This window comes from Halomonas sp. DP4Y7-1 (assembly GCF_019800705.1).
In the GTDB taxonomy this organism is placed as follows: domain Bacteria; phylum Pseudomonadota; class Gammaproteobacteria; order Pseudomonadales; family Halomonadaceae; genus Halomonas; species Halomonas litopenaei_A.
The window spans coordinates 57672-287209 of record NZ_JAHVKS010000003.1; the positions used below are offsets into that span (position 1 = coordinate 57672).

Annotated in this window: 208 protein-coding genes, 1 tRNA gene, 1 other RNA gene and 1 pseudogene (2 of these 211 cut by a window edge); 98 read left to right on the plus strand and 113 right to left on the minus strand. The window is 61.9% G+C overall.

Translation table 11 applies throughout. The annotated features are described in order from the left end of the window. From KUV72_RS06640 to ahpF, 26 genes are all read left to right on the plus strand, one after another. A protein-coding gene (locus KUV72_RS06640) for a bifunctional diguanylate cyclase/phosphodiesterase (protein WP_222237851.1) crosses the window boundary here: on the plus strand, window positions 1–1282 show its end. Its footprint begins 2705 nt before the window's first position; the window shows 1282 of its 3987 coding nt (coding positions 2706–3987); its start codon lies beyond the left edge, outside the window; its stop codon occupies window positions 1280–1282. Window positions 1283–1386: 104 nt separating this feature from the next. After that, window positions 1387–3138 (plus strand): HD domain-containing phosphohydrolase, encoded by a 1752-nt coding sequence (locus KUV72_RS06645; RefSeq protein ID WP_222237852.1) that lies wholly within the window; start codon window positions 1387–1389, stop codon window positions 3136–3138. Between the two features lie 126 nt (window positions 3139–3264). Continuing rightward, a complete protein-coding gene (gene fliD / locus KUV72_RS06650) occupies window positions 3265–4668 on the plus strand; it encodes a flagellar filament capping protein FliD (RefSeq protein ID WP_222237853.1) in 1404 nt (467 codons plus the stop codon). A 53-nt stretch (window positions 4669–4721) separates the two neighbouring features. Further along, window positions 4722–5138 (plus strand): flagellar export chaperone FliS, encoded by a 417-nt coding sequence (gene fliS, locus KUV72_RS06655; RefSeq protein WP_206941896.1) that lies wholly within the window; start codon window positions 4722–4724, stop codon window positions 5136–5138. A 16-nt stretch (window positions 5139–5154) separates the two neighbouring features. Next, complete coding sequence (gene fliT / locus KUV72_RS06660) at window positions 5155–5553, plus strand: flagellar protein FliT (RefSeq protein ID WP_261317382.1); 399 nt, start codon at window positions 5155–5157, stop codon at window positions 5551–5553. After that, entirely contained in the window at window positions 5550–6839 is a 1290-nt protein-coding gene (locus KUV72_RS19960) for a flagellar hook-length control protein FliK (protein WP_222162338.1), read from the plus strand. Before fliT ends, KUV72_RS19960 begins: the two co-directional genes overlap by 4 nt. Next, window positions 6829–7113 carry an EscU/YscU/HrcU family type III secretion system export apparatus switch protein gene (locus KUV72_RS06670; RefSeq protein WP_222237854.1) on the plus strand — a complete coding sequence of 95 codons (285 nt, stop codon included), beginning with the start codon at window positions 6829–6831 and terminating at the stop codon, window positions 7111–7113. The genes KUV72_RS19960 and KUV72_RS06670 overlap by 11 nt, the downstream gene beginning before the upstream one ends. Window positions 7114–7406: 293 nt before the next feature. Next, on the plus strand, window positions 7407–7727 hold the full coding sequence (locus tag KUV72_RS06675) for a flagellar transcriptional regulator FlhD (RefSeq protein ID WP_206941902.1): 321 nt from the start codon (window positions 7407–7409) through the stop codon (window positions 7725–7727). Window positions 7728–7729: 2 nt separating this feature from the next. Next, window positions 7730–8308: a flagellar transcriptional regulator FlhC gene (gene flhC, locus KUV72_RS06680; protein ID WP_206941904.1), complete on the plus strand. Its 579-nt coding sequence runs from the start codon at window positions 7730–7732 to the stop codon at window positions 8306–8308. Between the two features lie 285 nt (window positions 8309–8593). Next, window positions 8594–9466: a flagellar motor stator protein MotA gene (gene motA / locus KUV72_RS06685; RefSeq protein ID WP_206941906.1), complete on the plus strand. Its 873-nt coding sequence runs from the start codon at window positions 8594–8596 to the stop codon at window positions 9464–9466. Beyond that, entirely contained in the window at window positions 9463–10434 is a 972-nt protein-coding gene (gene motB, locus KUV72_RS06690; protein WP_206941907.1) for a flagellar motor protein MotB, read from the plus strand. The genes motA and motB overlap by 4 nt, the downstream gene beginning before the upstream one ends. A gap of 17 nt (window positions 10435–10451) precedes the next feature. Beyond that, the gene (gene cheA / locus KUV72_RS06695) at window positions 10452–12611 is read left to right on the plus strand and encodes a chemotaxis protein CheA (RefSeq protein ID WP_222237855.1); all 2160 of its coding nucleotides are present in this window, start codon (window positions 10452–10454) and stop codon (window positions 12609–12611) included. Then, the gene (gene cheW, locus KUV72_RS06700) at window positions 12608–13111 is read left to right on the plus strand and encodes a chemotaxis protein CheW (RefSeq protein ID WP_206941909.1); all 504 of its coding nucleotides are present in this window, start codon (window positions 12608–12610) and stop codon (window positions 13109–13111) included. Before cheA ends, cheW begins: the two co-directional genes overlap by 4 nt. A 76-nt stretch (window positions 13112–13187) precedes the next feature. Continuing rightward, window positions 13188–14927, plus strand: a complete 1740-nt coding sequence (locus KUV72_RS06705) for a methyl-accepting chemotaxis protein (RefSeq protein ID WP_315857860.1) — start codon at window positions 13188–13190, stop codon at window positions 14925–14927. 92 nt (window positions 14928–15019) lie between these two features. Continuing rightward, window positions 15020–17170: a methyl-accepting chemotaxis protein gene (locus KUV72_RS06710; protein WP_222238045.1), complete on the plus strand. Its 2151-nt coding sequence runs from the start codon at window positions 15020–15022 to the stop codon at window positions 17168–17170. A 44-nt stretch (window positions 17171–17214) separates the two neighbouring features. After that, the gene (locus KUV72_RS06715) at window positions 17215–18051 is read left to right on the plus strand and encodes a CheR family methyltransferase (protein WP_222238046.1); all 837 of its coding nucleotides are present in this window, start codon (window positions 17215–17217) and stop codon (window positions 18049–18051) included. Window positions 18052–18106: 55 nt separating this feature from the next. Then, on the plus strand, window positions 18107–19165 hold the full coding sequence (locus KUV72_RS06720) for a chemotaxis response regulator protein-glutamate methylesterase (RefSeq protein ID WP_315857861.1): 1059 nt from the start codon (window positions 18107–18109) through the stop codon (window positions 19163–19165). A 42-nt stretch (window positions 19166–19207) separates the two neighbouring features. After that, window positions 19208–20899 (plus strand): methyl-accepting chemotaxis protein, encoded by a 1692-nt coding sequence (locus tag KUV72_RS19965; protein ID WP_222237857.1) that lies wholly within the window; start codon window positions 19208–19210, stop codon window positions 20897–20899. Window positions 20900–20938: 39 nt separating this feature from the next. Further along, window positions 20939–21328, plus strand: coding sequence for a chemotaxis response regulator CheY (gene cheY / locus KUV72_RS06730; RefSeq protein WP_206941913.1), 390 nt, complete (start codon window positions 20939–20941; stop codon window positions 21326–21328). Window positions 21329–21354: 26 nt separating this feature from the next. After that, the gene (cheZ, locus tag KUV72_RS06735) at window positions 21355–22011 is read left to right on the plus strand and encodes a protein phosphatase CheZ (protein WP_206941914.1); all 657 of its coding nucleotides are present in this window, start codon (window positions 21355–21357) and stop codon (window positions 22009–22011) included. Window positions 22012–22240: 229 nt separating this feature from the next. Continuing rightward, the gene (gene flhB / locus KUV72_RS06740) at window positions 22241–23419 is read left to right on the plus strand and encodes a flagellar biosynthesis protein FlhB (protein ID WP_206941916.1); all 1179 of its coding nucleotides are present in this window, start codon (window positions 22241–22243) and stop codon (window positions 23417–23419) included. 43 nt (window positions 23420–23462) lie between these two features. Continuing rightward, window positions 23463–25544, plus strand: coding sequence for a flagellar biosynthesis protein FlhA (gene flhA, locus KUV72_RS06745; protein ID WP_222237858.1), 2082 nt, complete (start codon window positions 23463–23465; stop codon window positions 25542–25544). Beyond that, entirely contained in the window at window positions 25541–25951 is a 411-nt protein-coding gene (locus KUV72_RS06750; RefSeq protein ID WP_206941920.1) for a flagellar protein FlhE, read from the plus strand. Before flhA ends, KUV72_RS06750 begins: the two co-directional genes overlap by 4 nt. A gap of 22 nt (window positions 25952–25973) precedes the next feature. Continuing rightward, on the plus strand, window positions 25974–26675 hold the full coding sequence (locus tag KUV72_RS06755) for an RNA polymerase sigma factor FliA (RefSeq protein ID WP_206941922.1): 702 nt from the start codon (window positions 25974–25976) through the stop codon (window positions 26673–26675). Between the two features lie 181 nt (window positions 26676–26856). After that, on the plus strand, window positions 26857–27420 hold the full coding sequence (ahpC, locus tag KUV72_RS06760; RefSeq protein WP_206941923.1) for an alkyl hydroperoxide reductase subunit C: 564 nt from the start codon (window positions 26857–26859) through the stop codon (window positions 27418–27420). Between the two features lie 265 nt (window positions 27421–27685). Continuing rightward, window positions 27686–29242, plus strand: a complete 1557-nt coding sequence (gene ahpF / locus KUV72_RS06765; RefSeq protein WP_222237859.1) for an alkyl hydroperoxide reductase subunit F — start codon at window positions 27686–27688, stop codon at window positions 29240–29242. A 236-nt stretch (window positions 29243–29478) separates the two neighbouring features. Here ahpF and KUV72_RS06770 read toward each other — a convergent pair whose 3' ends face one another. The 4 genes from KUV72_RS06770 to dctP all read right to left on the minus strand — a co-directional run bounded on the left by KUV72_RS06770 (window position 29479) and on the right by dctP (window position 33098). After that, window positions 29479–30141 (minus strand): RraA family protein, encoded by a 663-nt coding sequence (locus tag KUV72_RS06770; RefSeq protein WP_206941927.1) that lies wholly within the window; start codon window positions 30139–30141, stop codon window positions 29479–29481. A gap of 94 nt (window positions 30142–30235) precedes the next feature. After that, window positions 30236–31540: a TRAP transporter large permease subunit gene (locus tag KUV72_RS06775; protein ID WP_206942559.1), complete on the minus strand. Its 1305-nt coding sequence runs from the start codon at window positions 31538–31540 to the stop codon at window positions 30236–30238. A gap of 3 nt (window positions 31541–31543) precedes the next feature. Further along, window positions 31544–32071: a TRAP transporter small permease gene (locus KUV72_RS06780; RefSeq protein WP_222237860.1), complete on the minus strand. Its 528-nt coding sequence runs from the start codon at window positions 32069–32071 to the stop codon at window positions 31544–31546. Between the two features lie 13 nt (window positions 32072–32084). Then, a complete protein-coding gene (gene dctP, locus KUV72_RS06785) occupies window positions 32085–33098 on the minus strand; it encodes a TRAP transporter substrate-binding protein DctP (protein ID WP_222237861.1) in 1014 nt (337 codons plus the stop codon). A 388-nt stretch (window positions 33099–33486) separates the two neighbouring features. Here dctP and KUV72_RS06790 point away from each other — a divergent pair, with 388 nt between their 5' ends. Further along, window positions 33487–34494, plus strand: coding sequence for a LysR family transcriptional regulator (locus KUV72_RS06790; RefSeq protein ID WP_222162322.1), 1008 nt, complete (start codon window positions 33487–33489; stop codon window positions 34492–34494). A gap of 48 nt (window positions 34495–34542) precedes the next feature. On the opposite strand, the gene KUV72_RS06795 is transcribed toward KUV72_RS06790, so the two are convergent. The 5 genes from KUV72_RS06795 to KUV72_RS06815 form a co-directional block, all read right to left on the minus strand. Beyond that, the gene (locus tag KUV72_RS06795) at window positions 34543–36237 is read right to left on the minus strand and encodes a thiamine pyrophosphate-binding protein (RefSeq protein ID WP_315857862.1); all 1695 of its coding nucleotides are present in this window, start codon (window positions 36235–36237) and stop codon (window positions 34543–34545) included. A gap of 64 nt (window positions 36238–36301) precedes the next feature. Further along, window positions 36302–37045 carry an HpcH/HpaI aldolase/citrate lyase family protein gene (locus tag KUV72_RS06800; protein WP_222237863.1) on the minus strand — a complete coding sequence of 248 codons (744 nt, stop codon included), beginning with the start codon at window positions 37043–37045 and terminating at the stop codon, window positions 36302–36304. A 5-nt stretch (window positions 37046–37050) separates the two neighbouring features. Next, a complete protein-coding gene (locus KUV72_RS06805; RefSeq protein ID WP_206941939.1) occupies window positions 37051–38334 on the minus strand; it encodes a TRAP transporter large permease in 1284 nt (427 codons plus the stop codon). Next, entirely contained in the window at window positions 38331–38819 is a 489-nt protein-coding gene (locus tag KUV72_RS06810; RefSeq protein WP_206941941.1) for a TRAP transporter small permease, read from the minus strand. Before KUV72_RS06810 ends, KUV72_RS06805 begins: the two co-directional genes overlap by 4 nt. Before the next feature lie 5 nt (window positions 38820–38824). Next, entirely contained in the window at window positions 38825–39802 is a 978-nt protein-coding gene (locus KUV72_RS06815) for a DctP family TRAP transporter solute-binding subunit (RefSeq protein WP_206941943.1), read from the minus strand. 436 nt (window positions 39803–40238) lie between these two features. On the opposite strand from KUV72_RS06815, the gene KUV72_RS06820 reads away from it, so the two are divergent. Continuing rightward, window positions 40239–42221 (plus strand): nitrate- and nitrite sensing domain-containing protein, encoded by a 1983-nt coding sequence (locus KUV72_RS06820; protein WP_222237864.1) that lies wholly within the window; start codon window positions 40239–40241, stop codon window positions 42219–42221. A 209-nt stretch (window positions 42222–42430) separates the two neighbouring features. Here KUV72_RS06820 and KUV72_RS06825 read toward each other — a convergent pair. Next, a tRNA-Arg gene (locus KUV72_RS06825) sits at window positions 42431–42507 on the minus strand. 243 nt (window positions 42508–42750) lie between these two features. Here KUV72_RS06825 and KUV72_RS06830 point away from each other — a divergent pair. Beyond that, window positions 42751–43611, plus strand: coding sequence for a c-type cytochrome (locus KUV72_RS06830; RefSeq protein WP_315857863.1), 861 nt, complete (start codon window positions 42751–42753; stop codon window positions 43609–43611). Window positions 43612–43759: 148 nt separating this feature from the next. Here the strand turns inward: KUV72_RS06830 and rep are convergent, their stop codons facing one another. The 3 genes from rep to pyrE form a co-directional block, all read right to left on the minus strand. Continuing rightward, a complete protein-coding gene (rep, locus tag KUV72_RS06835; protein WP_206941947.1) occupies window positions 43760–45826 on the minus strand; it encodes a DNA helicase Rep in 2067 nt (688 codons plus the stop codon). Then, complete coding sequence (gene trmL, locus KUV72_RS06840; protein WP_222237865.1) at window positions 45823–46359, minus strand: tRNA (uridine(34)/cytosine(34)/5-carboxymethylaminomethyluridine(34)-2'-O)-methyltransferase TrmL; 537 nt, start codon at window positions 46357–46359, stop codon at window positions 45823–45825. The genes rep and trmL overlap by 4 nt, the downstream gene beginning before the upstream one ends. 95 nt (window positions 46360–46454) lie before the next feature. Then, window positions 46455–47153 carry an orotate phosphoribosyltransferase gene (gene pyrE, locus KUV72_RS06845; protein ID WP_206941950.1) on the minus strand — a complete coding sequence of 233 codons (699 nt, stop codon included), beginning with the start codon at window positions 47151–47153 and terminating at the stop codon, window positions 46455–46457. Between the two features lie 109 nt (window positions 47154–47262). Here pyrE and KUV72_RS06850 point away from each other — a divergent pair, with 109 nt between their 5' ends. Then, a complete protein-coding gene (locus KUV72_RS06850; RefSeq protein ID WP_206941952.1) occupies window positions 47263–48030 on the plus strand; it encodes an exodeoxyribonuclease III in 768 nt (255 codons plus the stop codon). A gap of 118 nt (window positions 48031–48148) precedes the next feature. On the opposite strand, the gene rph is transcribed toward KUV72_RS06850, so the two are convergent. Further along, window positions 48149–48886, minus strand: a complete 738-nt coding sequence (gene rph, locus KUV72_RS06855) for a ribonuclease PH (RefSeq protein ID WP_206941954.1) — start codon at window positions 48884–48886, stop codon at window positions 48149–48151. Window positions 48887–49126: 240 nt separating this feature from the next. Here rph and KUV72_RS06860 point away from each other — a divergent pair, with 240 nt between their 5' ends. The 3 genes from KUV72_RS06860 to KUV72_RS06870 all read left to right on the plus strand — a co-directional run bounded on the left by KUV72_RS06860 (window position 49127) and on the right by KUV72_RS06870 (window position 51832). Further along, window positions 49127–49990, plus strand: coding sequence for a YicC/YloC family endoribonuclease (locus KUV72_RS06860; RefSeq protein WP_222237866.1), 864 nt, complete (start codon window positions 49127–49129; stop codon window positions 49988–49990). A gap of 374 nt (window positions 49991–50364) precedes the next feature. Then, window positions 50365–51585, plus strand: coding sequence for a tyrosine-type recombinase/integrase (locus KUV72_RS06865; protein ID WP_035414229.1), 1221 nt, complete (start codon window positions 50365–50367; stop codon window positions 51583–51585). 61 nt (window positions 51586–51646) lie between these two features. After that, on the plus strand, window positions 51647–51832 hold the full coding sequence (locus KUV72_RS06870) for a helix-turn-helix transcriptional regulator (RefSeq protein ID WP_035414227.1): 186 nt from the start codon (window positions 51647–51649) through the stop codon (window positions 51830–51832). 213 nt (window positions 51833–52045) lie between these two features. On the opposite strand, the gene KUV72_RS06875 is transcribed toward KUV72_RS06870, so the two are convergent. From KUV72_RS06875 to KUV72_RS06895, 5 genes are all read right to left on the minus strand, one after another. After that, window positions 52046–52657, minus strand: coding sequence for a lambda exonuclease family protein (locus tag KUV72_RS06875; RefSeq protein ID WP_035470208.1), 612 nt, complete (start codon window positions 52655–52657; stop codon window positions 52046–52048). A 60-nt stretch (window positions 52658–52717) separates the two neighbouring features. After that, the gene (locus KUV72_RS06880; RefSeq protein ID WP_035470206.1) at window positions 52718–53455 is read right to left on the minus strand and encodes an ERF family protein; all 738 of its coding nucleotides are present in this window, start codon (window positions 53453–53455) and stop codon (window positions 52718–52720) included. 11 nt (window positions 53456–53466) lie between these two features. Beyond that, on the minus strand, window positions 53467–53652 hold the full coding sequence (locus tag KUV72_RS06885) for a hypothetical protein (RefSeq protein WP_035470203.1): 186 nt from the start codon (window positions 53650–53652) through the stop codon (window positions 53467–53469). Between the two features lie 96 nt (window positions 53653–53748). Then, a complete protein-coding gene (locus KUV72_RS06890; RefSeq protein WP_035470200.1) occupies window positions 53749–54717 on the minus strand; it encodes a DUF932 domain-containing protein in 969 nt (322 codons plus the stop codon). A 138-nt stretch (window positions 54718–54855) separates the two neighbouring features. Further along, window positions 54856–55188 (minus strand): hypothetical protein, encoded by a 333-nt coding sequence (locus KUV72_RS06895; protein ID WP_035470198.1) that lies wholly within the window; start codon window positions 55186–55188, stop codon window positions 54856–54858. 766 nt (window positions 55189–55954) lie between these two features. Between KUV72_RS06895 and KUV72_RS06900 the strand changes: the two genes are divergently transcribed. Then, window positions 55955–56650: an inovirus-type Gp2 protein gene (locus tag KUV72_RS06900; RefSeq protein ID WP_035470195.1), complete on the plus strand. Its 696-nt coding sequence runs from the start codon at window positions 55955–55957 to the stop codon at window positions 56648–56650. A 66-nt stretch (window positions 56651–56716) separates the two neighbouring features. Further along, complete coding sequence (locus KUV72_RS06905; RefSeq protein WP_231498571.1) at window positions 56717–57034, plus strand: helix-turn-helix domain-containing protein; 318 nt, start codon at window positions 56717–56719, stop codon at window positions 57032–57034. A gap of 122 nt (window positions 57035–57156) precedes the next feature. Here the strand turns inward: KUV72_RS06905 and KUV72_RS06910 are convergent, their stop codons facing one another. Next, window positions 57157–58974, minus strand: a complete 1818-nt coding sequence (locus KUV72_RS06910; protein WP_146164642.1) for a hypothetical protein — start codon at window positions 58972–58974, stop codon at window positions 57157–57159. A gap of 499 nt (window positions 58975–59473) precedes the next feature. Further along, window positions 59474–59734: pseudogene (locus tag KUV72_RS06915) on the minus strand (MerR family DNA-binding protein); the annotation flags it as partial. Here KUV72_RS06915 and KUV72_RS06920 point away from each other — a divergent pair. Further along, window positions 59721–60308, plus strand: coding sequence for a hypothetical protein (locus KUV72_RS06920; RefSeq protein ID WP_231498570.1), 588 nt, complete (start codon window positions 59721–59723; stop codon window positions 60306–60308). The pseudogene KUV72_RS06915 and the gene KUV72_RS06920 sit on opposite strands and share 14 nt — an antisense overlap. Window positions 60309–60481: 173 nt before the next feature. On the opposite strand, the gene KUV72_RS06925 is transcribed toward KUV72_RS06920, so the two are convergent. The 7 genes from KUV72_RS06925 to KUV72_RS06955 form a co-directional block, all read right to left on the minus strand. Beyond that, window positions 60482–61045 (minus strand): SCO family protein, encoded by a 564-nt coding sequence (locus tag KUV72_RS06925; protein ID WP_231498569.1) that lies wholly within the window; start codon window positions 61043–61045, stop codon window positions 60482–60484. A gap of 25 nt (window positions 61046–61070) precedes the next feature. Continuing rightward, window positions 61071–61535, minus strand: coding sequence for a copper chaperone PCu(A)C (locus KUV72_RS06930; RefSeq protein WP_035470183.1), 465 nt, complete (start codon window positions 61533–61535; stop codon window positions 61071–61073). Next, window positions 61513–62286, minus strand: coding sequence for a cytochrome c oxidase assembly protein (locus KUV72_RS06935; protein ID WP_071211138.1), 774 nt, complete (start codon window positions 62284–62286; stop codon window positions 61513–61515). Before KUV72_RS06935 ends, KUV72_RS06930 begins: the two co-directional genes overlap by 23 nt. 313 nt (window positions 62287–62599) lie before the next feature. Further along, on the minus strand, window positions 62600–63667 hold the full coding sequence (locus KUV72_RS06940) for a L,D-transpeptidase family protein (RefSeq protein ID WP_045993870.1): 1068 nt from the start codon (window positions 63665–63667) through the stop codon (window positions 62600–62602). Window positions 63668–63696: 29 nt separating this feature from the next. Continuing rightward, complete coding sequence (lnt, locus tag KUV72_RS06945) at window positions 63697–65199, minus strand: apolipoprotein N-acyltransferase (protein ID WP_035470174.1); 1503 nt, start codon at window positions 65197–65199, stop codon at window positions 63697–63699. Window positions 65200–65203: 4 nt separating this feature from the next. After that, window positions 65204–65707 (minus strand): signal peptidase II, encoded by a 504-nt coding sequence (gene lspA, locus KUV72_RS06950; protein ID WP_035470171.1) that lies wholly within the window; start codon window positions 65705–65707, stop codon window positions 65204–65206. Further along, window positions 65704–67902, minus strand: a complete 2199-nt coding sequence (locus KUV72_RS06955; RefSeq protein ID WP_035470168.1) for a heavy metal translocating P-type ATPase — start codon at window positions 67900–67902, stop codon at window positions 65704–65706. Before KUV72_RS06955 ends, lspA begins: the two co-directional genes overlap by 4 nt. 89 nt (window positions 67903–67991) lie before the next feature. Here KUV72_RS06955 and KUV72_RS06960 point away from each other — a divergent pair, with 89 nt between their 5' ends. Continuing rightward, window positions 67992–68450, plus strand: coding sequence for a MerR family transcriptional regulator (locus KUV72_RS06960; RefSeq protein WP_035470166.1), 459 nt, complete (start codon window positions 67992–67994; stop codon window positions 68448–68450). Window positions 68451–68756: 306 nt separating this feature from the next. Here the strand turns inward: KUV72_RS06960 and KUV72_RS06965 are convergent, their stop codons facing one another. From KUV72_RS06965 to KUV72_RS06975, 3 genes are all read right to left on the minus strand, one after another. After that, on the minus strand, window positions 68757–69980 hold the full coding sequence (locus tag KUV72_RS06965) for a M23 family metallopeptidase (RefSeq protein WP_197037084.1): 1224 nt from the start codon (window positions 69978–69980) through the stop codon (window positions 68757–68759). Then, window positions 69977–70654, minus strand: a complete 678-nt coding sequence (locus KUV72_RS06970) for a DsbA family protein (protein ID WP_035470163.1) — start codon at window positions 70652–70654, stop codon at window positions 69977–69979. The genes KUV72_RS06965 and KUV72_RS06970 overlap by 4 nt, the downstream gene beginning before the upstream one ends. Before the next feature lie 100 nt (window positions 70655–70754). Further along, window positions 70755–71669: a cation diffusion facilitator family transporter gene (locus KUV72_RS06975; RefSeq protein ID WP_035470160.1), complete on the minus strand. Its 915-nt coding sequence runs from the start codon at window positions 71667–71669 to the stop codon at window positions 70755–70757. 206 nt (window positions 71670–71875) lie between these two features. On the opposite strand from KUV72_RS06975, the gene KUV72_RS06980 reads away from it, so the two are divergent. After that, complete coding sequence (locus KUV72_RS06980; protein ID WP_222237867.1) at window positions 71876–73258, plus strand: DegQ family serine endoprotease; 1383 nt, start codon at window positions 71876–71878, stop codon at window positions 73256–73258. Between the two features lie 137 nt (window positions 73259–73395). On the opposite strand, the gene cadR is transcribed toward KUV72_RS06980, so the two are convergent. Next, a complete protein-coding gene (gene cadR / locus KUV72_RS06985; RefSeq protein ID WP_035414187.1) occupies window positions 73396–73803 on the minus strand; it encodes a Cd(II)/Pb(II)-responsive transcriptional regulator in 408 nt (135 codons plus the stop codon). Window positions 73804–73900: 97 nt separating this feature from the next. On the opposite strand from cadR, the gene KUV72_RS06990 reads away from it, so the two are divergent. Together KUV72_RS06990 and KUV72_RS06995 are read left to right on the plus strand one after the other, a co-directional pair. Further along, a complete protein-coding gene (locus tag KUV72_RS06990; RefSeq protein ID WP_035414185.1) occupies window positions 73901–74797 on the plus strand; it encodes a cation transporter in 897 nt (298 codons plus the stop codon). 193 nt (window positions 74798–74990) lie between these two features. Then, complete coding sequence (locus tag KUV72_RS06995) at window positions 74991–75212, plus strand: hypothetical protein (RefSeq protein ID WP_108131996.1); 222 nt, start codon at window positions 74991–74993, stop codon at window positions 75210–75212. Here the strand turns inward: KUV72_RS06995 and KUV72_RS07000 are convergent, their stop codons facing one another. The 3 genes from KUV72_RS07000 to KUV72_RS07010 form a co-directional block, all read right to left on the minus strand. Next, window positions 75213–75833: a class I SAM-dependent methyltransferase gene (locus KUV72_RS07000; RefSeq protein ID WP_035470151.1), complete on the minus strand. Its 621-nt coding sequence runs from the start codon at window positions 75831–75833 to the stop codon at window positions 75213–75215. It lies immediately after the preceding gene. 67 nt (window positions 75834–75900) lie between these two features. Next, window positions 75901–77553, minus strand: coding sequence for a multicopper oxidase family protein (locus KUV72_RS07005; protein ID WP_035470148.1), 1653 nt, complete (start codon window positions 77551–77553; stop codon window positions 75901–75903). A gap of 38 nt (window positions 77554–77591) precedes the next feature. Further along, complete coding sequence (locus tag KUV72_RS07010; RefSeq protein ID WP_222238070.1) at window positions 77592–77750, minus strand: hypothetical protein; 159 nt, start codon at window positions 77748–77750, stop codon at window positions 77592–77594. On the opposite strand from KUV72_RS07010, the gene KUV72_RS07015 reads away from it, so the two are divergent. From KUV72_RS07015 to KUV72_RS07030, 4 genes are all read left to right on the plus strand, one after another. Then, window positions 77734–77967: a cytochrome c biogenesis protein CcdA gene (locus KUV72_RS07015; protein WP_261317384.1), complete on the plus strand. Its 234-nt coding sequence runs from the start codon at window positions 77734–77736 to the stop codon at window positions 77965–77967. The genes KUV72_RS07010 and KUV72_RS07015 overlap by 17 nt on opposite strands. A gap of 77 nt (window positions 77968–78044) precedes the next feature. Beyond that, complete coding sequence (locus KUV72_RS07020; protein ID WP_242520795.1) at window positions 78045–78857, plus strand: WD40/YVTN/BNR-like repeat-containing protein; 813 nt, start codon at window positions 78045–78047, stop codon at window positions 78855–78857. Further along, complete coding sequence (locus tag KUV72_RS07025; protein ID WP_035414159.1) at window positions 78850–79308, plus strand: c-type cytochrome; 459 nt, start codon at window positions 78850–78852, stop codon at window positions 79306–79308. Before KUV72_RS07020 ends, KUV72_RS07025 begins: the two co-directional genes overlap by 8 nt. Window positions 79309–80025: 717 nt before the next feature. After that, complete coding sequence (locus KUV72_RS07030; RefSeq protein ID WP_222237868.1) at window positions 80026–80211, plus strand: hypothetical protein; 186 nt, start codon at window positions 80026–80028, stop codon at window positions 80209–80211. Window positions 80212–80382: 171 nt separating this feature from the next. On the opposite strand, the gene KUV72_RS07035 is transcribed toward KUV72_RS07030, so the two are convergent. Together KUV72_RS07035 and KUV72_RS07040 are read right to left on the minus strand one after the other, a co-directional pair. Further along, window positions 80383–81507, minus strand: coding sequence for an L-talarate/galactarate dehydratase (locus tag KUV72_RS07035; RefSeq protein WP_261317385.1), 1125 nt, complete (start codon window positions 81505–81507; stop codon window positions 80383–80385). 262 nt (window positions 81508–81769) lie between these two features. Beyond that, a complete protein-coding gene (locus KUV72_RS07040; RefSeq protein ID WP_261317386.1) occupies window positions 81770–83071 on the minus strand; it encodes an aminotransferase class V-fold PLP-dependent enzyme in 1302 nt (433 codons plus the stop codon). A 245-nt stretch (window positions 83072–83316) separates the two neighbouring features. On the opposite strand from KUV72_RS07040, the gene KUV72_RS07045 reads away from it, so the two are divergent. Then, window positions 83317–84267: a D-2-hydroxyacid dehydrogenase family protein gene (locus tag KUV72_RS07045; protein WP_222237871.1), complete on the plus strand. Its 951-nt coding sequence runs from the start codon at window positions 83317–83319 to the stop codon at window positions 84265–84267. A 243-nt stretch (window positions 84268–84510) separates the two neighbouring features. Continuing rightward, window positions 84511–85227 (plus strand): GntR family transcriptional regulator, encoded by a 717-nt coding sequence (locus KUV72_RS07050; protein WP_222237872.1) that lies wholly within the window; start codon window positions 84511–84513, stop codon window positions 85225–85227. Between the two features lie 94 nt (window positions 85228–85321). Here the strand turns inward: KUV72_RS07050 and KUV72_RS07055 are convergent, their stop codons facing one another. The 5 genes from KUV72_RS07055 to KUV72_RS07075 form a co-directional block, all read right to left on the minus strand. Next, complete coding sequence (locus tag KUV72_RS07055; protein ID WP_222237873.1) at window positions 85322–86566, minus strand: cysteine desulfurase-like protein; 1245 nt, start codon at window positions 86564–86566, stop codon at window positions 85322–85324. A gap of 93 nt (window positions 86567–86659) precedes the next feature. Beyond that, window positions 86660–87463, minus strand: coding sequence for an amino acid ABC transporter ATP-binding protein (locus tag KUV72_RS07060; RefSeq protein WP_222237874.1), 804 nt, complete (start codon window positions 87461–87463; stop codon window positions 86660–86662). Window positions 87464–87474: 11 nt separating this feature from the next. Further along, complete coding sequence (locus KUV72_RS07065; RefSeq protein WP_222162311.1) at window positions 87475–88146, minus strand: amino acid ABC transporter permease; 672 nt, start codon at window positions 88144–88146, stop codon at window positions 87475–87477. Window positions 88147–88208: 62 nt separating this feature from the next. After that, window positions 88209–89015, minus strand: a complete 807-nt coding sequence (locus KUV72_RS07070) for a transporter substrate-binding domain-containing protein (RefSeq protein ID WP_206941983.1) — start codon at window positions 89013–89015, stop codon at window positions 88209–88211. Window positions 89016–89178: 163 nt separating this feature from the next. After that, the gene (locus tag KUV72_RS07075; protein WP_206941985.1) at window positions 89179–90081 is read right to left on the minus strand and encodes an allantoinase PuuE; all 903 of its coding nucleotides are present in this window, start codon (window positions 90079–90081) and stop codon (window positions 89179–89181) included. A 291-nt stretch (window positions 90082–90372) separates the two neighbouring features. Here KUV72_RS07075 and KUV72_RS07080 point away from each other — a divergent pair, with 291 nt between their 5' ends. Next, window positions 90373–92004 carry a 5-guanidino-2-oxopentanoate decarboxylase gene (locus tag KUV72_RS07080; RefSeq protein WP_222237875.1) on the plus strand — a complete coding sequence of 544 codons (1632 nt, stop codon included), beginning with the start codon at window positions 90373–90375 and terminating at the stop codon, window positions 92002–92004. A 17-nt stretch (window positions 92005–92021) separates the two neighbouring features. On the opposite strand, the gene KUV72_RS07085 is transcribed toward KUV72_RS07080, so the two are convergent. Further along, window positions 92022–92930, minus strand: a complete 909-nt coding sequence (locus KUV72_RS07085; RefSeq protein WP_222237876.1) for a LysR substrate-binding domain-containing protein — start codon at window positions 92928–92930, stop codon at window positions 92022–92024. Between the two features lie 107 nt (window positions 92931–93037). Here KUV72_RS07085 and KUV72_RS07090 point away from each other — a divergent pair, with 107 nt between their 5' ends. The 5 genes from KUV72_RS07090 (at window position 93038) to KUV72_RS07110 (ending at window position 99897) form a co-directional block, all read left to right on the plus strand. Then, on the plus strand, window positions 93038–94429 hold the full coding sequence (locus tag KUV72_RS07090) for a YjiH family protein (RefSeq protein WP_206941990.1): 1392 nt from the start codon (window positions 93038–93040) through the stop codon (window positions 94427–94429). Window positions 94430–94554: 125 nt separating this feature from the next. Continuing rightward, window positions 94555–96288: an amidohydrolase gene (locus KUV72_RS07095; RefSeq protein WP_222237877.1), complete on the plus strand. Its 1734-nt coding sequence runs from the start codon at window positions 94555–94557 to the stop codon at window positions 96286–96288. Window positions 96289–96334: 46 nt separating this feature from the next. After that, window positions 96335–97468 carry a CobW family GTP-binding protein gene (locus KUV72_RS07100; protein ID WP_222237878.1) on the plus strand — a complete coding sequence of 378 codons (1134 nt, stop codon included), beginning with the start codon at window positions 96335–96337 and terminating at the stop codon, window positions 97466–97468. Then, complete coding sequence (locus KUV72_RS07105; protein WP_222237879.1) at window positions 97461–98573, plus strand: succinylglutamate desuccinylase/aspartoacylase family protein; 1113 nt, start codon at window positions 97461–97463, stop codon at window positions 98571–98573. Before KUV72_RS07100 ends, KUV72_RS07105 begins: the two co-directional genes overlap by 8 nt. Window positions 98574–98691: 118 nt before the next feature. After that, on the plus strand, window positions 98692–99897 hold the full coding sequence (locus KUV72_RS07110) for a pyridoxal phosphate-dependent aminotransferase (RefSeq protein WP_222237880.1): 1206 nt from the start codon (window positions 98692–98694) through the stop codon (window positions 99895–99897). A gap of 133 nt (window positions 99898–100030) precedes the next feature. On the opposite strand, the gene KUV72_RS07115 is transcribed toward KUV72_RS07110, so the two are convergent. Together KUV72_RS07115 and KUV72_RS07120 are read right to left on the minus strand one after the other, a co-directional pair. Further along, window positions 100031–101092, minus strand: a complete 1062-nt coding sequence (locus KUV72_RS07115) for an alcohol dehydrogenase family protein (RefSeq protein ID WP_206941999.1) — start codon at window positions 101090–101092, stop codon at window positions 100031–100033. After that, on the minus strand, window positions 101092–101607 hold the full coding sequence (locus KUV72_RS07120) for a TetR/AcrR family transcriptional regulator (RefSeq protein WP_222162301.1): 516 nt from the start codon (window positions 101605–101607) through the stop codon (window positions 101092–101094). Before KUV72_RS07120 ends, KUV72_RS07115 begins: the two co-directional genes overlap by 1 nt. 278 nt (window positions 101608–101885) lie before the next feature. Between KUV72_RS07120 and KUV72_RS07125 the strand changes: the two genes are divergently transcribed. The 3 genes from KUV72_RS07125 (at window position 101886) to hpaI (ending at window position 105690) form a co-directional block, all read left to right on the plus strand. Then, the gene (locus KUV72_RS07125; protein WP_222237881.1) at window positions 101886–103352 is read left to right on the plus strand and encodes a peptide MFS transporter; all 1467 of its coding nucleotides are present in this window, start codon (window positions 101886–101888) and stop codon (window positions 103350–103352) included. A gap of 107 nt (window positions 103353–103459) precedes the next feature. Further along, window positions 103460–104734 carry an alpha/beta fold hydrolase gene (locus KUV72_RS07130; protein ID WP_222237882.1) on the plus strand — a complete coding sequence of 425 codons (1275 nt, stop codon included), beginning with the start codon at window positions 103460–103462 and terminating at the stop codon, window positions 104732–104734. A 131-nt stretch (window positions 104735–104865) separates the two neighbouring features. Beyond that, a complete protein-coding gene (gene hpaI, locus KUV72_RS07135) occupies window positions 104866–105690 on the plus strand; it encodes a 4-hydroxy-2-oxoheptanedioate aldolase (protein WP_222237883.1) in 825 nt (274 codons plus the stop codon). A gap of 21 nt (window positions 105691–105711) precedes the next feature. Here hpaI and KUV72_RS07140 read toward each other — a convergent pair whose 3' ends face one another. The 4 genes from KUV72_RS07140 to KUV72_RS07155 all read right to left on the minus strand — a co-directional run bounded on the left by KUV72_RS07140 (window position 105712) and on the right by KUV72_RS07155 (window position 110352). Next, entirely contained in the window at window positions 105712–106653 is a 942-nt protein-coding gene (locus KUV72_RS07140) for a RimK family alpha-L-glutamate ligase (protein WP_222237884.1), read from the minus strand. 78 nt (window positions 106654–106731) lie between these two features. Further along, window positions 106732–108345, minus strand: coding sequence for a zinc metalloprotease (locus KUV72_RS07145; RefSeq protein ID WP_222237885.1), 1614 nt, complete (start codon window positions 108343–108345; stop codon window positions 106732–106734). A gap of 124 nt (window positions 108346–108469) precedes the next feature. Continuing rightward, complete coding sequence (locus KUV72_RS07150) at window positions 108470–108775, minus strand: hypothetical protein (protein ID WP_206942007.1); 306 nt, start codon at window positions 108773–108775, stop codon at window positions 108470–108472. Window positions 108776–108816: 41 nt separating this feature from the next. After that, window positions 108817–110352 carry a M28 family metallopeptidase gene (locus KUV72_RS07155; protein WP_222237886.1) on the minus strand — a complete coding sequence of 512 codons (1536 nt, stop codon included), beginning with the start codon at window positions 110350–110352 and terminating at the stop codon, window positions 108817–108819. 593 nt (window positions 110353–110945) lie between these two features. On the opposite strand from KUV72_RS07155, the gene KUV72_RS07160 reads away from it, so the two are divergent. Further along, a complete protein-coding gene (locus KUV72_RS07160; protein ID WP_222237887.1) occupies window positions 110946–112169 on the plus strand; it encodes an MFS transporter in 1224 nt (407 codons plus the stop codon). Between the two features lie 134 nt (window positions 112170–112303). On the opposite strand, the gene KUV72_RS07165 is transcribed toward KUV72_RS07160, so the two are convergent. Both KUV72_RS07165 and KUV72_RS07170 read right to left on the minus strand, forming a co-directional pair. After that, window positions 112304–113260, minus strand: a complete 957-nt coding sequence (locus tag KUV72_RS07165; RefSeq protein WP_222237888.1) for a phosphatidate cytidylyltransferase — start codon at window positions 113258–113260, stop codon at window positions 112304–112306. Then, entirely contained in the window at window positions 113253–113942 is a 690-nt protein-coding gene (locus KUV72_RS07170; RefSeq protein WP_222237889.1) for a lysophospholipid acyltransferase family protein, read from the minus strand. Before KUV72_RS07170 ends, KUV72_RS07165 begins: the two co-directional genes overlap by 8 nt. Before the next feature lie 150 nt (window positions 113943–114092). Here KUV72_RS07170 and gmk point away from each other — a divergent pair, with 150 nt between their 5' ends. From gmk to KUV72_RS07200, 6 genes are all read left to right on the plus strand, one after another. After that, entirely contained in the window at window positions 114093–114725 is a 633-nt protein-coding gene (gmk, locus tag KUV72_RS07175) for a guanylate kinase (protein ID WP_206942011.1), read from the plus strand. Window positions 114726–114940: 215 nt separating this feature from the next. Beyond that, window positions 114941–115201, plus strand: coding sequence for a DNA-directed RNA polymerase subunit omega (rpoZ, locus tag KUV72_RS07180; RefSeq protein WP_206942013.1), 261 nt, complete (start codon window positions 114941–114943; stop codon window positions 115199–115201). Between the two features lie 63 nt (window positions 115202–115264). After that, on the plus strand, window positions 115265–117397 hold the full coding sequence (locus KUV72_RS07185; RefSeq protein WP_206942015.1) for a RelA/SpoT family protein: 2133 nt from the start codon (window positions 115265–115267) through the stop codon (window positions 117395–117397). An 82-nt stretch (window positions 117398–117479) separates the two neighbouring features. After that, window positions 117480–117869 (plus strand): RidA family protein, encoded by a 390-nt coding sequence (locus tag KUV72_RS07190; RefSeq protein WP_206942017.1) that lies wholly within the window; start codon window positions 117480–117482, stop codon window positions 117867–117869. Between the two features lie 72 nt (window positions 117870–117941). Further along, window positions 117942–118454, plus strand: coding sequence for an RNA 2',3'-cyclic phosphodiesterase (gene thpR, locus KUV72_RS07195; RefSeq protein ID WP_222237890.1), 513 nt, complete (start codon window positions 117942–117944; stop codon window positions 118452–118454). Window positions 118455–118691: 237 nt separating this feature from the next. Beyond that, window positions 118692–119186, plus strand: a complete 495-nt coding sequence (locus tag KUV72_RS07200; RefSeq protein ID WP_222237891.1) for an acyloxyacyl hydrolase — start codon at window positions 118692–118694, stop codon at window positions 119184–119186. Between the two features lie 110 nt (window positions 119187–119296). On the opposite strand, the gene KUV72_RS07205 is transcribed toward KUV72_RS07200, so the two are convergent. Then, window positions 119297–120175 (minus strand): SDR family oxidoreductase, encoded by an 879-nt coding sequence (locus KUV72_RS07205; protein WP_222237892.1) that lies wholly within the window; start codon window positions 120173–120175, stop codon window positions 119297–119299. A 115-nt stretch (window positions 120176–120290) separates the two neighbouring features. Between KUV72_RS07205 and KUV72_RS07210 the strand changes: the two genes are divergently transcribed. Further along, window positions 120291–121208: a hydrogen peroxide-inducible genes activator gene (locus tag KUV72_RS07210; RefSeq protein WP_206942022.1), complete on the plus strand. Its 918-nt coding sequence runs from the start codon at window positions 120291–120293 to the stop codon at window positions 121206–121208. Continuing rightward, on the plus strand, window positions 121205–123286 hold the full coding sequence (gene recG / locus KUV72_RS07215; RefSeq protein ID WP_222237893.1) for an ATP-dependent DNA helicase RecG: 2082 nt from the start codon (window positions 121205–121207) through the stop codon (window positions 123284–123286). Before KUV72_RS07210 ends, recG begins: the two co-directional genes overlap by 4 nt. A 206-nt stretch (window positions 123287–123492) precedes the next feature. Here recG and KUV72_RS07220 read toward each other — a convergent pair whose 3' ends face one another. The 3 genes from KUV72_RS07220 to KUV72_RS07230 all read right to left on the minus strand — a co-directional run bounded on the left by KUV72_RS07220 (window position 123493) and on the right by KUV72_RS07230 (window position 125682). Next, entirely contained in the window at window positions 123493–123849 is a 357-nt protein-coding gene (locus KUV72_RS07220; protein ID WP_206942024.1) for a hypothetical protein, read from the minus strand. Between the two features lie 92 nt (window positions 123850–123941). Then, a complete protein-coding gene (locus KUV72_RS07225; protein ID WP_045991652.1) occupies window positions 123942–124217 on the minus strand; it encodes an HU family DNA-binding protein in 276 nt (91 codons plus the stop codon). Between the two features lie 292 nt (window positions 124218–124509). Beyond that, window positions 124510–125682, minus strand: a complete 1173-nt coding sequence (locus KUV72_RS07230; RefSeq protein WP_222162287.1) for an FAD-dependent oxidoreductase — start codon at window positions 125680–125682, stop codon at window positions 124510–124512. A 155-nt stretch (window positions 125683–125837) separates the two neighbouring features. Here KUV72_RS07230 and KUV72_RS07235 point away from each other — a divergent pair, with 155 nt between their 5' ends. The 4 genes from KUV72_RS07235 (at window position 125838) to phoR (ending at window position 129754) form a co-directional block, all read left to right on the plus strand. Then, entirely contained in the window at window positions 125838–126422 is a 585-nt protein-coding gene (locus KUV72_RS07235; protein WP_206942026.1) for a chorismate--pyruvate lyase family protein, read from the plus strand. Between the two features lie 234 nt (window positions 126423–126656). Next, window positions 126657–127550, plus strand: a complete 894-nt coding sequence (ubiA, locus tag KUV72_RS07240; protein WP_222237894.1) for a 4-hydroxybenzoate octaprenyltransferase — start codon at window positions 126657–126659, stop codon at window positions 127548–127550. Between the two features lie 111 nt (window positions 127551–127661). Continuing rightward, complete coding sequence (gene phoB / locus KUV72_RS07245; protein ID WP_206942029.1) at window positions 127662–128351, plus strand: phosphate regulon transcriptional regulator PhoB; 690 nt, start codon at window positions 127662–127664, stop codon at window positions 128349–128351. An 89-nt stretch (window positions 128352–128440) separates the two neighbouring features. After that, window positions 128441–129754, plus strand: a complete 1314-nt coding sequence (gene phoR, locus KUV72_RS07250; protein ID WP_206942032.1) for a phosphate regulon sensor histidine kinase PhoR — start codon at window positions 128441–128443, stop codon at window positions 129752–129754. A gap of 58 nt (window positions 129755–129812) precedes the next feature. On the opposite strand, the gene KUV72_RS07255 is transcribed toward phoR, so the two are convergent. The 7 genes from KUV72_RS07255 to KUV72_RS07285 form a co-directional block, all read right to left on the minus strand. After that, entirely contained in the window at window positions 129813–130148 is a 336-nt protein-coding gene (locus KUV72_RS07255; RefSeq protein ID WP_222237895.1) for a YnfA family protein, read from the minus strand. Window positions 130149–130176: 28 nt separating this feature from the next. Next, window positions 130177–130905, minus strand: a complete 729-nt coding sequence (gene cysZ, locus KUV72_RS07260; protein WP_206942036.1) for a sulfate transporter CysZ — start codon at window positions 130903–130905, stop codon at window positions 130177–130179. Window positions 130906–131040: 135 nt separating this feature from the next. Continuing rightward, window positions 131041–131775 (minus strand): phosphate signaling complex protein PhoU, encoded by a 735-nt coding sequence (gene phoU / locus KUV72_RS07265; RefSeq protein WP_206942038.1) that lies wholly within the window; start codon window positions 131773–131775, stop codon window positions 131041–131043. Window positions 131776–131807: 32 nt separating this feature from the next. Continuing rightward, window positions 131808–132581: a phosphate ABC transporter ATP-binding protein PstB gene (gene pstB / locus KUV72_RS07270; RefSeq protein WP_206942567.1), complete on the minus strand. Its 774-nt coding sequence runs from the start codon at window positions 132579–132581 to the stop codon at window positions 131808–131810. Between the two features lie 86 nt (window positions 132582–132667). Continuing rightward, entirely contained in the window at window positions 132668–134248 is a 1581-nt protein-coding gene (gene pstA, locus KUV72_RS07275) for a phosphate ABC transporter permease PstA (RefSeq protein WP_222237896.1), read from the minus strand. Then, window positions 134245–135453: an ABC transporter permease subunit gene (locus KUV72_RS07280; protein WP_222237897.1), complete on the minus strand. Its 1209-nt coding sequence runs from the start codon at window positions 135451–135453 to the stop codon at window positions 134245–134247. The genes pstA and KUV72_RS07280 overlap by 4 nt, the downstream gene beginning before the upstream one ends. 73 nt (window positions 135454–135526) lie before the next feature. After that, entirely contained in the window at window positions 135527–136498 is a 972-nt protein-coding gene (locus KUV72_RS07285; protein WP_261317388.1) for a phosphate ABC transporter substrate-binding protein, read from the minus strand. Window positions 136499–136808: 310 nt separating this feature from the next. Between KUV72_RS07285 and KUV72_RS07290 the strand changes: the two genes are divergently transcribed. Further along, entirely contained in the window at window positions 136809–137207 is a 399-nt protein-coding gene (locus tag KUV72_RS07290) for an acyl-CoA thioesterase (RefSeq protein ID WP_222238049.1), read from the plus strand. A 58-nt stretch (window positions 137208–137265) separates the two neighbouring features. Here KUV72_RS07290 and KUV72_RS07295 read toward each other — a convergent pair whose 3' ends face one another. From KUV72_RS07295 to hexR, 3 genes are all read right to left on the minus strand, one after another. Beyond that, entirely contained in the window at window positions 137266–138354 is a 1089-nt protein-coding gene (locus KUV72_RS07295) for a TRAP transporter substrate-binding protein (RefSeq protein WP_222162282.1), read from the minus strand. A 172-nt stretch (window positions 138355–138526) separates the two neighbouring features. Beyond that, entirely contained in the window at window positions 138527–140731 is a 2205-nt protein-coding gene (uvrD, locus tag KUV72_RS07300; RefSeq protein ID WP_206942571.1) for a DNA helicase II, read from the minus strand. 115 nt (window positions 140732–140846) lie between these two features. After that, window positions 140847–141707 (minus strand): transcriptional regulator HexR, encoded by an 861-nt coding sequence (gene hexR, locus KUV72_RS07305; protein WP_206942046.1) that lies wholly within the window; start codon window positions 141705–141707, stop codon window positions 140847–140849. Between the two features lie 336 nt (window positions 141708–142043). Here hexR and KUV72_RS07310 point away from each other — a divergent pair, with 336 nt between their 5' ends. Beyond that, the gene (locus tag KUV72_RS07310; protein ID WP_206942048.1) at window positions 142044–142256 is read left to right on the plus strand and encodes a PA3496 family putative envelope integrity protein; all 213 of its coding nucleotides are present in this window, start codon (window positions 142044–142046) and stop codon (window positions 142254–142256) included. 372 nt (window positions 142257–142628) lie between these two features. Here the strand turns inward: KUV72_RS07310 and KUV72_RS07315 are convergent, their stop codons facing one another. From KUV72_RS07315 to argC, 26 genes are all read right to left on the minus strand, one after another. Next, window positions 142629–143969, minus strand: a complete 1341-nt coding sequence (locus KUV72_RS07315) for a sodium-dependent transporter (protein WP_206942050.1) — start codon at window positions 143967–143969, stop codon at window positions 142629–142631. 304 nt (window positions 143970–144273) lie between these two features. Continuing rightward, window positions 144274–145104, minus strand: a complete 831-nt coding sequence (locus KUV72_RS07320) for a DUF72 domain-containing protein (protein WP_222238050.1) — start codon at window positions 145102–145104, stop codon at window positions 144274–144276. A 246-nt stretch (window positions 145105–145350) separates the two neighbouring features. Next, window positions 145351–146700 (minus strand): DcaP family trimeric outer membrane transporter, encoded by a 1350-nt coding sequence (locus tag KUV72_RS07325; RefSeq protein ID WP_206942052.1) that lies wholly within the window; start codon window positions 146698–146700, stop codon window positions 145351–145353. A 394-nt stretch (window positions 146701–147094) separates the two neighbouring features. Beyond that, window positions 147095–148933: a glutamine--fructose-6-phosphate transaminase (isomerizing) gene (gene glmS / locus KUV72_RS07330; protein WP_222237898.1), complete on the minus strand. Its 1839-nt coding sequence runs from the start codon at window positions 148931–148933 to the stop codon at window positions 147095–147097. Between the two features lie 62 nt (window positions 148934–148995). Then, on the minus strand, window positions 148996–150360 hold the full coding sequence (gene glmU / locus KUV72_RS07335; protein WP_222237899.1) for a bifunctional UDP-N-acetylglucosamine diphosphorylase/glucosamine-1-phosphate N-acetyltransferase GlmU: 1365 nt from the start codon (window positions 150358–150360) through the stop codon (window positions 148996–148998). A 138-nt stretch (window positions 150361–150498) separates the two neighbouring features. After that, a complete protein-coding gene (locus KUV72_RS07340) occupies window positions 150499–151596 on the minus strand; it encodes an FAD:protein FMN transferase (protein ID WP_206942056.1) in 1098 nt (365 codons plus the stop codon). 17 nt (window positions 151597–151613) lie between these two features. Continuing rightward, the gene (locus tag KUV72_RS07345; RefSeq protein ID WP_206942057.1) at window positions 151614–152411 is read right to left on the minus strand and encodes an undecaprenyl-diphosphate phosphatase; all 798 of its coding nucleotides are present in this window, start codon (window positions 152409–152411) and stop codon (window positions 151614–151616) included. 210 nt (window positions 152412–152621) lie between these two features. Further along, the gene (gene mgtE, locus KUV72_RS07350) at window positions 152622–153995 is read right to left on the minus strand and encodes a magnesium transporter (protein ID WP_222237900.1); all 1374 of its coding nucleotides are present in this window, start codon (window positions 153993–153995) and stop codon (window positions 152622–152624) included. A gap of 452 nt (window positions 153996–154447) precedes the next feature. Further along, window positions 154448–154873, minus strand: coding sequence for a F0F1 ATP synthase subunit epsilon (locus tag KUV72_RS07355; RefSeq protein WP_206942059.1), 426 nt, complete (start codon window positions 154871–154873; stop codon window positions 154448–154450). Between the two features lie 24 nt (window positions 154874–154897). After that, window positions 154898–156274, minus strand: a complete 1377-nt coding sequence (gene atpD / locus KUV72_RS07360; protein WP_206942060.1) for a F0F1 ATP synthase subunit beta — start codon at window positions 156272–156274, stop codon at window positions 154898–154900. Between the two features lie 42 nt (window positions 156275–156316). Continuing rightward, window positions 156317–157198: a F0F1 ATP synthase subunit gamma gene (gene atpG / locus KUV72_RS07365; RefSeq protein ID WP_206942061.1), complete on the minus strand. Its 882-nt coding sequence runs from the start codon at window positions 157196–157198 to the stop codon at window positions 156317–156319. 77 nt (window positions 157199–157275) lie between these two features. Next, entirely contained in the window at window positions 157276–158820 is a 1545-nt protein-coding gene (gene atpA / locus KUV72_RS07370; protein WP_206942062.1) for a F0F1 ATP synthase subunit alpha, read from the minus strand. A 16-nt stretch (window positions 158821–158836) separates the two neighbouring features. Then, window positions 158837–159376, minus strand: a complete 540-nt coding sequence (locus tag KUV72_RS07375) for a F0F1 ATP synthase subunit delta (protein ID WP_206942064.1) — start codon at window positions 159374–159376, stop codon at window positions 158837–158839. Between the two features lie 11 nt (window positions 159377–159387). After that, window positions 159388–159858 (minus strand): F0F1 ATP synthase subunit B, encoded by a 471-nt coding sequence (locus KUV72_RS07380; protein ID WP_045992711.1) that lies wholly within the window; start codon window positions 159856–159858, stop codon window positions 159388–159390. A gap of 66 nt (window positions 159859–159924) precedes the next feature. Then, window positions 159925–160173, minus strand: coding sequence for a F0F1 ATP synthase subunit C (gene atpE / locus KUV72_RS07385; RefSeq protein WP_045992712.1), 249 nt, complete (start codon window positions 160171–160173; stop codon window positions 159925–159927). 78 nt (window positions 160174–160251) lie between these two features. After that, window positions 160252–161115, minus strand: coding sequence for a F0F1 ATP synthase subunit A (atpB, locus tag KUV72_RS07390; protein WP_206942065.1), 864 nt, complete (start codon window positions 161113–161115; stop codon window positions 160252–160254). Window positions 161116–161128: 13 nt separating this feature from the next. Beyond that, a complete protein-coding gene (locus KUV72_RS07395) occupies window positions 161129–161515 on the minus strand; it encodes a F0F1 ATP synthase subunit I (protein WP_206942066.1) in 387 nt (128 codons plus the stop codon). 248 nt (window positions 161516–161763) lie between these two features. Continuing rightward, window positions 161764–162687 (minus strand): ParB/RepB/Spo0J family partition protein, encoded by a 924-nt coding sequence (locus tag KUV72_RS07400; RefSeq protein ID WP_206942067.1) that lies wholly within the window; start codon window positions 162685–162687, stop codon window positions 161764–161766. A 53-nt stretch (window positions 162688–162740) separates the two neighbouring features. Continuing rightward, window positions 162741–163511: a ParA family protein gene (locus tag KUV72_RS07405; protein ID WP_206942068.1), complete on the minus strand. Its 771-nt coding sequence runs from the start codon at window positions 163509–163511 to the stop codon at window positions 162741–162743. 76 nt (window positions 163512–163587) lie between these two features. Continuing rightward, window positions 163588–164256, minus strand: coding sequence for a 16S rRNA (guanine(527)-N(7))-methyltransferase RsmG (gene rsmG / locus KUV72_RS07410; protein WP_206942069.1), 669 nt, complete (start codon window positions 164254–164256; stop codon window positions 163588–163590). Next, entirely contained in the window at window positions 164253–166148 is a 1896-nt protein-coding gene (gene mnmG, locus KUV72_RS07415; RefSeq protein WP_222237901.1) for a tRNA uridine-5-carboxymethylaminomethyl(34) synthesis enzyme MnmG, read from the minus strand. Before mnmG ends, rsmG begins: the two co-directional genes overlap by 4 nt. Window positions 166149–166676: 528 nt before the next feature. Beyond that, complete coding sequence (locus tag KUV72_RS07420) at window positions 166677–167477, minus strand: amino acid ABC transporter ATP-binding protein (RefSeq protein ID WP_261317389.1); 801 nt, start codon at window positions 167475–167477, stop codon at window positions 166677–166679. Window positions 167478–167488: 11 nt separating this feature from the next. Next, window positions 167489–168160 carry an amino acid ABC transporter permease gene (locus KUV72_RS07425; RefSeq protein WP_206942071.1) on the minus strand — a complete coding sequence of 224 codons (672 nt, stop codon included), beginning with the start codon at window positions 168158–168160 and terminating at the stop codon, window positions 167489–167491. 224 nt (window positions 168161–168384) lie between these two features. Next, window positions 168385–169140 (minus strand): transporter substrate-binding domain-containing protein, encoded by a 756-nt coding sequence (locus KUV72_RS07430; RefSeq protein ID WP_222237902.1) that lies wholly within the window; start codon window positions 169138–169140, stop codon window positions 168385–168387. 242 nt (window positions 169141–169382) lie between these two features. Beyond that, window positions 169383–169736, minus strand: a complete 354-nt coding sequence (gene erpA / locus KUV72_RS07435) for an iron-sulfur cluster insertion protein ErpA (protein ID WP_206942076.1) — start codon at window positions 169734–169736, stop codon at window positions 169383–169385. A 260-nt stretch (window positions 169737–169996) separates the two neighbouring features. Next, the gene (gene argC, locus KUV72_RS07440; protein ID WP_222237903.1) at window positions 169997–171031 is read right to left on the minus strand and encodes an N-acetyl-gamma-glutamyl-phosphate reductase; all 1035 of its coding nucleotides are present in this window, start codon (window positions 171029–171031) and stop codon (window positions 169997–169999) included. Between the two features lie 256 nt (window positions 171032–171287). Here argC and KUV72_RS07445 point away from each other — a divergent pair, with 256 nt between their 5' ends. From KUV72_RS07445 to KUV72_RS07465, 5 genes are all read left to right on the plus strand, one after another. Next, window positions 171288–173189: a chloride channel protein gene (locus tag KUV72_RS07445; RefSeq protein ID WP_206942080.1), complete on the plus strand. Its 1902-nt coding sequence runs from the start codon at window positions 171288–171290 to the stop codon at window positions 173187–173189. 9 nt (window positions 173190–173198) lie between these two features. Beyond that, window positions 173199–173630 carry a protoporphyrinogen oxidase HemJ gene (gene hemJ / locus KUV72_RS07450; protein ID WP_206942082.1) on the plus strand — a complete coding sequence of 144 codons (432 nt, stop codon included), beginning with the start codon at window positions 173199–173201 and terminating at the stop codon, window positions 173628–173630. Continuing rightward, a complete protein-coding gene (locus KUV72_RS07455; RefSeq protein WP_224851922.1) occupies window positions 173627–174478 on the plus strand; it encodes a hydroxymethylpyrimidine/phosphomethylpyrimidine kinase in 852 nt (283 codons plus the stop codon). The genes hemJ and KUV72_RS07455 overlap by 4 nt, the downstream gene beginning before the upstream one ends. A gap of 165 nt (window positions 174479–174643) precedes the next feature. After that, on the plus strand, window positions 174644–175936 hold the full coding sequence (gene hemL, locus KUV72_RS07460) for a glutamate-1-semialdehyde 2,1-aminomutase (protein ID WP_222237904.1): 1293 nt from the start codon (window positions 174644–174646) through the stop codon (window positions 175934–175936). 12 nt (window positions 175937–175948) lie between these two features. Then, on the plus strand, window positions 175949–177190 hold the full coding sequence (locus KUV72_RS07465; RefSeq protein WP_206942086.1) for an AAA family ATPase: 1242 nt from the start codon (window positions 175949–175951) through the stop codon (window positions 177188–177190). Between the two features lie 189 nt (window positions 177191–177379). On the opposite strand, the gene KUV72_RS07470 is transcribed toward KUV72_RS07465, so the two are convergent. Continuing rightward, complete coding sequence (locus KUV72_RS07470; protein WP_222237905.1) at window positions 177380–178051, minus strand: LuxR C-terminal-related transcriptional regulator; 672 nt, start codon at window positions 178049–178051, stop codon at window positions 177380–177382. Between the two features lie 329 nt (window positions 178052–178380). On the opposite strand from KUV72_RS07470, the gene rdgB reads away from it, so the two are divergent. The 4 genes from rdgB to KUV72_RS07490 all read left to right on the plus strand — a co-directional run bounded on the left by rdgB (window position 178381) and on the right by KUV72_RS07490 (window position 181942). After that, window positions 178381–178989, plus strand: a complete 609-nt coding sequence (gene rdgB / locus KUV72_RS07475; protein WP_222162272.1) for an RdgB/HAM1 family non-canonical purine NTP pyrophosphatase — start codon at window positions 178381–178383, stop codon at window positions 178987–178989. A gap of 2 nt (window positions 178990–178991) precedes the next feature. Next, a complete protein-coding gene (gene hemW, locus KUV72_RS07480) occupies window positions 178992–180158 on the plus strand; it encodes a radical SAM family heme chaperone HemW (protein ID WP_222237906.1) in 1167 nt (388 codons plus the stop codon). A 38-nt stretch (window positions 180159–180196) separates the two neighbouring features. Next, complete coding sequence (locus tag KUV72_RS07485) at window positions 180197–180871, plus strand: OmpA family protein (RefSeq protein ID WP_206942090.1); 675 nt, start codon at window positions 180197–180199, stop codon at window positions 180869–180871. A 201-nt stretch (window positions 180872–181072) separates the two neighbouring features. Beyond that, window positions 181073–181942, plus strand: coding sequence for a 23S rRNA (adenine(2030)-N(6))-methyltransferase RlmJ (locus KUV72_RS07490; RefSeq protein ID WP_222237907.1), 870 nt, complete (start codon window positions 181073–181075; stop codon window positions 181940–181942). Between the two features lie 82 nt (window positions 181943–182024). Here the strand turns inward: KUV72_RS07490 and KUV72_RS07495 are convergent, their stop codons facing one another. From KUV72_RS07495 to rpmH, 5 genes are all read right to left on the minus strand, one after another. Beyond that, window positions 182025–182597, minus strand: coding sequence for a YceI family protein (locus tag KUV72_RS07495; RefSeq protein WP_222237908.1), 573 nt, complete (start codon window positions 182595–182597; stop codon window positions 182025–182027). A 128-nt stretch (window positions 182598–182725) separates the two neighbouring features. After that, window positions 182726–184096, minus strand: coding sequence for a tRNA uridine-5-carboxymethylaminomethyl(34) synthesis GTPase MnmE (gene mnmE / locus KUV72_RS07500; RefSeq protein WP_222162270.1), 1371 nt, complete (start codon window positions 184094–184096; stop codon window positions 182726–182728). Between the two features lie 142 nt (window positions 184097–184238). After that, entirely contained in the window at window positions 184239–185915 is a 1677-nt protein-coding gene (gene yidC, locus KUV72_RS07505; RefSeq protein WP_222237909.1) for a membrane protein insertase YidC, read from the minus strand. 200 nt (window positions 185916–186115) lie between these two features. After that, window positions 186116–186541 (minus strand): ribonuclease P protein component, encoded by a 426-nt coding sequence (gene rnpA, locus KUV72_RS07510; RefSeq protein WP_206942095.1) that lies wholly within the window; start codon window positions 186539–186541, stop codon window positions 186116–186118. Between the two features lie 11 nt (window positions 186542–186552). Beyond that, window positions 186553–186687, minus strand: a complete 135-nt coding sequence (rpmH, locus tag KUV72_RS07515; RefSeq protein ID WP_008959105.1) for a 50S ribosomal protein L34 — start codon at window positions 186685–186687, stop codon at window positions 186553–186555. A 547-nt stretch (window positions 186688–187234) separates the two neighbouring features. On the opposite strand from rpmH, the gene dnaA reads away from it, so the two are divergent. From dnaA to gyrB, 4 genes are all read left to right on the plus strand, one after another. Then, entirely contained in the window at window positions 187235–188707 is a 1473-nt protein-coding gene (gene dnaA / locus KUV72_RS07520; RefSeq protein WP_222237910.1) for a chromosomal replication initiator protein DnaA, read from the plus strand. Between the two features lie 194 nt (window positions 188708–188901). After that, window positions 188902–190005 carry a DNA polymerase III subunit beta gene (gene dnaN, locus KUV72_RS07525; protein WP_206942097.1) on the plus strand — a complete coding sequence of 368 codons (1104 nt, stop codon included), beginning with the start codon at window positions 188902–188904 and terminating at the stop codon, window positions 190003–190005. Between the two features lie 28 nt (window positions 190006–190033). Continuing rightward, on the plus strand, window positions 190034–191149 hold the full coding sequence (gene recF / locus KUV72_RS07530; protein WP_222237911.1) for a DNA replication/repair protein RecF: 1116 nt from the start codon (window positions 190034–190036) through the stop codon (window positions 191147–191149). Window positions 191150–191160: 11 nt separating this feature from the next. Beyond that, window positions 191161–193581: a DNA topoisomerase (ATP-hydrolyzing) subunit B gene (gyrB, locus tag KUV72_RS07535; RefSeq protein ID WP_206942100.1), complete on the plus strand. Its 2421-nt coding sequence runs from the start codon at window positions 191161–191163 to the stop codon at window positions 193579–193581. 829 nt (window positions 193582–194410) lie between these two features. Here the strand turns inward: gyrB and gmhB are convergent. Together gmhB and KUV72_RS07545 are read right to left on the minus strand one after the other, a co-directional pair. Next, complete coding sequence (gene gmhB, locus KUV72_RS07540; protein WP_222237912.1) at window positions 194411–194983, minus strand: D-glycero-beta-D-manno-heptose 1,7-bisphosphate 7-phosphatase; 573 nt, start codon at window positions 194981–194983, stop codon at window positions 194411–194413. Window positions 194984–195102: 119 nt separating this feature from the next. Then, window positions 195103–196029 (minus strand): LysR family transcriptional regulator, encoded by a 927-nt coding sequence (locus KUV72_RS07545; protein WP_222237913.1) that lies wholly within the window; start codon window positions 196027–196029, stop codon window positions 195103–195105. A 158-nt stretch (window positions 196030–196187) separates the two neighbouring features. Here KUV72_RS07545 and KUV72_RS07550 point away from each other — a divergent pair, with 158 nt between their 5' ends. Beyond that, window positions 196188–197279, plus strand: a complete 1092-nt coding sequence (locus KUV72_RS07550; protein ID WP_261317423.1) for a zinc-binding dehydrogenase — start codon at window positions 196188–196190, stop codon at window positions 197277–197279. 339 nt (window positions 197280–197618) lie between these two features. Here the strand turns inward: KUV72_RS07550 and glyS are convergent, their stop codons facing one another. Both glyS and glyQ read right to left on the minus strand, forming a co-directional pair. Next, window positions 197619–199685 carry a glycine--tRNA ligase subunit beta gene (glyS, locus tag KUV72_RS07555; RefSeq protein ID WP_222237915.1) on the minus strand — a complete coding sequence of 689 codons (2067 nt, stop codon included), beginning with the start codon at window positions 199683–199685 and terminating at the stop codon, window positions 197619–197621. A 2-nt stretch (window positions 199686–199687) separates the two neighbouring features. After that, on the minus strand, window positions 199688–200650 hold the full coding sequence (gene glyQ / locus KUV72_RS07560) for a glycine--tRNA ligase subunit alpha (RefSeq protein ID WP_206942105.1): 963 nt from the start codon (window positions 200648–200650) through the stop codon (window positions 199688–199690). A 92-nt stretch (window positions 200651–200742) separates the two neighbouring features. Between glyQ and rfaD the strand changes: the two genes are divergently transcribed. Further along, the gene (gene rfaD / locus KUV72_RS07565) at window positions 200743–201699 is read left to right on the plus strand and encodes an ADP-glyceromanno-heptose 6-epimerase (protein WP_222237916.1); all 957 of its coding nucleotides are present in this window, start codon (window positions 200743–200745) and stop codon (window positions 201697–201699) included. Beyond that, window positions 201692–202780 (plus strand): lipopolysaccharide heptosyltransferase II, encoded by a 1089-nt coding sequence (gene waaF, locus KUV72_RS07570; RefSeq protein WP_222237917.1) that lies wholly within the window; start codon window positions 201692–201694, stop codon window positions 202778–202780. Before rfaD ends, waaF begins: the two co-directional genes overlap by 8 nt. Before the next feature lie 20 nt (window positions 202781–202800). Here waaF and KUV72_RS07575 read toward each other — a convergent pair whose 3' ends face one another. From KUV72_RS07575 to KUV72_RS07585, 3 genes are all read right to left on the minus strand, one after another. Next, the gene (locus KUV72_RS07575; protein ID WP_206942109.1) at window positions 202801–204435 is read right to left on the minus strand and encodes a sulfatase-like hydrolase/transferase; all 1635 of its coding nucleotides are present in this window, start codon (window positions 204433–204435) and stop codon (window positions 202801–202803) included. 99 nt (window positions 204436–204534) lie between these two features. After that, window positions 204535–205347 carry a glycosyltransferase family 2 protein gene (locus KUV72_RS07580; protein WP_222237918.1) on the minus strand — a complete coding sequence of 271 codons (813 nt, stop codon included), beginning with the start codon at window positions 205345–205347 and terminating at the stop codon, window positions 204535–204537. A 228-nt stretch (window positions 205348–205575) separates the two neighbouring features. Next, window positions 205576–206673 carry a glycosyltransferase family 9 protein gene (locus tag KUV72_RS07585; RefSeq protein WP_222237919.1) on the minus strand — a complete coding sequence of 366 codons (1098 nt, stop codon included), beginning with the start codon at window positions 206671–206673 and terminating at the stop codon, window positions 205576–205578. Between the two features lie 37 nt (window positions 206674–206710). On the opposite strand from KUV72_RS07585, the gene KUV72_RS07590 reads away from it, so the two are divergent. After that, complete coding sequence (locus KUV72_RS07590; protein ID WP_261317390.1) at window positions 206711–207844, plus strand: glycosyltransferase family 4 protein; 1134 nt, start codon at window positions 206711–206713, stop codon at window positions 207842–207844. Here KUV72_RS07590 and KUV72_RS07595 read toward each other — a convergent pair. Then, entirely contained in the window at window positions 207841–208485 is a 645-nt protein-coding gene (locus tag KUV72_RS07595; RefSeq protein WP_315857865.1) for a 3-deoxy-D-manno-octulosonic acid kinase, read from the minus strand. The two genes, KUV72_RS07590 and KUV72_RS07595, sit on opposite strands and share 4 nt — an antisense overlap. Window positions 208486–208579: 94 nt before the next feature. Between KUV72_RS07595 and KUV72_RS07600 the strand changes: the two genes are divergently transcribed. From KUV72_RS07600 to waaA, 3 genes are read left to right on the plus strand one after another with little or no spacing between them, the layout of a single operon-like run. Beyond that, a complete protein-coding gene (locus KUV72_RS07600) occupies window positions 208580–209689 on the plus strand; it encodes a glycosyltransferase family 9 protein (RefSeq protein ID WP_222237921.1) in 1110 nt (369 codons plus the stop codon). Continuing rightward, window positions 209679–211109 (plus strand): bifunctional D-glycero-beta-D-manno-heptose-7-phosphate kinase/D-glycero-beta-D-manno-heptose 1-phosphate adenylyltransferase HldE, encoded by a 1431-nt coding sequence (gene hldE / locus KUV72_RS07605; protein ID WP_206942119.1) that lies wholly within the window; start codon window positions 209679–209681, stop codon window positions 211107–211109. The genes KUV72_RS07600 and hldE overlap by 11 nt, the downstream gene beginning before the upstream one ends. 2 nt (window positions 211110–211111) lie before the next feature. Next, window positions 211112–212443 carry a lipid IV(A) 3-deoxy-D-manno-octulosonic acid transferase gene (gene waaA / locus KUV72_RS07610; protein WP_222237922.1) on the plus strand — a complete coding sequence of 444 codons (1332 nt, stop codon included), beginning with the start codon at window positions 211112–211114 and terminating at the stop codon, window positions 212441–212443. Here waaA and rpiA read toward each other — a convergent pair. Further along, window positions 212421–213095 (minus strand): ribose-5-phosphate isomerase RpiA, encoded by a 675-nt coding sequence (rpiA, locus tag KUV72_RS07615; RefSeq protein WP_222162257.1) that lies wholly within the window; start codon window positions 213093–213095, stop codon window positions 212421–212423. The two genes, waaA and rpiA, sit on opposite strands and share 23 nt — an antisense overlap. Before the next feature lie 155 nt (window positions 213096–213250). Between rpiA and ilvA the strand changes: the two genes are divergently transcribed. Then, complete coding sequence (gene ilvA / locus KUV72_RS07620) at window positions 213251–214765, plus strand: threonine ammonia-lyase, biosynthetic (RefSeq protein ID WP_222237923.1); 1515 nt, start codon at window positions 213251–213253, stop codon at window positions 214763–214765. 743 nt (window positions 214766–215508) lie between these two features. On the opposite strand, the gene KUV72_RS07625 is transcribed toward ilvA, so the two are convergent. The 3 genes from KUV72_RS07625 to KUV72_RS07635 all read right to left on the minus strand — a co-directional run bounded on the left by KUV72_RS07625 (window position 215509) and on the right by KUV72_RS07635 (window position 216792). Further along, entirely contained in the window at window positions 215509–216162 is a 654-nt protein-coding gene (locus KUV72_RS07625) for a 5-formyltetrahydrofolate cyclo-ligase (protein ID WP_222237924.1), read from the minus strand. Between the two features lie 6 nt (window positions 216163–216168). Next, window positions 216169–216353: non-coding RNA, 6S RNA (ssrS, locus tag KUV72_RS07630), on the minus strand. A gap of 127 nt (window positions 216354–216480) precedes the next feature. Then, on the minus strand, window positions 216481–216792 hold the full coding sequence (locus KUV72_RS07635; protein WP_206942127.1) for a cell division protein ZapA: 312 nt from the start codon (window positions 216790–216792) through the stop codon (window positions 216481–216483). Window positions 216793–217013: 221 nt separating this feature from the next. Between KUV72_RS07635 and KUV72_RS07640 the strand changes: the two genes are divergently transcribed. From KUV72_RS07640 to KUV72_RS07650, 3 genes are all read left to right on the plus strand, one after another. Further along, complete coding sequence (locus KUV72_RS07640) at window positions 217014–217598, plus strand: UPF0149 family protein (RefSeq protein WP_222162254.1); 585 nt, start codon at window positions 217014–217016, stop codon at window positions 217596–217598. Window positions 217599–218500: 902 nt separating this feature from the next. Beyond that, window positions 218501–219757: a 2-octaprenyl-6-methoxyphenyl hydroxylase gene (gene ubiH / locus KUV72_RS07645; protein ID WP_222162511.1), complete on the plus strand. Its 1257-nt coding sequence runs from the start codon at window positions 218501–218503 to the stop codon at window positions 219755–219757. Window positions 219758–220055: 298 nt separating this feature from the next. Further along, on the plus strand, window positions 220056–221243 hold the full coding sequence (locus KUV72_RS07650; RefSeq protein WP_409995883.1) for a UbiH/UbiF/VisC/COQ6 family ubiquinone biosynthesis hydroxylase: 1188 nt from the start codon (window positions 220056–220058) through the stop codon (window positions 221241–221243). Between the two features lie 96 nt (window positions 221244–221339). On the opposite strand, the gene KUV72_RS07655 is transcribed toward KUV72_RS07650, so the two are convergent. From KUV72_RS07655 to gpmI, 3 genes are all read right to left on the minus strand, one after another. Continuing rightward, entirely contained in the window at window positions 221340–222650 is a 1311-nt protein-coding gene (locus KUV72_RS07655) for a S41 family peptidase (RefSeq protein ID WP_206942130.1), read from the minus strand. A gap of 70 nt (window positions 222651–222720) precedes the next feature. After that, entirely contained in the window at window positions 222721–223947 is a 1227-nt protein-coding gene (locus KUV72_RS07660; RefSeq protein ID WP_315857867.1) for a murein hydrolase activator EnvC family protein, read from the minus strand. A 56-nt stretch (window positions 223948–224003) separates the two neighbouring features. After that, window positions 224004–225575, minus strand: a complete 1572-nt coding sequence (gpmI, locus tag KUV72_RS07665) for a 2,3-bisphosphoglycerate-independent phosphoglycerate mutase (protein WP_206942131.1) — start codon at window positions 225573–225575, stop codon at window positions 224004–224006. A gap of 436 nt (window positions 225576–226011) precedes the next feature. On the opposite strand from gpmI, the gene KUV72_RS07670 reads away from it, so the two are divergent. From KUV72_RS07670 to KUV72_RS07680, 3 genes are read left to right on the plus strand one after another with little or no spacing between them, the layout of a single operon-like run. After that, entirely contained in the window at window positions 226012–226434 is a 423-nt protein-coding gene (locus tag KUV72_RS07670; RefSeq protein WP_206942132.1) for a rhodanese-like domain-containing protein, read from the plus strand. Between the two features lie 44 nt (window positions 226435–226478). Then, window positions 226479–227012, plus strand: a complete 534-nt coding sequence (gene secB, locus KUV72_RS07675) for a protein-export chaperone SecB (protein ID WP_206942134.1) — start codon at window positions 226479–226481, stop codon at window positions 227010–227012. After that, on the plus strand, window positions 227012–227752 hold the full coding sequence (locus KUV72_RS07680) for a 16S rRNA (uracil(1498)-N(3))-methyltransferase (RefSeq protein ID WP_222237926.1): 741 nt from the start codon (window positions 227012–227014) through the stop codon (window positions 227750–227752). The genes secB and KUV72_RS07680 overlap by 1 nt, the downstream gene beginning before the upstream one ends. Window positions 227753–227845: 93 nt before the next feature. Here the strand turns inward: KUV72_RS07680 and KUV72_RS07685 are convergent, their stop codons facing one another. Then, on the minus strand, window positions 227846–228580 hold the full coding sequence (locus tag KUV72_RS07685) for a FadR/GntR family transcriptional regulator (protein WP_222162249.1): 735 nt from the start codon (window positions 228578–228580) through the stop codon (window positions 227846–227848). 431 nt (window positions 228581–229011) lie between these two features. Between KUV72_RS07685 and KUV72_RS07690 the strand changes: the two genes are divergently transcribed. After that, a protein-coding gene (locus KUV72_RS07690; RefSeq protein WP_222237927.1) for a TRAP transporter substrate-binding protein crosses the window boundary here: on the plus strand, window positions 229012–229538 show its 5' portion. Its footprint extends 448 nt past the window's final position; 527 of the gene's 975 nt are visible here — the first part of the coding sequence; the start codon lies at window positions 229012–229014; the stop codon falls past the right edge of the window.

Here is a 229538-nt window from a genome sequence, read left to right on the forward strand (position 1 = left end):
GCGTCACGACTTTGCCCTGGCCAAGCGTCAGCACCATCACCTTGGCGTACTGTTCATCGACCTCGACGAATTCAAGCCGATCAACGACAGCCTTGGCCACGACGTCGGTGACAAGGTGCTGGTGCAGGTGGCCCAGCGCCTGACCGACGCGCTGCGTCCCGGTGACACGGTGGCACGCTTTGGCGGTGACGAGTTCGTGGTGCTGCTGCCGGACCTGGAACAGCCGGAACAAGCGGTCAGCCTGGCCGAACGCCTGCTGCCCACGGTGGCACGGGCCTACCGGGTCGGCGAGCACGAACTGCACATCACCGCCAGCATCGGCATCGCGGTCTCCGACGACTCGACTCTGGAGCCCATGCAACTGCTGCAACAATCCGACATGGCCATGTATCGGGCCAAGCACCAGGGCCGCAATGCCTTGCAGCATTTCAGCCAGGACATCCACTGGGGCATGTCGGAGCGGGTGGCCATGCGTCACGACCTGCAGGCCGCCATCGACAACGACCAGCTGCGCCTGCACTACCAGCCGGTATTCGACAGCCACAGGGCGATCATCGGCGTCGAGGCGCTGCTGCGCTGGGAGCATCCGGTGCGCGGTCAGGTGCCGCCCCAGGACTTCATTGCGCTGGCCGAGGAGACCGGACAGGTCATCGCCATCAACCACTGGGTCCTGACCCGGGCCTGCAGCGACCTGCAACTGCTCAATGAGTCAGGGCTACGCGGCCTGGCGGTGGCGATCAACCTGTCGCCCCTGCAGTTCCGACGGGCCAACTTCCTCGAGACCGTGCGCGACACGCTCAATCGCACCGGCATCGACGCCCAGCAGCTGGTCCTGGAACTGACCGAGGGCATCCTGATGCATGACACCAACAGTGCCATCGAGACCCTCCAGTCACTGCGCGACATGGGGGTGGAAGTCGCCATCGACGACTTTGGCACCGGCTTCTCGAGTCTTGGCTATCTCAAGCATCTGCCGGTCAGCACCGTGAAGATCGACCGCACCTTCGTCAAAGGCCTGCCTGACAACCACGAGGATGGCGCCATCCTTCAGGGCATCATCGCCATGGCCCATCACCTGGGCTTGATGGTGGTGGCAGAGGGCATCGAACACGAGGCACAGTGGCAGTTTCTTAAGCAGCATCACTGCGATGCCTTCCAGGGCTTCCACCTGGCACGCCCCATGCCCTTTGACCAGCTTGAACAGTTCCTGGGCGAGCACCCGCTGGCCACCCAGGGAGAGGTCATGGCCCGCTCACGCAAGCGCCAGTCACTGCCCGGCTGATACGCTCTCGCCCCCTCGCGAACGTCATATGCCGGCTAAAGATCCACCGCTCCCCGCCGATAACCTGTGCACAAGTGAACAGGCGTCGTCGAGGAGCCCCGCAGGTGGCAGACCAACAAGAATTCGAAACCATCCGTCACCCCCATGAAGTGGCCCAACTGCTGGACTGTCTGAGTGGACCGCAAGGCGCCGGACTGGTGTGGGAGAACAGTGCGGGAACTCCGGCGCCAGTGGTTCTGGTGGAGCTGCTGCCCGGCGAGTCGATCACCCTGGATATTACCGCCGCCGGCGATCTTGGCAGGCGCCTCAAGCAAGGGCAGCCCTTCCGGCTGATGGGCTACTGCGAAGGCATGATCACCCGCACCTCAGTCCTCGAAGCCAGTCAGGGCGAGGTCGTCACAGCACTCAGTGCAACGGCCCAGGCCGCGGAGGCCGCTCGCCCACGGGGCAGCGGAGTGCCACCGCGCCAGCTGTGGCGCTGTCCCTATCCGGAAACGCTGGAACGACTACAGCGCCGGCGCAGTTTCCGGGCCAGGCTGCGCCTGGGCATGGCCGCCGAAGCGATCCTGCACGACAGCGACGGACAGCGCTTTTCCGGTGATCTGATCGACCTGTCCATCGATGGCTGTCGCCTCGATCTGCCCCACACCGCCGCGGCACTGCTGGGCAACGGCGGCGCTGCCATACCCCTGGAGCTGGGCTTTCCTGACGGCTCGCGGCTGACGCTCAAGGCCTGCGTCCAGCATCACCGCTTCGATCCAGAGCGTCGGCTGGTCGAGGCGGGCTTTCACTTCACCGCCGTACGCGCCCACCAGGAGCGCACCCTATGGCAGCTGGTGAGAGAGATCGAGCGAGAGTCTGCGCGTATCGCCGAGGGGGTCGATTCGCGGCGACCGCCTTCAGCGCTGTTCCAGCCCAGCCAGGGGCGGCGCGGGCCTCGCCTTGGCCGGCGCGAGGCAGAAACCTATCCCACCGACATGACTCGCCGCCTGTCGCGCATCGCCGGCTACCTGCATGCCCAGGCCCTGGAGCTTGCCCAAGGCGGCTGCATCCATGGCCCGCGCCTGTCTCGCCAGACCGATCAGCTACTGGCGCTCTACGATGAAGACCGCAACGGCCTGATATTTGCGCTGCGCTTCCTGACCCGGGAATCCTGGCCGGTGCGCCATGGACTGTCGGTGGCCATCCTGCTGGTTGACCTGCTGGCCGACAGCCTGCCAGCGGAGCTGCGCAAGTCCATCACCGCCAGCGCCATGATCCATGACCTGGGCAAGGTACTGCTGCCGGCCCCCCTGCGGCTGACGCCGACCTTTGGTGACGCCGAGCGCAGCCGACTGATCCAGCACGTGGGCTGGTTGAAAGAGCGACTCAGTCACTGCGCCTGGATCAACGCCTCGGTGTTCGAAGCCGTGGCCTGTCAGATCAATGAACGCCTCGACGGCAGCGGATACCCCCTGGGCATTCAGGATGCCGATCTACGGGAACTGGCCCGGGCCAGCGCGGTGGTCGACGCCATCGATGCCATGCGCGCCCAGCGTCCGGATCGACCGCCCTGGCGTATCGCCGCGATCTACCGCTACCTGCTCGATCATCCTGAAAAGTTCGACAGCGTCTGGGTCAAGCGCTTCATCCAGCGCTTCGGCCTGTACCCAATCGGCGCCCTGGTGCGCTTCAGCGATGACTCCCTGGGCTGGATTCTGGCCCTGGACGACCAGGGCCGACCGGCCTGCGTGCAACGTACGACGGGCCAGCCCCCCAGCCAGGTGCCGCGCGCCCCGCTCGACGGGACCCGGGTCGAGGGCGAGGCCCTGACGGCGCTAGGCGCCATTCAGGGAGAAGTGATCATCGGCGCCTGATGCAGGCTGGCTCAAGTTGCCAATCACACCGCCGATAAGACGATATACCAAGCACAAGGACGCCTGTTCGAGCCACGGGCCCTCTGGCGTTCTGTCACACTGGTCACACTACACAGGAATCACGACATGGCCTCGATTTCATCGCTCGGCATAGGCTCCGGCCTCGACCTCAATGGGCTGCTCGACCAGCTCGAGGCGGCGGAACGCAAGCAGCTGGAACCCATCGTGGCCCAGCAGCAGAGCTATGAGGCCAAGATTTCCGCCTACGGCACCCTGGAAGGATCGCTCGAGAGCTTCAAGGAAGCGGTCGACAAGCTGGGAGACCCGACGCTCTACCAGAGCCTGTCGAGCAGTGTCTCCGGTGAAGGCATTACTGCCAGCGCCAGCCAGGCCGCAAGCCCCGGGCGCTACGACGTATCGGTGACCCAGCTGGCCCGGGCCCAGAGCCTGGCCAGTGACGGTTTCGCGACCAAGGATAGCGAGCTTGGCGCCGGCACCCTGTCACTGACCGTGGGTGGCGAAGACATCAGCATCACCTTGAGCCAGGAAGACAGCACCCTGGAAGGCCTGCGCGATGCCATCAATGACGCCGAGGCCGGCGTCAGCGCCTCGATCATCGATACCGGCGACGCCGACAATCCTTATCGCCTGGTACTGTCCACCAGTAAGACCGGCGTGGACGCCTCCATCAGCGCCATGAGCTTCACCCCTGATGCCGGGGTCACCAGCGATCTGGATACCAAGCTGGCCTTCGATATCGCCACCCCCGACCCCGACGACACCGGCGCTGGCATGCACCAGTCCGTGGCCGGCGCCAACGCCGAGCTCAGCGTCAACGGGATCGCCATCACCAGTGCCTCCAACACGGTCAAGGACGCCATCGAAGGGGTCGAGCTGTCGTTGACCGAGACCGGCGACACCACCGTCAAGGTCGAATACAACAACCTGGCCCTGCGCGAGGCGGTCAGCGGATTCGTCAAGAGCTACAACGAGCTCAAGGGCACCATGGGCACCCTGACCAGCTTCGATGCCGAGACTGGCGCCTCCGGCGAGCTGCTGGGCGATGCCACCCTGCGCAGCATCGAGTCGCGGCTACGCAGCACCCTGACGGGCGGCGTCGCCCAGGGCGAATTCCGCAGCCTGACCGATATCGGCATCACCCTGCAGCTGGACGGCACCCTGGAGCTGGATGAAGACCGCCTGAACGAGGTCATCACCACCCAGCGCAACGATCTTGCCAGCTTCTTCACCGGTGGTGAGGACGGTGTCGGCCTGGCCGACAGTCTCGATGACACCCTGGCCGCCATCCTGGATGACGGTGGCCTGCTCGACAATGCCACCAGCGGCCTCGAGACCCGCATGGAGAGCCTCGAGCGCCAGTACGAACGCACCGAGAAAAGCATCGATGCCACCGTCAGTCGCTACCGCACTCAGTTCGGCCAGCTGGACAGCATGATCGCCAGCATGAACCAGACCAGCAGCTATCTGACCCAGCAGTTCGATGCCCTCAATGCTCAGTTGAATCAATGACGTTGCGTCCACAACGATGATGTCGTCAGCCCCACGACAAGAGGAAGAGTGAGATGAACCAGGCACAGGCCACTTACGGCCGCGGCCGCGGCGCCGGCGCCTATGCGCGCATGGGAGTAGAAAGCGGCGTGATGTCGGCCAGTCCGCATCAATTGATCGTGATGCTGTTCGACGGCGCTCAGGCCTCGATTCGCGCCGCCAGGCTACACCTGGAAGACGGCAACATCGCGGCCAAGGGCGCCGCCATTTCCAAGGCTCTCGACATCATCAACAGCGGCCTGCGTGCTGTGCTGGATGGCGACAAGGGTGGGGAGGTGGCGATCCAGCTGGATAGCCTCTATGACTACATCGCCCGCCGCCTGCTCGATGCCAACCTGCGCAACGATGTCGCTGGCCTCGACGAAGCCGAACGCCTGATCGAGGAAGTCGCCTCGGCCTGGCGCGAGATCGGCACCCCTAATCACCCCTGAGCGCCCGAGGTTCTCCATGCCCCCGCTTGCCGAGTACCACAGTACCGACACCGCGACCCTGCTGCTGACTCGCTACGAAGCGCTGCTGGCGCTGACCGAGCAGATGCTGGCCATGGCCAGCGAGCATGACTGGGACGGTCTGGTGCGCCTGGAAACGGACTACGTGACCCAGGTCACGGCGCTTCAGGGCCCCTTGCCCGCAGACGGCATGAGCGATACCCAGCGCCAGCGTCTGGGTGAGCTGCTCGAGGCCATCCTGCACAATGACCTGGTATTGCGTGAACGTCTGGTCGAACGGCGAGACGAGCTGGGCGAACTGCTCAACGTCTCTCGTAACCAGCAGGATCTGCACCGTGCCTACACCGGCGGTCGCGTGGTGAACGCCGGCGCTCGCTTCCGTCGTGAGACGCCGTGAGCGGCATCACTCCGCTGATCGACACCCTGCTCCACCAGGTGCTGGGCAAGCGTGTCGATGTGCCTCCCGCCAAGGACCCCAACGCCCCGGTCAAGCCGATCGACCCAGGTCGCGGGCCGGGCGCCGTGCACAGCGACTCGCGGCTGGACGCTCGACGTACCGCTCACAGCAGTGTCACCACCTCCGCGCCTGCTTCAGCCGGTGGGGACACTGCACCAAGCGCTGACCGCCCCGCCTCGACCATCACCCAGCTCAGCGCTCCGGGAGCACGTATCGCTGAGCTGCTGGCGCGATTTCCAGCACCGCCTTCGGCGTTGTCGCCGTCACGTCCGCTGCTGGCAACACCACCAGGGCCTGCAGCGGCTGCCCAGCCATCCCCCGCAACGCTGTCGCCAGCCGCAAGCTCGCCACCTCCCCCGGCAGCAACCGCGGCCAGCTCTGCCGCCGCAGCCTCCCTTGCTAGCCGACCGCCTGCGAGTGCGCCTGTTGCTAGTGCGCCTGTGGCTGGCTCACCCGTTGCAGGCGCCCCTCTGGCTGGCCCTTCGACCCCAGCGGTGGCCCAGTTGGCCGAGCGCCTTGGCTCCAGCGTGCGTGACAGTGGCCTGTTCTACGAATCCCACCTGGGACGCTGGCTGGGTGGCGAGCTGGATCGCGCCCAACTCGCTCGGGAGCCACAGATGTGGCGCCCCCTGGTCTTCCGCCCCCTCAGCGATCCCAGCGTGGCGCCTTCGAGCCCATCGGCACTACAGGCGCCCTGGCGAACCACCCAACCCGCCGGCTTCCTGCCCAGCCTGGCACCGGTGGCCCATCCTCGGGGCGATGTCCTGGTCGAAGCGGGCGAGCGGTCCTCGGGACGCCAGGAGCCCGCGCAGCCGACCGGCGTTCACGAGAGCCTGGCACCGCTGGTTCGCCATCAGCTAGAGCTGCTCGCCGCCCCCGTCCTGCGCTGGGAAGGCGATGTCTGGAGCGGGCTGTTCATGGCCCTGGCCATCCATCCGCCTCAACGCGAACCCGATCGGCGCGAAGGGGGCCAGCAACGCGGAGAGGAGCCTGGCGACGAGGGTGCCTGGCGCACGGACATCCAGCTCACATTGCCCGACCACGGCACGCTCAGCGTCACTGCCGTGGTCGGACAACAGCACCTCAAACTGATTCTTGCCACCGCCAGCGAACCCCTCAGGCAGCAGCTGGAACAGGGCCGCGCGACTCTGATCCAACGCCTGAGCGGCCATGGCGTTGGCGAGGTGAGCATGACCATCCAGCGAGGCGCCGACAATGACGGATGACACGCCTTCACGGCGCCAGGCCGTTGCCCTGGCTTACGGCGAGGGAGACAGTGCGCCCAGGGTGATCGCCAAGGGCTATGGGGACATTGCTGCCCGGATCATCGACCAGGCGCGCCAGCAGGGCATCCACGTCCACGACGAACCCGCCCTGGTGGGTCTGCTGATGCAGTTGAATCTGGATGAACAGATCCCGCCTGCGCTTTACCAGGTCATTGCCGAGCTGCTGGTATGGATTGGCGAGCTGAATAATGTAAACAATGAAACAAAAAGGTAAACAAATGTACGTTGCTAAGTTTACTTGGCTTTTTATGGCGTCGTAAGCGTCGGTTTTCTATGAACATTCATTTTTCTTGATACATATCAGCCAACCAGCGTTGATGCGTTGGCGGCACTCTTGCCTTGCGCCACACTGTTACTGATCGACAATACCCCCGACGAAGGAGTGAAGACGAACACGTAAACGTCACACAGTGGCGATACTCTTCGTCCGCATCCCCAGGGGTGTAACAGTTTTATCTAAAGCTGGCGATGATCAGCAAAAAAGAAAACGATCAAGGCAGGGAACCTATGAGCAGTCACTCACTGATCGACGAGATTCAGGAATTGAATCTTGCCTATCTCTTGCTGGCGCAGCGCTTGCTGGCCGAAGACCGCACCACTGCCAGGCTACGCCTGAACATCAGTGAGGAACAGGCGGATCTTCTCGAGAGCTTCAACGCACGCCAATTGACCCGCCTGTCCCGCACCAACCAGCTGCTGTGCCAGCTTGGCATCGGTTCCACCGACCAGCTGCGCCAAGTCGTGGACAACCCGCGGGAGCAGGGACTTGCCCATCTTCATTCTTCCCTGCTGATGGCCTGCAACTCGGCTCGCGCCGGAGGGGCATGACCATGAGCACCAAGAGTCTGGTCGAGGAGATGCACCAGGTTCAGCTTGCGATCGATTTGATCGAGCTGGGCGCTCGTCTTCAGGTACTCGAGACGGAAACCGACCTGAGCCGGGCGCGCCTGATTCGCCTGTTCAAGGAAGTTCGCGGCATGTCTCCGCCCAAGGGCATGCTGCCGTTCTCCACGGACTGGTTCATCACCTGGCTGCCCAACATCCATTCCTCGCTGTTCTATGCCTACTACCAGCGTCTGCTGGAGCAGGACTGCGAGCGCATGGAGGCTTTCGTCAAGGCTTACCGGCTGTATACCGAGCAGGTCGATATCGACGCCGCCGAGCCGGTGCTGGGCCTGACCCGCGCATGGACCCTGATCCGCTTCTTCGAAAGCGACCTGCTGCAGCTGAACACCTGCACCCGGTGCCAGGGACATTTCGTGGCCCATGCCCACTCCCCCAGCCATGACTATGTGTGCGGCATCTGCCAACCCCCTTCCCGTGCCGGCAAGACCCGCCGTCGCCAGGCGCTGACACAGGACGGCGTCAGCGCCGAGCCGATCGCCCGACCGGTCAAGCACCAAGCCTGATCCAGCCCCGCGCCGAGGGCTTCGCAGCAAGCCCCGGCGTGGTGGTTCCTGCCTCTCTCGCTCCGATTCAGCTCACCTCAGCGGCCCGATCCTCGCCGCCCAGCCCAGCACCGCCGTTGGGATAGCTTGGCGCTCTTCGCGACCACGATGGAGCCGGTGCAAACCCCGACCCGCCGCGAACAGGCACTTTTTTTCCATGAACGCTGATTTCACGCTCAAGTCCTGCGTGATCAGGCCGATAACACCAGCAGAACGTCTTCCACGTCCCAGCAAAGGATAGTCGTCGTGCTGATACCCATCGGATTCGCGGTCGTGCTGCTGTCGGTGTTCGGAGGCTTCGTGCTTTCCGGCGGCAGCCTGGGCCCGCTGTTCCAGCCGACCGAACTGCTGATGATCGGTGGTGCCGGTCTCGGTGCCTTCATCGCCTCCAACCACGGCAAGGCGCTCAAGGCGACCTTCCGCATCTTCCCGCGCCTGAAACGCTCCAAGCGTTATGACAAGGCCATGTACATGGAGCTGATGGCGCTGCTCTACCGGATTCTGGCCAAGGTCCGGCGCGACGGCATGCTCGGAATCGAGCGGGATATCGACAACCCCGCCGAGAGCGCACTGTTCAGCGAGTATCCCAAGGTGCTCGCCGACCCCATGATCATGAACTTTCTGACCGACTACCTGCGCCTGATGGTCGCCGGCAGCATGGATCCCATGGAGATCGACGAACTGATGCTCCATGAGATCGAGATGTTCGAACAGGAAGCGCATATCCCCGCCGATGCCATCGCCAAGGTCGGCGACGCCATGCCGGCCTTCGGGATCGTGGCCGCGGTCATGGGCGTGGTGAAGGCGCTCAGCGCTTCCGCCGCCGACCCTTCCGAGATGGGCGTGATGATTGCCCACGCTCTGGTCGGCACCTTCCTCGGGATTCTGCTGGGATATGGCTTTATCAGCCCACTGGCCAGCCGCATCGAGCGCCAGACAGGCGAGTCGGTGAAGATGCTGCAATGCCTGCGTGTCACCATGCTGGCCAGCCTGCATGGCTACCCGCCGCAGCTGGCGGTGGAATTCGGCCGCAAGGCGTTGCACACCAGCGAGCGCCCCAGCTTCAAGGAGCTGGAAGATCACGTGCGTGACGCCAAGGCTGGCGCGGGGGCGGCATGAGCAGCGCCGACCAGCGTCGCCCCATCATCATCCGCCGCAAGAAAGTGGTGCATCGTCACCATGGTGGCAGTTGGAAGATCGCCCTGGCCGACTTCATGACCGCACTGATGGCGCTGTTTCTGGTGATGTGGATCCTGTCATCCTCCAGCCGCGAGACCCGCGAGGGGGTCGCCGACTATTTCAGCATGCCGCTGCTGGCGTCGATGACCAACGGTGACAGCGTCGCCATGAGCCCCCAGGTCATTCCTGGAGGCGGCCCCGACGTGACCAGCCAGCAGGGCGAGCGCATGCGCATCGACCTGAAGCGCCAGACCCGGCCCAGCGAGCAACAGCGCCGGGCCTTTCGCAACCTGCAGCAGCGTATCGAGCTGGCCATCCAGCAGGACCCCAAGCTACGCGGCCTGCGCGATCAACTGCGTTTTGACATGACCCAGGAAGGCCTGCGTATTCAGCTCCTGGACGATGAGCAGCGTCCGATGTTCGCGCTGGGAAGCGATCGGGTGGCGCCCTACCTGCGGGACCTGTTGCGTACCATGGCTCCCCTGCTCAATGACCTGCCCAACGACCTCAGCATCAGCGGCCACACCGATAGCCTGGCCTACCTCAACAGCAACGGTAGCTACAGCAACTGGGAGCTGTCCTCGGACCGCGCCAATGCGTCGCGCCGCGAGCTGATCGGCGGCGGCCTCGACAGTGGCAAGCTGTTGCGCGTGGCCGGTCTGGCCGACCAGGTCGTCATGCCCGACACCCAGGCCGACGACCCGATAAACCGCCGCATCGAGCTGGTGGTGCTGTTTCCCAGTGTGGCCGAGCTGATCCGTCATCCCGGCACGCTGGATCCGCGCTCCACGCCCCCCACCAGCAATGACAACAGGGCACTGATGGCAGGCCCCCTCGAGAACATCGAAGCGCGCTTCCAGGGCGCCCTGGCCAATGCCACGACAGCGCCGTCCGACGAGCCCCACTGACCCCGGGTGACACACGCATGGATATCACCGATTTCTACGACACCTTCTTCGAGGAAGCCGAAGAACTGTTGGCAGACATGGAGCGCCATCTGCTGGAGCTTGACCCGGCGGCGCCGGACACCGAGCAGCTCAACGCCATCTTTCGTGCCGCCCACTCCATCAAGGGCGGCGCCGGCACGTTCGGCTTCGACGTGTTGCAACGCACCACACACCTGTTCGAGAACCTGCTCGACCATACCCGCCGGGGGGAGCTGCGCCTGCGCCCCGACATCGTCGATATCTTTCTGGAAACCAAGGACATGCTCAACGACCAGCTGGACGCCTATCGCAACGAACAGGCGCCGGATCAAGAGGCCTACGAGCGCATCTGCCAGACCCTGAAGACGCTGGCCCTGGAAGAGATCGGCCAGTCTCTGGATGGCGGCCATGAGGCAGCACCAGCGCCAACGCCCGCCACGCCACCACAGCCTGAGACAGCCCCGGCCGAAGAATCGCCCACCCTCCCGAGCGCAGGAGACCGACTGTTAGTCGCGCTGATCGGCGTCGGCGACAAGGACCGGGAACTGCTGGTGGAAGAGCTGGCCCAGCTGGGCGAGGTGGTGGAACAGCGCGGCGATGCCGAGCGCTACGAAGTGGTGCTGTCCACCAGCGTCAGCGCTGAGGATATCGAGGCGGTGATGTGCTTTATCGCCGAGCCAGAGCAGGTAGCGATCAGCACCGCAGCCTCATCCAACGCGGCCGCTGACGTGCACGCGCAGGCAACAGGCAGCGAGCCGGAGGCTTCTTCACAGGGCCCTGCTTCCACCGACTCTCCGTCCACATCGCAGCCTGACTCGACGCCCTCTGCTACGACGCCCCCTGCTTCGACGCCTTCTGCCTCTGCGCCCCCTGCCAAGGCGGCGGCTGGTGCCGAGCGCAAGACCAGCGCGAAACCGGCCAAGGAAAACAGCTCCATCAGGGTGTCGGTGGACAAGGTCGACCAGATCATCAACCTCGTCGGTGAGCTGATCATCACCCAGTCCATGCTCGATCAGACGGTCAGCGAGCTGGACGGCGCCGCCGATCCGCGCCTGCTCAACGGGATGAACCTGCTGCAGCGCAATGCCCGGGACCTGCAGGAAGCCGTGATGTCGGTGCGCATGGTGCCCATGGACTATGTCTTCAGCCGCTACCCCAGACTGGTTCGGGACCTGGCCGGCAAGCTCGACAAGGAAGTGGAGCTGACCACCGAAGGCGAGTCCACTGAGCTCGACAAGAGCCTGACCGAACGCATCATCGACCCGCTGACGCACCTGGTTCGCAACAGCCTGGATCACGGTATCGAGTCTCCCCAGACCCGCCTGGCCGCCGGCAAGCCTGCCACCGGACGCCTGACCCTGTCGGCCCAGCACCAGGGCGGCAACATTCTGATCGAGGTGATCGACGACGGTGCCGGACTCGACCGTGAACGCATCCTGGCCAAGGCCAGAGACAGCGGCCTCAGCGTGTCCGACAGCATGAGCGATGACGAGGTCTGGCAGCTGATCTTCGCACCGGGATTCTCGACCGCCGCCCAGGTCAGCGACGTGTCTGGCCGCGGGGTCGGCATGGACGTGGTCAAACGCAACATCCAGGCCATGGGCGGTCACGTGGAAATTCTGTCGCGCCAGGGCCAGGGCACCACCACCCGCATCGTGCTGCCGCTGACCCTGGCCATCCTCGACGGCATGTCGATCAGAGTCGGCGATGAAACCTTCATCCTGCCCCTGTCGGCGGTGCTGGAGTCGCTGCAGCCGTCCAGGGAGCACCTCTATTCCATGGCCGGCGATGACCAGGTGCTACAGGTTCGCGATGAATACCTGCCGGTGGTGGCGGTACACGAAGCGCTGGATGTCGCCAATGCCCGTACCGAGATCACCGAGACCATCGCGGTCATCGTCCAGGGCGAGGGCCGCCGCTATGCCCTGCTGGTGGACGACCTGATCGGCCAGCAGCAGGTCGTGGTGAAGAATCTCGAGACCAACTACCGGCGAGTCCCCGGTGTTTCTGCCGCCACCATCCTCGGTGATGGCAGCGTGGCGCTGATCCTCGATATCGCCGATCTGCACCGGCTGCATCGGGAGAAGCGCCAGCGCAAGCCCCGCGAACTCGCTAGCCAGACCGCCTCTCACTCCCTGACGGAGGACCTTTCAGCATGAACCAGCACACCGATCTGGCGGCGCAGGCCGCCACCGACCTGAGCCATCGTGAATTTCTGGTGTTTTCCCTCGGTGACGAGGAATACGCCATCGACATCCTCAAGGTTCAGGAGATTCGTGGCTACGAGAACGTCACCCGCATCGCCAACGCACCGGCCTTCATCAAGGGTGTCACCAACTTGCGTGGCGTGATCGTTCCGATTGTCGACCTGCGCATCAAGTTCCACCTGGAGCGGGTGGAGTACGGCGGCCAGACCGTGGTCATCGTGGTCAACGTGGGCACACGGGTGGTCGGCATCGTGGTCGATGCGGTCTCCGACGTCATGACCCTGGCGCCGGACCAGATCAAGCCAGCGCCGGAATTCGGCGTGACCCTGTCGTCGGACTACCTGAGCGGTCTGGGCAGCCTCGATGACCGCATGCTGGTACTGGTGGACATCGACAAGCTGCTGACCAGCGATGAAATGGCCCTGGTCGAGCACGCCGGCGCCAGTGCCTGAACACGCCCCTGACGACACTCCGACGACTCCAACGCCCCACGGCTGACAAGAAAAGACGCCCCAATAGGAATGGCACGTGAAGCGACTCAACGACATGACGGTAAGACTGAGCTGGACCCTGGTACTCGGCACCTTCGCGCTGCTGGTACTGGTGCTCAGCGGCCTTGGCCTGTACATCACCTCGCTTAGTGAGAATTCGATCCAGCGACTCAATGAAGTCAATGTCGATCAGCAGTCGACGCTCAATCGGGTCAATTCCCAGCAGCTTTTCGTACAGGTGGAGCTGCGCGACATCCAAGCCGGACTGCTCGACGCCGTCTGGCCTGAGGAGCGGGAACCCCTGACCGCCGCCGCCGCCGCGCTGGACGTCCAGCTGGTCCAGCTCAAGCAGGTCTTTGACGAGTTCATGGCCTTGCCGGCACGGCCCGAACAAGCGGAGCGAATCGCTGCTGTCGAAGCCAGCTTTCATGCTCTGGTCGATGAAGGCCTGGCCCCGCAGCAGGCCGCGCTGGCAGCGGGCAATACCGATGCCTTCACCCAGGGTCGCGAGAACCTGATCGGTCTGAGCACAGCCTTCTATACCGCGGCGGTCGACTTCTTCGTCACGGCCGAGCACAACGGTCATGCCCTGTACGACACCTTTCTCGAGCGCATGAGCCTACTGCAATGGGCCATCATTGCGGTACTTGTGATCGCTGCCCTGACCATCGCTGGCGTGCTGTGGGGAGTGACCATCAACGTCATTCGCCCGCTCGGCAGGCTGGTTGGCTACTTCGAAGCCGTGGAGGGAGGACGCCTCGACCAGCAGATTCCTCAGCGCGGCAACAACGAGATCGGCCGTCTTTACGCCTCCCTGGCCAAGATGCAGGCCGGACTCGCCAGCACCGTCGGTGCCGTGCGCGACAGCGGCGACCTGATCTACCGTGGCGCCCAGCATATCGCCAGCGGCAACAACGACCTGTCAGCGCGCACCGAGCAGCAGGCGGCAGCCCTGGAGGAAACCGCCTCGAGCATGGAAGAGCTGTCCTCCACGGTCAGCCAGAACGCCGACAACGCACGCCAGGCCAGCCAGCTGGCCAATGAAGCCAGCAGTGCCGCTGGCCGTGGCGGCGACGTGATGGAATCGGTCGTCACCACCATGCATGACATCCGCTCTGGCTCCCACCGGGTAGCGGACATCGTCGGCACCATCGATGCCATCGCCTTCCAGACCAACATCCTGGCGCTGAATGCGTCGGTGGAAGCCGCCCGTGCCGGTGAACATGGCCGCGGCTTCGCCGTGGTCGCCGAGGAAGTGCGCAAGCTGGCCAGCCGCTCCTCCGAGGCGGCCCGCGAAATTCGCGAGCTGATCGACGCCTCCTTGAGCCAGGTCGGCTCCGGCTCCGAGCTGGTCGATGAAGCCGGCGGGGTCATGCGCGAGCTGGTGAAGGCGGTGACGCGGGTCAGCGACATCATGGACGAAATCGCCTCTGCCACCACCGAACAGAGCCACGGCATCGGCCAGGTCAACGACGCCATCACCCAGATGGAACAGGTCACTCAGCAGAACGCCCAGCTGGTGCAGCAGGCAGCATCGGCCTCCAATCAGCTTGAGGCCGAGGCCAGCCGCCTGACCGCCACCATGAGCCGCTTCCAGCTTGTCGAAAGCGGTGAGCGCCAGCGCCAGGACGACCTGACCCGCTGGATGCCGGCGCTGCGCTCGAGTCAGCGCGATGCCGACGCCAGCCGTCACGCGCAACAACGCAACGAACACGCCAGCAGTACCACCAGCCGCGCAGACGGCAATGCGAGTGAAGAGGAGTGGGAGTCGTTCTGACGCCCTGACCCGAACCGCGCTGGCGTGCCCCTAAACACCCAGCGCGGAGCCCAAAAAGAAACACATAAGAACACCGCCACGCAGGGGGCATGATGCGCAACAATCAACCCACGACACAACGAGAGTTCGTCCTCGACGACGAGCACTTCCTGATCTCCCGTACCGACCTTCAGGGCCGTATCACCTACGCCAACCCGGCGTTCGTCGAGGTCAGCGGCTTCAGCCGTGACGAGCTGGTCGGCGCCCATCACAACCTGGTGCGCCATCCGGACATGCCGCCAGCGGCCTTTGCCGATCTGTGGAAGACCCTGAAGGCTGGGCGCAACTGGCAAGGCCTGGTCAAGAACCGGCGCAAGAATGGCGACTTCTACTGGGTCAAGGCCAGCGTATCTCCGCTGGAAGAAGGCGGAGAGGTCGTGGGGTACGCCTCTGTCCGTACCAAGGCCTCTGCCGATGAAGTGGCGCTGGCCGAGCGCGCCTACGCGGACTACCACGCGGGCAAGCGTCGCCCTCGCTTCGTCCTGCGCCAGGGTGAGCTGAAGCGACGTGGCCTGCTGGGCGCCCTGGGCCGCCTGAATCTGACCAGCATGAAGGCCCGCCTGATTGGCCTGATCGGCGTCGCCGTCCTGCTGCTGGCCACCAGCGGCGCGGTGGGTCTGTACGCCGAGCGTCAGGCGGAAAGCCACCTGGCCGCCATTCACCAGGATGGTCTGCAGGACGTGGCCCGGCTGCAGCGCATGGATCAGCTGATCACCCAGGGCTACCAGTCGCTGGTCGGCAAGGAACGCATGGCGCTGATGGACAAGCGCGAAGAGCATGCCGCCAACCTGGCGGGCATTCAGGAAAGCCTGACGAAGCTATGGGACGGCTATCACGTCCGTGAGGTCAACCAGACCGCGCTGGCGGACGCCTTCGACACCCAGTTGAACGACTATCTGGAAGAAGGCCTCGGCGCCTCCATCGATATCCTGTCCGGTGATGACAGCTACGAAGTGTTTGTGGCCCTGCCCAATCATATCGGCGGTGTGGAGGCCCAGGGCAAGGCGCTGTCGAATCGCGTTACCAGTCTGATCCAGGACAAGCAGGCGTCCGCCAATGCCCTGGCCATGCAGGCCAATCAGATGCAGCAAAATATGCTGATGGTGCTCGCCGGCGTTCTCGGCGCAGGCCTGTTGCTGTTGGTCCTGATTGGCACCCTGACCCTGCGCGCCATGCTCAAGCCACTGCGCGATGTGCAGCGCTTCAGCCTGCAGATCGCCTCCGGCAATCTCGGTGCCCAGGTCCCGCGTGCCCGCCGCGATGAGTTTGGCCAGGTCGTCTCTGGCCTCGACGTCATGCGCAAGAGCCTCGGCAGCATCGTCGGCGACGTCAATCGCGCCATCGCCCAGGTCACGCCTGCGGTGGGTGAGATCGCGCGTGGCAACGAAGACCTGTCGGCACGTACCGAACAGCAGGCGTCGTCGTTGCAGCAGACCGCCGCCAGCATGGAAGAGATGACCACCACGGTGGCCCATAACAGCGACAACGCCCGTCAGGCCAGCGGCCTGGCCTCTGACAACGCTGAACGGACCCAGGCCACCGGCGAGCTGATGCAGCGCCTGGTCGGCAACATGGGGGAGATCACCGAAGGGTCACGCAAGATGGCCGAGATCATCTCGACCATCGATGCCATCGCCTTCCAGACCAACATCCTGGCACTGAACGCCTCGGTCGAAGCCGCCCGTGCCGGTGAGCAAGGCCGTGGCTTTGCGGTGGTGGCCGGAGAGGTGCGCACCCTGGCCGGGCGCTCCGCCGATGCCGCCAGCGAAATTCGGGCACTGATCGACGATGCCAACCAGCGCGTGGATGGCGGAGCCGCTCTGGTACGTCAAGCCGAGGCATCCATGACCGAGGTCATGGAAGCCACCACCCGGGTTAATGACATCATGGCGGAGATAACCGCAGCGTCCAACGAGCAGAGCAACGGCATCGTGCAAATCAATCAGGCCGTCGCCGAAATGGACCAGGTCACCCAGCAGAACGCCGCTCGGGTGCAGACGTCCGCCGCTGCCGCCATGCGCTTGCGGGATCACAGTGAGGCGCTGTCGTTCGCTATCCGCGCCTTCCGTCTCAAGGGCGCCGTGCGCGAAGAGGTCAGTGAACAGCCCGACACCACACGCCGCCCGGCTGCCAACGAGCCAGCGCCCTCCCGCGCAGCTCCTGCGGCCCCATCATCACACCACGAGGAGTGGGAAGCCTTTTGAACGACCCCCTGGCAGCCTCTATCAGCGGTCAACCGAGCGAGGCCATGGCCTCGCTCGAGCGCGACCTGCTGTTGACCGAACGAGACTTTTCTCGCATTCGTCAGCTGATCTACGAGCGGGCCGGTATCGTGCTGGCCGAGCACAAGCGCGAGATGGTCTACAGCCGTCTGGCCAAGCGCCTGCGCCATCACGGCCTGGTACGCTTCAGTGACTACCTGGAGCGGCTCGAACAGCGCCCGGACGCCAGGGAATGGGAAGCCTTCACCAACGCCCTGACCACCAACCTCACGGCCTTCTTCCGTGAGGCCCACCATTTTCCCTTGCTGGCAGAGCACGCTCGTCAGCGCTCCGGCGGCTACCGCGTCTGGAGCGCCGCCGCCTCTACCGGCGAGGAGCCCTACTCCATCGCCATGACCTTGAGCGATGCCCTTGGCGGCAACACCGCCAATCTTGAGGTCATCGCCACCGATATCGATACCGAGGCACTGGCCCGCGCCCGGGCCGGGGTCTACAGCATCGAGCAGCTGTCGCGGCTGGACCCGGCCCTGCTGAGGCGCCACTTCCTGCGGGGAAAGGGACGTCAGGAGGGTATGGCTCGGGTCCATCCCGAGCTTAGCCGTCGGGTCAGCTTCAACGCCCTCAACCTGCTCTCGCCCAGCTGGGGACTGGAGGGGCGTTTTGACGCCATCTTCTGTCGTAACGTCATGATTTATTTCGACAAGCCGACCCAAAAGCGCATCCTCGAGCGATTTGCCCCCCTGCTCAAGCCCGACGGTCTGCTGTTCGCCGGACATTCCGAGAACTTTTCCCAGATCACCGCCGCCTTCCGCCTGCGCGGGCAGACGGTCTACCAGTTGCCAGGCGCCCTGACAGACGCCTAAAGATCGGCGCGCGCCTGCCGATAATCCTGGCATGGACCACCCAGAGGAGAGCGGCTTGAGTGCCCCCAAGATCAAGGTGTTGTGCGTCGATGATTCGGCACTGATTCGCAACCTGCTCAAGGAAATCATCCAATCCCAGGCGGATATGGAAGTGGTGGCAGTGGCGCCGGATCCCCTGGTGGCGCGCGATTTGATCAAGCGCCACGACCCGGACGTGCTGACGCTGGACGTGGAAATGCCGCGCATGGACGGGCTCGACTTTCTCGAGCGACTGATGCGGCTGCGACCGATGCCCGTGCTGATGGTGTCGTCACTGACCCAGGCCGGCTCGGACATCACCCTGCGGGCGCTTGAGCTTGGCGCGCTGGATTTTGTGGCCAAGCCGACCCTTGGCATCCGCGACGGCATGCTCGACTACGCCAATGACATTGCCGACAAGATACGCGCTGCTGCGCGCTCTCGGCCGCGTCAGACCAAGCCTCGGGAAGCCCCACCACAGCGCCTTTCGGCACCCATCATCGGCAGCGAAAAGCTGGTCGCCATCGGGGCCTCCACCGGCGGCACCGAAGCCATTCGGCAGGTGCTCGAGCCACTGCCTGCCGCCAGCCCGGCGATCATCATCACTCAGCACATGCCTGGGGGCTTTACCCGCTCCTTCGCTGAACGCCTCGACCGGCTGTGCCAGATCGCCGTCAAGGAAGCCAGCGACGGCGAGCGCCTGTTGCCGGGCCATGCCTATATCGCCCCCGGCGATCATCACCTGGAACTCGCCCGCAGCGGTGCCAACTACATCGCGCGACTTCACGCAGGCCCACCGGTCAACCGTCACCGGCCCTCGGTGGACGTGATGTTCGACTCCGTGGCACGCCTGGCGGGTGCCAATGCCGTCGGCGTGCTGCTGACCGGCATGGGCAAGGACGGTGCGGCGGGCCTATTGCGCATGCGCGAAGCCGGCGCCAAGACCCTCGCCCAGGACGAAGCCAGCTGTGTGGTGTTCGGCATGCCGCGGGAAGCCATCGCCCTGGGCGGCGCCACGGAAGTGATTGCATTGCCCGACGTGGCGCCGCGCATCCTGGCCCTGGTGGCCGCAGCAGGGCGCGCCCAACGTGTTTGATCATCGCCCTGGGCAGGGCGCCGTCAGCTAGAGGACTCTACCGTGGCAAGACTTCATCATATTCGCCTGCACACCCTGATGGTGGCGATGCTCGCCAGCCTGCTCGTGGCGGCCATTGTCGGCCTCGGGATCGGCATGCTGAGCAGCCACAAGGCCGCCCAGACCCTGTCGCTGCTCAATCGTATCAACGTCGAGCAGCTCAACGCCGTCAGCCGCGGTGACGCGCTGCTCAATGAGGCCCTGCTGGAAGTGGAAGTGGCATCAGGCGGCGTCAATCAGGAACTGGTGTCCGGACTTGGCCATGCCAGGGAACTGGTCGAACGCGCCAGGACCCACTTTGAACGCTTTTCCGCCGTGCCACGCACCGCCCAGGGAGACGCCACGGGGCAGTTGATCGAGGACCGCTATCCCCAGGTCATCGAGGGCGCGATGACACTGATCGACGCGCTGGAAGCCGGCGACATGACGGGCTTCACCGCGGGCAGCCGTCAACTGGCACCGCAGCTTGACGCCCTCAACGACGTGCTCGACGACTTCAGTCACTACGCCGACCGCCGTGGCGATGTCATCAAGGCCGACTTCGAACGCCAGGTGGCCACGGATCGCCTGCTCGAGATCGCTGCCCTGGTGATGATCCTGCTGGCGGTGCTGGGCGCCTACCTGCTGCTGCGAAGTCTGGTGATCAAACCGCTCAAGCGCGCGGTGAATACCCTGGACGCGATCGCCCACGCCGACCTCTCCCAGCCCATCGAGGTGCGCGGCAACAACGAGATCAGCCAGCTGTTCACCGCCATGCACCAGATGCAGGCCAAGCTGGGCCAGACCGTCAGCGAGGTACGCCATGGAGGAGTTCGCATGGCCGACGCCAGTCGCGAGATCGCCGCTGGCAATGTCGACCTGTCGGCACGCACCGAACAACAGGCGGCATCGATCGAACAGACCGCCGCCAGCATGGACGAACTGACCACCACCGTTGCCCAGAATGCCGATAATGCAGGCCAGGCGCGACATCTGGCGAGCCAGGCCTCGACCACCGCCGAGCAGGGCGGAGACGTGGTCGGGCGGGTGGTCGAGACGATGGAGACCATCAGCCAGGATTCCCGTCAGATCAGCGATATCACCGGGATGATCGACGCCATTGCCTTCCAGACCAACATCCTGGCGCTGAATGCCTCGGTGGAAGCCGCCAGGGCCGGCGAGCAGGGCCGTGGCTTCGCGGTCGTCGCCGGCGAGGTGCGCAGCCTGGCCAGCCGCAGCGCCGAGGCGGCAGGACGTATCAAGACGCTGATCGAGACATCCACCCAGCGTATCGACGGGGGCACCCAGCTGGCACGCCAGGCCGGTGACACCATGGCCGAGGTGGTCAACGCCGTGCGCCGGGTCCACGACATTGTCGACGAGATCGCCGTGGCCTCCCGCGAGCAGAGCGAGGGTATCGGCCAGATCGGACAGGCCGTCACCCAACTCGACCAGACCACCCAGCAAAATGCAGCGCTGGTACAGCAGGTATCCCGCGCCGCCGAAGACCTGGCCATCCAGGCCCGCCAGCTGGCCACGACGGTCGCCATCTTCCAGCTGCCCGACGATAGCAACGCCGCGCTTTCCCAGCGCGCCCTGGAACCGGTCGCGGACGCGCCAACGCTTGCTGACGCAAGACTGCGCAACGACGAGTCGGCACCCCCCGCAACACGCACCGCACAACGACACGAAGAAATCGAATGGGAGGCCTTCTAGGCCCCCTCCTCCCCAAGCGAACGATGAGGAACCTGATTCATGGCCGACAAGAACATGCGCATTCTGGTGGTGGACGATTTTCCCACCATGCGACGTATCGTGCGCAGCCTGCTCAAGGAACTGGGCTTCACCAATGTAGAAGAAGCCGAGGACGGACAGGACGGGCTCAACAAGCTGCGTGAAGGCGGCTACGACTTTGTCGTCTCCGACTGGAACATGCCGAACCTGGACGGCCTCGAGATGCTCAAGACCATCCGCGGCGACGACAGTCTGAAGGCACTGCCGGTGTTGATGGTGACCGCCGAGGCCAAGAAGGAAAACATCATTGCCGCGGCCCAGGCTGGCGCCAACGGCTATGTGGTCAAGCCCTTCACCGCCGCCACCCTGGAAGAAAAGCTGAATAAGATCTTCGAAAAGCTCGGCATGTGACGCCAAGGCGTCACCAGGAGACAACGATGACACACCCGCAGATCGCCAGCGCCAACTCCGGTGCACAAGGCGACGACCTGGTCCAGCGCATTGGCCAGCTGACCCGCATGCTGCGTGAAAGCATGCGTGAGCTGGGCCTGGACAAGGAGATCGAAAAGGCCGCAGAGGCCATCCCCGACGCTCGTGATCGTCTCAGCTACGTGGCCAGCATGACGGAACAGGCCGCAGAACGTTCACTCAACGCCATCGATCGCGCCCAGCCTCTGCAGGATAGCCTGAGCGAGCATGCCCAGGCCCTGGACGAGCGCTGGCAGGCCTGGTTCGACGCTCCCAAGGAGCTGGACGACGCCCGCGACCTGGTCAGCGACACTCGCGCCTATCTGGCGATGGTGCCGGAAAACACCCAGGCCACCCAGAAGGAGCTGCTGGAAATCTTGATGGCACAGGATTTTCAGGACCTCACTGGCCAGGTGATCAAGCGCATGATGGACGTCATCCGTGAGATTGAGGACCAGCTGGTGCAGGTGCTCATCGACAATGTGCCTGATACGGATGCCCGCGACAGCCTGCGGCGGCGCAACGAGGACTCGCTGCTCAACGGCCCGCAGATCAAGCCGGAAAGCAGCGACGTGGTGGCCAGTCAGGACCAGGTCGACGATCTGCTGGACGAGCTTGGCTTCTAAGCTCACGCCGTTGTCCATACGCCTGGTGACAGGCCTGCCGTGCGCGTGATCGCCGACGACATCGTTCGGCTGCGGCGCTGATCCGGCGTCTGACCGTCCTTCCCAGGAATGTCTCTGGGCTTACCTCCATCCGGGGGTAAGCCTGCGTTCTCGTCATCTTTTCGAGCCTTTGATCTGGCTAACAGCGGCGACAATGGGTCATACCAGAATCTGTGCCCATTGACTGCCCATGGCCGATAGCGCGAGCGATCAGGAAAAGACCGAAGAGGCCACACCCCGACGCCTGGAGAAGGCCAGGGAGGAGGGCCAGGTAGCCCGTTCCCGCGAGCTGGCCACCTTTATGCTGCTGCTGGGCGGCGTGGTCGGGCTGTGGTCGATGGGTGCCATGCTTTACGGTCAGCTAGGTTCGGTCATGGAGCAGGCCTTCCTGTTCGAGCGGCGCGAGGCCATGGAAACCATGCCGATGCTGTCCCAGGCCCTCGACCTGGGTAGCCGCACCCTGATCAGCCTGATTCCCCTGTTCCTGCTGCTGACACTGATCGCGCTGGTGGCGCCGGCGCTGCTGGGAGGCTGGCTGGTGTCGGCCAAGTCGCTCAAGCCGCAGCTGTCCAAGCTCAACCCCGCCAAGGGGCTCAAGCGGATGTTCTCGACCCACGCCCTGGCAGAGCTGGCCAAGGCCATTGCCAAGTCGGTACTGGTCGGCGGCGTCGGCCTGGGCTACGTCTATCTGCATAAGGGCGATGCGCTGGGCCTGATGGAGATGCCGATCGCCGCCGCCCTGGCCGCAGCGATGCGCATGGCGGCCGAAGCCAGCGCCTTGATGGTGCTGACCCTGGTGGTGGTGATCCTGATCGACGTGCCGTATCAGCTCTGGAGCCACGCCAAGAAGCTGCGCATGAGCAAGGAAGAGATCAAACAGGAACACAAGGAATCCGAGGGCGACCCCCAGGTCAAGGGCCGCATTCGTCAGCAGCAGCAGGCCATGGCCCGCGGGCGCATGATGAGCAAGGTGCCCGAGGCCGATGTGGTCGTGACCAACCCCACCCACTTCGCCGTGGCCTTGAGTTACCGCGAGGGCAACATGGGGGCGCCGCGGGTGGTGGCCAAGGGAGCCGACGCGGTGGCCGCACGCATCCGCGACCTGGCCCAGGAGGCTGGAGTGCCGCTGCTGGAGGCGCCGCCGCTGGCAAGAACGCTCTACCGCCACGTGGATCTCGATCGCGAGATTCCCATGGCGCTGTATACCGCCGTGGCTGAGGTGCTGGCCTGGGCTTTCGGCCTCAAGCGAGCCGCCAGCGAGGGCGAGGCCCCGCCCCCTGCCCCCACGGCCATTGCCGTTCCCGACGAGCTGGCCGTGGCCGCCGATGCGCCCGAACAGGACGTGACTACCGATGAGAGACAGCCATGACCGCTGACACCAGCACCCGATCCAGGCTTGACGGAGCACGCGGATGAAGTCGTTTTCCCAGTATCTGACGCGCCGCGACTGGATGGCCGAGGTGCCAATGAAGGTGCTGGCCGGGCCGCTGCTGATCATCATGATCCTGTCGATGATGATTCTGCCGCTGCCGCCCTTCGCGCTGGATCTGTTCTTCACCTTCAACATCGCCCTGGCGGTGATGGTGCTGCTGGTCAGCATGTTCACCGAGAAGCCGCTGGACTTCGCTGCCTTCCCGGCGGTGCTGCTGTTCACCACCCTGCTCAGGCTGTCACTCAACGTCGCCTCGACCCGGGTCGTGCTGATGAACGGCCATGAAGGTGGCGACGCCGCGGGCAAGGTCATCGAGGCCTTCGGCCAGTTCCTGGTCGGCGGCAATTTCGCCGTGGGGCTGGTGGTCTTCCTGATCCTGGTGATCATCAACTTCATGGTTATCACCAAGGGTGCGGGGCGCATCGCCGAAGTGGGCGCTCGCTTCATGCTGGATGCCATGCCCGGCAAGCAGATGGCCATCGACGCCGACCTCAACGCCGGCTTGATCGGCGAGGAAGACGCCAAGCGTCGGCGTGCCGAAGTGGCCCAGGAAGCCGACTTCTACGGTTCCATGGATGGTGCCAGCAAGTTCGTGCGCGGCGACGCCATGGCGGGCCTGGTGATCATGGTGGTCAACGTCCTTGGTGGCCTGATGATCGGCCTGATGCAGTACGACATGGCCTTTTCCGACGCCGCTCGCACTTACATCCTGCTGACCATTGGCGACGGTCTGGTGGCTCAGATCCCGGCCCTGGTCATCTCCACCGCCGCCGGCGTCACGGTCTCTCGGGTCAACACCGACCAGGACGTGGGCCAGCAGATGATCAGCCAGCTGTTCGTCAATCCCAAGGTGCTGCTGCTGGCCGCTGGGGTGATGGGCCTGCTCGGTCTTGTGCCGGGCATGCCCAACCTGGTCTTCCTGCTGTTCACGGGTCTGCTGGCAGGACTTGCCTGGTGGCTATCGCGGCAGTCCGAGAAGCGCCTGGTGGAAGAGCAGGAAAGCGCAACGCCGGCGCCTCCCACCGAAGCCCCGGAGGCCAGCTGGGATGATGTGCAGCTGGTCGACACCCTGGGTCTTGAGGTGGGACATCGCTTGATTCCCCTGGTCGATGCCCGCCAGCAGGGTGAGCTGCTGGGGCGGATCAAGAGTGTGCGCAAGAAGTTTGCCCAGGAAGTCGGGTTTCTGCCGCCGGTGGTACATATTCGCGACAACCTGGAGCTCGACGCCTCGACCTATCGCGTCACCCTCAAGGGGGCAGAGATCGGCCGCGCCGAAGCCTGGCCAGGCCGCTGGCTGGCCATCGACCCCGGTCAGGTGTCCGGCGAACTGGAAGGCACGCCGACCCAGGACCCCGCCTTTGGCCTGCCTGCCATCTGGATCGATGCCAGCCAGCGTGAGCGCGCTCAGGTCTATGGCTACACCGTGGTAGACGCCAGCACCGTAGTGGCCACCCACCTCAATCACCTGCTGCATCGTCATGCGTCCGAGATGCTGGGTCGCCAGGAAGTACAGAAACTGCTCGACAAGCTGGGCAGTGAACAGAAGTCCCTGGTGGAAGAGGTGGTTCCCAAGGCGCTATCGCTGACCGCATTCACCCGGGTATTGCAGCAGCTGCTGGACGAGGATGTGTCGATCCGCGACCTGCGCACGATTCTCGACACCCTGGCAGAACACGCTCCTCATCAACAGGACCCCTCCGAGCTGACGGCGCTGGTGAGGATTGCCCTGGGCCGGGCCATCACCGAGCAGTGGTTTGCCGGCCAGGCGTCCCTCAACGTCATCGGCCTCGAACCTCAGCTGGAGCAGGTACTGAATCAGGCGATGAACGGCAACGGTGCGCTCGAACCGGGGCTGGCCCAGACCCTGATGGACCAGACCGAGGCCGCCCTGGCTCGTCACGAAGCGACCGGCGAGCCGCCGGTCCTGGTGGTATCGCCGAACATGCGTCCAGTGCTGGCGCGCTTCCTGCGTCGGCGCCTGCGTCACCTGGTGGTGATGTCCCAGGCCGAAATTCCAGACGACAGGCTACTGCGCGTCACTCATCAAGTGGGGGGCATGTGAACCGCTTCCTGCGTCGCACCGTTAGCGCTGCCGCTGTGGCCATCGCGGTCGTGCTGGCAAGTGCCACCGCCGTGGCCTTTCCGGGCGCCTGGACCGCCAGCGCTCCGCGCCTGTCCGTCGCCTCCAGCCAACTGGAGCGTGATTCAGCGGCGCTGGCACCGCCCGCCGGACACGCCGATGGTGTCGTCGAGCGAGTGGTCTGGCGCTATCGCCAGGCCCCTGGCGCAGGCCTGTTGGCACGCCTGTGCCATGGCCATCGCTGCGTACGCCTGAACGCCGCGCGTGGCAGCACCGAGGCCTTTGCCGGGCTCGCCGCCGCCGGCCCCTTCGTCTTTCGTTTTCGTCTGGCGGAGGGTGCGCCACCGCAGACGGTCGAGGGCATGACCGTGATCGTCAATCACCGTTGACGCTGTCGCCGAGGACAATGCCATGTACACCGCTCAAGGCAGAATGGAGCACCAATCCCAGCTTGAGGCCTACCTTCCCATGGTGCGCCGACAGGCTCTGGCGCTGCAGGTCAAACTCCCCGCCGGGGTGGACCTGGACGACCTGATTCAGGCTGGCATCGTCGGTCTGCTGGAAGCCCTGGGGCGCTTTGACGCCAGCCAGGGCGCCCAGTTCTCGACCTTTGCCAGCCAGCGCGTACGCGGGGCCATGCTGGACGAACTGCGCAGTCGCGACTGGCTGCCGCGCAGCGTGCGGCGCCAGGCGAGGGCTCTGGATCAAGCCACCCGGGAGCTGCAGCAACGCCTGGGCCGCGCCCCCGAAGAGCATGAGATAGCGGCCGCCCTTGATATGGACCTGGTCAGCTATCGGCGCTTGCTCGGCGACGTCAACAACGGTCAGCTGATGCCCTTCGAGGAACTGCTGGCCGAAGGCAACGAGCACCGTTTCAGCGACCAGATTGCTGCTGCGCCGCTGGCAGACCTGTTGGACGGAGAGCGCCGCGAGGCCCTGGTCGAAGCGATTGCTGCCCTGCCAGAGCGCGAGCAGCTGTTGATGGGGCTCTACTATCAGGAAGAGCTCAACCTGAAGGAGATCGGCGCCGTGCTGGGGGTCAGCGAATCGCGGGTGTGTCAGCTCCACAGCCAGGCCGTCAGCCGTCTGCGGGGCTATCTCGCCGACTACTGAGGCGCTGGTGCAAGGCCATCTGAGGTCATCCTGTGGGCAAGAGTGTCCCGCTTTCACCCGCGCTCAAACATAGCCAGTTCTTATCAGGATCATCAGGCCATTCAATTTATCCTATCGTCCGAATCTGCGTAAGGTATGCCCTGTCTTCAGACAACACACCCATCGCTCAAAGGAGACGGGAATGTCCCTGATCAACACCGAAGTCAAGCCGTTCAAGGCCACCGCTTACCACAATGGCGAGTTTGTCGACGTCACCAGCGACAACCTGAAGGGCCAGTGGAGCGTCGTCTTCTTCTATCCGGCCGACTTCACCTTCGTCTGCCCGACCGAGCTTGGTGATCTGGCGGACAACTACGAAGAGTTCAAGAAGCTGGGCGTGGAAATCTACAGCGTTTCCACCGACACCCACTTCACCCACAAGGCGTGGCACGACAGCTCCGAGACTATCGGCAAGCTGCAGTTCCCGATGATTGCTGACCCGACTCTGACCATTTCGCGCAACTTTGAAGTGCTGATCGAAGAAGACGGTCTGGCTGAGCGTGGCACCTTCGTCATCGATCCGGAAGGCAAGATCCAGATCGTCGAGATCAACGCTGGCAACATCGGCCGTAATGCCGAAGAGCTGCTGCGCAAGGTCAAGGCTGCTCAGTATGTCGCCGCTCACCCGAACGAAGTGTGCCCGGCGAAGTGGAAGGAAGGCGAAGAGACTCTCGCTCCGTCTCTGGACCTGGTCGGCAAGATCTAAACCTCGCCGATATGCAGTACGGCGCCTCCTGCGAGGCGCCTGTCATCCCGCTGGGATGATCTCCCTTTTCCCCACCGGGCTCCTCGTCCCGGTCATCCTACCAGTCGCGCAAGCGAGATCGGGTCCCTGCGGGTTTTAGAGGGGTTCGGTGGGGATTCTGCGGCCTGCTCAACGCCCACCCAGCTCGCGCTCGAGCACGTGACCGGGTGAAGCCACGTCCGCCGCAGAGTTTTACTTTCCCATAGATACCAGGATTGCCGCTGTCATGTTGGACGACTCTCTCAAGCAACAGCTGAAAGCCTATCTCGAACGCGTCACTCGCCCCTTCGAGCTTGTCGCCACTCTGGATGACGGCGACAAGTCCAAGGAACTCCACGGTCTGCTGAGCGATATTGCCGCACTCAGTGACCATATCAGCCTGTCCACCGACGGCCAGGACCAGCGCGCGCCCTCCTTTGCCCTGCATCGCGACGGAGCCCCTACCGGGGTGGTGTTTGCCGGTATCCCGATGGGCCACGAATTCACGTCGCTGGTGCTGGCACTGCTGCAGGTGGGTGGCCATCCGCCCAAGGCCAGCGAAGAAGTGATCGAACAGATCACGTCCCTCGATGCGGACATGCATTTCGAGACCTACTTCTCGCTGTCGTGCCAGAACTGCCCGGACGTGGTCCAGGCGCTGAACCTGATGGCTATCCTGAATCCGCGCATCTCCCACGATGCCATCGATGGCGCGCTGTTCCAGGACGAAGTGGCATCCCGCGAAATCATGTCGGTGCCCAGTGTCTATCTGAACGGGGAGCCCTTCGACCAGGGCCGCATGACACTCGAACAGATTCTGGCCAAGGTCGACACCGGCGCGGAACAACGCGAAGCCGAGAAGCTGTCCGCCAAGCAGGCCTTCGATGTGCTGACCATCGGTGGTGGCCCCGCCGGTGCCGCCGCCTCGATCTACGCGGCGCGCAAGGGCATTCGCACTGGTGTGGCGGCAGATCGCTTTGGCGGTCAGGTACTCGACACCATGGCCATCGAGAACTTCATCTCGGTGCAGGAGACCGAAGGTCCCAAGCTCGCCACGGCGCTGGAAGAACACGTAAAGCAGTACGATGTGGATATCATGAATCTGCAGCGGGCTGTGGAACTGGTACCGGCCAGCACCCCGGGCGGCGAGCATGAGGTCCGCTTTGCCTCAGGTGCCAGCCTGCGCTCCAAGACCCTGATCCTGGCCACCGGTGCCCGCTGGCGCGAAATGAACGTGCCCGGCGAGTCCGAGTACCGCAATCGCGGCGTCGCCTATTGCCCCCATTGCGATGGCCCCCTGTACAAGGGCAAGCGGGTTGCGGTCATCGGCGGTGGCAACTCCGGCGTCGAGGCTGCCATCGACCTGGCTGGCATCGTCTCCCACGTGACCTTGTTCGAGTTCATGGACGAGCTGCGTGCCGATGCCGTGCTGCAGAAGAAACTGCGCAGCCTGCCCAATGTCGAGATCATTTCCGGGGCTCGCACCACCGAGATCAACGGCGACGGCAATCGCGTCACCGGCCTCAGCTACGAAGAGCGCTCCAGCGGCGAACTCAAGAGGGTCGAGCTGGAAGGTGTCTTCGTGCAGATCGGCCTGGTACCCAACACCGAGTGGCTGAAGGATTCTCCGATCGAACTGTCTGAGCGCGGCGAGATCGTCACCGACGCCCACGCCATGACCTCAGTGCCGGGCATCTTTGCTGCTGGCGACGTCACTACCGTGCCGTACAAGCAGATCGTCATTGCCGTCGGTGAAGGCGCCACCGCTGCGCTCGGTGCCTTTGACTACCTGATCCGGCAGTAGCAAGCACTGAATACATGAGCCGAGCGATGCCTGGCGCCCGCCGTGCAGCGACTCGACCACGCAGGCATTTATGCAGCGTTCGAGTAAGGAAATCGCCGGCATCGAGACGTAACGACGTTCCCTGACGACATCGCAAGGCCCCCTTGCCCCTGCGATGTCCACGACCTGGAAGGTCGTGACTAGCCTGCCGCCCTCCGGGGCGGCTTTTTTATGCGCTCCAGAGCAATAGCCGCCCATCACACCGTGGCGGCGTTCACCAGGGCAGAAGCACCGCTGATATCTGGCAGGCACTCGCCAGCGGCCAGACGTTCCAGGATGATCTCTTCCTGCCGCTGTAACTCCAGGGTGTGATCGATCACTGCGTCGACCTCCGAGGGGGGGATGACCACCACGCCATTCTCGTCGGCCAAAACCACATCTCCCGCTGACACCACTACACCGCCGACGCTGACCGGCAGATTCATCGCGCCGCCCTGGTTGGCAAGCTTGGTGGTCAACGACGAGACACCGCGACTCCACACCGGAAAGCGCTTGGCCCTTATGGTCGCAAGGTCCGTGGCAGTGCCATCGATGATCACCCCGGCCAGTCCCAGACGAGAGCCAACCTCGGTCAGTACGCCACCCCAGCAGGCGTGATGTCGGTCGCCCTGACGGTCAATCACCAGGACGTCTCCCGGGCGCAGCAGACGCATCGCATGGTTGAGCAGGGTGCCATCCCCTGGTGGCAGTGACAGGGTGACGGCCACGCCGGCAACACGCACCTCATCGAGCTGACAGCGTATCTCGGGATCGATAAAGCCGCTCTCGCGGAAATGGCCGATGGTGGCGGTCTCGCACATCAGCAGGCGCTCGTGACGGGCGGCCTCCAATGGGGCAGGAAGATCAGCAATGGTGTACATGTAACTCCCGTAATGCCATTACGTAACTAGCACGATAACGGCTTGCAATGATGATTGAGGACCGCTGAGGCCGGTTGACTAGGTAACGCCAGGATCAGATCAAGCTGGGCAGCCAGGTGATCAACGCCGGCACCCAATAGAGCAGCAGCATGCCCAGCAGGAAGCACAGCACGATGGGCCAGGCAGCAGCATAGATGGTCGGCATCGACACCGACGGCGCCCCGCCCTTGACCGCAAACAGGTTGTAGCCAAAGGGAGGTGTCAGGCTGCCCACCGCCAGATTGATCAAGAACAGCGTCCAGAACCATACCGGATCGAAGCCATAGGCCTTGACCAGCGGTGCATAGATGGGAATCACCACCATCATGAAGGCGATCTGGTCGATGAACATGCAGGCGATCAACGGGATCAGCATCAACAGCAGCAGCATCAGACCGGCATTCAGGTCCATGGCGGTCGCCGCGGCGACAAGTCCCGAGGTTGCCCCGGTAAAGGACAAAAGCTGACTGAACAGCTTGGAGCAGGCCAGGATCGTGATGATCATGGCGCTGATGGACAACGACGACAGCAACGCCTGGCCTGCCATCTTGAGGCTGAACTTGCGATAGTAGATGGCCACCACAATGGCACCGAGCACCCCCGTGGCAGCGGACTCAGAAGGTGTCGCCACCCCCAGCATCATCAGCCCCAGCACCGAAAAGATGATGATCGAGAACGGCGCCATGTTAGCCAGGGCACGCCCTCGCTGTCGCCAGTTACCGCCACCGGAGTCATCCACCGCGGGGGCCCGCGACGGGTCCAGCAGCATGCGCACGACCACATAGGTGACGAACAGCCCGGCCAGCAGCATCCCCGGGATGATGCCGGCGATCAGCAGACGCGCGATGGACACATCGACCATGGAGCCAATGATGATGACCAGCAGGCTCGGCGGAATGATCGGTGCAAGGCCGGCCCCTCCTAGTATCAGGCCGATCGACAGGCGGTCGTCATAGCCGCGCTGCTGCATCGTCGGCAGCGCTGAACGGCTGAGCATGGCCGTCACCGCCAGGGCCGACCCCGACAGGGCACCAAACAAGGTGGACAGTGCCACGACAAAGAAATAGAGACGTCCCTTGATGCGCCCCATCAGGGTGTCCAGGGAGTCAAAGATGACGTCTATGGAGCCTGAACGAAACAGCAGCTCCCCCATCAGCACAAACAGTGCGATGGTCGTCAGCGTCTCCGAAGTGACGGTGTCGTAGACACTGTTGGCGAACATGCCGAAGCCGGCGCTGCCCATCAGCCAGAACGTGCCGGCCACATTGATCGCCAGAAACGCCACGAAGACCGGCACGCCCAAGGCAAACAATCCCATCAGCAGGGCGATGGCCACGCCCAGGGTCACATACCACTCCATCACCTAGCTCTCCTGCTGTGGGCTGTCGCCGGGGGTGTCGCTGGGCCACTCGACGGTGGCGGGAAACACCCCGCGTCGCAGAAAATGCAGCGCCGTGTTGGTGAAGCCGTAGCCGATAAAGCTCGATACCCAGACCTTGGGGATGTCGAGCCCCATGGCCGTGGTGGTGCCACTCGCCAGCTGGCGGGCGCTTTCGCTGATCAGCATCCACGCCGCCAGTCCACAGACCGCAGCGGTCAGCAGCGCCGTCACGCGCTCGAAGCCCTGCTGGCGCGCCGCCGGCAGGCTGTCCTGAACGACGCTGATCGCGATATGACCGCGAGTGCGAGCTAGCTCAGGCATGGCCAGGCTGGCGGAAAGACACAGGCAGTAGGCGACGATGGAACTCGACCACAGGGTCGGAGCATTGAAAAAGTAGCGGGCCACCACTTCGATCCAGAAGCACACGACGATGCCACACAAGGTGGCACCGCCGAGGTAAAAGCCGAATCGCGTGAGGCCATCGTGCCAACGGGCAAGGGTAGCCAGCATGGGTGCCATCCGCTTAGGGGGTCATGTCGTTGCTTTCAGCGATCTCACGCATCTTGGCGACCGCTTCGGGGGACTTGTCGAGTCCGAGCTGCCAGATGCCTTCGGTCACCAGGGCGTCGAGCCGCTCGGCGTCTTCCGGCGCAAACTCGGTCTCCTGCATGCCCAGCTCCTTCAGGCGCTCCCACTCTTCCACGGCCAGCTGGTCGAGGATTCCGGCGATCTCAGCCTCGAGCGCTTCGCCCTGGGCCAGCAGCACGCTTTGCTCAGCGTCGTCGAGTCCGTTGAAGGTATCGAGGTTCATCAGCAGGTAGGTGTAGGTCTGGCCGAAGGTCGGCTTGGAGAAATACCCCGCCACTTCATGCCAGCCCAGGTCCTCGACGCCGTTGAGACCCCAGGCAGCACCGTCGATGACGTTGCGGTCCAGGGAGGAATAGACGTCACCACTGGACATCAGTACCGGGGTGCCCCCCAGGCCCTGGGTCACGTTGGTGTAGGTGGGGCTGCCGCGCAGGCGTCGCCCTTCCAGGCCCGGCGTGCCATCGATGGGATCCTTGAGGATGTACTGGAAGCCACTGGAGCCCAGCGGGGGAATGGCCAGAAGCTTCAGGCCCAGCGCGTTGTATTCGCTGTCGATAAAGTCCCACAGCCCGGATTCACGAGTCTTGGCAGGGTCGACGAAGACACCGTCCATGGCGGCACCGACGCCAGTGGTGTTCGTGTGGTAGGCGCCATGGGTGTAGAGCAGGTCGAACACCCCTGCCGAGACCGGCTGCAGCTGTTCGAAGGGCGGCACCACATCGGGTCCATTGAGGGCAATGTTGACGTCGCCATCGCTGGCGCTCTGGACCTTGTCGATGTAGCGCTGGGCGACTTCACGGGTGTAGGCCGACGTCAGATCATAGCTCGACAGCATACGCAGGTCGGTCGCCTCGGCAGACGTCGAAACGGCGGACAGGGTCAGGCTTGAAAGCGACAGCGCTGACACGGTCAGCAGAGAGCGGGAGAGTCGGGACAGGGAGCGATTCATGGGTTTCCTCGCGATTATGGTTGTTATCATCCGTGGCCGAGGCGGGAGGTGCCTGGCAAAAGGTTCCTGGATACCTTTTCAATCTAGTCAGGGCACGACGCCAGGGTCAACGACTATCAGGCCACGGAGTTTTTCGATTTTTAATACTTAGAATTTATGTGATTTATGCAAAAAAATACACACATAAACTCGCTAGAAGTAACGGCGCATTTTAAGCTGAGCCACAGCGGAAAAATCACCAAAAAGGTGCAACCTATGCGCCAGGGCGTCATGCCACGCCTGGTGTCCGTGCCCTCGGCATCGCTCACAACAGCAACAACAGCGATGCCAGCAGCGATGAGAAGCCCAATATCAACAACAACGCCCACCATAGCGAAAGGAGCCAGCGATGCGGCCGATTCACGATACTCTGGACTGGAATCTGCTACGTACCTTCATCGTCATCGTGCAGGAAGAAAGCGTCAGCAAGGCCGCCGTGCGCCTGTATCTGTCGCAGCCGGCGGTCAGCCTGTCGCTGAAACGCCTGGAGGAGCGGCTCGGGCAAAAGCTGATCGAGCGCGACAGCCATCGCTTTCGGGTGACCCAGGCGGGCCAGCTGGTCTATCGCGAGGCGGTGGATATCTACGCCAACGTAGCGCGCCTGGCGGCCTCGGTGGGAGAGGCGGATCCCGAGGTCGCCGGCCACGTCTCACTGGCGTTTATCACCGGCATTCAATGTCGCTTTCTCGACAGCGTGCTGGCCGCCTTCCATCGTCGCTATCCGCAGATCACCTTCGAGATCGAGGACATGTCCAGTCAGGAGGTGCAGCATGTGCTGTCCCAGCGCCAGAGCGCCCTGGGCATCTGTCTGGCCCAGGGCTGCCCGGATAATCTCGACAGCCAGATTCTGGCCCGTCAGCGCTATCGCCTGTTCTGTGGCCGCAGCCATCGGCTGTTCGGCAGGGACAACCTGCCGATGGACGAACTCCAGCGTGAGGCCTACGTGTCCTTCGGTAGCGAACAGCTCGACGGAGTGCTGTCGCCGCTAGCCGTGTTTCGCGCCCAGCACGGTCTCAAGGGCCCGGTGGTAGGCCAGTCCAGTCGCCTGCAGGAAATCGAGCGCATGGTCATGGCGGGATGGGGCATCGGCTGTCTGCCGGAACACCTGGTCGCCCGAGAGGTCGCGGACGGCGACCTGTGGCCATTGCCGCCCTACGCCGGCGTGGCCGACATCGACCTGCACGTGATGTGGCATCGTGAAGGTCGCGCCAGTGTTGCCGAGACGACCTTCATCGAGTTCTTTCAGACCTGCATGGCCAAGGTGCCGATGGAAGCTCGGCTGACGACCGGTATCGACATGGCCGATGCCGCTTTGACTCCGCTCGCCGCCTCGCTCAGCCCCGACGACCCAGGCTAGCCATCTGCGCGATAAGCGGGGCGATAAACGGGGCTATAAGCAGGGCTATCACCGGCTCAGGGCCGCCTCGCGAATCGCGCTTAGACGTTTGCCGGGGGCGATGCCGTCGGTTTCGTAGCGCAGCTCGATCAGGGCTGGGCGCCGCTCACGCTCGGCGTAGGCCAAAGCACGCTCAAAGGCGCCGTCGAAGTCCTCGTCACGCTCAACGACATCGCCCAGGCCACCGTAGGACTCCACCAGGGTGGTAAACGCCGGGTTGGTAAAGGTCAGCGCAATCTCACGTCCCGGAAAGTCATTTTCCTGATGGGCGCGAATGGTGCCCCACATGCCGTTGTTGAACACCAACACCACGATACCCACGCCATACTGCAGTGCGACCCCCAGCTCCTGCAGGTTCATCTGGAAGCAGCCGTCCCCGGCGAAGCACACGGCAGGACGATCAGGGTATTCAAGCTTGTATGAGATCGCGGCCGGCAGCCCATAGCCCATTGACCCTACGGTCGGCGCCAGCGAACTGCCGAGGCCGGAAAAGCGCACGTAGCGGTGGGCATAAAGCGCGTAGTTGCCTGCCCCCACCGTGACGCAGCCCTGTCCCTGCAGCCGACGGTCCACGCTGCAAGCGACACGGTCGAGGCTCAGCGGTCCCGGCGCGGGCTGCGGCTCAAGGGTTGCCAGATAATCGGCACGGGCGGCACGGGTCTGCTCGGCCCAACGTGGCGGCGCATCAGGGGCCAGCGCGTCCAGGCCGCTGGCAAATCCGACCACGTCAGCGTTGATCGCGAGGTCAGCATGATAGACCCGGCCCAACTCCTCCGGGTCCGGATAGACATGTACCAGCGTCTGGCGAGGACTCGGCGACTGAATCCAGGAGTAGCCTTCGCTGGTCGCCTCCCCCATGCGAGTGCCGACAGCGATCAGCAGGTCGCTGTGTTTCAGGCGCTCGCGCAGGGCGTCGTCCATGGCAAAGCCGACATGTCCGGCGAACCGTTCATCGTGCTGGTCATAGCATTCCAGCCGGCGCCAGGCGACGCCCACCGGCAAGTCGAAGCGCTCGGCAAAGGCGACCATTTGCGCCTGGGCCTCGCTCGTCCAGCCGCTGCCGCCAATCAACAGGAAGGGACGCTCGGCCTCGGCCAGGCGCGCCTTCAGTTCAGCCAACTGATCGCGTGAGGGATAGCTATGCAAGGCTGCCATGGGCCGGGCATCAGCAACCTCCGCTTCGCCCCACAGGGTGTCTTCGGGCAGCGCCAGCACCACCGGCCCCGGACGACCGCTGGTGGCCACGCGGTAGGCTCGGGCAATGTACTCGGGGATGCGATCGGTGGCATCAATCTGCGCCACCCACTTGGCCATGGGGCCAAACATGCGACGGTAGTCGATCTCCTGGAAGGCCTCGCGCTCCACGAAATCGTTCCCCACCTGGCCAACGAACAGAATCATCGGCGTGGAGTCCTGGTAAGCGGTATGCACGCCGATGGACGCGTTGGTGGCCCCAGGTCCTCGTGTGACGAAGCAGATGCCGGGCTCGTTGGTCAGCTTGCCGTAGGCCTCGGCCATATAGGCCGCGCCGCTTTCCTGTCGACAGACGATGGGGTCGATGGCACCACGGTGCTCGTTCAAGGCATCAATGCACGGTAGATAGCTTTCACCAGGCACCAGAAAGACTCGGCGCGCGCCGTGTAACCGCAGTTGATCCATCAGGATCTGACCACCGTTGCGGCGTGGTTGAGAGGCAGAAGTCACGGCAGTTGTCGCTGGCTGGCTCATGTCAGAGTTCTCGATATCGTTGTTGGTATGAAAAGGCAATTCAGGCGTCACCGAGGACGCGATGAACGGTGGCCACCTGGTCTGGCAGCACCACACAGCGCGCGCGAATGCCACGGGACCTGGCCCAGGCCAGATCGTCGTCGATGCCCTGCGGATAGGGCCATGGGCCATCGATGGCCAGGCACTGGGCCTCGGCACAGGCGGCGAAGAAGCGCTCGCGCCAGGGGGCCAGCACCTGGACGCGGTGACTCACGTCGGCGTCGGCGGCCACCCCCAGATCCCGAGACAGGTCGCCGGTACCCAGCAGCGCCGCCGTGACTCTTGGGCTGGCCTTGAGGATGTGCTGGGCGGCTTGCACGCCAACGCGGCTCTCCAATGTCGGAATCAGCGCCGTCGACCCCTGCTCCAGGCGGCCGCGGCGCTCTTCCCGTGCCATGGCCATCGCCAGCAGCACGACGTCCATGGACGACTCGACCTGGGGCAGGAAGATGGCGGCCGGCAGCCCACGCATCAGCACCGCCAGTTCGCCATCACCGCCTTGCGCCAGCGGGTTGATGCGCGCCATGGGCAGGCGCCCCCGCTGACGGCAACGCTCGGCAAAGGACGCAAAGTCGATGCAGGCACGGGAACGCTGCGGCGCGGGGGTGAACTCCTCCAGGTCGACAATGATCGCCTCGGCGCCACTTGCCAGCGCCTCTTCCAGACGCTGCGGGTCATGTCCTGGCACGAACAGCCAGCTACGGCAGGCGCTGAGAGGAGCGCTGATCGACGTCGTGGCACTCATGACGGTCACTCCATCAAGTTGGGCAGGAACAGGACGATGTCCGGCACGAAGGTGATCAGCAGCAGCACCGCCACCATGGCCCCCAGCATCAGTCCCAGATAGCGCAGCGACTCCATGACGCTGATACCGGCAATACGGCAGGCTGCCATCAGGTCGACACCCAGCGGCGGAGTATTCGCACCAATCGCCAGATTCACCGTCAGCAGCACCCCGAAGTGGACCGGGTCAATGCCATACTGACCGAGCAGCGGCATCACGATAGGGGTGACAATGATGATGATCGCGATGCTCTCCATGAAGGAGCCGAGCACCAGCAACACGGCGGTCAGCAGCAGCAATACGCCGTAGCGGCTGTCGGTGATGTCACCAATCAGCGCGGCGATGGCCTGGGGCACCTGCTCGTAGGTCAAACCCCAGGCAAACATGCCGGCCGCCCCGATGATGATCAGGATCGCCCCGGAGGTCTCGGCGGTGGCGATGACACTGTCGACGATGTCCTTGAGACTCAGGCTGCGGTAGATCAGGGTGCCGACGATCAGCGCGTAGACGATGGCCGAGGCAGCCGCCTCGGTAGGCGTGAAGACGCCAAACCGAATGCCTCCGATAATCAGCACAGGTACCAGCAGGGCCGGCAAAGCGGCAATGAATGCCCGGCGACGCTCGCCTGGCTCGGGCCGGGTGCCGCCGCTCCAGCCGTTGCGCCGAGAGACGTAGATGGCCACGCCTACCAGGGCCAGGGTCAGCAGCAGTCCGGGGATCACGCCGCCCATGAACAGTTTGCCGACGGAGGTGTTGGAGGTCGTACCGTAGACAATCATGACGATGCTGGGCGGTATGACCGTACCGATGGAGCTGGCAGTACCGACCAGGGCACTGCTGAAGCCACGGTGATAGCCGCTGCGCTGCATCGCCGGCAGCAGCATGCTGCCGATGGCAATGACGTCAGCCACGCCGGAGCCAGACAGCGCACCGAACATCATGCACGCCAGCACCGCCACTACCGCCAGCCCGCCCTTGATGTCGCCCACCAGGGCCATGCACAGGCGCACCAGGCGCTGGGTCAGACCTGCATGGTTCATCAGCTGGGCGGCCAGCACGAACAGCGGAATGGCGAGCAGGGTGAAGCTTTCCATGCCGGCCACGAACTGCTGGGCCGATACCATCATTGGCGCGGCACCGAACATCAGCAGGTACGACAGCACCGCCAGGATCAGGCCGAAGGCAATCGGAATGTCGATCAGGATGGCCAGGGCGAAAACGCCCACCAGGGTCAGGGCTCCCAGGGTCATGATGCACGCTCCTCAGTCACCGGCGCTGGAGCCAGCACGTGGCCACACTGCATCAACGCCATCGCCCCACAGCAGACCGGGACCGACAGGTAGACCAGCCCGGCCGGCAGCTGCAGCGCGGTGGTGGTCTGGGACATGGTCAACCAGGCCAGGTCCCACCCGGCCTTGGCCAGTATCAGCAGCATGACCAACAGCAAAAGGTCGGTCATGCGCGTGATCACGCGGCGTAGTGAAGGGGCAGTGACCAACAGCGGCAGCAGACCGGCATTCAGATGGCTGCGCTTGTGGGTACAGGCGATTCCGGCCAGCAGAGCCGTCCAGACCAGTACCAGCTGGGGCAGCTCTTCTGCCCAGTGTGGCGGTGCCCCTACCACCCAGCGCATGAACACCGAGTAGGCCACCAGTGCCGCCAGCATGGCGGCACCGATACCGGCAAGCGCCAGGCTCAGGCGCGAGACGAAACGAGCGAGAGTCGCGAGTCCCATGGGGCTCACTGACCTTCACGATAGCGCTTGACCAGACCCATCAGCTCGCTGCCGAACACGTCTTCGTAGTCTGACCAGACACCCTGTACCGCCGCATTGAAGGGCGCGGTATCGACCTGGTTGACGCTCATGCCTTCTGCTTCGAGCTCGGCCACCAGGCGCGAGTCATCTTCCTGGGTCATGCGACGCTGCTCATCCCGCCACTGGTTCGCCAGCGTCTGGACGACCGTCTGATCCTCCTCGGACAGTCGCTGCCATACCGTATTGGCAACGGTCAGGCAGGCGGGCGCCCAGACATGTCCGGTCAACGAGACATAGTCCTGCACCTCGAAGAACGACGAGGAGTGGATGATGGACAGCGGATTCTCCTGAGCGTCGAACACGCCTTGCTGGAGTGCCGAGTAGAGCTCACCAAAGGACAGGGGAGCGGGGCTCGCGCCAAGGGCGGTGAAGGTGTCCAGGCGCATCTTGTCCGGAGTCACCCGAATCTTGAGGCCGGCCAGGTCCTCGGGCGTTTCCACCGGAGCGCGGTTGTTGGTGACGTGGCGGAAACCGTTTTCCCACCAGGACAGAATCTTCATGTTGTAACCCGCGGCGATCTCTTCCAGCGCGCTACCCAGGTCACCGTCGTAGGCGGCATAGGCGTCTTCGCGGTCCGCCCAGGAATAGGGCAGCTCGACGATGCCAAAGCGTGCATCAAGCGGCTGGAAGGAGCCGCACCCGATGACTCCCGCCGGAACGCTGCCAATCTGCATGCCTTCCACCATGGTCTTCTCGTTGCCGAGCTGGCCACTGGGAAAGACCTGGAAATTGACGCGCCCTTCGGTCGCCTCGCGCACGTCGTCGGCGAAGCCTTCCGCGGCGATATGCCAGCTATGGGTGGGTGCCAGCACGTGGCCCAGCTTGATATCGAGAGCGTGAGCGGAAGAAGACAGTCCGGCAAAGGCGCCAAGCGCCAGCACACCAAGTGTTCTTGAGTTCATGAGTCTGCCCGAGTGATGTTGTGATTGTGGGAAACGGGACCAGCAGGACGCAGGCCTACCGGCATCACAAGAGAGTCGGACAGGGGGATGTATAAGACAATTTTCGAGATTTTATTCTTTGAATAAGCATGGCTTATTCAAGACCGTCACTGCATGTCGGCCACCCGCTGCTCCACGGCCAGGACAACGCGCTGCGACACGGCGACGACTAACGCTACCGGTGAAGAAAACGCACTACCTCTTCGGTGTAAAAAGCCCGTTCCGGTGACTCAGATCATCCCCCCCAGCGGCAATGGCACAAGCTCCTCAACCTTGCTTCATCACAGGTCGATAACCCTCGCATCACCGCTACTCGCAGCCGTCATGGGGGAAGTGAGCACTCGCCCCTTCCTCCTTGCGGCAGGCGATAGCACTCTTTCATCGCGAGCCCGTACCCATGACACCACTTCTCAATCGCCTGAGCATGGGAGGTAAATTCCTCCTCGTGCTGTCTATCCCCTTGTTGGCCATCACATGGATCACCATCACGACGGTCATCGACCGCATGGCAGTCGTTGCCGAGATGGAGGATCTGCAGGAGATGGCCACTCTCAGCAGATATGCGGGCAACCTGGTGCATCAGCTTCAGCGTGAGCGGGGCATGACCGCTGCGTTTGTCAGCAGCCATGGCGTCAACTACCGCACGGAGCTGCCTGGACAGCGGCAGGCAACCAGCGCCGAAGCGGAAGCCTTTAACGACCATGTCGCTGCGATCGACTTTTCTCAGCACGACGCCAGGGTTGAGGCGCAGGTCAAGCATGCACTGGGCCTGCTCCAGGAGACGGACCAGCTGCGCCAGCGCGCCGACAACCTCGCGGCAAGTGCCGAGGACGTCACGGATGCTTACAGCGCGATCAACGAGGCGCTGATCGACATCGTCGCCAAGGAGACCTTCGGCATTGATCAGGGAGACGTCTCGCGGCAATTGACCGCCTACTACGATCTGCTGAACATCAAGGAGCTTGCCGGGATCGAGCGTGCGGTGCTGGCCGCTGCCTTCAGCGCCGACTCCCTGTCGACCAGCATGTTCAGAAAGCTCCTCGCGCTGATCGTGAAATCCGACGTCCACAGGAAGAACTTCCTTGAGCTGTCGCCACAGGACAGCCAGCTCGCGCTGCAGGAGTTGCTCGACAGTCCTCTGGGCACAGAGCTCGCCACCATGCGCGAGGTGGTCTTCGACAAGTCGACACGTGGTGGCTTCGGTATCGATCCCCACACCTGGTTCGACGCCCAGACAGCCTTTATCGATGGCTTGAAAGACGTTGCCATGAATACCGAGAAGACGCTCTACGAGACGACCGAACACCTTCAGCAACAAGCCCTCGAGCAACTGATCTACCAGGGGCTTGTCATGCTGGCGGTGGTGATCATCACCCTGACCTTCTCGCTCATCACGGCACGCAGCGTGGTGCGACCACTGTCGACCGCGGTGGCGGAGATCAGCAAGCAGAAAGAAGACCTGACCAAGCGCCTGGAGGTGGCTGGCGCCGATGAACTGTCGACACTCTATCGGGCCTTCAACGTCGCCTTGAGCAACATGGCGAGCCTGGTGATCAACCTGAAGCACGGCTCCAGTACCGTCGAGGCGGTGAGTGGCGAGATTGCCCGGGACAATCAGGACCTGGCCAGCAGAACGGAACAGCAGGCCGCCTCACTGGTCGAGACCGCTTCCAGCATGGAACAGATCACGGCGACCGTGAAACAGACCTCGGACTCCGCTCAGCAGGCCCAGGCAATGACCCGAGAGGTGGCCAGTCGAGCCAGCAACGTCAGCCACAATGCCGCCCAGACCCGTGAGGCCATGGCAGACATACGTGACGCCAATAAGGAGGTCACCAAGATCGTCGAAGCGATAGACGATATTGCCTTCCAGACCAATATCCTTGCCCTTAACGCCTCCGTAGAAGCGGCACGTGCCGGTGATCAAGGACGAGGGTTTTCCGTGGTGGCCTCGGAGGTCCGAAAGCTCGCCAGTCGTTGTGCGGAGGAGGCCACCCTCATCCGCCAGTTGATCAACACGAACACGCAGCGAGTCGATCGGGGGGAGCAGCTGGTGGTGTCTACCAGTGAGGCCCTGGACACCATTTCTGAGCATGCCCAACGCACGGCGACGCTGGTCTCCGAGATCTCTATCGCCGCTAGCGAGCAGTCTCTGGGCATTGAGCAGGTCAACCAGGCACTGGCACAGCTGGAAGACGTGACCCAGCAAAACGCCAACCTGGTGGTAAGGGTGGCGGCGGCAGGCCAGGCGCTGGATCAACGCGCCCGTGAGATGGCCGCATTAGTGGGGCGCTTCAAGGTTGACGACTCGGACAGCCACTTGAGGACGGACAGCGCTTCACCGCTGGCAGATGCGTCGTCTTCGTCACTACAAACATGACCTGGATCATCGAAAGCGCTGACTATCGACCGGGTCAAACATCGAGCAAAACGTGCTCTTTCGATCAGAAAACCCGCCGTTTCAAGCAGATGGGACGCGTATGAAAGCCTTGCTCTGCACAGCCCAGAAGGATCGCCAGCAAACCTGAAACGCCCCTTCTCCCGAAACGAAAAAAGGCTTACGAACGTGTCGTAAGCCTTTGAATTCTATGGCGCGCCCTAAAGGATTCGAACCTTTGACCTTTGCCTCCGGAGGGCAACGCTCTATCCAGCTGAGCTAAGGGCGCGCGATGCCGTGGACAGCTGCCACACGGCGAGCCATATCCTACATCGGGCGCCACTCAGTGTCCACCCGATGGCGCACGCTACGGGCTATTACGCGCCTTTGCGCCAGGGTGGGGCATTTTCCCGCTTTCGGCGTTGTCGCTATACTGCCGGCACAGCGTGACGCCCGGCGAGGGGGTATCAAGAGCTCGGCGCCACCGATACAAAAACTGTGATTCAGTAGACCGTCACTAGAGGTGGAGAGAGTGAAATCCAGCAAGCTGATCTTGGGGTGCCTGATCACCCTGGGCCTGGCCACAGGCCAGGCAATGGCGCAGGACGACGCCGCACGGGACGCCATGGCCGAGCGCCTGGCACCGGTGGGATCGCTCTGCCTCGAGGGCCAGGACTGCGGCAGCGCGGCCATGGCGGCAGCAGGGGGCGACGGCGGAGGTGCATCGGGTGGCGCCGACGGCGAAGCCGTCTATGGCAGCATCTGCATGGCCTGCCATGATACCGGCGTCGCCGGCGCGCCCAAGCGCGGCGACGAAGCCGCCTGGGCCGAGCGCACCACCAAAGGCTTCGACACGCTGTTGGATCATGCGCTGAATGGCTTCAATGCCATGCCTGCCCGCGGCGGCAACCCCAACCTGTCCGACGAGGAAGTCCATGCAGCGGTGGCCTACCTGGTGGAACCGGTGATGGACGTGCCGGCAGCCGACGCAGCCGCCACCGAAGATGCCTCGGCAGACGCTGCCGCGTCAGAAGAGACGGCGGCTGAGGACACGGCTGCCGCTGACACCGCCGCCAGCGATCCTGCAGCGGAAGACCAGGCAGCAAACGACGAAGCGGCAGCTGACGGCGCTGCGGTGGAGATGGATCCCGCTGTTGCCGCCATTGACGGCGCTGCGGTCTACGGTGGTATCTGCATGGCCTGCCATGAGGCGGGTATCGCTGGCGCCCCGGTGCGCGGTGATGCTGCCGCCTGGGAGCCGCGTCTGGCCCAGGGCTTCGAGACCCTGTACGACCACGCCATCAACGGCTTCAATGCCATGCCGCCCAAGGGAGGCAATCCGAGCCTGTCCGACGATGAGATCAAGGCCGCGGTTCACTACATGGTCCAGTAAGGGCTGACTCATCACTGGCTATCTCATCACGAGATGCTGCGGGGCGCCCAAGGGCGCCCCGCCGTCGTTGGCGCTACCCTTCACCCCCACCATTTCACCGCAACCCTTTATCCACACCGCCTACCACGAAAAAGGGGTGTGGATAACGTTAATCCAGTAGCGAGCGAAGCCCCGCAATCGCGCTCTTGCCACGCTCCTGCTTGCGATCCGGGTCCTCCCGGTCGGCGCGCCCTTCCCACTCCAGGTCATCCGGCGGCAGTTCATCCAGGAAGCGACTGGGCACACAGTCCATCAGCTCACCGTAGGCCTTGCGCTGGCGGGCCAGGGTCATGGTCAGGGTACGTCGGGCGCGGGTGATGCCCACATACGCAAGGCGGCGCTCTTCTTCCACCGTGCCGGCTTCGATGGAGTTTCGGTGGGGCAGCAGCTCCTCCTCCAACCCCATCAGGTAGACGTGGGGAAACTCGAGGCCTTTTGACGCGTGCATGGTCAACAGCTGCACCCTGTCCGAGTCATCCTCTTCGGCCTGCTGTTCGAGGATGTCACGCAGCACCAGGCGCGAAATGGCTGACTCCACGTCGTCCGTCTCGGTATCGGTGCTGGCGGTGTTTTCCTCAGGGTCCGACTGCATCGACTTTTCCAACTGGTCGATCAGGATCCACACGTTGGCCATGCGCCGCTCGGCAATAGTGGGAGCACTGGCGTTCTGATAGAGCCAGGCCTCGTAGTCCATCTCGCGCATCATCTCGCGGATCGCGGCGATGGCGTCGCCCTGGTCCATCCGCCGACGTACGCCGTCGATGAAGTGGGTAAAGCGTGTCAGGCGCTCCACCGCGCGGGCCGGCAACTGTTCGGCAAGCCCCAGCTCATGGCAGGCGGCAAACAGCGATACGCCCCGCTCGGTGGCGTAGTTGGCGAGCTTCTCAAGTGTCGTCGGGCCGATCTCGCGGCGCGGCACGTTGACGATTCGCAAGAACGCATTGTCGTCTGCTGGATTGATCAGCAGCCGCAGATAGGCCATGGCGTCCTTGATCTCGCCACGGGAGAAAAACGAGGTGCCGCCGGACAGCTTGTACGGAATCTGGTAGTGCTGCAGCTTCAACTCCAGCAGGCGCGCCTGGAAATTGCCGCGGTAAAGCACGGCGAAGTCCCGCCATTCGGCGCGCTCCTTGATTCGCCGGGTCAGGATCTCGCTAGCGACGCGCTCCGTCTCCGCCTCTTCATGGCGGGTTACCACCACACGAATGGGATCGCCCTGGCCCATGTCCGACCACAGGGTCTTGTCGTAGACGTGGGGGTTGTTGGCGATCAGCGTGTTGGCGGCGCGCAGGATGATGCCGGTGGAGCGATAGTTCTGCTCCAGCTTGATGACGTTAAGCCGCGGAAAATCCTCCCCCAGGGTGACCAGGTTTTCCGGCCTGGCGCCGCGCCAGGCGTAGATGGACTGGTCGTCATCGCCAACCACGGTAAAGGTCTGGCGCTCGGACATCAGCATGCGCACCAGCATGTACTGGCTGACGTTGGTGTCCTGATATTCATCTACCAGCATGTAGTGAATCTTGCGCCGCCAGCGCGCCAGCGCCTCAGGATCGTCACGCAGCAGCACCACCGGCAGCAGGATCAGGTCATCGAAGTCCACCGCGTTGTACGCCTTGAGGTGACGCACATAGGCCTCATAGACCCGCGCCGCATACTGTTCGTCTTCCGTGGCAGCATGGGACAGCGCCTGCCCCGGCAGCACCAGGTCATTCTTCCAGTTGGAGATCACTGCCTGGACCTGATTGATCTGGTCGGCGTCGACCTGGGCATCCTTGTTCATCAGGTCGCGCAGCAGCGCCTTGGCATCTTCCGGGTCGAACAGCGAAAAGCCCGGCTTGTAGCCCAGCGCCTTGAGCTCACCGCGGATGATATTGAGGCCAAGGGTATGAAAGGTGGAGACGGTAAGGCCGTGGCCCTCGCGGCCCTGCAGCATCGAGCTGACCCGCTCCTTCATTTCCCGGGCTGCCTTGTTGGTAAAGGTCACCGCGGCAATACGGCGGGCGCTCATGCCGCATTCCTGGATCAGGTAAGCGATCTTGGTGGTGATCACGCTGGTTTTACCGGAACCGGCCCCGGCCAAGACCAGACAAGGCCCATCGATGTAGTGGACGGCCTCACGCTGACGCGGGTTGAGGCCCCGGATACGTTCACGGATGGTCTTCACGGGAGCGTTCATGCGTCTTCCTGGGCGCCGCCATGGGCACCTGCATTGACCGCCTGCGGCGCTTCGGCTACCGGGTCCAGCTGCAGCGCACCGGCAAAGTCGAGCTGTCGCCAGGCTTCAAACACCAGCACCGCACAGGCATTGGACAGGTTCAGACTACGACTATCCTCGAGCATCGGGATGCGCAGGCGCTGAGACGCGGGCAGCGCATTGAGCATGGCCTGAGGCAGGCCGCGGGTCTCGGGGCCGAATACCAGGGCGTCACCAGCGCGATAGTCGGGCTCGTGGTAGCCGCGACGTCCACGGGTGGAGACGGCAAAGATGCGCTCTGGCGCCACCTCACCGACGAAGGCATCCCAGTCGGCGTGCACCCTGACCCTGGCCCATTCATGGTAGTCCAGGCCCGCGCGCTTGAGCCGCTTATCGTCTAGGGTGAAACCTAGCGGCTCAATAAGGTGCAGACGAAATCCGGTATTGGCGCACAGCCGAATCAGATTGCCGGTATTCGGCGGAATTTCGGGTTGATACAGCACCACGTCGAGCATGAGACATCACCAGGATGGCGGAGGACGATGTGAGGCAGGGAGATCACCGAGGCCCTCGGTGGACACAGGCCTCGGCGCAGGGATGCGAACAAGCGTCAGGCGCTGACCCCATAGCGTTCGCGATAGGCGCGAATGGCGTCGGCGTGAACCTGGAGAGTATCGCCCCCGGTTTCTTCGAGGTAAGCCAATACCTGGTCGAGCCCCACGATGCTGACCACCGGGATGCCAAACTCGGCCTTGACCTGCTGGATAGCGCTCTTGTCGGTGTCGTCGCTGGCGCGCTCCTGACGATCCAGCGCGACCACCACGCCCGCCGCCTGAGCACCGGCGCCGTCGATCAGGCCCATTACCTCGCGAATCGCGGTACCCGCGGTGATCACATCATCGATGATCATGATGCGGCCAGACAGCGCGGCCCCCACGATGTTACCGCCCTCACCATGATCCTTGGCCTCCTTGCGATTGAACGCAAAGGGCATGTCGCGGTCATGATGATCGGCCAATGCCACTGCCGTGGTGGCAGCCAGGGAGATGCCTTTGTAAGCGGGGCCAAACAGAACGTCGGCGTCGATACCGCTGTGCTCGATGGCCTTGGCATAGAAGCGGCCGAGACTGGCCAGAGCACGCCCGGTCTTGAACAGGCCGGCATTGAAGAAGTACGGGCTCACCCGCCCGGACTTCAGGGTGAACTCGCCAAAGCTGAGTACGCCCTCGCCGATGGCGAATTCGATGAATTCCCGCTGGTAGGGGTGAAGGCGCGCCGCGCCTGGCTGTTGTGGTGCCTTGTCAGCCACGAGGCCTCCTGTCCAATTGCCTGGCCTTATCACGTTTTTCTCGAACGGCCATTTACCCAAACGTCGAAACGTCGGGTATCATACACGCGCGACGCAAAAGGGACCACGTATGAAAATCGCCACTATCAATGTGAACGGCATCCGCGAGGCCGTCGGTCGAGGCTTTCTCGACTGGCTTGCCAACCAGGACGCCGACGTTGTCTGCGTCCAGAACATCAAGGCCAAAAGCTTCGAGCTGGACGACAGCATTCTTTACCCTGAGGGCTACGAGGGCTACTTCCTCGACGCCGAGCAGGACGGTTTTGCAGGGGTCGGCCTTTACTGCCGCAAAATCCCCAAGGCCATCATGTACGGCCTGGGCTTTCCCCAGTGCGACCACGAAGGCCGCTTCTTGCAGGCCGACTACGATCGCTTCTCGATCGCCAGTTTCCTGATGCCTGATGGCAGCGACCCCGCCGCCAAGCAGGCATTCATGGCGCAGTACCAGGAGTATCTGTCCAAGATGGCTCGCAAACGTCGCGAGTACATCATCTGCGGCACCTGGCACATCGCCCACAAGACCATCGATCTGGCCAACTGGTCCGACAACCAGACGACGCCAGGCTTCAAGGCCGAAGAGCGCGCCTGGATGGACCAGGTGTTCGGCCCCACCGGCTTCATCGATACCTTCCGCGAGATCAACCGCGATGGTGATGAATACACCTGGTGGCCGGCGCTGGATCAGGATCAGCCGCGCTCCCGCCAGGAGGGCTGGCGCCTGGACTACCAGATCGTCGGGCCGAACTTCCGCCGGCATATCACCGATGCCTGGATCGACTACGATGCAACCTTCTCTGAATTCGCACCGTTGATCGTCGAGTACGACCTGCAGCTGTAAGCCTCCCTACGTCGCCGTCAGGCCCTGGTCCGGGGCCTGGCACGAAAACGCCGGCCCCCTGTGAAGATGGGGGGCCGGCGTCATCGTTTGGGTGGCGCCACCGCTGGATGGTCGGCACTCAGCTACGGTTGCCCAGTGCCTCGCGCTGATGCTCGAACAGCTCATGACCGGCTTTCTCGGCCAGGTCGAGCATGGCGTTGAGCTGAGCGCGGGAGAAGGTGCCTGACTCGGCCGTGCCCTGTACTTCGATCAGCTCACCCGCTTCGCTCAGTACCACGTTCATGTCGGTATCGGCACTGGAGTCTTCCGGGTAGTCGAGATCCACCACCGGCTGACCGCGGTAGAGCCCCACCGACACCGAGCTGACCAGCTGCTCGAAGGGATCAGTCTTGATCAGCTTTTCTCGCTGCAGGTAGCGAACCGCATCGATCAGTGCCACACAGCCACCGGTGATGGAAGCGGTGCGGGTGCCGCCATCGGCCTGGATCACGTCGCAGTCCACGGTAATGGTGAACTCGCCAAGCTTCTTGAGATTGACCGAGGCGCGCAACGAGCGTCCGATCAGGCGCTGGATTTCCAGGGTGCGACCGCCCTGCTTGCCGCGTGACGCCTCGCGTCCGCTGCGTGAGTGGGTGGCCCGGGGCAGCATGCCGTATTCGGCCGTCACCCAGCCCTGCTTCTTGCCTCGCAGCCAACGGGGCACACCGGCCTCGACGCTGGCGTTGCACAGCACCTTGGTATCGCCGAATTCCACCAATACCGAGCCCTCGGCATGACGGGTATAGTCACGGGTCAGGCGAATCTCGCGGGTCTGATCAAAAGCGCGTCCGCTGGGACGACGAATGTCGGAGGACATGGCACCTCTCTTGGTCGACATCACGCCTGGGCCAGGTAGACAACGCGACCTGACCGGGGCGACGACACCGATCATGGAATGAAAACAGGGCCGACCATTCTACACGCCTTGGCCGACGAATCGGGTACACTGCCGAGAACCACCAGACAACCGCCATCAGCCAAAGGCATGAGCCGCACCCTGTCCTGGTGTCCGTCCCCGTTGCCACCACTGCCGCAGCCGCCCAATCAGGAGATCACCATGGTTCACAGCATGACCGCCTTCTCGCGCCAGGACCTGGAAGCCGACTGGGGTAGCCTGCAGCTCGAGTTGCGCAGCGTGAACCAGCGCTACCTGGAACCGCACTTTCGCCTGCCGGAAGCCCTGCGCGACCTGGAACCCGGCTTTCGCGACGCCCTGCGCAAGCGCCTGGCCCGAGGCAAGATCGAATGCACGCTGCGCTTCGAGGCAAGCGAGTCCGGGGCGAGTCTGAGCGTCAACCGCGAACGCCTGGGAGCACTGTCATCCGCGCTGGGCGAAGTGCGTGCCGTCATTCCTGAAGTGCATATGCCTGATGCACTGGCCATGCTCGGCCATCCGGGGGTGCTGGAAAGCAGCGGCCTGGATATCGAGGCGGTCAAGTCCGCCGCCCAGCAGATGTTCCAGCAGGCGCTGAATGACCTGGTGGAAGGTCGCGCCCGTGAAGGCGAGCAGCTCAAGACCCTGATCGAGGAGCGGCTGAGCGCCATCCACGACCTGGTGGCGGAAGTCCGGGAAAAAATGCCCGACATACTCGAACGTCAGCGCACCCAGCTGGAAGACAAGCTCGTCAGCCTGCAGGTCGAGCTGGACCCCCAGCGACTGGAAGCCGAAGTGGTGCTGATGGCACAGAAGGCCGACGTCGCCGAAGAGCTGGACCGGCTCGACACCCACGTCACCGAGGTAGGCCGCCAGCTCCGCCAGAAAGGCCCCATCGGCCGCCGCCTGGACTTCCTGATGCAGGAACTGAACCGCGAAGCCAACACCCTGTCATCCAAGTCCGTAGTCGCCGACACCACCCGCTGCGCGGTGGAATTGAAGGTGTTGATCGAGCAGATGCGCGAGCAGATTCAGAACATCGAGTAGAATCCACCAAAGGCCATCAAAAACCATTAAACCAATGTTTTTAAATGGAAAAAAGGTGCAAGAAGTCCACCAAGTTCCACCAACCTCCCCGGAAATCCAGATCATATAGGGGAGTAAAACGGGGAGAAAAAGTATTGCCTCTCCTCCCTCCGACACATACCCTTACAGATACTCCCCAGCTATGTCGATCCGAGTGCATGACCGGGAGCAAGTGGGGGGGTGCCCGCTGGCACTCTAAATGCCGTTGGAAAAAGGCCCACTAGGCGCCAGTGACGAGCTCATATGACATTAAGCCGACTATCTAGCCCAAGCCTAGCCCGAGTAGTTATCAAACGGTCGTTTGTTTTATTTTCCGCGGGGGACGAGAGGAAATAATGGGAAGCCTTACCGCCAAGAAGAGCCAGTCGCTTGTCAAGGAGGGTAAAGCAGGGCGCTACAGCGACGGCAACGGCCTATACCTGATGATACCGAGGAAAGGAACTCCTTACTGGATGTTGCGATACACGCTGTTTGGCAAGCGGCGTGAGATGACGCTGGGCAAACATGCCCACCTCTCTCTCGCCGAGGCTCGGACGAAAGCGGTTGAAAACCAGAAGTCTATACGCGAAGGCCTTGACCCCATCGAGGAACGCAAACGCGATAGCCAAGCCTTGATCAGGACAGTGGAGGACCTGTTTGCTGACTGGTACCCAGAGCTAGAGAGAAGACTCAAGCACCCAGCTATCCCAAAGCGGATATACAAAAAAGAAGTGGCGCCCCTCATCGGGGGTAGATCGCTGGATGCTGTCACCCCAATTGATATCCGTGAAATAATTAGAAGAGTAACAAATAGCGGTAGGCCGACAATAGCTAATGACACACTGATGTATCTTAAACAGATGTTCAACCACGCCATAAAACTGGGAATTTTAACTTACAACCCAGCATCCGCTTTCAACGTCAACGACGCAGGCGGTATTGAGAAAAGCCGCGATAGGGTTTTGAGCCTCGATGAGATTCGCAACGTTTTCCAAGCCTTCAGAGACAATAGCGACAGCTTCAGCCGCGACAACTACCTCGCCTGCGCGCTACTGCTCGTCCTGGGGGTACGTAAGACCGAACTTACCGAAGCCCAGTGGTCAGAATTCGACCTTAAGAACGGCCGGTGGAACCTGAGCGGTGAGCGCAGTAAGACAGGCGCCGGGATCGTCATTCCCCTCCCACCGCAAACCATCGGCTGGCTGGAAGAGCTCAAGATCCGTGCCTGCGGCTCGGACTATGTCTTTCCTAATCGCCGCAGCAGTAAGCGGGCCCACATGGGCAAAGACACGCTGAATCGTGCCATTGCCAAGCTATTTGGCAAGGAGCCTGGCAAGAAGCCGCAACCAGAGAACCGGATGGGCGATATCACCGAGTTTACTGTGCATGATCTACGCCGCACCTGCCGCAGCTTGCTCGCTGCCGTTGGTGTACCGGGGCATGTCGCGGAGCGTTGCTTGAATCACAAGCTCAAGGGCGTCGAAGGCATCTACGACCGTTACGACTACTTCGACGAGCGAAAAGAAGCGATTATCAAGGTCGCAAATCTTCTTGGCCCTGCAATAAATCTTCCCTAACTCACAACGTAAATTTCTACATACCAACAACATCTCATGAGCCAATTCTGGAGAAAGCGCCATGAGACTAATCAAGCTTAAAGATGTCACCAGCCTTACAGGTCTTGCACGCTCCACCATTTACAAATACATTTCCGAAGAAAGATTCCCAAAACCAGTATCCTTGGGAGAAAGAAATGTCGCCTGGGTAGAGGAAGAAATTCAGGACTGGATCCTAGAAAAAATAGCCGAAAGAGACCTTGCATAAATAGGGTAAAAAAACACGCTCGTCATTCCACCTAGCCGCAACATTCCCGCCGACTAAAAAAATACCGCTCCACCAGCCGACACAGCTTCCTAAGCAGGAAGCTGTGTCGGCATTATCATGTTATTTTTTCAAAGGCATCCCCTCTCAGCGAAGGACACCACCTCCTCACTGCCAACCACTAGGCGTGTAAATCCACCAGGTTTTCATCAGGCATCAGGCCGCCATGACCATGGCCATGCGACGATCAAGCTCCTCGTAGAAGGCCTCGACCCGCTCGGCGATGGTGCGAATCATCACCTCGTCCCGGTAGGCCCGCTTCACGAACAGCGGCATCCCCGGCCAGTAGCTAACGAAGTCGATCCATTCCCGCTCGCTGACCCACAGGCCGCCCTGGCACTGAGCGACGTGCTCTTGAGGTAGCTCGTCGGCCAGCAGCAGCTCGATCTGGTACTTGGGCAGCTTGGTCTTGATCTCCACCAAGCCATTGGTATCCACCAGGCAGTCCGGCGAATAGCCCACACCGTGGTTGAGGATGATGCCGACCTGCGCCAGGCGGGGCAGACCGGTGGCCTCGTGATAGAGCTCCCGGGCCACGGGCTCCAGCTCATGGCCGCGCTGGGTGTGGGCATTGCCCTGAAAGGCATCGGACGGCTCGCCGGTGATGCGCTCTCCGATCAGTTGATGCATGTAGCTGAGGGCCCCGGCACCGAAGCCGCCCGGTCCCTTGCCCTTGACCAGCAGAGTCTTCAGCTCGGACATGGTGACGATACCCAGACGGGCGGCATGCCACTCGGGCGTGCCCTGGTCCAGCGCCAGTATCTGCATGACGTTCTCCTTCTCGATGACACGGCATAGGCCGCGAGGGGAGGTCCCTTCGCCGCCCGATCAGTGATGTTGATGGTTGGGCTGCGCCCGCTTCTGCAGGGAGGCACGCAATCTGTCGAAGTCGCCGCGCGGCACCTGCTCAGCGTCGCCGTACTTGCCGACGAACCACTCCTGGGTCGCAGGAGGACAGGCGGCGATCAGCTGCCGGATCTGCCCGGCCTGGAAAGGGGTGACGAGTTTGACCGGGGCGGCGGCCTGACCGTTGTCGTCCTGGCCGCGGGTGGTGATGTTGAGCAGTGCGCAGAGCACGTAGCGCTTGCCGTAGCTGGTAGAGGAGCCGAAGGCCTGAACGGCGTTCTTGCTGCCGCTGGTATCGGCCGGCAACAGCATGCTGGTCTCTTCCCGATGGCCGTCCTGGTGCATCAGCACGCCGGTGACCTGGATGCCGCGTTCCTGGGTCTGAATGCGGAAGCTCACCGCGAAGCCGTACTTTTTCATGATCGGGCGCACGGTATCGACGATGTCCTCCAAGGTGGCGTAGTGACCGTTGTTGGTCTTGCCACGCTCGGCGATGCTCGGCAGTTCGGTCTGCATGGCCGCCATCGCGGCGCTGTAGGCCATCAGCGCCTGGCGGTCGAGCACACGCTCCTGCATCTGGAGCAGACGCTCCATCTTGTCGATGTCGACCTCGGGATTGAGTGCGGCCCGCTCGATCACCTGGATGATCGCGGTGCTGTCCTGGGTGGCCTGTGCGACCGGTGCCTGGTTGGCGGTCTTGGGATGAATAGGGGTTGCCATGATGGCCTCCGTTATCGATAGCGTTGGATGACGTCAGGGAGCTGCTCGATCGGGACCGGCTCCAGGGACACGGCCACGCGATAGACCTGCCCCTTGGCCAGAACGTGGGTTTCGGTTGCCTGTTCGCCGGCCTCCAGCAGCTGACGGGTCAGCTGGGTCAGGGCCCGGCATATCTCGAACGTCATGGGCGATTGCATTGGTATCTCCTGAAACAGTAGCGCCCGGCCTTTGAAGGGGCCGGGCGCTCTGCCGCGATGAGGGAAAGGCTGGGTGGATGTTTTGCTGAGTGATGATCAGCCCACCAGCGCAAGGGCAGACTCCAGCGCCTTGTCCTTGAGGCCGGCGCCCTGGCCGAACCAGGCGGAGTCCATGCGGTAGTCGTTGCTGCGGGCGCGCTTCTCGTGATCCACGTACTCGGTGACCGCATTGAGTAAGCCCCAGGCGGTGCCTTGCGCCGTGCACAGCTGAGAGCCGCGCCCCTCACCCTGATAGAGCTTCTGGACGCGATTGAGGGCGCGAACGTTGGGCAGCTTGGACGGATCGTCCATCGGCGCCTCGGCGTTGCAGACCACCGACTGGAAGTAGGTTCTCGCTTCCTCCTGGCTGACCTTGCGCTCAGCCAGGGTCTTCAAGCGGTACATGAAGTCGTCCCACTGGGACACGGAGATCCCCAGCTGCTGCTTGACCAGCTGAGGGCGAAACTCGGTGCTATGTGGCACTTTCACGCCCTGGGAGGTGCCATCCACCGCGATGGTCAGGGTGTTGTTGCAGACCACCCGCACGGACGTCGGGGTGGCGACGGTGGCCAACGAGCCGTCGCAGGAAGTGGCCAGCAGCAGGTAGTCGTTGACCTGATCCTGGCCCTTCAATGCCCCGCCCAGGCCGCTGCGCGCCAGGGCCCAGAACTTGCGGCCACCCTTGAGCACCCCGGCCGTCTCCAATTCGTATCCCGCGTATTCCGTGAGATCACGGTAGAACTCCAACACCTCCTCCGGTTGCACCACCTTGTAACGCTGGGAGACCACCGACAGTGGATCCTTGGTATCGGAGCGGTAGAGCACTTTCTGCTCGGGGAAGGAATGGATGCTGCCCAGGTGGCCAGCGCCGTCGGCAATGAAGCGCACCAGGGATTCCTCGATGTGCCAGTCCATGCCGGCCTGCTGTCGCCAGACTTCCAGCGGCTGATGACGAGACAGCTGCTGGCCCAGGCCATGCCAGGGGGTATCGCCAACGTAGGCCATTTGTTCGATCAGGTGTGCCATGGGGAAAGCTCCTTGAGAGTCGAGCACTGCATAACAGCCCGCTCCCCAAGGAAGCAGGCCGACCGTGAGCATGTTGATAAAGGGAGTCGCGGGATCATCGCTGAGCAGCGATGGACTCGTGAGACGGATCTTTAGGGGTCAATCGATATGGGGACGAAAGGTGTGGCCGCAGGCACGGCACTCGAGATTGTCGAGCACCTGATCATCCAGCTGACTACCCAGCCGTGCCCCAGCGACACCGCCTGCCGTGCCACCGACCAATCCACCAAAGACGGCTCCGGCGATACTGCCGACAGCGATCCCGACCGGACCGCCTACTGCGCCCACCAGGGCTCCGGCCTCGGCGCCACTCCAGGCGCCGGCCGCCCCACTGGCGGTACCGGCCACCGCCCCCGTGGAGCCTCCTACCTTCCGCCCGCGATGGCGCGACACGACCCGCAACGCGCCACAGCTGGGACAAGACATGGACATGACATTACCTCTTCCATCGAAAAAGACATGAGAACGAAGCCACCCGTCTGGGGCTTCAAGGAGGTAGTACAGGTTTGAAATTCGATTGAATCGACAACGGGCAAGATCCTGGGCGACACACCCGCAACATCATCGAGGTATACGTCAGCTACGGGAAAAAGCCGGGTTTTCCGGCCTCCGTCGGCTTCCTGAGCATGTTTCAGAACATCCGTCCGATGTTTCCCAGGATGACAAGCCAGGACGACGTAATATTTTACAGCGCTGTGAGATGGGATGCAGCGAAACCGTGACGTCATCGCGTCGCGGTGTCTTGTACGGATCGATAACGGAATTTCCCGAGAAAGTTAGTGACACCTCATTCGCCAGAAAACTGGGGCGATTGGCATGTCCAGGGATAGCGTTTCCCTGGGGTTCCGACATGCGTCACTGACGGGTAAGTATTATAGGGAGATTCACTAGACTCCTAACAGGGTCTACAGGGATAGGTCACTAGGTCATGATGGGCTCACTTGTGAAAGCCCATCCAGGATCATGAAGGATCATCCGAGGAGTGGTCCCATACAGACCACTCCCAATGAAACCATCACCCAACATGACCTTCTAGGGATTGACCTCACAGGCGACTGGAAAACGCCTGATGATGAAGTTCAAGTGAGCGACAGCATCACATCAAGGTCAGTACATACCGCTTCCTATTATCCTCCTATCGATCGACAAGACCATCGCTGCGGAATCTTTCACCATTCCCACAGCGAGGTATCTCCTCATGTTTCAACATCACCCCCTCTGCCATCCGCTTAACGACAAGCTGCGCCTTCACTACGAAGACATCTATCGAGGCTTTGACGTCCAGCATTGGACAGATGGCCCACTGGTCGTGAACTACCTGGAACGGTCCTTGCAGACCCTTGACGCCGTGACACGGATCAACCATTCCACCTTCATCTTTCGCGTGGATCTCCACTTCCCGGATGAGATGCCGCGTCTGCCGATGCATGAGACCAACGCCGTGCTGGCACGGTTCTTCTACTTCTTCCGCTACGAGCTCAAGCGGAGGCAAACCAAGTACCCGACCCAGCTGCACTACCTGTGGGCACGCGAGCAGGTCAACAGCGACAAGCCGCACTACCACCTGATGATCATGCTCAACAGGAACGCCTACGACAGCCTGGGGGCGTTCGGTCCAGATTGGTTCGGGGTCTACTCATTCAACAACCTCTACCACCGCATGATGCGTTCCTGGTTGAAGGCAATGGGGTTCGATCATGACGATCCACGCTTCCATCAGCTGATCCATGTCTGCAAAGACCCGGTCACAAAAGAGCCCTGGTCCTGCGCCCTGCATCGGGATGACTGGATAGCCATGAATGAGGCGGTATTCATGGCCAGCTATCTGTGCAAGGCCTTCAGTAAACCGTTCGGCCAGAGGGCGCATGTCTTCGATGGCAGTCGTCTTTGGTGATTGAGTGACATGGTATGGGTCCGTCCTAGGCGGACCCGTCCTACCTCTCTCAACATGGTGCCTGCAATGTTTCCGACTTCGATGTTTCCCTCCCTCTCGTTCCCTCACAACACCCGTGGCAGCCAAGAAGAATCGTCATCCCACGATCCCTGGGGAGATCGTCGCCTCGCCAGGATGGAACGCAAGGAACCGACCCGTCGACTGCTACGTGACGTCATGGCCCTACGCCGGATTCGTGGCATGAGCCAGACAGCGCTGGCGGCCGATCTGGGAGTCAGCGTGCGAACCTTGCAGGAGTGGGAGCAGGGGCGACGACTGCCCTCGGGGGTTGGCCATGCCCTGCTCAGACAGTGGGTAGAGACCCACCAAAGCGATGGAGATTGAGACATTGCGATGGATTATCGTACAACATGAGCGCCGCAGGATGTCGATTTTCATGTTTTTTTAGATTTATAAGTCACAATGTCTAACCCAATACCAGTTTGCACGCTCTAGGCAGCCCATCGCTACTTCTGGCGAGAGGCATCGCATGAGGCACGCCAGCGCCCATAGGGGCCACGTTTCTCGAGAGGGACAAGCTGAACCCCGAACGTCGCAAGCAAGGCCCTGCTCTGCTTGAACTTGGCCGCCAACCCTCGGGACGTGACAGGCCAGGAACCTGAAGGATCAGGCTCAGGGCGATACCCATCGAGCAGCACAAGCCAATCCTTGACCGTGGCCTCTATCCGTCCATCTTCCGACGCATCGATGAGACGCTTCACGGCCATCGCGACAGGATTTTCCTCCAGCTCATAATCGCGACGACTTTGCTGGTTGGCATCAAGTTGTTGCCAGAATTCGGCAGTATCTCGACCCAAAGCATCAGCCACCAGTACACCTATCCGGCATAGGTCTCGCAAACCACCATAGCGGTCGCATTGTCGATCATTTTCAACATGGCTCCAGAACTGGTTAACATAGCCAAATATTTGGAGAAGGCCATGAATGATGGTTCTCTCCGCCATGCTGCGATCCTCCACAGCATTTTGAGATTTGCCCCCTCCTGCATCATCCAGCTCTATGCTCAAGGTAGCGTCGGATAGCGGTGCATAGGTCACTACACTCTCGCTGCTATTCAGCATGACCGCACAACGGACGGAAAGATCTACCCCAGAACGCTTCGTTTTCGTGCGCCACTCCATTGCCTTTCCCTGCATGATCGAAAGCAAGCCTTTCTGCTGTGTTTTGGACAGCGAATCCACTCGATGGAAACTCATCAGGTAATGGCACTGCGCCCGAATATCCACTTGCTTTATCGACTTGGGAACCTCGATCTCAAACAGACTACTCGCCGGGTCTATGACCGTCTTCAGCATCTTCTGTGAATCGATCAGCTCAGGAGTAGGCTCACCTAACAACTCAAGCAACACGGGCGCACTATCTGAGCGCCAGGCCATGACCATCCAGGCAATCACCAACAGGTCACTATCTTTCGGCAGCGAAGTGACATCGAATAAAGTAGATATCGATTGAGGAAGCACATTCCCAACGTTATCAGGAACACACACCGGCAAGCTTTCTCGAGGCATGACATGGGGAATCCCAGTCCGTATCTCATAGCTCGATAAGCCCGGTGAAAAAATCAAGCATTGATTCCCCAAGATCAGCGCACGTCGACCACTGTTCAAGTCAACGCCTGCACGACCGTAAACCGGTAGAACAGCCTCGGGGATAGCACCATAAACAAAATTGCTGATGGCAGACCTGATGACACCATAGGAGACATCCTGCTGCCTTCCTATGGAGGTTCTCCAATACTCTCCCTTCAGCCTCTCAAGGATCTTTGGGTCGAAATGTGGCAAAGTCTCGCCCGTAAACTTATCAGTCAGCAGTGGGCTTCTCGACTCATTAGTAGTGAGATAAAACTGTCCTTGAAGCATGGACATGACATCGGCTACTTGTCTATCGTGACGAGATTGCTTTGGCGCTTGGCGCGCTCCAAATAACCCCATGCCCCCAGCACCAGATTCACTGCTCAAATCAGGCGCTGCCGGCCAGGAAGGCCAAGGAGCATTGAGCGCAGCTTGGAGATCGGGGTCACTAAAGAGGGACTTTAAAGTGGCCGGTGGCTCATCATCGTGTGATGCATTGGGAAATGAGGAAGAGGGTCCTGTATCGGGCGTAGGCGAAGTCTCTGCGGCATCATCAAGCTCACCAGAAGCCACCTTCCGAGCTTGCTCACGCCAATGCTCACTCAGGCCAAACCTCTGCCGCCGGTGCTTGGTATTGGCTACCTCGTGTCCCACTGGATGAGACTCGTGGTTATCCTGACCATGATCCGTCATTCCCTACCTCGTGCCTTTTCGCCATCGAATATCTCGCAAAGCCTATCACACGGACCTCTGACATCCGCTCTTCCCGATCCCCCTCGTTAGCTGTGATACCTCAGGCTTCTTAAGCCAGGCGGCTACATGGCCGAGACAGTAGAGGCGACTTGTCGTCTCGATCACCACCCCCTGCCTTACAAATGGCGCACAGCGGCCCCGGGCCGCTTTTATACCGTGAGATACGAAATCATCAGGTAGCGGCATAAACGCCGCACAGAGCGGCATGGCGCGATAACGTCGCCGTCTCTACCCACAGCCCACTGACCACGGCGGCCACGCATGAAATTTCCACCCAACAGCCGTATCAACTCCATCATGGACGACCGGCTGGCCGCCAACAGCTGTCAAGGTCTTCGCTGCACCGCATGTCGGAGTTCTTCGAGACTGTCAGTTTCAACAGATGGCTGCATGGAATGCCAGAAGCTGGCAGCACCACATTGACGAGCCCCGTCATGACCTACCAGTCATGCAGGGCAGCGATCAACGGGCACGACACCTTTCTTTGATGCACATGGCATTCATCGACCAGCCGGGATAAGGCCGCCTCGATGCGGGTCAGATCAGCCAGCCTGGCGCGCACGTCGTCAAGTCGCTGTGACGCTAGTTCCGCCGCCTCGCTGCAATGAGCACCATCCTCCAGAGCCAGTAGCTGCCCGATCTCGTCCAGGCTGAATCCCAGCCGCTGCACCGCTTTCACGAATTTCATGCGCGCCACGTCGGCGCTGTTGCTCGTGCAGTTGCTGGCTTTACCGGTCTATCTCTGGCTCTTTCTGGGCGCGGAGTGGTTCCAGGCAGCGATCAGCACCCACCTCCTCAGCGCCTTCGCGGGATTGATTCTCACCCCCTTGGCCCTGGCCTGGGTGACCGAGCGGCTGGCCGAGCGTCACCTCAATGCCAGACGGTGGGTTCATGGCCTGGGCCTACTGCCCGTACCCCTGCTGGCACTGGTGGTCTTTGTCATCGCGGCCTCCCAGGTGACGACCGTGGCCGGCCTCGGCGGGGTCTTGCTGCAAGTGCTGCCGATCTTCGTCGCCTACCTGGCCTTTGCCGCCATCCTGGGCAAGACCCTCGGCAGGCTCTTCCGGCTCTCCGCGCCATCAGCCAGGACTCTGACCTTCAGCTTCGGCACACGCAACTCCTTCGTGGTGCTACCCATCGCCCTGACGCTGCCCGATGCCTGGCAAGCCGCCGTGGTGGTCATCGTCTTCCAGTCGCTGGTCGAGCTGTTCGGCATGGTGGTGTACCTGAGATGGGTGCCAGGCAAGTTGATCCCGGAGCCCTCTCACACATAGCCCTTGCAGCTCCCCATCCAATTTCCAGGAGTAAAATGTGATCGAACGTCGTGTTCGGCTGCCTCAAGGCGCAACGACGAACCTTGCACCGTACTCCTAGCCAAGCCCCCCTCGGCAGCCCCCTGAACCGTACCGATCCTCTACGGAAGATAGGGGCGATGGACAGTGACTACTCAGGCACCGCTGGCAAGCCTTTCGAGGTCGGCAACCACGGCCTCCATAGGATCGCTGTCGCGGATCAGCAGGCGCGCCTCTCCCTGATCATTGAAGGCGAAAACAGCGCTGGAGTGCGACACATCATAGTTGCCTTCGCTGTCCTCTTCGCCATACCCGTAGGTCACCCGATAGCGGCGTGTCAGTTCATCGAGGGCCGCTTTATCCCCCGTGAGGCCGATGAACTGGGGGCCGAAGGCATCCGTGTACTCTCGCAACGTCTCGGCGTCATCGCGACGAGGGTCGACCGAGACGAAGAGCACCTGAATGTCGTCGCGCGCCGCCTCACCCATGCGTTGGGTGGCGGCGTCGAGGCGCGCGAGGGTGGTGGGACAGACATCGGGGCAGTGAGTGAAGCCGAAGAACAGCAGTGTGCTCTTGCCGAGGAACTGATCGGCGTTGACGTCTTTGCCGTTCTCGTCGACAAGCTCGAACGCCAGGGGAGGCATGAGCCCCGAGATATCCTTGGTCTGCCAAGGCGGCTCGCTGCAGCCCGCAAGCCATAGGGTCACGAATAGTGCCATGATCCATCGGTGCATCCTGCTCCCCCTACTGTGCTGTCGGCGCCACGGCGCGGAAGGTGACACGCTGTCGCTGCTCGCCGGCGAAATGAAGGTTCACCTCGATGTCGTCACTAACAACGAGGGGGCGAGTCCGTTTCATGAGCATGAGATGATAGCCCCCCGGTGCGAACTCGATCTGCTCCCCCGCTGCCAGTTCTAATTGGGCGACGGGTTGCATACTGGTGATGCCATCCTGATTGACAGTGCGATGCATGGTGACATTGCCGAAAGCGGGGCTATCCGCTCCTGTCAGGGTGACGCCCTTCTCACTGGTATTCGTGAGGGTGAAATAGCCTGCCGCGGGCAGGTCCCCGGGCAGAAGCCGAAGACGCGCCTCGCTGACCTGCAGTTCGGCAGCAGCCACCGTGCCGGGCGTCGCGATCAGCAGCAGGAAGGCCCAGCACCAGCGTTTCGCCAGGCGCGGCAGACTAGCGTGTGGCGTGAGAGACATCAGCGGCATCCTCCTTGCGGGCGTCACGGAACAGAAAGCTGAGAATGATCAGAACCCCAATGGCACTCATCATCGAGGCGGGAATCCAGGTCAGCAGGCCGCCGAGGAGTTGGTCAGTCAGAGGATCCAGCGGCCAGGCGCGACCGCAAACCTCGTAGACATCGAAGATCACGTCGCGACTGAAGGTGATATAGGCGCCCAGGAGAATTTGCGGGGGGATCACCGCCAACAGGATGGCGACACGCTTGCCATAGCCGAGACCGCCTTGTTGCGGCGAGCGGCGATCCAGGATCAGCCACCAGAACAGCAACCCATCCAGCGCCATGCTCCAGTTCATCACCTGATAGAGATCAGCGCTGAGCATGGCGTCGAAGTGGATCTCGGGAATCAGCCAGAAATAGATCAGCCCGACGAACAGTAGGGGGGCGATCAGTGGATGCTGCAGAGTCCGATAAACAGGACGCAGCAGGCGCGCGGCCAGGCTCCACCCGGGGAAGGGTCTGATTCGAGTCGGCAAGCCGTCTGCCAGTACCGGCAAGGGGGCGGCCAGGGCGATCAGGAGGGGGCCGGCGTGATGCAGCACCAGGTGCTGGGCCCGATGGGTAAAGAACATGTACTGGGCGAGGTAGTCGTAATGAGTCTGGGTGACGCCATAGATGGTGGCGACACCCAGCAGGTAGGCCAGGATTCGGCCCGCGCCGGTGGCCTCGCCGCGCCGTCTGCGCTGCCGCAGGCCTCGCAGGTAGAGCACGATGGCCAGCAGGCAGCTCGCCGACCAGGTCAGTGAGAACTCCCACGGCAGCAGGTAGCCCAGAGCGACGTCGAGCTCGATAGCCCTTCCCTCCCCAGAATCGGCACGCCAATGGTGAGCTTAGGAGCCCGCCGCACCATGCGGCAAGGTGGGCCTATAAACGCAGGCAAAGCCAGAGCCCGCAGCTCGGTGCCTGGTAGGCGAGGAAGGCCGAGCCCCAACGCACCGCCAGTGGCCATGCAGAGGGCGATAGACCTTGGATAAGCCACGACCGAGTCAGCTCACGAGACTGACAAGACTCGCCATGTCGTCGTCATGGCCTACGCAGCGCGATTTCTGCGTAGATACCCTTGTAGCCAGTGTCGTGCTTTCTATCCGGTTCCGGCGCCGGCTTGGGGTTCAGGGACACCATGCGACCGCTGGGGTCATCCAATAGGCCGCGAAGCTGTCCATCATCGAAGCTCAAGCCCTCGACACCGCGTTGGTTGAGGCGTGTGACGGTGTCTTCCAACGCGGACATGCTGTGCCCTTCTTCTTCCAGCGGCGGGAATGCCTGAACCAGCGGCTGCTCTTCCTCCCAGCCGATCTTGATGGGTTGGTTGACGATTTGGACCTGGGTGTTCGGTGGCACGCGGTCGAAAATCGACTCGATGTCCTCAGGGAACATGCGAATACAGCCACGGCTGGCACGCATGCCGATACCATCCGGCTGGTTGGTGCCATGAATCAAGTAACCGTCGAAACCCAGGATAATGGCATGATCCCCCAGTGGATTATCCGGACCCGGAGGCACCACGCTGGGCGCCTTCTCACCGCGTGCCCTGGCTTCACGCTGGACCGACTCGGGTGGGTACCAGGCAGGGTTCTCGATATTCATGGTGGTTTCGGTGACACCGAGGGGGGTACCGAAGCCTTCACGACCGATGCCGATGGGATAGGTCTCAACGCGTGGCGTTTCACCATCGTCAACCTCCGGATAGTAGTAGAGGCGCAGCTCGGCGATGTTGATGACGATCCCGGTGCGCTCAGCATCGGGCAGGATGAAGCGCCCGGGTATGGTCACCTCGGTACCCTCGCCGGGAATCCAGAGACTCACATCCGGATTGGCTCGCACGATCTCCCTGTACCCCAGGTTGTGTCGCCTGGCGATATCGAGCAGGGTATCTCCTCGATCATCCACCGTTATGCGGTAGGTGTCGCCGATCACATTGCCTTCCTCAGGCAGCGGATAGTGGCCGCGGGGCCACTCGTTCTCCTCTTCGGCCTGAGCAACGCTAATGAGTGCCAGCCAACCGACCAGCACCCCCACCACTGAGCGTGCTCGGAGCTGCCACCATGGACCTTTCCTCGCTGTACTAGAGTGACGTTCCGATAAAGCCATTATTCTCTCCCTTTTCGACTGGACTATTATCATCCAGACCGACGTGTGTTGAGTTTCCATCCAAGCAGCACCAGTAAGGCGGCCAACACCCAGGTCGGCCAGCTACCGGTACGTGTGAACGGTGTGTTCCCCACCATGGGCAGCGCCTCGCCGCGGAGGCTCGTCGCCAGGAACTGTGGTGCGCGGGCCGTGACACGGCCCTGAGTATCGACGATGGCGGTCACCCCGTTGCTGGTGGCGCGGATCAGATAGCGGCCGTTCTCCAGGGCGCGCAGGCGGGCCATCTGCAGATGCTGCAGGGGGCCGATGGAGCGTCCGAACCAGGTGTCGTTGGAGACCGTCAGCAGCAGCTCGGCGTCGCGCGCCTGCTCGGCCACCCGGTCGGCATAGATGATCTCGTAGCAGATGGCGTTACCGATGGTGGTTCCGGCGGCGCGCAGCGGTTCCTGATCGTCGGTGCCAGGCGTCATGGTGGGCATGGGCAGGTCGAAGAAGGCGATGGTGCCGGCGAGCAGGCTCTCCAACGGCAGGTACTCGCCGAAGGGCACCAGGCGCGCCTTACGGTACTTTCCCTCGGCGTTACCCAGGCCGATCACGCCGTTGTAGTAGTCGCCGCCGTCGCGCTGCAGGATGCCGGTGAGCAAGGCGGTGTCGGGGGCGAGGTTGGACTGCACCCGCTCCAGTATTGGCCGGGCCTCCTCCTCGAGCATCGGCAGGGCCGCCTCGGGCCAGACAACCAGGTCGAAGTCGTTGGACTGTGCAAGGGTCAACGCCGTATAGATACTGGCCGCCTCGCGCTGCCCCTCGGGAGTCCACTTGATCGCCTGATCCAGGTTGCCCTGCAGCAGGGCGACCCGCAGCGGCTCGCCGGCCGGGAAGGTCCACTGGGTCGGCAAGGCCATCGGGGCTAGCCAGAGAACAGCGATGGGCGCCGCGGCCCACCAGCGTCGTCTCAGCAGTTCCACGCCCAGGGTGCCGGTCAGGGCGGTGATCAGCGACAGCAGATAGACCCCGCCCACCGGGGCCCAGGCCGCCAGCGGCGAGTCTACCTGGGACGTGCCCAGCAGCAGCCAGGGAAACCCGGTAAACAGCCAGGTGCGCAGCCACTCGCTGAGTACCCAGATGCCGGCGAAGCTGAGGAAGGCCAGGCGTGGGCCCGTGACGCGGCGATAGAGCCAGAAGGGGACGGCGAAGAACAGCGCCAGGCTGGCCACGAACAGGCCGGTGAGGAAGAGCGCCAGGGGCGCCCCCGTATAGCCGTAGTCGTGGATCGCGACGAAGACCCAGGAGGCACCGGAGCCGAACAGGCCCACCCCATAGCACCAGCCGCGGAGGCCGGCCTGAGCGGGTGTCAGGACATGGATGCCGGAATAGACCAGTGCCACCGCCACCGGGCCCAGCCACCACAGCGCAAAGGGCGCGGCGCTGAGAGTGGTCAGTCCCCCGGCGGTCAGGGCCAGGAAACAGCCGAGGGCCGGAGAGATCCGGCCGGCAAGCGTCATGTACCGGACTGGCAGGTTCTCTGCATCCATGCCGTTACTCAGACGCTCTGGGGGAGGGACGCTCACGTAAGGCCGCAATCGCAAAGGCGATGACACCCAGGAACAGGGCGATATCCGCCAGGTTGAAGGCGGGCCAGTGCCACTCATGCCAGTAGACGTCCAGGTAGTCTACGACATACCCTCGTACCAGGCGGTCGATGCCATTGCCCAGCGCGCCACCCAGCATCAAGCTGTACCCCAGCGCCTCCAGACGGGGCCTGGGCCTGCACAGCAGGATCGTCAGGACAATAGTCACCATCCCTGTCAGGCCCAAGAAGAGATAGCGCTGCCAGCCGCCTGCATCGGCGAGGAAGCTGAAGGCCGCTCCCGTGTTCCACCAGTGGCCCCAATTGAAGAACGGGGCTAGCGGGATGGTCTGGCCATACGGCATCAGCGCCTGCACCAGCCCCTTGATGGCCTGGTCGGCCAGGCCGACCATAACGGCCAATGCCAACCAGTACCAGCGGCGCGGCACTGTCGGTATCCGCTCTGTCCTCATGACGTGGCTTCCTGGTAGCGCGGGCTTGCCGAGCCAGTCGTGGCATTATTGCCTGGCGAGAAGCGATAGCCCAGCAGCCGCATGGCGTTCAGGGTCACCAGCACGGTGGCGCCGGTATCCGCCATCACCGCGATCCACATGCCGGTGATGCCCAGCGCCGTGGTCACCAGGAAGATGGCCTTCAGGCCCAGCGCCAGGGCGACGTTGGTCTTGACGTTGCGCAGCGTGGCCCGGGACAGGGCGATCAGCTCGGCGATGCCGCCGACGCGGTTCTTGAGCAGCGCCGCATCCGCGGTTTCCAGTGCCACATCCGTGCCGCCGCCCATGGCGATGCCCACCTCTGCCGCGGCCAGCGCCGGCGCATCGTTGATACCGTCGCCCACCTTGCCGACTGGGCCTCGGCCGGCGGCCTGCCAGTCACGAACGCGCTGGGCCTTTTCCTCGGGCATCAGCTCGCCATGTGCCTCGATGCCCAGGCTGTCACCGATGGCCGCGACGGTACGCGCATTGTCACCGCTGAGCATCACCGCCTGCACGCCCAGGCGCGACAGCGCCGTCAGCCCCTCCCGGGCATCGTCGCGAGGTTCATCGCGCACGGCGATCAGGCCCAGCGGGCGCTCGCCTTCGACCAGCACGGCGAGAGTCTTGCCGGCGTGTTCCAGCTCGGCGATCCGAGCGGTCAGATCGTGATCGAGGGCGGCCTGCTCTGCCAGGTGGCGGGGGGTGATCAGGCTCAACTCACGCCCCTCGACCCGACCGGAGACCCCTCGGCCCGACAGGGCGCGGCTCTCACTCGCCAGTGGAAGGGAAAGGCCCAACTGCTCAGCGTGGGCGAGGATGGCCGTGGCGATGGGGTGGCTGGAGTCACGTTCCATCCCAGCCGCCAGCCTCAGGATCTCTTGCGTGCCCTGGCCAGTGGCCCAGTCCTCCACGTCGGTGACCTTGGGGGTGCCGGCGGTGAGGGTGCCGGTCTTGTCCAGCGCCACCGTCCGCAGCTTACCCAGCTGTTCGAGCACCGCGCCGCCCTTGATCAGCAGGCCCCGCCGGGCGCCCGCCGAGAGGCCGGCAGCGATCGCCGCGGGGGTTGAGATCACCAGAGCACAGGGACAGGCGATCAACAGCAGGGCCAGGGCGCGATAGATCGATTCCGACCAGGCCATGGTCGAGACCAGCGGCGGCACCACCGCCATCAGCAGGGCGAGCCCCACCACCGCCGGCATGTAGTAGCGAGCGAAGCGGTCGATGAAACGTGCCACCGGCGCCTTGGCGGCCTGGGCCTCCTCCACCAGGCGGATGACCCGTGCGATGGTGTTGTCCTCGGCGCCGCGGGTTACCTCCACCTCCAGGGCGGCATCGAGGTTGACCGTGCCGGCAAAGACGTCGTCCCCCGGCGCCCGCGTGCGGGGCACCGACTCCCCGTTGATCGGTGACTCATCCAGGTCGGATTCGCCGGTCAGAATACGTCCATCGCAGGGCACGCGGTCGCCCGGTCGCACCAGGACTCGCTGCCCAGGCGTGAGCGAGGCGGCCGAGACCTCACGGGTATCCCCATCCTCCATCAGCCTCGCCGTGGACGGCGTCAGGTCCGCCAGGGCCGAGATGCTGCGTCGCGCCCTCGACGCGGCCACCCCCTCCAGCAACTCGCCTACGGCGAACAGGAAGACCACCACCGCCGCTTCGGCGGCGGCATTGATGGCCAGGGCCCCCAAGGCGGCGATGCTCATCAGCATCTCGATGGTGAAGGGGTTGCGCATCTTCAGCGCACCCCAGGCGCCTTGTGCAATGGGCACCAACCCCACCAGGGTGGCCGCGACGAAGGGCCAGTTGCCTAGGCTAGGCCAGACCAGGCGGAGAACGAAGGCCAGAGCCAGCAGCCCCCCCGTGACGAGCACCAAGCGTCCCTTGGCGGTCTGCCACCAAGAGGCCGGAGCGGCATCCGCCTCATCTCCCTCATCATCGGTGGCAAGCTGGTAGCCGAGCTCGTTAAGGATCCGCTCGATCGCCTCATGAGAAGGCGTCGTATCCTGTTGAGGGTGAATCCTCACCGATCCGGTGACCGAACTGGCCGACACCTCCCCGATGCCCTCCAGGCGGCCCAGAGCGGCCTCTACCTTGCGCTCGCAGCCGCCGCAGTCCATGCCTTCCACCTGCAGTGTCAGCGTCGACGGGATGGTGCCTTGCGTTGGTTCGGTCATGGCGCTGCCTCTCCGAATGTCTTAATCTTGTCCGGAAGCATAATCCCTGTAGCAACTACAGGTTCAAGTCATGCAAGAGGAGCATCAGGATGCCGGAGATTAGCCATGCCATCGGTATCGGGGAGTTGGCTCGCCGTACCGGCTGCCAGCCTGAAACGGTGCGTTACTATGAGCGCATCGAGCTGCTGGAAAACACCTTACGGACTGAAGGGGGTCAGCGTCGCTACGACGAGCGCGCCGTCAGACGGCTGACCTTCATTCGCCATGCCCGGGACTTCGGCTTCTCGGTGGATGCGGTACGTGAGCTACTGGCGATGTCCGACCAGCCCGACATGTCCTGTCAGGAGGTCGATGCCGTTGCCAAGCATCACCTGGAGGAAGTGGAGTCACGTCTGCAGCGGCTCTCGGCACTGCGTGACGAGCTCAGGCGGATGGTGAGCCAGTGTGATGGGGGGAAAGTCGAAAGCTGCCGGATCATCGAGGTGCTGAGTGATCACCAGCTGTGTATCAGTGAGACAGCCCACAAAGGCGCTCACGACTTTGGGTAACCTCCTGCGCGTCCCAGCGTGCCCTAGTTGAGACATTCAGGAGCAGCATGATCACCATGCTCCATTGAGACTCCCAGGGTCGCCTTGTTCTGGTGACCGCTGCGATGGTCTCGGGAGTGATCTCATGGCCAATGACATACACCATCACGCCGGCGGTGAGGCTGCCTAAAAACCCAGCGTGACTGTCGAGATACCTTCCATAACCCCTTCCCGGGTGAAGCGATTGCCGCTGAGGCGGTAGGGTCTCATGACGATAGGCAGATCGTGCCCACCGAGGCGGGTTGCATCGCAAGCCCGCCTGGTGGCTTATCGATTGTCCAATGCGGCCAGATCGGGAGCAGCGGACGTTCCAATGTTTTTTTGCAGACGTGTCCGAGCCTCGAAAAGTGCGCTGCGATACTCCTGGCGTGTGGGTGACTCACTCAGAAGGATGAGTTGCCCTTCCTCGAGAGGATCCACGGGGCGGTCATCCACTCTCACCTCGTAGTGCAGGTTGGGCCCCGTGGCGAGTCCGGAGGCCCCTACCTCACCCAGTTTTTCGCCGGCCTTGATGGAGTCCCCGACCGCCAGCCTGGCGACGAACCGGCTGAGGTGCGTATAGCGACTGATGGTGCCCGTCTCGTGCTCTATCTCGACGACACGACCATAACCTCCCCGGCGACCGATGAAGGAAATGCGCCCCCGTGCGGTGGCCATGACCGGGGTGCCGCGAGGCGCGGCAAGATCGATACCGTCATGACGTCGGACCTCTCCGGATACGGGATGGCGCCGGTTGCCGAAGGGAGATGTCAGGCGTGCGCCGAGAACCGGAATCTGCAAGGAGTCCAAGAGGCTACCATTTTTAAATAGCATCACGGTGGTTCTCTGGTCCGCCGGCCACAGCACCTCCAGCCGCTCCCCCTGGTCAACCAACCTCATATAGGTCAGACGGGGAGGCCCGACTCGAGTGCCATCCTCACGGCGATCTTCTTCCCACAGTAATTGCAGGCGCTCGCCCCCCGCGATATCACGGCGTGTGTCCATGAGTCCGCCCAGCAGCATGTCAAGCTCTGCTGCGAAACGCCTGGGTATCTCCTCAGCCTCCAAGGCGGCATAGAGTGACGTCTTGACATCTACTTCACGACCCAAGGTCAGGGTGTCGAGGCGAGGCTGGACAATGCGCGTCGACGGACGCTCACCCAGGGTGACGACGTACTGAATACCCGAGTCACGCTCGATGGCCACCGACACCGGCTGTCCCGTCGCCATAGAGGTGAAAGTGATACGATCTCCGGGCAGCAATCGTCTCGGGTCGAACCTGTTCGCCAGCGAGGTCGCCGCTTGGGTGCGCATCTCGGCATCCACGCCAAGCTGCTGCAGCAGTGCGTCCAGGGTATCCCCTGGTGCCACAGTGAGCTCTTGGGCGACGCGACCTTGTGCCCTGGCCGATACCGGCTTGGCCGGTGATAATCCGGCACGCTCTTGCCAACGGGCTTCAGCCAACACGGGGCTCAGGACCATCAGTCCCGCTAGCAACCAGCGTCGTGTCATGATGCATCCCCTTCGCCGGAGACCTCGGCTACCTCACGGTTAACGGCGTCGACCAGCTCCTGCATGCCGAAGGGGTCCAACAGCTCGCCATTGACGAAGAAGGTCGGCGTCTTGCTGATCTGGTTGGCCTCGACGTCAGCCTTGTCCTGGTCGAAGACCGCCTGTACCTCTGGTGAATTGAGCTGCTCTTCGGCTGTGGCTCTGTTCAGTCCGGCCTCGCTGGCGATCTCCATGATCGCTTCCTCATCGACACTGCCATGAGCCGCCCACTGGCTCTGCCGAGCCAGCAGCGCCTCCAGCACCGGTTGGAAGGCATCCTGGCGCCTGGCCACTTCGAGCACGCGAATGGCGGTTTCGGATACGTCTCCGTGGAAGGGGGTGTAGCGCACCACCAGCCGCACCTTCTCGGGGTAGGCTTCCAGGATGCGTTTGGTCAGCGGATAGAAGGCACGGCAGGCCTCACAGGCCGGGTCGAAGAACTCCACGACCGTCACCGGTGCCTCTTCCGATCCTAGGACCGGCGAGTGCGCGCGCACCAGCGAATTCTCGGCCTGTGCACCCTCTCGGCTCGCCGTCTCGGCGCCCATGCCCAACAACGAGGGCCTCGACACGATCACGATGATGGCCGTCAGCATCAACGCTCCGGCCAGGATAAACGTCGCCTTTTTGTACATTTTTCTCTCAATTTCAAAGAGTTAGGTTTAAAAAAGCTCAGGATACTGCTGAGTGGAGCTCAGCCGCTGTTGGGTGCCTAAGTCGGCGAATAGTGGCGTGTTATCCATGCCCATAAAGGTTGGCATCCTGATGTGCATAATCAATATGCTCGAATTCCAAGCTGGAGTGGCCAATGCCAAAGCGCGCTTTCAGCTGAGCTTTGATATCCGCCTTGATCGCCTCGAGCTGCTGCCAGCCGGCTTCCGTCGTCACCACGTGGCAGTCAAGCGCGGCGGTATTCTCCTGCATTTGCCATAGGTGAACATGATGCACATCCTCAACCCCTTCGACGCTGCGCAGGAGATCAATGACGGATTGACCATCGACATCGGGTGGCGAGCCCAGCATCAGTGTCCGGATAGGGGTACCTATCTCCGTAAAGGCAAGATAGAGAATATAGAGTGCAATACCGATCGTAATCGCGGGGTCTACCCAACGCATGTCATACAGCAGAATCAGTGAGCCCCCGATGATCACGGCGATGGACGCAAAGGCATCAGACAGGTTGTGCAGGAAGAGGGCGCGGATATTGACGCTATGTTTTTGCATCGACCAGGTGAGCAAGGCCGTTAGCGCATCGACAAGAAGAGCGACAATGCCAATGATAACGACTATCCAGCCCTGAATCTCTGGCGGGTTGATCATGCGCATGAAGCCTTCGTAAATTAGATAAATGCCAACGATAATGAGGGTGGTGTAGTTGATCAGCGCTGCGACAACCTCGATTCGGCCATAGCCAAACGTCATCTGTGAGTCGGGCGGTCGTCTCGCGATCTTGCGGGCAGCAAACGCAATGACAAGCGCAGCCATGTCGGAAAAATTGTGCAGCGCATCCGCGATCAGCGAGAGGCTTCCCGCCAGAATGCCCCCAACGATCTGGGCAAGGGTCAATATCCCGTTGGCCCAGATGGCGATACTCACCCGACGGTCACCAGAGGTGGGGGCAAGATGGGGATGATCGTGATGATGTCCCATGCGTCATCCTTGTGGTGTCACCTGATGACCCAGCAGTATAAAACCTATAGCAACTCAAGCTTCAAGCCCGAACTCTGTTGAAGGCCGAGCCGGGGTTAGGAGTACGGAACTTTGCATAGTGGGCACTGTACCAAGTTGGCTACCATGTTCCATGCCCCCGGAAGGAGCCCATTGTGATACCCAAGCCTTACTCGCACGCCTGGCTGATGAGCTTAGCTTTACTGCTGATGGTGGCAACGCCAGCCCTCGCCGAGCCACAGCTGCCGGACTTCACGGAACTGGTCGACGAGGCCGCGCCGGCCGTGGTCAACATCTCCACCTCCCGCAAGGTCGAGAGGTCCATGACGTCCTCACGGCAATTTGGGGGGCAGGAGGTGCCGGAGATCCTCCGTGACTTCTTCGACGACCGCTTCCCGATGCCACCTGGCGGTGCGCCCAATCGCAATGAAGAGCCGCGTCGGTCACTGGGGTCGGGCTTCATCTTCGATCAAGACGGCTACATCATGACCAACGCGCACGTGGTCAAGGAGGCCGACAAGATTCTGGTGCGCCTCAACGACCGTCGCGAACTCTCGGCCGAGCTGGTGGGGGCCGACGAGAAGACCGATGTGGCGGTCCTCAAGGTCGAGGCGGATAACCTACCCACCCTGCAACTGGGCAACTCCGACAACCTCCAGGTCGGCCAGTGGGTCGCCGCCATAGGCTCACCCTTCGGCTTCGACCACTCGGTGACGTCCGGGATCATCAGTGCCATCAACCGCACCCTGCCCCAAGACGTCTACGTTCCCTTCATCCAGACCGATGTGGCGATCAACCCGGGCAACTCGGGCGGACCACTGTTTAACCTCGACGGTGAGGTCGTGGGCATTAATTCCCAGATCCTGACCCGTAGTGGAGGCTACATGGGCCTCTCCTTCGCCATTCCCATTGATGTGGCACTGGATGTGGCCAACCAGCTCCGTGAAGAGGGGTACGTGAGCCGCGGCTGGCTGGGCGTCAGCATCCAGCCGGTATCCAAGGACCTGGCGGAGTCCTTCGGCATGGAGCAGGCCGAGGGTGCCTTGATTGCCCAGGTCGAGCCCGGCAGCCCTGGGACACAAGGCGGCCTCAAGGCCGGTGATGTCATCCTTGAGGTGAACGGCCAGGAAGTGGACCACTCCACCACGCTGCCGCGCCTGATCGGTGAGACGGCCCCCGGCGAAGACGTTGATCTCTCCGTGTTGCGCGATGGTCAGCAGGAGACCATCACGGTGGAAGTTGGCGAGTGGCCGGATGCCGGCCCCGGTCAATCCGATGGCGACCCGGTTCGACTGGGCATCGCGGTTCAGCCGTTGAACGACATGGAGAAGCGTCGGCTTGGCATCGATCACGGGGTGCGCATCGTCAAGGTGGCCCCCGCCGGACATGCCGCTGCCGTCGGCATTCGCCCCGGCGATGTGCTGGTCAGACTGGGCCAGCAGCCGGTAGAGAGTCCGGAACAGCTGAAGGAGATGCTGACCCGCCTGCCAGATGATCAAGCGGTGCCTGTTCTGCTCAACCGCGAAGGCCGCACCTACTTCGTGGCCCTGCGAGTGGGCAATGGTGACTAACCGCGACTGAGTAGCGTTCAATACATCAGCACAGCGGCGCCCTGGCGAACAGGATCGCTGGGGCGTTTCTTCAGACTCTCGTACATTCTAATGCACGGCTGGGGAGGGTATCCGGATTTAATGGTTGATGCGTCAACCTACTGTTGGTGCATGCTTCCCTCGCTAATTCCAGCAAGAACCCCACACGCCTCAACTTCCCGGCCATCGTTGCAACTCGCTCTCAGTGAAACGAGTTGTTTCTCAAGCGCCTGTAGAGCGGTTATCTGCGAGCGCACGTGAGAGATGTGATCATCGAGCAAAGCGTTCACGGCGGCACAAGGTTGGTGAGGGTCGTCCTGATACCTCTGTAGCTCGTGAATCTCTGCTAGCGACAGGTCCAGGATTCTGCAGCGACAAATGAAAGCCAGCCGCTCACCATGTTCCTCGGTATAGACACGGTAACCGTTCTCCTGCCGATCAGGCGACGGTAACAGGCCCTGTCGTTCATAGAAGCGGATCGTCTGTGTATCGACCCCTACCAACTCTGCCAACTGACCAATACGCACCAAGCTCCTCCTCAACGGATTCTCTCCGCTCTGTTGACCTTATAGTGACTATATGGTTTTAAATGATAGCCCGATAATATTCAAGTGGAGTCGTATCATGAGCAAAACCTGTGGAGCCCCCTGTGGCGGCGATGCGACGCCCATAGCGGATACCGATATGCGTCGCTCCTCCGAAGCATCGGGGAAATGGGTCAGCGTTTATGCCGTGCCGAAGATGGACTGTCCATCGGAAGAGCGAATGATTCGCCTTGCCCTGAACGGCTTTGAGGAGATTCGGGTGCTGTCCTTCGACTTGTCGAACCGCCGATTAGAGGTCGTGCATGACGGCGAGGTCGAGCCCATCACCGCAAAACTGACAACCTTGGGGCTAGGAGCCTCGCTTCAGGAAACGGCCGCTGCCGATCCTGAGTCGATCAAGGCGGTCGGTGACACGTCGGCCTCTGCCGCGCAGGAGTCCGGCACCCTGCGTTGGTTGCTCGGTATCAATGCGGTCCTGTTCGTGGTGGAAATGACGGCCGGCCTGATCGCGCACTCCACCGGCCTGATTGGAGAATCCCTGGACAATTTTGCCGATGCGGCCGTGTACGGGCTCGCCCTGTATGCGGTTGGGCATAGCGTAAAAATGCAGGTGCGTGCCGCGCATCTTGCAGGTGTGCTCCAACTGATTCTGGCGGTTGGCGTACTCGCAGAGGTGGTCAGGCGCTTTGTATTCGGTAGCGAGCCTGAATCGCTGATGATGATGGCGATTGCATTCGTCGCATTGATTGCCAATACCAGTTGTCTGCTGCTGATATCCAAACATCGAGAGGGCGGGGCGCACATGAAGGCAAGCTGGATATTCTCGGCCAATGACGTGGTGATCAACCTGGGGGTCATCACCGCCGGCGCCTTGGTCGCGTGGACCGGAACCAATTATCCGGATCTGATTATCGGCACCATCGCGGGGGTCATTGTGCTCAACGGTGCCAGGCGCATTCTGGCGCTCAAGGGTTAAATAATGTCTATTAATAGCTATTCAGTGGCCTGCTGAGCCAGTTCACCTAGCAAAGTCACCTCAAGCACGACGCCAGTGTTGCGAAGACACTCTGGAGCCTGGTGGCCTCCCTCGCCACGGGCAATGGCGCGCGTCCGATCTGGACGCCTTTCGTCAGGATCCGGTCACGGCGAAGCTGCTGGGCATCGAGACCGTGCCGGCGAGAGGCCGCCTCGGCAAATACCTGGTACGCATGGGGACGGTCCACCTCGACGCGCTCCAGAGCATCGCTCGCTACTGGGCAAGGCACTTGGCGCCGCCGATCCTGGACTATCAGGTCAAGACCCTGAGCTATGTGCCAGTGTTCGTGGATGGCACCGCCATCGAAGTGGATGGCCAGTTGTTCGGGGAATCGCCTCATTACACGCGAGCTTGATCAGCGGGGAACAGCACCCCCCCAGAAATTGAAGCCAGCGAACCTCGGGACCTTCGAAAGATAGCCCGTCTCCATCCGCTGGATACCGAAGCCTGCGTGCCCGATAAGCTCGGGTATGTCGCGGTTGAGATGGCAGCCCCCCGCCACTCTGCGCCACAGGGGATTGATACGGCGCTGCCACTGGCGTACGGCTTCGTCGGGCGCCGTGCCGTGTTCGCAGAACAGCAGTTGGCCACCCGGCTTGAGCACGCGACGCATCTGCTCCAACGCCCGGTGCCAGTCCGGAATCGTGCACAGGGTGTAGGTGAGCACCACGGTATCGACACTGTTGTCGTCGAGAGGGACCTCCTCGCCCGGCAGGTCCAGCCAGCGCACCTCGAACTGTGCGCTGGCGACGTTGTGGCGGGCCTTGCGTCGCATGCCTTCGGAAGGCTCGAGCCCCCAGACCAGCTCGACCCGGTCCGGATCGTAGTGGGGAATATTGAGCCCGGACCCCATACCCACCTCCAGAACACGGCCCCGGGCTTGCGGCACCACGGCCGCCCGCTGACGATCGACCACCGTGTTGCCACACGCCAGGTGGAGGAAATGCGGCAGAACACGATTCTCGTAGAAGGACATCTGTATCGTCATCCCGTGTGGTTGCCAGGTGATCGAAATACGGTGTGATCGAAACCAGACCGGTTCGTTATGCCACCACCTTGAAGTAGCGCATCATACCGGCATCCTCATGCTCCATGGTGTGGCAGTGGTACATGTAGAACCCCTCGAAGTCCTTGAAGGTCAGAGCGATGCGCACCCGTTCCTCCGGGAACACCAGCACCGTGTCATGCAATCCCGCGTCGATGATCCCATCGTGCAGGTCCGTCTTGCCGCCCGCCGATATCCGCTCCTGAACCAGGAATTGCAGTCCATGAACGTGCATGGGGTGCGGCATCATGGTGTTGTTGACGAACTCCCAGATCTCCGTCTGCGCCAGCCGGACGATCTCGTCATCTGCCACCGTCGCGCCCTCCATCTGCCGGCCGTTGATCGTGAACCCCTGCATCATGCGCATGCCCAGCTCGAAGCGGCGTACTGGCGTATCGGCCTGAACCGGGGAGGCCGGCAGGTCTTGAGCCAAGCGTTCCGGCAGGGTTTCCGCATCGTTCGCCCGTGCGACGACGGCGAAGGTAACTAGCGAGAGCCGCTCGCTTCCCATCATGTCGCGCATCATGCCTCGATCCATCATCTCGCCCATTCGATCACCCATCATCCCTCGATCCATCATGCCGCCCATTCGATCGCCCATCATGCCCCGGTCCATCATGTCGCCCATTCGCTCGCCCATCATGCCGAGTTGGTACTCCTCGCTCACCAGCTGTACGGACTCTCCCGGCTCGGTGTCGCCAAAATCGACCCACAGATCGATCCGTTGGGCCGGCGCCAGTGTGACCGAGCGGCGCCGCTCGGGCTTGGCGAGCAGGCCACCGTCGGTGCCGATGACGGTCACCGCCCGGCCATCGCTCCAGGCCAGCTTGTAGATGCGCGAGTTGGAGCCGTTGAGCAGGCGCAATCGATATGGCTGCGTGGACACCTCGCGTCGCGCGTCCGGGTGGCCGTTCACCAGTACCCGCTCCCCGCGAAAGCCCTGCATGCGGGTCATCATCGCCCCCATGCCACCATCGTCGATGTACTGAAGCTCATTGCCATTGCTAAAGGTGCGATCCTGCAGGATGAGGACCAGTTCCCGCTCTCCGTCGGGGAGCTCCAAGGCACGCTCGGCGTCGTCGTTGATGATCAGTGGACCGGCAAGGCCGGCGTAACTCTGAAAGCCAACCCGGCCACCATCGGGGCCGTGAGGATGGGGGTGGTACCAGTACAGACCGGCACGATCCACGACATCGAAGGCGACCGCCATGCTCGTCGCTGGCGCGATCGGCAGGCGCGGTTGACCATCCACGTCCGGTGGTACGTGCAGACCATGCCAATGCACGGTGGTGTCTTCGGGGAGATCGTTGTCGATGCGTACCCGCAAGCGCTGACCACGACGCAGGCGAATCAATGGCCCCGTATAACTCTCACCCACGGGCGTCAGGGTATCTTCAGGCCCGACGATTCGCTCGGCCGTGTAGCGCCAGACGTCGCTCGGCGCACCGGGCAGGATAGCCACCTTGTCGGGACGGGCTCGCACACGCAGGTCGACGTCGAAGGGCCCCTCCATGGCCGTTGACGCGGACGCCGCCCGCAGAGCGGGGCGATATCTCCCGGTCCATACCCCGGCCCCCACCAGGGTCGACAACGCCGCCACACCGCCGATGCGGCGCAATACGCTACGTCGCTGCAGGTCGACATAAGCCATGATGCTCCCCCTCCTCTATGGTTGTCGGCGGCCCCGGCTCATAGCTTGGCGGCGCGTAGCCGCAGTGCGTTGGCGATGACCGAGACCGAGCTCAGGCTCATCGCGGCGGCGGCGTAGATGGGACTGAGCAGCCAGCCGGTGAACGGAAACAGCGCCTCGACGGCCAATGCCTCGAGCGGAATGGCGTTGCTCGGCATCTATTCGCTGGGCCTGGGGGTGCCCTTTCTGTTGACGGCGGTGTCGCTCGATCGCTTCCTGCACCACCAGCCATTCCTGCGCCGCTGGGGCCGAGTCATGCATCTGGCGGCCGGGCTGATCATGATCCTGATGGGCATCTTGATGATCACCGGCAAACTGACCGAGCTGTCCTATTGGTTATTGCGCACCTTTCCGGCGCTAGGCAGCATCGGCTAGCCATTATTCGAGGAAATATTGCAATGAACAAAATCACGGGTCGCTTCTGGCGTGCCCTGTCACTGACGAGCTGGGTCATGGCCAGTCTGAGCTTCGTCAGTATGGCCGGGGCCGCCGAGGAGGCATTGCCGTCGCTGAGTTATGACCAAACAGGCGAACGGCTGCTCAAAGTACAGGCCAACCAGCTTTTCGAAAGCACGGATGGCGGGGCGGCCTGGACGATGATTCCCTTGCCCGACGAAGTAGCGGAGGGACGGTTGGTAACGGTATCGGAACCGGCAACAGCCGAACAGGCCCTCTATATCGCCGGCCCCTCGATCGGGGTGCAGCGCAGCACCGATCATGGAGAAACCTGGCAGGAACTCAACGATGGCTTGCCTAACCAGGACGTTACCGCCTTGGACGTGCACCGCCATCAGCCCGAGACACTCTATGTGGTGATTGCCGACGACGGCCTCTACCAGAGTGAGGATGCCGGCACGACCTGGAAGAAGATGGATAGCGGTCCTGCCCAACCCGTTCGCCGGCTCATCCACTCCGATATGGAGGGGAGCATGCAGACTGGCTGGCTCTATGCGGTGTCCGACGATGCGGTTCGCCTGTCGATGGATTGCTTCTGCGGCTGGCGACCGACCGGGGAGCTCGATGCCGGCAGAGTCTATGATCTGGCCTACAAGCTCGACGATCCCGAACACGTCTATGTGGCCACGGAGCAAGGCCTGTGGCGCAGCGACAATGGCGGCCAGGAGTGGCAGCAAGTAAAGGGTGATGGCCCGACGTTCGTCACGCTTACGCTTGCGCCGCAGGGAACGCTCTATGCCCTGGATCGCGAGGGGGAGCTCATGCGCAGCGAAGATCAGGGCCAAACCTGGACACCCCCCGATGCGTAAGCTCTGGATCCTCGTCACAACGTGGCTGCTGATGAGTGCCGCCGGGCAGGCCATGGCGGGGGGTGGCCCCTCTTCGCGCGATACCTCTCGGCTGGAAGAGGGAGAAAGGATCTACCAGCAGTACTGTGCCAGCTGCCACGGCAGCGAGGGCGAGGGCCAGCCGAACTGGGAGCACCAGAATGCCCAGGGCGAATTGCCCGCTCCCCCTCACGGGCCGGAGGGGCATACCTGGAAACACTCCGATGCGATGCTCTACCGGATCATCGCCGAGGGATGGCGCGACCCCTGGAACAAGACCGAGCGACTGACGATGCCGGCCTTCGAGAATGTCCTGACCCCCGCCGAGATCCGCTCCGTGGTGAACTATCTCAAGACGTTATGGACGCCGGAGCAACGACGTCATCAGGCGGAAGAAAGCGAGGGAGCCCCATTTCCGTCGCAGAGTGAGTAGCTGTGGGGCTAGGGAAGCGCTGCGTAAACACCTCCGCAGCTGACGGAGAGTCAACCGCAGGGTAAAACCTGGCTTTCTTGCCACTGTCTGACCAAAGCCAACCGATGAAGCAGATTTCTGTCGCTCAGGCTCAGCAACAGAACAAGAAGAAGGTTCCCCGCAGCGAACGGTGTCTGGGAAGCCTTGAACAGGACATCATGCACGCCCCCAAGGTCAGTAGCGGCATTTTCACCACTACGCTGCTGACATTACTCTCAATACCAGCCCAGAGGTGGTGGACATTTCATCGCACGCACGAAGCCCCCTGCGAGAGCGTCACCTTGAGCTGATTGTGGTAGGTTTGCATTTGCTCTCAGCTAGGACTGTCTCTCTCCTACCAGATGGGGAGTAAGATGGGTAGGAACAAATAAAAAACTATGCATAAAATAAAACTAACCAACTGTTTTATAAATAAAAAATACATCAAATTACATCTTCAGATCCAGAATATTGAGTGATGGGCAGAGGCGCCTGAGAAAGGCGCTTCCATATCCCGGTGAAGGACATTCAGCGTCGATTCCCGCGTAGTCTGCTGACACTTTATGCTCCAAACGTTACTCGAGCGCGCTGCTTTATGAACGCAGGGGGAACGCCTGAGCCGGTGTTCGAACAGGCCGGCTCACAGCGCCATATTCTCGATAACCGCCACTTCCACGCCCTCATCAAGGAGGCACGACCATGACTCAGCCGACGCCGGATACCCAAACTATGCTCGAAAGCCTCCGCGACGCAGTCGCCGAAACCTTGGAGCGCAAGCGGCGACTGGGTCAGTACGCGGTGATCTGGCAGGATGGCAAACCCGTGCTGATAGGCGATGATGCGCCGCCTTACCAGGTGGATGACCAAGCTCAGGACTCGAACTGATGGGAAGGGAGGCGCTCTAAGTGAGACCCGGCAGCTCAGAGCCAAGAGGCAGTCTCAATGAACCACTGCAATATCTGCTGGATCAGGCACACTATGGCGATGACTCGCCGCCTTTGACACGGTCGTGGACCGAGACCATCTCAGCAAAGGCACCTACCTTCCAGCCGACTACTATGCACCGAAACGCTCTCTAGCCACGGTCCAGTGGCGCGTCTGCTCGCTGATGGTCAGGCCAAATCCCGGCCCCTTGGGCAGCTGCATGCTGCCGTCACGGATCTCGATGCGCTCGTCGAACAGCGGTTCGAACCATTCGAAGTGCTCGACCCAGGTATCACCGCGATACGCCGCCGCCAGCGGCAGGTGGATTTCCATCACGAAGTGCGGCGCCAACTTGAGATTGGCCTGGGCAGCAGCACTTGCCACGTTCAAGAACGGCGAGACTCCGCCAAAACGGGGCGCATCCGGCTGCAGGTAGGTTACTGACTCACGCTCGATCAGTCGCCTCAGCGACTCCTCGCTGGTCAGCATTTCGCCGGTGGCGATGGGGGTGTCGAGCCGGGCATTGAGCCAGGCATGCCCCTCATAGTCATGGGCGTGCAGAGGCTCCTCGATCCACACCAACCCCAACTCATCGACGGCACGTCCGAAGCGCAGAGCGGTGGTTCTATCCCACTGCTGGTTGGCATCGATCATAATCGGCACGCCGTCGCCCAAATGCTTGCGCAGCGCGACGACCCGCCGAATATCCTCGGCCACGTCGGGTTGGCCGACCTTCATCTTCACCCCGCCGATCCCGTTGGCCAGGGCGCGGTCGGCGTTTGCACAGACCTCCTCTATCTGGGTACCAAAGTATCCCCCCGAGGTGTTGTAGGTGGGCACGGCCTCGCGCTGAGCACCGAGCAGCTTGGCCAAGGGTAGTCCCGCACGCTTGGCCTTCACGTCCCATAGCGCCGTATCGAAGGCCCCGATGGCCTGCACCGCCACCCCACAGCGACCTACCGACGCTCCCTGCCACGCCAGCTTATGCCACAACCGGGCGATATCGTTTGGGTCCTCGCCGATCAGAAAGGGGGCCAGTTCCTGAGCATGGGCAAACTGAGCCTTGCCGCCGGCTCGCAGCACATAGCCAAAGCCCAGGCCGGTGTGCCCGTCCCGCGTGGTGATCTCGGCGAAGGTCAGGGACACTTCCGTCAATGGCTTCTGTACCCCGGTCATCACCTTGGCGTCACTGATGGGGCGCTTCAACGGCAACAGCACATGGGACAACGTAATCTGGGCAATGACATCATGAGGCATGGCGGGTTCTCTCCTTCGCGCGCGGGCAGGCAGGCAACAAAGACGACAATACGTCATACATACTATCTTAAGTAAAGATAGACGGTCGTGAATGCACCTGCATCGCTCGGCGCCAGAGCCCTTAGTAAGAGGCCCCCTTAGTTAGAAGCCCTCTCGTTAGAAGCCCCTTAGTCGGAAGTCCCGAGCCAGCTGCTCTGTATGAAAAAACACTCGATCAAAAAGAGCTAGCACCTGCGGTTCTTCCGCCCTTGCCGACCCAATGTCACCGGCACTTTACCACCTCTGCCAGCGCGCTCAGGCAAGCATCGACCTCCTCAGGCGTGTTGTAGTGGGCCAGCGAGACTCGGGTAACTGAGGGCAGGCCCAAGGGACGCAGGATATTGCCCGAATAGGCGTCGTCCTTGCGGGCGTGGACGCGGATACCGCGCTCGCCAAGCTCGGCGACGATGTACAGGGCGTCACGCCCTTCCACGCAGAACGACACCGCGCCCTCGCGCCAGGGGCTATCGACCTCGCCGATCAAGGTCACGCCGGGCAGCTCCTTGAGCCCGGTGATGGCGCCGGAGCCACGGATCAGCCGCTGTATCAGCGCCGCCTCCTGGTCATGCATGGCCTGGCCGGCCGCCAGCAAGCGCGCTCGACGATCCTTCGCCGTGGTGAACTTCCCGCCCAGCCACTCGAGATACGCCACCATCTCGCTGGCACCCGCCCAGGCAGCAGGGTCGCGGCTACCCAGTTCCCAGGCGTCGTCCGGCTTGCCCGCTAAACGGTCATGGTCCACGACGCTCAGGCGCGGAGAGACCCAGGCGTAGCCATCGTTGAAGGGACAGAACACCTTGTACAGCGACACCGCGTAGGCATCGACGCCATAGGCCGATACCGACAGGGCTCCGTGGGGGGCATGCTGGATACCATCGACGATGATGTAGCAGTCCGGCGCGATGGACCGGATCGCTGCGGCGATGGCCGCCACGTCCTGGGTCATGCCGGTGACCGGACTGGTGTGCAGAATCGTAGCGACGCGGGTGTCAGGCTGAACAACGCGGGCATACTCCTCGGCCGTCACTCTGCCTGTATGAGGGTCAAAGGGCACCGTCAGGCGCTGTCTGTCGGTGCGCTTGGCCCACACAGCGGTGGCGTCAAAGGTCGCGGGGTGTTCCAGTTCGCAGGCGACCATACTGCCACCTGGTGGCGCGGCAGTGGCGGCAGCGCGAATCACCCGAAACAGACACTCGGTGCCGGTCTCACCGCCGAACACGACGCCATCCTCGACGCCCAGCAGGCAGCCCATGGCCTGGCGCCCGTCGACGATCATGGCCGAGATAGCTCGAGACGCCTCATTGTCGCGATGGTCGTTGTCCGGCAAGGCGGCCACTTCCGCCATGCGCGTGACCACCGCCTTGAGGGTCAACGAGCCACCGGCATTCTCGAAAAAGACCCGGGGGCCGGTGTAGGGACAGTGATCCACGTGATGAAAGCGAGCGCGAACCTGCTCCATCAGCGCGTCGTCGAAGCCACTGACGGCGGTTGTGTGGATGGTGCGGGAATCCTGAGTATGGGTCATGGGCTGGTCCTGAATGCAGAGCGCCATCTTCGAAGGTCAACAATCTTCGAGGGTCAACACCCGCTGGAGCGAACAGGCGAGAGGCCCGCTCCACCAAGGCTTCCCAAGATCCCACTGGCCCTAGTGGATAGCAATGCCCATTGCCGCCTAGCCGCCAGCAATGCAGCCCCCAGTAGGGCGCGACTCACCTCCTGTGGCATGCTTGTCACTCCCTCGTCTCACTGCGCCTCACCCCGGAGCCCGCCATGAACATCGTGATTCCCGATGACTACCAGGATGTCGTTCGCCATCTGTCGGCCTTTGACCGTCTGTCCGGCCACCAGGTCACGCTGTTCAACGACACGTTGACGTCGCTGGATGCCCAGGTTGAGCGCTTTCACCACGCGGAGGCACTCGTGTTGATCCGCGAGCGAACCCGGATCACCCGCGCACTGCTCGAACGGCTGCCGAAGCTCCGGGTCATCAGCCAGACCGGAGGTGGCGTGGCCCATATCGATCTCGAGGCCTGTCGCGAGCATGGTGTAACGGTGCTGGCAGGCCGCGGCTCGCCCACCGCCGCGGCGGAACTGACCTGGGCGCTGGTGCTGGCCGCCATGCGGCATATTCCCGAGGAAGTCGCCAACCTCAAGGCGGGTCGCTGGCAGCGTACGCTGGGCACCGCCCTGGAAGGCAGAACCCTCGGTATCCTGGGCTACGGCAAGATCGGTGCCCGTGTCGCTCGCTACGGCCAAGCCTTCGACATGAAAGTGCTGGCATGGGGGCGAGAGGGCTCCCGTGAGCGTGCCCGCCAGGCCGGCATCGAGGTCGTCGCCAGCCAACGCGAGCTGTTCGAGCGCAGCGACGTGCTTAGCCTGCACCTGCGCCTGAACGAGGCGACTCGCGGTATCGTCGGTAACGCTGACCTGGCGGCGATGAAATCCTGTGCGCTGCTGGTCAATACCAGTCGCGCTGAGCTGATCGCCTCTGGCGCCCTGGAGGCGGCGCTGCGCGCCGGACGCCCCGGCATGGCGGCGGTGGATGTGTTCGAGCAGGAACCGGTGGTCGAAGACCCTCTTCTGCACCTGCCAAATGTGCTGGCAACGCCCCACCTTGGCTACGTGGAAAAAGATGGCTATGAGCTGTACTTTGGCGATGCCTTCAGCAACCTTATCGCCTTTATTGAGGGGCAGAAAATCGACGATCTCGCCGCCCAATAGCCAATCGTTATTTGCCTCGCTATTGAGGACTCTAGGCTGTCACACAGCAGGTGATGACAGGGAGACATTCTTTGGTAGAAGCGGTATGACGTGGCGGCCATGGTCATGGTAGTCTCTGGAAAGAAATAGACCAGCGTCATATGCTGGTTTGTCTTTTTCTTATTCCACTTTTCACCTTGCCTAGACAGGCTTTCTCGCATCTGGGAGCCAGCACCAAGGAGAAAGGGATGGCGAGACGCAGCCATGTCGACAGACGCACCTTCATCCCCACATGAAAAGCCCGAAGCGCTGGCTGAAGAGCTTGTCTATGACCGCATCGTTGATGCGCTGATCGACAAGCGCCTTCGTCCCGGCGAGCGACTCAATGAGGCGAAGCTTGCCACGGCGTTCAACACGCCAAGAAGCCGCGTTCGGCGTGCGCTGAACCGACTGACGGCGGAGCGGCTGGTACGCTTCGAGATGCATCGGGGCGCCTTTGTCTCACTGCCGTCCGTCAAGGAAGCCTACGATATCTTCGAGACGAGGCTGCACATCGAAGCGGCGGTGGCACGCATCGCCTGCGAGCGCATCGATGCCAGCGGCATTGCCACCCTGCGTCAGCATCTGGCCCTGGAGCATCAGGTGTTCGAGGAACGCAAGCCCAGCGTCAACCGCATCTCCGGCGACTTTCACCTGCTGTTGGCGGAGCTGACCGGCAATGAAGAGCTGATCGCCATCGTGCGCCCCATCATCCGTCGCTTCTGTATTATCCAGTCACTCTACGAACGCCCCAGCGGGGTGCTATGCCTGACCCATGAGCACCAGTCCCTGGTCGATATGATCGAGGCCGGCGACGCCGAGGGCGCCGCCCAGTCGATGATGGAACACTGCCGGCATATCTTTTACAGCCTGGAACTGTCCGAGCAGCGACGCGCCGAGGCCAACATCTACGATATCGCCACCGACACCCGCCATCACTGACCAGGCCTGACTAGCCTTGTCAGCGATGGTGGGCGTTTTCGTCGGCGATAGGCCCCTGTCACCAGGCCTCGCTTCTGTCTATTGCGACCGTCTACTACAGCACCGCCTCCAGGGCCTGGATCAACCGGTCCACCTCGTCTTCGGTGTTGTAGTGCACCATCGAGACCCGCACGACACCCTGGATCTCCATCAGTCCGAGGTCCTCGGCCAGCTGACGCGCATAGAAGTCTCCGTAGCGAATACCGACCTTCGCGTCATCGATGCGCCTGACGATATCGTCAGACTGGCTTCCTTCCACAATAAAACTGATCGTCGCGACACGTTTGTCGATGTCAGCATCCGCTCTTCCGATGATACGGACGCGCTCTTTCTGATTGAGATAGTCGATCAGTTTCTTGCCGATTTTCGCCTCATGTGTCGCGATCCTGTCGAAGGAATCTTCCAGCCTATTGCGCAAGGATACGCCGTCGTCTTTAGGCGAAAACGATGTCAGATATTCGAGGATTCCTGTAGCGCTGTAGGTCAGCTCATAGTTGGGATTTCCCGGCTCCACTTTTCCCGGTATCTGGTCCTTGGTAAAGAAATGGTGATAGATGCTGTCCAGCTCCAGCAGGCACTCTTTCTTGACGTAAAGCACCGCGTGATGCGGCCCAAAGACCTTGTAGAGACTGAAACCGTAGTAGTCGACATCCCAGTCCTGGACATCGATGGCACGGTGGGGCGCGAAGGCCACGCCATCGACGCAGATGCGAGCACCGGCGTCGTGAGCCATGGCGGCGATCTTTTTGATCGGATTGATGGTGCCGAGCAGGTTGGAGACATGGGTCACGCAGACCAGCTTGGTTCGCTCGTTGAGCAGTTCGGCCAGGCTGTCGAGCTCCAGTTCCAGGGTCTCGGGATGGCAGTTCCAGAAGCGCAGCTTGACGCCTCGCGCTTGCAGACGTCGCCAGGGACCGATGTGACTTTCATGGTCGGTATTGGTCACGATGATTTCATCGCCCGGGGCGAACTGGCTCGCCATGGCGTCCGCCAGCAGCCGGAACTGAATGGTGGAGCTCGGCCCGAACACCAGCTCTTCCACATGCTGCGCATTGACCAGCGTCGCCACCGCTCGGCGACCGGCGTCGACCTTGGCCTTGGAGTGCTGGCTGGGGGCGTAGCTGGCCCCTAGCTGAACATTGTCGCCCAGCAGATAGTCGCTGATGCGATCCACCACGACACGCGGCACCTGAGCACCACCGGCGTTATCCATGAACACCCAGTCACTGGCAAGGGAGGGGAACTGGGCTCTGACGCTTTCCAGATCAAGCGGGGGGGCGGAATGTGATTCGAAAGCCATGGGGAATCCTTGAAGCTGGGTCGAGAGAAACTGGGTTAAGAGAAACTGGGTCGAGAGAAGCTGGGTTCAGAGAAACAGGGTCGAGGCCACGCCTCAGTGCGCCAGCACCGATTGGAAAAAGGCGCGGGTTCGATCTTCCTGCGGCGCCGAGAAGATCTGTTCGGGAGCGCCTTCCTCGACGATCTGTCCGGCCTCCATAAAGATCACCCGGTCCGCCACATGGCGGGCGAAGCCCATCTCGTGGGTCACCAGCAGCATGGTCACACCGGTACCGGCCAGGGTCTTGATGACGTCTAGCACCTCGCCGACCATCTCGGGGTCCAGCGCCGACGTCGGCTCATCGAACAGCAGCACCCGCGGCTCATTGGCCAGCGCCCGGGCGATGCCGACCCGCTGCTGCTGGCCGCCGGACAGGGCGCTCGGGTACTTGTACATCTGCTCGGCGATGCCAACCTTCTCCAGCAATTCCTTGGCTCTGGCCTGGGCAGCCCCTGGGCTCATGCCACGTACCCGAATCGGCCCGAGGGTGACGTTCTCCAGCACCGTCATGTTGGGAAACAGGTTGAAGCTCTGGAACACCATGCCCACGCCCTTGCGCACCTCGATCAGCTCAGGGCCAGGCTGCACTCGGGTGCCATCGACGTAGATGTCGCCGGCGCTGTAGGCCTCCAGATGATTGATGCAGCGAATCAGGGTCGACTTGCCTGATCCGGAAGGGCCGAGAATCGCCACCACCTCGCCTTCCGCCACCTCCAGGTCGATATTCTTCAACGCATGGAAATCACCGTAGTGCTTGTTCACGCCCTTGAGCGAGATGAGGGTTCTGCGGGCGGCGGCGGCTTGGCGGTCAAACGCAGCGGAAGGGGCCTGCGACACCGGTTGGGTCGGATCAATCATGACAATCTCCTTCAGGCTCGGCCTTGGGCGAAGCGTTTTTCGAGCAAGCCGACCAGCCTCACCAGCGGCAACAGCACCACCAGATACAGCAGCGCCGCACCAATCAGCGGGGTGGGATTGGCCGCCAGGGCCTGAGCCTGGGTCGCCTGCTTGAGTAGGTCGGGCATCGCCACCACCGAGGCCAGGGCGGTGTCCTTCATCACGTTGATGCAGTTGCTGGTCAGCGGCGGAATGATCAGGCGGATCGCCTGGGGCAGGACCACGTCGCACATCACCCGATACTGACTCAGGCCGATCGACTGGGCGGCCTCGAACTGGCCCCGAGGCACCGCCTCGATGCCGGCGCGATAGATCTCCGCGGCGTAGGCGCTGGAGATCATGGTCAGGGCGGTACAGGCTGCAGCAAACGGTGACAGGGTGATGCCGACGAACGGCAGTGCGTAGTAGACGATGACCAGCCACACCAGCACCGGCAGCGAGCGAAACACATCGATGTAGGCAATGGTCAGAAAGCGCAGTGGCTTGGGGCCGTAGAGGCGCAACAGCGCCAGCCCCAGCCCGCCGATCAGCCCCAGCAGGATGCTCAAGAAGCCCAGCGCGATGGTCATGCCGAGCCCTTGGACGAGCATCGGGAAGGTGCGTACTAGCACCTCCCAGTTAAAGAATGTCTGGACCAGGTCCATTCAACCAGCCTCCACGGCCGAGGGTGGGTGGGCCGTGGCGCGCGGGCGCCACGGCCCCGACATCACTTGGCGCTTGGCATATCACGCACGTCGACGGTGCTGGTGCCGGCATCCGGCGCGGCGCCGAACCAGGTCTCGTGCAGTTCGGCGATAAAGCCTTCCTGCTTGAGCTCGGTGATCACCTCACTGGCCTTGGCGGCAAGCTCGGCATCCTTGGCAAACATCATCGAGTACTGCTCACCGCTGGGAATGCGGCTGACCACTTCCAAGTTGGGCTTGTCGCGCACGTAGTACTGCACCGCCGGAATGTCGGAAATGTAGGCGTCGAGGCGGCCGCTGGACAGGTCAAGCATAGCCGGCTGCAGGCCCTCGTAGCGGCGGATCTCCTTGATGCCGTATTGCTCCTGATTCTCGCTGGTCCAGATGTCGCCGGTGGAACCGGTGTCTACGCCAACCACCTTGCCGTCCAGGTCCTCGAGCCCAGTGATGCCCTTGCTGGTGTGAGTCGCCAGAGACTGGTCACTGTCGTAGTAGGGCTGGGCAAAGGACACCGACTCGAGACGCTCATCGGTGATGGTGATGGAGGACACCGCCACGTCGATACGCCCGGACTGTACCGCCGAGAACAGGCCGTTGAAGGGAATGTTGCTGATCTCGACCTCGTCGTAGCCCAGGCGGCTGCCGACCTCGTTGACCAGGTCAATCTCGAAGCCGACGTAGTCACCGCTGTCGTCCTGGAATTCCCAGGGCAGGTTGCCGATGTTGGCGCCGACCTTGAGGGTCTCGGCCATGGCGCTGCCAGCGGCAAGGCTCAGGCCCAGGGCGGCGGCCAGGGTCACTACGCGTGGCGTCTTGGAAAAAAGGGTCATGGGACGTTCCTCTGCTTGTTGTCATTGTTGCGGAAGTGGCTATTTCTTGTGCGCCCCCAAGCGGCGGAAGCGCGGTTGTCTCTGTGCCGGTCCTGGGACCGGGTGCCGAGACCAGGCACTGTCGTAGCGATGCTGCTGTTCAGGCCAGCGATTGGATCAAGCGTCACGCGCCTGATTCACGCTCCAGCCAGGCTCTGGCGATCTCTTCCCGGGTCGCGAACCAGACCCCCTCGTGAGCCTGGGCGTAGGCGATAAAATCCTTGAGCGCGCGGATCTTTCCGGGCCGCCCGACCATCCGCGGATGCAGCCCCACGGACATCATTCGCGGCCCCCTCGCTGACTCTTCGAACAGCACGTCGAAGCCTTCCTTGAGGTTGTCGAGAAATTCGCGACCGGAGGTCAGTCCTGGCGAGAGCCAGAAGCGGAAGTCGTTCATGTCCGTGGTATAGGGCACCACCAACTGACGCTTGCCCTCCAACTCGGTGAAGTAGGGCACGTCGTCGTTGTAGGCGTCGGCGTCATACAGGAAACCGCCTTCTTCCAACAGCAGGCGCCGAGTATGCACGCTGGGTCCGTAGCGGCAGTACCAGCCAACAGGACGCTTGCCGGTGGTGGCGGTGATGGAGTCGATGGCCAGTCGAATATGCTCACGCTCTTCGTCTTCGCTCAAGCGAAAGACCTCTTCCCAGCGATAGCCGTGGCTGCAGAATTCATGGCCATCGGCACTCGCCACCCGAGCGACGCGGGGGTTTTGCTCAAGGGCCACGGCACAGGCAAAGAAGGTCGAGCGCACCCCGGCCTCGCGCAGGATATCGAGAATTCGCCAGATGCCGACTCGGGAGCCGTACTCGTACATCGATTCCATGGCCAGGTTACGGGTGCCGGCGGGGGTCACGTAGCTGCCCCACTCGGTCATCGATTCCTGGTCATCATCGCCCATGGCGAAGGAGCGCTCGGAGCCCTCCTCGTAGTTGACGACGACGTTGATCGCCAGACGGGCGCCGTTGGGCCAACGCCCGCCGGGGGGAGTATCGGCATAGCCGATGAGGTCGCGCTGCGGCAACATCCTGTCTCTCCTGAGGCCTCGCCACGCTGCACGAAGGCCGTGATTGTTAGTGTTGTTATGTGACCAATATAGGCCGGATCAGGATTGCACGCAATTTTGCGTGCGATAGGGTCAATAAAGCATATTGCTGAAAAATGAACAATGCATTTTCCCATTCACTGAACGATATCTCTACTGTGCTTCGCCATTCAGCGCGCCCCTTTCTTTTCAAAACGCGGGTTTTTTTGTAGCGCAAACCTGTCACCAGGCGCTAATCTCCGGTGCCCGACTCCAACAAGAAGGAAAGGCGACATGTTGACCTGTGGCGAAGCATTGGTTCAGCTACTTGAGGCTTATGGTGTTGATACCGTCTTCGGCATTCCCGGCGTCCACACGGTAGAACTTTACCGAGGGCTGCCTGCCACCCGGATCACTCATGTGACACCACGTCACGAGCAGGGTGCTGGCTTTATGGCCGATGGTTATGCACGTGTAACAGGAAAACCAGGCACCTGTTTCATCATTTCTGGTCCAGGAATGACGAATATACTGACCGCCATGGGCCAGGCTTACGCGGATTCCGTGCCCATGCTGGTGATTTCAAGCGTCAACCGACGCGAGCAGCTTGGCCTTGGCGAGGGCCGTCTGCACGAGCTGCCTTCCCAGCGCAACATGGTCGCTGGGGTCAGTGCTTTCAGCCATACCCTGCAGCAGCCCGACGAGCTGCCACGGGTACTGGCCAGAGCCTTTGCGGTGTTCCGCGGGGCTCGCCCAAGACCCGTGCATATCGAAATTCCGATTGATGTCATCACCGCCCCCGCCGATCACCTGGAGCTGGAGGCTGCCGCACTGCCAGCCCCTCCTGCACCGGATACGGCGCTGGTGGACGCCGCCGCCGAGCTGCTGGCAACAGCCAAGCAGCCGGTCGTTCTGCTTGGGGGTGGCGCGGCCGACCATGGTGAGGCTGCCCGCGCGCTGGTCGAGGCACTGGATGCCCCCACCACCTGCACCGTCAATGCCAAGGGTCTGCTGCCGAAGGGTCATCCACTGGCGCTGGGCTCCACCCAGTCCCTGGACCCTGTGCGCAAGCTGGTACGAGAGGCGGACGTGGTACTGGCCATCGGCACAGAGCTTGGCGAGACCGACTATGACGCGGTCTTCGACGGTAACTTCAGGATCGACGGTCGTTTGATTCGCGTCGACATCGATGCCGAGCAGCTGCAACGTAACCACCTTGCGCACCTTGCCATCGTCAGCGACGCCGGGCGTTTCATGCAGGCGCTGCTCGAGCGTATTTCTATCCCATCGGCCACCCCATCAGCCACCCCAGCGGCCGCCGCGACGCCGACGCCAGGACAGCAGCGGGTGGCGGACATCCAGCGTCAGCTCGCCCCCGAGTGGCCGCCTGCCTGGCGCACCCAGCAACGCGTGCTCGAGCTGGTCCAGCGCACGCTGCCAGGCGCTATCGTCGTGGGAGATTCGACCCAGCCGGTCTACTCGGGCAACTTCCTCTACGAGGCCGAGTCGCCGCGCAGCTGGTTCAATTCATCAACCGGCTACGGCACCTTGGGCTACGGCCTTCCCGCCGCCATCGGCGCCAAGCTGGCCGCTCCCAACCGCCCCGTCGTATCGCTGATCGGTGATGGGGGCATCCAGTTCACCCTGCCGGAACTGGCCTCGGCGGTGGAAACCAAGACGCCCATCGTCATCCTGCTGTGGAACAACCAGGGCTACGGCGAGATCAAGCGTTATATGCAGGAGCGGGAAATTCCCACAATAGGGGTGGATATCTATACGCCTGACCTGGTGGCCATCGCGCGGGGCTACGGCTGCGAGGCCCATACCGCGACCGGCCTCGACCACCTTGAGCGTCTGCTGCAACAGGCCAAAGAGGCCGACGGCCCGTGGTTGATCGAGGTGCGTGAAGAGGGCGACTTTGCCTGATCATCCGCTCTTGCAGGCTAACCATCAGCCTGTTGGATGGAAGACAGCAGCCAGTGGCTAAAGGCCTCGATGCGATGATCGGGATGCCGTCCGCGTGGCGTCACCACGTAGTAGTTGCCGATCATCAGAGGTGTCGTGGACGCCGCCACCAACCGCCCATCGGCCAGCTCCTGGTCCACGAAGTAGTCAGGTAGCACGGTGGCTCCCACCCCGTGCAACGCGGCATCCAGCACAAAGCGAAAGTGCTCGAAGCGCTGCCCCGGCAGCGCTTCGATCTGCTCCCCACTGAGCCCAGCCGCCTCCAGCCAGAGAAAGGTCGAGGATAGCCGTGCCGAGCTGACGCAGGTGTGGTGAATCAGCGGGTAGCGGAGCAGTTCTTCGGTGTGATCGATCACGCCATAGCGGTCGCGCAGCGTGGGCGTACATACCGCCACCAGCGAGCACGGCATCAGCAGTCGGCACTCCAGATCGGGCCACTGCCCATCCCCATAGAGAATCGCCACGTCGAAGCCATCTCGGCGTTCATAGAGCCGCCTCAAGTCATTCATGATTTCGATCTGAATGTCCGGATGGCGCTGCTGAAACGCCGGCAACCGTGGCAACAGCCAGCGCATGGCGAAGGAGGGCTCTGCTCCCACATGGCACTGCCCCGACCAGCGCGCCAGCAACTTTGCTGTAGCGGCTTCGATCTGCTCCATGGAAGGGGAAATTTCACGCAAGTAATCGGCACCTTCACTGGTCAGCTCTAGCCGTTGACGCACCCGCCGAAACAGCTCGCAACCGAGCATCTCTTCGAGATTTCGGATCTGACGACTGACCGCGCTTTGGGTCAGACTCATCTCTTCCGCCGCCCGGGTCATGCTGAGATGACGTGCGGTTGCCTCGAAGCAGGCGAGAGACACCATGGTGGGCAGTTGACGGGCCACGAAAGTTCATTCCATTTGCGCATGACATGTGAAGAATAAATCGTTATTCGGTTCCCGCCAAGCTTCCTAGACTGATACTCGACAACAACGAATAAACTGGTAACCACATGCACGATATCCCCGAAATAAAAGCGCATTCCGGTGGACTTTTTCAGATATTACGTCAGTATCGTCGCTCCCAACTGCTAAAGTTCCTCCTGCCGACCCTCCTCGGTATTCTGCTGTTTCTGACTCCCGTCTTTGTCGATGGCCGCATCACGGTGATGATTGCCTTCATCGTCGACATCATCAACGCCGTGATCAAACCCATCATGGTGGAAGGTACGGTACTGGTCACCGTCATCCCCACCATCGCCACCGTGGTGGTCAGCCTGACGACGCTGAAGCACAACCAGAACAGGTTCATCCAGCTGTTCAATCCTGGCCCGGTGTGGACGCTGGTACGCGTTACCGGCGCCATTCTGATGGTCATGGTGTACTTCCAGTGGGGCCCTGAGTGGATCTGGCACCGCGACACCGGAGGCGTGCTGCTGTACGACGTGGGCCCCGTGGTGGTGGCGATCTGCCTGCTGTCTTCGGTGCTGTTGCCGCTGCTGACCGACTACGGGCTGATGGAGTTCGTCGGCAGCCTGCTGAGCCGTGCGTTCGAGCGCCTGTTCGGCCTTCCCGGCCGCTCCGCGGTGGATAGCCTGGCGTCCTGGCTGTCATCATCGAGTGTCGGCATCATTCTGACGACGCAACAGTACCGCAACGGCTTCTACTCCATGCGTGAAGCCTGCATCATCTCGACCAACTTCTCGATCGTCTCCCTGGCCTACGCGTACCTGCTGATCAAGCTGATCGGTCTCGAGCAGCATTTCCTGATCTGGTACGCCAGCGTTGCCGTCACGGGCTTCGTCTGCGCCCTGATCATTCCGCGCCTGCCTCCCTTGTCACGCAAGCCTCACTCCTACTTTCCACCAGAAGGCCAGCAACAGGTGCAAGACCGCCAGACAGGAGAAAGCCTGTTGGCCCTGGGCGTGCGTCGCGCGGTGGAGCGCGCCGAGCACGCTGCTTCCCCGCTGGAGCTGGTCAAGCGTGGCCTGCATGTCGGCGGCGACATCATCATCACGATATACCCGGCGATGATGGTCATCGGCTGTACGGGGCTTGCACTGGTGCAGTTCACCGATATCGTCCACATCCTCTCGCTGCCGCTGGTACCGCTGCTCGACCTACTGGCACTGCCGGAAGCTGAACAGGCAGCGCCCGCGCTGCTGGCGGGCCTGATCGACAGCATCATGCCGTCACTGCTGGGGGCTGGCATCGAAAGTGAAGTCACCCGCTTTGTCCTGGCCGGTGTCGCTGTCAATCAGATCGTGTTCTTCACCGAAGTGGCCATCGTGCTCGTCAGAGCCAACATCGGCCTGAGCCTTCTGGACCTGGTGTGGATCTATCTGCTGCGGGTGCTGGTGTCCTTGCCGGTGCTGTCACTGCTCGGCCACCTGCTGCTCGGTTGACGAAAACGGCACGGTGGCCCCCAGCACCGTGCCCATCCCCACGCTGTCACTACACGCGTCGGTACTTGTGAACGTCAGGGGCCTCACGGCCCCTTGTCGATGATTACCTTCAGGAAATCGATGTCATGGCGAATGCCGCACCACTTTCCGCCCCTCACATGGGCAGCGAGCTTCCACAGGCTGACCTGGTCCTTACCAACGGCCGTATCTATACCGTCAATGAGGCCCAGCCCTGGGCCCAGGCAGTCGCCATTGCCAATGGGCGTTTCCTCGTGGTGGGTGATGACACCGACGTTGCCGCAACCATCGGCCCCCACACCCGGGTGGTGGACCTGAAAGGTCGCTTTGCCATGCCTGGTCTGTATGACATGCATACCCATCCGGATCTTGCGCTGGCCCCTGACTATGCCGGCTATCTGGATGTGGGCATCGAGGACCCGACGCCCGCCCAGGTCCGGCAGGCGATCCTCGACTATGCCGAGCAGACGCCCGAAGGCTGGATCTACGGCGCCTATTTCGTCCGCTACACCTTCAAGCAGGCCGGGCTGACGGCGGACCGCCACTGGCTCGACAGCGTCATTGCCGACAGGCCGGTGGCCATTCTCGATCGCTCATGGGGTTGCATGCTGGCCAACTCCAAGGCGCTGGAACTGGCGGGCATCACGGCAGACACCAGCGACCCCCGCCATGGCTACATCGAGCGCGACAGCATCAGCGGAGAACCCACCGGTATTCTGGTCGACGGCGCCTACGCCATGATCCATGCCGCCATGCCGCCGACACCGGCCCAGGCGCTCTACCGCGCCTACCGCGATGGGGTGCATTTCCAAAGCTCACGCGGGGTGGTCGGCACCAAGTACGTGCACGTCTGCGAGCATCGGCTGGATGCGCTCAAGCGTCTGGATCAGGAAGGCCGCCTGACCGCACGGGTCGAAGCCGCCATCAGCTGGCAGGATGACATCTTCCCGGTCAAGCGTCGCTGGGAGCTGCTGGCCGGTGAGCGCCACTTCTATCGCAGCGCCAGACTCAACGCCAACGCGGTCAAGTTTCACTTCGACGGCACCCATGAATCCCGTTCGTCCTATCTGTCGAGCCCTTGGCCCGGCGAGAAGGACTGGCAAGGGCATCTGAACCTGACCCCCGAGCACGTCTGCGACATGATCGCCGACATGGATCGCCGAGGCATTCGAGTCATCGCCCACTGCACCGGCGATGGCGCCTCAGATATTTTTCTCAACGCCATCGCCGAAGCCAAGCGTCGTAATGGCGGCCTGCGCATGCGCCACCAGTGCGCCCACAGCACCACCCTGCTCGACGCCAATCTGCCGCGCTTCGCCGAGCTGGATGCGATTGCCGAATTCTCGCCGGTGGGCTGGTTCCCCTCATCGTTCGCCTACGCACGTGCCGTGTTCGGTGAGCAGCGCATGCAGCGCGCCTACAACTTTGCCGGCGTGTTGCAGGCAGGCGGTGTCGCGGTGATGGGCACCGATTGGCCGGTCTCGAACCCGGACCCCTGGATCGGGCTGGAAGCCATGGTCACTCGCGCCAATCCCTGGTCACAGGACAACGAGACCTTCCACGGCACCCCCATCAGCCTGGAGCAGGCCATCCGCGTGGCGACCCTCAATGGCGCCTACGCCATGGGCATGGAGCACCAGGCCGGCTCCATCGAGGTTGGCAAGTCCGCCGACCTGATCGTGCTGGACCGTAATCTGTTCGAGGTGCCCGCCCGTGGCGGCATTCATGCCACCCAGGTGGAGTGGACGCTGCTGGAAGGTCGCCCGACCTGGGACGCCGCAGGTGACTTCCAGCAGAGCGAGCTCGAAGCCGTGTGGACTCAGCCGCCGCCGGCGTTCTGAGACACCACGTTGCGATGACTAAAGCCTAACGCCCAGGAGACGACCCATGGCATCTTCACTCCCTGTCGTTCCCGTTACCTTGATCACCGGGTTTCTCGGGGCGGGAAAGACGACCCTGCTCAACCACCTGCTGCATGCCACCAGCGGTCGGCGCGTCGCGGTGATGGTCAATGACTTTGGCGCCATCAATATCGACAAGGACTTGATCATCAGCGAAACCCAGACCACCGTCAGCCTGGCCAACGGCTGCATCTGCTGCACGGTGGAGGGCGATCTTATCGATCAGCTGACGGGACTGCTGAACATGCAGGCAGGCCGCCCGGAGCACATCGTGATCGAGGCCAGCGGTGTCTCCAATCCGACCAAGATCGCCAATACGCTGCGCTACCCGATCTTTCGTGACAGGGTCACCATCGACAGTATTCTCACGGTGGTCGACGCCGAACAGTTCGATCGCCTGGATGGCGATATGGCGAGACTGGCCACGGAGCAGCTGGATGTGGCCGATATGGTGATACTGAACAAGACCGATCTGGCCAGCGATGCGCAGATCGACGCCTTCGAGCGCCGTTGGCTCTACCCGGGAGTTCGTCTATACAAGACCCAGCGGGGACAGGTGCCGCTCTCGATGGTACTGGGCGTCGATGTGGGTCAGCGCCCCATATCGCTGCGGGCGATGCCATCATCCCCCGGTGGCCTGGTCGCTCCACGCCAGGGCGCCGGCGAGGACCATGCCGCCCGTTTCACCAGCACCCATTGGACCAGCCATTATCCCGTCCGGCTGCAGGCGCTGCGAGAAGCGCTGCGCGCACTGCCTACGTCCATCTACCGGGCCAAGGGGATCTGCTATCCAGAGGAGATGAACGGTCGCGCGGTAGCGGTGCACCTGGTCGGCAGCCGTATCGATATAGCGCCCCTTGGAGACAGTGGTTTGGCAGATACCTCCATGGCAGAAAGTACCTTGGCAGATACCTCCATGGCAGACGCCTGCAGCCGCCTGATCATGATCGCCCCGCTAGGAGGCATCGACCCGCTGACGCTGCAGGAAACGCTGGATGCTTGCGTGGTGTGGCCAACCTACATAGAAAAGGCCCACCACGATGCGCGTCCACAAGCGTCCGTGACACAGGACATGGCCCCACCAACGACCTATCAGGACGGGAATACCGAGTATGCGTGAACAGCGCTGCCCGCTGCTGCCAGCGGTGCATGGAGTGGAACGAACCCTGACCAGCTTTCATTTCGGTGAAGGAGCTCGCAAGGCCTACCTGCAGGCCAGCCTGCATGGCGATGAAATTCCCGGCATGCTGGTGCTCCACCACCTGCGCCAGCTGATCGCCGACGCCGAAGACAGCCACCTGCTGCGCGGGGAGATCGTCCTGGTCCCGGTGGCCAACCCCATCGCCCTGGGCCAACGCCTGATGCACGATGCCATGGGCCGCTTCGACTTCACCACCGGCCTCAACTTCAATCGTGACTATCCGGATCTGGCCACCCCCCTGATGGCGGCGCTGAAAGGGCAGCTCGGCCCTTCCCCCCAGGACAACCGCCGGATCATCCGCCAGGCCCTGGCAGGGGCCATCGACAGGCTGCCCTGTGACAGCGAAATCCGGTCACTCAAGCAGGCCCAACTGCGTCTGGCCCATGACGCCGATCTGGTGCTGGACCTGCACTGCGATGCCCAGGCGATTGTTCATCTGTATCTGGAAGCCCCCTACTGGCCACAGCTCGAGCCGTTGGCCCGCTATCTGGGCGCCGAGGCCATGTTGCTGGGGACAGGCACAGGATCCTTTTCCTTCGACGAGGCCTGCGGCCAGCCCTGGTGGCGGCTGGCCAACCACTTTGAGGATCGCTTCCCTGTTCCCGCGGCCTGCGTAACCGCCACCGTGGAACTGCGCGGAGAGCAGGACGTAGACCACGACACCGCACGGGCCGATGCCATTGCCCTGTATCGCTACCTGGTCCAGCAAGGCTTCATCGCTGACGAGATTCCCCCGGCGCCCGCCTTGAAGGCCGAGCCCACCCCCTTCCAGGGCGTGCTGACCGTCAAGGCGCCGGTGGCGGGAGTGGTGGCCTTTCATGTGGCCCCCGGGGATCGCGTTGACGTCGGCCAGCGATTGGCGGATCTGGTCGACCCACTCACGGCGGAAGTGACGCCGGTGGTCAGCGCCAGTCAGGGCGTCGTCTACATGCGCACATCCAGTCGCTATCTGCCCCCCGGAGCAGAACTGTGCAAGATCGCCGGAAAAACCCCGCTGGACCAGGGGGGGCAGGTATCCGCCTGACGCGCTCAGGACACCCGATGGGTCCCATGACCTCACAGCATTTACGCCAGACCATTGACACCAGATCGTCTACGCCAGGCACTCGCCAAAGCCTGGCTCAATAGCTCAGGAGCTTTGCATGAAATATTCCTCATTGGTGGGCCGTATCGCCGGCGAGACCGTTACCGCCTGGGACATCCACTTCGCGGCCTGTGACGCCGCCGAACGGGGTGAAGACGTCATCGTGCTGAGTATCGGCGACCCCGACTTCACCACCGACCCCCGCATCATCGAAGCCGCCGTGGAGGCGCTGGCGGCTGGCGATACCCACTACACCCCAGTGACCGGACGAGAAGAGGTGCGCCGTGCCATCGCCGCCAAACAGCGCCGCCTCCAGGGCACGCCGGTCTCCGCCGATGAGGTGACGCTGGTGGCGGGGGCACAAAATGGGCTGTTCGCCACCGCCCTGTGTCTGTTTGAACACGGCGACGACGTGCTCGTCCCCGAACCCATGTACCTGACCTATGCCGCCAGCCTGCAGGCGTCCGGGGCACGCATGGTGCCCATCGCCCAGCATGCCGATGACGACTTCCGGCTGACCCGAGAGGCGATAGAAGCGGCGCTGACGCCCAACACTCGCGGCATCGCCTTTGCCACGCCCAACAATCCCACCGGCAACGTCTACCGCCCGGAAGAGCTCGAGGCAATCGCCGAGGTCGCGCGGCGCCATGACCTGTGGGTGATCTCCGACGAGGTCTACGGTCAGCTGACCTACGACTGCGACCATCAAAGCATTGCCAGCCTGCCGGGTATGCAGGAGCGGACCATTGTCATCAACAGCCTGTCGAAATCCCATGCCATGACCGGTTGGCGTACCGGCTGGGTGGTGGGACCGAAGACGCTGATCGGGCATCTGGATAACCTGCTGCTGAGCATGCTGTATGGCCTGCCAGGTTTCGTTCAGCAGGCCACTCTGCGCGCCCTGGAGCTGGACGACGACATTGTCGACCAGGCGCGCGAGGTCTATCGGCGCCGCCGGGCGATTGTGATGGAGGGTCTGGGACAGTGCTCGCGGCTTGGCATCAAGGCGCCCGAGGCGGGTATGTTCATGCTGGTGGACATCCGCGAGACGGGGCTTTCGAGCATCGACTTCGCCTGGCAGCTGTTCCGCAGCACCGGAGTCTCGGTACTGGATGCGGAAGCCTTCGGCAGCAGCGCCAAAGGCTTCGTGCGGCTATCCTTCGCCGTGTCCGAGGCGCAGCTTGAAGACGCCTGCCAGCGCATTGCACGCTTCGTGGATGGACTGCCGACGAGCGCAAACCAAGCTAACGCAATGCAGCTGTAGCGTCGCATTACCTGCCTTTCCGGCATGACGGCAAGCTCTGGAGGCCATTGCAGGATCAGCATGATCTCGACGGCGGCCTCCAGAGACCTTCATGGTTTTATCTGGACTCCCTCGCTAGCGCGGAATCACCCCATCAACGCTGGCTGCCGACGTCCAGCACCAGCTTCCCCACGTGATGCTTTTCCTGAAAGCGCTGCTGCGCCGTAGCGATGTCATCAAGCGTAAAGGTTGCTGCCACCAGGGGGGCAACCTGCCCCTGCTCGATACGCTCGACCAGGTTGCCGAAGACCTCCTCAGCCAACACGGTACAGCCCAACAGGCTGAGGTCCTTGAGGTAGAGCGTGCGAACGTCCAGCTCCACTAGAGGGCCCGCGATGGCGCCCGCAACAGCGTAACGTCCCCCCGGGCGCAGCACGTTCAAATACTCAGGCCATTGCTCACCCGCTACCAGATCGATCACTACGTCGACGCTATTCGCAGCGACATGCTCAGACAACGGCTGATCCCTCAGTACGATCTGGTTGGCACCCAGCTCACGCAGGATCTGCGCCTTGCCCTTCCCGGTCATGGCGATTACATCAGCTCCTCGGGCCTTGGCCAGCTGGACCACTGCAGACCCCACACCTCCGGAAGCCCCTGTCACCAGGACCTTGTCGCCTTCCACTACCTGGGCCCGGGTCAACATGTTTTCCGCGGTGGAGTAGGAACAAGGGAAGGACGCCAGCTCAACGTCGGAGAGCGCACTCTCGATACGGTAGGCATGTCGAGACGCCACCTTGGTGAACTCTGCAAAACCGCCATCACATTCCGAACCGAAGTACCAAGGAGCCGCCAGTTCCTGTCCAGCACTCTCGCGGACACAAGGTTCAATCAACACTCTCTCGCCCACCCGCGAGTCGTCGACACCACGACCTACCGCGACGATCCGGCCACACACATCAGCGCCCTGAATACGCGGGAACCGCAGAGGCTGACCAGACCAGCTGGCATCTTCGCTGTCACCGTCACCCTTGGAGTACCAGGCAAGGCGCGTATTAATATCGGTGTTGTTGACCCCGGCAGCCGCTACCTTGATCAGCACCTCTCCAGGGCCAGGCTGAGGCACCTGAAGGTCTTCACGGTATACCAGCATCTCAGGGCCGCCATGGCCCAGCAGCTGAACGCCTTTCATCATGTGGCATGGAACATCGTTCATCAGACATCTCCCAACAGTCGTCGAGCGGCTCGCTGGGCCGCGTGGATGGCAGCATCACCCTGAGTGGGCCAGGCACTGGAGGCACCTTCGTGGAGCAAAAACAGTTCTGCCGCCAGGTCAGGCCTGCCGCTGGCACTGCCCATCAGTTCACGCACCTCTCGCTTGTGGCGCATGACCGAGTCGGTGATGTGGACGTTGCCGGGAAACGCCGCAAAGGCACTCATCGACATACAGCCGTGGGGAGCATTGTCGGCCATCCACCTCCCTAGCCGATCAAACAGCACACAGACTGCTTCCGCCCCCGGAGCGGGCAGCGACTGTGACAGCAGCGCCAGATACCGCGCGTGTCGGTGATCCAGCGCGCCGATGACCATGGCCTCCTTGGAAGGGAAGTGCCGATACAAGGTCCTCAAGCTGACGCCCGAGGCAATCTTGAGCTCCGGCACGCTGGGCTCGGCGAAGCCACGCTGACTAAAGGCGGTTTCCAGCCCTTCGGCAATCTGTTCTCGATTCATGCACTGTCCTGGAGAAGGTGGTAGCGGCGCTACCTACTCTTCGTGGTAGAAAGAATGTTCTACCTTTAAGAGTAGAACATTCTTTCTACCCAAGGCAACCCATCGCGTTAGCGCCTGACGTCCAGCGGTGTAGCGGCGTCGGCAGCATTTGCGACCTTGCGGCGAAGCTTTGCCGTCTAGGGACACGAACTTTGCGCTGACGCGTGACAAACCTTAGGGTTTTCACCACGTCATTGCGCATTATCCGTTCGATATTGCTAACCATCGGGAGTTACTCCATGGAAACCTCCAATCCTGCCGGGAATTCCGGCAAAGAGCGCCGTTTTTTCGGCCATCCCTGGCCACTGGCCACCCTGTTCGGCATGGAGGTGTGGGAGCGCTTCTCTTTCTATGGCATGCAGGCGATCCTGCTGATCTACCTGTACTACGAGGCCAGCCGTGGTGGCCTAGCGATGGATCAATCGGTGGCCATCGGCATCGTCGGCGCTTACGGAAGCTCGGTGTATCTGGCAACCATTCTTGGTGGCTGGTTAGCCGACCGGGTCTTTGGGGCTGAGCGCACCCTGTTCTACTCCGGCATCGTGGTCATGCTCGGCCATATTGCCCTGGCGATCCTGCCAGGGGTCTACGGCGTCACAGCAGGCCTGATGCTGGTCGCTTTGGGCAGCGGTGGGGTCAAGGCCACCTGCTCGGCGCTGGTGGGCGCGCTCTACGAAGCGGGCAGTCCCAAGCGAGACGCAGGGTTCTCGATCTTCTATCTGGGCATCAATATCGGTGGCTTCGTCGGCCCTCTGCTGACCGGGCTGCTACAGCAAAAGGCCGGTTTTCATGTCGGCTTCGGTATCGCAGCGGTCGGTATGGCCATCGGTCTGGCCCAGTACACCGCGGGTCGCAAGGGCCTGCCGGATGACCAGAAGGTCGCCCCGAACCCTGTCGCGCCCACGACCCTCAAACGCTATCTGGTCATGGCGGTGATCGCGATCACCGTTCTGGTCGTAGCCACCCTGGGCGGGCTGGTACGCGCCAACAACCTGTCCGAAGTGATGCTGGCCATCATTGCCGTCGCCACTGTCGCCTACTTCGCCACCATCCTGCGCTCGTCACAGGTCACCCGCGAAGAGCGCAGCCGAGTCTTGGCCTTTATCCCGCTGTTTCTGACCAGTGCCGCCTACTGGGCGCTCTACAGCCAGTCCTATACCGTGATCACTGCCTTCTTCGACCAGCGCGTGGATCGCGTCGTGTTCGGTTGGGAGATTCCCGTTGGCTGGCTGGTATCGGTACAGGCGCTGACCATCATTCTGTTCTCCGGTGTCTTTGCCTGGCTGTGGACGACGCTAGGCAAACGCCAACCCTCGTCTGCCGGCAAGTTCGTCATTGCCATGGCCATCATCGGTGCGACCTTCCTGGGGTACCTGCCGTTTCTCGGTGAGGACGGTTCGAGCATGCCCCTGATCATGCTGGTGCTGTTGCTGCTGGGCTTCACCGCCTCTGAACTGTGCCTGTCCCCCATTGGCCTCTCGGTGACCACGAAACTGGCGCCGCGCTCCTTCCAGACTCAGATGATGGCGCTGTTCTTCCTGTCGTTGTCACTTGGCTTCGCTGCCGGCGGCAAGCTGGGCGCTTTCTATACCGAGGACAGCGAAGTCGGCTACTTTATCGCCATGGCGGCGATTGGCGGGGGTAGCGCCCTGCTGCTGGCTCTTTGCCTGCCCTTCATCCGCCGGGCGGTGCGCGGCGCCGACTGAGTCTGCCCTCGCCCCGCCCCTGCCACAGGGGACACACTCCGCACACGACGTACCAGGCGGCCATCGCCGCCTGGTTGTTGCATCGATTCACGACGCAGGAAACCAACATGCCGACCGACCACGCCATCCAGGGCCTGCATATCACCGACCATAGACTGACCGTGCCCGTTGACTGGTCCCACCCGGACAACGGCGACACCCTCAGCCTGTTCTATCGCGAGGTCTCTGCCGCACAGCGTCAGGATGAGGATCTGCCACTGCTGGTGTTTCTCCAGGGGGGGCCGGGGGGCAAGTCTCCCCGCCCCACAGCCCATGGGCCTGGCTGGCTGCACGAGGCGCTGAAGCACTACCGGGTGATCCTGCCGGATCAGCGGGGTACGGGGCGTAGCTCGCGTATCACCGGCGACATCATGGCCGCCTTCCACGATGCCGAAGCCGCTGCAGACTATCTGGCCTGCTTCGATGCCCACGCGGTCGTGGCGGATCTCGAGCACCTGCGCAAGACTCGCTATCAAGGGGCGCGCTGGGCGACGCTGGGCCAGAGCTACGGCGGTTTCCTTACACTGACCTACCTGTCCTATGCGCCTCAGGGACTCGAGAGGTGCTATATCACCGGCGGGCTCCCTGCCATCGAAGCCGACCCCGACGAGGTCTATCGACGTACCCATCGGCGGGTGGCGGCCAAGCTGGACGCTTATCTGGCGCGCTTTCCGGCTGACAAGGACCAGCTCGATGCCATCGCCGATCACCTGCTCGACCACGATGTGCGCCTGCCCAATGGTGATCCGTTCAGCGTCCGCCGCTTGCAGAGCCTGGGCCTGATGCTCGGCATGGGTGACGGTGCCGAGCGCCTGCACTGGTTGCTGGAAGAAGCCTTCAGCGATGATGACCGTCGCCACCTCAATCATCACTTCCTGGTGGAGGTGATGACGCTGACCGGGTTTGACGAGAACCCGCTGTTTGCCGCCATTCACGAGAATATCTACGCCCGCCCCGAGGGCTCCTGCGACTGGTCCGCCGAACGCCAGCGAGGCGATATCTTCGACGAAACGCGGCGTCCGCTCAGCTTGACCGGCGAGATGATCTACCCCTGGATGTTCGACGACATCCAGGCCCTCAGGCCGTTTCGCGACGCCGTACACCGGTTGGCACAGCGCCGCCTGTCCCATCCCTTCTACGATCGCCACCAACTGGCCGCCAACCAGGTCCCGGTGATGGCATTGATTTACTTCGACGACATGTACGTGGACGCCGAACTGTCGTTGGCCACCGCCAAGGCCATTCCCCACCTGCGCTACTGGATCACCAACGAGTACGAACACGATGGCCTGCGCCAGGATCCGACGGTGCTGCGCCGCCTGATGTCGATGGCTGAGGGATGAGGGATGAGGGATGACTGCGCTAGACCGTGTGCTGGCGATGAGGTGGCAATTCGCGTAAGAGTATCGGCACACAGAGACAGATAAATGACCATCGCGTCAGCGCTGCTCACACGCTCGAAAGGACACCGACAATGACAACGACTCCACGGCACGCCCCCTCGGCGGGTAATCCCTTCAAGGTCGCGATGGCCGAGGGTCATCATCGCATCGGCCTGTGGCTATCGCTGGGCGATCCGTATTGCGCTGAAATGTGCGCCAGTGCAGGCTTTGACTGGCTGCTGATAGATGGCGAGCACGGCCCCAATGACCTGCGTTCACTGCTTTTCCAACTGCAGGCGGTGACGGCCGCCGGTGGCCACCCGGTAGTAAGAGTGGTGCAGGGCGAAACGGCATTGATCAAGCAAGTACTGGATATCGGTGCACAGACCTTGCTGGTGCCCATGGTCGACACGGCGGAGCAAGCCCGCGCCATCGTGGCGGCCACCCGCTACCCTCCACAGGGCATCCGCGGAGAAGCCTCACCCATCGTTCGCGCATCCCGCTGGGGCGCCCGTACGGACTATCTTCAGCACGCCAATGACGAGGTTTGCCTGCTGGTTCAGGCGGAAAGCGTAACAGCGCTGGATAACCTCGAAGCCATCTGTGCCGTGGATGGTGTCGATGGCGTATTCATCGGTCCCGCTGATCTGGCTGCCTCCATGGGGCATCTCGGCAATGCGTCCCACCCCGAGGTGCAAGCAGCCATCGACACCGCCATCACGCGGGTCAAGCACAGCGGCAAAGCTGCCGGTGTGCTGACCGGTGACCCGGATCAGGCCAGGCACTACCTGGCCCTTGGTGCCCAGTTTGTAGCGGTCGGGCTGGACGTCAGCCTGCTGATGCAAGCGGTACGACAGCGGGCGGCTGATTTTTCGCTCGGCCCCGCTTCCCCCTCTTCCGCCGATGGTCCCTACTGACGTTCGCAGGAGTCCTGACGGCTACCATTCGCCGCCGCCACGCTCCAGGGCGGCGGCGATGGCCTGGGGAATGGGCTGGCCGGTGCGCTCGCTGGCGAACAGGTACTCGCCGGCAGGGTTGACCTCGAGAAAGACGTGACGTCCCTCGGGTGTGACCCTTAGGTCGATGGCGCCGTAGGCCAGGCCGAAGGCCTTCATCAGCGCCCTGAGGCCTGTCTCCACCTCGGCGGGCAGGGTATAGGCAAACACCCTGGCGCTGCCCACCCCGCTGCGGTAGTCGACCTCATACTGAGGTTCGCTTTCAAAGGCGGTGGCGAACATCTCGCCGGCCACGGCGGTGACCCGAATATCCAGCGCCAGCGGGATATATTCCTGGAAGATCACCGGGGCCAGGCGCACAGCATCGAGCTGGGCGAACTCGGCCTCACCGACCTTCAAGGTCTCTCGCGGGGCCTCGACGATATTGCGAAAGGCCTTGCGCACCACGCCACCCTCCAGGTGTCGGCCGACAAATTCCGCGGCGGCCTCCGGACGGTTGGTAATCAGGGTATCGGGTATCTCCAGCCCCAGCCGGTGGGCCAGTCGATGTTGAGCAAGCTTGCGCTGGGCACGCTCGTCGGCCAGAGGATCATTCATCCAGAAGCCCTCCATGGCGTACCACAGGCCCTGAACCGCTTCCTGAGTTTCAGACCAGGCGAACAGGCGCTCGGTGCCATCGCCCAACGCCGGGTCCAGGTCGAAGGGGCGCAGACGTCGATTCCACACCGAGCGCACCTCATCCAGTGCCACACGCCGACCATCAGGCAGCGTCAACCACAGGCTGTCGCCGCTGGCACCGGCGTAGGCGAGAATGCCAAGCCGTTGGGGAAAGTCGGCGACGTCGATGACGTCCACCGGTGAATGCAGATGTTCCAGCACACGCTCGACGTGGGTGTTGTCGGCAAAGGACAGGATCAGAATCATGGAAAGCTCCCATGGACAATGAGGCCGCTACGTGAAACATGGCGGGCGCCAGGGTGACGCTCGCCATGTGAACGGGAGCTACTGGCCGCCAAGTTGGAGGTAGGCTTCCCAGGCCTGCTGCCAGGCCATCATCCCCTGCTGATCGAGCATGCCCATCTGGTGAAGCTGAGCGTAGTACGCCAGCATTTGCGCGTACTCAGCGAGCAGCGCCTGACCATTGTCTGCACCGTCACTGGTGGGCGGCTTCAATGACGCTCCGGCAGGAGGCTGGCCGGTCGCCAGCACGAAGGGCTGCAGCGGCGTGCCAAGCTGCACCGGCATGGCGGGTTGCACCGGTACACTGCCCCAGCCGCCGGGCTGCGGATTCTCGAAGGACTGCTTGCCGCCCTCGAGCAGGGCCTTGCCAGGGGCTTCGTAGACCTGCTTGGGGGGATCCAGCGGCTTGATCTTGCCAGGGTCGACGCCTGGATCCTTGGCCAGGTCCTTGGGCTTGTCCTTGGCCAGGTCCTTTGGCAACTCCTTGGGTTTTTCCTTGCTGAGCTCCTTCGGCGGCTCCTTGATACCGTCCTTCAACAGATCCTTGCCACCATCCTTCGGTCCCTCCTTGGGAAAATCCTTGATCACCTCCTTCGGGCGATCCTTGGGCAGCTCCTTGCCGGTTTCCTTGGCCGGGTCCTTGATCGGGTCCTTGGCCAGCTCCTTGACGATCTCCTTGGTCAGCTCCTTGGGGCTGTCCTTGGGCGGGAACTTGGGCAATACCGGCGTACAGGACACCGTCTCGCCGATGGCGCTGCGGGGTCCGTCCAGGCAGGCCTGCATCCGTGCCACCTGGCCTTCGGTGAACATCACCATGGTGTCGTCATCGACGTAGTCCATGTAGTTCATGAACATGTCGCCGTTGGGACCGTTGTCGCAGGACACCTTGGGGAAGGTGGGCTTGCCCACGTTGGCGCCGCCTTGGTTGGGCGTATCGTCGACGAAGTCGGAGCCGGAACAGCCGGTGCCATCATCCCCCCAGATATGGAACAGATTGAGCCAGTGGCCGATTTCATGGGTGGCCGTACGCCCCAGATTGAACGGCGCCTGGGCGGTGCCCATGTTGCCGAAGGCGGTGTAGGTCACGACCACGCCGTCGGTGGCGGCGGGGCCTCCCGGGAACTGGGCATAGCCGAGCAGACCTCCGCTCAGCGGGCAGACCCAGATATTGAGGTACTCATCAGAGGGCCAGCCATCCTTGCCGCCGGTGGCGTCGGCCTTGACCTTGTCATCCCCCGAGAACCCGCTGACCTCGGTCTGGGTACGGGTGATGCCGTCGGTGGCGTTGCCGTCTGGATCGGTGGTGGCCAGGGCAAACAGCAGTCTGGCATCCGCCGCCAACGGGGCGAACGGCGTCGGTACGCTGGAGATATCGGCGTTGGTCTTGCGGAAATCCTGGTTGAGGATCTCGATCTGGCTGTCGATCTGCTCTCTGGAAATGTTCTGGGTATCGGTCTTGTAGACCACGTGCACCACCACCGGTATGCGCGTGCATCCCGGACGCTGTACCATGGTGCCACGCATGGCGCGAAAGGCGTGCTCCTCGATGCGCGCCCGGCGACGGGCGTACCCTGGGTCTTCGTCAAGCAGGCGCCGGTGCAGCGCCATGGTGCCACAGCAGCGACATCCTCTTGGATGGTTCATTTCTTCAGACATGACTTGCTCCCCGCCAGCCAGGAGGCCAGCGTTGTGAGTACGGACTCATTGGCCAGCGGCAGGCTGGCCTCCTGCGGCCCCACAACGCTCTTCCCATTCGCCTCGGGCGGGTTGCGCCAGGAGCCTATCGCTTGGTGATGATCAGAATGTCCTCTTCCACTGCATCAATGTCGTAATCGCCTTCCCATCCGGGCAACGTCAGCTGCAGCTTTTGTCCTTGCTGCTGCCAATGTCCCGTGGCATCACGACAGGGCCGGTCGGATGCGCTGCCGCCGTAGCACTCGGCAGAGCCATCAGGGTGGAGGCAAAGCCGCCGACGAGGCATGCGCGACGGGGCGATCGCCGGTGAATCGGGATGACGCAGAATCATGCAGCCGTTCACTCCCTCCTCCTTCACTTCCACCCAGTCTCCGCACAGCGGCATCGTCATGGCTGCCTCCTTATGAAGTGTTGTTCTACGCTCCAGCGCGGTCATGCAGAGACCTTCGTCCCCAAGGCCCATTGCCACCCGGCGTCGAGGGACGGATGCCATTGTGCCGACGCCTGCAGACGACGGTACTGCGCCAGCAGCGCCTGCCGGTGGGCCTCGAAGTGACGCCACGGGTCCCCCCGATGATGGCGCTCGTCGCCGCGGCAAACACATAGCGGCAGCGGCGCGGGGGGCTGCATCGACGACCGTAGCCCGGCGCGTTCGGCCACAAAGGCCAGGTTCATGCTGATGATCTTCATCGCATAGTCGATATCGACCGTGGCCAGCACGTCACCAGGCCCATGGATATTGGCGTTGGCTCCATCGGCACCTTCAATGGTCAATACCGCCGGAATGCCCGCATCAATAAAGGGCACATGGTCACTCGCGAAGGGATTCAGCGAGACCTGCAGCTCAAGATCGGTAAACTGCGCTCCCGCGGCGCTGAGTCCATCGATCATGTCCTGGCTGAGCGGCGCGCCTTCCAGCAGGACGGCTTGAGGCGTCGCATTGACCGAACCAATCATGTCCATATTGAGCACGCCCGCGATCCGTTGCCGCTCGCCACTCGACAGTCCCGCGACCCACTGACGGCTACCATGCAGCCCCTGCTCTTCCCCACCGAACAGGACAAAGCTGATGTCATCGTCGAACTGGCGCTGAGCCAGCACCTCGGCCATCAGCACTACCGCCGCCGATCCGCTGGCGTTGTCGTCGGCGCCCGGAGCTGGCGCCGACGGTCCTCCCTGATGATTGACGCTGTCCAGGTGCGCCACGACCAGCCAATGCCGAGGATGGGCGCCAACCCCTGCCAGCGCGGCTGCCACATTGCTACTGGTGCCCCCTGTCGGGATCGATACGGTCTGACGCGAACAGGACAAACCCGCAGCAGCAAATTGGCCTTCCGCCCAATCCGCGGCCTCGCCATAGCTGGCGCTGGTAGAATGCCGAGTGGGCCAGGACACCAGCTGTCTGATCAACTGGTCATAGCGTGAACGTGAGGCCGAACTCACCAGGGCAGTCAGCGACGTGGCGCGAGTCTCAGGGACCGCGGTGGGCTTGGCCTGATGGAACAGAACAGTGTCCTTGTTCAGCGGAAACAGGCGAAAACACGGCTCCTGATGGTCATCGAGCCCAGCGTTGATCTGACGCGCCGTGGCTCGGTCCAGGTCGACCACCAGATAGCGGCCCGCATTCAGCAGTACCGGCACGTCAGGATACTGCTGCTGAAACAGCCGGCCCTTCTGGCAGACACCGTGCAGGCTCCCTCGGGCGACATCCACCGCCTGCACGTCGGCGCTATTGCCAGTACTATCGCCAGTACTATCTCCAGTACTATCTCCAGTACTATCTCCAGTACTATCTCCAGTACTATCGCCAGTACTGTCATCAAGCGTCGCACGCAGCGCCGGCCAGCGCGCATTGGGCGCGACCAACAACTGCTGACCTCCCGCCTGCACCCGCCAGACTCCCGCTACTATCAGCGGTTTGGCGCGAGCGGAAGAAGACGTTATCGTTTGCCTCAGTATCACCTTCATGGAGTCACCCTTTGCTGCCATCAGCAGCAGGGACGATGCGCCAGAACGAGACGGTCCCGCTCACCGGCAGAACCCTCTTCAGCGGAATTAGCCGCAGCGTAATGGATTATCAAGGTAGTTGTTTCACGGCCAACCGTCTGTGGCTGCCCTGGCTCCAGCAACCTCAGGCACCTATCCGTAACTCTTTGATCATCATCGAATCATCTGAGTGAACGGATCATCCACACCGGGTGGTGTCAGTTCCCTGAGAAAAAAGTGCACAGAAAATCAGTGGGCTGGCGAGAGATGAAACTTTTTCACCTAAGGACACACCAAGCTGAGTGAAGGTCTCGTCCAGGCCAGGTCGTGCCGTTCATGTAGTAAAGCTCCGAATCTGATCAGCGATGAAATCGCCAGCCGTGCGCTCTGCGCAGGTCTTCTACCACCGGAGTACTGGCGACAAAAGGTCGGCATATTCGAGAATATTGTCATCATTGTCGCCGAGAAAGGACCCTACAGACGGTAGAACACGCCTGTTACTTGCTTTATACTTTCGTCGTAAATTTACGATCTCGACATCCCGTCGGGATCGTTTTCGTTTGTCGGGAGGTCCCATGGCAATCTCCATCACCAATCTTCGTGCACGGCATCCTCGCCTGGCGGAGCTCGCCCTTGCCCTTGGTGGCTTCGGCATCGGTACCAGCGAATTCGTGATCATGGGGTTGATGGAGCGGGTCGCTCAGGACCTGTCGGTCAGTTCCGCTGACGTGGGCTACGCGATTTCCGCCTATGCCCTCGGCGTGGTTGTCGGCGCTCCATTGATCTCGGCGCTGGCGGCACGGGTGCCCAGGCGTACACTGCTGATCTGCCTGATGCTGGTCTTCGCCATCGGCAATATCGCCAGCGCCCTGGCCACCAGCTTCTGGCCCTTCGTCGGGCTGCGCTTCATTGCGGGCTTGCCCCACGGCGCCTATTTCGGCGTCGCCGCTCTGGTCGCCGCCGCCGCGGTCCCGGTCGAGGAGCGGGCGCGGGCCATCAGTCGTGTCATGCTGGGTCTGACCAGTGCCATCGTGATCGGCGCCCCCCTGGCGACCTGGGCCGGTCAGTGGATGGGCTGGCAATTTGCCTTTCATGCGGTTGGTGTCATCGCCTTCCTTACCATGGGCATGATCCGGCTGTTCGTGCCGCGCCAGCCCCATGACGTCAAGGCCAGCCCCAAGCGCGAGCTGACAGCCCTGGTGAAACAGCGCGTGCTTTACACTCTGGGCGTTGCCAGCATCGGCTTTGGCGGCATGTTCTCGGTCTTTAGCTACGTGGTCCCCACCTTGCGCGCCCAGGCCGACATGCCCGAGTCCATCGGACCCTGGGTCCTGGCGATCTTCGGCATCGGTGGCATCATCGGCAACCTGGTGGGTGCACGCGCCGCCGATCGCAACTTGATGAAAGCGGTGCCCAGAATCCTGCTGTGGTGTCTGGTCGTCCAGGCCGCCTTCTACTTTGCCGCCAACAACCTATACACCGGCATACTGTTTGTCGGCCTGGTCGGCACCAGCATGGCGCTGGGGCCTGCCCTGCAGACCCGCCTGATGGACGTCGCCGGCGACGCTCAGACCATGGCGGCCTCGATGAACCACGCTGCGTTCAACTGTGCCAATGCCTTGGGTGCCTATCTCGGTGGTGTGGCCATCAAGGCGGGCGCTCCCTGGTCATCCAGTGGCCTGGTGGGTGCAGGGCTGGCGTTTGGCGGCCTGGTGGTGTTCATGCTGGGGCTGCGGGCAGAAAAACGCAGCGACGCCCGTCGTGCCGCACGGGCGCAGGCGGCCGACAACAACGCCTGAGGCGGCGACCGACCGACGATCTCGGCCGGGCACACTCCCGACCCGCTCCGCCGGGTGGTTCATACGACAGCGCCGGTCCCCTGAGGACCGGCGCTGTCGTCATGACGCCCACAAGGCAGAGGTAGCGAGTCAGCTCAGGCGACAGACCAGAAGTAGCGCACCACATGAAAGAAGATGGGCGCGGAAAAGATCACTGAATCCAGGCGATCGATAAAGCCACCATGCCCCTCGATCAGGTGTCCCCAATCCTTGATCCCGCGATCACGCTTGATCGCTGACATCACCAGCCCTCCAACGAAGCCCAGCAACGCGATCATCAGTGCCAGCAAGGCCGCCTGGAGCAAGGTAAACGGGGTCATCCAGGCAAGTCCTGCACCGACCAGGGTGGCACTCGCCACCCCACCGATAAACCCTTCAAGCGTCTTCGATGGGGACAAGCGTGGCGCGATCTTGCGCCGACCTATCAGCTTGCCCCACACGTACTGCAGCACGTCACTGAGCTGGACGACGACGATAAGAAAGGCAATCAGCAGGACATTGCGCCCTTCAAAACCGGGAATATCCAGCGTCAGCAATGCGGGCACGTGCGATACGCAGAACACGCACACCATCAAGGCCCACTGCACCTCGCTGACTCGGTCGAGAAAGCCATGGCTATCGCCCCTGATCGCGGCGACAACCGGCAGCAGCAAGAAGGCATACACCGGAATGAAGATCGAATACATGCCGTAGTACTGCTGCCAGATAAACACGTACTGCACGGGCAGCACCACGAAGAACACCAGCGCCAACGCCCAGTGATCGGCGCGTCGAGAAGGAATCAGGCTGAGAAATTCGCGCAGCGCGGAGAAGGAGGCAAAGGCGAACAGCAGCACCACGCCTGTTCGTCCGCCCAGCAGGGCGATGCCCATCAGTATCGCCATCAGCCACCAGGAACGAATACGCTGGTTGAGGTTCTCGATCACCTCGTTCTCCCCACCAGGGGAGTAACGCCTCGCCAACACGAAACCGATGGTACTCGCGACCACCAGGATGCCGGCAATCGCCGCCAGCAGCGTTCCCAGGCCTGCGGGGATCACCATGTCATTCATGCGACGCGCCTCCCTGGAGCGATGCTTCTTGCGCGTTCGGCGCCAACGCCATCAGCGACTCCTGGGCACGCGCCAGGAAGTCTGTGCGGCTCTCGTGATCAATACGCGGCAGGGGTGCCCCGTAGGTCAGGGTGCACAGCAGGGGCAGGGGAACCACCTCGCCCTTGGGCAGCACCCGGTTGAGGTTATCGATCCATACCGGTACCAGTTCGACCTCGGGATGGCGCTGGGCCAGGTGATAAAGCCCGGAACGGAACGGCAGCATGCCATCCTCACGGGTGTTACGCGTGCCCTCAGGGAACAGGATCAAGGAGTCGCCTGCTGCCAGTGCAGCGCCCATGTCTTCGAGGGGGTCTCCCTGTGGCTGCGTCGCCGTCTGGTCTGTGTTGCGTTGACGCGCGATGAGCACGCCCTGAAACACCTCATGGATCAAAAAACGGCGCAGCGGCGACGCCAGCCAATAGTCGGCCCCCGCCACCGGGCGAGTTCGCGCTCGCAGGCGCGGCGGCAAGGTGGTCCAGATCAGGACAAAGTCGCCATGACTGGAGTGATTGGCGTAATACAGCCGCTGGCGCGCTATCGGCGCGATTCCCGACCAGATTGGCCGTGGCGATGTCACCAGGCGTGCGAACAGGCGAATCAGCATGCCCGTCAATGACGCCCTCCAAGAGGGTTTCTTCATGTTCATTCCCTGTATCAGGCACCGCGTGCGAGATATCCCTCTCCGGCGTCGACGGGTGCAGCCCGGACGGCAACTGTGCCATACTTCGGGCCCTCGGTTGCCCTCATATTGCACTCTCTGTTCCGAATCCCTCAGGTGAAGACCCCGCCCATGTCCCAAGGTACGCTATTCATCATTTCCGCCCCTTCCGGCGCCGGCAAGACCAGCCTGGTGCGCGAATTGATCGAGGGCCTCGACGGCATTCAGGTATCGGTCTCGCATACGACCCGAGCCAAGCGACCGGGCGAGGTAGATGGCGTGAACTACCATTTCGTCGACATGCCGACCTTCGACGCCATGATCGACAAGGGCGACTTCTTCGAGCACGCACGGGTCTTCGACAACTGCTACGGCACCTCGCGAAGCGCCGTGGAAACCCTGTTGGCCGCAGGTCAGGACGTCATCCTCGAGATCGATTGGCAGGGCGCTCGTCAGGTCAGGGCGCAGATGCCGGACGCGGTCTCGGTGTTCATTCTGCCGCCCTCCCGGGAAGAGCTCGAGCGTCGCCTGTCGAGCCGTGGTACGGATGACCATCAGGTCGTCAGCGCGCGCATGCGTGAAGCCGTCAGTGAAATGTCTCACCATGACGAATACGACTTCCTGGTGATCAATGACGACTTCACCACGGCGCTGGACGAACTGCGTGCACTGGTCGTCGCCCAGCGCCTGGCGACCCCGCGCCAGAATCAGCGTCATGCTGCCCTGCTCGAAGCGCTGTTGACCGATACGCAGCCACACAATTGAGGTACCTCCTCACCACCACGCCGTTGGGCAAGCGGTTCGGCACTGCAACGACCGTCCAGCGTCTTGTCAGAAGCGGCGTGACTCGAGTAATCTAGCCTGTCACTTCGCAGGTGCAACCCCCGGGCGCAATCGTCGGCGGGGGCATAGTCCGTCTCGCCGACCGCGAAAGGCCAGCACCTGCCCGACACACTGTCTGTCAGATCAGGAAGGGCCCAATGGCGCGAGTTACCGTCGAAGATTGTCTGGAACATGTCGAGAACCGTTTCAAGCTGGTGATGATTTCCACCCAGCGCTCCCGTCAGCTGGCCCGCGGCTCCCGCGATGCCCTGCTGCCCTGGGAAAACGACAAGCCCACGGTCATGGCCCTGCGTGAAATCGCCGACGGCCTGATCGATGACAGCGTACTGGACGAGCCGGTCGAGGCTCCCAGCCGCTTCCGTCCCGAGTATTCTCACGCCTCGCCCTCCGAGGAATGATCGCGCCGGGGATGGCCGTTGGCCATCCCACGGGGTCCTCATCACGCAGTCGGGGCACGCCACATGTTCACCATCGACGATCTGTCTGACCGACTCGGAGGCTATCTGCCCGCCGAGGAAATCCAGCAGGTCAGGCGTGCCTTTTACTACGCTGAACAGGCCCATGACGGCCAGCGCAGGCGTTCCGGTGAACCCTATGTGACTCACCCCTTGGCGGTGGCCAATATCCTCGCCAACATGCACATGGACCATCAGAGTCTGATGGCGGCCATGCTGCATGACGTCATCGAGGATACCGGCGTCCCCAAGGAGGCCCTGGCCAGACAGTTCGGCGAGCCCGTGGCCGACCTGGTCGACGGTGTATCCAAGCTGACCCAGATCACCTTCGAGGACAAGGCCGTCGCCCAGGCGGAGAACTTCCAGAAGATGGTGCTGGCGATGTCCCAGGACATCAGGGTCATCATCGTCAAACTGGCCGACCGTCTGCACAATATGCGCACCCTCGGTGCGCTCAGGCCTGACAAGAAGCGTCGCATCGCCAGGGAAACCCTGGAAATCTATGCTCGCGTTGCCAGCCGCCTTGGCATCAACACCATTCGCGTCGAGCTCGAGGACCTGTCCTTTCAGGCTATCCACCCGATGCGGGCCGAGCGAATCAAGCGTGCCGTGGCCAGCGCCCGTGGCAATCGTCGCTCCGCCATTCGCCAGGTGCAGAACGCCTTGCAGACGCGGCTCGACGAGCACGAGCTCAAGGGCACCGTCATCGGTCGCCAGAAGCATCTGCTGTCGATCTACCGCAAGATGCGCGACCAGCGAAAGTCCTTCGCCGAGATCATGGACGTGTTCGGCTTTCGCATCATCGCCGACGATGTCGACAGCTGCTATCGCATCCTGGGCATGGTGCACAACCTTTACAAGCCGGTACCCGGACGCTTCAAGGACTACATCGCGATCCCCAAGGCCAACGGCTACCAGAGCCTGCACACGACCTTGTTCGGCACCAACGGCATGCCCATCGAAGTGCAGATCCGCACTCGTGAAATGGAAGCCATGGCCAACAACGGCATCGCTGCCCACTGGCTCTACAAGGCAGGCCAGACCTCGCATCCGATTGCCGAGGGCAGCCGTGCCAGGGCCCGCGAATGGGTCAAGGGCCTGCTGGAGATGCAGCGCCATGCCGGCGACTCCCTGGAGTTCATCGAGCACGTCAAGAACGACCTGTTCCCGGACGATATCTACGTGTTCACCCCCAAGGGCGACATCATGGAGCTGCCCCAGGGCGCTACCGTGATCGACTTTGCCTATGCGGTGCACACCGAGATCGGCAACACCTGCATCGCCTGTCGCATCGATCGTCACCTGGCGCCGCTGTCGACCCGCCTCGAAAGCGGCCAGACGCTGGAGATCATCACCTCTCCTGGCGGCAAGCCTAACCTTGCCTGGCTCAATTTCGTGGTCACGGCCAAGGCCCGCTCGGCCATTCGTCACGCCTTGAAGCACCAACAGCACACCGAAGCCGTGCAGCTTGGTCGCCGTCTGCTGACCCGGGCGTTGATGGAATTCGAAGTACACCTGGAAGATCTGGGTGACGACGTCATGGCCCGCCTGCTCAAGGAAATGGAGATCCAGAACGAGTCCGATCTGCTGGAAGCCATCGGGCTTGGCAACCGCATGACCCACGTCATCGCGCGGCGCCTGGTGGAGCTGCAGCGGGGCGAGCGGATCACGCAGAATCGCGACAGCAGCGACAGTTCCAACGTCACTATCAGCGGCGTGGAAGGCATGGTGATCAAGTTTGCGCGCTGCTGTTATCCGCTACCGGGCGATCCGATCATCGGCCACCTATCGGTGGGCAAGGGCATCGTGGTACATCGCTCCGAGTGTCGCAATCTGCAGGAGCTGAAGAGCGATCCGGAAAAGCTGTTCACCCTGAACTGGTCGGACACCATTGATGAAGATTTCCAGGTGGCACTGCGCCTGGAGGTCGAGAGTCGTCGCGGCCTGGTGGCAGAACTGGCCGGACTGGTCACCGATGCCGACGCCAACATCGAGCGCATCGGTATCGAAGAGAGAGACGCTCGTCTCTCCATCGTCAATCTGACGCTTTCTGTGCGGGATCGCATTCACTTGGCGCGCATCATCAAGCGACTGCGTAATCTCTCCCATATCGGCAAGATTTCTCGTCTCGGCAACTGACCTGGGTGGCGCCAACAGGCCATGAATCCCATGGCCGTTCGCCACGTGGCTGTCGCCATCGACATGACATCAGGAGTCAATAATGAGCAACAAGGCTGTTATCAACACCGATCAAGCCCCCTCCGCCATCGGTCCTTACTCCCAGGCGATCAAGGCCGGCAACACGGTCTACCTGTCAGGCCAGATCCCGCTCGACCCGACCACCATGGAGCTGGTGTCGGATGACTTCGAGGCCCAGGCGCGCCAGGTGTTCACCAACATGAAAGCCGTCTGCGAAGAAGCCGCTGGCTCACTGCAGGACATCGTCAAGCTCAACCTGTATCTGGTGGACCTGGACAACTTCGCCACGGTCAACAAGGTGATGGAAGAGATCTTCACCAAGCCGTACCCGGCCCGTGCGGCGGTAGGCGTCAAGGCACTGCCCAAGGGCAGCCAGTTCGAAGCAGAAGCGGTCATGGTCATCGGCGACTGATGACCCTCACGCCTGCCGGTGCCTGTGGCGTCATCAAGGTACCGGCATGGCTCCTCGCTGGCCCAGCCCATCATGCGACTGTTCATCGCCCTGCTCCCTGACGACGCCCTGCGCAAGCGCCTGGGTGCCCTCTCTGAATCGCTGGAGGCTGACTGTGGCGGCCGCCGCATTGCCGATGCCAATATTCACCTGACCCTGGCCTTCCTGGGTGAACAGGATGCGACGACAAGCGCACGCCTTCGCCAGTTTGTCGAACACTACCCGCCCGTGAACGGCCGGCTCGTCCTCGATACCCTCGGTGTTTTTACGGCTCCCGGCATTGTCTGGATCGGCCCCGGGCAACCACCTCAGAACCTGCTGCTGCAACAGGCAGCGCTGTCTCGTCAGCTCGCTGACATGGGACTGGCTCACCGGCCTTCTCATTTTCGTCCCCATGTATCGCTACGGCGTAGAGCAATGGCGCCTGCGGCACAAGCTTTATCCGTGGACAAATTCTGCTGGTCCTATACTTCTATTCACCTAATACAGTCATCTTTAAGCCATGAGGGAAGCCACTACACGCTCTTGGCCTCCAGCAAGGCATGAAGGCGAATCATCAGGGTGAATCACCGTCAGCTGGTGGCTCTATTGGCACAAACTGACGCATCTTTATGGCATCGATCATACACAGAGTTGCCAGCACCTTTGCCCAACGTGCTGCCAGCCCCCCGCGGTCCGCACCGACCGCACATGCGTGACAGACAGGTTCACCCTGTCTCGGGTGAAGGCTTGCAGGGACATCGCAGGCCAATAACAAGGGATGAAAAGAACCAGGGAACACTCATGCCAAAAATACTTGCTCGTCCGCTGGCCGTCTGCCTGCTTGCCAGCCTTGCCACTCCAGCCATGGCTGGTCCGACGCTTGGTCTCGGCTCCACCAGTGAAGGGACAGGAGCCCTGGACCTGGGCTACGACTGGACCTTTGACCTCAGCCACTATCATCCGGCACTGGATCTTCGCCTGGGCACAGGATTCATTCTTTTCGAGGGGGATGAACGCAGCGATAACCAGGCGTTTTATGTTCGTCCGGCACTTCGCTACAGCTGGGAACACGTCTTCGTCGAGGGAGGTATTGGCGCGTCAGGATTTGTCGATACCCACATCGAGGACCGAGACCTGGGCAGCGCCTTTCAGTTCGAAGATCGTTTGGCTCTGGGCGTAAGAATGGGGGTCTACGGTGACCTGTCAGTCAGCATCACCCACTACTCCAACGCCAGTATCAAGGAACCCAATGATGGCTTCGAGCTGTATGGGTTGAATTGGCGTCTGGCCTACTAGCCAAGCCCATAGGCACCGTGATGACTCGCTGTGCCATCAGCGCCTTGTCGAGCTGTCCTAGCAACCGGGCCCGTGACACATGTCGCGGGCCCTGACCTTTCCAGGCAATCTCAGTCGACGGGATCCACCTGCAGGAAGCCCCCTTCCTTGAGCACCTGAGCGTAGCCGTCGCGAAAGCTGGGGTAACGAAAACGGTAGCCGCTCTCGATCAGCAGACGAGAATCGCAACGCTTGCTGGCCCTGCGCCGCAGCGGGGACTGAATGGTCTCGGTGCACTCGACCTTCAACTGCTTGGCCAACCACGTCATCACTTCATTGAGCGGGGCGGGTTCGCTGTCACTGGCCAGATAGAGCGGGGCCAGGGCGTCGTCCTGCAACGCCTTGTCGATCAGGTGCACCAGCACCCCGGCGCAATCGTCGCGATGAATGCGATTGGAGTACATGGGGGGCGTGGCGGGCGCAATCCGTCCTTCACTGACCTGCCGAATCAGACGGTCGCGGCCAGGCCCATAGATGCCGGAAAAGCGCACCACGGTTCCCGGTAGCGAGTGATCGATCAACGCCTGTTCGGCTTCCCGCATCAACACGCCGGAAAAGCCGGATGGCTCGGTAGGGCTCTGTTCATCGACCGTTTCTCCGTCGCGCTGGGCGTACACGCTGGTGGAGGATACGAAGAACACATGGCGGGGCGGAACATCACGTTCTGACAGGGTGCCCAGGACCGCTTTCAGCCCCTCCGGATATGCCGCACGATACGCATCTTCCTCGAAGCGGTCGGCGCTGACCACGTATACCACGATGTCAGCATCCGGTAGAGCAGTCACGGATTCAGGATCGGCGAGATCCACCGTCACTCCCTCGATGCCCGTTTCGGCCAGCCGTTCGGGGTGGCGCCGAGCACCAATGACCCGATGTTCCTTGGCCAGAAGTTCACGGCCCAGCGCTATGCCAATGTCGCCACAACCAACAATCAACGTCGTCGTCTTCACCTTTACCGCGTCCCCCTGATATAAAATCCCTATGAGGCTCCGGTCCGGAGACCCGCGCATCCAGCGTCTGGCGCCTTGATCAATACCCCGAACAGAGGATGCCGATCGGCACCATATGACTCTAACAGAACTCCGCTATATCGTAACCTTGGCCCAGGAGCGCCATTTCGGGCGTGCCGCAGAGCGCTGCTTTGTCTCCCAGCCGACACTCTCGGTGGCGGTGAAAAAGCTGGAAGAGGAGCTGGAGGTCGCCCTGTTCGAGCGATCCAAGTCCACGGTACAGGTCACACCCCTCGGCGAAAAGATCGTCGAGCAGGCTCAGCGCGTGCTGGAACAAAGCAGCGCCATCAAGGAACTGGCGACGGCCGGACGTGACCAGCTGGCCAGTCCCCTGCGCATTGGTGCGATCTACACCATCGGGCCCTACCTGTTCCCGCATCTGATTCCGGAGCTGACCCGAGGCGCCCCCCAGATGCCTCTTTATATCGAGGAAGGCTTCACCGGTGGGCTGCGGCGCAAGCTGAGGAACGGCGAGCTGGATGCCATCATCGTCGCCCTGCCGTTTACCGAGACCGACGTGGTCACCAAGCCGCTGTATGAAGAAGACTTCGAGGTTCTGCTACCGTCAGATCATCGCTGGGCCAAGCGCAAGAGCATCGCCAAGGAAGACTTGCTGGAAGAACGCCTGCTGCTGCTGGGTGAAGGTCACTGCTTCCGTGACCAGATCCTGGAAGCCTGCCCGGCCATCAGCCAGAAGCTCAACAGTCCCAACAACACGCTGACCGCAGAAGGCGGGTCCCTGGAGACCATTCGCCACATGGTCGCGTCGGGTCTTGGCATCACGGTATTGCCACGCTCCGCCATTGGTACCAGCCACTATGAGAGCGGCATGTTGATCAGCCGACCGTTCAGCGAGCCCCCGGGGCGCACGGTGGCGATCGCCTGGCGCGCCAGCTTTCCGCGGCCCAAGGCGATCGATGCGGTCACTGACGCCATCGCCCGCTGCCGCGCCGCCGACCAGGAGACGGCGTGAGTCGCCTGAACGAAGCCGTCACATCACTGAAGGGTGTGGGCGAGGCGCTGGCACTGAAGCTCGCGCGGCTGAAAGTGGAGACCGTCGAGGATCTGCTCTTTCATCTGCCGCTGCGCTACCAGGACCGCACGCGGATCACCCCCATCGCGACCCTGCGCGGGGGCCATGAAGCGGTCGTTGAGGGAGATGTCAGTGCCGCTGACGTCATCCGCGGTCGGCGCCGCAGTCTGCTGGTGCGACTGAAGGATGGCAGCGGCATTCTCAGCCTGCGCTTCTTTCACTTTTCTCCTGCCCAACAGCAGCAATTCCGTCCAGGCACACGGGTGCGCGCCTTCGGTGAAGCCCGCGCAGGAGCCACGGGGCTGGAGATCTACCACCCCGAGTACCGCCTGATCGGGGGTGACGAGCCACCCGTGGAAGATCATCTGACCCCCATCTATCCGACCACCGAGGGTCTCCACCAGGCCAGGCTGCGCGCCTTGATCGACCAGGCCATGGCGATGCTCGAGGCCGACCCAGCAGCCTTGCCCGACTATGTGCCGGACGACATTCGCCAACAGTTTTCCCTGGTCGGACTGCAGGACAGCCTGAAGACCCTGCACCACCCACCCCCGGACAGCGATGTCGACGCCCTGAGCGATGGCCGCCATCCGGCCAGCAGACGCCTGGCCACGGAAGAGCTGCTGGCCCACCAATTGAGCCTGCGCGAAGTGCGCCTGCGCATTCAGTCCGACGGCGCCCCTTGCTTGCCCAGCGGACGCAGTCTGAAGACGCGTTTTCTGGCGCAGTTGCCCTTTTCTCTGACCGGCGCCCAGCGGCGTGTGCTCGACGAGATTGGCGTCGATCTGGCCAAGCCTGCTCCCATGCTGCGGCTGGTCCAGGGTGACGTGGGTTCAGGCAAGACCGTGGTCGCTGCCATGGCCGCCCTGACCGCCATTGCCGGAGGCTGCCAGGCCGCCATCATGGCGCCGACGGAACTGTTGGCAGAACAGCACTATCGGGCGTTTCGCGACTGGTTCAGCGCTCTGGACATCGACGTCGCCTGGCTGTCGGGCAAGCTCAAGGGCAAGGCACGACTGGATACCAAGGCGGCTATCGCCGATGGTCGGGCGCGGATGATTGTCGGCACCCATGCCATCTTTCAGGATGACGTCTCTTTTGACCGCCTTGGCCTGGCCATCATCGACGAGCAGCATCGCTTCGGCGTCCACCAACGCCTGGCACTGCGCGAGAAAGGCGAGCAAGGTGGTCTGACGCCCCATCAGCTGGTCATGACTGCGACGCCGATCCCACGCACCCTGGCGATGAGTGCCTATGCCGATCTTGATGTGTCGGTGATTGATGAACTACCGCCCGGCCGAACTCCGGTCACCACTGCTGTGGTGCCGGACGAGCGTCGGCCCGACGTCATTGCACGAATTCGTAACGCCTGTGCCGAAGGAAGGCAGGCGTACTGGGTGTGTACCTTGATCGAGGAATCCGAGGCGCTGACCTGTCAGGCAGCCGAGGTGACCCATCAGGAGCTGACAGAGGCCCTGCCTGAGCTGTCCATCGGGCTGGTACACGGTCGCATGAAAGCCACCGACAAGGCCGCTACCATGGCTGCCTTCAAGGGCGGTGAGCTGGACCTGCTGGTAGCGACCACCGTCATTGAAGTCGGTGTCGACGTGCCCAACGCCAGCCTGATGATCATCGAAAACCCTGAACGTCTCGGGCTCTCCCAGCTTCACCAGCTGCGTGGACGCGTCGGTCGAGGCAGCACCGAAAGCTACTGCGTGTTGCTCTATCACCCGCCGCTGTCGAACACCTCGAAGCAGCGCCTGGCGGTGATGCGAGAAACCACCGATGGCTTTCGCATTGCCGAGCGGGATCTGGAAATTCGTGGTCCAGGCGAGGTGCTGGGCACCCGCCAGACAGGCCTGGCTCAGATGAAGATTGCCGACCTGGAACGCGACGCCGACCTGCTGCCACAGATCACCCCACTGGCAGACGCCTTACTGGCACGCGATCCTGGGGCTAGTCGCCCGCTGATCAGGCGCTGGCTGGGAGAAGAAGCTGGGCGCTATGGGCAGGTGTAGACCGCGCAGAGCCACAAGGCATGTCGTGGGAAGCGTGCAGGAAGACGATGGCTGATGCCCCCTGAAACGGGATGTCCTCAATGCCTGCAGCACTATCAAGTTCTGTCACACGATCAAGGTGTGGTGGATGAGGGTGCCAAGATTCACTCGCTGGCGGTGGGCCAGCTCCGCGCGATCACGAGCCACACAATGGTTGCCGTCATCCCCTACAGATGCTTGAGCAGACGCTGCAATCTGTCCATATCCTGAGCGTCCCCTACCAGGCGCAACTGTCCCGACATCATGGCGTCGAAAAACACTTGCTGGGTGGGCCGACGCAACACCTTCACCGCTGTCTGGCTATCCTGGAAGCGCAGCTCGAGGTCCAGGTCGACAGGGAGTCCTCGCTGGGTCTCGATACCGCTGGGCCGCATGCGGTAATAACGAGCGATCGACAGGTCCTCTGTCGCGATACCCCAGTCGAGCCCACCTTTTTCTTCCAGCCGCTCACGAAAGCGCGCCTTGCGCTTGAGTGCCCGCTTCAGCATGACACCCAGCAGCCACAACATCAGTCTCAAAGTCATGTTGCCTCACGCTGGAATAGGAAGGCGCGGCCCGCCAAGCGAGCCGCGATATCAGCCATTCGCTGCCATTTCTGATAATGGCTAGCGTCGCCTCAGCGGGCGACGGCGTCCTTGAGGCCCTTGCCGGGCTTGAAGGCGACTGTCTTGCTGGCGGGAATCTTCAACGGCTGACCCGTCTGGGGATTCTTGCCGGTCCGCGCGGCACGCTCGCGCACGGTAAAGGTGCCGAAGCCGATCAAAGACACATCCTGGCCCGAGGAAACACTGCCGGTGATCTCGTCGAGAATCACGTTCAGCACCTGGCTGGCCTTGTCCTTGGATAGATCAGCGCGCTCGGCAATTGCCGCGGCGAGTTCTGGCTTGCGCATACAGCCCTCCTAATTTTGGCTTGACTACCCGGTGCCATGGCACCGGGATCATTGTTATGGAAACACTGTCCGTGTGTCCACCTGGACCCTTCCAGGTCCTGCCATGCCAACGCTCCCATACGATGCCGGCAATGAACGTCACGGATCGATCAGTGCATCCTTGTTGTGGTGAGATGACACTCGAAATCCATCGACGTGACACCGTCCATTCGTGTTACACGAATCAGAATCAGTATCACACACTGCAACGATGGCACCTCCAACGACGGTGGCCCAGCCACCATCAACGAACCTAGCCTAGCAACGGCGGTGCCGCCCGCGCCAGTTCGACTTTCCGACGAACGCATTTTCCCGTCAACGCAAACCCCTTGAGCTGCCCCTGTTCGTCCTCGGCAAGGGCGCTGATGTCATCGCCATCGGCCTCGATCCGCCATTGCACTCGCTCACTTGCCGGCGGCAACGCCACCACCGGCAGCAGCGGTGTCTTGACCAGCACGGGCCATGGGCCGTAGCTCACCGGGGTCGGGCTGCCGCACAGGGTAGCGGCCAGGGCCTTGGCCGATGCCTGCAACGGCTGCACATACATCGCGTTGACGCCGTCCACCGATGCCACGTCTCCCAGTGCGTGTATACGCGGACAGGACGTCGATAGATAGCGATCCACCTGGATGCCGTCGGGGCCGGTACGGATGCCCGCCGCTTCGGCCAACTGGCTGCGGGGCCTGAGCCCCGTAGCGACCAGCACGAGATCAGCGCTCAGCGTCTGGCCGTCATCGAGCCGAAGGACGATCTCCTGTTCATCGCCCGCAGCCTGACGCGCTACGCTGTCGACCAGGCGCCCGCTTCTGATCTCGATGCCAGCGTCACGAAACGCATTGCCCAGCGCCTGGCCCGGCTGCTGGGGCAGCAGCCTCGGCAGCAAGGTGGGCTCCGGGCCAACCATGACGACCTGGTGTCCGCCCGCCTGGAGGTCGTTGGCGAACTCGCAGCCCACCAGGCCCAACCCGATCACCGCCACTCGCGCCGGACGCTCCAGGCCGTCAAGAATGGCCGAGAAGCGGCGGTAGTCATCGAGATCATTGATCGAGAACACGCGGCCGCTGAGCTCCGCCGGAATGGCGAAGGGAGCGACAGGGCTGGCACCGGTAGCCAGCACCAGGTCCGACCAGGGCAGCCGTTCCTGGCCAATCCACAGGCACGAGGACGCTGTGTCGATTCGGTCTACCCAGGTATGGGGGCGCACCACCACATTCAGCTGATCGGCCAGCTCCAGGGCCGAACGGGCCGCCAGCCGATCCGCCGCCAAGCCCTTGGCAAAGCCCGTAGATAACAAGGGTTTGGAGTAGTCATCGCCGCTATCGGCCGTGATCAGGGTGATCGGACGCCGGGCGTCCAGTGCGCGCACCTGGCGCACCAGGCCAATGCCTGCCATGCCAGTGCCGATGATGGTCAAGGGTGCTTGCATCACGTACTTCGACTCTGCCGACGACCGCACTGCGGTCATTCAAGAAACCGGAGTGCCCAGCGGGGGCTCCAGCGAGTGACTCCTGTGCACCATGGTACACTATGCGCCCATCTACCGGAGCACGACGTCCGGTGCAGCAAGGACCTCAAGGCCCCATGTCACAGCATCCTCATGTCACCCCGTCCCGTTGCCATGTCGAGCCCGAGTGCCCGCGATCGACTCCCGAGTGGCGCGACATCCCCGCATCGTCGCATGCTATCTCTGAGCGCTGGCTGGAGTGGCTGGCTTCCCGCGACTCACTGACGGAGAGACTGATGGCGGCCGCTGGCGAGGGACGCTTTCACGTGCGTCTGCTCGACCAATACCTGGGGCAGCCATGGCCGGACGAGGCCGAGGCATTGGGACTGGCGGCCGGCCAGCAGGCCTGGTTGCGCGAGGTCGCGCTGTGCGTCGACGAGGTCCCTTGGGTGGTGGCACGCTCAGTGGCACCACGGGTGAGCGATCAACAGGCGCCCTTTGCCGGCCTTGGCGAAAACTCGCTGGGCAGTTGGCTGTTTCAGCAGCCGGATCTTCGCCGCAGCCCGATCGAGATCAGCCGGATATCTCGTCCTATCCACGGATACCGCGGTATCTGGCAACGGCGCTCTCTGTTTTGCCACGGGGGCTGGGTGATGCTGGTGCAAGAGAGCTTTCTGCCCGCCATGGCCGAGGCGCTGTCACTCGACCCGTCTCCAGGCTAGACAGCGACCGCGCTGTACTGGTCACGCCCGTCTCCCCGCGCTAGGCTTGGTCCGTCATGTCGACAAGCGCTGACCAGACCTGGCAGCAAATGGTCGCTCCCGGCGACACCCATGGATGAACTGTCTCGTCTTGTTTCGACGCTCAACGCCACACCAGCGGATGCGGACACGACAGAAGCGTGCCCGCCACGATGCCTGTGACAGCGACTTTCCACTAGCCCTCGAGAGACCACGATGGACCGCTCCCTGCTGCGTCCCCCCGGACGCCTCGCCCGAATTCCCGACTTCCTGGCGCTGATGCGTCTGGATCGCCCCATCGGCACCTGGCTGCTGATGTGGCCAACACTGTGGGCGCTGTGGGTAGCGGCGGACGGCATTCCCGCCCGCGACACCCTGCTGATCTTTGTCGCTGGCGTCTACCTGATGCGAGCAGCAGGCTGTGTCGTCAACGACTATGCGGACCGCCATTTCGACGGTCACGTCAAACGTACCAAACACCGCCCTCTGGCGACTGGGCGTATCAGCGAGCAGGAAGCCAAGGTCCTGTTCGTCGGTCTGCTGACAGCGGCCTTCGTGCTGGTCTGGCTGACCAACGGCTTTACCGTATGGCTGTCGCTGATCGGCGCCGTGCTGGCCGCCAGCTATCCCTTCATGAAGCGCTACACCCACTTTCCCCAGGTGGTGCTGGGGGCGGCCTTTTCCTGGGCGATTCCCATGGCATTCGGTGCCGTGCTGGGCGAGGTACCCACGGTCGGCTGGATCCTGTTCACCGCCAATGTACTGTGGACGGTGGCCTATGACACCGAATACGCCATGGTGGACCGTGACGATGATCTCAAGATCGGCATCAAGTCGACCGCAGTGCTGTTTGGTCGCTGGGACACTCGCATCATCGCGCTGCTGCAGCTGGCAACGCTGGGCCTGCTGGCCTGGGCGGGCGCTCTGCTGAATATCGGCGGTTTCTATTGGCTGGGATGGCTGGCCATGGCGGCTACCTTTATCCACCAGCAGAGACTCATCAAGGAGCGTGATCGCGATCGCTGCTTCCAGGCCTTTCTCAACAATCACTGGTCGGGCCTGCTGCTGTTTGCCGGCCTGGCGCTGAGTCTCTATCCCGACCTGGGGTGACCCTATCGAGCTGTCGAGTGCTCGACAGGTCGGCCAATGTCATCTAAATGTCACATTGACGTGGTGTCATCTGTCACCGTTGATAGGAAGACCCTGAACAAGAGGCCCGGGATGACAGCCAAGACCGTATTGATCGTCGACGACGAAGCGCCCATCCGCGAAATGATCGCGGTGGCTCTGGAAATGGCCGACTACCGGGTCCTCGAGGCCGACAATGCCCAGGCGGCTCACGCGATTATCGTGGACGATCAGCCAGACCTGCTGCTGCTGGACTGGATGATGCCCGGAACCAGTGGCATCGAGCTGGCACGCCGCCTCAAGCGGGAAGAAACCACCGCCGAGCTGCCGATCATCCTGCTCACCGCCAAGGGTGAGGAGGACAACAAGATTCAGGGGCTTGAAGCAGGTGCAGACGACTACATCACCAAGCCGTTCTCTCCCCGGGAACTGGTCGCCCGTCTAAAAGCGGTGCTGCGACGTGCCACTCCTCGCGGCGTTGAAGACCCGGTGGAAGTCGACGGGCTCAAGCTCGATCCTGTCAGCCACCGCGTCAGCGTCGACGGCAAGTCGCTCGACATGGGGCCCACCGAATACCGCCTGCTGCAGTTTTTCATGACCCACCAGGAACGCGCCTACACCCGCGGCCAGTTGCTTGATCAGGTCTGGGGTGGCAACGTCTACGTCGAGGAACGCACCGTCGACGTGCACATTCGCCGCCTGCGAAAGGCCCTTGGCGAGCCACATCAGCAGCTGATCCAGACCGTGCGCGGCACCGGCTACCGTTTTTCGGCCAAGATGTGACGTCTTGCCTCCCTTCCACGCAGGCTTGACAGCGCCTGTACGGCTGGCGGCAGACAGGAGGACATAGGTGAACGGAGCCAGGAGCTGACGTGGGTCGACTGTGGAGACGAGAAGTCTGGCGCTTGACCCTGCTGGTCGGCATCGGCGCCCTGCTGGGCTGGCCCTTTTCCTTGACGAGTGTCGGCGTCGGAGCGGGCCTGACGCTTGGTCTCGCCTATCATCTGCGCAACCTGCACGCCATGCACGACTGGCTGACCCATCGTCCCCAGCAGGAACCTCCTACCGCCAGCGGTCTGTGGGGCGAGCTGTTTGATCGACTCTATCGCTACCAGAAGGGCCAGCGCATTACCCAACGACGCCTGCGCTCAACGCTTCAGCGTATCCAGGAGTCCTCTGAAGCGATGCGCGACAGTGTGGTCATGCTGGATCGCCATGGCGATCTCGAATGGTGGAACAGCTCTGCCGAGCGCATGCTAGGCCTGAAGCCGGCGCTGGACCGTGGTCAACATATCACCAACCTGCTGCGTGATCCGCGCTTCGTCGGCTATTTCAACGAGCGGGACTATCGTGAGCCGCTGAGCCTTCCATCGCCCATCGACGAGAACATGATCCTGCAGTTCCAGATCACCCTGTACGGTGACGATGAACGCCTGGTCATGGCGCGCGATATCACACGCCTGCATCGCCTGGAACAGATGCGCCGAGACTTTGTGGCCAACGTCTCCCATGAGCTGCGCACGCCACTGACGGTACTGACCGGCTATCTCGAGACCTACGGCGACATGGCCGACATGCTGCCCGAACGACTCGGCAAGGGGGTAGCGCAGATGCAGAATCAGACCCGTCGGATGCAGAACCTGGTCAATGATCTGCTGCTGCTGTCGCGACTGGAAAACGATCAGGGCGGCGATGACCACACGCGGCTCGACCCCACCACGCTGTTGCAGACCGTCAAGCGAGATGCACAGGCGCTGTCGGGTGGGCGCCAGCAGATCGAGGTGTCCATCGACGATCCGCGTGGGCTCAAGGGCAGTGAGAAGGAAATTCACAGTGCCATTTCCAACCTGGCCTTCAATGCCGTGCGCTATGCCGGCGATGGCGCACGTATCCAGCTACGCTGGCGGGCCTACGGTGATGGCGCCTGCCTTGAGGTGGAGGACGACGGCGACGGCATCGATCCGATGCACCTTCCGCGCCTCACCGAGCGCTTCTATCGGGTAGACAAGGGACGCAGCACGGCGACCGGTGGCACCGGACTAGGCCTCGCCATCGTCAAGCACGTGCTGCTGCGCCACGATGCGCGCCTCGACATCGACTCACATCCGGGTGAAGGCGCCACCTTCCGCTGTATCTTCCCCTCGAGCCGAGTGCAGGAGAACCGCCAGACGGCCGCCTCGCCCTGACCCCGACCAAGGGACACACCAGCCCCGCTTCAAGCCAGGCTGGCAGCACTGTGTCTTTTCAGCTCCTGGGACCCAGCAAGATAACCGCAGCGCCCGCCAGGCAAAGCGCCGCCCCCATCATGTCCCAGCGATCGGGGGGGCGCTGCTCCACCCACCACATCCAACCCAGCGATGCCGCGATATACACGCCGCCATACGCGGCAAAGGCGCGTCCAGCATAGTCAGCGTCTACCTGGCTGAGCAGCCAGGCAAACAACGCCAGGCTGAACAGACCGGGCAACAGCCACCAGGCGGCACCATCCGCCCTCCACCAGCGCCAGACCGCGAAGCAGCCGGCGATCTCGGCCATCGCCGCCAACAGGTAGATGGCCAGCCCAGGCAACCCTGTCAACATCCCGCACCGGCCAGGTGACAGATCGCCATCAGCGACGCACCACCGGCAGTTGGCGATAGTGCTGATCCCACATCAGCACAGCCCCGGCCACTGCGCCGGGAATCAGAAACAGATTGGCCAGTGGTATCCAGGTGATCAGCGTCACCAGGCCGCCAAAGCTGATACTCGGCCACCAGCGCGCCGACAGTCGCTTGCGCATATCGGGAAAACTGACCTTGTTATTGTCCATCGGATAGTCGAGATAGGTAATCGCCATGGTCCAGGCGCTGAAGGCCGCCCATAGCAGCGGTGCCACCAGATTCACCACGGGTATCCAGCTGAGGATGAACAGGCCGATCATGCGCGGCAGAATATACGCCAGCTTGAGCAGTTCACGCCCGAGTGCATCAACACCGGTCTTGAGCCAACCGCGGTCGTCGCTGGGCTCCTGCCCCGTCAGCTCGACCTCGGCACGCGCTGCCAGAAAGCCGTAGAAGGGGGCAGCAATCAGGTGGGTCACCAGGGTGAACGAAAAGAACACGATCACGATCAGGCTGACCACGAACAGGGGCCAGATCAGCCAGTCGAGCCATTCCAGCCAGCTTGGGACCATGGCCATCCAGCTGTCGAGCCAGCCACCAAACTCACCCAGCACATAGCTGAGCATGCCGGCATAGACCAGCAGATTGACCAGAATGGGAAGAAAGACGTAGCGGCGCAGTCCACGGCTATAGACCAGCCGCGTACCGCGACGAACCGCCTCAATAGCATTCAGCATGACTTCTATCCTTGGCAATGACATCAACAAGGCCATAACGACTGCGGGCCATCGTCTCGACGATGGCCCGCAGTTCAGGGTACCGGCAACGACCCTGACAGGGCCGGCCTATTGACGCCGCTTGCGGCGTTCAGGTCAAGACGAGGCGTCGTCGTCCAGCAGATCCGGGTCAATCTTGTCCGGCGAGACGTGACGGATATCCAGGCCCTTGACCAGGTAAATGACGTACTCGGCCAGGTTGTTGGCGTGGTCACCCACGCGCTCTAGGGCTCGCAGAATCCACATGATGGCGAGCACTGGCGAGATAGACCGCGCATCTTCCATCATGAAGGTCATCAGCGATCGCATGGCGCTTTGATACTCGCTGTCGACGCGCTCGTCTTCCTGCACCACCTGCATCGCAAGCTCAGTATCGAAGCGGGCGAAGGAGGTCAGTGCATCGCGCATCATGTGGCGAACGTGCTCGCTGATATTGCGCACCTCGACGAACCCGCGAGTGCCATTGTTGCCGTCCACCAGTTCGATGGCGTTACGGGCGATCTTGCTGGCTTCATCACCGATACGCTCGAGATCGGATGCGGCGCGGATCACCGCCAGCACCAGGCGCAGGTCCGAGGCGGCCGGCTGGCGGCGGGCCAGCACGCGAGTGCACTCGTCATCAATCTTGATCTGCATATCGTTGACCGCGCGGTCATTGTCGACCACCCGGGAGGCCAACGCCGAGTCGGAGTCGAGCAGTGCGCTGACAGCATCCTGCACCTGCTTCTCGACCAGGCCACCCATGGCCATCAGGTGGGTCTTGAGCTCTTCAAGCTCGTGATTGAACTGGCGCGAGATATGCTGACTGTGGGTATCGCTGGTGATATCCATGGAGGTCTCCTGAAGGGAGGTGCAGGGGGCGATCAGCCCACCATACGTCCGGTGATGTAGTTTTCGGTGCGCCTCAGGCGCGGGTGCGTGAACAGGGTGTCGGTCGGTCCGTACTCCACCAGCTCACCGTTATGCAGGAACGCCGTATAGTCGGACACGCGTGCCGCCTGCTGCATGTTATGAGTGACCAGTACCAGGGTCAGATGTGGCTTCAGCGTGCGAATCAATTCCTCGATCTTGAGCGTCGAGATCGGGTCGAGAGCGGAGGCGGGTTCATCCAGCAGCAGCACCTCGGGCTCTACCGCCAGGGTCCGCGCAATCACCAGTCGCTGCTGTTGACCACCTGACAGTGACCAGGCTGACGCACGCAGGCGCCCCTTCACTTCTTCCCACAGTGCGGCTGACTTCAGCGCCCACTCGACCACATCATCGATGCGCCGCTTGCTCAGTCCCCCCTGCAGTCGCAAACCAAAGGCGACATTGTCGTAGATCGACATGGGAAAAGGATTGGGTGCCTGAAAAACCATGCCTACCCGTCGCCTCAACTCCGACACGGCCACTCGCGAATCATGGATGTCGTGCCCATCGAGATAGATACTGCCGCGCCGGCTGACGTCCTCGTTGAGGTCATGCAGCCGGTTAAGTGCCCGCAGCAACGTCGACTTGCCGCAGCCCGACGGCCCGATGAAGGCCGTCACTCGGTGCCGCGGGATGCGCAGCGTCAGATCCTTCAATGCAGGCTTGCCCGCATAGGCCAGGCTTAGCCCCTGGATATCCAGGCACGTATCGGCTTCCGAAAACGCCATGACCGCCCCGCGCCGACTTCCCAGGGAGGCCTGGCTGAGCTGGCGTTGGGGCAGCCTTCCATCGATGGACATTGACTCTCCCTGCATCATCGACGCACCGGCGCACCATGACGCTTGCGCAGATAATGCCGCATGAATATTGCAGTCAGGTTAAGCACCAAAATAACCACTACCAACAACAGAGCCGTGGCATAGACCAGCGGCATGGCGGCCTGAACATCGCTGGAATGAAAGGCGGCATCGTAGATGTGATAGCCAAGGTGCATGAACTTTCTTTCAAGGTGGAGGAAAGGAAACTCACCGTCCACTGGAACCTGTGGTGCAAGCTTTGCCACGCCGACCAGCATCAGCGGCGCCACTTCTCCCGCGGCCCGGGCCACCGCCAGAATCAGTCCTGTCAGCATGGCCGGCATGGCCATCGGCAGCACCACCCGAGTCAAGGTCTCGAAGCGTGTTGCTCCCAGTGCCAGTGCCCCCTCGCGCTGGTGCAGGGGAATCCGTGACAGGCCTTCTTCAGTGGCCACGATCACCACCGGCAGGGTCAACAGCGCCAGGGTCAACGATGCCCACAGCAATCCACCGGTACCAAAGGTCGGCGATGGCAGAGAAGAGTCGAAGAACCACCGGTCAATGCTGCCACCGACACCATAGACGAAGACCCCGAGGCCAAACACGCCGTACACGATGGAGGGCACCCCGGCCAGATTGCGCACGCCAATCCTCACTAGCCGAGTCAAGCGACCTTGATGGGCCACTTCATTGAGATAGACGGCAGCCAGCACACCGAAGGGCGTGACCAGCACCGACATCAGCAACACCATCAAGATAGTGCCGAAGATCGCAGGCCACACGCCACCGGCCGTGTTGGCATCCCTGGGCCCCTCGGACAGGAATTGCCACAGTTCTCCTCCCCAGTGGCCCAGTTTTTCGTACCAGGCCATGGCGTTGGGGCGCCAGGCATCCAGCACTTCCTCCAAGGGCTGCTCCTGACGCTGGCCCTGGCTGTTCTCCAGCACCAGTACCCCGCCCTGCTGCAACCGACGAAGCTCCGTCGCCCGGGCCTGTAACGCTTCCAGTTGCCGGTCATCCAGGCGGTGCTGTGCCTCGCTCGACGACGGCTCGCGCTCCATGCGCCGGATCAACGGCAGTATGTCATCACGGGTCAACTGCTGTCGGGCCTGGCGCAGGGCATCAAGCTCCTTGAGCCGCTGCTCCATGGCCAGCCACGCGGCCTCTCCCGTCAGCCGTTCACCCTCCAGCCTCACTGCCACAAGGCGACCGAAGAAGGTGCCCCAGTGACGTCGCTCGAGCACGACCAGGTCATCAGGCGTCTGGTCACTCGCCAACCGCGGGACGCTCAACCAGCGCCAGATACCACCGCCATCATCGCGATTGGCTATCCAGTAGCGCCGCTCGACGCCTTCTCCACCGGGCAGCGTGCGTTGCTCAAAAGGCACGCCTATGACCGTGTCGCCGTCATCAAGGGTGACCTCGTGCAGGGTCGACGGCCAGAAGTTGGCCAGCCCCTTCACGCTGAGCAGAACAATCAAGGCGCCAAGCATCAATATCGACAGCGCTACCGAGGCCGCAGCCAACCACGCCCAGGGCCCCTCATGCGGACGTCTAAGCGTCTTGCTGCCGACCGCCGTATGGCCGGGAATCTTCATGTATCACCCCGCGAACGCCGGAAGCGCTGCCTGAGTCTTGCACGCACCAGCTCGGCCAGGGTGTTCATCAGAAAGGTAAACAGAAACAGCGCCAGGGCCGCCAATAGCAGCAAACGGTAGTGAGTGCCGCCTGGTGCCGCTTCGGGCAGTTCAATCGCAATGCTCGAGGCCAGCGACCTCAGGCCATCCAACGGCGTCGCCGTCATCAGGGCGCTGTTACCGCTGGCCATCAACACGATCATGGTTTCTCCCACCGCTCGACCGGCCCCGATCATGATGGCGGAGAAGATCCCCGGGAGGGCAATCGGCAGCATGACGCGGGTCAGGGTCTGCCAACGCGTGGCACCCATGGCCTGGGCGCCTTCCGCCAGGTTTCGCGGCACATCACTGAGCGCATCCTCGGCCAGCGCATAAATGCCGGGGATCACGGCAAACCCCATCGCCAGTCCCACGATCAGGGCATTGCGTGCCTGAACATCGAGACCCCAGCGCTGCTCGACCCATTCGCGCAGGTCGCCACCGAACCACCAGCTCTCCCACAGCGGGGCAAGCTGCACCGCGGCGAGTACCAGCAACAACAGGCAGGGCAATAACCACAAGGCGGCCGAATTCAGCGACAGGTACCGCTGCACGGGGACCGGTAGCCGACGATGGCCCAGCGCCAGCGTGATCATCGCGAGGGGCAGCAGCAGCACGACGGACACTGCCTCGGCCAGATGGCGCTCGACCCAGGGGCCCAGCACCAGCCCGGCAATGAAACCCAGTACGACGCTGGGCATGGCTTCCATCAGCTCCAGGGTCGGCTTCATGCGCGCACGCAGTCCCGGCGACATATACAGACTCGAGTGGGCCGCCGCGCCCAGTGCCAACGGTATGGCCACTATCAGCGCCCATATAGCGGCCTCAAGCGTCCCCCACAGCAACGGCGCCAGACTGGCCTGGGCAACCCCCCCCTCTTCGAGGCGATGAGGCAGCCAGCGAAACTCAGCTTCGCCACTGGTGCCGGGGGCCGACCACAGCGCACTCAGAGACATTCCGTCTGCCCCGGGCCAGAACAGTGGCACCACCTCCACCAGCAGAAATACCGCGATGGCAATGACCGTCAACAGCACACCGATCCCCCCTGCCGTGATCAGCAAGGTGGCCAGTCGATCTCGCCGCTGGCGGGACCGATAGAGAGGATTGGTGGAGGTAGGATCAGACATCTAGGCCAGCCATTGTTGCATAGCGGAAGATTACGACATCTTCATGACATCTGGATGACAGAAGACGGCTTGATCAACGTTCCTCTCGTGCCAACGCCGGTAGCCCCAGCGCTCGTCGCTGTGCCATCAATGCCGAGGGTGACAGCGCCACGAAGCCCAGTTCCTTCACCACGCGCTGACCCGACGGCGACAGCACCATGTCCAGGAAGGCACGCTCTACCTCCGGCAGCGGTGTTTCCGGGGGCCGGTTGACGTAAATGAGCAAGTCGCGAACCAACGGATAGTCCCCATCCCGCAGCGCCTGACGCTCAGGTCTCAGGTCACGCTGGCCATCGGCAATGGCCACCTCACGCACGTCAGCGTTCAAATGATTCAAACCGACATACCCGATGCCTCGCGGGTCGTCACCGACAGCGGCGACCACCGCTGCCGATCCCGCCGAGACGGTGACGGATACCTTGAACTCGCCATCACACAGCGCACGACGCCGAAACAGACCGTGAGTACCGGAGACCGCATTACGACCGTACAGATGGATGCTGCCCTGGGGATCATCCAGCCCCAGCTGCTGCCAGTGGTCGATGCTTTCTTCCGCACCACAGGCCAGCGTATCGGAGAAGATGGCGTCGAGCTGCTGGCGGTTCAGACGCTCGAGGGGATTATGCCGATTGACCACCACGACCAGGGCATCCTTGCCCACGACCACGGGAGTGACGGCATAGCCGTGACGTGCGGTAAATGCCGCCTTCTCATCATCCTGCATGGGCCGCGACATGGGGCCCAACAGCGTAGTGCCGGCAATCAACGCGGGTGGAGCACTGGCGGATCCTGCCACTTGCAGCTGCAGACGAACGCCTGGACGCTGCTCTTCGAAATGTTCCCCCCAGCGCAGCATCAGCTCGGCCATGGTGTCCGAGCCTACTGCGTTCAATGCCCCCGCGACATCGTGTGCCGTCGCCGGCAAGGGTAACCATGCCACCCAGCCCAGCCACAGGAGCATCACGATGCGCCTGCTGGTGGCAGCAAAATGGGACACGCTGGACATCTGGCCTCCCGGCATTGGCTCAGCATCACGTCAGACAGAATGACGCCTTCGCTCGGCTATCTTCCTGAGTTTTCACATCATCCGTGCCACACGCTTGCCAAGGCAACCACCCAGAGCTTCTACCAGAGCTACTGCCAGAACTTCTATCAAAGCTTCTGGGCGTGGTGGTCCTCGGCGCGACGTCCCTGCAGGGTAACGCACGAACGGTGGAGTATATCGCTCCGGGGTGGTTTCATGACGTCAGCGACGATGGCGTTTGCTTGCGAACGTCAGCGATGACAACAACTCACGCCGGATGCCACTCATCATGATGACCGAAGTCGATGACGTTCCTGTGCCAAAGGGTCAACTGACCTTGAAGCTCGCGGCGACTCGCCAGGACACCAACGCGCACGGTGACATTCCCGCTGGTTGGTTAGCCCGCCTGATGGACCAGGCCGCAGAGTGGGCCGCCAGCCAAGAGGCACGGGGACGAACCGCCACCGTGGCGATCGAGGGAATGGACTTTCTCTGCCCGGTGCGTGTGGGGTCTCTGGTCTGCGTCTACACCCAGGTCGGTGACATTGGCCACAGTTCGATCAAGATTGATGTGGAGGTATGGGTTCGTACAGCTCACGACAGCGAGGACGACCTCCACAAGGTCACCGAAGCACGCCACGTGCTGGTGGCACTGGACGACAATGGCCGCATCCGAGGCGTGCATGCTTGATCCGGCGGCCTGCCACCGGGCAACGGCACTCGTCCACCGTTGCCCGGGCGTTCAGACATCAAGACAGGACGTTGTCCCGCGCCTTGAGATAGGCAAACTCACCCACATCCGAGAACTTGCGCACCTGGGCCTGGAAGTTGCGGTATGACTCGTAGATGCGCGCAGACGCCTCGTCACTGTCCACCTGCTTCTGCAATACCTGCTCCGACGATTCGTGCAACGCCGTGATCACGTCGTCAGGGAAGGCACGCAGCTGCACGCCGTGCTCATTGACCAACGCGTCCAGGGCTTCGGCATTGCGGAAGGCAAATTCACTGATCATCGCCAGGTTGGAGGCTCTCGCCGCCTCGGTCACGATGGCCTTGAGGTCGTCGGGAAGCGCGTTCCAGGCATCCAGATTGACCGTCCCCTCAAGGATGGCACTCGGCTCGTTCCAGGCAGAGGTATAGTAGAAATCCGCGACCTGGTGCAGACCAAAGGCCAAGTCGTTGTACGGTCCGACCCAGTCTGCAGCATCGAGCACACCGGTCTGCAGCGAAGTGAAAATCTCGCTGCCGGGAATCGTCAGCGTGGTGACCCCGATGCCTGACATGGCTTCACCGGCAAGACCGGGCAGACGCAGCTTGAGCCCCTGCATATCTTCCAGTGAGTTGATCTCCTTCTTGAACCAGCCGGCCATCTGGGTCCCGGTATTGCCCACCGCAAATGGCTTGAGGTTATGCCCGGCATACAGCTCGTCCCACAATTCCTGACCACCGCCATTGTAGAGCCAGGCGTTGGTCTCGGTGGTGGTCATGCCGAATGGCACGGCGGTGAAGAACTGGGATGCCGCCACCTTGCCACGCCAGTAATAGGAAGCGGAATGTCCCATTTCGGCGGTGCCCTGAGACACTGCGTCAAAGACTTCCATGGCCGGCACCATCTCGCCTGCACCGTGAACCCTAACTTTCATGCGCCCGCCGGACATGCGCTCAATCCGCTCGGCCAGGTCATTGGCACCGGTTCCCAATGCAGGGAAGTTCTTGGGCCAGGAGGTGACCATGTTCCAGGTAATGGTTTCCTGGGCACTGGCGGTGCTGACAAAGGGGGCGGCGGCGACGCCTGCAGCGCCGAGGCCGGCGGTCTTGAGAAAGGAACGGCGTTCCATGGGGCGAGCTCCTGAAGCGTGTTATGTCGACGCCGGCATCAAAGCAGCAGGGTCGAAGGCTGCTCTCCCCGGCGTGGTGTCCGCCGGGAAGTATGCGGGAAAGAGAAATTAGCCTGCAAGCCAGGCCTGAGACGCTGCGCTCAAGAGCGCAGCTGGCAAAGACGGCAGTGGGCTACAGCGCCTCGAGCTTGGCAAACCCGAGCACCAGCCATTTATCCCCGTGGCCTTCGAAGCTGACCTGCACCCGGGCACGCTCCCCCTCACCTTCTGCATTGAGGATGACGCCCTCACCAAATACCGGGTGGCGAACCCGCTGCCCCAATGACAGTGCAGGCAGGTCACCGCTGGCCTCGACACCGGACTGGGCAAAGCGTGGCGGCGTCGGCCGCGCGCTGACGGGACGCGATACCTGGCCGCGAAGACGCACTTCCTCCAGCAGCGACTCGGGCAACTCGCGCAGAAAACGAGACGGCCGCTGAAAGGTTTCCTTGCCATGCATACGGCGAATCTCGGCATGGGTCAGATACAGCTTTTTCATCGCCCGGGTCACCCCGACGTAGCAGAGTCGGCGCTCTTCCTCGAGGCGGCCGGGCTCTTCCAGGGACATGCGGTGGGGAAACAGCCCCTCTTCGACTCCCGCAATGAATACCACCGGGAACTCCAACCCCTTGGCGGAGTGCAACGTCATCAGCTGCACGCTGTCTTCGAATTCGTCGGCCTCGTGCTCGCCAGCGTTGAGCGCCGCCTCGGCCAGAAAGGCCTCGAGCGCTACCATGCCCTCACCAGCCTCCACGGTATCCAATGTCTCGCCCTGGGAGAACGCCCGCGCGGCATTGATCAGTTCTTCCAGGTTCTCGACTCGAGCCTGGCCCTTCTCGCCCTTCTCGCTGAGGTGGTGATCAATCAGTCCCGTGCGCTGGTTAACGTGGGCGATGATCTCGTGAAGCGCCATCCCCGAGGTGTCATTGTCGAGACCTTCGATCAGGTCGGCAAATGCCGTCACGGCGTTGGCGGCACGCCCCTTGAGAGAGCCGTCGGCCAGGGTGTCATGGATGGACTGCCACAGCGATACCTGCGCGCGGCGCGCACGATCGCGCAAACCCTCTACTGTGCGCGTACCGATACCTCTAGCGGGCACATTGATGACGCGTTCCAGAGACGCGTCATCGTCACGGTTCAGCAAAAGGCGCAGATATGCCAAGGCGTTCTTGATCTCAAGGCGCTCGTAGAACCGCTGCCCCCCGTAGATGCGATACGGCATGCCCTGGCGAATCAAGGTCTCCTCGATCACTCGAGACTGAGCATTGGAGCGATACAGAATGGCCACTTCCTGGCGCTGGAACCCTTCATCGACCTTTTCCTTGATGGTATCGACGATAAAGCGTGCCTCTTCCATATCATTGAAACCGGCATACACGGAAATGGGTTCGCCGCGACTGCCAGCCGTCCACAGCTCCTTGCCCATGCGATCAGAGTTCTGCTTGATCAGCGCGTTGGCCGCATCAAGGATGGCGCTGGTAGAGCGATAGTTCTGTTCGAGTCGGACGGTCTTGGTATCCGCAAACTCTTGCTCGAAGCGACGGATGTTCTCCACCTTGGCCCCACGCCAACCGTAGATCGACTGATCGTCATCACCCACCACCGTCATTGGCGTGCGCTGCCCAGTAAGAAGCTTCAACCAGGCGTACTGCAAGGTGTTGGTGTCCTGGAACTCATCCACCAGCACATGGGCAAAGCGTTCCTGGTAATGGGCCAGCAATGCAGGATTGTCACGCAAGAGCTCCAGGCTGCGCAGCAACAGCTCACCAAAATCGACCAGACCACCACGTTCACAGGTCAACTGATAGATGTCGTACAGCGATACCATCTGCTCGACATAGGCGTCGCCGTTGGTACGTACCTGGTGTGGCCGAAGCCCTTCTTCCTTGCAACCACCGATGAAGGATTGCACTTGGCGCGGCGGGAAACGCTCGTCGTCGACCTGATTATCTTTCAACAGGCGTTTGATCAGACGCAGTTGATCATCGGAATCGATGATCTGGAAGTGCTGGGGCAGACGAGCATCCTGCCAGTGAGTACGCAGCAAGCGATGGGCAATCGAGTGGAAGGTGCCCACCCAGACATGCCTCAGCGAGAGTCCCAGAAGGGCCTCAAGACGCGTGCGCATCTCCCTGGCGGCCTTGTTGGTGAAGGTCACCGCCAATACGGCGTAGGGTGACAGCCCCTCGGCCTGCATCAGCCAGGCGATACGATGCACCAGCACGCGGGTCTTGCCGGAGCCCGCGCCGGCGAGCACCAGCATGTTGCCCTGAGGAGCGCATACCGCCTCGTGCTGCGCCGAATTGAGGCCGTCAATGATCGCCGTGACGTCGTCCATGGAGAAGGCACCGCTGGAGAGAAAGTGGGCGCCCAGTCTACCATAGCGATGCTGGATAAAAGGACAGCAGACCATCGACCCCAAGGCGCGGGTCGTCAGTCTCCGCTTGTGCGCGTCAAGATGAGTCGGATTCGGGGTAACGCAACGGGTTCAGGCTTCGCTTTACCGCCTTGAGCTGTTCGGCCAACTTGGGACCTCGGGTCTTGGCGACACCTACCGCCAACACGTCGATCAGCACCAGGTGCGCAATTCGCGAGCTCATCGGCGTATAAATTTCTGTGTCTTCGAGCACATCGATAAACAGCGGCAGGTCTACCTCATCCGCCAGCGGCGATCCGCTCGGGCAAAGGCCGACCACGGTGGCTCCCGCCTCCCGTGCCAGCTTGACGCTGGCGACCAGGGCGCGGGTACGCCCGGTCTGGGAAATGGCCACCACCACGTCGCCTTCCTTGAGCGTCACCGCCGACATGTTCTGCATATGGGGGTCGGCATAGGCAGCGGTAGAAATCTGCAGCCGGAAAAACTTGTGCTGCGCATCGAAGGCCACTGCACCAGACGCGCCGAAACCATAGAACTCGACACGATTGGCCATGGCCAGCGCGTTGATGGTCCTGTTCAACGCATCATTGTCCAGGCGATCGCGAATCGACAGCAGGGTGCCCACCGTCGAGTCGAAGATGCTGTGGGAGAATTCGGCCACGGAGTCGCTGTCATTCATCGAGAATTGAGCGAACTGGCTACCTGACGCCAGCATCTGCGCTAGCTTCAGCTTGAAATCCTGAAACCCGTCACAGCCAAGTGCGCGACAGAAGCGCACGACCGTGGGCTCGCTGACCTTTGCCTCAGTGGCAAGATCGACGATACGCATGTGGATAACTTCATCGGGGTTACGCAGAACGAAGCGTGCCACCTTCTGCTCTGACCGCCGGAAGTGTTCCATGCGACGTCGCATTTCATCAAACAGCGCGCGACTCACCCTTTACTCCTTTGACTGACGGGAGGCCCCGAGGTAGCAGGCCTTGAGCCTTGTCCCGCCCGACATCGTGCATGGCAGCATGACATACAGCTCCATGGCTGTCGGGCCGGTGTTGCATTCCAGTATGCCCGATGCCGACGAGGATTGCCCAACCAATCGACATCCCCCTGATAGAGGCCAATGGTTTGAACAAAGGCACTTTTTTCTCAAGCGTTGGCAGAGCGTTACAGAATTGACATCCACACCGTCATCTTTTTGTCAACTGGGGTATAGTAAAAGGGCAGTGTCGCGCAGCGTCCTGGATGCCGGCACATTCACTGCATAGGAGAGTCGATCATGCGTAATGTCGAACGGTTAACCTCCGTAAAGAGTGAACTCCTCGACATCTTCATGAGCATGGAAGTCGCCGAACACGAGAAGCGCTCCCGTAGCGCGGCCCAGCGTAACCTCAGGGCCCGCCGCGGCATCGAGCTGCATCGAGAATTCAAGCGCCTTTCTGAAGACATCGCCGAATTGCCGGAAGACGGCAACGAAGACGAAATGCACTAGCTAGACAGCCCCATCAGATCAGGCAGGCCTGCCACCACCGACGTTCCTGCCTGACGACAATGAATGGCAACGTCCTCTCTGGACATGCCATTCCCCATCTTGCCCCGCCACGAGGGCAGGTGATCGGCTCCGCCCTAAAAAATGGGCGTGGCAGCCTCTCCCCCCTACTTACGACGAACCCTGCCCAGCTCGAGCCCAGATTAACCAGCCCTAGCTAAACGCGGCTCGATGCGCTTGCGATGTGTCTTCAGCCCCACAATGCACGGCAGGCCATCGAAAGAGATCGGCGAAAACGCCAAGACCCGGCACAAGGCCGGGTCTTGAAAGCACAGAGTCGATCGACGCCACAGCGACGCCGATCTGACGAGCGGCTTACAGGCTCGAGATAAACACCACGATAACGCCGATGGGCGCGACAACACGGGTGAGAGCCACCCACACCATTTCCTTGCCGCCGGACAGGCCCAGATCTTCTGCGACACCCTCGCGGCTGAGGAACCAGCCAGCGAACACAATGGCGCCGAGACCGGTCAACGGCAGCATGAACTTGCTGGTCAGCTTATCGAGCAGATCGAAAACGCCAAGGCCAAACAGTACCGGCTCGCTCCACAGGTTGAACGACAACAGCGCAGCAATGCCCAGCGCCCAGGCACCGATACCGGCAACGACGGTCGAGGCCGAACGCGACAGGGGCGTACGCTCTTCCACGAATTCCACCACCGGCTCCAGCAGCGAAATGGCCGATGTCAGGGCAGCAAAGGTCAACAGCAGGAAGAACATCAGGCCAAGAATCAAGCCGCCACCCATGTTACCGAAGGCCAGAGGCAAGGTAACGAAGATCAGGCTGGGACCAGAGGCAAGGTCAAGCTCATTGGCGAACACGATGGGGAAGATGGCAAGGCCCGCGCCCAGTGCGATCACGGTATCCATGATAACGACGGTGCGAGCGGTCTTGATCAGATCCACCTTTTCACCCAGGTAAGAGCCATAGGCAATCATGATGCCCATGCCCAGAGACAGCGTGAAGAAGGCATGTCCCAGAGCTGCCAGCACCACTTCGCCGTTCAGCGCTGACCAATCCGGATTGAACAGGTAGTTGAGCGCTTCGCCAAAGTGGCCAGTGGTCATGCCATAACCCACCAGCACGACCAGCAGCAGCGCCAGCGCGGGCATCAGTACATTGACCGCACCTTCCAGGCCCTTGGTGACGCCCCGCGCCACGATGCCGATCACCAGCAACATGAAGATGGAGTGCCACAGCAGCAGCAGACCAGGACTCGCCAGCATGCCACCGAACAGGGCGCCGATGCCGTCGGCATCCTGACCGCTGAAGTCGCCGGTGACGCTACCCAGGGTGTAGTACAGGGACCAACCGCCGATCACGCTGTAGAACGACAGGATAAGGAAGGCACCGATCACACCGGAAATACCCACCAACGCCCAGATCTTGGGCTGACCGGCCTGCTTGGCCACGCTGGCCATGGCATTGACCGGGTTGCTTTGCCCTCGCCGACCGATCATCCACTCGGTCACCAGAATAGGCAGGCCAATCAGGCCAATACACAGAAGGTAGACAAGAACGAAGGCGGCACCGCCACTCTCGCCCACCATGTAAGGAAACTTCCAGATGTTACCGAGACCAACGGCCGAGCCGGTAGCAGCAAGAATGAAGGACAGGCGCGATGACCACTGCGCATGTGTAGTCTTGGACATAAATCACCCTGAGGATACGTGTCGTCATTGATCGATCGGATGCAATGACGGCGTTGTGTTTGTAGTCGCCACGTCCTCGATAGCCCGGGTCACGGTACTACCGATAATCAAGGGGTCTGACGGATGTCAGCAGGATCACTGCCGGCACAACACTCTTCCCCAACGCCGGTTGGGCGCTGGTCGAGACCGTTGGGTTCAGGTGGGTCGTCGTCCGAGGTAAGGCGACGGCCGCACTGGCCCATGGCAAGTGACGAACAGCCGACCAAACTAGCGTATGACACCAACAAACGCCAGCCAACATTGGTCAAAGCAGCAGATTCTGTCGATCTCCGGGGAAAGCGCAGAGTTCTGGCCACCCCATTTCCCTTGCGATTCTGGCGTAGAGCGCTCTAGCCAGTTCTGGGGCCTGACGATTGTCAGCGGTATGCACAAACAGGAAAGGGGTTTTCCCCTGTTTTATCCACAGGCATAGCTGCCGTACCCAGGGCGCGAAATAGTGCTCATTAACGTCCTTGTCAAGATGCCCGATGTAACGAATGACAGGAAAATTTGCTGTGGAGAGCACATGTAGTGGGCGTCTTGGCTTTTCGCGCCTTGCCTGGAGGAGCCCGGGATGGTCCATCGGTGGGCCTGAAAACAGCGGCCGCACGTCGAGCATGACGCGATCGACGCCATGACTTATCAACAGCGCGTTGATATCCCGCTCAGCGGTCCCCTTGTGGAAAAACTCATTGTGTCGCAGCTCAACCGCGCAGGGGTAGTCGGACGGCCAGTCCTCGAGCGTCTGCGCCAGTGCCGGGATTTCGTCCGGACCGAAGTCTCGCGGTAGCTGGATCATGACGGGCCCAAGCCTGTCCCGAAGAGGCGCCAGCGCCTCCAGGAATGCCTCCACCTCTTGCCCCACCTGCCCCAGTCGCTTGCCGTGGGTCAGTCGCTGGGGCAGCTTGAAGCAGAAACGAAAGCCCGCAGGCGCCTGTCGCGACCAGGCATCTACGGTGTCAGGCCTAGGCGCACCGCTGTAGAAGGTCGTGTTGCCCTCCACCGCATTGAATACTTCGGCGTAGTCTGACAACCATCCGTCGCGACCAGCATGAGGGGCGTAAAGCCCGCCTCGCCAGTCGGGATTCGCCCACATGGGCAAGCCGATATGCAGCGGGCGTTCAGGTGGAGATTCACACAAGGTCTTGCTCTCGCCGAGCCATCAGGGGCGACAGGATACCACCCCAACCTATTATCGTCCGGCGACAGCGCGAGCTCCCTTATCTACCGAGACCGGACGCCATCCGCGATGACGGCTCTTCATGACACCTCTCTCACGGTGGCATGCCCCCCTGGTCTCCGTTGGGTACATCGTGGTGCGCCATCGAGGGTGGAACCTTGCCTAGAAGTCGTACTTGGCAGAGAGCTGCACGCGGTCTAGATCGAAGGTGTCCCCGTCGACCTCATCCAGGTCGTAACGCTGGTACTCCGCTGACAGAGTGGTATTGGCGAAGGGAGACCACATCAGGTTGAGAAAAACGCTGTCGTAGCTGTCCGTATCATTGCCGCTGCCATGGCTGTCGAGTTCCGTGGCCGAGTAGGCAACGCTTGAGCGCAAGGTGTCGGTCCAGTAGTGCCGATAGATGGCGGACGCCCCCCAGGACTCGACCATCTTGAGCTGTCCATCCTCGACCTTGGCGTTGGGATAGGCACCCAGGGCCATGTAACGCCCCAGGTTGCCGTAGTTGGCCTGGAGCATAAGGTCATCTTTTTCGAACACCGGGAAACGCCCGGTCAGGCTGTAACCGGCCCCCCAGCGACTGTCGTCATCCTCGGCATCGTCCAGGCTGAAGCGTCGGACGACGGTGGCAGCAGAGACATGTCCCCAGTCCTGATCCACGTTGACTCGGGCCACCATATCCGGGGTGTCCTGGTCGTCGTCGCCATCCTCAGGGTTCTCCACCGCGAACTGCAGATTTCCCCAGTCCAGCGGGTAGGTGTAACGGAGCTGAGGCTGTCGCACAAAGATGGAGCCCGTATGGGTACTGAAGGCGTCCAGCTCCCCGAGTCCCTTCACGTCCATGAAGGTCGACCAGGTCTGGCCGGCCAGCCAGTTTCCCCAGCTCAAGTAAGCGTGCCGCAATCTGGGGGCGTAGGAGTTGGACACAAATTCGTTGGCTTCATCGTCGGCACCGTAGAAGTCCATCTCGATGAAGGTGTTCATGGTATCGCCCCCAACCGGCGTGGAGGTGCCGATATTGAAGCGCGTTTCACGTGCACTGAGGCTGACCCGATTGTCCTTGTCATCATCGGTGGCACGCAACAGCCCAGCCGTCACCGTCTCGTTGGCCTTGCCGTCGCTCAGACCGTTGTCGGAGAAAGCCGCCTGGGCCTTGATATAACCACCGATGGCCACCGTCGTCTCGCCCACCAGAAAGTCGCCGTCGTCGGTGCGCCTGACCACGCTGTCGCTGACCTCGGCCACCTCATGCTGCATATGGGTCTGTTGGCTGATCAGGCTGTCGATCTGGGCCTGCTGCTGCTCGACCAGCGCCATCGCCGCCTGTTGCTGCTGTTTCAGCAGTTCGATCTGGGCCTTTAGCTCGTTGAGTTCCTGCATGGTGGTCTGGGCAACGGCCTTCATAGGCACCATGGCGAGCACAGGAACGCCGGTCAGCATGGCAGCCGAGAGCACCACAGGAGAGAGCATGACAGGGGAGCGTAAGGGGCCGCTGGAGCATCGTCTGATCATCGCCAGTCCTCGGTCGTTATCGTTATAGGCTCAGGAGATTGGCTTCACCGCTACCGGCCAACATCACAAGCGCTTGATAAGCGACTATAGGAACGAAGATGCATCCATGGTGTTTGATTATGTGCTCAATAAGGCTAAGCACATAATGGCATCTATTGGCACACTAGAGAGGATTTTATCCCTATTTTCAGGGAACTAGCCTTACGTCAAAGACACATTTTCTGCACCGCAGCAGTTCGCAATGCACGCCATTGCACACATATCGAAGAGTGTTGTGCAGTGGATGCGAAACGTTAACGGCCTCTCGAAGCGACGGCGCCGAACACTGGGTGTTCGGCGCCGTCGCTTGTCTATGGTAGAGAACCACTCTTGTGGCTTACCGCAGGCCCCGTGGCTATTCCACGGTCACCGACTTGGCCAGGTTGCGGGGCTGATCCACATCGGTGCCCTTGAGTACCGCCACGTGGTAGGACAGCAGCTGCAGTGGCAGGGTGTAGAGGATCGGCGCCAAGGCATCATGCACATGGGGCAGGTGCAGGACGCGGATACCGTCACTTTCATGCAGACCCACGTTCTCGTCAGCGAAGACGTACAGCTCTCCGCCCCTTGCCCTGACTTCCTGCAAGTTGGACTTGAGCTTGTCGAGCAGCTCGTCATTGGGGGCTACCGAGATCACCGGCATGTCGCTGTCCACCAGTGCCAACGGGCCATGCTTGAGCTCGCCCGCCGGATAGGCCTCGGCGTGAATGTAGGAGATTTCCTTGAGCTTGAGCGCACCTTCCTGGGCGATGGGAAAGTGGGCACCACGGCCCAGGAACAGCGCATGGTGCTTTTCGGCAAAGGCCATGGACATGGCCTCGATGTCCCGGTCGAGACCCAGTACCTGGCTGCACAGGGTGGGCAGCGAACGCAGGGCATCGACGATCTCGGCCTGTTCGCTCTCGTCCATGCCACGCACCCGTCCCAGCGCCAGCGCAAACAGCATCAGCGCCGTCAGCTGGGTGGTGAAGGCCTTGGTAGAGGCCACGCCGATCTCGGGACCCGCCTGGGTCATCAGGGTCAGGTCGGCCTCGCGTACCAGCGAACTCCCCGGCACGTTACAGATCCCCAGGCTACCCAGGTAGTTCTGCTGCTGCATGGCAAAGCGCATGGCGGCCAGGGTATCCGCCGTCTCCCCCGACTGGGAGAGCGTCACGAACAGGGTACCTTGGGGAACCACTACCTGACGGTAGCGATACTCGGACGCCACCTCCACCTGCACGGGCACATTGGTGTAGCGCTCCAGCCAGTACCGCGCCACCATTCCCGCATGGTAGCTGGTACCACAGGCCACGATGTGAATCTGGCGAACGTCCTTGAACAGGCGCTCGGCATCGGGACCGAAACTTTCCACCAGCACGCTGCGATCCCCCAGACGCCCTTCCAGAGCGGCGGCGATCACCTCCGGCTGCTCGTGAATCTCCTTGAGCATGAAGTGACGGTAGGCGCCCTTGCTGGCCGCTCCATCACCGTGCTCGAAGGTGTGGATCTCACGCTGAACCGCAACGCCGTCGGCATCAAACAGCTCAATCTGACCATCACCCGACAGCCTGACCACATCTCCCTCGAGCAGATAGATGAAGCGATCGGTGACTGGCAACAGCGCCAGCGGATCAGAGGCCAGGAACGCCTCGTCGATACCGACCCCCACCACCAGAGGGCTACCCTTGCGTGCTCCCACCACGACCCCCGGCTCATCCACCGCCATGACCGCCAGCGCGTAAGCACCATCCAGCCCGGCGACAACCCGCTGAAACGCACTCAAGAGATTGCCGTCGCGGCGCGACTCGCGCTCCAGCAGATGGGCGATGACTTCGGTGTCAGTCTCGGATTCGAACTGATAGCCCTGATCGCTGAGCTCTTGGCGCAGCGACTCATGGTTCTCGATGATGCCGTTATGCACCACCGCCAGGCGGTCCCGGGACTGGTGAGGATGTGCGTTGGGCTCGCTGGGACGGCCGTGGGTCGCCCAGCGGGTGTGGGCGATGCCACTGTGACCGGGCAAGCCCGTCGCCTGCAGGCGTTCTTCCAGGGCCGCTACCTTGCCCACGGCACGTTGACGATCGAGGCTACCCATGGGGCTTCGCACCGCCATTCCGGCGCTATCGTAGCCGCGATACTCGAGGCGCTTGAGTCCCTCGAGCAAGATATTCTGTACGTTGCGCTGGGCAACCGCGGCGACGATGCCACACATAGGGGTCACTCCTTGAAAAACATCATGATTTACAGCAGCTACGCATCAGGGCACGGACACCCTCACTCATCGTCCTTGGACGGCCGCGGCCAGTTGGCCTTGGCAATCTGGCGTGCCCTGGTCACCGCCAGGCTGTGATCGGCCACGTCTCGGCTGATGGTCGAACCAGCGCCTACCGTCGCCCCCTCACCGACACTGACCGGCGCCACCAGCGCTGAATTGGAACCGATAAAGGCGGCATCGCCGATCTCGGTACGATGCTTGTTGGCACCGTCATAGTTGCAGGTAATGGTACCTGCACCGATATTCACCTCACGGCCCAGGCGAGCGTCGCCCACATAACTCAAGTGGTTGATCTTGCTGCCTTCTCCGACCTCGGCATTCTTGGTCTCGACGAAGTTGCCCACCTTGGCCTTGACCGCCAGTCGCGAGCCAGGACGCAGCCGGGCGAAGGGGCCGACCTGATTGAGTCCCGCCAATACGGCGCCGTCAATGATGCTATGCGCCTCAATCACGCTTTCGGCACCAATGTGACTGTTACGAATCACCGTGTAGGGTCCAATCCGCACGCCTTCGCCCAGCTCAACCTCGCCTTCGAACACACAGCCTACGTCGATAAAGACATCGTGACCGCAGCTCAGACGCCCACGCACATCGAGTCGTGCAGGGTCGGCCAGGGCCACACCACTGGCCATCAATGACTCGGCGATGCTGTGCTGGTGGGCACGCTCGAGCCGGGCCATCTGAGACCGGTTGTTGACGCCTTCCACCTCGATCGGACGCGACGGCTGAGCGGTAGCAACGCGGACACCCTCGGCAGCCGCCATGGCAATCACATCGGTGAGGTAGTACTCACCCTGTGCATTGTCGGAGGACAGCTCGGGCAGCCAGCGCTTCAACTGCGCACTGGTCATGGCCATGATGCCGGTGTTGCACTCACGGATCGCAAGTTGCTCGTCGTTGGCATCCTTCTGCTCGACGATGGCCACGACATTGTCCTGCTCATCGCGGACGATGCGTCCGTAGCCGCTGGGATCTTCCAGAGTGACCGTCAAAAGGCCCATGCTGTGATCATTCACCTGGGTGAGCAATGACGTCAGCGTATCGCGACGAATCAGCGGCACATCGCCATACAGCACCAGGACCTTGCCATCTCCCAGTTGTCCCAGCGCCTGGGCCACGGCATGTCCGGTCCCTTTCTGTTCCGCCTGATGGGCGAATCGCACTCCTGTATCGGCCAGCGCCTCGCGCACCCTCTCACCGCCGTGTCCGATGACCACGTGGGTACGCTGTGCGCCAAGTCCCGACGCAGTGTCCACCACGTGACGCACCATCGGCTTTCCAGCCAGGGTATGCAGTACCTTGGGCAGGCTGGAGCGCATGCGGGTGCCTTGTCCGGCGGCCAGAATCACCACATCGAGGCTCATTGTGACTCCTTGTCGTGTAGAGGAGAGAAAAAGATCCGGGCTGACCAGAACGCCATGACCTTGACCAGCAGGGACCGCTGCCCTTGAGACAGCATAGTCTGGTCAGCGCCTGGTCGCGCCTTCTTGCGAACAGTGTTTCTATTCTAGCGGGATGTCGTCCTGGGACACTACCTTGAGACCAAGCTTGTCGACGACATCACTGCCAAACCGCTCGACGAAGGCGGGACTGACCCAGCTCTCCCATCCTTCGCCTTGACGTACCAGCATGACGACCGGCAGCTCCGCGGCAATCGCCGCCTGCATGCCCTCCCGCTCGCCCATCACGCTGATGGCGGTGGCCCAGGCATCTGCCCAGGCGTTGGAGGGATGCACCACGCTGACCGACGCCAGGCGATGGGTGATCGGCCGTCCAGTGCGCGGATCGATGGTGTGGGAATAGCGCTTGCCATCCACCTCGAAATAATGGCGATAGTCGCCTGAGGTGGCTACCGAGATATCGTCCAGACCGACCACATGCTGTGCCTTGGGAGTGCCGTTCTCGGGTACCTCGATACCGATGCGCCATAGGCCATCACCACCGTCACGGTGGCCTTTCACCTTGACCTCGCCGCCCAGGTTGACCAGGTAGTTGGCAATGCCCTGGCGGTCGAGAAACGCCGCCACTTCATCCGTGGCAAACCCCTTGGCGACGCCGGAAAGGTCCACATAGACGTCGCGCAGGCGTCTGGCCTGGGCAGTGTCGGTATCAATCTCTAGGGCATCCATGCCAACTTCGGCCAGGCGCTGCTGCAGCACCGCCTCATCGGGAATCTGTTCGGGTTCGGCTTCAGGACCGAAGCTCCACAAATTGACCAGACTGCCGACGGTCACATCGAACGCACCGTGACTTTGCTGGCTGACCGACTGGCTGATGGCCAGGACCTCCATGAACTCGTCGGAGATCGGCTGCCACTGAGCCAGCGGAGCCTGATTGAAGGCACTGAGCTCGGAGTCATCCCGCCAGGTCGACATGGAAGCATCGACATCGTGCATCTCGTCGAGCACGCCCTGCTCGATCTCTTCCAGCTGCTGTTCGGTCAGCGGATCCGCCACGGTGATCTGGTAAAAGGTGCCAAAGATGTCGCCTTCCAGGGTCACCGCCGACGTGGTGGTGTCGGGCTCATCGCTGCAACCGATCAACAGTGATGCAAGCACAGGCAAAAGCCAGCAACGTCGCACAGTCTTGGCGCTGATCATGGGGGCCTCCTTGAGCATCAACCAAACAGCCAGATCAGCGCGATGCCCAGCAGCACGCGATAGACGACGAAAGGCTGCATGCCGATACGCTTGATGAATGACAAAAAGAAGTGGATACACAGATAGGCGCTGACGCCGGACAGCAAGGTGCCTATCGCCAGATCTCCCCAGTGCACATCGATACCGGACTGCAGCAGCTCACAGGCTTCCAGCCCGCCAGCCAGGATGATGACCGGAATCGACAGCAAAAAGGAAAAGCGTGCCGCGGCCTCTCTGCCCATGCCAAGCAACAGCGCTACGGTAATGGTAATGCCGGAACGCGAGGTACCCGGGATCAGCGCCAGCGCCTGGCCGATGCCGATCCACAGGGCGTCTTTCCAGCTCAGCTGATATTCACTGCGGGACCCACGGAAGCGCCAGTCAGCCAGACCCAGCAACAGACCAAAGGCGATCAAGCCGAATGCCAGCACCATGGGGGAGCGCGCGTACTGTTCAATGATGTCCTTGAACAGGAGGCCTGCCACGCCGACGGGAATGGTGGCAAGGATGACCCACCAGGCGAGCTTGCCGTCCTGATCGGTGCCACGGCCAGCGACACTTCTGCACCAGCTCAAGATCATGCGCTGGATGTCATCGCGAAAGTAGATGAGCACGGCCGCCAGACTCCCCAGATGCAGAGCGACATCAAAGGCCAGTCCTTGATCGGGCCAATCGCTGAACACCGGAACCAGAATCAAGTGAGCGGAGCTGGAAACGGGGAGGAACTCTGAAATTCCCTGAACCAGGGAAAGTACAACTATCTGTAGCCAATCCATCGGATAACCCGTAAGCATGAAAGGGTGACAGGCAAACGCGTGCAAGAGCATACACGCCGCCGCGCCGTATGTCCGCCCAGAGCCTTGAAGCGGAGCCCACGGGCAGCGTTTTCCCCACCTGGGTCAACCACCGGCAACCTACCGTGCTGGTGGCGCGTCACCACCGTTCACACGCTGGAGGATGGGGCAGAGCTCCCGGCAAGAGGGCCATCAAGAGCCTGTCAGTATCAGGGCGGCAATCGAGAAATAGATGACCACACCGGAGGCATCGATCAAGGTGGTCACCAGCGGAGCAGAGGCCGTCGCTGGATCCCAGCCCAGGCGGTCCAGCACAAACGGCAGGCACATGCCCAGCAGGCTGCCAAACAGCACGATGCAGATCATGCTGATGGCGACCACCATGGCAACCGCCTCACCGCCACGCATCACGCCGATGGGGGCCACCGCCAGCGCCATGGTCAGACCGAGCGATCCCGCGACCAGCAACTCTCGCCCCAGCAGCTTGCCCCAGTCCTTGATCCCCACATCGCCGGTCGCCATGCCACGTACCATCAAGGTGGCGGCCTGGGCACCGGCATTTCCGCCACTGCCAATCAGCAGCGGCAGAAAAAACACCAGGGTCACCTGAGCCGCGATGGTGTCCTCGAAATGGGCGATACCAGCGCCAGAAAACAGGTTACCGAACACCAACAGCACCAGCCAGGTGACCCGCTTGCGATAGAGGCTCCACAACGGCACTCGCGAAACCCCACCCTCCAGCTGGCCGATGGACATCCCCTTGTGGATATCCTCGGTGGCCTCGGACTCGACCACATCCAGCGCGTCGTCGTGGGTCACGATACCCACCAGCCGCGCGTCGCCATCAATCACCGGCAGGGCCAGCAGGTCGTAGCGTGCCACCACCCGCGCGACCTCCTCCTGCTCGGCATCCACATTGATGCTGATGACGTCACGTATCATCAGTTCATCGATGGTCGCCTGGGGCCTTGCCACCATCAGCTGACGCAACGACATGGTGCCTGCCAGACGCCCCTGTTCATCCACTACGTACAGCTGATACACGGTTTCCGCGTCGGGGGCGGTCTGGCGCACCCTCATCATGGCTCTAGAGACCGTGAGTCCCATCGGGATCGCCACGTAATCCGCGGTCATCAGCGCACCAGCGGTGCCCTCTTCGTAGCTCGCAAGGCGCTTCAACGCTTCCCGCTCACGCCTGGCCATGCGGCGCAGCAGTGCCTCCTTGCGGTCGTCTCCCAGCACCTTGAACAGATCGGCTCGCTCATCGGACCCCATCTTGTCGAGGATGCGCGACAGCCAGGCATCCTCCACCCGCCCCGCCATTTCATCCTGGGCATCGTTCGGCAGGTGTCCAAAGACGCTGGCCTGGCGCTCCATGGGCAGGCTCTTGAGCAGCGCCAAGGCGCTATTCACCTGGGCCTCATCTTCCAGCATCTGCTCGAGGATATCCGCCAGATCGGCCGACCGTATCTGAGGCAAGCGCGCGTCCAGCGCCTCACTGTCACCTTGCGCCAGGGCCGCCAACAGGGCCTGCTGGTGCTGCATCAAGGAAGCAGTCAATGTCATGGGCGTCTCCTTGGGCGTGACAGAAAGAGGCCTGAGTGTGGCGCTGCGACATGCCGTGCGGCCTATGCGCAGACCCGGGGCGTGGCAACATGCTTCAACCAGCGTGCTCGGTGGCAAGGGCAGTGGCATGAGCCGTGACATGATCGGCGACACGGCCGTCTTGGAGGACTCGCCATGCTGTCAGCACCTGCCGGGAGGCATGCTGCCCCAGAGCATTAAACGAAAGTCGATATGATGCCACGCTCTCGTGACAAAAGCGCTCCAGCAACGCAGATCGACCGGCACGGATCAAGAGCAAGGACTGCGCATAAGCCGTCTCGTCGTCCTTCGTGCCCTGCTCCGGCAGCCGCTCCGTCAGCCACCCTGGCGGCGACCACCTTACCCAGCAAAAAAACGCCCCCCGAGTGGAGACCACTCGGGGGGCGGGGGCTTGCTTGCCGGGGCGCGAGCGGTTAGCTCTTGCCAGCCTTGCGACGCAGCTGCTGGATGGTACGCAGCTGAGCCATGGCCTCGGAAAGCTCCGCTGCGGCACGGGTGTAATCCATTTCCGCAGACTTGTCTTCCATGGCCTTCAGGGCCTGCTTGCGCGCCTCCTCGGCGGACGCCTCATCCAGATCGGATGCGCGAACCGCTGTATCGGCCAGCACGATCACCTTCTCGGGCTGCACTTCGATAAAACCGCCGGAGACGTAGTAGTTCTCCTCGCGGCCTTCGTTGAGCACGCGCACGGGACCAGGTGCCAACTCGGTCAGCAGCGGCGTGTGGCCGGCCAGGATACCAAGATCCCCCAGGATGCCAGCCGCCACCACCTGCTCGGCGCTACCGGAGTAGACCGAGCCTTCGGCACTGACGATCTCGCATTGGATGGTTTTCGTCATGATGACGTCTCCCGGTTAGAGGGATTACTTCATCTGGTTGGCTTTCTCGACGGCCTCGTCGATGGTGCCGACCATGTAGAAGGCCTGCTCGGGCAGCTCGTCGTACTCGCCGTCAAGGATGCCCTGGAAGCCACGAATGGTTTCCTTCAGGGACACGTACTTGCCCGGGGAGCCGGTGAAGACCTCAGCAACGAAGAACGGCTGCGACAGGAAGCGCTGAATCTTACGCGCCCGTGCCACGATCTGCTTGTCTTCGTCGGACAGCTCGTCCATCCCCAGGATGGCGATGATGTCCTTGAGCTCCTTGTAACGCTGGAGCACGCCCTGCACACCGCGAGCCACGTTGTAGTGCTCGTCGCCCACGACCAGCGGATCGAGCTGGCGAGAGGTGGAGTCCAGCGGGTCGATGGCCGGGTAGATACCCAGCTCGGCGATGGAGCGCGCCAGTACGACCGTGGCATCCAGGTGCGAGAAGGTGGTGGCCGGAGACGGATCGGTCAAGTCATCCGCAGGCACGTAGACGGCCTGGACGGAGGTGATGGAGCCCGTCTTGGTGGAGGTGATACGCTCCTGCAGAACGCCCATCTCCTCGGCCAGCGTCGGCTGATAACCCACCGCAGACGGCATACGGCCGAGCAGTGCGGATACTTCAGTACCGGCCAGGGTGTAACGATAGATGTTGTCGACGAACAGCAGAACGTCACGACCTTCGTCACGGAACTTCTCGGCGATGGTCAGACCGGTCAGCGCGACGCGCAGACGGTTGCCGGGCGGCTCGTTCATCTGGCCATAGACCAGTGCCACCTTGTCGAGAACGTTGGATTCCTGCATCTCGTGATAGAAGTCGTTACCTTCACGAGTACGCTCACCAACACCGGCAAACACGGAGTAACCGCTGTGCTCGGTGGCGATGTTACGAATCAGTTCCATCATGTTGACGGTCTTGCCGACACCGGCACCGCCGAACAGACCGACCTTACCGCCCTTGGCAAACGGACACACCAGGTCGATGACCTTGATGCCCGTCTCGAGCAGTTCGTTGGTCGCTGCCTGGTCCGCATAGCCCGGAGCTCCGCGGTGGATCGGCATACGTTCCTGCTCGCCGATGTCACCCGCTTCATCGATCGGCTCGCCCAGCACGTTCATGATCCGGCCCAGGGTTTCCTGGCCCACCGGAACAGAAATAGCCGCACCGGTGTTCTCGGTGTTCATGCCGCGCTTGAGCCCTTCGGTAGAGCCCATGGCGATGCAGCGCACCACGCCGTCACCCAGCTGCTGCTGGACTTCGAGGATGGTTTCCTTGTCGGAGACCTTCAGCGCGTCGTAGACCTTGGGCACGTCGTCCCGCGGAAACTCTACGTCAATCACCGCGCCGATGATTTGTACGATACGTCCGCTCATCTTGGTTCCTCTCTAAAACCTGCAAATGAAACCTGCATACCTTTAAACAGCGGCGGCACCGCCAACGATCTCGGAGATTTCCTGGGTAATGGCCGCCTGACGGGCCTTGTTGTACACCAGCTCCAGATCATCGATGAGGTTGCCCGCGTTGTCGGTCGCGCTCTTCATGGCAACCATGCGTGCCGCCTGCTCGCACGCTGTGTTCTCGACCACTGCCTGATACACCTGCGCTTCCACGTAGCGCACGAGCAGGCTGTCGAGCAGCGCCTTGGCATCCGGCTCATACAGGTAGTCCCAACTGTTGGGACGTTTGTTCTCGTCGTCATCCTCGACCTTGGCGGTGTCCTCGGTCAGCGGAAGCAGCTGACGGACGACCGGCTTCTGGGTCATGGTGTTGACGAATTCGTTGTGCACGACGTAAAGACGATCCAGATTGCCTGCATCGTAGGCATCCAGCATCACCTTCACGCTACCGATCAGATCATCAAGACTCGGCGACTCGCCGAGGCCGCTCTTGGCCGCGACCAGACTTCCACCGTACTTGCGGAAGAAGCTGCTGGCCTTGCTGCCAAGGGCACAGAAGTCGAGCTCAGCGCCCTTCTCGTGCCATGCCTGGGCATCCTTGACCGTCGCCTTGAACAGGTTGACGTTCAAGCCGCCGCAGAGACCGCGATCGCTGGAGACGACGATGTAACCGACGCGCTTGGCCTCACGCTCTTCCATCCACGGATGCTTGTACTCCGGGTTGGCCTGGGCGAGATGACCCACCACGTAACGGATCTGTTCGGCATAAGGCTTGCTTGCCGACATCCGTTCCTGGGTCTTGCGCATCTTCGACGCCGCCACCATCTGCATCGCATTGGTGATCTTCTGCGTGTTCTTGATGCTCGCAATCTGCGTGCGAATCTCTTTTCCGACTGCCATGGCGATCTACCCTTGTTCGGTGACCCTCAGAATCCTGTTCGACCAGCTGGCCCGCCGTCAGGCGGGCCAGAGGGCGCTTACCAGCTCTGAGAAGACTTGAACTTCTGGAGACCTTGCTTCAGGCCGTCCTTGATCTCGTCGTTGTAGTCGCCGGACTCGTTGATCTTGTCGATCAAGGCGCCATGCTCGGACTTCATGTACTCATGCAGCGCATGCTCGAAGTCCAGCACCTTGTTGACGTCGACGTCATCGAGGAAGCCTTCGTTGGCGGCAAACAGAGAGATGGCCATCTCGGCAACCGACATCGGCGAGTACTGCTTCTGCTTCATCAGCTCAGTGACGCGCTGACCGTGCTCGAGCTGCTTGCGGGTCGCTTCGTCCAGGTCGGAGGCGAACTGGGAGAAGGCCGCGAGCTCGCGGTACTGGGCCAACGCCAGACGGACGCTGCCGCCGAGCTTCTTGATGATCTTGGTCTGAGCAGAACCACCCACACGAGATACCGACAGACCAGCGTTGATGGCCGGACGGATACCCGAGTTGAACAGGTCGGTCTCGAGGAAGATCTGACCGTCGGTGATGGAGATCACGTTAGTCGGAACGAACGCAGACACGTCACCGGCCTGGGTCTCGATGATCGGCAGAGCGGTCAGCGAGCCCGTCTTGCCCTTCACTTCACCATTGGTGAACTTCTCGACATAGTCGGCGTTCACGCGAGCGGCACGCTCGAGCAGGCGAGAGTGGAGGTAGAAGACGTCACCAGGGAAGGCTTCACGGCCCGGCGGACGACGCAGCAGCAGAGACACCTGGCGGTACGCCACGGCCTGCTTGGACAGGTCATCATAGACGATCAGGGCATCTTCGCCGCGGTCACGGAAGTACTCACCCATGGTGCAGCCGGAGTAGGCGGCCAGGAACTGCATCGGGGCCGGGTCGGCGGCGCCGGCAGCAACCACGATGGTGTGCTCCATGGCGCCGTGCTCTTCGAGCTTGCGCACCACGTTGGCGATGGTCGACTGCTTCTGACCGATGGCCACGTAGACACAGGTAACACCAGTGCCTTTCTGGTTGATGATGGCATCGATGGCGATCGCCGACTTACCGATCTGACGGTCACCGATGATCAGCTCACGCTGACCACGGCCGATCGGCACCATGGCGTCGATGGACTTGAAACCGGTCTGGATCGGCTCGTCAACGGACTGACGAGTGATGACGCCAGGCGCGACCTTCTCGACCGCGTCGGTTTCCTTGGTGCCCAGGTCGCCCTTGCCGTCGATGGGGTTACCGAGGGCGTCGACCACGCGACCACGCAGCTCGGGGCCCACCGGCACCTCGAGGATGCGGCCGGTGCACTGGGCAGTCATGCCCTCTTCCAGCTGCAGGTAATCACCCAGGACCACGGCACCGACATTGTCGCGCTCGAGGTTCAGGGTCATCCCGAAGATGCCGCCGGGGAATTCGATCATCTCACCGAACATTGCGTCGGCGAGGCCGTGAATCTGCACGATACCGTCAGACACGCTGACGATCGTACCCTGATTACGGGCTTCGGATGCGACGTCAAGCTTCTCAATGCGCTGCTTGATGATGTCGCTGATCTCGGAAGGATTCAGTTGCTGCATGCCATGTCCCTCAGACTCAGGCGGAAAGGGCTTCCTGGAGGCGGTTCAATCGACCGCGTACCGAACCGTCAATGACGGTGTCGCCGGCACGCAGGATCACGCCGCCCAGGAGCGTCTTGTCCACCTGAGTGGTAATGGAGATTTCGCGGTTCAGACGCTTGGCCAGTGCACTCGCGAGCGATTGTTCCTGGGCTTCGGCCAGCGGAAAGGCAGAGACAATCTCCACCTCGACCCGCTTTTCCTGCTGGGCCTTGAGCACCTCGAACTGCTCGGCGATGGCGCCGAGCGCCGTCAGGCGACCCTTTTGGCCGACCAGACGAACGAAGTTCTTGAGGTCGTCATTGACGGCGTCACCACAGACGTCGACGACAACATCAGCCTTCTGTGCGCTGGACAGCTTGGGGTTGCCGAGCACTCGGCCGCGCATGTCGTCATCGCTGACGACCTGCGCGACGCGGGCCAGCATGCCGGACCAGTCCTCGAGCGCGTCCTTGGCCACGGCGTGCTCAAAGGCAGCCTTGGCGTATGGGCGAGCGATAGTTGACGTTTCCGCCATGGGGCACCTCCTCAGAGCTCTTTGGCGAGTTTGTCGACGATGGCAGCGTGCTGCTTCTCGTCGATGGAGGACTCCAGAATTCGCTCAGCGCCCAGCACCGCCAGGCGTGACACTTGTGCGCGCAGATCTTCTTTCGCGCGTGCCACTTCCTGCTCGATTTCAGACTTGGCCTTGGCAATCATGCGCTCGCCTTCGAGGCGGGCGTCTTCGCGTGCCTGTTCGAGCTTCTGGTTGGCCTGTTTCTGGGCCTGTTCCAGGATCTCGGCCGCCTCTTGCTTGCTCTTGCGCAGAGTCTCGTCGGCCTCTTTCTCGGCCACTTCGAGATCCCGCGCCGCACGGCTGGCAGCATCCAGGCCATCGGCGATCTTCTTCTGGCGTTCCTGCAGAGCTTGCATGACCGGCGGCCAAATAAACTTCATGCAGAACCAGACGAAGAACGCAAAGGCGATAGCCTGGCCGACTAGGGTAAGGTTCAGGTTCACGCCAGCACCTCTCGCGTTACGGGTTTGGGGTTAAGGGGTCGACGGCTCATGACGAGCGGTCGGACATTAACCGACAAACGGGTTAGCGAAGGTGAAGAACAGCGCGATACCCACACCGATCATGGTCACGGCGTCCAGCAGGCCGGCGACGATGAACATCTTGACCTGCAGCATCGGAACCATTTCCGGCTGACGTGCAGCGCCTTCCAGGAACTTGCCGCCGAGGATACCGAAGCCGATAGCGGTACCGAGGGCACCCAGGCCGATCAGCAGGGACACGGCGATGGCGGTCATACCCAGAACTTGTGCTTCCATGGTGGTCTCTCCAGTTTTTAGTTGAAACTAAGGTTTATCAGTGGGTTAGGGTTAAGGGTTAGGGGTAATGCGAAACCGTCAGTGCTTTTCCACCGCCATGCTCATGTAGACGATGGTCAGCATCATGAAGATGAAGGCCTGCAGGGTGATGACCAGAATGTGGAACACCGCCCAGGTGAAGTGCAGCGGCAGCTGCCACAGGCCAATCATGGCGATCAGGATGAAGATCAGCTCACCGGCGTAGAGGTTGCCGAACAGTCGCAGGGCCAGGGAAATCGGCTTGGCCAGCAGGGTCACGAACTCCAGCAGGAAGTTGACCGGGATGAACAGCGCCTGAACCAGCTTGTTCGGTGAGTTGAACGGGTGCAGGGTCAGCTCGCCAATGAAGCCGGAGAAGCCCTTGGTGCGAATGGTGTAGAAGATGATCAGGCCAAACACCGACAGCGCCATGCCCAGGGTGGCATTGACGTCAGTGGTCGGCACCACCTTGAAGTAGACGTGGGCAGGATCGGCTCCGAACATGGCGCCAATCTTGGCCGCCAGCATTGGCAGGAAGTCTACCGGCACCAGGTCCATGAGGTTCATCAGGAACACCCAGCAGAAGATCGTCAGCGCCAGCGGCGCGATCAGCTTGCTCTTGCCGTGGAAGGTGTCCTTGACCGAGTTGTCGACGAACTCGACCATCAGCTCGACAAAGTTCTGCAGCGCGCCAGGCACACCGGTGGTCGCCGTGTTGGCGGCCTTCTTGAACAGCCACAGGAAGATCAGGCCCAGGCCCACGGACCAGCCCAGCGTGTCCAGGTGAACGGCCCAGAAGCCCATGTCGGACGCTTCCTGAGCGGAATGCGCGATGGACCAGCCATTGTCGGGATGCAGCCCGAAGGTCAGGTTCTGCAGGTGGTGCTGGATATATTCCGTAGGGGTCGGATTCGTGCCTGCCATGTCTGCCTCGTTGTCAGGTGTGCGACGGTCGTTTCACTAGCCAGGGCCCCAGCCAATGAACGAACAGCGTCACCACATAAGCGCCAAAGAAAAAAGTCGGGTTTGAGGGAGGCACTGCGATGAACACTAGAGTGAACAGCGCCGCCGTCAAACCGAACTTGCCGGCTTCCGCACGATAGAAATTGTTGACGATGATCTTTGAATGACGCGCCCCTTGCGTGCGGAACACACACCAGGCAAAGAACACGTTGGGCAGGAAGGCCACAAGCCCACCCAGCGCCGCAGAGGATGTCCCCGGCACACCGCTGGTCACAGCGGCAACCGCGCTGATCAGCGCAACGGTGGCAAGCTGCACCATCAGCAGACGCTGCACCTGGGGTCGTTGAATCCTGGCCGCCAAGTGATTCTCCCGACGCGCCGCATTGCGCGCATTCAATATTCATCGTGTTGTCGGCGACAGACCACCGACAGACTCCGGCGCGATTATAGGGAAGCCCCCTTGGGGCTTCAACCAAAGACGCAACGATTTGTCGTCACTTCGCGCTGGCTTACGACCAAATGCGGAGAACTGGTCGCTAAAGTTGTTAGCGACCTAAGTGGTTTACTGCGCGAAATCGCACACACCTATGCCGCGCCTATCCGCTCTCTTCAGCGAATATGCTCGAGGATGCCATCCAGCTCATCCAGGCTGGAGTACTGGATCGTCACCTTGCCCTTGCCCGCCTTGCCGTGACTGATCTTGACCGGTGCACCGAGCAGGTCCGCCAGGCGCGTCTCCAGCCGCGACACGTCCTGCTGTGGAGCTGCCTTGGCCGCCTTTGGCTTGCCGCTGGCCAGTTGCTTCACCAGTGCTTCGGTGGCACGCACGGTCAGATCCTTGTTGACCACTTCGTGGGCCGCCTTGCGCTGTTTGGCCGCAGGCAGCGACAGCAGCGCACGGGCATGCCCCATATCGAGGTCGCCGCGCTCGAGCAGGGTCTGGACTTCGCCATCCAGGGTCAGCAGGCGCAACAGGTTGGTGACCTGGGCGCGGGAGCGCCCCACGGCGTCGGCCACCTGCTGCTGGGTCAACTCGAATTCATCGAGCAGGCGCTTGAGCGCCAACGCTTCTTCGACCGGGTTGAGGTTCTCGCGCTGGATGTTCTCGATCAGCGCCAGCGCCAGCGCCACCTCGTCGGAGACGTCGCGGATGACCGCAGGAATCACATCCAGCTCGGCCAACTGCGAGGCACGCCAGCGGCGTTCGCCGGCAATGATCTCGTAGCGATCGGTGCCAATAGGGCGAACGACAATAGGCTGCATCACGCCCTGGGCGCGGATCGAGTCGGCTAGCTCCTCCAACGCCTCAGGCTGAATATCGCGCCTGGGCTGATACTTTCCTCGGCTGAGCTGTCCCAGCGGCAGGCGTTCAAGTCGTTCTTCCGCCATGGCCGGGGCCACAGCATCGGCGCCGCCATCCTCGGCTTCCATCAATTCAGCGTCGACCTCGGGAAGATCCAGGCTTTCACGGCGTCTGGCGCCCGCCCCGATCAGCGCGTCCAAACCCCGTCCCAGGGCGCGTTTGCGTGTCATCGATTCATCCTCATCACAGCACGCTTTGAAAAGTCGACCGTCCCGCCGCGCGGCTACAGTGACAACCGGCGAATCAATTCCTTGGCAAGTACCCGGTGGGCCTGGCTACCCCTTGAAAAGCGCGCATACTTGGTGACAGGCAGGCCATGACTGGGCGCTTCGGCAACCCGCACGTTACGCGGTATCGTCGTCTTCAGCAGGGCATCACCGAAGTAGTCACGCAGCTGCTTGCTGACGTCTCGCGTCAAGCTATTGCGGGCGTCGAACATGGTGCGCAGGATGCCATAGATTTCGAGCCCCGGATTCACGCTGTCCTTGATCTGTTCGACCGTGTCCAGCAGCGCCGACAGCCCTTCGAGAGCGTAGAATTCACACTGCAGCGGAATCAGTACCCCGTCCGCTGCCGTCAACGCATTGACGGTCAGCATGTTCAATGACGGCGGGCAGTCGATCATGACCACGTCATACTCGCCTGCCACCTCGGACAATGCCTTGCCCAGGGCACGCTCGCGCCCTTCTCCACGGTCCAGCAGCTCAACCTCGGCAGCGGTCAGATCACCATTGCCCGGAAGCAGCGCATAGCCCGCCTCTGGGCAGTCAAGGATGACTTCCACGGGGCGCTTGTCGCCCAGGATGACGTCCAGCACGCTGCCTTCGAGGCTATGCTTATCAACGCCACTGCCCATGGTGGCGTGCCCCTGGGGATCAAGATCGACCAGCAGCACCCGGCGGTCGAGCGCCGCCAGGCTGGCGGCCAGATTGACGGCAGAGGTGGTCTTGCCGACCCCACCCTTCTGGTTGGTCAAGGCGATGATTTTCGTCACGACGTCATCCTTGCGTGGAAATTCTCGGGTGGCAGGCCAGCCAAATTGGGCCCGACAGGTCGTTCCAAGGTTGAGCCTAGCGATCCCCGGCGTCGGGTTCCAGCATAACCAGTTCTCGTCCCCCATCGGCGAACGGCACCCTCAACGGATGACGTGACAACACGCGAATATCATCATCCAGCCGCTCAAGCTCGCCATCTACTGCCGGTCCTTTCATGGCCAGCCACTGACCGCCAGGCGCCAGCAGGCTGCGTGTCATGCCGATAAAATCCTCGAGACTGGCGAAGGCACGGGAGATCAATTGGTCGTAACCGCCCGCTGGCGGCGCAAAGGACTCCACTCGGGCCTGGATCGGGGTCACCCGGGTCAACCCCAGCTCCATCACTGCCTGGCGCTGAAAGCGAACTTTCTTGCCGTTGCTGTCGAGCAGACTGATGTCCAGATCAGGTCTGAGTATTGCCAGTACCAGCCCCGGAAGACCTGGCCCAGCGCCGACATCCAGGATCCGCGGCCCCTCGACCCAGGGCAGCACGGCAGCGCTGTCCAGCAGATGGCGGGACACCATCTCCAGGGGGTCTCGCACCGCGGTGAGGTTATAGGCCCGATTCCACTTGTGCAACAAGACGACCAGGGCGACCAGATGATCGACCTGGCCGGGGCTGACGGCAATCTCGAGGGTCTTGAGACCCTCGACCAAGCGGGCGCGCAGACGCCCCTCCAGCGCGCTATCGATGGACGCTGTCATCCTGTCACCACTTTCTGATCATCCAGCAGCCGACGCTTCTTGAGATGGATCAGCAGGATCGACACCGCAGCAGGGGTCACCCCACTGATGCGTCCGGCCTGAGCCAGGGTCTCGGGCCGCGCTTCCGCCAGCTTCTGGCGAATCTCGTGGGACAACCCTTCAACGCGGGCATAATCGAGATCCGCCGGCAGTGCCATGGATTCGTGGCGCTTGAGCTTGTCGATCTCGTCCTGCTGACGATCGATATAGCCTTGATACTTGGCCTGAATCTGAACCTGTTCGGCCACGGTGTCGTCACTGACAGGATCTCCCTTGGCACCCGCCACATCGGCATATCCAAGCTCGGGACGCTTGAGCAGATCCATCAGGCTGTACTCGCGACCAAGGGGTTTGCCGGTGACGCGTTCGATCGACTTCGCCGCATCGCTGCCAGGCTGAACCCAGGTGGCTTTCAAGCGTGCACTTTCCCGCTCTACCGCCTCGCGCTTCTCGCTGAAACGGGACCAGCGCTCGTCGTCGACCAGTCCCAGTTCACGGCCGTGTTCGGTCAATCGCATATCGGCATTGTCTTCCCGCAGCAGCAGCCGGTATTCGGCGCGGGAGGTGAACATGCGATAGGGCTCCTTGGTGCCCATGGTGATCAGGTCATCCACCAGCACCCCCAGATACGCTTCATCGCGTCTCGGGCACCAGGCTTCCAGGGATTTCGCCCGACGGGCGGCGTTCAAGCCTGCCAACAGCCCCTGGGCACCGGCTTCTTCGTAGCCGGTGGTGCCATTGATCTGGCCGGCAAAAAACAGGTTGTGGATAAATTTGGTTTCCAGCGAGTGCTTCAGATCCCGCGGATCGAAGAAGTCATACTCGATGGCATAGCCCGGGCGTGTGATGTGCGCACGCTCGAGGCCCTCGATGGAACGGACCACCTGGAGCTGGACGTCGAAGGGCAGCGAGGTAGAAATACCATTTGGGTATAGCTCGTGCGTATCCAGTCCTTCGGGTTCAATGAAGACCTGGTGGCTGTTCTTGTCAGCGAAACGGTGGACCTTGTCTTCAATGGATGGGCAGTAGCGAGGACCGACGCCCTCGATCACTCCCGAAAACATCGGCGAGCGATCGAGATTGTTGAAGATGATCTCGTGGGTCCGCTCATTGGTGTGCGCAATGTGGCAACTGACCTGACGAGGATGCATCTCCCGCGAACCGAGATAGGACATCACCGGCGTTGGGGCATCTCCCGGCTGTTCCTCGAGTCGAGCGAAATCAACGCTCTTGGCATCAATACGCGGTGGTGTCCCTGTCTTGAGTCGGTCAACCCGGAAGGGCAGAGCGCGAAGACGTTCTGCCAATGCGTTGGAGGGCGGGTCGCCAGCGCGGCCACCGCGGCTGTTGTCCAAGCCGATGTGAATGACCCCTCCGAGGAAGGTTCCGGTGCACAGCACGACGGTGTCTGACAGGAAACGCAGACCGGTTTCGGTAACCACGCCACGTACCGTGTCCTGTTCGACGATCAGATCACCGGCAGCCTGCTGAAACAGCGTCAGATTCGGCTGATTTTCCAGCATTCCGCGAATCGCAGCCTTGTAGCGCACGCGATCGGCCTGAGCACGAGTGGCGCGCACCGCGGGTCCCTTGCGTGCATTCAGCACACGGAACTGGATACCGCCCAGGTCCGTCGCCAAGCCCATGGCGCCGCCGAGAGCGTCGATTTCCTTGACCAGATGACTCTTGCCGATCCCGCCAATAGCGGGATTGCAGGACATTTGACCAAGGGTCTCGATGTTGTGTGTCAACAGCAGGGTCTGGCAACCCATGCGGGCAGAGGCCAGGGCAGCTTCCGTTCCAGCATGGCCACCGCCGATGACGATGACGTCAAAGCGGTCGGGATACTCCAAGGTTCACCTCGTTCGGCGCAGCGCGCCAGCGTCGGAAATGATGGGTCATGCAAAAATTAGCCCGCCAGTATAAACCCTCCTGTGGGTAAACGTCAGGGTTTTCCACACCCTCGTCGGCCAGATCCTCACTTGGTTTTTCTCCTATAAAAAAATAAGAAGAATAAGAAAGGAAGTTCTGTAGTGGTAGTAACTACTGGTGTGGACAAAATTTGTGGAAAACCTATAAAACCCTAATTTTTACAATAGCTTGAAATGTTGATCGATTGTTGGACAAGAGGCGTACCAGCTCTTGATGCCATGTTCTTAGGCTGTGGATGAAAGCCGAGGTTGCCCACAAGCGTGAGGGTCCACGTGTTATCCACCGTGCTCAGGCAGCGTTGTCCTCGTGACGGTGAACATTTCAGCGGACACCTCGTAGTCGGCGCCACGACTGGGTTAGCGGCGAATGCGCAAAAAAGTTGTCCACAGCCAAAAAAAACGCCCTGTCGATATCTCGACAGGGCGTTTTCAGTGCTTCAGGAAGCGTTGTCAGTGCTTGAGTACCCGTGACAAGAAGCTCTGGGTACGCTCATTTTGAGGGTTGTCGAAGATATCTTCAGGCTTGCCTTGCTCCACGATTTCACCCTTGTGGATGTAGATGACCCGATCGGCGACCTCGCGAGCGAAGCCCATCTCATGGGTCACGATCATCATGGTCATGCCCTCCTTGGCGAGCTCACGCATGGCGTCCAGGACCTCACCGATCATCTCCGGATCGAGTGCAGAGGTGGGCTCGTCGAAGAGCATCAGGCGCGGCTCCATGGCCAGTGCTCGGGCCAGAGCGACGCGCTGTTGCTGGCCGCCTGACAGCTGTGTCGGATACTTGCTTGCCTGGTCCTTGATCCCGACCCTGTCCAGCAAGCGCTCTGCCGTCGCCTCAGCGGCATCTCGCGCCATGTTGCGCACTTTCATCGGCGCCAGAGTGACGTTGTCACGGACGCTTAAGTGCGGAAACAGATTGAATTGCTGGAAGACCATGCCGACTTCGGTGCGGATCGTCTGCAGGGCGCGACTGGCCTTGCCATGGGGCTTGAGATCGTTGCCATCGACGCGCAGCTCGCCCTGCTGGAATTCTTCCAGGCCATTGACGCAGCGAATCAAGGTCGACTTGCCGGAGCCACTGGCGCCGATGATCACGACCACTTCTCCCTGCGCCACTTCAAGGTCGATGTTCTTGAGCACGTGCAGGGAGCCAAAGTGCTTGTTCAACTTGCCAATGCGGACGATGGGCTCGCCCTGGGGCGTCGAAGCAGAAGACTGAGAAGCTTGGGACTGACGGTGATTTTCCATATGACGGCTCCTCACTGACCCACCAGGCCCTTGCGCTCAAGCATGCGCAGGGCAAACGACAAGGATAGGGTGATGGCGAGATACATGAGCGCCACCATCAAATAGACCTCCAGTGCGGTGAAGGTCGTCGCGATATAGATCTGGCCCTGACGTACCAGTTCTCCGACACCGATGACCGCGAACAGAGAGGTGTCCTTGATGCTGATGATGGCCTGGTTGCCGAGAGCAGGGATCATGCGTCTGAATGCCTGTGGCCAGATGATGTAGCGGAAGGTCTGGCGCTGTGACAGGCCAAGAGACAGTCCCGCTTCGCCCTGGCCGCGTTCGATGGACTGAACGCCTCCGCGCACGATTTCCGAGATATAGGCGCCTGAGTTGACGGCGATGGCAGCAATACCGGCGGTAATGGCATCGATGGGGCCTCCCAGCAGGCTGGGCAGGCCGTAAAAGATAAACAGGACCTGAACCAGCACGGGCGTGCCACGGAAAATCTCGATATAGGCCACCGCAGGAATGCGTAGCCATGCGTGTCGCGAGATTCTTAACAGACCAAAGATGATGCCGATGATAAAACCGATGGCGAGACCACCGAAGGAGATCATCAGCGTGTAGGGGATGCCGGTCAGCAGCTGAGGAATGGAGGACAGGGCTGCCGACCAGTCGAATTGAAAATTGACGTCCACGAGTGGGTCTCCGTCATGCTTATGAGATCAGGACAAGGCCGCTTGCCTTGACGCGAGGGTCGAGACTGCGCCTCGAAGTGACGTCCGGGCAGGATCGAAAAGGGCCGGTATGGCTCCGGCCCCTGGAAAGCACTGTCCTCTCGCCATCACGTTACTGCCTAGACGCTGGGCAGCCCCGTCGCGGGCAATTGGCCAGTGCTTTCACCGCGTTAAGCGGGTCTATGTCACTCGCTAGGAGCGCCGAACCACTTGGTGTGAATCTCGTCGTAGGTGCCGTCTTCCTTCATGGCTGCCAGCGCCTCGTTGACCGGCTCGACCCACTCGCTGCCCTTGACGAAGACAATGCCGTATTGCTGGCCTTCATAGAGCGGGCCTACGACCTTGACCTTGCCTTCGCCGCGAGTCTGAGAGAAGTAGCCGACATTGGGCGCATCGTAGAAGGCGGCATCGACGCTACCTCCCAGCAAGGCCATGTACATGTCAGGAGTGCCCGGATACGGCGTGATCTCGGCATCTTCGCCCAGGTTTTCCTGCAGGAAGTCGTAGCTGGTAGAGCCGATCTTGGTGCCGATTCGCATTCCGGCGAGGTCGCCAATCTCTGCCACGCCTTCCTCGTCGGCGCTGACCAGAATCTTGAGACCGGAATCATAGTAGGCATCGGAAAAGTCGACGATTTCAGCGCGCTCATCGGTGATGGTGATGCCCGCAATTGCGATGTCGACATTGCCGGTCTGGACGGCTGGGATGATGCCGTTGAAGTCCATGGTGCGCAGCTCGTAGTCGAAGCCGGCACGCTCGGCCAGTTCCTTGATGATATCCATATCGAAACCGACCATTTCGCCGGTTTCCTGATCCATCATCTCGAACGGTACGAAGCTGGGATCGGTGGCCACGTTCAGGGTCTCGGCCTGGGCGGTACCGACGATACCGAAGGTCATCAGGGCAGAGGCCAGTGCGGCAGAGGTAAGGGCGGTTTTCATGGTTTTCCCCAGTTGACGTTATTGTGAAATCCGTAACTACCATGGCGAGTTGCGGCGAGGGGGTCAAGCTGGGGAAGAATCCGCTGGGCCAACGCTGGGCGTGTTGCCAGGGGCATGCCCGGGGATTGACCAGGCCGAGGGAACCGGGTCTGAAGGGAGTCTTGGGAAGACTCTAGGGAATATCTTGCCTGCAACGAATGACGCAGCCCTTGGGCTGCGTCAGATGTCTGGCTTGCGGCGGGTTACACCATGAACGATGCACCGCAGCCGCAGGTCGTGGTGGCGTTGGGGTTCTGGACCAGAAAGCGAGCCCCGGCCAGGCCCTCTTCGTAGTCAATGGTCGAGCCCACCAGGTATTGGTAGGACAGCGGGTCAACCACCAGCGAAACGCTGCCGAAAGGGATTTCGGTGTCGTCGTCGTTGAAGCTGTCGGCGACGTCGAAGCCGTATTGAAATCCCGAACAGCCGCCACCTGTGACATACACGCGCAGGGCGATCTTTTCGGCACCGTCCTCGGCCATCAGCGCCTTGAGACGACGCTGTGCGTTGTCGGACAGCAGCAACGGAGTAGGAACAAAGGATTCGGCACCGCTCATGAGGAGCTCCGGGGGTCAGGTCACATGGAGTGTCATTCCAGGCGTCAGGCGCCCAAGACGAACAACACCGGGTATTATCCCTAAACCAGAGTAAAAGGGTCAACTTTTCCAAGGAGGTAGCGCCGAGCCGCCAGCGTGACGGCACGACAGCGTGACGGCACGACAGCGTGTTCCCTCTCATGTCTCTCGCGACCTATCGCGCCATCTTCCCGTTGTGACCTGTCTGTCCCGGAAAACCGTCGGGGCAGGATTTCCGTCGGTCAGGGCATGATGGCTGGGGCATCGAGTCCCGCCGTCTCATCAAAGTCGAACATCAGGTTGAGCGCATGGATGGCCTGCCCCGACGCCCCCTTGACCAGGTTATCGATGACCGCGAGCACGACAACCGTATTGCCGTTGCCAGGGCGATGGACGGCGATACGGCAGAGATTGGCGCCTTTGACACTGCGGGTCTCCGGATGGCTGCCTGCGGGCATCACATCGACAAAGGGTTCATTGGCGAAGCGCTCTTCGAAGCGCTGCTGAAGGTCGCCAGGATCGCCGGTGAGCTGTGCGTAGAGCGTGGCATGTATGCCACGGATCATCGGTGTCAGGTGTGGCACGAAGGTCAGGGCAACGTCCTGGCCTGCGGCATCCCCAAGCCCCTGCCGTATCTCAGGTAGATGTCGATGACCAGAAGCGCCGTAGGCCTTCATGGATTCGCTCGCCTCGGCCAGCAGGGAGGGAACCTTTGCGCCTCTGCCCGCACCGGTCACCCCGGACTTGCAGTCGGCGATGAGCTGCTCAGGATCGATCAGCCCTGCTTCCAGCAGCGGCAGGAAGCCGAGCTGTACGGCGGTGGGATAGCAACCCGGTACAGCAATCAGCCGCGCTTGCTTGATCTGGTCGCGATTGACTTCCGGCAGGCCGTAGACGGCTTTTTCAAGCAGTCCTGGAGCACCATGAGGCTGGCCGTACCATTCGGCCCACACGGCAGCGTCGCGCAGGCGAAAATCTGCTGACAGATCGATAACGCGAGTGCCGCGCTCGAGAAGGTCACCCGCCAGCGCATGAGCAACGCCGTGGGGCGTGGCGAAGAATACCGCATCACAGGCTGCGAGACGCTCTGGGTCAGGTTCACTAAAGCACAGTCCGTCATAGTGACCGCGCAGGTTGGGGTACAGTTCGGCCACGCCGAGACCTGCTTCACTGCGTGAGGTGATGGCATCCACCTCGACGCCAGGGTGGCGAGCCAGCAGTCTGAGCAGTTCGACACCGGTGTAGCCGGTCCCGCCGACGATTCCAACCTTGATCACGTGATGCTCCTTTGCACTTTGCTCTATCAGCGCATTGCCTGAACGATAAGTAGCCCATTGCCGGCGCAATAACCGGCCTGGCGCCAAGGCCCCGACGCATTCGGGAGGTCCCCGGGGCAGAGCCGAGACATGCCAGCCGTCTGGGTGCCGGGTCCCGTTCTATGATACACAAGAGACAGTCACTTCACTCGAGCCGTGGCCACTTGGGTGTGACAGGGACCCGCCCTCTGCCTTCACGGAAGGAAACAAGGAAGCCATGCGCCTGCCAGATCTCAGTCTCGATGCCTTCCGCCGCCAGCTGGCGAGCGTCGATGCCCTGCCGCAACTCTGTGTACTGGGCATTGCGACCGGCTTGATCACCGGTAGTTTGATGGTGGTGTTTCGCCTTGCTCTGATGCTGGGGGCGATGCTGGTCATGCCCCATGACGACCCTGAGGCCTTCGAACAGCTGTCTACCGGGCTGCGCATGGTACTCCCGATCCTGGCGGTGACCATCATCGGGTTTGCGTTGTGGCGTCAGCCGTTGGCGGCCCGCAAGATTGGGGTGAGCCATGTCATCGAGCGCCTGACCTATCACCAGGGACGCTTTCCGCTGCGTAACTGGCTGAATCAATGGTGGGTCGGGGTGGTGACGGTGGTAGGCGGTCTCTCTGCCGGGAGGGAGGGGCCCGCGATTCACCTGGGCGCCGCGGCCTCCAGTGGGCTTGGCCAGTTGCTGCGCCTTCCTCACAACAGTCTGCGTGTGCTGGTGGCCTGCGGTACCGCGGCCGGTATCGCGGCTTCCTTCAATACCCCTATCGCCGGGGTGATCTTCGCCATGGAAGTGGTGATGATGGAGTACACCATTGTCGGCTTCATGCCGGTGATCCTGGCGGCCTGCATGGGGGCTCTGGTATCGCAGCTGGTATATGGCGCCGAGCCCGCCTTCGCGGTGCCCGACCTGGCCCTGGGATCGCTATTCAATATTTATTGGATTGCCGTCATGGCCTTTGGCATCGGATTGCTGGCGGGGTTGTTCATTCACGTGTCCCGTTCCGAGAGATTGGCACGCCTGCCGCTGTGGTGGCGGTTGACGATGGTCGGTGCCCTGGCGGCGTTACTGGCCTGGTGCTATCCCCAGGTACAAGGCATCGGCTATGACAGCCTGTCAGATGCCCTGTTCAACCGGCTGGCACTCGACATTCTGTTGGCCCTGGTGCTTGGCAAGCTGCTGCTGACGGCGTTCGCGGTAGGTTGCGGTGTGCCGGTCAGCATCATTGGCCCGGTGCTGGTGATTGGCGCAGCAGCGGGAGCCATGTTCGGTCTGGCCGGGACCTGGCTGTGGCCTGAAAAGGCGGCCGATCCCGGCCTGTTCGCCATGATTGGCATGGCGGCAATGATGGGAGCGGTGCTCCAGGCGCCTCTCGCTGCGTTGATGGCACTGCTGGAGCTGACCCATATTCCGCACATCCTGCTACCGGGCATGCTGGCAGTGGTCGTTGCGGGCCTCACCACCCGGCAATTGTGTCGTTGCGATGGCTTCTTTATCAGCGTCAAGCTGCACGGCCTGCATCCGCTCCAGCAACCGTTGATGCAAGCACTGTCCCGGGTGTCGGTGCCTGCGGTCATGGAACGCAGCCTGGTGAGAACCAAGCGGCGTGTCTCCGAGGGGCAAGCTCGCGCCTTGCTGGAGGCCAAGCCTGTCTGGATCATTATCGAGCGATCCACGGATGACAAACCGACCCTTGCCCTCAAGGCTGCGGATCTGGCGCGCTACCTGATCGAGCAAGATGAGCGGGAGGCAGCGGCCAAGGATAAGGTCAGTGATCCGGACGACAGCATGATGGAAGCGTTGATAGAGGCAGAATCGCCAGCGGAGAGCATTGCTGGCAAGAACGTGGATCGCTCCCCCCTGCGCTCGCCTCCACCGGAAACCGAGCAGGCCGACGACAAGCAGGCGTTGCTCGACCTGCTGGAAATACCCGGTCAGCGACTCGACCTGGTGCCCATCCACCTACAGGCAACACTGACGGAAGCATTGAACGTGCTGAACGAAAGCAAGGTCGATGGACTCTATGTAGAACATGGTTATCGACCGAAGCAGAAACGAATTTCCGGTATCATCACCCGTGACGCCATCGAGCGGTACTACCGCCTGTCTGATTCATCCACAGCCTGAGGAGTTGACATGTACCTGTGGATAAAAGCCTTTCACCTGATGTCCATCGTGACCTGGTTTGCGGCGATGTTCTATCTCCCCCGCCTGTACGTGTACCACGCCCAGGCCAGAGACAAGGGTGAGTACGCGACCATGGACACCTTCATGGTCATGGAGCGCAAGCTGTATCGCGGCATCATGACCCCCTCCATGGTGGCTGTGCTGTTGTTTGGTGCCCTGCTGGTCTGGCTCAACCCTGGTTGGATGAGTCAGGGCTGGCTGCATGCCAAGCTGGCATTGGTGGTAGCGCTGGTGGCCTATCACCATGTTTGCCTGATCTACCTGAAGCAGCTGGCAGCAGACCGCTGCCGACGCAGTGCCACGTTTTTCCGTGTCTTCAATGAGCTGCCGGTGCTGGCGCTGGTAGCGATCATCATCCTGGCTGTGGTGAAACCCTTTTGAATAGCTTGAACGCGGAATATTCACCCCATCTGCCGATAGTGCTGGTGCTGTCGGGCCATGACCCTACCGGAGGTGCTGGGCTGGTCGCTGATGCCGAGAGCGTGGCGGCTTGCGGCGGTTGGGCGATGACCATTCCTACTGCACTGACGGTACAGGATTTGCGTGATGTGCACTCGCTGCATCCGCTACCGGCTTCTGGCATCAGAGAGGCGGCCAAGGCACTGGCCTCGCTGCCGATTGCGGCGATCAAGATTGGCTTGATTGCGGATCTGGAAGGGCTCGATGCAGTGGTTGATGTGATCAAGCGGCGACCGGGAATTCCCGTGGTGGCAGATCCTGTGTTGAGAGCGGGAGGCGGAGCATCCCTGGCGACCCAGGAGTTGATCGATGCCTATCGGCAGCAATTGCTCCCGATGATCGATATCCTGACGCCGAACCGTGGTGAACTGGCGCGGCTGGCCGGAGCCGACTATCAGGATGACACGGAACGCTGTGTCAGCCTGATGCACCAGGGTTGTCAGGCCGTGCTGGTGACCGGCACCGATGACCCCGAACCCGGCAAGGCGCGCGACACGGTGTCCCACACCTTGCATACACCCGATAGCGATCGTCAGTGGACGTGGCCACGACTACCCGCGAGCTATCATGGGTCCGGCTGCACCTTGGCTTCCGCCTTGGCAGCGCGGCTGGCGGCAGGTGAAACTCTGGTACAGGCTTGCGAACAGGCCCAGGTCTTCGCCTGGCAGGCGCTGGCCCACGGCTGGGATCCCGGCCACGGCCAGTCGCTGCCTCGCAGGCTGTGGAAAATGCCGACGCCACGCTTTTCGCCAGACGAGGTCAAGGTATGATGGGTAGCCTGCGTCATATGTCACCGAATCGGGCAACTTGCGAGACATTTGGGCCACATTCACTGGGTTATCCCATGCCCTCCACAGGGTTATCCACAGGCCTTCATTCACCGTATCGGTGCCTAGCACCGACGACAGAACTTACACTTGGGCAAAGAGGTTTCCATGACCACATCCGCTGAGCTCTTCGAACAGGCCTGTCGGCACATCCCCGGTGGCGTCAATTCACCGGTGCGCGCGTTCAAGGGGCTGCATCGTCCGCCAGTGTTCATGGAGAGTGCGCAAGGCGCCTATCTCGTTGACGTCGAAGGCAAGCGCTATGTCGACTACGTCGGCTCCTGGGGGCCGATGATCACCGGTCACGCCGATCCTGATGTGCTTGGCGCCGTGCGTGAGCGTCTGGACAAGGGGCTGTCCTTCGGTACCCCCACCGCGGTCGAAACGACCATGGCGGACCTGATCTGCGAGATCATCCCGAGCATCGAGATGGTGCGCATGACCAATTCCGGTACCGAGGCGACCATGTCGGCGATTCGCCTGGCTCGCGGCTACACCGGGCGTGACAAGATCGTGAAGTTTGAGGGTAACTATCACGGTCACAGTGATTCGCTGCTGGTGAAGGCAGGGTCCGGCGCCTTGACCCATGGCGAGCCGAGTTCCCCTGGGGTACCCGCTGCGTTGGCTGAGCACACTATTACCTTGTCCTACAATGACAGCGACGAGGTGGAACGCTGCTTCGAGGAAATCGGTAGCCAGATTGCCTGCATCATTGTCGAGCCGGTGGCCGGCAACATGAACTGCATTCCGCCCAACCCGGACTTCCTCAAGACACTGCGCCAGGTGTGCGACCGCCACCAGAGCGTGTTGATCTTTGACGAGGTGATGACCGGGTTCCGGGTGGCCCTGGGTGGCGCCCAGGCCCACTACGGGGTGACGCCTGACCTGACCTGCCTGGGCAAGATCGTCGGTGGGGGCATGCCGGTAGGCGCCTTTGGCGGCAGCCGCGAGATCATGAGCGAACTGTCTCCGTTAGGGCCGGTTTACCAGGCGGGCACCCTCGCGGGTAACCCCTTGGCGATGGCCGCGGGGGTGGCCCTGCTGAAGAAATTGCGTGAGCCTGGTTTCCATAATGCGCTGGCACAGCGCGTCGAGACCCTCTGCAACGGCTTGGAAAGCCGGGCAAGAGCGGCGGGTGTGGATCTCATCACGCAGCGTGCGGGGGGCATGTTCGGCCTGTTCTTCACCGCCCAGAGCAGCGTGGAAAACTTTGCACAGGCCACTGCCTGTGATGCGGATGCCTTCCGCCGTTTCTTTGCCGCCATGCTGGATCAAGGGGTCTATCTGGCGCCCTCCGCTTATGAGGCCGGTTTCATGTCCAGCGCTCACACGCCGGAAGATATTCAGCGTACTCTGGACGCCGCAGAACACGCCTTTGCACAGATGACGACCCAGGCCTGAAAGGAGCCGACCATGACTGGCAATGACGCCGCTTCGCCGGACACCGCGCTGGAGCCCTTTACCCTGGAAGAACTGCTGGATGTGCTGGCAGAGTTTCACGCCGAGCCGTTGCCGCCCGAGGTGGCACTGCCCGATGCGCTAAGCGTGCTGAAACAACGCAGCGAGGCAGAACACAGCGCCTGCAAGGCCCTGCTGTCCGGTGACGAGGACGTACAACGTCTGGCGTCACTCAAGGTGTGGCTGGACCAGGAGTTCGATCGACTGGCCCCGATCATCGAAGTTCGCCAGGACCGTTTGCGCCCGAGCCGCTGGTACATGGAGTATTCCGATGTACGGCTTTGCGATAACGGCCGCCTGGTGGTGGCCCAGAGTGCTGCCCAGGACCCGCAGCCCTTTGACTATCCTGAGATGGCCGACCCAGGCCATGATCTGGCAAGCCTGAGGGTTGAGCTGGAGCTGCGCGGAGAAATGACGCTGTCGCATCAGGCTCTGGACGGTTACCTGCGCCGCAGTGGCGACTACGAGCTGGCGCGGATTCTGTCGCTGCTGCAGGTCATCGAGGCAATGGCGGGCATGCGTCGTGTGCTGCAGCGTCGCTTCACGTCGGGTCATGAGCGACCCGCGCTGATGGCCGAGACCATGAATGCGTTCCGTCGCTATCTGACGTTGGCGGAGCGACATGCCGAGTTCCGGTTCCCTCCGTTGGTGATCGGTGTAGGCGTCTCCGGCAGTGGCAAGAGCCGCTTCACCAAGACACTGGTGGGTCGCCTCGGAGCGGTAAGACTGAGTTCAGACGTGCAGCGCATGTTGCTGCATGGTTTTAGTCCACAGGCCGAGGGCGATGGTCTGCCTGTGGATATCTACACCCGAGAGGCGACAGACAAGACCTATCAGCGGCTGGCGACCTGTGCGGGTATCCTGCTGGATGCCGGCTATATGGTGTGCGTCGACGGGACCTTCCTTGAGCGCGGTCAGCGTGAGCTGTTGCGATGGCAGGCGGAAGCCAGAGGCCTGCCGGTACTGCTGGTCAGCTTTGAAGCCGATGACGAGACCCTGCGACGTCGTATCAGCAAGCGGGCGGTTCGCAATGAACGGGACGAATCACTGAGTCTTGCAGTGCTGGCAGCGCAGCAGGATGCGTTCGAGGACTTCACTGACGAGGAAAGGCTGCATCTGGTGCGCCTCGATAGTACAGCAGACAACGCTGCAGAGACCTTGGCAAGCCTGATTGAAGAGCACATTCGCGTCCTCTAGTCGGCGCGATGGTGGTAGCGAGTGGTCGGCGCGACGATGGTAGCGAGCCAGCAGAGGCCGTGAGTGTCTACCCAAGGCTTGACGATCACATCATTGACTATGGCATGAGTGCAGAGCACGGACGCCGGCATTGCCGGCGTCCGTTTTTCTTTTGATCAGCGCAGGGCAGTGATCAGCGCAGGGCAGTGATCAGCGCATGGCAGTGCTACGTCTGGGGGGCGGGGCGCCGAGGTTCTGGCGAGCCCAGTTGACGGCTTGCAGGCGGTTGCTGACCCGAATCTTCTTGAACACGTTATAGAGGTGGGACTTTACCGTGTGTTCGCTGACGCAAAGACGCTCGGCGATTTCCATGTTGGATGCCCCCGACCCCAGCAGGCCGATGATTTCCATTTCCCGCTGGGTCAGTCCACAGGCAGGACGATAGGCATTGAGCTGCTGGCGTCGCGAAAACTCGATGAGTCGGGTCATCAGCGACCGCGACATCCACAGGTCGTCGGACTCGAACAGCTTGGCGATCCCCTTGCAGATGCTCTCCAGGCTGTCTTGACGATAGAAGACACCACGTAGATGCATGAAGGAGAGCACCTCCAGCGCATGTTCTTCATCTCGCAGGTTGAAGGCAGTGAGCAACAGCCCATGATGGTGAGAGCTGACATCCTGCCAGTGCTGCATGGCGGCATCGTCCACATGGTCGGCATCCATCAACACCAGCACCGGCTGGGAGTCATCGACATCAATGGTGTCGGCAGGTGCAGCGATGGATACAGGGCAGTGGAACTGATCCTTGATGTAATTGATAAAGAGCAGCGACTGAGGGTTGTGGTCAGTCACCAGCACTATCTGTCCTGTGGCGTGGCTCATCGTCGTGTCTCCGTGCATCCGCTGCCGCCTGCCCTCGGCGGATGGGCATGACTAAGTCGTGTTGGTCATTATGCGCCTATTTTATATCTTTTGTAAGATTCTGTAACACCTGCACAGTAAAGTTTGCCAAAAAACGGCTCCTGTGAAGAAAACAACGACCGGACGAGGGGCTCTACCCGCCTTCGACGGCATGATATGGCGGCTTTTTTCTGGTTCACGTATCAGTATTTGTGCTGAATCGGAACTCATCTTGCCCATGCTAGAGTATAGGCAAACATTCCGGCGTATCGCCGGGGATTTCAAGATACTTTCCACCAATGAGCGAGACCATGAGCCACCTGACAGAACTCGTGCTGGCAAGCGGCAATGCCGGCAAACTAAGGGAGCTGGGCGAGATGTTGGCCCCCTTGGGTATCAAGGTGCAGGCCCAATCGGATTTCGACGTGAAAGAGGTCGAGGAGACGGGGCTGACGTTTGTCGAGAACGCCTTGCTCAAGGCGCGAGAAGCCAGCCGAGTGAGTGGCCGTCCAGCCCTGGCTGACGATTCAGGACTGGCAGTGGATGCCCTGGCCGGGCGTCCGGGGATCTATTCGGCGCGCTTTGCTGGCGAGCCCAAGGATGATGGCCGCAACAACGATACATTGCTTGAGGCGCTGGCCGACGTGCCTGAAGGCAGCCGTGGTGCCAGCTACTGGTGCGTACTGGTATTGCTTGAGCATCCCGAGGATCCCGTGCCGTTGATCGTGCAGTCTCACTGGCGCGGCGAAATTCTTGCCCATCCGCGCGGGCAGGGCGGATTCGGCTATGATCCGCTGTTCTGGCTTCCTGATCAGGGCGCAACGGCGGCAGAGCTGAGCGCTGCCGAAAAGAACCGGCTCAGCCACCGCGGTCGTGCCTTGTCTCAGCTGCTGGCCGAACTCGAACGGACCAAGCAGTGACGATGGCTACCCTGCCCCCACTGTCGATGTACGTGCACGTACCCTGGTGCGTGCGCAAATGTCCGTACTGTGATTTCAACTCACACGGCGTTGGCCGACAGGCAGAGTTGCCGGAAGAGGCGTACCTGTCTGCCTTGTTGGCCGATCTCGACAACGACGCTGGTCTGGCCCAGGGGCGTGAGCTCACCAGTATCTTTATTGGTGGAGGGACGCCGAGCTTGATGTCCGGCCACTTTTATCAGCGTCTGCTCGATGAAGCGCGCAAGCGGCTGCCCTTTGCCGCTGACATTGAAATCACCCTCGAGGCCAATCCAGGGACCCTCGAGAGGGGGCGCTTCGCGGCCTACCGAGAGGCGGGTATCAATCGTCTTTCGCTGGGGGTCCAGAGCTTTCATCCGGAACAGCTCAAGGCCTTGGGGCGCATCCACAGCGGTGAAGATGCGCTTCACGCGGTGACCGAGGCGCGCGAGGCGGGCTTTGATAATCTCAATCTGGATCTGATGCATGGTCTGCCCGGGCAGACGCCGCAGCTGGCTCTGGCAGATCTCGAGCAGGCCATTGCCCTGGCGCCGGAGCATCTCTCCTGGTACCAGCTGACGCTGGAACCCAACACCGAGTTTCATGCTCATCCGCCGACGCTGCCCGAGGAAGAAGTGCTCTGGGATATCCAGGATGAAGGTCATGAGCGCCTGGAGGCCGCTGGCTTTCAACGCTATGAAATTTCAGCCTATGCCCAGTCAGGCAGACGCGCGAGACATAACCTCAACTACTGGCGCTTTGGGGATTATCTCGGCATCGGTGCCGGGGCTCACGCCAAGATCAGCCAACCCGGCGCGACCGGGTTCGCCATCGAGCGGCGCTGGAAGACCCGCCAGCCAGAGGCGTATCTGCGCCGCTTGAACGATCCCCGGGGCTTCGTTGCTGGACATCGACGTGTCGCAGATGATGAGGTGGCGCTGGAATTCGCCATGAACGCACTGCGTCTGGTGGAGGGCGTACCGGTTGAGACCTGGCAGGCGTGCACAGGACGTCCGTTTGATGAACTGTCGCCGAAGATCGACAGGGCGCGTGAAAAGGGACTTATTGTGCAAGATGCCGCCAGGGTTCAAGCTTCTGCCCAAGGTCTATTATTCTTGAACGACCTTTTGACCCTGTTCAGCGATGACTGAAAGGGACGATGTAATACATGGAAGGAGACGTTGACGCTATGAGCCGCAAGATTCGACTGATTGCCCCGCTGGCTGCCGCCGTGATTCTGGCTGGTTGCTCCACAACGGACCCTTACACTGGCCAGACCGATCGTAACAACACCGGTATCGGCGCTGCCGTGGGCGCCGCAGTGGGCGCAGCGGCAGGTGCCATCAGTGGTGACGGTAGCACCAGCAAGCGCGACCGTGCGCTGATCGGGGCCGCCGCCGGTGCTGCTGTTGGTGGCGGGATTGGCGTTTACATGGACCGCCAGGAAGAGCAGTTGCGCCAGAGCATGCAGGGCACCGGTATCGGTGTAGAGCGCCAAGGCGACAACATCGTGCTCAACATGCCGAGTAGCGTGACCTTCGGCTTCGATTCCGCCGATCTCACCGGCAGTGCCACCAGCGCATTGAATGATGTGGCGAATGTCCTGACCCAGTATCCGGAAACCCGCATCAACATCGCTGGCCACACCGACTCTACCGGTGACGCCAGCTACAACCAGCGCCTGTCCGAGCGACGCGCGCAGTCCGTCGGCAGTTACCTGCAAGGCCAGGGCGTGGCGTCCAACCGCCTTTATGTCAGCGGCTATGGTGAAAACCAGCCGGTCGCCAGCAACAATACCGAGGAAGGTCGCGCGCAGAACCGTCGCGTCGAGATCACCCTGACGCCGACCGGCCAGCAGGGATAAGACGACACGCCTGATTCCAGGCCCGTCGACATCAAGGCCCGCGCTCCGAAAGGACGCGGGCCTTTGTGTTGGCTGGAGCGGTCAGGCATTCGGCAGATGTCTTCCGCGACCTCTGGACGATTGTCCCGCTATCATAGTCCTCTTTATCCTGCGATGGATGACCGCGGATTCCCCATCGCGATGCACACCAGGCGGAATGCCATGCTCTCTTATCAACACGCTTACCATGCCGGCAATTTCGCCGATGTTCACAAGCATTTATGGCTTTACAGTGTCACCGAACACCTATTACGTAAAGATAGTGCTGTTACGTTTGTAGATACGCATGCGGGACGGGGTAGCTATCCTCTTGCTGCCGCTGAAACGGCACGCCTTAAAGAGTACGAAACCGGTGTTCAGCGGCTGTGGGTATCTCGCCACCAAGGCGACGTGAAAGAGCAGGAGCTGTTGAGTGCCTGGCTCGATGCTGTCGCCTCGTTGCAATCAGGGTCGACAGGATTGTCCCACTATCCTGGTTCGCCCTGGTGGCTGGGGCATCGTCTGCGCAAGCAGGACCGCCTTCGCTTGTTTGAGCTGCACCCGGGTGAGCACGGCCATTTGACCCAGCAATCGCTGGTGGATGCTGACACGCTGCCGCTTATCCAACGCATCCATGGTGATGGACTGGCGGGATTGAAATCCCTGGTGCCGGTGAAAACACCAAGGCTTTGTGTGTTGATGGATCCCAGCTTCGAGCAGAAGTCCGAGTACCAGGAGGTGGCCAGGACCCTGGTACATGTGCTCGGCAAGGTTCGGCATGCCGTGATCATGCTGTGGTACCCACTGCTGCCGGCTGGACGTCATCAGGACATGCTGGAGGAGCTGCGCTCAAGCGGTGTGCGCAAGCTGTGGCGCAGCGAGGTCAGCCTGGCCCCTCCTGGCGAATCCCGTCACGGCATGTACGGCAGCGGCATGTTGATCGCTAATCCTCCCTGGGGCGTCGACCAGCGCATGGGCGCTGCCATCGACACCTGGCTTCCATTACTGGGACCTCAGGCTCGTCATGAACAGCACTGGTGGGTAGAAGAGTAGGGCGCCAGGCCCAGGTTCTGAGCCACCATAGAGCTGCTACCTGGCGCCACACCACCAGCTCCCGGACGGATGCGAACCGCGCCTAGGGCGATTCGAACAGCAGCCGAAAACCCACCGGCGACGTCCGCGCGATGGAAGACAGGCCGGCGATATCTTGAAGGGTGGCGATACCCTGGACGAGCCCCAGTGAGGAGGCGTCGACCCAGATCGGCTGATCGGAGACGACCAGCCAGCGCGATTCGGAAAGTCGAACGACCATCACTGTGGCGTCATAGTCGCTGCCAGCAGCGCCTAGAGTGACGCTAACGGGTACCCGGGCCAAGAGCGTGTTGCCGGGCATCAGCGACGCAAACTGCGTGGGTTCCAGGTTGCTGCTGATCGCCAGGCTAGGAGTCGGGAACAGGTGCTCCTGCATGCGCTCATCGCGAATATCGATACCGCTATCGAGAGAGGCGGTGGTGGCCTCGACAGCCACCTTGCCGTCGTCGTCGATACGGCCCGTTAGCGAGCCAAGGACATGCGTTTCACCGACGCTTTCATTCTTCACTGAACCGAACCACAGGCGTGATTCGTCATCTATCAGGTTCCAGTCTGCCGAGGCGTTGGCCGATAGGCAGGCAAGTCCGAGAGCGGCTGACATGACTAGCGCTTTCATGAGCGACTCCTGAAGGGGGCAGCATGTCCCTCCAGTGTAGAGAGTCGCTCACTATCTTATGTACGCAGCGACCCCCGGCATTGTGCCGTAGCGGCTTGAGAAGGGCGTATGCGGTCTGACGAGCGCTGTCACTTCCCGATGCAGAAGCTGCCGAAGATCTCGCCCAGCAGGTCATCGGCGCTGAATTCACCCGTGATCTCTCCCAGGGCTTGCTGCGCGTCTCGCAGGTCCTCGGCCAGCAGCTCGCCGGCACCATGGCCCATGAGCTGGGCATTGCCGTTATCCATGGCCTCCTTGGCCCTGTCGAGTGCATCCAGGTGTCGCCGTCGTGCGGAGAACCGGCCTTCGGTGGTGGCTTGGAAGCCCATGATGCTCTTGAGATGGGACTTCAGGTTATCCACACCCTCGCCAGAGCGGGCTGACAGCCGGAGGGTAGGTGGGGTTGTGGATAGATCGAGCCCCGCTGCTTCACCACTCTGGTCGACCTTGTTGCGTACCAGGGTGAGGCGAGCAGGGTCTGGCAGTCGTTCGACAAACTCTGGCCATATCTGCATAGGGTCGGTGGCACTGGTGGTCGTGGCATCCACCAGCAGCAGCACGCGGTCGGCCTTCTCGATTTCGCTCCAGGCCCGTGCAACCCCGATCTTCTCCACCGCATCCGGGGTGTCCCGCAAGCCCGCCGTATCGATGATATGCAGCGGCATTCCGTCCAGGTGGATATGCTCACGCAGGACGTCTCTGGTGGTGCCTTCGATGTCGGTGACGATCGCCGTATCCTGCTCTGTCAACGCGTTGAGCAGGCTCGACTTGCCGGCATTGGGGCGTCCGGCAATGACCACGCTCATGCCTTCGCGCATCAAGGCACCTTGGCCGGCGCTGGCTCGCACATCGGCCAGCTGGTCCATCAATTGCTGAAGCTTGGCGGCGACGTGGCCATCGGCAAGAAAGTCGATTTCCTCCTCAGGGAAGTCGATGGCCGCCTCGACGTACATGCGCAGCTCGATCAGGCGCTGAACCAGGGATTGGACGCGGCTGGAAAACTCACCCTGCAGGGAGCGCAGAGCGTTCTCTGCCGCTGTCCGAGAGCTGGCGTCGATCAGGTCGGCGATGGCTTCTGCCTGGGCCAGGTCAAGCTTGTCGTTGAGGAAGGCGCGTTCAGAGAATTCGCCTGGCCTTGCCAGCCGGGCGCCGAGGGAGACACAGCGCTCCAGCAGCATATCCATGATCATCGGACCGCCATGCCCCTGCAGTTCCAGCACGTCTTCTCCGGTGAAGGAGTGGGGGCCCTGGAAGAACAGCGCAATACCCTCATCAATGATGCTGTCAGCGCCCCTGAAAGGGCCATAGAACGCTTGGCGTGGCTCAGGTTGATGGCCCAGCATCGCCTTGGCGATGTCCCGACAGGCAGGGCCTGACACGCGAATGATGCCGACGCCTCCACGCCCGGGCGGGGTAGCAAGTGCGCAAATGCTGTCCTGGGTATAAAGCGGGGCGGTCATATCCAAGCTCCTGAAGGATTGGGCCTATTGTCGGGTGCCTGACAGCGCATTGCCAGCCTGGCGGGACACGCCTGTCAGGCTCGCCGGCCTGAAACGACAAACCCCCGCCGAGGCGGGGGTTCACGTGCTGATCACACGGGGCTTACTTGGTCTTCAAGCCCTTGCCGACCTCGGGGTCGTCCTCGATCTTGCGGGTGATCACATACTGCTGAACGATCGAGATGCAGTTGTTGCACACCCAGTAGATGACCAGACCTGCAGGGAACCACAGGAAGAAGAAGGTGAAGACGATCGGCAGCATCTTCATGATCTTCGCCTGCATCGGGTCCGGAGGTGTCGGGTTGAGCAGCTGCTGCACGAACATTGATGCCCCCATCAGGATCGGCAGCACAAAGTACGGGTCCTTCACCGACAGATCCTGAATCCACAGCATGAACGGTGCATGGCGCAGTTCGACGGATTCCAGCAGCATCCAGTAAAGCGCGATGAACACCGGCATCTGGATGAGGATCGGCAAACAGCCACCCAGAGGATTGATCTTTTCCTTCTGGTAGAACTTCATCATCTCCTGAGACATCTTCTGGCGATCATCGCCGAAGCGCTCCTTGAGACGCTGCATTTCCGGACCCAGCTTGCGCATGCGTGCCATGGACTTGTAGGCCTTGGCAGACAGCGGCCACAGGGCAGCCTTGACCATGATGGTCAGGATCACGATGGACCAGCCCCAGTTGCCGATCAGGCTGTGGATATGATCCAGCAGCCAGAACAACGGGTTGGCGATAAACCACAGCCAGCCGAAATCGACCGTCAGCTCCAGATTGGGGGCAACGGCCTCGAGGCGCTCCTGGACCTTGGGACCCATGTACAGGGTCGCGCCAAGGCTGGCTTCTGCCCCGGGTTCCAGCGTCTGAGACTGACCAGCGAAGGCGGCGACGTTACGGTCCTGACTATCGGTGGCAGCGTAGAAAAGATTGTCCTGCTGCTGCGGCGGCACCCAGGCAGAGGTGAAGTAGTGCTGAATGATGGCGACCCAGCCGCCCTCGACTTCACGATTCTGGAAGTTCCCGGCCTGGATGTCCTCGAAATCGATCTTCTCGTAGCGGTTGTCCGGTGACGAATAGGCAGCACCCAGGAAGGAACGCATGCCCATCTTGGGACCCGTTGAAGGATCGGGGTTGTTGTCCCGTGCCAGTTGCCCGATGAAGCGTGCACTGACGGCGGACTCGCCACCATTGGCCAGCAGGTAGGACACATTGACCGCATAGTCGTCACGCTTGAAGGTAAAGCGCTTGATGATATCGATGCCGTTGACGGTGGCGCTCATGTCGACTTGCAGGCTGTCCTGGCCATCGACCATGCGATATTCGGTCTTCTCCGGGGCAAAGGCGATGCGGCCGCTGTTGCCATCAAGCTGAAGCCCTGAACGTGCGACGTAGCTCAGCGTGCTGTTGTTGGACAGCAGCACGTAAGGACGATCTCCGTCCTGGCTCATCAGGTGCTGCGGCAAGGCGGCGTAGACGATATCGCCACCTTGAGGATCAATGCGTACGTCGAGCACGTCGGTGATGACCGCGACGAGATCTCGACTATTGGCGGCGGGCTCGCTGCTGCCCGGCAGTTCACTGCCAACATCGTTGGCGGAACTGGGTGCCGCGAGGCCTTGAGAAGAAGAAGCGTCGCTGGCATCTGCTGCGTTGCTGGTGATAGCCGGAGCATCGGGAGTGCTCGGCGGCTGACCATAATCCTGGTTCCACTGCACCATGATCAGATAGGCGAGCACCGCCAGGGGTATCAGCAGGAGTAGTCGTTTTACGTCCATGAGGGGTCTGCCCGAAGGGAAGTGAACATGCCGATGGCGTCACGCGAGACGCCTGCGTGAAATACACGAAAGCCTGCCAGAGGCAGGCCAAGATTCGTACGAAGACGTTCCGCGTCGCGAGAGTTGACGTCAAGGGGCCAGGAGAGGGACTCGCTCATGCTCAGACGGAGTGTGGTCGGCATTGCACAGTCTCTCACTACCTAGCTGCGGCGTCGCTGCGGCTCTGGCTGGGCAGCACCGGCCTGGCGAGGATCTTTCGAGAGTCGTGACTTTTCAGCCTCTCGTTCAAGGCGACGCCACATACCGAACAATTGTCGCTGCACGGTATCGTTGTCGGCCTCGTTGATGCCACGTCTGGCCAGCAGGACGATATCCACAGAGGGAAGTCGGTGCTGGGCATGGCGAACGGACTCTCGAGCCAGTCGCTTCAGTCGGTTGCGATCTACCGCTCGGCGTACGTTCTTCTTGCTGAAGACAAGGCCAAGGCGCGGGTGCCCCAGTTCATTGGGAACAGCCAGCGCCATCAGGCCTTTGCCGTGAACCTTGTACACCGCCCCATCAAACACGCGGCGGTAGTCCCCGGCAGTCAGCAAGCGGCAGTGCCGGGGAAAGGTCAGACAGGTCACGCAGGACCTGCTTAGGCGCTCAGGCGCTTGCGGCCTTTGGCACGGCGACGTGCCAGAACGGCGCGGCCGTTCTTGGTAGCCATGCGAGCACGGAAGCCGTGCGCGCGCTTGCGCTTGAGAACGCTCGGTTGGAATGTGCGCTTCATAACTCGTTAATCCCACAGTGGTTTTTTGGAACGGATAGACATCCAGAGGCGCCCGGAATCCGCTCGGGCCTCCGGGGGTATTCGGCTCAAGACCGGACATTTTAGTGATTTCAAGCCCCGGGTGCAATCTTTTCACTGACCGCCCGACATCGAGGAGTGCGCGCTGGTCGCTGGCGATGTGGGGGCTTGTGACTTCACGGATCAGCGCTTCCTTAACACTACTACTAAAGGAAGTTCTTGACTGATGTTGTGATTATTACTGGGGATAAAGATTGTGGATAAGCCATACAACTATCAACATATCATCATGTTGCGTTGCAAATAAGAATGTGGAGAAGACGTTGAGCAGTTGAGGGCAGCCGGTGCAAGGAAGGTGGACAGGATGCGAAATTATCCACAGCCAGGATGATGCGTTCAGCTTGTCCCCGACTCATCATGGGTAGCAAACATGTGTTGTCCACAATGTTTTTCAGACCCTCAAGTCGTGTGGATAACTCGTTCAGACGCAGCTACAATATGCGGTCGTTCTTCAACCAAGGTAGCTCGCGTGTCGCTCGCTCTCTGGCAACAGTGTCTACAAACCCTTCAGGATGAACTGAGTTCCCAGCAGTTCAACACCTGGATTCGCCCATTGCAGGCGGAAGAAGGGGAGTCCAATCAGCTTCGGCTGCTGGCACCCAATCGCTTTGTGCGCGATTGGGTCAGTGACAAGTATGCAAAGCGAATCAGTGAGTTGATGCGGGAGCTTGCGCCGGCAAAGCCGCCCAAAGTGATGCTCACTGTGGGTAGCCGACGGGCAGCGTCGCCCGCTCCCCAGACGCGGGATCTGGGTGATCCGGTCTCCGCCAGCGTGCCACGTGCCCCCGCGGTGCATACCCCACCCCGTGGGGATGTCGGCGATGAAAGGGAAGTCGACCGGCTGCGGGACGAGGGCAACGACCCGGTGGCGCGCTCCGCTGGAGGGGAGCGTCAGGTACAGGTAGAGGGTAGCCTCAAGCACTCCAGCGGCCTGAATCCCAATTTCACCTTCGAAACCTTCGTCGAGGGCAAGTCAAACCAGCTGGCTCGAGCCGCGTCTCGCCAGGTGTCGGAAAACCCCGGCGGTGCCTACAATCCCCTGTTCCTGTACGGTGGGGTGGGTCTTGGTAAGACACACTTGATGCACGCGGTCGGTAACGCGCTGGCTGGGCGCCGTGAGAACGCCAGAGTGGTGTATCTCCATTCCGAGCGGTTCGTTGCCGATATGGTCAAGGCGCTGCAGCTGAATGCCATCAACGATTTCAAGCGTTTCTATCGTAGTGTCGATGCGCTGTTGATCGATGACATCCAGTTCTTTGCCGGCAAGGAACGCTCCCAGGAAGAATTTTTCCATACCTTCAATGCGTTGCTTGAAGGCGGTCAGCAGATGATTCTGACGTCTGACCGCTATCCCAAGGAGATCAGTGGGGTCGAGGAACGCCTCAAGTCTCGCTTTGGCTGGGGCCTGACGGTTGCCATCGAGCCCCCCGAGCTCGAGACGCGAGTCGCGATCTTGATGAAGAAGGCAGATCAGGCAAAGGTCGACTTGCCCCACGATGCGGCGTTCTTCATTGCCCAGAAGATCCGTTCGAATGTGCGCGAGCTGGAAGGTGCCCTGAAGAAAGTCATCGCTGACTCGCACTTCATGGGCAAGCCGATTACCCAGGACTTTATTCGGGAGTCGCTCAAGGATTTGCTGGCCCTCCAGGACAAGCAGGTAGGCGTGGACAATATTCAGCGCACTGTCGCTGAGTATTACAAGATCAAGCTGGCCGACCTTCTGTCGAAGCGACGTTCGCGTTCAGTGGCTCGCCCGCGCCAGGTCGCCATGGCATTGGCCAAGGAGCTGACGAACCATAGCCTGCCCGAAATCGGGGATGCCTTTGGGGGCCGTGACCACACCACCGTGCTGCATGCTTGCCGAAAGGTGCAGGCGCTGCAGGAAGAAAATGCCGACATCCGTGAAGATTACAAGAACCTGCTGCGGTTGCTGACAAGCTGAGGCTGAGTGGCCAACCACGGCATTCAATGCTGTGTCATCACACCCCAGAGGGGTTGCCCGGGGGCCATGGATGTATCGATGACGTCTGACCCTGGGCGATACTATGCCACCAAGACACGCAGCGCCTGTGGCGCCGTAGTTATGTCACTGACTGATACCCCGTCTCACTCTCTCGGACAAGAAGTGGAGCCGACATGAAATTTTCCATCTCCCGCGAAGCGCTACTGCGGCCGTTGACGCTGGTCGCCGGCGTGGTCGAGCGTCGGCAGACCTTGCCGGTGCTTTCCAATGTGCTGATCCAGGTCGAGCAAGACGAAGTCGCGCTGACCGGTACCGATCTAGAGGTTGAGCTGGTCGGCCGCACTGTCGCTAGCCAGGTCGACGAGCCCGGCGCGATCACAGTTCCGGCGCGCAAGCTGATGGATATCTGCAAGTCACTACCGGATCAGTCTGAACTTGAGCTGTCCATCGAGGATGGTCGTGCCGTTCTGCGAAGTGGGCGTTCGAGATTTACCTTGTCGACGCTTCCGGTGGCTGAGTTTCCGAATATCGAAGATGGCCAGAGCAGCGTAGAGTTGGCGCTTCCGCGGGGGACGCTCAAGCAGCTTATCGATGCGACCTCATTCGCCATGGCACAGCAGGATGTGCGCTATTACTTGAATGGTCTGCTGCTGGAGTTCGCCCCTAACCTGGTTCGCTCCGTCGCGACCGACGGCCACCGTCTGGCGGTGTGCTCTCGGCCCGCCGACATCCAGGTCAGTGCTTCCCAGAAGCTGATCGTGCCTCGCAAGGGCGTCCTGGAGCTGGTGCGTCTACTGGATGACTCGGAAGAGCCCGTCAGTCTGACCCTCGGCTCGACCCATATTCGCGCCCACACCGGTGACTTTACCTTCACCTCCAAGCTGGTAGACGGGAAGTTTCCGGACTATGAGCGAGTGGTCCCGAAGGGCGGTGACAAGGTCTTCATTGCCGAGCGAGCCGAGCTTCGTCAGGTCCTGTCGCGCACCGCGATTCTTTCCAACGAGAAGTATCGTGGCGTTCGTCTGAACCTTGAGGAAGGCAACTTGAGGGTGATGGCCAACAACCCTGAGCAGGAAGAAGCCGAAGAGAACATTGCTATTGAGTACAGCGGACCTGCCATGGAGATCGGCTTTAACGTCGGCTATCTGATCGATGTTCTCAATGCTGTCGGTGAAGACCGGGTGCAGATGACCTTGGGCGACCCTAACAGCAGTGCATTGATGGAAGAGCCGGGTGGTGGTGATGCGCTCTACGTCGTGATGCCGATGCGCCTTTGATGTCATGTGCCGTGCTCAAGGCTGATACATGCCGTTAGACCGTTTGGTGTTTCAGGGCCTGCGTAATCTGCAGGCCCTTGATGTTTTGCCTTCGCCAGGAATCAACTTGATCACTGGCCGGAATGGCAGTGGCAAGACCAGCCTGCTTGAAGGGATTCACCTGCTGGGCATGGGGCGCTCCTTCCGTGCCCGCAAGCTCGCCCAGGTGCTGCATCACGAGGTCGATACGCTCGTCCTGCATGGGCGTCTGGTCGGAGATCCTCCGGTGGCCATCGGACTGCGTCGGTGCCGGCATGAGAGTGAGCTTACCTTGCGTATTGGCGGTGAGCGCGTCGAGCGCCTGTCACAGCTTGTCGAAACGCTCCCCCTCCAGTTGATCAATCCGGATGCATTCCGTTTGTTGGAAGGTCCTCCAGCCGGCCGTCGCGAGTTTCTCGATTGGGGAGTGTTTCACGTGAAACATGACTTTCTGGGAGCCTGGCAGCGCTTTAGACGGGCCTTGAAACATCGGAATGCCCTGCTCAGGCATGGTAGAATGGACGCCCAGACGCTGGCAGTCTGGGAGCATGAGCTGGCAGTTTCAGGGGAGAGGATGGACGCACTGCGCGATGAGTGGGTCGATGCCTTTTCCCCCATCTTCCACGAAACCCTCGAAGGCTTGATTAGCCTGCCGGAATTACGTTTGCGCTACACCCGTGGGTGGGATCGTCAGCGCTCGCTGTCCGAGGTATTGGAAGGTGCCAGGGACACTGATCGTCAGATGGGATTTACCCAGCAGGGTCCGCAGAGAGCTGACCTCTCCATCAGGCTCGGCAAGCGCCCGGCTGTAGAAGTGCTTTCACGAGGACAGCAGAAACTCGTCGTGAGCGCACTCAAGCTTGCACAAGGAAGGATGCTGGAAAGGTTGACGGGGAGAACCTGTCTTTACCTGATCGACGATCTGCCCGCCGAACTGGACCATGACCATCGCAAGGTCTTTTGCCAGTGGCTGGAGCGGATGCGGTGCCAGGCCTTTATTACCAGCGTGGATCACGAGGTGCTGGCCGACCTGTGGCAGCCCGATACACCCTTGGCAATGTTTCACGTGAAACATCTCGCCGATGGACGAGGCCAGCTGCAGGCCATAGACAGACAGACTTCATGACGGAGTGGTCAATGAGCGAACAAGCTTACGACTCATCGAGCATCAAGGTACTGAAAGGCCTGGATGCCGTACGCAAGCGGCCCGGGATGTACATCGGCGATACCGATGATGGTACTGGCCTGCATCACATGGTGTTCGAGCTGGTGGACAACTCCATCGACGAGGCGCTGGCCGGACACTGTAGCGAAATCAAGGTGATCATCCATCCGGATGAGTCCATCACCGTGAGCGATAACGGCCGCGGCATTCCGACGGATATCCACGAAGAGGAAGGCGTGTCCGCTGCAGAGGTCATCATGACGGTCCTGCACGCTGGCGGTAAGTTCGATGACAACTCCTATAAGGTCTCCGGCGGCCTTCACGGCGTAGGCGTGTCTGTTGTCAACGCGTTGTCCGAAGAGCTCAAGCTCACCATCTGGCGCGCTGGACAGGTGCACGAGCAGGTGTATCGTCACGGTGTGCCTGATGCTCCGCTTAGCGTCGTGGGACAGACCGAGAAGACCGGGTCACGTGTCCACTTCCGCCCGTCGCCTGAGACATTCGGTAATATCGAATTCCATTACGATATCCTGGCCAAGCGTCTGCGCGAGCTGTCCTTCCTGAACTCTGGGGTTGCCATCCGCCTGCTTGATGAACGGAGCGGCAAGGAAGAACTGTTTCACTACGAAGGCGGGCTCAAGGCTTTCGTCGATCACCTCAATACGAACAAGACCGTGCTGAATCCCGTCTTCCACTTCAATGTGGAGCGGGAAGATGGTGTCGCGGTCGAGGTGGCGATGCAGTGGAATGACACCTTTGCCGAGAATATCTTCTGCTATACCAATAACATCCCTCAGCGGGATGGTGGTACGCACCTGGCGGGCTTCCGTGCTTCTTTGACTCGCACACTGAATCATTACATCGAGTCTGAAGGCTTGTTGAAGAAGATGAAGGTCAGCACTTCCGGGGATGATGCCCGTGAGGGGTTGACGGCGATCATCTCGGTCAAGGTACCTGACCCGAAGTTCTCTTCCCAGACAAAGGACAAGCTGGTTTCCTCCGAAGTAAAAACGGCGGTGGAACAAGAGCTTGGAAGATCATTCTCGGAATATCTGGTAGAGCGGCCGAATGAGGCCAAGGCTATCGTCAACAAGATGCTTGACGCTGCCCGGGCCCGAGAGGCTGCACGTAAGGCCCGCGATATGACTCGCCGCAAGGGCGCGCTGGATATCGCTGGCCTACCCGGCAAGTTGGCAGACTGCCAGGAGAAGGATCCCGGCCTGTCTGAACTCTACCTGGTAGAGGGTGACTCTGCCGGTGGCAGCGCCAAGCAAGGGCGTGATCGACGCACCCAGGCCATCCTGCCGCTGAAGGGCAAGATTCTTAACGTCGAGAAAGCACGTTTCGACAAGATGTTGTCCTCCGCCGAGGTGGGTACGCTGATCACCGCGCTTGGCTGCGGTATCGGGCGTGAGGAGTTCAACCCAGATAAGCTGCGTTATCACTCGATCATCATCATGACCGACGCCGATGTGGATGGATCGCACATCCGTACGCTGCTGTTGACGTTCTTCTTCCGGCAGATGGCCGAGCTGATCGAGCGTGGTCATGTCTTTATTGCTCAGCCGCCGCTGTACAAGATCAAGCGCGGCAAGCAAGAGCTCTACCTCAAGGATGAGCAGGCGATGACTGACTACCTGACCACGACAGCGCTGGATGGTGCGCGTCTGTGTGTCAGCGAGGATGCCCCGGGCATTACTGGCGCTCAACTTGAAACTCTGGTGAATCAGTATCGTGACGTGATGAAGCGGATCGATCGTCTGTCCAGGGTCTATCCCAGCGAGGTGCTGCGCAAGATTGTGCACGCGGCCAAGCTCGACGGTGAAAACAGTCTGCGTGACAGAGTTACCATGCAGAACTGGATCGAGCACCTGCAGAAGGAAATGGATGACCTGGTCGCCTATGAAGGTGGCCCGCGTTATACCTTCTCGCTCCAGGAAGATGACGAAAGGGGAGTCTTCCTGCCTGCCGTGACGCTGATCGCTCACGGTGTAACCACCGACTATGTGTGGGGACTCGACTTCTTCACCAGCGCTGACTACAAGGCCATTGCAGGCCTGGGTGAGACTCTGGAAGGGCTGCTTGAAGAGGGGGCGTACGTGGCACGGGGTGAGCGCAAGAAGCCCGTAAAGACCTTCTATGAGGCGCTGGACTGGCTGATGCATGAATCCCAGCGTGGCCTTTCTATTCAGCGCTACAAGGGTCTGGGGGAGATGAACCCGGAACAGCTTTGGGAAACCACGATGGATCCCAACACCCGCCGCATGTTGCGTGTGTCGATCGAGGATGCCGTGGCGGCGGACATGATGTTCAACACCCTGATGGGCGATGAAGTCGAGCCACGCCGTGACTTCATCGAGCGCAATGCTCTGGTGGCCAATCTGGACGTGTAGATCGTCCAGTTGGAGCATGGTAGCTTCGATGTTTCACGTGAAACATCGTCCTAGGAAGAGCCCGATCTGTTCTCAGGTCGGGCTTTTTCGTGAGCGATGGATAAAACTTGCCGGGATGCATGTTGCAGAGTCGCGGTGAAGAGCCCGGATGACGAATCCCTGACCGGACATTCTAGATCAAGCCTCCCAGATCAATTTCCCTGTGGACAGCGTCTGGAGGCGCGATGGAAGCCAATTGATATACATAGTGTTTCCTGGATCCCAGCTGTGGATAACGTTGCGCGTAAAACGTCTGTTTATGCCTTTTTCGGAACGCGCCTGTGAATAATATTTCTAGATAGCGTATGCCTTCTTCTGTGGGTTGTGTTCCGATGTGGCGGTGGCACCCTCTTCAAGGGAAGGGAAGGGAAGGGAAGGGAAGGGAAGGGAAGGGAAGGGAAGGGAAGAGGAGAAAAGAATAGCGGAGCGCGTTGAAGGCAAGCCGCCAAGGGGAGGAGCAAGCTGTTTACGCTAACAGAAGGGATGGGGTGAAGACCCAGAAAAGATGGACCTGGCAACGTTAAAAGGTAACGTGAGTTGCCCTGGCTTTACCACGATGATGTTTCATAACTCATTGAATTCACGAAGGTGACGCGAAGCTCCTGCGCGTTTCTCACAGGAGCTTGGAGGGGGCGTCAGATAGACAACAGGATCCGTTCTACGCCGGCATGTTTCACGTGAAACATCGATATGATCGAATGCCAGCTAGTCTGATACCGCACATGCCGAGAACCGAGCAGCCGTGTAGAGTATGCACACACTGTCCGGCCTCTTTTACATGTTCTGTGGCTCAGTCGGCGTGATGGGTCGCAGATAGCAACACGTCGACGAAGTGGGCGAGGTCGTCATAGACCGTAACGTGACTCGTCGCTGCCTGAAGCTCCGGGTGCTTAGCAAGTGTCCGCTCACCCTTCCCAGTGCGAACCAAGGCCTGGTGACAGCCCACCGCGTCGCCCGCCTGAAGATCACGCAGGCTATCACCTACCATCCAGCACCCTCTCAGGGTTTCCAAGCCTAATGCCGACTGGATTTGCAGGAGCAGACCCGGTAGTGGCTTGCGGCAGTCGCACTGGTCGGTGTCGACGTGTGGGCAGTAGGCAATATGGGCAATGTTGCCGCCTTGGGCATTGACCAGCGAGGTCATCCGCGCATGCATCAGCTCGAGAGTCGCGACATCATAATATCCTCTGCCGATGCCGGACTGGTTGGTAGCAACGGCGACTTTCCAGCCCGCCTGTGTCAGACGTGCGATAGCCGAAATGGCCGTTGGATAAGCCACCCACTCATCCAGTGATTTGATGTAGTTGTCGGAGTCACGGTTGATCACTCCGTCACGATCGAGAATGACGAGTCCCTGGGGCATATCGGAGTCTGCTGGAAGTAGTGTGTGGATGGCGAGTGCTGAGCAGGATCACAGCAGTGTAGAGCGATGTTTCACGTGAAACAATCACCGCAATGCCGTTGTCGTCGGGTGGCTTCTCACTAGCTGTCATGCTGCAGGGGACGATACGTTGAGTGATTCAGCGCCGTGCGCAAGAACTCAATGAACAGGCGGGCACGGAGGGGAGGATGACGATTTGGCGTGAGAGCATGCACGCTGATATCCGGTAGCGACCAGTCAGCAAGAACCCTCGTCAGGCGTCCCTGTTCCATCTGGTTCTGAACGATCGCTCTGGACGTGTGCAGGATACCGAGGCCAGCTTCGGCAGCGATGACGAGTGCATGTCCATAGTTGGAGCGGTAGCTTCCTCGTATAGGGAGGCTGTGGACGTCTTCCCCCCTACGCATGCGCCAGCGCTGAATGCCCTGGAACCGCGTGTAGTGAAGGCAGTTGTGCTCAAGCAGATCAAGCGGATGCAAGGGCGTTCGATAGCGCTCCAGGTAATGGGGCGATGCCACCAGAAGCCGTTCGTCAGCGGCGAGGGGGAAGGCGACGAGTCTTGAATCCTCGAGAGATCCAACCCGAACGGCCAGGTCATGACCTGATTCCAGAATATCGACAAAACGATCATCGAAGTCCGCTTCCAGACGGATATCCGGGTATCTGATGAGAAAGTCGGGAAGGATCGGCGCAATGTGCAGGCGACCGAAGTTGACGGGGAGTGAGACTCTCAGCGTTCCCGCAGGATGATCTTGCTGGCCCCTGAGGGACTGTTCGGCGTTTTCCAGTATGCCGAGGGCCGGTACCGCCTGTTCCAGGTAGGCATGGCCCGCGTCGGTCAGGGTCACGCGCCGAGTTGTCCTTAGCAGTAGCGGGACACCAAGGCGATCTTCCAAGGCATCTAGTCGACGACTGATCGCTCCACTGGTGAGGTTGAGGTGCTCTCCTGCAGCTCTGAGCGAACCATGCCGTGCCACCTCGAGAAGTGCGATAAGGCCAGACAGTTGGGTGTCATGGTGAGACGGCATCGGAGTCTTCCTGGGACAGGGGGCCTTCGTCGACCGACGAGGTACTCTCTGATTCTTGAGTGTAGCGCAACATCCGTTTGCGGATGCTTCGATGGTGCTGGTCAATGTTGTCCCTGATGCTTAACGCTTCCAGGAATGAGGGGAGTAAGGCGATGACCATGACAGAGAGTGGGGGAGCGGGAGTTTCCGTCAAAGCACTTCGCTCAGTACACACGGGGCCCGAGGGGGTAAAGGCGCAATATGACGCTCGTGCAGTACTGAGGCCGGATGAGGTGCGAATTCGAGTCGCTGCGGCAGGGGTCAACTTTCGTGATGTGGCGCTTCAGGCAGGGAACTACCTGCCAAACATGCTCCGCCCCTATATTCCTCTATCAGAAGGGGCGGGCGTCGTCATCGAGACCGGAGCCGAGGTCGAGGACTTGAAGGATGGCGATGCCGTGCTTGGTCACTATGTCGTCGACTGGCAGTCAGGGCCCTTCCGTCCCGCTTTTCACGACTCCAAGGTGGGTGGGCCAAGTGACGGTTGGCTGGCGGAGGAAGTGGTGATGCCGCGTCGCGCGCTGCTGCGCGTACCGGTGGGGTGGCGCCTGGAGGAGGCGGCGGCACTGGCCATCTCTGGCGTCACTGCCTGGAGAGCGTTACGCGGGCTCGTTGGGCTGGAAGGGCAGCATGTACTGTTGCCCGGAACTGGCAATGTCTCACTGCAGGCGCTTGAACTTGCCGCGTCCGCCGGGGCGCGAGCGTTGGTCGTCACGTCGAGACCGGAGCTTTCCCCTCAACTTATGGCCATGGGAGCGGCTGCTGTGATCCATCGTCACCAGGACTGCGACGATCTGGTGGAGAGTATCCTGTCAGCCTCGGATGGCCAGGGTGTGGACGTCGCGTTGGATACGGTGGGCGGCCAGTTTCTGGTAGATATTATCTTGCCATCGATGGCGACCAATGGCCGCGTTGCCTTGCTGGGTTTCCTTGAGGGCAGCAACGTTCGCGGTGACGTTATTGGTCCTGCTATCCGAAAGCTGCTCCAGTTTGAAGGCATCAGTGTGGGTAGCCGGTTGGATTTCGAGCGCCTACTGGATCACATGCAGCGCCATCACTTGCGTCCGAGAATCGCAAGACGCACACCTCCGAACCGCTGGTCGGAGGTGTTTCGAGGGGCTGAGAGGAGCGATGGTACCGATTTTCGGGGATCGCTTGGCAAGCACGTGGTGATCGTCGATCAAGGGCTGGCCTCATGGACCGTGTGCTGAAGTGACCTCTGGCTTGGCGGCCAGCGTTGCCCAGGACAACCTTTCTCGGTGAGCATCTGACCTCTGCCCAGGGGCTAACCACCTCTGGCGCATGGGCAATGTTTCACGTGAAACATCCCGTTGACACCACCCATGTTAATTCGCCGATGAGGTTTCACGTGGAACATCGCCAGCCCTTATGTCACGTGTTCAGCTCCTGTGTTCAGTTCCTGTCCAGGCCCTGTGTTCAGTTCCTGTCCAGCCCTAGAGTGAGACCTTTCCGCTGGTGAGGGACATGAAAAAGGCCGACCCTTGGTGGGTCGGCCTTTGCCGAAACTATCAAGCGAGAACAGCGTCCTGCTATTGCTGAAGCTCCGCGATGTCGGCAACTTCCAGGAACAGCGCCTGCAGGCTTGCAAGCAGAGCCAGGCGATTGGCGCGAACGGCTTCGTCGTCGGCCATGACCATCACCTGATCAAAGAAGGCATCCACCGGGGCTCTTAGGCTTGCCAGCACATCAAGGGCATCGCTGTAGCGCGCCTGCTGGAACAGCGGGGTGACTTCACTATCACAGGTACTGACAGCACGCTGCAGTGCCTTCTCTGCGTCTTCGCTGAGAAGGCTCTCGTCCACTGACACGCTACCATCGTGCTGCTGCTTGCTCAGGATATTGCTGACGCGCTTGTTGGCTGCGGCCAATGCCGCGGCCTCGTCACGGCCGGCAAAATGCGCCACGGCGCGCAGACGGCGGGCAAAGTCCAGGGGACGAGTCACCGGGCGGGCACGCACGGCCAGGTACACTTCTGCACCAATGCCTTCGTCCTGGGCCCAGGCACGGAAGCGGTCGAGCATATAGCCCAGCACGTCCTCTACCAGACCCTCGGCCTTGGGCAGCGAAGCGTGCTGTGCCACCGCCAGTTCCAGCAGCTCGCGTAGATCAAGATTGAGCTCGCCCTTGACCATGATGTTCAGCACGCCGATGGAGGCACGGCGAAGCGCGAAAGGATCCTTGGTACCACTGGGACGCTGCCCAATGCCAAAGATGCCGGTGATGGTATCCAGTCGATCAGCGATCGCCAGCGCCTTGCCGGTCAGAGTGGCAGGAATGGCATCCGATGCGAAGCGGGGCAGGTACTGCTCCTCAAGCGCCTGGGCGACCTCCGGGTCTTCCCCATCATTTTGCGCATAGTAGCGGCCCATGATGCCCTGGAGCTCCGGAAACTCGAGGACCATCTCGGTGACCAGGTCACACTTGGCAAGGGTGGTGGCTCGACGTGCACGTGAGGCATCGCCGCCAATCTGGCCGGCAATGTGAGCGGCGACCTCGGCGCTGCGGGCGGCCTTGTCGGCCAGGGTGCCCAGCTGCTTCTGGAAGACCACGTTGGCCAGGCCGTCGATCCGGTTGGCCAGGGGCTGCTTGCGATCGGTGTCGTAGAAGAAGGCGGCATCCGCCAGGCGCGGACGAATGACCTTCTCATTGCCCGCGATGACCTTGTCCGGCTCGCGGCTGTCAATGTTGGACACCGTGATGAAGGCGGGCTTCAGCTTGCCTTCCTCATCAAGCAGGTGGAAGTACTTCTGGTTGGCCTTCATGGAGGAAATCAGGCACTCGGCAGGGACGTCGAGGAAGCGCTCATCGAAGCTGCCGGTCAACGCCACTGGCCATTCCACCAGGCCGCTGACTTCTTCGAGCAGGTCTTCGTCAATCACCGCGGTGGCTTCGAGCAACTCGGCTTCGGCCAGCACCTGTTCGCGGATGCGTTCGCGGCGCCGGGTCCGATCGGCGAGCACCCAGGCATCCTCGAGTGCCTGCAGATAGTCGTCAGCATGCCCCAGGCTGATGGCTTCCGGGGCATGAAAACGGTGTCCACGGGTGTCGCGACCTGCTTCAAGTCCAAGTACGGTAGCCGGTACGACCTCGTCACCGTACAGCGCCACCAGCCAGTGCACCGGGCGGGAAAATTCTACGCGAGAAGCGCCCCAGCGCATGTTCTTGGGAACCGGCAACGCCGACACGGCCTTGTCGATGATGGCGGGCAGCAGGGCAACCGTGCTTTCCCCCTGCTGCTGTTCACGAAAGCCGAGCCAGGTGCCTTTGTCGGTTTCAAGATGAATCAGCTGGTCCACCTCGACCCCACAGGAACGTGCGAAGCCCTGAGCAGCCTTGGTCGGCTCACCGTCCTTGAACGCTGCAGCGAGAGCGGGGCCGCGCTTCTCGATCTCACGGTCGGGCTGCTTGTCGGCCAGGGCTTCCACCGTCACGGCCAGCCGTCGTGGTGAGGCGTAGGCGGCGATCGCCTGAAAGTCGACGTCGGCATCGACCAGGCCGCGGCGGATGCCTTCGGCGAAGGCATCGGAAAGGGTGTCGATGGCTCCGGGCGGAAGTTCTTCCACACCGAGTTCAACCAGGAGGGTATGGGCAGCCATGCTTATGCGTCTCCCTGGGCGGCAAGGGGTTCGTCGTCGAGAAGTTCACGCCGTAGTGCTTCCGGCGCCAGCGGGAAGCCGGCTGCCTTGCGTGAGGCGTAGTAAGCGTGGGCCACGTCACGGGCCATGGTGCGCACGCGCAGGATATAGCGCTGGCGTTCGGTGACCGAGATGGCGTGACGGGCGTCGAGCAGGTTGAAGGTATGAGAGGCCTTCAGCACTTGCTCGTAGGCCGGCAGCGGAAGGTTGGCTGCCAGCAGCTTCTGGCACTCGCTTTCCTGATGGTCAAAGTTGCCGAACAGGGCGGGCACGTCGGCGTGCTCGAAATTGTAGGTCGACTGTTCGCGCTCGTTCTGCAGATAGACGTCACCATAGCTGACGCGTGTGCCGTCCGGGGCAATGGCCCATACCAGGTCGTAGACGCTGTCCACGTCCTGCAGGTACATGGCGATACGTTCGAGACCGTAGGTCAGCTCACCGGTAACCGGGAAGCACTCGATGCCACCAGCCTGTTGGAAGTAGGTGAACTGGGTCACTTCCATGCCATTGAGCCAGACTTCCCAGCCGAGGCCCCAGGCACCGAGGGTGGGGGACTCCCAGTTGTCTTCGACGAAGCGAATGTCATGCACCAGGGGGTCGATGCCAAGTCGCTCCAGCGAACCCAGGTAGAGCTCCTGAAGATTGGCCGGGGACGGCTTCATGACCACCTGAAACTGGTAGTAGTGCTGCAGGCGATTGGGGTTTTCGCCGTAGCGGCCATCGGTGGGTCGGCGTGACGGTTGAACGTACGCGGAGTTCCAGGTTTCGGGTCCGATGGAGCGCAGGAAGGTCGCCGGGTGAAAGGTGCCCGCACCGACTTCCATGTCCAGCGGCTGCATGATCACGCAGCCTTGTTCGGCCCAGTACTGTTGCAGGGCAAGGATCAGGCCCTGGAAGGTTGCCACGTCTGGCGTCGACTGTGTCATTGGGAAGCACCGTTGGCCATGAATTCACGAGCCGTCAAGTATACAATCACAGGCAATTCGGTTATAGGCACAGCGCCAACAGAGGTTTCCCCATGATCGTAGTGACAGGCGGAGCCGGCTTCATCGGCTCAAATCTGGTCAAGGCATTCAATGACCGTGGACGCACAGACATCCTGGTGGTCGATGACCTGAGGGATGGCACCAAGTTCGTCAACCTGGCGGACCTGACGCTGGGCGACTACATGGACAAGGACGAGTTTCTCGCCAGGGTGCAGGCCCACATGCGCGGAGAGCTGAATCAGCTGCCGCCCATCGAGGCGATCTTCCATGAGGGCGCCTGCTCGGATACCACCGAGTGGGATGGCCGCTTCATGCTGGAAAATAACTTCACCTACTCCAAGGAGCTGCTGCATTTCTGCGAGCAGGAAGGCATTCCGTTCCTCTACGCGTCTTCGGCGGCCACCTACGGTGGAAGCGAGGTGTTCGTGGAGTCGCCGGAACACGAAAAACCGCTCAACGTCTACGGCTACTCCAAGCTGCTGTTCGACCAGTACGTACGCTCGCGTCAGGACACCCTCACGACCCAGGTAGTCGGCTTCCGCTACTTCAACGTCTACGGCCCGCGCGAACAGCACAAGGGCAAGATGTCCAGCGTGGCGTACCATCACCACACCCAGATCAGTGCCGGTGAAGACCTGCGCTTGTTTGGCGCATGGGACGGCTATGAAGCGGGCATGCAGAGCCGCGACTTCGTCTACGTCGGGGATGTGGTCGACGTCAACCTGTGGTTCCTGGACAACCCCGAGGTGTCTGGCATCTTCAACCTCGGCAGTGGCCGGGCGGAGCCATTCAAGGCCATCGGCGAGACGGTGGTCGACTTCTACGGCAAGGGCAAGATCGAGTACATCGACTTCCCGGATGAACTCAAGGGACGCTATCAGAGCTACACCCGCGCCGATATTTCTCGTCTGCGCGAGGTCGGCTATGACAAGGAGTTCCATACGGTGGCACAAGGCGTGACACGCTATCTGGAGTGGCTGAATGGCTGATGCAGCCCACGCTGCTCCACTGCACCGGGCAGGGACGCGCCTGTCCGGTCAGCGTCTGTTGGTCGTTGGTCCGAGCTGGGTGGGCGATATGGTCATGGCCCAGAGCCTGTTCATGACGCTCAAGCAGCAGGGGGCTGCCAGCCTGGCGGTGGTGGCGCCGTCCTGGTCCCGGCCCATCCTCGAGCGCATGGATGAGATTGACGAAGTGGTGGAGCTGGGCGTCGGTCATGGCGTCTTTGGCCTTGCGCCGCGCCATCGTCTGGCACAGTCGCTGAAGGGCCGCTTCGACCTGGCCCTGGTGTTGCCGCGCTCGTGGAAGTCAGCGCTGGTGCCGTTTCTGGCCCGGGTGCCACGGCGGGTGGGGTTCACCGGTGAACATCGCTACGGGCTTTTGACCGAGCGCAGGACCTTGAATCGTCGCGTTCTCGACCAGACCGTCAAGCGTTTTGTCTCGCTGGGCCTGCCGGCGGCCACTGCCACGGCGGGTGACTTTGAGATACCCAGACCGTTATTGCGGCAGGATGCCGACAACCTGGCCCGCCTGCATCGTGAACACGGCCTTGGCGTGCGGCCGGCCATCGGCATGATGCCTGGTGCAGAGTACGGCCCCGCCAAGCAGTGGCCCCTGGCCTACTTTCATCGGCTGGCCGCTGAACTGATCACGCAAGGCTTTGAGGTCAGGGTGCTGGGTGGGCCCAAGGATCGCGCCGCAGGAGAAGAGATTGTCAGCGGCCTCGAGCACGCCCATAACCTGTGTGGTGCGACGCGCCTGGAAGATGCTGTCGACCTGCTGGGCGACTGTCGTCAGGTCGTGACCAACGACTCCGGGCTGATGCATGTGGCCGCGGCGGTAGGGACTCGCATCCAGGCCATCTATGGATCCTCGTCACCCGCGTACACACCGCCTCTGACCAGCAATGCGCGGATTCACTACCTGGCACTGTCCTGCTCGCCCTGCTTCGAACGCCAGTGTCCGTTGGGCCACACCAACTGCCTCAAGCAGATTACCCCTGACACCCTGCTGGATGCGATCACGGCGGATCAGCAGCTTATCGATACACCGTCTCGTATCAACGCCTGATCGCCATTCGGGGATCGCCATCAAGGTTGGTGCGGAGCTTCCGGTGGCGCATCCGGCTGTCCGCTGGTGCGATAGGCGGGCGCAAGGCCTTCCCAGAGACGCTCCTGCAGCGCGGTTTCTTCACGCATATAGCCGTTGAGGGCTTCCAGCCCTACCTGCTCTGCCAGCGTTGGCTCGCCTGAAAACAGGGAGACGCCAAGGCCTGCTCGGTGCCAGTCGATGGTAAAACCCATGGCTTCCAGCAGCGTCGGCAGGGTATCCATGGTCGTCGCTTGGGTCGAGATACGGGCAGGTGTCAACGCGTTGCCCATCATCATCAAGGTGTTGGTCCTGGGGGTCTGGATCAGTTGGTCCCAGGCGGACACGCGCATAGTCAGGTGGTCACTGGCAATGACGACCAGGGTGTTATCCAGCAGTTGCTCGTCTTCCAGCTGCTCAAGCAGACGCCGGGTGAGCCAGCCTGAGCACTTCACCGCGTACAGGATATCGACACCGTCGTGCACACCCTGTTCGGCCTCGCACGCCTGGGACGGATAGCCCGCCGGGGCATGGGCGGACAGGTTCAGCAGCGTCATGTTCCATGGCCCCTGCTGGCGGTCCAGGCGGCGTATTTCGTCCACCGCCATCTCGTAGAGGCTATCGTCGTAGAGCCCCCAGCTGTTGAGGTATTGGCTGTCATCCAGGCGCTCCACCAGCTGTTCTCGGCCCAGTACGCGCTGGTAGGCGTGGTCGGTGTAGAACAACCCCTTGCCGGCGAACTCGGTGCTGGCTCCGCCCATGAAGGTCTGGCGGTAGCCGAGGCGTGCGAGCAAATCCCCCAGGCAGTCGACTCCAGGAACCACGTGGTGCAGGGGATCGAACTGACTGTCATGCAGCAGCCCCGCTGGCATCAGCGGCGTGCCACACTGGCTGGCAATCATGCCGGCCATGGTCCAGCCCGTATTATCGATCTGGCGCACGTTGTCAAAGACGACGGCCTGGGGCTCCAGTGCCGCGAGGTCGGCGTAGGCGTCGCCAAAGCGCGCCGTGTCCGAGTAGGTGCGCTCCAGGCTTTCAAGATAGATCAGCAGCAGGTTGGGCGGGCGCTGGGGCGCCTTGAGAATGACCGGATCCACGTAGCGACGATCGAGCCAGGTCCCTGGGTCTGTGACCACCGCGGCGCCGCGCTGGCCCATGGAGTAGAACATGGGATTGCCCAGCAGCAGCACGAAGGCCAGCCAGTGGTCCCAGCGTTGCCAGCGGTAATCGGCCCGCACCAGCCAGGTATAGCCGGCAAGGATCAGCACCATGGCCAAGGTATAGATGATGGCGGCAATCGTCCGCTCGCTGCCCCCATGCTGCGAGATGCCCGCCTGGAGGTGAAAGTAGACAGCACCCATATCCACCTGTCCGAAGCTGCTGGCCAGATAGACATAGATCCCCCAGAACGCCAGTGGAACCAACGCCCAGGGGATGACCCGGATACGCAAGCGAGGCGGTGGCGGATCGCCCCAGCGCTTCCAGCCAGCCACCAGGCACCAGATGATCGCCGGTATCGGCAGGCACCAACCGGGCAGGCGCGTGACCATGACCACGGCATGACCGATGGCCAGGCCCAGCAGCAGGTGGACGGCCCAGCGCAGCCAGGGAGACGTGATAGGGAAAGGTACAGGCATGTTCGAGGCGCCCAAAGGTCAATCCATGAAGCCATTGTCGCCCGGGAGTCGCGAATCAGCAGTGCTGACCGCGGAGGTGCGAATCCTTCGCTTGACGCACTAGCGCGTCGACGTCGAGTCGTCGTTACCTGACGACCCGGTTGGACGGCTTCCCTGGCGCTCGGCTCGCTCGTTTTCGTACAGTTCGTTCAGCTTTGCATACTTCATGTACGCATGGAATGCCGTCGTGATCGCGACGGTCATACCATCCTGACCCTGCAGCAGACCTCCCTTCAGCACCAGCTTGCGCAGCATGGCGGTGAGCGCATGCAGGCTGGGGCGAAGCGCAGAGGGGGTGACACCCCGTTCCTTCATCGCCCAGGCATCCCGGGTCGACAGCTGATCGATCCGCTGCATCCAGTGTGACAGGTCACGGTAGGTGAAATGGCTCAGGTGAGCATCGACATCGACCACCGTTGGCGCCTTGACGGATGAGTGCGCCTTCTTGGGCAGATAGCCCGAGGTCGTGCGGTTGTATAACCGCGTCACCGGATCAGGATAGAAGCCCGCGGCACGTATCCAGTGTCGACCTGCGAAGTTGCGTCGCCGAAAGCGATAGGCCGTCTGTGGGTCTTCCAAGGTCAGCTCGCGAATGGCGGCGACAGCGTCGTCATCGAGCCGTTCATCGGCATCCAGCGCCAGGATCCAGTCATGTCGTGCCTGGGGGACGGCAAAGGCCTTCTGCGGCCCATCACCCAGATAGGGTTGATGAATCACCTTCGCACCCGCCGCCTCGGCCAGCGCTACGGTGTCATCGTCGCTGCCGGAGTCCACCACGATGATTTCATCGCACACGGGTTGCAGCGACGCGATGGCCCCTTCGACATTGTCCTGTTCGTTGAGGGTAATGATGATGCCGGTAATCGGAGTCATGGCGACATGCCTGCTGTGGTGATGCGAAAGATGAAGCGAACGACCCGCTGACGGACAGTAGACGCGGTGTCCAGTGTGCATCAGCGTGTCAGGACTATGCGGGTGTGCACAACAAAAGTCGATGGGTGCCGTTGGTCCTGGGCTTAGCAAATCAGGCTTGGCAAATCAGGCCTAGCGAGACAGGCCTAGCGAGACAGGCCTAGCGACACTGGGTTGGCAAGACACGACTCATGACGTGGCTCGCCTGTCGGCGTCGACCAGTGTCGCCGCGATGGCTGCTGCGGCCTCGTCCAGGTCTACCGCGGACATGTCGCGAGCCTGGTCCCCTGGGGGCGGGTGAAAGGCCAGCCGATGTTCAGGGGCATTGCAGGTTTGCCAGCGCAGCGGTGTCGCTGAACGGTGGGACGGATAGAAGCCTACCGTGATCACATCGAGACAGCCCGCGATATGCAGCGGGCCGGTGGAGCCAGCAACGAAGGCGTCAGCGGCGGCGATACTGCAGGCAAAGTCAGCGAGCCCTGCGGCAGGGGGCAGACGCCGGGCGCTTAGGCCAGCGCTTTCCAGGCGGGCGACAAGAGTATTCGCTACCGCGTCTTCCCCGGGCCCAGCGGTGACGATCCAGTGGGGCTGAGTGGCGCCCTGCTGCCGCATGCGGCGATCGACGTCCTGTGCCAGCTGGGCGTAGGCGTCGGGGCTGAGGTTGACCGCTGACCCCCCGCTGCCAGGATGCAGATAGATCCAGCTCCCGGTGGAGGCAAGACCAAGTTGGCTGGCCAGCGCCAGGCGCCGTTGCTCCTTGTCATCCTCGGGTTGAGGCCAGAAGGGGGGGCTGACGGCTTCGCCCGGCGACAGCGCCAAGGCCTCGACCATCGCCTCTGCCAATTGCTGGTTGTAGACGTATTCGGGCCGGTCAGAACGGGATCTGCGCTGAGTGATCCGGCGGTTGTAGAATAGCTGCGCCCACTTGGTCGCGGGGGCCATGCGCAGCGGAATCCCGGCACGCAACCCTAGCCAACCGATCCGCGTGGTGGAAAACAGCGTCAGCAGTGCCGTGAAGTGCCCCTGGCGCAGAGATGCGAGCAGCTGACGCTGCTGCGCTTTCGGCGCGTCGTCGCCTGGGTCCAGAATCACTTCGTCGATCCACGGGCATAGCCTGGCGACGGGCGCCGTGTAGGATGGCACCAGCGCGGTAATATGTGGTGCCGGGCGTGCTGCCTTCAGCGTGGCCAAGGCTGGCCAGGCAAGCATGAAGTCGCCAAGCTTGTCGTTGCGCACCACCAGCAGTCGAGGGGTGCTTGCGTCGGCCGTGGCCGTCGTTGATGTCATCAGGGCTCCCGAGCCCGCCATCGGAAAGGAGACCACCTTGAGTCACAAGGTCATGCATATCTGCCTGTCGGACGGCTGGGGCGGACTGGAAATGTATCCGGCGAGGATTATACCGGAGCTGGCCGCCCGTGGGTGGGAGACGCACGCTCTGGCACTGGCGGACTCACGGGTAGCGCAAAGCCTCGAAGGCGCTGGTGTCGTCCCTCTGACCACTGCCTCGCGCACGTCAGCGCTGTTTGCCGTGGGGCGTTGGCTGGCGTATCTGCGCGAGCACGACATTCGTCTGCTGCATTGCCACAAGTCCAGCGATCTGCGACTCGCTGCACTGCTGGCGACGCTGAGGCCGAGTCTGGGCGTGATCTTTACCGACCATATGGGCGTCACGCGGCCGAAGAAGGACCTCTACCACCGCTGGGCCTACGGCAAGGTCGATCGATTGCTGTCGATCAGTGACGCGACCCGTCGTCGTAACCTCAAGGCCTTTCCACTGCCCGCCGAACGTATCCAGCGGCTGTATCTGGGGATCGATCCGGCGGCGTTGGCACCGCGCCTGGATGCGGGTGAGCGGCGCGCCCTTCGAAGTAGCCTGGGCCTGCCGGTCAAGGCGGTGACCATCGGGGTGGCGGGTCGGCTGACACCCGGCAAGGGACAGCAGGTGTTCATCGAAGCGCTGGCTCTGCTGCTGCGCGAACATCCGGCACTCGACGTGCACGGGGTCATCGTTGGCGGTCTGGCAGCAGAAGAGGGTAGCCGCGAGGAGTACGTGGCGGAGCTCCAGGCGCGAGTCGAGGAGTTGGGACTGTCATCGAGGGTGACCTTCACCGGGTTTCGGCGGGATCTCGCGCGGTTATTCGAAGTGCTCGACGTGGTGTGCGTGCCGTCACGCAATGAAGCCTTCGGACTGACAGTGATCGAAGCGATGGCGGCAGGCAAGGCGGTGATCGGCTCACGCAGTGGTGCCATTCCTGAACTTATCGATAGCCACAGTGGCCGCCTGGCAGATCCCCAGGCGCCCCAGGAATGGGCATCTGCGATGGCCGAGCTGTCGGCCGACAGTGAGCTGCGAGCGCGTCTGGGCAGCGAGGCAAGGCTCAGGGTGAAACAGCATTTTCTGCTGTCACGCCACGTCGAGGGACTGATCGATGTCTACGCTGACGTCATCGACGCTTAGTGGGAGCGAGAGCCTTCCTCAGAACGGTAGCCTCGCTGGATGTCTGCCAGTGCCTGGGCGGCGGCTGTTGAGGTTGCACAGAAGCGCTCAAGGGAGCGGCCCAGACGTGCCAGGTTGGCGTCCTGCCAGCGCCCGGGGCGGCGCAGGCGACAGCGATCAAGGTCAATCAGCCAGACCTGCCTTGTGGTGTCGATGAGCAGGTTACGTGCGTTGAGGTCGACATGGTCCAGGCCCTGGTCGTGGCACCGCCGGATCACGCGTCCGACGTCGATCAGCAGCTCGGCATCGACCTCGTGGCTGGCCAGCGCCTCGGCCAGAGCACGAGTCTGGGGCAGGCGCTGGGTGATCAGCGCGGCCTGATAGGTGGGCCCCTGACGTATGACGCCCCCCAGGATCGGCCGTGGCACCGGCAGCCCGGCGTCAAACAGCGTAGCGGTCAGTTCTACCTCGCGGAAGGCGCGGGTGCGTTCGATGCCGGTCCACAGGTAGTGACTGCGAGACAGGCGTGCCACCATACCGCCACGCCGATAGGGTCTCAGCACCCATTGCTGCTCGCCCAGATCGAGAAACAGACTCTGGCCTCGACCAGGCGCCTGGCCGACGACATGACCACTGTCTCGCCAGTATTCCGGGTCCAGCAAGGACGCTCCGATTTGTGGCGTTAGACCAGCGTCACATAAACTAGTGGCATCGTATAAAATGCCCACCTTTCCTGATTGATACGTTGCCAACCGCATGAAGCATCCTCTGCCCGCTCGTCCAGCCCACATCGGCGTGCTGCGTCTCTCCGCCCTGGGAGATGTCTGCAACCTGGTGCCCACGGTTCGAGCCCTGCAGCGCCAATGGCCCGAAGCGCGGATCACCTGGATCATCGGCAAGGGCGAACACAGTCTACTGACGGGCTTGTCAGGGGTCGAGTTCATCGTCTACGACAAGTCCACTGGCCTCAAGGGCATGCGCGCGCTGTGGCGAGAACTGGCCGATACCCGGTTTGATGTGCTGCTGCACATGCAGCAAGCGCTGCGGGCCAGTGTGCTGTCACTGGGACTCAAGGCCGATGTGCGGGTGGGTTTTGATCCGGCTCGCGCCAAGGATCGTCAGTACTGGTTTACCCATCGTCAGCTGGCCCCGCGTGATCGCGCTCACGTTCTCGAGTCCTTCATGGACTTTGCTCGCTTGATGGGCGTCGAGGATGACAGCCTGGAGTGGCGCCTGCCGATACCCGAGGCGGCTTACCAGGAAGCCCGTGAGCTGACCGGGGAGGCGGGCTACGTGTTGATCAGCCCCTGTGCAAACCCGCGTCTGCGCAATTTCCGCAACTGGTCGGCAGAAGGCTACGCCGCCGTGGTCGAGCATGCCTGGACCCAATATGGCCTGAAGACCGTCATGACCGGTGGTGGCAGCACCCAGGAAAGAGAGATGGGCTCGCGCATCCAGGGCCTGTGCCAGAGTGATGCGGTGATCGACGCCATCGGTGGCACGTCGCTCAAGGGCCTGCTGGCGCTGATCGATCGGGCCCGTGCGGTCATCGCTCCGGATTCAGGACCCGTGCATATGGCCAATGCCCTGAACACACCGGTGGTGGGCCTGTTTGCGACGACCAATCCGGATCGTGCCGCCCCATACCTTTGGCGAGACTATGTGGTCAATCGCTACCCCGACGCCGTGCGCCAGTTCCTGCACGAGGACGCTGACACTATCACCTGGGGGCAGCGGGTGCGTCACCCGGACGCGATGTCCCTGATCAGCGCTGACGACGTCATTGCGCAGCTAGACCGACTGCTGGCCGATACTGCCGCCTCTTCCCGCTCCGACCTCGATAGGGAGTCCCCCGATGAAGCTTGATTTGACCGCGCTTGAGCGCTCCCGCGTACTGGTGGTGGGCGACGTCATGCTGGACCGCTACTGGCATGGGGGAACCTCGCGGATCTCGCCCGAGGCGCCGGTGCCGGTGGTGCGGGTGGAAGAGTGCGAAGATCGTCCCGGGGGCGCCGCCAACGTTGCGCTGAACATTGCCTCGCTGGGCGCTCATGCGGCGCTGGCTGGGTTGGTCGGGGACGATGACAATGCCGACCGCCTGACGACTCGCCTGGAGGAAGTGGGAGTAAGTACTCACTTTCACCGTACTCCTGGTGTGCCCACGATTACCAAGCTTAGGGTAATGAGCCGCAACCAGCAGCTGATCCGCCTGGATTTCGAGGACGGGCTCGACAAGATCGATACCAGCGAACTGGCCCCGCGACTGGTAGAGGCCACCGACAGTTTCGACCTGGTGATCCTGTCCGACTATGGCAAGGGCACCCTGGCCAATGTCGAAGCGGTCATTCCCGAGATGCGCCGTGCCGGCAAGCGCGTGCTGGTGGATCCCAAGGGCAGCGATTTTCGCCGCTACCGCGGTGCCAGCGTGATTACCCCCAATCTGGCCGAGTTCGAGGCGGTGGTCGGGCCTTGCCCGAGCGATGACATCCTGGCCAGCAAGGGAGAAGCGCTGCGCCAGGAGCTGGACCTGGAAGCGCTGCTGATCACCCGTAGCGAAAAGGGCATGACGCTGATTCGCGAAGGGCAAGACCCCTTGCACCTGCCGACCCGAGCACGTGAGGTCTATGATGTGACCGGTGCCGGCGATACCGTGATTGCCGTGCTTGGGCTGGCTCTTGCCGCCGGGCATGGCTTTGCCGAGGCCATGACCTTGTCCAACCTGGCGGCGGGCCTGGTGGTGGCCAAGCCCGGCACCGCGACCCTGTCGATTGCCGAGCTTTATACCGCTCTGCATGGCGATAAGTTGGCCGAATTCGGCGTCATCGAAGAATGTCCGCTGGTGCTTGCGGTGCGCGCAGCTCAGGCGCGCGGTGAACGGGTCGTCATGACCAACGGCTGCTTCGACATTCTGCACGCAGGCCATGTGGCCTACCTGGAGCACGCTCGACAGCTGGGTGATCGCCTGATCGTGGCGGTAAACGATGACGAGTCTATCCGTCGGCTCAAGGGGCCCAAGCGACCGATCAACCCGCTTCACCGTCGGATGCAAGTGCTGGCGGGCCTGGGGGCCGTCGACTGGGTGGTGCCCTTCGCCGAAGAGACTCCGGCACGGCTGATCGAAGCCGTGCTGCCGGATGTACTGGTCAAGGGGGGGGATTATCGGCCCGAGGACATCGCGGGCGGCGAGGCGGTCCGCGCTGCCGGTGGCGAGGTCAAGGTGCTGGGCTTTGAGGACGGTGTCTCCACCACCGCCATGATATCGACCATCCTCGACCGTGAGGGCTGAGCATGCGCTGGCCGCGGCTTGCCTATTCAGGCGCGCTTTGCCTGCTCTCGCCGGTGATCTGGCGACGAGTGTGGCGGGAACAATTGGTGGGACGACCTCGAGCAGAGCGCCTTGGCTGTTTGCTGCCCTTCGCCGATGAGCGTCCAAGGCTCTGGCTCCATTGCGCATCGGTAGGAGAGGTCGTCGCCGCCCGCCCGCTGATTCGAGCGCTGCGCTTGCGGCACCCTGATCATCGGCTGGTGGTCAGCACCATGACCGCCACCGGCGCCGAGCGCGTGGCCTCGTTGGCCGAGGACGTGCCTGAGGCGGAGGCTGCGGCCCCCTTGAGCCACGTTTTCGTGGCGCTGGACTTTCCTGGCGCGGCGCGGCGTTTCGTCCAGCGCCTGGCACCGCAGCAGGCCATCTTCTTCGAGACCGAGCTATGGCCTAACCTGCTCAACGCCTGTGTCCAGCAGAGCATTCCCGTTGCGGTGGTCAATGGACGACTGTCGCCACGCGCCTTTCGCGGCTATCGCCGGCTGCGCCCGCTGATGGCCCAGGCGCTGTCCTGTGTCGATTGGCTGGCGGCCAAGTCCAGAGACGACGCTGAGCGCTTCATCGCGCTAGGCATGGCGCCCCAGAATATTCAGGTCGTCGGCTCGATGAAGTTCGACATGACGGTGGATCCCGCCTCTCAGGTGGTGAGTGAGCGCTTGCACGCAGCCATTGGTCATCGACCGGTCTGGGTCGCAGGATCGACCCATCCGGGTGAAGACGAGCAGTTGCTGGAGGTGCATCGACGGCTGCTGGAGCGCTTCCCGGATGCGTTGCTGGTGCTGGTACCGAGGCATCCGCAGCGCTTTGATGACGTCGCCGAACTGTGCCGTGAGGCCGGTTTCGACACCGTCCGCCGTTCCCGCGGACGTGTGCCCAGCGCTCGGGTCCATGTGTATCTCGGTGACAGCATGGGCGAGCTGCAGGCCCTCTACGGGTGTGCCGACCTTGCGTTTGTGGGGGGCAGCCTCGTGCCGATCGGAGGACACAACCTGCTGGAGCCCGCCATGATGGGGGTGCCGGTGGTTACCGGACCTCACCTGGAGAACTTCGCGGACGTCGCCCAGGCGTTGCGAGATGCCGCAGCGCTGGTCGAGGTTGCCGATGCCGAGGAACTGAGTGAGCGAGTGGCGGCGTTACTGGAAGATGGTGAACAGCGTCAGCGGCTCAGTGAGGCTGGGCAGCACGTGCTTGATACCCATCGAGGTGCGTTGGACGCGACCCTCGATGGGCTGGATGCGCTTATCGATGCACGATGCAGTGAGCGCGCACGGGAGCTTACGCCGGCAGTTGACGACTGACGCCTTCAGCACTGCCGAGCAGCAGCACGTCGGCGGGACGAGCCGCAAACAGCCCATTGGTGACAACGCCGACGATGGCATTGATCTGGCGCTCGAGGGCGACGGCATCGTCGATCTCGAGACCATAGCAATCGATGATCTGGTTGCCGTTGTCAGTCACCACGCCCTCGCGGTAGACCGGGTCCGCACCCAGCTTGACCATTTCACGCGCCACGTAGGACCTGGCCATCGGGATCACCTCGATCGGCAGCGGGAAGTCGCCAAGTCGTGCCACTCGCTTGGACGCATCGGCGATACAGATGAAGGTGGTCGAACAGGCGGCCACGATCTTCTCGCGGGTCAGTGCGGCACCCCCGCCCTTGATCATATGCAAGTGAGCATTCACTTCGTCTGCGCCGTCCACATAGACTGGGAGTGTGCCAACTTCGTTCAGTTCATACAGATCGATGCCATGGTCCTTCAAGCGCTTGGCGCTGGCCTCGCTACTGGCGACGGCACCGCGGAAGTCGCCGCGCAGCGCTGCGAGTCGATCGATGAAGAAGTTCGCGGTCGAGCCGGTGCCGACGCCGATCACGATGTCTTTGCCAAGCATCGGGCGCACTTCATCGATGGCGGCTGCCGCGACAGCGTCCTTGAGTTCGTCCTGGGTCATGAGATACCTGCGCAGGGGTCTTCAAAATGGGTGGGCGGCGATCATTATAGGGTAAACGTGCACAGACAGCAGCCGAGGCGACTGGCGCTGGACGCCAGGTGCAGCGCGATGCTAACAATAGGGGCTTTGCTTGCCCCCTCACGCTGGATACCAGAATGCTCGAAGCTACCGTCAAGAAGATCCTCCAGGCCCGGGTTTATGAAGCGGCCCGTGAAACGCCGATTTCCCCGGCTCCCATGCTGTCTCGACGGTTCAACAACCAGATTCTGATCAAGCGTGAAGATCTGCAGCCGGTGCACTCGTTCAAGATTCGCGGCGCCTATAACCGTATGGCCCACCTCAGCGACGAGCAGAAGGCCAAGGGCGTGATCGCGGCCTCTGCGGGAAATCACGCTCAGGGACTGGCGCTTGCCGCCAAGTTGATGGGCGTCAAGGCGGTGATCGTAATGCCGCGCATCACCCCGGAAATCAAGGTCGCCGCCGTGCGAGGCTGGGGCGCCAAGGTCATCCTCAAGGGCGATGCCTTCGCCGCTGCTGCAGAGCATGCTCACGAGTTGGTGGAGCAGCACGGCTATACCTACATCCCGCCGTTTGACGACATCGACGTGGTCGCCGGTCAGGGGACCGTCGCCATGGAGATTCTGCGCCAGCATAGCGGCCCCATTGACGCCGTCTTCATTCCGGTGGGCGGCGGCGGATTGATCGCCGGCATGGCGGCCTACATCAAGTACCTGCGCCCTGAGATCAAGGTCATCGGGGTCGAGTCCGAGGACAGTGCCTGTCTCAAGGCTGCCCTTGAGGCGGGTGAACGGGTGGTGCTGGACCGGGTGGGGGTATTCGCCGAGGGCGTCGCCGTAGCGCAGATCGGCAAGGTGCCTTTTTCACTGATGCGCGACCTGGTCGATGACGTGATTACCGTCAACACCGATGAGATGTGTGCGGCGGTCAAGGATATCTTCGAGGATACCCGTGCCGTGTCAGAGACCTCGGGGGCGCTGTCGCTGGCCGGACTGAAGAAGTATATCCAGGAGAGCGGCGCCCAGGATCAGACGCTGGTATGCATCAACTCTGGCGCCAACACCAACTTTGACCGCCTACAGCATATTGCCGAACGGACCGAGCTGGGTGAGCAGCGTGAGGCGATCCTGGCGGTGACGATTCCTGAGCGCCCAGGCAGCTTCAAGAAGTTCTGCCGTACCATCGGCAAGCGTATGGTGACCGAATTCAATTATCGCTACGCTGATGCCGATCAGGCCCATATCTTTGTCGGTGTGCAGGTCAAGCCCGGTGGCGAAGATCGCCAGGCGTTGATCGGCCGTCTGTTCGAGGCGGGTTATCCGGTCGAGGACCTCACCGACAACGAGCTGGCGAAGTTGCATATTCGCCATCTTGGCGGAGGTCGACCCCGCACCGAGTTTGTTGAAGAAGCCTATCGCTTCGAGTTCCCCGAACGTCCCGGGGCGCTGATGAATTTCCTGACCCACCTCCCCCAGGACTGGAACATTTCGCTGTTCCACTATCGCAATCATGGCGCGGCCTATGGTCGAGTGCTGGTCGGTATGCAGATTCCCAATGGCGATCGCAGTCATGTGGAAGAGCATTTCGATGCCATTGGCTATCGCTATTGGAAGGAAAGCGACAATCCCGCCTACCAACTGTTCATGGCATAGCGTTGGGGCATGGCTTCTTGGCATCGCTTCAGGGCATCGCCAAGAGCCCCGAGTACAGCACGGTATCGGCCCTGTCAGCGCCACCGACACGGAATGAGTAACGGTGGCCAGCAGGGCCTTGTCGAAGGGGAATGCCGTCATCCGCGCATGTCATGACGGAGGACAGTGAATAGCGTGCCAAGACATCTTGGCAGTTGGGATCAAGCGGCGTATCCTGCGCGCGAGCGCTGACTTACTTGCTGGGCCAGAGCTGGTCTGTAGACGTGCGTCATGCCACTAGAGTGGTAATTGCCATGCATAAGTGCCCAGCCTATAGTCTGAGCTTGGGAAGCGCTGAATAAATCAGCCGAGCGGAATGAGGCGCAAGGCGCCCGCAGCGCAGAACCCGGAGCCTATGCGGTATAGGTGAGGAGTTCGAGCAGCGCGCAACGCGGCGAATCGTCTGCACAGGCATTTATGCAGTGTTTCCTTAGTTGCTTCGACCTATAACATCAAGACAATACGGCAGGCGGCCGTATATACGGAGTCAGGAATGAGACGCAAGCCCGATCTGATCATGTCACTGGTGCTGGTTTTCGGTCTGGGAGTCGTCGCCACCGGCTATGCCCAGGCGCTGGTCGGCGGCTGAAACCGACCAGAGGGAGAGATCTCCCGCGCCATTGAGCACGACATCGGCAGATATCGCGATCCGGCCGCCCACCATGGGCGGCCGGATGCGTTTCAGGCCCTGAGCCGCGGCTGTTTCAGTGCGCAGGACGAATGACGCCTGCATCGCTGACGATGGCATCCAGGGGGACATCCCAGGAGGCGATCGGTAGGTGGTCCACTCGCTGTACATCATGGGCGAGCCCAATCAGGCGAGGCCTGGGGCCGCCGTGGTATTGCGCAGGATGGGCAAAGGCCAGGGTGCGGTCGTAGAAGCCCCCTCCCATGCCCATGCGCTGCCCTGCCGAGTCAAAGCCGACCAGAGGCAGCAGGATGGCATCGAGAGCCCAGGCAGGCATACGGTGTGACGGATGCGCCCCGAAACGGCTGTCCGGCTCGGATATGCCGAAGCGATTGGTCACCATGGGGGTGCGGGCGTCGTAGCGAACGAACCACAGGCAGTTGGCCGCCAAGGGGCGCAGTACCGGGAGATAGGCCTGGGCACGGCGGCGATGCAGCCAGCGAATGAGGGGCCGAGGATCGATTTCCCCGTCGTTGGGCAGGTAGAGCGCCACGTGTCGAGCGGTCAATAGCTCCGGCAGGCGACGCAGTGTCGCGACCAATGCCAGGCTCGCCGTCTGTTGCTGCTGCTGACTCAAGTCGCGGCGTCGGCGACGCAGCTCGCGTCGCAGCTCGGTGCGTGACAAGTGCCCGAGCGCTGTCTGAGCTTCGTGGTTGGAGCACAGATTCATCGTTCAAGGTTCCCCAGAATGCCGCTGTCGTTCTGGCCCTTGAACCCATAGGTTCAAGGTGGGTGGCCGCAGCCGAGCCGTCAGGCTTTCCGTCGCACGGACATGCACACGGGCCCGGCTAGCTATTGGCCCCCTGGGTACTGCTCATAGGCTCGAGGGACTATAACGACTGGCGCACACCCCAGGGAACAGCTACATGCTAACAGACAGCGAGGCTGCTCCAAAGCGAAGATGCCAATGAGGGACAAGCGCCCAGTGCAAACCGTCGCTGGCGGGTGTGGTCCTTTAGTGTGTCTGAGTCACGTGCGTCGTGGCGTCTCAGTCACGTGATTCGCGGGCTGGGGCGGTGGCCAAGGCCTGCTCCAGTCGGGTGTTCAGCTCACTGAGACTGGCCTCACTGGCGCGCTTCTCGTCACGCAAGCCAAGTAGCTCATGGGCCAGGTTGAGTGCCGCCATGATCGCGATCTTCTCGCGATCCACCATCTTGCCGCGTGCGTGAATACCCTGCATAGCCTGGTCCAGGTAGCGCGCAGCGCGCTCAAGGCCCTCTTGCTCCTCTGGGGCGCAGGCAATGGTATAGGGGCGCTCCAGCAGCGTAATGTCGGTGGTATGCCGCGTGGTATCTGTCATGGGCCTGGCTCCGGAAGGGCCTCGGTCAACGCAGCGCCGAAGGGGCAGAATGCGTTACCATCAGGGGTATCGATTGCGAGTCACTATAAGAGAGCCGTCAGCGGGGGGTCAACGCGAGGCATCATGACCGCGGGACCTTCGTCGATAGCGTGGGGGTGCCAGGCGTTGCTGCGGCCCTCCCAGTCCCCTCCCCGATGCCGTCTCTTTCAGCGGAAATTGCTATGTCACTGATTAACGAACGCCAGGATTTTTCCACCATTGCCGATACCTTCCTGCTGCACGGCAGCATGCAGTCGCCGGCCTTTCTGGATGGCCGTCTGTGTGCCGAGCTGGGGCTCCACGATCTGACGGCGGAAGGCTGGTTGCAGCAGGTCTGTTTAACCCTGGGGGTCGACCAGCCCAAGGATGAAGCCAGCGCTGAACGTCTGCTGGGTTGGCGCCGCCAGACCCTGGATGCGCTGTCAGGCAGCGAGCTGAATTTTGAGCCGCTGCTGCCTGACGAGCTGTTTTCCCTGGCCGAGCGCGCGCAGGGCCTGAAGGAGTGGACGCTCGGTTTTCTTGAGGTCGTTGAGGATGCCGGTGAAGAGCCGCGCAAGGCATGGTCGGCGGCGCTGGCGGAAGCCATCGACGACCTGGCAGGCCTGGCGGCCATCGACACCGATATCGATGACAGCGCGGAAAACGAAAACGACCTGTTCGCCTTGACCGAGCATGCGCGCATGGCGGCGATGTTGCTCTATACCGAACAGCATCCGGGCACGCCGCAAGTGGAAAAGGTCGACGAAGAACCGCCGACCACCCATTGAGGCGCGCTCCCAGGTGGCGTTCTACCGCTGCCTGGGCGCGCCCTGCCACGGACCAGGTGTCAGCGGTGTCGCCTGCACCGTCCGTTTCCCCCCTCGCCGCGGCCTTTGCCCTGAGCGCCCAAGCGATAGCCGCGGCGGCCAGATCTCTCCGCTCTCCCCTTGCTCGTTGTCGTTGCCGTTGTCTTTACCTCGCCTTGCTCGTCCGCTCCCTGGTTGAGCGCCTTGCCCTGCTGCGCTCTCACCTGGTCATGCCCTCTGCCGTCCAGTGAGCCCCTTCTCGATACGCAACCTTCACTCTGACGCAGAGCCTGCTATGCTGCGTATTGCTGGTTATTTTGTTGTGATCGTGGTGCTAACGGTATCGAAAATAGAGAAAACCGCCGACAGCTTGGATCTCGTGTCCTAGCGCGCCCGCGTGACATACGACGTCGTCAGCGGTCGCTCTCTGCTGCTGTCGACAGCACCGAGACGCCACTGGTCGATGCTGTCACTGTCGCCATTTGCTGGTGTGACGGTCAGGCAATGCTGCTGTTTATTGCTGGCAGCCAACGTAGAGGGTCACGTCAGGTGGCCAAGGCAGTTGATCGAGATCGACCGGAAAGGACGCTGAGGGCGCTTGGCCGGCAAGGTGACCCCGGCAGGACCTTGTGTCCGGCAGGAGGACTCAGCGATGCCAGGAGCGATTTTTTGGCTACTTGCTGCTGGCTTTATTGTTACACAATGTGGTTATTTTCTGATCGCCTCATCATGTTCAGAAAGCTTGTTACGTAAAATATTTACAGGATTACAGTATGACCGAAGGTCGTCCCCAGGATCAGGCGGCACCACAGGCGGTAGCGGCTGCCGATGCGCAAGACAATGCCCAGGCTGGTGCGGATACCGGAGGTGATGCCCCCGGCCAAATGGCGAGCGCCAGTGCGCCTTTGGGGGTGGCACGCGAGGAGGCGTCGGCCGGCGTTGAGCAGGTTGATGTCGCGATTATTGGTGGCGGACTGGTCGGCGCCAGCCTGGGCGTCGCACTGTCGCGGTTGATCCACGATCGTGGCTTGCGGGTAGCTGTCATCGAAGCTTCGCCAATGGCCGCTGCGACGGCCCCAGCCAGTGACTGGCAGCCCAGCTTCGATGCCCGGGCAAGCGCTATCGCGGCAGGGACCGCTGCGCACTTCGAGACCTTGGGTGTGTGGTCGGCCATGGCCCCCCAGGCGAGCCCCATCTCATTGATTCATGTCAGTGAGAAAGGGCGATTGGGGGCGACACGGCTGCGTGCGCAGGAAATGGGCGTCGATGCCTTGGGCTATGTGATCCCTAATGCGTGGATGGGGCAGGTGTTGCATCACCGCCTCGCTGAGCTGCCGTTGGACTGGCACTGTCCCGCAACGGTCGAGCACATCTCTGCCTGTGCTGGCGGACACCGACTGGTGCTGTCATCAGGTCGTACCTTGCAGGCAGGCCTTACGGTCATGGCTGACGGCGGTCGATCAGGCTTGAAAGAGGCGCTGGGCATCGAAAGTGATGCCACCCCCTACGAGCAGGTTGCGCTGATCGCCAATGTGGCGGTATCCCGGCCCCATGGAGGCGTCGCCTATGAGCGCTTCACCCGCGAAGGGCCGATGGCGCTGCTGCCTTTGCCCGGGCAGTCGATGGAGCTGGTGTGGACCCATGCCAGGGAAAGCGAGCAGCGTCGTCTGGCGCTGTCTGACCGGGGTTTTCTCGACGAGCTGCAGCGGGCTTTCGGCGACCGCGCTGGTGCCTTCGTCAAGGTGGGCAAGCGACACGTCTACCCGCTGTCACTGGTGACCGCACGTGAGACGACTCGGCCTGGCCTGGCGGTGATGGGAAATGCCGCCCATGCCCTCCACCCGGTCGCGGGGCAGGGCTTCAATCTCGCCCTGCGAGGCGTGATGGACCTGGTCGAGGCGATTGACCAAGGGCTGGAAGATGGCCATGCCCCGGGAAGCAGTGACACCTTGTCGGCCTTCGAACGGAGGCGCCAGGCGGACCAGCGTAATGTGGTGCGCTTCAGTGACGGACTGATCCGACTGTTTGGCATCGACCAGCCGCTGCTGTCCCATGCTCGTGCAGCGGGCCTGATCGGGCTCAACCTGAGTGGCCCGCTGCGCGGGACCTTGACCAGGCGAGCGATGGGGATAGAGCGTTAGGGCAACACGGGATAACTGCCTGCGCCAATGATTCGCTGCGCTGCGGGTGCCTAGCGGCGCTCGGCTGATGTATTTGGCGCTCCCTCAGGGAAGCGCGGCATCTCCATCAGGAGGATGAGACAGCAAGGCGGCGAGCGAAGCCAGGGGCATGGCGGTACACTGTGCCTGTCAGCGCGATGGCGTCAGGCAATGGTTCAGCATTCGACAACAGGCGGGGGCTAAGGTGAGCGAGCAAGATCAACACGCGGCCAGTGCGACGGCGCCAGAAGCCTATGATGTCGTGGTGTCGGGCATCGGCATGGTCGGTGCGGTTCTAGCCGTACTGCTGGGACGCGCCGGCTGGTCGGTAGCGATGGTCGACCCACGCCCTGGCCCTCTTGACCGGCAGAGGCTGCCGCTGGCGTCGCCTGCCCCTCGGGTAAGCGCCTTGACGCCTGTATCCCAGCGGTTGCTTCAGGGGATTGGTGCGTGGACGGATATTACATCACGGCGCGTAACGCCCTACACCGGCATGCAGGTGTGGGATGCCGAGGGCTCCGGCGAGATTCGTTTTCGCGCCGACCAGGCCGGGGTTTCGGTACTGGGCCACATCGTCGAGAACGACCTGGTGCTGGCCTCACTGGAAGCTTGCCTGGACGCGCTGCCGCAGATCAGGCGCTTTTATGGCCAGCGAATCGTCAGTCTGGCCGGTAGTGATGATATGCGTGAGGTGGGAATGGAGGATGGCAGAACGCTGTCGGCGCCACTGGTGGTTGGTGCGGATGGGGCGCGATCACCACTACGCGAGTTGGCGGGGATCGAGGTCAGCCAACATGACACAGGGCATCAGGCAGTGGTCACCACCGTCAGGACCGAGCGTCAGCATGGCGCGGTAGCGCGCCAGGCGTTTCTGCCCAGCGGACCCTTGGCCTTTCTGCCGCTGACGGTCGACGGCGACAGCCACTATTGCTCGATCGTCTGGTCGACCTCGCCTGAGCATGCGCAGCAGCTGTGTGAGATGCCGTCCGAGGCGTTGGGACAGGCCATGGGGGCTGCCGTGGATCACTGCCTCGGCGCGGTCGAGGTCCTCGACCAGGCGATCCGTTTTCCGCTGAGCCAGCGTCACGCTGAGCGCTACCACCAGCCAGGCCTGGCGCTGGTCGGTGATGCTGCCCATAGCATTCACCCGTTGGCCGGTCAGGGGGTCAATCTGGGCTTTCTGGATGCGGCAGTGCTGGCCGAAGAATTGCTGGAGGGCCGCCGCCGAGGCGTGTCTCCGGGCAACATTCGCCTGCTGGCGCGCTACGAGCGCCGCAGGCGCGGTGACAACAGCATGATGCTGGTGATGATGGATGGCTTCAGACGGCTCTTCGGAAGCCGCCACCCCGGTATTACCCTGCTGCGCAACCTGGGCTTGTCTGGCGTCGATCGAGTGTCACTGCTCAAGCGACTGATCATGCAGCAGGCAACCGGGTCGCGCGGGCGCCTGCCGGCGTCGTGTCGCTGATGACAGTCCGCACCGGTCGGCAGGCGTTATTGCCTAGGTGATGGCTCTGGTGATGGCCCAGGAGACGGTGGCCAGGATGACCTGGCCACCTGCGTCTTACTGAGGGGTGCGCTGGCTGATGACATTCAGCGCCTTGAGCAGGTTCAGGGCCTCGCCGAGCTGATAGTCTCCAGCCAGTCTGTCGCTCTGGTCGCTCCTGTCACGCTGGCTATCCTCGCCCAGGTGCCCTTGCAGGTCGGCTTCACGAATCCTCAAGCCGCTGCTTTCCGCGACCTCGAGTCGGCCCCGCACGACTTCCACATCGGGCTCGATGCCCTGGGCCTGAATCGAGCGCCCGTTGGGGGTGTAGTAGAGCGCCGTGGTCAGCTTCAGCCCTTCTCCATTGCCGAGGGGCAGGATCTGCTGCACCGATCCCTTGCCGAAGCTCTCGGTGCCCATTACCACGCCGCGACGCTGGTCCTGCAGCGCGCCTGCCACGATCTCGGCGGCGGATGCGCTGCCACCGTTGATCAGGATGACCAGAGGCACGTCGGGCGCCACGGTGCGACGAGTGGCGGAGAAGCTCATGTCGCTGTCGGCCAAGCGCCCTTCGGTATAGACGATCAGGCCTCTGTCGAGGAAGGCGTCGGCCACGTCCACCGCTGATTGCAGTACGCCTCCAGGGTTATTGCGCAGGTCCAGCACGATACCCGACTGGGCGCCCTCGTCCCGCAGCTCGGCCAGGGCATCTTCGACCTGCTCACCGGTGCGCGACTGGAACTGGCTGATGCGCAGATAGCCATATCCGGGCTCCAGCACGTCGCTCTTCACGCTGTCGGTGCGGATGATCTCGCGAGACAGGGTGACTTCCCTTGGGGCTCCGTCGCCGGCACCCACCACGGTGAGGCGGATGTCGGTACCTGGGTCACCGCGCATCATATCCACGGCTTCCTGCAGCGTCAGGCGGTCCGTCGGGGTGTCATCAATGCGCAGGATGGCATCGCGTGCTTCCAGGCCAGCCCGCTGGGCCGGCGTATCATCGATCGGTGTGATGACCGTGAGCTGGCCGTCGTCGAGCCCGACCTCGATGCCGATGCCGCCGAATTCGCCCTGGGTGGTCTCGCGCAGGTTGCGGAAGGCGTCCTCGTCCAGGTAACTGGAATGCGGGTCGAGCTCGGACAACATGCCGCGCATGGCATTCTTGAGCAGGGTGGCATCGTCGACTTCCTCGACATAGCCACGCTTGATCCGCTCGAAGACCTCCGAGAAGGCCTGTATTTCGTTGATCGGCAGCGCATCGTCGGCGCTGCTGGTCTGGGCCAGACTGGTGCCGGGCCAGGCCAGCAGGGCGGTGAGGCACCACGCCAGGCCGAGCCCGGTGACGGTCGCAGGGCGCGAGGGGCGATGTGCGGCTCGGTGTTGGAACATGCGGTCTCCGCTCGACGTAGGGGCAAGGTTCAAGCATAGCCCCAGGCAGGTGGTATGGAAATGGCAGGGATCAGCGCCGCGCGATCCAGCCGCTGGGGTCAATCGGGCTGCCGCGTCGGCGGACCTCGAAGTACAGTCCGGGGGCGTCCCGGCCGCCGCTGACGCCAACGCGGCCAAGCACCTGGCCGCGCTCGACCCGGCTGCCGACGCTCGTCTCGAACTGCTGCAGGTGGGCATAGAGCGTCATTACCTGATCGCCGTGATCGATGATCAACAGATTGCCAAAGCCGCGCATCCAGTCGGCAAACACCACGCGCCCGGCATGCACTGCCTCGACAGCGGTGCCCGAGGCTGCCTGGATCAGGATGCCATTGCGGTGGACGCCACGGGACTGGTGAAAACGGCTCAACATCATGCCCTGTACCGGCCATGGCAGATCGCCGCGAGTGCGCTCGATGGCGGTAGACGGGGGCGGTCGCTCCAGCCGGGTCATGGCCTCCTGTACGTCGCGCAGCACGCGTTCGGCGTGGGCCCTGTCCTGGTCGAGCGCTGCCAGGCGCGAGGCTTCGGTGTTATAACGCTGGTCCAGCTCGTTCACCAAGGCCTGGCGTTCCTGGCTCTGGCGGGCCAGGGACTGGCTGCGGGCTTCAACATCGGCCCTGAGCGCTGCAAGGCGCTGTGTGCGCTGCTCCAGCGCGTCCCGGTTCTCGTCCAGGCGTCGGTTGAGCTGTGCCAGCAGATCCAGTCGCTGGTTGCGTGCCTCGGCCAGATGGTTGAGGTAGGCCTGCAGGCGGTCGAGCCGGGCAGGGTCGTCCTGATTCAGCAGCAGCTTCAGCTGTGGTGTGGTTCCCATGCGGTACAGCGCGTCCAATTGGCGAGCCAGGGCGGCCTGCTGCTGTTCGCGTTCCGCCTCCATCAGCTCTCGGCGTCTTTCCAGCTCGGCCATTTCCTGGTCGATATCCCGGCGCTCGGCCTGCAGCTCATCCAGCTGTCGGTGGGTGTCGGCCAGGGCGGTTTCCACCTCACGCAGGTCAGCGCTGGCATCGTCGCGAGCGCTATCGGTGCTGGCCAGGCGCCGATTGGCCTCCTGAATGCGCTCACCGATGGCGTCCAGGGTGGCCTGGGCCTCGCGCTCATCGGGGCTGGCGAAGGCAGCGGGCAAGGAGGCCACCGTCATCCCGGTCAGCGGGGTAGGCAGACCGCCCAGCCACAGGGCGGCGGCAAGCAGAAACGTGCCGCAGCGGCCATGAGGCGTGCTTGCGAGGCCATGACGCCGCCTCGTGGGAGACGGCGTCATGGCTGAGCGTGCAAGGGCGGCGGGTCGGCCTTGACGAAAGGGTACGAAGAATCGTCTCACGACAGTTCGATCAGCACCTCGCCGGTCATTTCCTCAGGCACGGTTTCGTTCATCATCGTCAGCAGGGTGGGAGCAAGATCGCACAGGCGCCCGCCATCCTTGAGCCGGGCCTCGCGGCTGCCGACATACACCAGTGGCACCGGGAAGGTGGTGTGGGCGGTCTGCGGGTTGCCTGTCTGCGGATGCACCATCTGTTCGGCGTTGCCGTGGTCGGCGGTGATCAGACAGGCACCCCCGGCTCTCTCGATCGCCTCGACCACGCGGCCTACGCACTTGTCCACTGCCTCGATGGCGGCCTTGGCGGCGTTGAAGTCGCCGGTGTGGCCGACCATGTCGCCGTTGGCGTAGTTGCAGATGATCAGGTCATAGCTGCCGCCATCGATGGCCTCGACCAGGGTGTCGGTCAGCTCAAAGGCGCTCATCTCGGGCTTTTCGTCGTAGGTCTTGACGTCCTGGGGGGAAGGAATCAGGGCGCGCTTCTCACCTTCGAATTCCTGCTCGCGGCCGCCGGAGAAGAAAAACGTCACGTGGGCGTACTTTTCGGTCTCGGCGATACGCAGCTGGGTCTTGCCGCGACGCTCCATCACCTCACCCAGGGTGTTGGTCAGGTCTGCGGGCGGGAAGGCCGAGGGAGCGGGAATGTCTGCCGCGTACTGGGTCAGCATGACCAGACCATCGGCGGCCAGCGTCGGCCGTGCTTGACGGTTGAAGCCGTCGAAGTCCTCGAGCACAAAGGCGCGGGTGAGTTCGCGGGCGCGATCGGCGCGGAAATTGAGGAACAGCAGGGCGTCACCATCGTTGACGGTGACGGCCTCGCCGTTGGGCCGCACGCTGGTAGCGGCCACAAACTCGTCGGTTTCACCACGTTCGTAGGCGGCGGCGAGACCCGCTTCGGCACTTTCGGCCTGCTGCTCGCCGTGGCCTTCGGTAATCAGGCGGTAGGCCTTTTCCACTCGCTCCCAGCGGTTGTCACGGTCCATCGCGAAGTAGCGACCGATGATCGACGCCACGTAGCCGTTATCTTTGCCCACCAGCTCAGCGAGCTTGGCGTTGGCGCGCTCGATCGACGCCTGGGCGCTCTTGGGCGCTGTGTCGCGGCCGTCCAGGAACCCGTGCAGGTAGATGCGGGTGGCGCCGCGGCGGGCGGCCATCTCGGCGATGGCCAGCAGGTGGTCCTCGTGGCTATGTACGCCACCAGGGGAAAGTAGGCCCAGCAGATGGACGGCCTTGCCGGCACTGACGGCAGCGTCGATCGGTGCGGTCAGAACGACATTGTGGTCGATCTCACCGTCCTCGATGGCCTTGGTGATGCGGGTAAAGTCCTGATAGACGATACGCCCGGCACCCAGGTTCATATGGCCGACCTCTGAGTTACCCATCTGGCCGTCCGGCAGGCCCACATGGCGCCCGTCGGTATGGATCAGCGTGTGGGGACGCTCCTTCCACAGGCGGTCCATATGAGGAGTGTCGGCGGCGGCAACGGCATTGGACGCGGTATCTTCGTTGTGTCCGTAGCCGTCGAGAATGATCAGCGCCACCGGGCGCGGTGCGGTCGCAGTGTCCGTCATGAGGAATAGCCTCTAGCTCAAGGTGACCTCGCCCGGCATCCTTCTCTGTGGTCATCGCGGTGGATGACGGGGGATGTCCTGGGGTGTCGTGAATTAACGCTGGTGCCTGGCGTTGCGGGAAGCGTGCAGCATGGCATGCCAAACGTCGCTGACGGGCTTATGGCGTAGGCGAACGGGCTCGCGACACGAACTTCCTTGCGGCATCATATCGCACGCTGGCGTCAAGCGTCATTGCCCCGAGGGGGCACTGACCGCGAGGCATCAGCGCTGAGTCGTGTATACTGGCCGCCCCGCGGCGGTCAGGGGAGACGCAGGCTATGCTGGCGTGCTTCCCTGGCGGTGATCGAGCGCTTCGCAGGTGGTGTCTGACCCCGCGCCTTGATCCTGCGCCCCAGGCCTTCACCATCTTTGCATCCGACAAGAGTTAGCCGAGCCCATGATCGATCAGCTGTTCGAATTTGTGCAGAACCATCCGCTGCTGGTGGCGGCCTTCCTGGCCGTGCTGACGGCCTGGCTGCTGTATGAGCTGCGCAATGCCAATGCCGGTGGCGTCACGACCAGTGAGGCCACTCAGATGGTCAACCGCGAGGACGCCGTGATCCTCGACGTGCGCGACAAGAACGACTTCAAGGCAGGGCATATTGCCGGTGCGCGCAATATCCCCCAGAGCAACCTCGACAATCGCCTTAACGAGCTCGACAAGGTCAAGTCATCGCCCATCGTGGTGGTGTGCAAGCATGGCCAGAGCTCTGGTGCCGTAGCGGCCAAGCTGAAAAAAGCCGGTTTCGAGCGTGTGTTCAAGCTCAAGGGTGGCATGACCCAGTGGCAGACCGATAACCTGCCCATCGTCAAGAAATGATCGCCCGCACTGATTTCTGATTACCCGTTTCAAGGATTTTTACCATGGCAGATGACAACAACCAGAACGCCGGTGCCCAGGCCGCCGGTCAGCAGGATCAGGAAAAGCCGCAGGTGCAGTTTTCTCTGCAGCGCATCTACGTTAAGGACATCTCCTTCGAAGCGCCCAACTCCCCAGGCGTCTTTGGCCAGCCGTTCAAGCCGAAGGTCGGACTGGACCTGGACACGCGCAGCGCCAAGGTCAGCGAGGGTCTGTACGAGGTAGTGATCAAGGTGACCGCCCAGGTGACCCACAGCGAGAGCGGCACCACCTGCTTCCTCGCCGAGATCGAGCAGGCTGGCCTGTTCCGCATCACGGGTATCGAAGGCGACCAGCTGGACCACACCCTGGGTGCTTTCTGCCCCAACGTGCTGTTCCCGTATGCTCGCGAGTGTGTCGACAGCCTGGTCAACCGCGGTGGTTTCCCGCCGCTGATGCTGGCGCCGGTCAACTTCGAAGCACTGTACGCCCAGAAGAAGCGTCGCGAAGCCGAGCAGCAAGGTGCGGCTCAGGGCGAACAGGCGCCGACCGCTCACTGATGAGCGATATCGCCTTCCGGGGCCCCCGCATTCACGTCGCCGCCGCGCTTGTCGCTGGCGGCGACGTCGTTCTGCCCGAAGGAGCCGCGCGACATGTGGGGCGCGTACTGCGGCTCAAGCCAGGCGATTCGCTGGTGCTGTTCGATGGCCGAGGCCAGGAGGCTTGCGCCAGCATCGCTGAGGCCGACCGAAAGAAAGTAAGCGTTCACATACGTGAGGTAAGAGACGGTAGGGGCGAGTCGCCCCTGTCGGTTCACCTTGGCCAGGCGATCTCCAAGGGGGATCGCATGGACTACGCCATCCAGAAGGCGGTCGAGCTTGGAGCAGCGGCGATCACGCCGTTGTACACCGAGCACGGTGACGTGCGTCTGAAGGGGGAGCGCGAGGCCAAGAAGCTGGCGCATTGGCAAGCCGTGGCGGTCAGTGCCTGTGAGCAGTGCGGGCGGGCCACGGTGCCCCCGGTACATGAGCCTCAGACACTGGAGCACTGGCTTGGCCAGCGCGATGAGCCGCTGAAACTGGTGCTGCACCCCGGTACGCCTGGGGTCCTCGATCGCGTTGACGCCGTCGACCGCGCCTGTGTGCTGATCGGCCCGGAAGGTGGCCTGTCCCTCGCCGAGGTTGAGGCAGCGAGCGCCAAGGGGTTCGCTGCCCTGACCCTGGGACCACGCATCCTGCGCACCGAAACCGCCCCGGTGGTGGCATTGACCCTGCTTCAATCGAGGTTTGGGGATATGTGAGCGCTTGCTGACTTTTCAGCTTGACGCTTGTCAGCAAGCCCGGCCAATGCGCCGGGCTTGCTCGTTGTGGGCCTGTACCGTGTTGGAGGCCGCTTACGCCTCCTGCCCCAGCTTGGCCCGGGTGGTGCGGTAGACGCTGTCCAGGTGGGCCAGCATGGCGCGCTCGGCGGCGTCGGGGTCGCGACGCTTCAAGGCGTCGAGGATATGGCAGTGTTCCCGGTAGCTGCGTTCGATGGCGCCGGGTTCGATCATCACCTGGCGGCGCACATTGAGGCCGTAGGCGTAGAGTTCCTCGCTGTAGCCGGCGAGGATCTCGTTGCGGGCGTACTCCGAGATCAGCTTGTGAAAGTTCTGGTCCGATAGCTGGAAAGGCACCGGCGAATCGAACATGTCGGCCTGGGCGTGCAGCAGGCGCTCAAGGCGCATGAGGCCATCGTCGTCAATATTCATGGCGGCCTTGCGGGCAATCGCTGCCTCCACCACGATACGGCTTTCAAATACGCTGTCGACATCATGACGGTTGACGGCATGCCCCTCATCGAACCCGTGCTGGCGCCGATAGGCCTCCAGGTCCCGGTCGGTGGCACACACTCGCGTCTTGGCGCCGTGGGAGACGCTGATCAGGCCATAGCCGCTGACCAGCGACATGGCGCCGCGCACGGTTTCACGGCTGACCCCGAACAGCTGCGCCAGGTCTCGCTCACTTGGCATCACATCGCCGTCTCGCAGCAGGCCATCCAGGATCATGCCCACCAGCTTGTCCGCCAGGATGTCTTTTTTTGTCTTGTTCTTCAGGGTCTTCTCGAAGGCAAAGGCCGAGCTTTCCATGGCGTGGTCCCTCTCATGCGTCGACGTCGTCCGGCAACCTCCAGCGCGGTATCCGCCGTCGGCTCTGTCGTTCGTTTCGGTAGTGGATGATGCCGCGATGGCATTGGCTGTCGTCGGGCTGGCGCGGGTCTCGCGCTTTCCACGGCTTTCTGGTCTGCATGTTAGACCAGATCAATCTCGACGGAAACGTATCTCTTGTTCGTTGCGACTATCTGCTAGACAAAGGTCTAGTTTTACGCCAAATCAGTTGACTGGTCTGGAACGTCACGCCTAGATTTCGTTTCAACTGGTCTGGTAATCCAACCACTAGACCAGATGGCAGCGGAGCCTCGCCATGGCGGGGGCCAGCAGGCGACTCCAGCGGCCATGACCGGCACTCCCAATAACAATCATATCGACATAACAACGATACCAACGCTCAGGAGCATCCCATGAACAAGTGCACGCTCGCTCTCTCCGCTCTGACGCTGGCCCTGGCGTCCACCGTTGCCCAGGCTGACAAGATCGTCTTCGCCATCGGTGGCGCGCCCGGCAGCTTGCAAGGCCAGACCTCCCAGTACTTCGCCGACGCGCTGCAGGAGCGCCTGGGCGACGCCCACCAGGTGGAGTACTACCACAGTGGTCAGATCGGCGATGAACGCCAACTGATCCAGAAGCTGCGTCTTGGTACCGTCGACCTGGCCGCCATCTCATCGATCATGTCGTCGGTGGCGCCGAGCTTCGCGCTGTTCGATCTGCCGTTTCTGGTCAAGGATCGCCAGCACCTGGTGGCCGTGGATCAAGACATCGTCATGACCGACCTGGCCGAGGATGCTCGTGACCAGGGGCTTGAGATCGTTTCGACCTGGGAGAACGGGTTTCGCCAGATCACCAACAATGAGCGTCCGGTCAATGTGCCGGAGGACCTGGATGGCCTGAAGCTGCGTACCCCCCAGAGCGAGTGGCGTACCCGCATGTT

Excerpts from the sequence above, each read along its gene's own strand:
- KUV72_RS07095 (WP_222237877.1), top strand. The coding sequence starts at position 94,555 with ATGGCGAATGCCGCACCACTTTCCGCCCCTCACATGGGCAGCGAGCTT.
- KUV72_RS07060 (WP_222237874.1), bottom strand. The coding sequence starts at position 87,463 with ATGATTGATCCGACCCAACCGGTGTCGCAGGCCCCTTCCGCTGCGTTT.
- KUV72_RS07080 (WP_222237875.1), top strand. The coding sequence starts at position 90,373 with ATGTTGACCTGTGGCGAAGCATTGGTTCAGCTACTTGAGGCTTATGGT.
- KUV72_RS06905 (WP_231498571.1), top strand. The coding sequence starts at position 56,717 with ATGTTTCCGACTTCGATGTTTCCCTCCCTCTCGTTCCCTCACAACACC.
- gmk (WP_206942011.1), top strand. The coding sequence starts at position 114,093 with ATGTCCCAAGGTACGCTATTCATCATTTCCGCCCCTTCCGGCGCCGGC.
- KUV72_RS07295 (WP_222162282.1), bottom strand. The coding sequence starts at position 138,354 with ATGGAACGCCGTTCCTTTCTCAAGACCGCCGGCCTCGGCGCTGCAGGC.
- KUV72_RS06960 (WP_035470166.1), top strand. The coding sequence starts at position 67,992 with ATGCCGGAGATTAGCCATGCCATCGGTATCGGGGAGTTGGCTCGCCGT.
- phoB (WP_206942029.1), top strand. The coding sequence starts at position 127,662 with ATGACAGCCAAGACCGTATTGATCGTCGACGACGAAGCGCCCATCCGC.
- KUV72_RS07355 (WP_206942059.1), bottom strand. The coding sequence starts at position 154,873 with ATGACGAAAACCATCCAATGCGAGATCGTCAGTGCCGAAGGCTCGGTC.
- KUV72_RS06675 (WP_206941902.1), top strand. The coding sequence starts at position 7,407 with ATGAGCAGTCACTCACTGATCGACGAGATTCAGGAATTGAATCTTGCC.
- KUV72_RS07670 (WP_206942132.1), top strand. The coding sequence starts at position 226,012 with ATGATCGATCAGCTGTTCGAATTTGTGCAGAACCATCCGCTGCTGGTG.
- KUV72_RS07030 (WP_222237868.1), top strand. The coding sequence starts at position 80,026 with ATGACTCAGCCGACGCCGGATACCCAAACTATGCTCGAAAGCCTCCGC.
- erpA (WP_206942076.1), bottom strand. The coding sequence starts at position 169,736 with ATGAGCGGTGCCGAATCCTTTGTTCCTACTCCGTTGCTGCTGTCCGAC.
- KUV72_RS07155 (WP_222237886.1), bottom strand. The coding sequence starts at position 110,352 with ATGAAGGTGATACTGAGGCAAACGATAACGTCTTCTTCCGCTCGCGCC.
- thpR (WP_222237890.1), top strand. The coding sequence starts at position 117,942 with ATGCGACTGTTCATCGCCCTGCTCCCTGACGACGCCCTGCGCAAGCGC.
- waaF (WP_222237917.1), top strand. The coding sequence starts at position 201,692 with ATGGCTGATGCAGCCCACGCTGCTCCACTGCACCGGGCAGGGACGCGC.
- glyQ (WP_206942105.1), bottom strand. The coding sequence starts at position 200,650 with ATGACACAGTCGACGCCAGACGTGGCAACCTTCCAGGGCCTGATCCTT.
- KUV72_RS06710 (WP_222238045.1), top strand. The coding sequence starts at position 15,020 with ATGCGCAACAATCAACCCACGACACAACGAGAGTTCGTCCTCGACGAC.
- KUV72_RS06780 (WP_222237860.1), bottom strand. The coding sequence starts at position 32,071 with ATGCTGGCTACCCTTGCCCGTTGGCACGATGGCCTCACGCGATTCGGC.
- KUV72_RS07545 (WP_222237913.1), bottom strand. The coding sequence starts at position 196,029 with ATGCCGTCTCACCATGACACCCAACTGTCTGGCCTTATCGCACTTCTC.
- KUV72_RS07165 (WP_222237888.1), bottom strand. The coding sequence starts at position 113,260 with ATGAATGACATGGTGATCCCCGCAGGCCTGGGAACGCTGCTGGCGGCG.
- rpiA (WP_222162257.1), bottom strand. The coding sequence starts at position 213,095 with ATGACCCAGGACGAACTCAAGGACGCTGTCGCGGCAGCCGCCATCGAT.
- KUV72_RS06775 (WP_206942559.1), bottom strand. The coding sequence starts at position 31,540 with ATGGAGTGGTATGTGACCCTGGGCGTGGCCATCGCCCTGCTGATGGGA.
- KUV72_RS06790 (WP_222162322.1), top strand. The coding sequence starts at position 33,487 with ATGCGGCCGATTCACGATACTCTGGACTGGAATCTGCTACGTACCTTC.
- KUV72_RS06930 (WP_035470183.1), bottom strand. The coding sequence starts at position 61,535 with ATGTCTCTCACGCCACACGCTAGTCTGCCGCGCCTGGCGAAACGCTGG.
- KUV72_RS07050 (WP_222237872.1), top strand. The coding sequence starts at position 84,511 with ATGTCGACAGACGCACCTTCATCCCCACATGAAAAGCCCGAAGCGCTG.
- KUV72_RS07100 (WP_222237878.1), top strand. The coding sequence starts at position 96,335 with ATGGCATCTTCACTCCCTGTCGTTCCCGTTACCTTGATCACCGGGTTT.
- KUV72_RS07340 (WP_206942056.1), bottom strand. The coding sequence starts at position 151,596 with ATGATCAGCGCCAAGACTGTGCGACGTTGCTGGCTTTTGCCTGTGCTT.
- ubiH (WP_222162511.1), top strand. The coding sequence starts at position 218,501 with ATGGCGAGCGCCAGTGCGCCTTTGGGGGTGGCACGCGAGGAGGCGTCG.
- KUV72_RS06715 (WP_222238046.1), top strand. The coding sequence starts at position 17,215 with ATGGCCTCGCTCGAGCGCGACCTGCTGTTGACCGAACGAGACTTTTCT.
- KUV72_RS07320 (WP_222238050.1), bottom strand. The coding sequence starts at position 145,104 with ATGTGGGCGAATCCCGACTGGCGAGGCGGGCTTTACGCCCCTCATGCT.
- KUV72_RS07110 (WP_222237880.1), top strand. The coding sequence starts at position 98,692 with ATGAAATATTCCTCATTGGTGGGCCGTATCGCCGGCGAGACCGTTACC.
- KUV72_RS06805 (WP_206941939.1), bottom strand. The coding sequence starts at position 38,334 with ATGACCCTGGGAGCCCTGACCCTGGTGGGCGTTTTCGCCCTGGCCATC.
- KUV72_RS07420 (WP_261317389.1), bottom strand. The coding sequence starts at position 167,477 with ATGGAAAATCACCGTCAGTCCCAAGCTTCTCAGTCTTCTGCTTCGACG.
- ilvA (WP_222237923.1), top strand. The coding sequence starts at position 213,251 with ATGCTCGAAGCTACCGTCAAGAAGATCCTCCAGGCCCGGGTTTATGAA.
- trmL (WP_222237865.1), bottom strand. The coding sequence starts at position 46,359 with ATGCTCGACGTGGTGCTGTATCAACCCGAAATTCCGCCGAATACCGGC.
- KUV72_RS07465 (WP_206942086.1), top strand. The coding sequence starts at position 175,949 with ATGACTGGCAATGACGCCGCTTCGCCGGACACCGCGCTGGAGCCCTTT.
- phoU (WP_206942038.1), bottom strand. The coding sequence starts at position 131,775 with ATGGATATCACCAGCGATACCCACAGTCAGCATATCTCGCGCCAGTTC.
- cheY (WP_206941913.1), top strand. The coding sequence starts at position 20,939 with ATGGCCGACAAGAACATGCGCATTCTGGTGGTGGACGATTTTCCCACC.
- KUV72_RS07310 (WP_206942048.1), top strand. The coding sequence starts at position 142,044 with ATGCGTAATGTCGAACGGTTAACCTCCGTAAAGAGTGAACTCCTCGAC.
- KUV72_RS07010 (WP_222238070.1), bottom strand. The coding sequence starts at position 77,750 with ATGCCGAGCAACGCCATTCCGCTCGAGGCATTGGCCGTCGAGGCGCTG.
- lnt (WP_035470174.1), bottom strand. The coding sequence starts at position 65,199 with ATGGATGCAGAGAACCTGCCAGTCCGGTACATGACGCTTGCCGGCCGG.
- flhC (WP_206941904.1), top strand. The coding sequence starts at position 7,730 with ATGAGCACCAAGAGTCTGGTCGAGGAGATGCACCAGGTTCAGCTTGCG.
- yidC (WP_222237909.1), bottom strand. The coding sequence starts at position 185,915 with ATGGACGTAAAACGACTACTCCTGCTGATACCCCTGGCGGTGCTCGCC.
- KUV72_RS07015 (WP_261317384.1), top strand. The coding sequence starts at position 77,734 with ATGGCGTTGCTCGGCATCTATTCGCTGGGCCTGGGGGTGCCCTTTCTG.
- KUV72_RS07660 (WP_315857867.1), bottom strand. The coding sequence starts at position 223,947 with ATGACGCCGTCTCCCACGAGGCGGCGTCATGGCCTCGCAAGCACGCCT.
- KUV72_RS07625 (WP_222237924.1), bottom strand. The coding sequence starts at position 216,162 with ATGAATCTGTGCTCCAACCACGAAGCTCAGACAGCGCTCGGGCACTTG.
- KUV72_RS07635 (WP_206942127.1), bottom strand. The coding sequence starts at position 216,792 with ATGACAGATACCACGCGGCATACCACCGACATTACGCTGCTGGAGCGC.
- KUV72_RS07145 (WP_222237885.1), bottom strand. The coding sequence starts at position 108,345 with ATGTCTGAAGAAATGAACCATCCAAGAGGATGTCGCTGCTGTGGCACC.
- lspA (WP_035470171.1), bottom strand. The coding sequence starts at position 65,707 with ATGAGGACAGAGCGGATACCGACAGTGCCGCGCCGCTGGTACTGGTTG.
- KUV72_RS07160 (WP_222237887.1), top strand. The coding sequence starts at position 110,946 with ATGGCAATCTCCATCACCAATCTTCGTGCACGGCATCCTCGCCTGGCG.
- KUV72_RS07650 (WP_409995883.1), top strand. The coding sequence starts at position 220,056 with ATGGTCGGTGCGGTTCTAGCCGTACTGCTGGGACGCGCCGGCTGGTCG.
- cheZ (WP_206941914.1), top strand. The coding sequence starts at position 21,355 with ATGACACACCCGCAGATCGCCAGCGCCAACTCCGGTGCACAAGGCGAC.
- ubiA (WP_222237894.1), top strand. The coding sequence starts at position 126,657 with ATGGACCGCTCCCTGCTGCGTCCCCCCGGACGCCTCGCCCGAATTCCC.
- KUV72_RS07090 (WP_206941990.1), top strand. The coding sequence starts at position 93,038 with ATGCACGATATCCCCGAAATAAAAGCGCATTCCGGTGGACTTTTTCAG.
- KUV72_RS07005 (WP_035470148.1), bottom strand. The coding sequence starts at position 77,553 with ATGGCTTATGTCGACCTGCAGCGACGTAGCGTATTGCGCCGCATCGGC.
- pstA (WP_222237896.1), bottom strand. The coding sequence starts at position 134,248 with ATGAAGATTCCCGGCCATACGGCGGTCGGCAGCAAGACGCTTAGACGT.
- KUV72_RS07400 (WP_206942067.1), bottom strand. The coding sequence starts at position 162,687 with ATGACACGCAAACGCGCCCTGGGACGGGGTTTGGACGCGCTGATCGGG.
- KUV72_RS07315 (WP_206942050.1), bottom strand. The coding sequence starts at position 143,969 with ATGTCCAAGACTACACATGCGCAGTGGTCATCGCGCCTGTCCTTCATT.
- glyS (WP_222237915.1), bottom strand. The coding sequence starts at position 199,685 with ATGGCTGCCCATACCCTCCTGGTTGAACTCGGTGTGGAAGAACTTCCG.
- KUV72_RS06820 (WP_222237864.1), top strand. The coding sequence starts at position 40,239 with ATGACACCACTTCTCAATCGCCTGAGCATGGGAGGTAAATTCCTCCTC.
- glmU (WP_222237899.1), bottom strand. The coding sequence starts at position 150,360 with ATGAGCCTCGATGTGGTGATTCTGGCCGCCGGACAAGGCACCCGCATG.
- atpD (WP_206942060.1), bottom strand. The coding sequence starts at position 156,274 with ATGAGCGGACGTATCGTACAAATCATCGGCGCGGTGATTGACGTAGAG.
- fliD (WP_222237853.1), top strand. The coding sequence starts at position 3,265 with ATGGCCTCGATTTCATCGCTCGGCATAGGCTCCGGCCTCGACCTCAAT.
- cheW (WP_206941909.1), top strand. The coding sequence starts at position 12,608 with ATGAACCAGCACACCGATCTGGCGGCGCAGGCCGCCACCGACCTGAGC.
- KUV72_RS06955 (WP_035470168.1), bottom strand. The coding sequence starts at position 67,902 with ATGACCGAACCAACGCAAGGCACCATCCCGTCGACGCTGACACTGCAG.
- KUV72_RS06860 (WP_222237866.1), top strand. The coding sequence starts at position 49,127 with ATGGTTCACAGCATGACCGCCTTCTCGCGCCAGGACCTGGAAGCCGAC.
- KUV72_RS07495 (WP_222237908.1), bottom strand. The coding sequence starts at position 182,597 with ATGAAAGCGCTAGTCATGTCAGCCGCTCTCGGACTTGCCTGCCTATCG.
- KUV72_RS07200 (WP_222237891.1), top strand. The coding sequence starts at position 118,692 with ATGCCAAAAATACTTGCTCGTCCGCTGGCCGTCTGCCTGCTTGCCAGC.
- KUV72_RS06850 (WP_206941952.1), top strand. The coding sequence starts at position 47,263 with ATGAAAATCGCCACTATCAATGTGAACGGCATCCGCGAGGCCGTCGGT.
- KUV72_RS07235 (WP_206942026.1), top strand. The coding sequence starts at position 125,838 with ATGTCACAGCATCCTCATGTCACCCCGTCCCGTTGCCATGTCGAGCCC.
- KUV72_RS06890 (WP_035470200.1), bottom strand. The coding sequence starts at position 54,717 with ATGGCACACCTGATCGAACAAATGGCCTACGTTGGCGATACCCCCTGG.
- KUV72_RS07150 (WP_206942007.1), bottom strand. The coding sequence starts at position 108,775 with ATGACGATGCCGCTGTGCGGAGACTGGGTGGAAGTGAAGGAGGAGGGA.
- KUV72_RS07190 (WP_206942017.1), top strand. The coding sequence starts at position 117,480 with ATGAGCAACAAGGCTGTTATCAACACCGATCAAGCCCCCTCCGCCATC.
- KUV72_RS07640 (WP_222162254.1), top strand. The coding sequence starts at position 217,014 with ATGTCACTGATTAACGAACGCCAGGATTTTTCCACCATTGCCGATACC.
- mnmE (WP_222162270.1), bottom strand. The coding sequence starts at position 184,096 with ATGACCGCCCCGCTTTATACCCAGGACAGCATTTGCGCACTTGCTACC.
- waaA (WP_222237922.1), top strand. The coding sequence starts at position 211,112 with ATGCGCTGGCCGCGGCTTGCCTATTCAGGCGCGCTTTGCCTGCTCTCG.
- KUV72_RS07230 (WP_222162287.1), bottom strand. The coding sequence starts at position 125,682 with ATGCAAGCACCCTTGACCATCATCGGCACTGGCATGGCAGGCATTGGC.
- KUV72_RS07065 (WP_222162311.1), bottom strand. The coding sequence starts at position 88,146 with ATGGACCTGGTCCAGACATTCTTTAACTGGGAGGTGCTAGTACGCACC.
- KUV72_RS07580 (WP_222237918.1), bottom strand. The coding sequence starts at position 205,347 with ATGACTCCGATTACCGGCATCATCATTACCCTCAACGAACAGGACAAT.
- ahpF (WP_222237859.1), top strand. The coding sequence starts at position 27,686 with ATGTTGGACGACTCTCTCAAGCAACAGCTGAAAGCCTATCTCGAACGC.
- KUV72_RS07140 (WP_222237884.1), bottom strand. The coding sequence starts at position 106,653 with ATGATTCTGATCCTGTCCTTTGCCGACAACACCCACGTCGAGCGTGTG.
- KUV72_RS07105 (WP_222237879.1), top strand. The coding sequence starts at position 97,461 with ATGCGTGAACAGCGCTGCCCGCTGCTGCCAGCGGTGCATGGAGTGGAA.
- KUV72_RS07685 (WP_222162249.1), bottom strand. The coding sequence starts at position 228,580 with ATGGAAAGCTCGGCCTTTGCCTTCGAGAAGACCCTGAAGAACAAGACA.
- KUV72_RS07000 (WP_035470151.1), bottom strand. The coding sequence starts at position 75,833 with ATGTCCTTCTACGAGAATCGTGTTCTGCCGCATTTCCTCCACCTGGCG.
- KUV72_RS06800 (WP_222237863.1), bottom strand. The coding sequence starts at position 37,045 with ATGAGTGCCACGACGTCGATCAGCGCTCCTCTCAGCGCCTGCCGTAGC.
- rdgB (WP_222162272.1), top strand. The coding sequence starts at position 178,381 with ATGAGCCACCTGACAGAACTCGTGCTGGCAAGCGGCAATGCCGGCAAA.
- KUV72_RS07585 (WP_222237919.1), bottom strand. The coding sequence starts at position 206,673 with ATGACATCAACGACGGCCACGGCCGACGCAAGCACCCCTCGACTGCTG.
- hemL (WP_222237904.1), top strand. The coding sequence starts at position 174,644 with ATGACCACATCCGCTGAGCTCTTCGAACAGGCCTGTCGGCACATCCCC.
- atpE (WP_045992712.1), bottom strand. The coding sequence starts at position 160,173 with ATGGAAGCACAAGTTCTGGGTATGACCGCCATCGCCGTGTCCCTGCTG.
- KUV72_RS07280 (WP_222237897.1), bottom strand. The coding sequence starts at position 135,453 with ATGTCTGATCCTACCTCCACCAATCCTCTCTATCGGTCCCGCCAGCGG.
- rpmH (WP_008959105.1), bottom strand. The coding sequence starts at position 186,687 with ATGAAGCGCACATTCCAACCGAGCGTTCTCAAGCGCAAGCGCGCGCAC.
- dctP (WP_222237861.1), bottom strand. The coding sequence starts at position 33,098 with ATGAATCGCTCCCTGTCCCGACTCTCCCGCTCTCTGCTGACCGTGTCA.
- cysZ (WP_206942036.1), bottom strand. The coding sequence starts at position 130,905 with ATGCTGAATGCTATTGAGGCGGTTCGTCGCGGTACGCGGCTGGTCTAT.
- glmS (WP_222237898.1), bottom strand. The coding sequence starts at position 148,933 with ATGTGTGGCATCGTCGCCGCGGTTGCCCAGCGCAACGTACAGAATATC.
- gmhB (WP_222237912.1), bottom strand. The coding sequence starts at position 194,983 with ATGCCCCAGGGACTCGTCATTCTCGATCGTGACGGAGTGATCAACCGT.
- KUV72_RS07035 (WP_261317385.1), bottom strand. The coding sequence starts at position 81,507 with ATGCCTCATGATGTCATTGCCCAGATTACGTTGTCCCATGTGCTGTTG.
- KUV72_RS07290 (WP_222238049.1), top strand. The coding sequence starts at position 136,809 with ATGACCGAAGTCGATGACGTTCCTGTGCCAAAGGGTCAACTGACCTTG.
- KUV72_RS07285 (WP_261317388.1), bottom strand. The coding sequence starts at position 136,498 with ATGTCCAGCGTGTCCCATTTTGCTGCCACCAGCAGGCGCATCGTGATG.
- KUV72_RS06940 (WP_045993870.1), bottom strand. The coding sequence starts at position 63,667 with ATGGCTTTATCGGAACGTCACTCTAGTACAGCGAGGAAAGGTCCATGG.
- rph (WP_206941954.1), bottom strand. The coding sequence starts at position 48,886 with ATGTCCTCCGACATTCGTCGTCCCAGCGGACGCGCTTTTGATCAGACC.
- mgtE (WP_222237900.1), bottom strand. The coding sequence starts at position 153,995 with ATGACATTGACTGCTTCCTTGATGCAGCACCAGCAGGCCCTGTTGGCG.
- KUV72_RS06900 (WP_035470195.1), top strand. The coding sequence starts at position 55,955 with ATGTTTCAACATCACCCCCTCTGCCATCCGCTTAACGACAAGCTGCGC.
- KUV72_RS06980 (WP_222237867.1), top strand. The coding sequence starts at position 71,876 with ATGAGCTTAGCTTTACTGCTGATGGTGGCAACGCCAGCCCTCGCCGAG.
- KUV72_RS07170 (WP_222237889.1), bottom strand. The coding sequence starts at position 113,942 with ATGAAGAAACCCTCTTGGAGGGCGTCATTGACGGGCATGCTGATTCGC.
- KUV72_RS07325 (WP_206942052.1), bottom strand. The coding sequence starts at position 146,700 with ATGATCAGACGATGCTCCAGCGGCCCCTTACGCTCCCCTGTCATGCTC.
- KUV72_RS06670 (WP_222237854.1), top strand. The coding sequence starts at position 6,829 with ATGACGGATGACACGCCTTCACGGCGCCAGGCCGTTGCCCTGGCTTAC.
- KUV72_RS07575 (WP_206942109.1), bottom strand. The coding sequence starts at position 204,435 with ATGCCTGTACCTTTCCCTATCACGTCTCCCTGGCTGCGCTGGGCCGTC.
- KUV72_RS06755 (WP_206941922.1), top strand. The coding sequence starts at position 25,974 with ATGTACACCGCTCAAGGCAGAATGGAGCACCAATCCCAGCTTGAGGCC.
- KUV72_RS07075 (WP_206941985.1), bottom strand. The coding sequence starts at position 90,081 with ATGTTGCCGCAGCGCGACCTCATCGGCTATGCCGATACTCCCCCCGGC.
- gpmI (WP_206942131.1), bottom strand. The coding sequence starts at position 225,575 with ATGACGGACACTGCGACCGCACCGCGCCCGGTGGCGCTGATCATTCTC.
- cheA (WP_222237855.1), top strand. The coding sequence starts at position 10,452 with ATGGATATCACCGATTTCTACGACACCTTCTTCGAGGAAGCCGAAGAA.
- uvrD (WP_206942571.1), bottom strand. The coding sequence starts at position 140,731 with ATGGACGACGTCACGGCGATCATTGACGGCCTCAATTCGGCGCAGCAC.
- KUV72_RS06810 (WP_206941941.1), bottom strand. The coding sequence starts at position 38,819 with ATGGGACTCGCGACTCTCGCTCGTTTCGTCTCGCGCCTGAGCCTGGCG.
- atpA (WP_206942062.1), bottom strand. The coding sequence starts at position 158,820 with ATGCAGCAACTGAATCCTTCCGAGATCAGCGACATCATCAAGCAGCGC.
- pstB (WP_206942567.1), bottom strand. The coding sequence starts at position 132,581 with ATGGCGTTTTCGGAAGCCGATACGTGCCTGGATATCCAGGGGCTAAGC.
- KUV72_RS07130 (WP_222237882.1), top strand. The coding sequence starts at position 103,460 with ATGCCGACCGACCACGCCATCCAGGGCCTGCATATCACCGACCATAGA.
- KUV72_RS07600 (WP_222237921.1), top strand. The coding sequence starts at position 208,580 with ATGAAGCATCCTCTGCCCGCTCGTCCAGCCCACATCGGCGTGCTGCGT.
- KUV72_RS07375 (WP_206942064.1), bottom strand. The coding sequence starts at position 159,376 with ATGGCGGAAACGTCAACTATCGCTCGCCCATACGCCAAGGCTGCCTTT.
- rpoZ (WP_206942013.1), top strand. The coding sequence starts at position 114,941 with ATGGCGCGAGTTACCGTCGAAGATTGTCTGGAACATGTCGAGAACCGT.
- fliT (WP_261317382.1), top strand. The coding sequence starts at position 5,155 with ATGCCCCCGCTTGCCGAGTACCACAGTACCGACACCGCGACCCTGCTG.
- hemJ (WP_206942082.1), top strand. The coding sequence starts at position 173,199 with ATGTACCTGTGGATAAAAGCCTTTCACCTGATGTCCATCGTGACCTGG.
- KUV72_RS07120 (WP_222162301.1), bottom strand. The coding sequence starts at position 101,607 with ATGAATCGAGAACAGATTGCCGAAGGGCTGGAAACCGCCTTTAGTCAG.
- recF (WP_222237911.1), top strand. The coding sequence starts at position 190,034 with ATGCCGTTAGACCGTTTGGTGTTTCAGGGCCTGCGTAATCTGCAGGCC.
- KUV72_RS07040 (WP_261317386.1), bottom strand. The coding sequence starts at position 83,071 with ATGACCCATACTCAGGATTCCCGCACCATCCACACAACCGCCGTCAGT.
- KUV72_RS07655 (WP_206942130.1), bottom strand. The coding sequence starts at position 222,650 with ATGTTCCAACACCGAGCCGCACATCGCCCCTCGCGCCCTGCGACCGTC.
- KUV72_RS07115 (WP_206941999.1), bottom strand. The coding sequence starts at position 101,092 with ATGAACGATGTTCCATGCCACATGATGAAAGGCGTTCAGCTGCTGGGC.
- KUV72_RS07485 (WP_206942090.1), top strand. The coding sequence starts at position 180,197 with ATGAGCCGCAAGATTCGACTGATTGCCCCGCTGGCTGCCGCCGTGATT.
- KUV72_RS06925 (WP_231498569.1), bottom strand. The coding sequence starts at position 61,045 with ATGGCACTATTCGTGACCCTATGGCTTGCGGGCTGCAGCGAGCCGCCT.
- KUV72_RS07445 (WP_206942080.1), top strand. The coding sequence starts at position 171,288 with ATGCGCCTGCCAGATCTCAGTCTCGATGCCTTCCGCCGCCAGCTGGCG.
- flhA (WP_222237858.1), top strand. The coding sequence starts at position 23,463 with ATGAAGTCGTTTTCCCAGTATCTGACGCGCCGCGACTGGATGGCCGAG.
- KUV72_RS07070 (WP_206941983.1), bottom strand. The coding sequence starts at position 89,015 with ATGACCCTTTTTTCCAAGACGCCACGCGTAGTGACCCTGGCCGCCGCC.
- KUV72_RS06885 (WP_035470203.1), bottom strand. The coding sequence starts at position 53,652 with ATGCAATCGCCCATGACGTTCGAGATATGCCGGGCCCTGACCCAGCTG.
- hldE (WP_206942119.1), top strand. The coding sequence starts at position 209,679 with ATGAAGCTTGATTTGACCGCGCTTGAGCGCTCCCGCGTACTGGTGGTG.
- motB (WP_206941907.1), top strand. The coding sequence starts at position 9,463 with ATGAGCAGCGCCGACCAGCGTCGCCCCATCATCATCCGCCGCAAGAAA.
- KUV72_RS06870 (WP_035414227.1), top strand. The coding sequence starts at position 51,647 with ATGAGACTAATCAAGCTTAAAGATGTCACCAGCCTTACAGGTCTTGCA.
- KUV72_RS06815 (WP_206941943.1), bottom strand. The coding sequence starts at position 39,802 with ATGAACTCAAGAACACTTGGTGTGCTGGCGCTTGGCGCCTTTGCCGGA.
- flhB (WP_206941916.1), top strand. The coding sequence starts at position 22,241 with ATGGCCGATAGCGCGAGCGATCAGGAAAAGACCGAAGAGGCCACACCC.
- hemW (WP_222237906.1), top strand. The coding sequence starts at position 178,992 with ATGGCTACCCTGCCCCCACTGTCGATGTACGTGCACGTACCCTGGTGC.
- KUV72_RS07045 (WP_222237871.1), top strand. The coding sequence starts at position 83,317 with ATGAACATCGTGATTCCCGATGACTACCAGGATGTCGTTCGCCATCTG.
- KUV72_RS06875 (WP_035470208.1), bottom strand. The coding sequence starts at position 52,657 with ATGCAGATACTGGCGCTGGACCAGGGCACGCCCGAGTGGCATGCCGCC.
- KUV72_RS07055 (WP_222237873.1), bottom strand. The coding sequence starts at position 86,566 with ATGGCTTTCGAATCACATTCCGCCCCCCCGCTTGATCTGGAAAGCGTC.
- hpaI (WP_222237883.1), top strand. The coding sequence starts at position 104,866 with ATGACAACGACTCCACGGCACGCCCCCTCGGCGGGTAATCCCTTCAAG.
- ahpC (WP_206941923.1), top strand. The coding sequence starts at position 26,857 with ATGTCCCTGATCAACACCGAAGTCAAGCCGTTCAAGGCCACCGCTTAC.
- KUV72_RS07550 (WP_261317423.1), top strand. The coding sequence starts at position 196,188 with ATGACAGAGAGTGGGGGAGCGGGAGTTTCCGTCAAAGCACTTCGCTCA.
- gyrB (WP_206942100.1), top strand. The coding sequence starts at position 191,161 with ATGAGCGAACAAGCTTACGACTCATCGAGCATCAAGGTACTGAAAGGC.
- fliS (WP_206941896.1), top strand. The coding sequence starts at position 4,722 with ATGAACCAGGCACAGGCCACTTACGGCCGCGGCCGCGGCGCCGGCGCC.
- KUV72_RS07220 (WP_206942024.1), bottom strand. The coding sequence starts at position 123,849 with ATGACTTTGAGACTGATGTTGTGGCTGCTGGGTGTCATGCTGAAGCGG.
- KUV72_RS07125 (WP_222237881.1), top strand. The coding sequence starts at position 101,886 with ATGGAAACCTCCAATCCTGCCGGGAATTCCGGCAAAGAGCGCCGTTTT.
- KUV72_RS07210 (WP_206942022.1), top strand. The coding sequence starts at position 120,291 with ATGACTCTAACAGAACTCCGCTATATCGTAACCTTGGCCCAGGAGCGC.
- rep (WP_206941947.1), bottom strand. The coding sequence starts at position 45,826 with ATGAACGCTCCCGTGAAGACCATCCGTGAACGTATCCGGGGCCTCAAC.
- atpB (WP_206942065.1), bottom strand. The coding sequence starts at position 161,115 with ATGGCAGGCACGAATCCGACCCCTACGGAATATATCCAGCACCACCTG.
- KUV72_RS07490 (WP_222237907.1), top strand. The coding sequence starts at position 181,073 with ATGCTCTCTTATCAACACGCTTACCATGCCGGCAATTTCGCCGATGTT.
- KUV72_RS06770 (WP_206941927.1), bottom strand. The coding sequence starts at position 30,141 with ATGTACACCATTGCTGATCTTCCTGCCCCATTGGAGGCCGCCCGTCAC.
- KUV72_RS06970 (WP_035470163.1), bottom strand. The coding sequence starts at position 70,654 with ATGTACAAAAAGGCGACGTTTATCCTGGCCGGAGCGTTGATGCTGACG.
- KUV72_RS07345 (WP_206942057.1), bottom strand. The coding sequence starts at position 152,411 with ATGGATTGGCTACAGATAGTTGTACTTTCCCTGGTTCAGGGAATTTCA.
- rsmG (WP_206942069.1), bottom strand. The coding sequence starts at position 164,256 with ATGACAGCGTCCATCGATAGCGCGCTGGAGGGGCGTCTGCGCGCCCGC.
- KUV72_RS07025 (WP_035414159.1), top strand. The coding sequence starts at position 78,850 with ATGCGTAAGCTCTGGATCCTCGTCACAACGTGGCTGCTGATGAGTGCC.
- KUV72_RS06965 (WP_197037084.1), bottom strand. The coding sequence starts at position 69,980 with ATGACACGACGCTGGTTGCTAGCGGGACTGATGGTCCTGAGCCCCGTG.
- KUV72_RS06880 (WP_035470206.1), bottom strand. The coding sequence starts at position 53,455 with ATGGCAACCCCTATTCATCCCAAGACCGCCAACCAGGCACCGGTCGCA.
- KUV72_RS06990 (WP_035414185.1), top strand. The coding sequence starts at position 73,901 with ATGAGCAAAACCTGTGGAGCCCCCTGTGGCGGCGATGCGACGCCCATA.
- KUV72_RS07255 (WP_222237895.1), bottom strand. The coding sequence starts at position 130,148 with ATGTTGACAGGGTTGCCTGGGCTGGCCATCTACCTGTTGGCGGCGATG.
- dnaN (WP_206942097.1), top strand. The coding sequence starts at position 188,902 with ATGAAATTTTCCATCTCCCGCGAAGCGCTACTGCGGCCGTTGACGCTG.
- secB (WP_206942134.1), top strand. The coding sequence starts at position 226,479 with ATGGCAGATGACAACAACCAGAACGCCGGTGCCCAGGCCGCCGGTCAG.
- KUV72_RS07470 (WP_222237905.1), bottom strand. The coding sequence starts at position 178,051 with ATGAGCCACGCCACAGGACAGATAGTGCTGGTGACTGACCACAACCCT.
- KUV72_RS07185 (WP_206942015.1), top strand. The coding sequence starts at position 115,265 with ATGTTCACCATCGACGATCTGTCTGACCGACTCGGAGGCTATCTGCCC.
- KUV72_RS06975 (WP_035470160.1), bottom strand. The coding sequence starts at position 71,669 with ATGGGACATCATCACGATCATCCCCATCTTGCCCCCACCTCTGGTGAC.
- KUV72_RS06920 (WP_231498570.1), top strand. The coding sequence starts at position 59,721 with ATGCGCGCCACGTCGGCGCTGTTGCTCGTGCAGTTGCTGGCTTTACCG.
- KUV72_RS07020 (WP_242520795.1), top strand. The coding sequence starts at position 78,045 with ATGGCCAGTCTGAGCTTCGTCAGTATGGCCGGGGCCGCCGAGGAGGCA.
- KUV72_RS06910 (WP_146164642.1), bottom strand. The coding sequence starts at position 58,974 with ATGACGGATCATGGTCAGGATAACCACGAGTCTCATCCAGTGGGACAC.
- KUV72_RS06865 (WP_035414229.1), top strand. The coding sequence starts at position 50,365 with ATGGGAAGCCTTACCGCCAAGAAGAGCCAGTCGCTTGTCAAGGAGGGT.
- atpG (WP_206942061.1), bottom strand. The coding sequence starts at position 157,198 with ATGGCAGTCGGAAAAGAGATTCGCACGCAGATTGCGAGCATCAAGAAC.
- KUV72_RS07225 (WP_045991652.1), bottom strand. The coding sequence starts at position 124,217 with ATGCGCAAGCCAGAACTCGCCGCGGCAATTGCCGAGCGCGCTGATCTA.
- KUV72_RS07430 (WP_222237902.1), bottom strand. The coding sequence starts at position 169,140 with ATGAAAACCGCCCTTACCTCTGCCGCACTGGCCTCTGCCCTGATGACC.
- rfaD (WP_222237916.1), top strand. The coding sequence starts at position 200,743 with ATGATCGTAGTGACAGGCGGAGCCGGCTTCATCGGCTCAAATCTGGTC.
- KUV72_RS07680 (WP_222237926.1), top strand. The coding sequence starts at position 227,012 with ATGAGCGATATCGCCTTCCGGGGCCCCCGCATTCACGTCGCCGCCGCG.
- KUV72_RS06895 (WP_035470198.1), bottom strand. The coding sequence starts at position 55,188 with ATGTCCATGTCTTGTCCCAGCTGTGGCGCGTTGCGGGTCGTGTCGCGC.